Origin of the sequence: Streptomyces sp. NRRL F-5122 (assembly GCF_001507435.1) — a bacterium.
Classification (GTDB): domain Bacteria; phylum Actinomycetota; class Actinomycetes; order Streptomycetales; family Streptomycetaceae; genus Streptomyces; species Streptomyces lannensis.
In genome coordinates this window covers 1-230686 of record NZ_LMWH01000116.1, presented here as the reverse complement: position 1 = coordinate 230686, position 230686 = coordinate 1, and the positions used below count along the sequence as shown (strand labels likewise).

Sequence of the window (230686 nt, the reverse complement as noted above, 5' to 3'; positions counted from 1 at the left end):
AGTTCCCCGGCTCGGGCGACTTCTCGCTCATCCGGTACGAGAACGGTCAGGAGACACCCGGCGCGAACGTCGTGGCCATCGGCGACGGGCGCGGGGTGCGCATCGCGGGGACCGGGGATCCGGTCGTCGGGCAGCGGGTCTTTCGCAGCGGCAGCACCACCGGCCTGCACGACGGCCAGGTCACCGCGCTCAACGCGACGGTGAACTACCCCGAGGGAACGGTCACCGGCCTCATCCAGACCACGGTCTGTGCCGAACCGGGAGACAGCGGGGGCCCGTTGTTCTCCGAGGGCATCGCGCTCGGGGTGACGTCGGGCGGCAGCGGGGACTGCCGGTCGGGCGGCACGACGTTCTTCCAGCCGCTGACGACGGCGATGTCGGCGCTCGGGGTGCGGCTCACCGGGCCGTCAGAGGCTTCGGGGGACGCGACGAACCAGGCGCCCGCCGCCCCCGCACCGTCCACCTCGGCCGCGCAGGGTGCGGCCATCGCACCCGGTGCGGGGACTCCGGGGTCCGCGGGACCGGGCGCGGTCCAGGAGGTCGGCACCAAGGGCAGTTTCGTGACGCGGCTCACCGACGTACGCAACGTCGGACCGGGACTGCTGGTCATCGCGGGCAGTCTGGTCGCCCTGGTCGCCACCCGCTACATCCGCTCGGAACACGAGCGCAACGCCTACCGCCGGGCCTACTCCGGTACCTGGGGCTGAGCGGGAGGGGTGTGGACGGTCCCGGAGACGCCAGGTCGGTCAACGGGGGGGACGGCGCGCAGTGAGCGCCGTCAGGCCTTCACGCCGCCCGGGTGGGATCCGGGGAGACCGTCGCCCATTCCATGACGAGCCGCTGGTACTCCCGCCGCTCGTCCATGTTCAGCATCCCGCCGCTGCGGAACCACAGGGCCCGGATCTCCTCGTTGACCTCGTCGGCGGAGCGTTCCGCTGCGGGTTCAGGAGTAGTGGGCATGGCGTGAAGCATACGGGGCCCGACGTGAAGGCGATGTGAGCAATCAGGCACCTCCCGGCATTCCGGACCGTGAAGCTGATCACTCCGTACGCGTCCGGTCCGGCCGTCCCCGGGACGGCCGGACCGGGTCCGTGTCAGGTGCCCGGCTTGCGGCCGTACACGAAGACGTCGTCGCCGGACTTGAGCAGCGACCAGTACTTCTTGGCGTCGGTCTTCGTCATGTTGACGCAGCCGTGCGACCCGGGCGGGTTCCACATGCTCAGGCCGACGGAGTGGAAGGCCTGGCCGCCGTCGAAGAACTGGCTGTAGGGCATGGCCACGTTGTACAGGCTCGACACGTGGTCGATGTCACGCCAGTAGATCTTCTTCAGACCGGTTCGGGTCTCGTAGCCGTTGCGGCCCGTGCGGACCGGGACCGGACCGTACACGAGCCGGCTGCCGTCCTGGATCCAGCTGAGCTGGAGCGTGAGGTTGACGCAGGCGATACGGCCCTTGTTGACCGGGCACTTTCCGTCCTTGTTGGGACGCTTGCCCACGGCCTTCTGCTTGTTCATCAGGTCCATCACCCCCCAGGTGACGGGTCCCGCGTAGCCGATGGTCGGGGTGATGCCGTGCTTCTTCTGGAAGGCCTGGATCGCCTTGCAGTCGGCGGCGGACTGCTTGCCGTCGACCGGCCGGCCGAGAAACTTCTCGACCTGCTTCTGGTACGGCCCCTTCTGAGTGGTGCAACTCGAAGCGTCGGCAGGCGCGGTGCCGAGTGCGAGCGTGAGCGGGGTCACCAACGCGGTGACCCCCAGTGCGACGGCACCCCGTCGGCGTATGTCCCCCATGGCGGCCTTCCATCCTCATCTGCGCGCCTGCGTGCGGCGCGTTCCAGCTTGCCTGCCAGATAGACAGGCAACGGGGCTCGCTGGTTGTAGGACGGGGGGCACTGCGACGAAACGGTGACATTCCGTCGACCACGGACGTTCCGCCGGAATCCGCCGGAGTCGGGTCGCCCGGCCCCTCGATCACGCGTCCGTGGCAGGGATGCAGACCACGACGTGCCCCCCCGGATCGTTGTCCTCGATGCGGATCCGCCCGTGGTGCGCAACGGCCAGGTCGTGCACGATGGCGAGTCCGAGGCCGCTGCCTCCGGTGTCCCGGGCGCGGGCCGAGTCCAGCCGCGTGAAGCGGCTGCGGTCGGCCGCCGGGATCCCGGGCCCCTCGTCGGCCGCGGCCAGGCACGCCTGACCGGACCGCGGGAGTTCCAGTCCGCCGAGGCCGGATGCCGGACCGCCACCTCGAGCTGGGTGTGCAGGCTGCTCAGCGGACTGGCAACTCGTGTGCGCGTCCGCGACGAACCCGCGCTGCTGACCTGCCGAGTCGTCCAGCCGGGCGAGCAGGTCGTTGAGGGTCCGGGCCAGCCGTCCCAGAGCGTCGTCGGCCGGTGGGACGTCCAGCCGGCGGCCCAGGTCGCCGGCGGTGATCTCCGCCGTCTGGGCGCGCAGGTCCCCCACGGGCCGCAGCGCCCGCCCGGGCAGCATCCAGACCCCCCCGGTGAGCAGGGCGACGGCCGGCGGCACGGAGCGGGCCAGCCCCCACCGTGAGCAGGGCCAGGTTGTGAGCCACTCTCGCGGTCGACACGGCCACGTACACCGTGCCCCCGCCCGACGCGAGACCCACAGCGCGCCAGCCGCCGTCCCCCTTCAGCGGCAGTCCGCGCACGCTGTGGGCCGCGGGCGTGCCGGAGGAGGTCGGGGCGAACGAGAACAGCGCGGGTTGGCCCGCCAGATTCGCCGAACCGGCCCGCACCCCGTCCCCGCGTCCCACGACCTGGACGGCGGTGTCACCGTTGCCGGTGGCCGGAACGATCAGGACAGGCTGCCGCGGTCGGCGTTCGCCTCGATGGCCTGGGCCTGCCGGAGCGGGGCCTGGTCGAGCCCGCTCAGAAGACTCATCCGCAGCCACACCGCGAGCAGACAGGCCGCGCCGACCAGCGCTCAGCCGGTAGCCCGGGCGGTGAGGGTGGTCTCACGGCCCGCCCGGTGGCAGCGGTGGCCCGCCGGGTCGAGGGCGAGATCACCGGCCGCGAGCACGGCGGGCCGGGCGGGCGCACCTCGGCACAGCAGCGCCGGCAGACGGGCGACCAGCACCCCACTGCTGGCCGGCGCGGCGAGCAGTGGGGTCGCCCTGGCGAGCACCCCGACGGCGGCGCCCACCACGGTCCAGACGGCCTGGGCCCACCACGGAGGCCATGGTGGCCACGGCCACCACGGTGGTCACGGCCACCGCGGCGGCCATCGCGGCCACGGCCGGTAGGACCGCACCGATTCCGGTGCCGGTTCGCGCCGTGACGCGCGAACCCGCACCGGCACGTCAGGCCGCCCGTCGCGACCGGCCCCGGTGGTCCCGCACGATGTCCGCGTACAGGTGCCCCGTGCCCTTGATCGTGCGGACCTGCGTGCGGTAGTCGACGTGGACGAGGCCGAAGCGCTTGTCGTAGCCGTATGCCCACTCGAAGTTGTCCAGCAGGGACCAGGCGAAGTAGCCGGCCAGCGGGGCACCCTTGCCGGCCGCCGACGCGCAGGCCGCGAGGTGCTGCACCAGGTAGTCCTGGCGCTCGGGGTCGTCCACGGTGCCGTCGGGGCGCACGACGTCGGGGAAGGAGGAGCCGTTCTCGGTGACGTACAGCCTGCGCGCGCCGTACTCCTCGGTGAGGCGCAGCAGCAGCGTCTCGATGCCGCTCGCGTCGATCTCCCAGTCCATGCCGGTGCGCGGCACACCGTCCAGGCGCAGCGAGCGGGCGTGCGGGACCGGCCCGTCCGGGTCGTCGGCGACGGTGGCCGGGAAGTAGTAGTTGAGCCCCAGCCAGTCCAGAGGTGCGGCGATCGTCTCCAGGTCGCCCGGGCGCTCGGGGAGCTCGACGCCGTAGACCTCGCGCATGTCCGCCGGGAATCCGCGGCCGTGGACCGGGTCGAGCCACCAGCGGTTGACATGGCCGTCCATCCGGCGCGCCGCGGCCCGGTCCTCCGGGCTGTCGGTGGCGGCGTGCACGGTGGAGAGGTTGTTGACGATGCCGATCGCCGCGTCCGGTACGGCGGCGCGGATGGCGGCGGCGGCCATGCCGTGGCCGAGGAGCAGGTGGTACGAGGCACGGACCGCGGCGGTCAGATCCGTCAGGCCCGGGGCCATCTTGCCCTCGAGGTGGCCGATCCAGGCCGAGCACAGCGGCTCGTTGAGCGTCGTCCAGTGGGTGACTCGGTCGCCGAGACGTTCCGCGACCGCCGCGGCGTAGGCGGCGAAGTGCTCGGCGGTGTCCCGCTCGGTCCAGCCGCCGCGGTCCTGGAGCACCTGAGGCAGGTCCCAGTGGTACAGGGTGACGGAGGGGGTGATGCCCGCCTCCAGCAGACCGTCGATCAACTCGTCGTAGAAGGCGAGGCCCTTGGCGTTCACCGGGCCGTCGCCGCCCGGGACCACCCGGGGCCAGGCCACGGACAGCCGGTAGGCGTTGGTGCCGAGCTGCTTCATCAACCCGACGTCCTCGCGCCAGCGGTGGTAGTGGTCGCAGGCGACGTCGCCGTTGTCGTCACCCGCGATCTTTCCAGGAGTGTGCGAGAACGTGTCCCAGATCGAAGGCGAACGGCCGTCCTCGGCGACGGCTCCCTCGATCTGGTACGCCGATGTGGCCGTGCCCCACAGGAAGTCGTGCGGGAGCGCGGCGAGGTCGATGCGTTCGGACACAGAAGCCCTTTCAGGAATAGGCGTGTCGGTCACTTCACGGCTCCGGCGGTGAGCCCGGTGACCAGGTAGCGCTGCAGCAGCAGGAAGCCCGCGACCACGGGGACGCTCACGACGAGCGAGGCGGCCATGATCTGGTTCCAGTAGACGTCGTTCAGCGTGGAGTAGCCCTGGAGCCCGACGGCGAGGGTGCGGGTGGTGTCGTTGGTCATCACCGAGGCGAAGAGCACCTCGCCCCAGGCGGTCATGAAGGCGTAGACGGCGACCGCGACGATGCCGGGGATCGCCGCCGGCACGACGATCCGGAAGAGGGCCCCGAGCGGCCCGCAGCCGTCCACCAGTGCCGCCTCGTCCAGATCACGCGGCACCGAGTCGAAGTACCCGATGAGCATCCAGATCGAGAAGGGCAGCGAGAAGGTGAGATACGTCAGGATCAGCCCGCCGCGGGAGCCGAACAGCGCGATTCCCGTTGCGTTGCCGATGTTGACGTAGAGCAGGAAGAGCGGGAGCAGGAAGAGGATGCCGGGGAACATCTGGGTGGACAGCACGGTGACCGTGAACACGCGCTTGCCGCGGAAGTTGTAGCGGCTGACCGCGTACGCGGAGAACACCGCGATGATGACCGAGCAGATCGTCGCGGCGCCCGCCACGATCAGCGAGTTCACGAAGTACCGGGCCAGCGGGACCGTCGACCAGATGTCGATGTAGGGGCGGAAGGTGAGGCCGCTCGGCAGCCACCGGAACTTCCCCGTGACGTCCGCCAGCGGCTTCAGCGAGCTGGAGATCATCACATAGACCGGCACCAGTACGAAGACCGTGAGCAGTGTGAGGAAGATCCCCCGGGACCACAGGAAGGACCGGGGCGGGGCCATCGGCGAACGCGGTGTCCGCGAGGTGAGCGGCGGCTGCGGCGCCCTGGTGGTGCTAGACATCGGCCGTCTTCCTTCCTCGGGAGGTGAGCAGCAGGTAGACGCCCGTCACGACGAGCAGGAACAGCAGCAGCAGGACGGACATGGCGGAGCCGGTGCCGAAGTTCCAGGTGACGAACGAGGCCTGGTAGATGTGGACCGAGATGAGGTCCGCGGCCTCCGGTGCGGCCTTGCCGAACAGGACGTACGGCGTGTTGAAGTCGTTGAACGTCCACAGGAACAGCACCAGGATCAGCACCTGGTTGACCGGGCGCAGTGACGGCAGGGTGATGCGGCGGATCTGCTGCAACATTCCGGCACCGTCGAGTGCGGCGGCCTCGTACAGCTCCTTGGGGATGTTCTGCAGGCCGGCCATGACGATGAGGAAGGCGAACGGCCAGCCCTTCCACACCGACACCACGAGCAGCGCGACGAAGCTGTTGTCGCCGATGAGCCAGAAGGAGGGCTTGTCGGTGAGGTGCAGTTGGTCGTGCAGGACGTGGTTCACCAGGCCGTTGTCGTGCTGGAACATGAACACCCAGGTGATGACGGCCGCGTACACGGGCAGCGCGTACGGGACCAGGAAGAGTGCGCGCAGCAGACCCCGGCCGCGGAAGGTGTCCTGCATGAAGACGGCGGCGGCGGTGCCGATCAGCCAGCACAGGCCCACCGAGAGCAGGGTGAAGCCGACGGTGACCAGGAACGAGTGGAGCAGCGCGTCGCCCACGGGGGCGTTGAAGTCCAGCGAGACCTTGTAGTTGTCGAAGCCGGACCAGGGCGCGGTGCCCCAGTCGCGGATGTAGAACTGCGTGAGCTCCTTGAAACTCATCACGATGCCGATCACCATCGGCACCAGGTGGACCAGGAGTTCGAGCAGCAGGGCGGGCAGGAGCAGCAGGTAGGGCAGTCCGATGCGGCGGATCCGCCCGGTGCGGCGCGGGCCTCGCGCCGCACCGGGGGAGTTCTTGCGCACCGTCCGCTCGCCGGTGTCGGCCGAGGCGGTCGTGGTGGTCATGTTGGTGCCCGTGCTCACTTCGTCGGCATCTGCTGCTGGGCCTTCTGGAGCTTGGCCTTCACCGACTCGGTGGTCACCGGCCGTCCGGCCGCGGCGTCGGCGAACAGCTCCTTGACGGCCGTACCGACCGCCGTCTCGAACTGGGACTCGTCGGCGACCTGCGGGAGCGCCGAGGCGCTCTTGGCGAGGGTGTCCTTCAGCACGGCGTTGGACGGCGAGGTGAACGCGGAGTCCTCCTGCGCGGCCTTGACCGGCGGGATGGAGCTGTAGGCCGTGTTGAGGACCTTCTGCTCCTCGTCACTGGTCATGAACTTCACGAACTTCGTGGCCCCGTCGAGGTTGTGACTGTTCTTGAAGACGGCCAGGTTGATGCCCGCGACCATCGAGTTGACCTGGTTGCCGGTACCGGGGGTGCCGGACTGCACGGGCACCGGGGCGATGCCGTACTTGTCCTCGCTCATGCCCTGCGACTTGAGGTTGGCGGCCGCGGACTGCCACAGCAGCATCGCCTGCTTGCCCTTGGCGAAGTCGCTCACGGACTGGTTCTGCGCGTACTCCGCGTTGCCCGTCGGGATGACCTTGTCCTTGGCCATCAGATCGACGTATTGCTTGACCGCCGCCACCACGCCGTCGCTGGTGAAGTCGGCCTTGCCGTCGGGGGTGAAGAAGTCGGCGCCGTGCTGCTTGCCGAAGACGAAGACGTGGTGGATGTTCTCCGACAGGTTCGAGCCCTCGGCGCCGAGCACCGACTTGCCCTTGGCGGAGATCTTCTTGCCGTCCGCGATCAGCTCGTCCCAGGTGACCGGCGGCTTGGCGATACCGGCATCGGCGAAGATCTGCTTGTTGTAGTAGAGCGCGTACGCCATCGAGTACAGCGGTACGGCGGCCGGGTCCTTGCCCTCGACTCCGGTCGAGCCGAGCGCCGAGTCGACGAAGCGGTCCTTGCCGCCGATCTTCTCGAAGTTCTTGGCGTCCCACGGCAACAGCGCGCCTGTGGCCTGCAGGGAGGCGCTCCAGGTGTTGCCGATGTTCAGCACGTCGGGGCCCTGACCTGAGGTGGTCGCGGTCAGGATCCGGTTCAGCAGGTCCGACCAGGGGACAACCTCCAGCTTGACCTTGATTCCAGTCTGCTTCTCGAACTTGTCGAGTTCGGGCTGGAGGACCTTCTTGTCGACCTCGATGCTGGCGCCCTGGTTGGAGGCCCAGTAGGTCAGTGTCTTGGGCGAGTCGTTCGACCCTCCGCCCGTAGACGAACCGCCTCCGCAGGCCGAGGCGGCAAGGGCGAGAGACATGGTGACGGCGCCGACGGCCGCGGCTCGGATGCTGCGCATGGCTCCTGGTGTCCCTTTCCGGGAGTCGTGTACGCCGAGGAAGGCTCCGGATGACACACGTTCGACTTCCGAAACCCTCACGGCTTAATTTAGGACGTGAGTTAAACCCCGCGCGAAACCCACGTCAAGGGATCCGGCAGGGGTTAATCGCCTGCGGGCCGCGACACGGGCGGCCCGGTGGGCGCGGTTCGACCTCCACAGGGCATGTGACCTGCGACGGAGGGAGGGACCCGGCGTACTGCAACGGTTGGGTCTCGACGGGCCGACGGACCGTGGTCCGAGCCGCCGCCGCGACTCGGCCGGGAGGGCCGCCCGGCGGGAACACGTCGGCAACCTCTGACGGAACTCCGACCGTCGCTCACGGTGCTGCTTTCAAGCTGCTGAGGCGACTCCCGGACGGAACGGTGAAGCCGGCCTCACACCGTTCACTTCATGAAGCCGCGCGCCCGCGGCTGACGTCGGCGTGCCCCGGCCGTCGTCGGGGCACGCTCCGTCAGCGCTCCAGGAAGTCGAAGAGCTCCTCCCAGCGACGGGTGATCACTTCGGGGGCGAAGCGCCGCACGTTCTGCCGCGCCTTCTCCCCCATCGTGTCGCGGAGACTCTCGTCGGACATCAACCGCACCAGATGACGTGCGAGTTCGGAGGTGTTGCCGTGCCGGGCCAGCAGCCCGTCCTCGCCGTCGGCGACGATCTCGCGCACCCCGGGAGAACAGTCGAACGCGGCACACGGCACCCCGCAGGCCATCGCCTCGAGCAGGACGAGCGGAAAGCCCTCGCCGCGCGAGGACTGCACGAACACCGACGACCGCGCGAGCACCGCGGTGACATCGTCGGTCCGCCCCGCCCACTCCACCGAGTCGTCGAGCCCGAGCTCCGTGCACTGCTGCCGCAGCACGCCCTCGTGTTCCCCCGAGCCGTAGATGCGCAGGATCCAGCCCGGCTGTCGCGGTGCGGCCTCGGCCCAGACGTCCAGCAGCAGGTCGATGCCCTTCGCATGGCTGAGCCGGCCGATGCTGGCCACCACCTTCTCGGTGCGCGGCGAGGGGGCGACGGGCGTCAGCGGCAGCGGGTTCGGCATGAAGCCGACGTTGTTGAGGCCCTCCGCCACCCAGCGGTCGGCGTCCTCCTGGGTGAGGACCAGCAGCCGGTCCACGTCCTTGTAGTGACTGCGCACACGCGCGAAGCGCGAGGAGCGCCTGGAGGCTTCGAAGGATTCGTGGCTCATACCGATCACCGGATGCCCGGCGGTGTCCGCGAACGCCACCCACTCCATCGCCCAGACCTGCGTCACGACGATCACCGCCCCGGAGGCCGCGGCCCGGAACAGCTGGGACATGCGTTCGGCGGCGGCGCGCATGTCCGCCTCCTGGCGCCGGACGGCCGGATCGATGCCGCCGAGCGGGAAGCGGGGCCTGCGCCGGCCCGGGGGCCGGCGGTCGTACAGGGTGAGCGTCTCGAACGGCGGATCCTCGCCGAGGTCCATCGCCACCTCGGGCGGGGCGATGCCGATGATCCGGACCCGATGGCCGCGCTCCGCGAGCAGCCGGGCCATCTGGGCCTGCCAGCGGCCCACGCCGCCGAGCTCGTTGACCTCGTTGGCGACGAAGAAGATCTCACGCTGCGTCATCGGGCCTCTCCCGCAGGGCCGAAGAAACGGTCCACGATGCGAGCCGCCGCGTCCCCGCGATCGTACTCGCCGTACTTGTCCACGAACTCCTTGAGCTGCGCCTCGTACTGGGTGACCACCGCGGGCAGGTCCGACACCGCGGCGAACAGTTCGTCCTCGGTACGCGCCACCGGGCCTGGGGCCTCCTGAAGGAGGTCGAAGTACGTGCCGCGCATGTCCTCGGAGTACTCCTCCCAGTCGTAGGCGTAGAACACGAGCGGCCGGCGCAGCAGCGCGTAGTCGAACATCACGGAGGAGTAATCGGTGATCAGGGCGTCGGCGAGCAGCAGGAGCGGGGTGATGTCCGGTTCACCGGTCACATCGATCACCCGGTCCGCCACCGACGGCGGCAGAGCTACCCGGTTCAGGTAGTGGGAACGCACCAGCAGGGTGTACCGGTCACCGAAGCGCTCGGCGAACCGTTCCACGTCGAAGGGGAATTCGAAGGCTCTGACCGCGCCGTCGGGGCGGGCGCGGAACGTCGGCGCGTACAGCACCGCACGGCGGTCCGGGCGGACACCGAGGCGTTCGGCGAGCCGGCGCAGTTCCGCGTCCGGCGCGCGATGGTCACGGGCCGCCCGCACAAGAACGTCGTTGCGGGGATACCCGGTGCGCAGCAGCTTCTCCTCGGGGAGGCGGTAGGCCCGGCCCAGGGTGCGGACATCGTGCTCGCTGCGGACCACGAAGTGGTCGAAGCGGTCCAGCGCCTCTTGGTAGGAACGCTGTTCCTGCTCCGACATCACGCGGTGGGTGGGCTCGTCGAACCCCATCCGTTTCAGGGCCGAACCGTGCCACGTCTGGATGTACGTGGTCTCCGGGCGTTTGGCCAACCGCAGCGGGAAGCCCTGGTTGTCGATCCAGAACTCGGCCTGCGCCAGCGCCCTCAGGTAGCGCCAGGACCACCGGCGGACGAGTTCGGCGTCCTCGGGGAACCCCTCGGGCCTCGCGCCCGAGTAGGACCAGATGGCGGTGACGGGCAGCCGGCGACGGCGCAGTTCCTCGTGGATGGCCCGCGGACTGTCGCTGTACTGCCGGCCCAGGTGGCTCTCGAAGACGACGGTACCCTTGCGGACCGGGAGCAGCCGGAGCATGCGGTGGTACACCTGGACCTTGCGCGCGCCCGAGGCCAGGTCCCTTCTGACGGCCCGGAGCATGCGGTAGGAGCCCTTGATCGTCCTCGCCGCCGGGCCGTGCAGGTTCCGGTCCACGACGGCCCGGCCGTGCCGGGCCGCGGTGCCCTGCTGGGTGAGCCGGAAGGCGAGATGCCCCTTGGCGGAGACCTGGGGTTCGAGCCGGTCGGCCACGAGCCGGCTGAGCCGGGGCTGCACGGGCACGGACGCGGCGTTCTCCAGATCGACGCGACCGGCGGTGAGCCGGGTGGTCGTCCTCTTCCCGTCGGCCGTCAGATGCATCCGCACGTCCCACACCTCGTCGACGACGCCGAGCGGCCGGAACCGCGCCGACAGGGGGACAACGGCCTGCCACGTGATCCTGCCGCCCTCATGACGCACCGTCCGCACCGGGAACCGGAACATCTGCAGGCTGCGGCGGCGGGCCCGGAACTCCAACTCGGCGGTGAGGTCCGCGTCGGCGGCGACCGTGTGCAGTGGATTGACCATCGCGCCCTCGAGCACCACCAGATCCCCGCGCACGGCGTAACCGGTGAGCAGGTTGCGCAGGAACATCCCCTCCAGCGGCTTGCCGTGGTGGCCGAGGCCCGTGACGTCCATGACCGCCCGCGCCTTCGGGTCGTCCAGGTACTGGTCGCACCAGTAGACACGGCCCTCGCGCTGGACGAGCGGAGCGGAGATCTTGTTCCGGTTGATCAGCGTGTCCACGGCCGGCATCAGGTTGTCCCAGTCCTCCCGCATCAGCAGGTGGGCACAGATCGCGTGCACCCGGTCCAGCTCGGCGTACGCCTCCTCAGGGAAGTCCTGGACGTAGCCACGGGCCAGCTCAGCGAAGCGGTGCCGGTAGTCGTCGTCGAGGAAGGGCAGTTCGCGCAGGTAGAGGACGAGGTCGTGCTTGAGGAACTTGATGTCCTTGTGCAGCTTGAGCCCGTCGAGTCCGCGCCGGTCCAGCACGGCGTCGATCCGGCGGTGGATCTCCAGCCGGTCCGTGAAGTTGTTGATCTCGTGACGCCGGTTGCTGATCGACTTGGTGGTGGACTTCTCTACCACGTGCCAGAAGTAGACGGTGTTGGGGATCAGCGTGATCCGTCCGGCCGCCAGATAGGCCTGTGCCGAGAACAGCAGGTCCTCGTAGTGGATGCCCCGCGGGAAGGTGAGCTCGTTCTCGACGAGGAACTCGCGCCGGTAGCACTTGTTGGTCGACAGGGTGTCGAAGACGAACAGGTCCGGCAGCTCGGCGATGGACTCGACGGTCCGTGTGGACCGGTACAGCCACGGGTACCAGGGGACCCTCTTGTCGTGCCTGCTGTCGGTGTGCACCCGGACGCACAGTCCGGAGACCAGATCCGCACCGGTGCGGTCGCCCGCTTCGAGCATGTTGCGGCAGGCATTGGGTTCGAGGCTGTCGTCGCTGTCCAGGAACATCACATAGCGCCCGCGCGCCACGGCCAAGCCCTGGTTGCGGGGCTCTCCGCAGCCGCCGCTGTTCTCCGCCAGCCGGATCGCGCGCACGCGACCGGGGTGACCGAGGGCAAGTTGCTGCGCGACACCGTAGGAGCCGTCGGTCGAGCAGTCGTCGACGACGATCACTTCGACGTTGCGCAGTGTCTGGTCGAGTACGGAGCGCACTGCTGCCGGGAGGCGCCGGGCATCGTTGTACACGATGACGACGACGCTGATGTCCGGCACCGCGGCGCCTGCCTCGGGGGTATCGATCGACACGGCCACCTCTCGTCTCGGATTCGGCTCTCCGGACGGCGGACCTGTCCCCGCCGCGGATCGGCGGCGTTCCGCGAGGGCATCCCGCGGACAGGGTGCGTCCGGGTTCGGCACGGGCCGGCGGCCCCGCACCCTGCAGGGTCGCCGTGTTGCGACTCACCGCGGCCAGGGCGGTGCCCCACCTCCTCTCTTCCACGCTACGTGAGGACGCGGCCACGGAGATCCCGCGGCGCCGGTGTGCCGGGCATCAGCGGGCCCGGTGTTCGCAGGTGCAGCGCGCCGTGGCGACCGCCTTGCGCGACGGAGCCCCCGAGCCCCGTGGGGCCGCTCCGTGCGCCAAGGCGGCGGCCACCGCGGTCTCCCGTGCCGCCTCGCGCAGCGACGGCGGGACCGCCCGGCCCCGGAGACCGGCGGCCCCGTCCGGGGCCGGCCGACCGACGGCACACACGGCGACCACCGTCATACGGTCGGTCACACCGAAGGCCCGGTGGGCGCGGGCGACCGTCCCGTCCGTGCTCCCGGCGACGGGCGGCAGCCCTTCCGGGCCGGGCATCCCGCGCTCCCGCCGGGCCAGGGACGTGCCCTGGTCCGGCGGCGGATCGGCGAGGAGCGCGGCACCGCGAACGGCGCGCTGTCCGGTGAGCTGGGTCATCGTGCGGTCCTGAAGGGAGGGGGACTGCATTGTCTTCCCCGTGCCCCGCTCGTGTACCTCCCGCACGGCCGAGCGGACCAAGCCCTTCACCTGATCGTCGGACCGGGTCGGTGGCTGTCGGTGCCGTACGCCCGCGCGGCCACCGGTTTCCCTAGGGCCTGGAGCCGCTCTCCGCGACGGCCCGCAGAGCCTGGTGGAACCCGGTGTTCACCGCGAGCAGACCGCCGTCGACGTGCAGCGCCGTTCCCGTGATCCACGCGGCGTCCCGCGAGGCGAGGAACGCGACGGCGGCCGCGATGTCCTCCGGCTCCCCGATCCGGCCCAGCGGGTAGAGCCGGCTCACCGCGTCCAGTTCCGCGTCACGGCCTTCCCACCCGGTGGTGCGGACCGTACCGGGCACCACGAGGTTGACCCGGACGCCGCGGGGGGCCGCGTGTCCGGCGAGAGTGCGGGTGAGGGACGCGAGGCCCGCCTTCGCGGCGCTGTAGGCGTGGTTGCCGAAGTCCTGGGCGCCGTTGACCGAGCCGATGTTGACGATGGCTCCGCGCCCCGAGGCGACGAGATGTGGCAGCGCCGCGCGGCTGCAGCGGTACGCGCCGGTCAGGGTCCGGTCGATGTCGCGCGCCCACACCTCGTCGGACTCGTCCTCGAAGAGCGCGGCGTCGGGGGTACAGCCGTAGGCGTTGTTGACCAGGACGTCCAGCGTGCCGAAGACCTCGACGGCATGGGCGACCGCCGCCTCCACGTCGGCCCGGTCCGTGACGTCGCACCGGAACGCCTCGGCCCGCGCGCCCTGCTCGCGCAGCACCCCCGCGGTCTTCTCGCCCTCCGCGGCGTCCACGTCGGCGACGAGCACGGCGGCGCCCTCCTGAGCGAGGCGCCGTGCGGTCGCGGCGCCGATGCCGCGCGCCGCGCCGGTGATCAGGATGCCGTACCCCTCGAACCGCCCCACGTGATCCATGTCGCAGACGCTACAGCGCCGACGGGCGGAGAGCGCCGGTCAGGACGGGGTCGCCGTCGGGGACGCGGGCACCCCCAGGAACTCCTCCCAGCCGCCGGTCGGCGATTGTCCCGGATTGAGGGTCCGCAACTTCCCGAGGACGGCGGGGTCCTGCGCCTCCAGCCACTGCACCAGCTGCCGGAAGGACATGAAGCGCACGTCGTCGTACTGTGCCATCCGCCCGATGGCCTCCTCCACGGCATCCATGTAGATACCGCCGTTCCAGCGCTCGAAGTGGTTGCCGATGAAGAAGGGCGCACGGTTGGTGTCGTGTGCGCGCCGGAACCCGGCCAGATATGTGTCGCGGGCCTGGACGCGCCAGGCGTCGTACTGCGCGCTGTCGCCCAGAGGGTTACCGGCGGACTGGTTGGCCATCATGTTGTAGTCCATCGACAGGACCTGGAAGGAGTGGCCGGAGAACGGTATGGACTGCAGGGGGAAGTCCCAGATCCGCCCGCCCTGCACCTTCCCGGGCCAGATCTGCAGGCCGCCGGGCGAGCTGGCGTCGTACTTCCAGCCGAGCGCCGCCGCGGTGGGCAGCAGGTTGCCCTGGCCCTCCAGACACGGGGTGCGACCGCCGATCAGCTCCTTGCGGTAATCGAAGGGCAGCGGGTCGAGGTCCGTGAAGCCGGTGTTGGTCTTCCACTCGGTGACGAAGCTCATCGCCTGGTCGATCTCGCTCCTCCACTCGGCCGGCGACCAGTTGCGCACCCCGTCGGCACCGCAGAAGTGACCGTTGAAGTGGGTGCCGATCTCGTGCCCCTCCAGCCAGGCCGCGCGCACCTGCTGGAGCGTGGCGTGGATGTGCCGGTCCGCGAGGTAGCCGATCGCGGAGGCGCCGACCGGGTGCCGCGGCGGACGGTAGAGGTCCTTCTTGGACTCGGGCAGCGTGTAGATGCCGCTGAGGAAGAAGGTCATCGAGGCCCCGTGGTCGGACGCGACCTTGCGGAAGCGGGAGAAGAGCTGGTTGCTGAGTTCGCCGGCGCCGTCCCAGGAGAACACCACGAACTGCGGGGGCCGCTGACCGGGCTTCAGCCGTTCCACCGTGGGCTGGTGCGGCTGCGCGCCCGTGTCGGCGGTGGAGCCGTCGCCGATCGGTTTCAGCGGCCGGGCCTCGACGGTGCCCTTGCCGCCGGCGGAGCCCTCGCCGCCCTCGGTGCTCCCCCCGCCGACCGACCAGCCGCCGGGAGCACAGGCGGACAGTGCGCCCAGGGCGCCCGCCGTCGCCCCGGCGGTCAGCAGACGCCTGCGTGTGATGCCGTTCATCGTCGTCCCCGTTTCCTCGTCGCGCGGCTCCCGGAAGGAGCCCTCTGCGGTGTGGGTCGACGGGTTCGATGAGCGGGGAGCGGCGGAAAGATCGCAAAGCCGGGGACGTGTTGCCGTCCTGTGACAACCGCTGCGGTTCCATGACGAACCCCGCTGCCGGCGAGCGGACAGCGGGGTCGGGGGAAGAGGGGTCAGGCGCCGGTCCCGGCGCTGAAGACGGTCAGGGACACCGTGGAGGAGTTGCCCGAGACGGGGACCGGACCGCCGGACCACTTGACCTTCAGGGAGTCCTTCTCGTCGGGCGGGGTGATCAGGATCGCCGCGGGCGTGGCCTTGTCGGCCTCGCTGATCTCGGGGTTGGAGAAGGTCAGTCCGGCCCAGGCGCTCTTGCCCGGCGCCAGCGTGATCTTCGTGGGGCTCCCGGTGCTGCGCTTGGGATCCGGACCCAGCTGCTTGCCGGAGGCGTCCACGAAGGCGGCACCCGGGTAGCCGTCGACGGTGCATGTGCGCCCGGAGTTGTTGGTGAGGACGAGCGGGAAGTTCTCCTGGCCGGCACCCGGGTTGTTGCGGCCCACCGTGGCGCGCAGCTCGGACGTATGGCAGCGGCTGCCGGCGGCCCCGCCCTTGTCGCTCGACGCGGAGGCCGCCGTGTCGGGGCTGTCCGATGCCGTGGTCGTGGGCTCGGTGCCGGCCGTGCTCGTCGCGCTGCCGTCGGCGCTCGTGCGGTCGCCGGTGGCGGGCTGTGCCGCCCCGGGCAGCTTCTCCGGGGCGCTGCTCGTGGCATGGTTGTCGCCGCAGGCGGTGAGCAGGCCCAGGGCGGCGAGTGCGCCCAGCGCGGACACCGCACGCCGTGCCGTCAGGAAGGGGGCCGTGCCGTCGGAAGCCTGGTCCGCCGTGGCGCGTCGGAAGGTCACCATGTCTGTCGCTCCTCGAAACTCACCGCACACGCCGGGCGCGTGGGGACGGTGCCGTCTGCCCGTCCTCTCTGTCCGATGCGCTCCGGTGCGGAAAAGTTCGCGTACATTGTCCGGCCTCCGGGCGCGCCGACGGCCGCGGCGTGACGGTTGTCACCCGCTGAGCCGTACGGAGTCCAGAACCCGGTCGGTCTCATCGGTGCCGCCGTCCTGGCGCAGCTGTACGTACATCTGCGAACCACCGGTGCCGGCGACGGGCTTCAGCGCGGCCTCCGTGACGGACCCGCCGCCGCCCGCGCAGTCGGTCCAGGTGCGTACGGCCCCCTGCCAGTCGGTGCCGCGGTAGTCACGGCCGCCCTGGTAGTGGCAGTCCTTGTGGTTGATCGCGCGCACCTTGGCCGTGAGGTCCCCGTGCTCGCTCAACCCGATGAAGGCGCCGTTCGCGCCGGTGCCCAGGTCCTGCCAGCGCGAGAGGTCGTCGGCGACCGCGAGGGCGGGCTCATGCCCCGTCGGCAGGCCCAGTGACTCCGGGTTCCAGCCTGCGTCGCGCAACTGGCGCCCCCAGGACGCGGGCACGATCGCGTGCACACGCCCGGTGGAGTCCTGGACCTTCACATCCGCCGCCGGATGCTGCCGCAGCAGCACGGTGGTGCCGGCTGCGGCGGCACCCGCGACGACCAGGGCGGCCAGCGTGAGGACCAGGGCGCTACGACGGCGGCCGGGCTGCTCGGGGGCCGAGGCGACCGCCTCCCGTCGGCTACCGGGCCGCTCGGGCGCCGAGTCGACCGCCTCCCGTCGGCGGCCGCGCTGCTCGGGCCCCGAGGTGCCGGAGACGTCCGCAAGCCGGTCGAGCGCGTCCGCGAAGGCCTCGGCGGTCGGCCAGCGCCGCTCGCGCTCGAGGTCCATGGCCCGAAGGATCGCCCGCTGGACCTCGGCCGGCAGGTCGGGGCGAAACCGGTCGGGGGGCTCCACCCGGCCCGGACGTGCGGGGACCGTGCCGGTGAGCAGGTGATAGCCGAGGGCCCCCAGGCTGTAGACGTCCGCCCGCGCGTCGATGCCGGAGCCGGGTTCGGACTGCTCGGGCGCCGCGTATCCGGCGGAACCGGCGGCCATGGTGAGTCCCGAGGCCTGGGCGAGGCTCTTGGCCAGCCCGAGATCCGCGAGCAGCAGCCTGGTGGAGCCGTCGTGCGCGGTCCGAAGGAGGACGTTGGAGGGCTTGATGTCCCGGTGCACGATTCCGGCGTCGTGCAGCGCGGCCGCGGAGCGGGCGGCCAGGGCCGTCAGGCTCAGGGCCTCCGCCACGGCAAGCGGGCTGCCCGTGATCCGGTCGGCGAGCGTGCCGCCGTCGGCGTACTCCATGACGAAGTAGGGTCTGCCGTCGGGGAGCTCGCCGATGTCGTAGACCTGCACCACCCGGCTCGAGCCGGCCCGGCGCAGCAGGCGCGCCTCGGACAGGAACCGCTCCCGGACATCCAGCCGGTGGGCCCAGTTCTCGGCAAGCACCTTCACGGCGACGGGCGCCTCGAGGACGTCGTCGTGGGCAAGCCAGACGACGCCGAACGCGCCGCTGCCCAGGCGTCGTTCCAAGCGGTAGCGGTCGATCCGCTCCAGGGACTGCATAGGACTATCATGCCTGGTCGGATATCCACATCGAGGGGAGCTCCCAGTGAGGGATGCCGCAGACCCCGAAGAGCTGGCTCTGCGGGCGGCCGCGGGCGACACGGCAGCCCTGGACGCGTTGCTCCAGCACATCCAGCCGGAGGTCGTACGGCGCTGCGGGCGCTTCCTGCCGTGCCGGGAGGACGCGGAGGAGGCGGCACAGGACGTGCTGCTGCAGGTGGCCCGGAAGATCGGCACGTTCCAGGGCCGCAGTCGCTTCGGCACCTGGCTGTACACGGTGGTCGCCAACTGTTCCCGGCAGAAGTACCGGGAGCTGAAGCGGCGGGCGGCCGAGCAGCCCGGGCCCATCGACGCCGCGCAGCATGTGGATCCGCGGACCACCAGCGTGATCGCGGGATCCCGCGTCGATCTGCTGGAGGCCCTGGAGCGGCTGGAGCGCGAGCATCCGCACCTGGTGGCGCCGCTCGTCTACCGGGACATCTGCCAGCTGGAGTACGCGGAGGTCGCCGAACGTGTCGGCGTCCCGCTGGGCACCTTGAAGTCCCGCCTTCACGAGGCGCGCCGACAGGTCAGGCCCTGGCTGGCCGGCTCCGTCTGACCGCACCCGTCGCCCTGCGCCGGGGCGGTACGGCCGTCGCGTACCGCCCCGGCGCGGGCGCAGGAGGGTCAGTGACCCCTGACGGGGTGCGGCCGGTAGGACTCCTCCAGTGACTGGACGTCCTTGTCGGTGAGGTCCACGTCCAACGCCGCGACCGCGTCGTCGATGTGCTGCGGTTTGGTGACCCCGACGATCGGCGCGGCAACGGTGTTCTGCCGCAGCAGCCAGGCCAGGGCGACCTGGGCCCGTGGAACGCCCCGCTGCGCCGCGACCGCCGACACCGCCTCGACGACGGCCCGGTCGCCCTCCTGGTAGAGCCCCTTGCCGAACTCGTCGGTGCGGCTGCGCTCCGTGGTCTCGTCCCAGTCCCGGGTGAGCCGGCCGCGGGCCAGCGGGCTCCAGGGCAGGGTGCCGACCTCCTGGTCCGCGCACAGCGGCAGCATCTCGCGCTCCTCCTCGCGATAGAGGAGGTTGTAGTGGTTCTGCATCGACACGAACCGGGTCCAGCCGTTCAGGCGGGCCGTGTACTGGGCCTTGGAGAACTGCCAGGCGTACATCGAGCTCGCGCCGATGTACCGGGCCTTGCCGGCCTTCACCACGTCGTGCAGGGCCTCCATCGTCTCCTCGATCGGGGTGACGGGGTCGAAGCGGTGGATCTGGTAGAGGTCGACGTAGTCGGTGCCGAGGCGGCGCAGGCTGTGGTCGATCTCCGTCATGATCGCCTTGCGGGAGAGGCCGCCGCCATTGGGTCCGGGGCGCATCCGGCCGTGCACCTTCGTCGCCAGCACGATCTCGTCACGCCGGGCGTGTTCGGCGAGTACCCGGCCGACGATCTCCTCGCTGGTGCCGTCGGAGTAGACGTTCGCGGTGTCGAAGAAGTTGATGCCCGCGTCGAGCGCCCGGCGGATCAGGGGGCGGGACGCCTCCTCGTCGAGGCTCCAGCGGTGAGTGCCTCGGTCGGGGATGCCGAAACTCATACAGCCCAGGCAGATCCGGGACACATCGAGACCCGTTGCGCCGAGCTTCACGTACTGCATGTACTCCTGCTTTCCCTCGGGGCGGGGCGGGGCGCCCGGGAACCACGAGTTCGGACGGCCTCGTGCCGTGGCGCCGCAGCCCCCGACGACGTGATGCCTGCCCATCCTGAGTGAGGCCAAGCACGGGCGCGCCCTCTCAGCGGTATCCCGTGGCGTCCGCCGTGCCGCCCTTGTCCTGGACCTCGACGAGATAGCGCCAGGCGTCGGGACGGCTGCCGTCGCGGTCCGTGAAGCCGTACTCCCGTGCGAGTCGCCCGCTGGACAGCGAGTTCCCGTTCCAGCGGGAGACCTGCGGGTCCGCGGCCAGGGCGGCGACCGCCCGGCCGACGTAGTACGGGCTCTCGGAGATGCAGAAGTGGGGCTCGCGCTCCAGGGCGTCGCGCCAGTTCGCCTCGGTCACCCCGAACGCCTCGAGCATCAGCTCCGAGCGCAGCCAGCCGGGGGTGAGGGCGACCGCGGTGGCACCGCGCGACCCCAGCTCGTGGCCGAGGGCGAACGCCATCCGCAGCACGGACGCCTTGGCCAGGTCGTAGAAGAAGGACACCCGGTAGGTGTCACGGTTGTACTCGGCCGTTCCGTCGGTCATCTCCACGACCAGGCCGCCGGGGTGCCTCAGCAGCAGGGGCAGCGCGTGGTGGCTGGTGATCGCGTGCGTCTCGACGGCGAGCCGCAGCAGACGGAACCCCTTGTCGAGGTCGTGCTCCCACACCGGGCGGTCCCAGTCGAAGAGCTTCTCGCCGCCCCAGATGTCGTTGACGAGGACGTCCAGGCGCCCCTGCTCGCGCTCGACACGGTCCACGAGCGCGCGCACCTCGGCGGGGACGAGGTGGTCGGTGGGGACGGCGATGCCGTGCCCGCCCGCCGCGGTCACCAGCTCGGCGGTGTCCTCGATCGTCTCGGGCCGGTCGTACTCCGAGCGCCGCTCGCGGGTGCTGCGCCCGGTCACGTACACCGTGCCACCCGCCGCGCCCAGTTCCACGGCGATCCCCCGCCCCGCCCCTCGTGTCGCCCCGGCGACCAGTGCGACCTTGCCTGTCAGCGGCCCCGGCATGTCCGACCTCCGCGCTCGTTCGTAACCGTCTCGCCGAGGATGGCGCGGAAGCCGGACATCTTCTGTCGCCTATTGCGGGCGTCTCCCGGGATCAGTGGCCGCGCGCGATCCACTCGTCGAGGTGAGGCGCCTCGGCGCCGATGGTCGTCGACTCGCCGTGCCCCGTGCGGACCACCGTCTCGGGCGGGAGGGTCAGCAGCCGGTCCCGGATCGACTCGATGATCGTCGGGAAGTGCGAGTACGAGCGTCCGGTCGCCCCGGGGCCGCCCTGGAAGAGGGTGTCGCCGGTGAAGACGGTGCCGAGGCCCGGGCCGTACAGGCAGACGGCACCGGGTGCGTGGCCGGGGGTGTGCAGCACCGTCAGATCGGCACCGGCCGCCTCGACGACCTGACCGTCGGCCAGCCAGTGGTCCGGGAGGCGGTCGGGGTGGGTCGTCTTCCACAGCGGCAGGTCGTCGGGGTGCAGCCAGATCGTCGCTCCGGTCCGCTCGGCGAGCGCGGGCGCGGCGTCGATGTGGTCGTTGTGGGCGTGCGTGCACAGGATGGCCCGAAGCCGCCGGTCGCCGACGGCCGCGACGATCGCGTCGGCGTCGTGGGCGGCGTCGATCACAACGGCCTCGTCGTCGTCGCCGACGATCCACACGTTGTTGTCGACCTCCCAGGTGCCGCCGTCCAGGGAGAAGGTGCCGGAGGTGACCAGTCGGTCGATGCGTGCGCTCATCACAGCACCATCACCGAGCGCAGGACGTCTCCGTGATGCATCCGCTCGAAGGCCTTCTCGACCTCGTCGAGCGCGATGGTCTCGGTCACGAACTTCTCCAGCGGCAGGCGCCCCTGCAGATGCAGATCGACGAGCATGGGGAAGTCGCGGGAGGGCAGGCAGTCGCCGTACCAGGAGGACTTCAGGGCCCCGCCGCGTCCGAAGACGTCCAGCAGCGGCAGCTCCAGCTTCATCTCCGGGGTGGGCACGCCGACCAGGACGACGGTGCCGGCCAGGTCGCGGGCGTAGAAGGCCTGCCGGTACGTCTCCGGGCGCCCCACGGCCTCGATGACGACGTCGGCCCCGAAGCCGCCGGTCAGATCCCGTACCGCCTCGACGGGGTCAGCCTCCCGGGAGTTGACGGCGTGGGTGGCGCCCAGTTCCCTCGCGGTGCCGAGCTTGCGGTCGTCGATGTCCACCGCGATGATCTTCGACGCGCCCGCCAGACGCGCTCCGGCGATCGCCGCACCGCCGACCCCGCCGCAGCCGATGACCGCGACCGTGTCGCCCCGGCCGACGCCTCCGGTGTTGATCGCGGCGCCGAGGCCGGCCATCACACCGCAGCCCAGCAGCCCGGCCACCGCCGGGGAGACGGATGGGTCGACCTTGGTGCACTGCCCGGCGGCCACCAGCGTCTTGTCCGCGAAGGCGCCGATACCGAGGGCCGGGGAGAGCTCCTGACCGGTGGCGGCCAGCGTCATCCTCTGCTTGGCGTTGTGGGTGTCGAAGCAGTACCAGGGGCGGCCACGCCGGCATGCACGGCACTTGCCGCACACCGCACGCCAGTTGAGGACGACGAAGTCGCCGGGGGCGATGTCCTCGACGCCCTCGCCGACCGACTCGACGACGCCGGCCGCCTCATGGCCGAGCAGGAACGGGAACTCGTCGGTGATACCGCCTTGCTTGTAGTGCAGGTCGGTGTGGCACACGCCGCAGGCCTGGATGCGCACCACCGCCTCACCCGGCCCCGGGTCCGGTACGACGATCGTCTCGATCCGGACCGGCTCGTCCTTGCCAGGAGCGATCACGCCGCGTACTTCCTGCGCCATGCTGCTGCCGCCTTCCGTCGGTGCTGCGGGCGCCGCACGCGCCCGGCGCGGGCCACAGCGGCCCGCACTCGTGATCCTCGCGCGGTGGGCATGTGTTGCGCACGCATTCCGCGCGGAACATCTCGGATCGCCCCGCGACCGGTCCTTCCGACCGGCCTTCGGGTGACGCCGCGTCACCTGCGGACGGACCTACGACAGGGTCCGGACCTCTGCGACGGCCGCCGCGTGGTGCACAGCTCCGCGGTCGGCTCGACAGGCCTTGCGGTGACTCGAGTTGCCGGTCCGGCTCGATGGCAGGCGATCGGCCCGGCACGGTGTCTCGCCGCTCGCCTCCCGGGACCGGCGGGAGCGCCGGACAACGGGTCGCCGCACGGGGCCGTCACTCGTCGGCGGTCCACCCCGGAACGGTCGGGAGTACCGTCTCGGCGACGCGCAGGAGCACCGCGTCGTCCGGTACCAGGCCGTCGGTGCGCCACAGGGTGACGTCGTAGGAGCCGCCGCTGTCCTTCGCGTCCCGGGCCACGGTGAGAGCGCGGGCCGGTACCCCCGGGCCGCTGTGGCTGTCGCTGCCGTCGAGGCGGAAGCTGAGGCTGATGGTGCGGTCCGCATACAGGACCGCAGGGCGGCCCAGAACGGTCCGCTTCCCCGCGCCGTCGCCGAGAAGTGCGGCGGACTCGGACACCGGGAGACGGTCGTAGCTCTCCGACAGCGACACGGTGTACGTGCCGAACTCGACCCGGGCCGAGGGATTGGGGATCTCCTCGCCACCGGCGAGCCTGACGGAACCCCCACCGCCACTGGCACTCTTCGCGGTCTCCTGCGGGGTGCCCAGCAACCGGGCGAGGTCGGGACGGTTCAGCGCCGCGCACAGTTGCGCCCCGGAGACGACATCAGGTCCCCTTCCGGGCTTCCCGGACGCCTTCTCGGCCTCTCCGCCCTGGCACCTCGCGGGCGACTGACCGCTCTGCGAGGACGACGGCTTCGCGAACGCCCACAGACCGACGACGAGTGCGGCGACCAGCACCACGGCCGTGATGGCCTGCCCCCACGGGCCCGCACCCTTCTCGGGCGCGCCGTTGTCGTCTGCCATGTCCCCCACCTGCTGTGATCCCCGGCTCGTGCCCCGGCACCCTAACCCGTGATCATTGCAGGGACAACGCAGTTCCCGTCCCGCTCGCCCGCACCGGCAGGCCGTCGCGCCGCGGGAAAAAGCCTGCGCGCCTCCGGGGAGAGGGTGCGGGCCGCGGCGGGGTCGTCCACCTGCGCCGAGATCAGGGTGGTCCGCTCGTACGCATGGTCCGGAGGCAGAGAACGACCGTTCGTGATCACGAACAACGGGACTAATGCGGAGGTGAGTTCCAGTTCCTGCTCGGGCTGGTCGGTCATTGGCCGTCCTCCTGCCCGCGAGAGGGAAGAGCGGCGCAAGGGAGCCTCCACAGCACCCCGCCGGCACACATCGGCGCATGAGCCGTGCCGCGGCCGATCGGTCCGGCAGGAGTGGGAGAAAAGGACCGGACCAGGACAATGCGCCCCGAGCGAGGAAGCGTTGCACGGGACCCCGCCGACGGCACGCGTCCCCCTTCTAGGATGCGGACCGCGTAGACCTCGGCTCCGCCCTCACCACCCCCGCCGGGCGTGGCCCGGGAACCGCGGTGGAACAGCCCCTACTCCGCAAGGAACACCGTGAGCATCGCAGTGACGGAAGCCGAACCGGGACCGGTGCAGCCCCCCTGGCGGCTGCTCCTCGGATATGTACGACCACATCGCTGGTCCCTGCTCGCGGGCGCGGTCCTCGCGCTCGCCACCGGCGGCACCGGGCTTCTCCTGCCGCTGGTCGCTCGCGGTCTGATCGACGACCTCGCGCACGACCGGTCCGTCACCCCGGCGCTGCTCGGCATGTCGGGACTGGTGGTCGCCAACGCGGCGGTGGGCGCGCTGGGTTCCTACGTGCTGCGGCGTACCGCCGAATCGGTCGTGCTGGGTGCCCGGCGCGCCCTGTCGTCGTATCTGCTGCGGCTGCGGATCTCCGCCGTGGACCGTACGGAGCCCGGCGATCTGATGGCCCGGATCACCTCCGACACCACGCTGCTGCGCGAGGTAACCACGGACTCACTGGTCGGACTCGGCACCGGGGGTCTCACGCTGGTCGCGACGGTGGTGATGATGGGGCTGGTCGACGCGGTGCTGCTGGGAGTCACACTCGGGGTGATCCTGGCCGCGGGACTGGTGCTCGGGCTCATCGTGCCGCGCATCAACCGGGCGAGCCGGCAGGCACAGGACGCGGTGGGCGCCATGGGCGCCTCGCTGGAACGGGTCCTCGGCGCGCTGCGCACGGTCAAGGCCTCCGGCGCGGAGCACCGCGAGGAGGAGGCCGTCCACACGGCGGCCGAGGAGTCGTGGCGGCAGAGCGTACGGGCCGCCAAGTGGGCGGCGGCCGCGGGCAACACGGCGGGACTCGCGATGCAGATCGCCTTCATCACCGTGCTGGCCGTGGGCGGCGCACGCGTGGCGACCGGCGCCGTCGACGTCGGCACCCTGGTCGCGTTCCTGCTCTACGTCTTCTATCTGATGTCTCCCATCCAGCAGGTCGTCGGCGCGGTCACCCAGTACCAGACGGGCGCCGCCGCGCTCGCCCGGATCCAGGAGGCTCTGCGACTGCCCGCCGAACCACCCTCGAAGCACGCGGAGTTGCCGGCGCCGGGCGCGCAGCCCGCCACGCTCTCCTTCGAGGACGTGCGCTTCCGGTACGCCGAGGACCTGCCGCATGTGCACCACGGCGTGACCTTCACGGTGCCGGCCCGGGGCATGACCGCCTTCGTCGGCCCGTCCGGGGCGGGCAAGACGACCGTGTTCTCCCTGATAGAGCGCTTCTACGATCCCGAGTCGGGCTCGATCTCGCTCGACGGACGGGACATCGCCGATTGGGAGCTGCCCCTGCTCCGAGCGGCCATCGGCTACGTCGAGCAGGACGCGCCGGTACTGTCCGGCTCCCTGCGCGACAATCTGCTCCTCGGCAATCCCGGGGCCGACGAGGCCGAGGTGCAACGTGTACTCAAGACGACGCGGCTCGACGGACTGGTCGAGCGGCTCCCGAGCGGTCTCGACACCCTGGTCGGACATCGCGGGACCAAGCTCTCCGGCGGCGAGCGCCAGCGTGTCGCGATCGGGCGGGCGTTGCTGCGCCGTCCCCGTCTGCTGCTGCTCGACGAGGCGACTTCACAGCTGGACGCCGTCAACGAGGCGGCGCTGCGGGACACGGTCGCCGATGTCGCGCGTTCCACGACGGTCCTGGTGGTCGCGCACCGGCTGTCCACGGTGACCATGGCCGACCGGATCGTGGTCATGGACGCGGGCCGGGTCCGAGCGGTCGGCACCCATCGCGAACTGATCGCCGCTGACCCGCTGTACGCCGAACTGGCGGCGACCCAGTTCCTTGCCACGGCCGACTGACACCGGGATCCGGCTCAGGATTCGGGGCCAGCCGCCTCGAGGACCTCCTGGCCGCTCTCGTCGTCGACGGCATAGGCGAGGAAGTCGTCGACCATACGGTGGAAGAGGGTGGCGAGCTGGCGGAGTTCCTCCGGCGACCAGGCGCCCAGGGCCGCCTGCATGCCGCGGACTCCGGCGTCGCGGATCCGCTGGATGGCCTCACGGCCGAGCACGGTGAGTTCGATACGCTGGGCGCGGCCGTCGTCCGGGTCCGGTACGCGGGAGACGTATCCCGACTTCTGCAGCTGGTGGACCTGCCGGGTCACATGGGAGGCCTCGACCCCGAGCCGGTTGGCCAGCTCCCCGGGGCGAAGCGGTTCGGAGTCGGCGATCTGCCGCAGCAGGGCCACCGCGGCACGGTCCAGCGGCACACCCGCGAGGGCCATCAGGCGTTCGTGCTGCCGCGCGCGCGTGCTCAGATAGGTGATACGGCTGAGCGCTCGCTCGATGTCGATCACTTCCGGCGACGCGGGGGCCGAGGGGGGGTGCGGGTTGGGCATACCGCCCAGTTTACCATATCGTTGCCTGACTCAAGTAACTACCTGCTCCGGGAGACGGATGCGGGCCGGACGAGCCCGGCCCACGACGTCGTTCCGTGATCAGTGAGCGGTGAGCAGTTCCTGAGGCGTACCGCTCGGCGACGCCTGCCGGGTGCGCAGGGCGGCGATGCCGATGAAGACCATGGAGGACACACCCGCCAGCGCGAAGGCGGTGAAGCCCCGGTCGCCGTGGCCCCCGGTCGCGGGGCTGCGGCACCGCCGCCACGGCCCGCCGGTCAGCCCATGCGGTAGAGGCAGACAAGCAGTTCGATCACGGGTTGCATGGCGGGATGCGGGCCGTCCCGCCACCAGGCGAGCCGCACGGCGATGGGCTCGGCGTCGCTCACCGGCCGGTAGACGACGCCCGGGCGGGCGTACTGGTTGGCCGTGGACTCCGCCGTGACCCCGATACGGCGGCCGGTGGAGATCGCGGCCAGCCAGTCGTCCACGTCGTGCGTCTCCTCGGTGGCCGGGCGCGATTCCTGGGGCCACAGCTCCACGCTCGTGGTGCCCGTGCGGCGGTCGACCAGCAGCGTGCGTCCGCCGAGATCGGCCAGTCGGACCGAGCGGCGCCTGGCCAGTGGATCGTCCGCGGCCATCGCGCACAGCCTCTGTTCGAGCCCGACGATCGCCGAGTCGAAGCGCCGGTCGTCCACGGGCCTGCGCACCACCGAGAGGTCGCAGGCACCCTCCCCGAGCCCTGCGGTGGCCGAGTTGACGCGCACGAGGTGCAGTTCGGTCTGCGGGTGCTGTTCGCGCCAGCGCCGCTGGAAGGCGAGGGTATGGCGGCCGAGCGCGGACCAGGCGTAGCCGATCCGCAGCCGGGCCGGGCCGGAGGTGGCGCCGCGCACCAGGTCGTCGACCTCGGCGAGCACCCGCCGGGCGTGCGCCACCACGCGCAGTCCGGTGCCGGTCGGGGCCACTTCGCGGGAGGTCCTGCGCAGCAGCCGTACGCCCAGCGCCTGTTCGAGCGACGCCAGGGTGCGGGACACGGCCGCCTGGGAGACCCCCAGGGCGATGGCCGCGTCCGTGAAGGTGCCCTCGTCGACGATGGCGACAAGGCAGCGCAACTGCCGCAGTTCCACTTCATGCGTGAGTCAAGCGTATGGATGGCCCGGTGGATGCATTTTCCGCAGGGGCCGGGTTCTCGCACGATCGGACCATGCACGGAGCATCGGCACGCCCGTCCGCATCACCCGCACGCCGGATCCGTCCGGCATCTCCGGGACCGAAGCCGGCCCGCACGAGCCCGGCAGGAGTCCTGACCATGGTCGGCAGCGGCCTGTCCAACCAGGTCGGCGCCGCGATCGGTTCGCTCGCCTTCCCGGTGTTCGGACCGGTCGGCGTCGTCGCGGTGCGCCAGTACGTCGCCGCGTTCGTGCTGCTCGCCGTCGGCAGGCCACGGGTGCGTTCCTTCACCTGGCGCCAGTGGTGGCCGGTCCTGCTGCTGGCCCTGGTGTTCGGCACCATGAACCTCTCCCTCTACAGCGCCATCGACCGCATCGGCCTCGGTCTGGCCGTGACACTGGAGTTCCTCGGCCCGCTCACCATCGCCCTGGCCGCCACACGGCGGCGTGTCGACGCCTGCTGCGCGCTGATCGCCACGGCCGGTGTCGTCGTCCTGATGCGCCCTCAGCCGTCCACCGACTACGCCGGGATGTGCCTCGGCCTGCTGGCCGCCGGCTGCTGGGCGTCGTACATCCTGCTCAACGGCACCGTCGGCCGGCGCATCCCCGGGGCGCAGGGATCGGCGGCCGCCGCCGCGGTGTCGGCGACGGTGTTCCTTCCGGTCGGCGTGGCAGTCGCCGTCCAGCATCCGCCGACCCCGAAGGCCGCCGCCTGCGCGATCGCCGCCGGGCTCCTCTCGTCCGCGGTGCCCTACCTCGCGGACCTGTTCACACTGCGCCGGGTCTCCGCCCCGGCCTTCGGACTGTTCATGAGCGTCAACCCCGTCCTCGCCGCCGTGGTCGGCCGCCTCCTCCTCGGTCAGCACCTGGGGTGGACGGCATGGGCCGGCATCGGCGCCGTCGTGACCGCGAACACGGTCGGCATCGCCGCACGACGTGGCTGACTGCAGCGCCCGCCTCCGGCGCGGTCCCCCGATGACGGGGAGCGCGTGTCCGGTACACCTCGGCCTACGATTCGATTGCTTGACTCAAGTAAGTCGGTGTGCTTGCCTCTCTCGAGCAACCTGGACCGTCCGGCCGCCACGGTGGTCATGACGCCCAGGACCGGGGGCCGCCGATGAGCGGCGGCGGGCCCCCACGCGCCGCATCCCGTGGGGACGGGGGCGGTGCCCTCGGGCCCGGACCGGCACTCACCCCGTCCGGAGCCGGGCCCGAGGACGACGGGGTTTCGCGTTTCGCGCCACTTGTCACGCACAGGAGGGCGTTCCTTCGCATCAGCGCCGGCACCGAGCTGCGAGGCAGCGGGTGCTGCCGGCCCTCGGCGGGTGACGGAGCGGCCCGCGGGGGGCCGGTCGACCGCTCGCCGTCCGCGGCCTCAGGACCGGGCGGCACTCCCGGCGGGCGTGCGCCGTACGCTCCAGTCGAAGCGGCCCCGGCACACCACGGTGCCTGCCGCATCGGTGATCTCGGCCCGGGTGGAGATCCGTGCCCGGTCGGTCTCGCCCGTCCACAGCGGCTCAAGGGCACTCCGGGCCTCTTGGTCGAGGCGGCAGGCGGCGACCAGGCGCCCCCGGGCGGGAGCGAGGAACTCCACGACGGCCGCGGTTCCCAGCGGGACGATCCGCTCCAGGGCCCCGGCATGCGACCCCGAGGCGATGAGGGCGCCCAGCCCGGCCGCGTCGATCAGGGCGACCAGCCCGCTGGAGTGCAGCGAGCCGATGACGTTGGCCAGCTGCATGGGTGTGTCGCACGCGAGTTCGGCCTCGCCGTCCACGGCCCGGACCACCTCGATCCGGGCCGTGCGATGCGCCGGTACGGACTCGAGCAGCGTTCGGGCCAGTGCCGTCATGTCCACCACGCCAGCCTCGCAGGGTGCGATGGCGCGCGGGTGTCCACCGGGCAACGCCCGGACGCCGCCGTCCGGTCGCCCCGTCAGAAGGGGTAGTGCGCATGCTGGGTGGCAACGGTGACCCAGCGGGTGTTGGAGAACGCCTCGATACCCCACCGCCCACCGAAACGGCCGTAGCCCGACGCCCGCACCCCGCCGAAGGGAGCCTGGGGCTCGTCGGCCACCGACTGGTCGTTGATGTGCACGATGCCGGTGCGGACCCGACGTGCGACGGCCAGTCCATGGGTGGCGTTTTCGGTGATGATGCCGCACGTCAACCCGTTCTCGGTGTCGTTGGCGAGGGCGACGGCGGTGTCGTCGTCGGCGAACGTCGCCACCACGCACACGGGGCCGAAGGACTCGGTGCGGTACAGGTCCGCGTCCTGCGGTACGCCGGTGAGGACGGTGGCCGGGTGCACCGCGCCCTCGGGCTCGCCGCCGACGAGGACCGTGGCGCCCTTGCCCACGGCGTCCTTCACCAGTCCGGCCACCCGCTGCGCGGCCTGCGCGCTCACCAGCGGACCGATCACGGTGTGCGGATGCGCCGGGTCGCCGGACCGCAGCGAGGCGGTCTTCTCGACGAACTTCCGGGTGAACTCCTCGGCGAGCGACTCGTGGACGAGGATACGGTCGCCGGACATGCAGATCTGGCCGGCGTTCAGGAACACACCGAAGGTCACCGCGTCGACGGCGTAGTCCACGTCCGCGTCGTCCAGCACGAGGACCGCGTTCTTGCCGCCCAACTCCAGGACGGCGGGCTTGAGATGCCGTGCCGCGAGCTCGCCGACGATGCGCCCGACCCCCGTGGAACCCGTGAAGTTCACCGCGCGCACCCGCTCGTCGGTTATCAACGCCTGCGCGATCCCGGCGGCGTCCTCACGGGCGTTGGTGACCACGTTCAGCACCCCGTCAGGCAGTCCGGCCTCGCGCAGGATGTCGGCGATCAGCAGTCCGCACGCGATCGGCGCGTCCTCACTCGGCTTGACGACCACCGTGTTTCCCGCGGCGAGCGGCGCCGCGACGGCCCGGACACCGAGGATGACCGGCGCGTTCCACGGAGCGAACGCCGCGACCACTCCGAGGGGTTCACGCACCGCCAGCCCGAGCACCCCCTCCTCCTGCGCACTGAGCACCTCACCGCTCGGCGCTGTGATCGCGGCCGCGGCCTCGCGCAGGATGTTGGCGCCCAGACCCACGTTGAAGAGGGCCCACGGCAGGGTGGCACCGGCCTCGTGGGCCATGATCTCGGCCACCTGCTCGCTGCGGGCGTCCAGCAGATCGGCCGCCTTCAGGAAGATCGCGCGGCGGGCGAAGGGGGCGAGCGCCGCCCATTCCGGGAAGGCCGCGTCCGCGGCGTCCACCGCCCGTTTCACGTCCTCCGGGCCGGCTGCGGCGAGCGTCGCGTACACCTCGCCGGTGTAGGGGGCGACGTCGACGGTGGTGCGGCCGGACGCGGCGGGTACATCCTTGCCGCCGATGAGGAGTTCGCGGGTGACAGGCATGACGGCTTCCTTCGGTACGTGGCCGGGACGGTGCGCAGAGGGCCGAAACTTGTTCGTCTGGTGAAATCTCATTCACTGATCTGCTGCGATGCTCCGGCCGGCCCCCGCGAATGTCAAGGCCCCCGGCTTGCACAGCCGGGGGCCTGGGTCCTCGTCCCGGGGTCGCTCTAGGAGGCGACGTCCGACACCAGTCCCGTCACGGGCGCGACCTTGGCGGTGGCCTGCTGGACCGGCTGGATGTCGTTGACACGGTTCAGTTCCCCGAGCTGCTTCGACGGCAGCGGGACGTCTCCCTTGTGCTGCTCCGGGACCTCGCTGCGGGACAGCGAGTCGAGCAGGGTGACCGGGTTCAGCCTGCTCGCGTCCGAGTTGTCGGCGGGGGCCGCGCTGGCCATCGGCGCCGCAAGGCCCGTGACCCCGATGGCGAGACCGACCGCGGCGACGATACGTCGTGTTGAGATCATGCATTCAGCAACGGGACGGGACACCGGGCAGTCACGGGACCGGCCTCGCCCTCACTCGACAGGCGCACGGCTCCCGCTGCGCTTGCCGGGCACCCCGCGCCGGGGGAGGCTCGAAGAAGAGGCCCTCGCGGCCCGCCGCATGCCGGGCCCGGCCTTCGAAGGAGGTCTCCATGGCCACCGCGGCAGGCACCGCCGCCGACATCCGCACCGCGCGCCGCAGTTCCCCGTCGACGCCGCCCGACGGCAGGGTCGACGGGCAGATCCCCGTCGCGCCATGGGACGGCTAGGCGGGCGGCGCCGTCTGAAGGTCCGGACCAGCTCCCGGCTCTCCTGGACCTTCTCGGCGGGGGCCGAACTCGGCGGCCGGAGCCGGCGTCTGTCCCCGCCCTCGGCGTGCGCGGCAGGCCTGCGCGCCTCCGCCGCCCTGGTGCGGGCGGCACTGCGGGCGGGCCGTGTACGCCCCTGCCCCCCGGCAACCCGCGCCGTTCGAAGGCGGCGTCCCGGGCGTCGATGAGCCCCCGCGCCCGGAACCGGTCACCCGGCCTCTTCAAGCACCCGGGAGCCATCCGCCCGGCCGCAGGATCGCGAGCAGTTGCCGGACCAGCTCGTCCACGATCTCGTCGAGGGTCGCGTCCACCCAGCCTGCCCGCCAGTCGTGCAACAGACCGTTGACGCTGCCGATGAACGCCGTGGCCGCGATCCGGTAGTCGCGCCGCGCCGCCTCTCCCCGCGCTGCAGCGTCGGCGGCCTCGGCGCAGATGAAGTCCACCCATCGGGAACGCCGTTCGAGCCGCTGCTCCTCCAGCCTGGGGCTGACCCCGATGATCTCGACAAAGGTGATACGGATCCGGCGCGGATCGCAGGTGACGTTCGCCGCGTAGGCCCGGAAGACCGCGGTGGCGCGCTCGGCGAGCGGCAGGTCACGGGCCTCGGCGAGGGCGGCGGAGGCGGCGCCCTCCGCCCAGTCGTTGACCTGGAGGTGCAGGGCGGCCAGCACGTCCTCCAGGGTGCGGAACTCCTCGTAGAACTGGCGCGTCGACAGACCCGCCGCCTCGCTCAGCGCGGCGACCGTCGTGCTCCGGAAACCGGGGCTGTCGCCGAAGAGCTGAAGCGCGGCGTCCAGGAACCTCCGGCGCCGCTCGGCCTGCCGCTCCTCGGCGGACCTGCCCCCGTAGCGGCCCGTCGGCTGCCTGAGCCTGCCTGCCACGCGTATCCCTCACCTTTCGTCGATCTGTTGGGCGGTCGGCCAATTTTGTCGTGCACGGAGTCTTGTGGAGGGGTCCGACTGTTCCTTACTTTCCAGTAAGTCAATCTGAACGCAGGCGTATTCAGATTCGCGGGCCGCAACCCGGCGGCTCCGCCGGCCAGCACGATCCGGCTTGTCATGTCCTCATCACGGCTGACCACCACAGACAGGGACCCGCCATGTCCGTCCTCAGATCCCGCCACCTCTTCTCCCTCGCCGCCGCCCTCGCCCTGACCGCCGGCACCACGGCGACCGCTGTCGCGCAGGACACCGCCGCCGCCCTGCGCGAGGTGATGTTCGTGGGCAACAACTGGGACGGCACCGCCGACGTCATCGAGTCCACCGGCGACTTCGCCCGGCTCGGTCGTGTCGACGTGATCCCCGACAAGGCGCAGCGCATGGCGGAGATCAACGCCGACCCGATCAAGTGGATCTACTTCATGGCCATCCGCAACAGCGTCGGCGAGGGCCACGACCAGTTCGTCGACGACATGTACTCGACTCCGGACGGGAGATCGATGGTCGTCTCCCGGCCGAGCTTCGCCGACGTCGTGTCGATCGACCTGACCACCGGCAGGATCAACTGGCGTTTCCCCGTGGCCGGTTACCGCGCCGACCACATGGCGGTGTCCCCCGACGGCACCCGCGTCGCCGTTTCGGCCTCCACCGCCGGCAAGGTGCAGGTGCTGGACATCGTCACCGGCCGGGGACTTGGCGAGTTCACCACCGGCGACAAGCCGCACGAGAACATCTTCACCAAGGACGGCAAGTACATCTGGAACATGGCCATCGGCGAGGTCAACACAGCGCTCGACGACCCCGTCTGGGACTGGACGAAGGGCGACCGCCGCATCACGGTCGTGGACGCCACCACGTTCAAGCAGGTCAAGACCATCGACATGCGCGGCAGGCTGGACGCGATCGGGCTGAAGGACTTCTCCGACGCGGTGCGTCCGGCCGTCTTCAGCCCCGACGAGTCCACGCTCTACTTCCAGGTGTCGTTCTTCAACGGGTTCCTGGAGTACGACCTGGCGACCGACAGGATCACCCGGGTGAAGACCCTGCCGAAGAACCCGGCCACCAGCACGGATCGCACCACATGGGTCAACGACTCGCGCCACCACGGCATATCGATGAATCCCTCCGGCACCAAACTGTGCGTCGCGGGGACGATGGACGACTACGCGACCGTCGTGGACCGCACCACGCTCCAGGAAGGTCCGCTGGTGACCGCGTCCAAGCCCTACTGGGCGACCGTCAGCGGTGACGGCAGGGACTGCATCGTCTCGGAGAGCGGCGCCGACCGGGTCACCGCGATCGACTTCGCGACCGGCGAGAAGGTCGCCTCGGTGCAGGTCGGCGACCATCCGCAGCGGGTACGCCTGGCGCACGTCCCCGCCGGATGGACGGGCCCGACCGCCGGCTGACCGCCCTCTGCCACGGTTCCGTCCGTGCCGCGCGCGGCACGGCGCGGACGGAACCGTGCCCCGTCGGGACCTGCGCCCGGCAAGGATGCGGGCCCGAGCCCTACTCAGCCACCGACCCGGCGGCTCACCTTCAGCAGATACTCCTTGCGGTTCAGCGGATTGTGGTCCGTGCGCGGCCGCTCGGGCATCGATCCGCCCGTCACCGGCGCGTAGTGCCCGAAGGCGCTCTCCAACTCGCCCTCGCCCCGGGTCAGGCCCGGCAGTTGCTGCTCCAGGGTGTGCACCCACGCCGCCGGGACCGCGCCCTCGAGGACGCAGACGGAACCTCGCGTCTCGGTAGTCCGTGGCACCGCCCGCACCGCGGCGAGCACCGGCAGCAGCGCGCCGAGCGTGTCCGCCGGGGCCTCGATGCGGAAGCTGTGCATCGGCTCGTGCACACGGGTGCCCGCGCGGCGCAGCGCCTCGATCAGTACCAGTGGGGTCAGGCCCCGGAAGTCCGCTCCCGTACTCGACATGCTCTTGTCGAACCCCTGGTGGGCATGGCTCTGCCGGGGCGAGTAGCCGGAGTGGGTCATCGTGACCGTGCAGTCGGTGACCTCCCAGCCGTGCAGCCCCTGCCCGAGCACCTCCCGCACAGTGTCCTCGACCGCCTTGAAGAACGCGTACGGCATCGAACCCAGCTCCACCTCCAGGCTGAAGTCCACGCCGCCGCCCGGCGGAGCGGGGTCGACACGCAGACCGACCGTGGCGAGGAACGGGTTCGGGTGCCTCTTGTTGAACTCCACGGCAGCTCCGGTACCGACCGGCCGCTCGATGCACAGCGGGGTCGTCTCCCGGAAGGTGACGTCCAGGGCGAACTCATCGGCGAGCGTGGCCTGGACGACCTCTTTCTGCACCTCGCCGTAGAGGGACACCGAGGTCTCCTGACGCACCTCGTCGTGCCTGAGGTCGATCAGCGGGTCCTGCTCGGCCAGCCGGACGAGCGCCAGATGCAGGGCCCCTCTGTCGACACCCGGCCCCGGTACGACCACGGTCTCCAGCGTCGGTGGCGCGAAGAAGCGCTCCTGCGCATGCCGCCGCACGCCGATGTCGTCGCCGATCCGGACGTCGGAGAGCCCCCACAGCCTGCCGATGCGACCGGCCGGCACGGCGTCCTCACGCACGTCGGTACCTCGGTCGAAGACGCTGATGGAAGTGACCCGCCCCTCGGGACGGCCGTCGCCGAAGGGGACCCGGTCGCGGACACGAAGCATTCCCGAGAACATCCGCGCATAGGCCACCTTCTCCCCCGCCGGTCCCCGCTCGACCTTGAAGACCGTGCCGGAGAGCGGCCCCGCGGGGTCGCCCCCGGCGGCCGGAAGCAGGTGCTTGACGCCTTCGATCAGCTGCGGCACACCGGCGCCCGTGATCGCCGAACCGAAGAACACGGGATGCACCCGGGCACGCCGGGTCTGCTCCAGGAGTGCGGTGTGCAGCCGGTCGTAGGACACCGTGTCCTCGACGTACGCGGACAGCAGCTCGTCGTCGTGTTCGGCGAGGACGTCGAGCAGCCGCCCGCTGAAGGCGGGGTCGTCGGCGTCGTACGGAGTGACGTGCGCGGTCCGCGTGCCGATCCGCTCCGGCCGCCCCATGGGAACGACCGACGGGGTCAGCCGGCGGGCCAGCGCCTCGAGCGTGCGGCCGAGCTGCGCGCCGCCGCGGTCGATCTTGTTGATGAACACGAGCGTGGGGATGCGCAGCCGCCGCAGGGTCCGCATCAGCACGCGTGTCTGCGCCTGCACGCCCTCCACGGCCGAAACGACCAGCACCGCACCGTCGAGCACGCTCAGCACCCGCTCCACCTCGGCGATGAAGTCCGGGTGACCCGGGGTGTCGATCAGGTTGACGGTGACGTCGTCCAGCGTGAAGGAGACGACGGCCGACTTGATGGTGATGCCGCGCTGCCTCTCCAGCGCGAGCGAGTCGGTCAGGGTGCTGCCGTCGTCGACGCTGCCGATTTCGTCGATCACCCCGGCCGTGTACAGGAGCCGCTCGGTGAGGCTCGTCTTACCGGCGTCTACATGCGCCAGGATTCCCAGGTTCAGCGTGTGCACGAAGCGTCATGTCCTTCGGAATGGGGGTGGTTCCTTGCTGGCTGGACATGGACGCTGTGCGCATTTCGGCTCCTCTGGGTCGACAACTCCTCACGGGCAGTGGATCAGCGACCCCTTGGGCACGGCAAAGGATTAAGCGTCAACCAATTCCGTCTCCGTCCGCTCACGCGCACCAGGCCCGCAGTCACGGACCGCATCCTGATCCGTCCACTGCGCGCTCGCCGCGCCCGCGTGGCCCCCTCGACCGGGCGCCGCCGTCGGACGGAAGGGAAGGCGACCGGCCCACGGTGCCGGGGCCCCGGGCGCGCCGACTGCACCGGCTTTCGCCCCGGGTGAACCCGGTCCGGAGGGCTCGAGGCCCGCCCGGGGGGCCGCGTCGCCGGCGGCCGGTATGGCGGTGGCGCCGCCGAGCGTGGACGCTGTTGTCGAGGGGCGGATTCCGGCCACGCCGGAACGCCAGGCCGCGGTGGTGAGAGGAGCGGAAGCGTGATCGAGGGAACGCGCGATGCGTGAGATCCTCCCGGCGCTGCACCGGTGGTACACGACGGGATCCCCTTTCGGGCTCGCCACGGTCGTGGCCGTGAGCCGCAGCGCGCCTCGCGGGCCGGGAGCGGCGATGGCCGTCGGTCCCGGGGACGAGGTGGTCGGCAGCGTCTCGGGCGGCTGCGTCGAGGGGGCGGTGTTCGAACTCGCCCAGGAGGTCGTCGAATCGGGCGAGACGCGGGTGGAGACCTTCGGCTACAGCGACGAGGATGCGTTCGCCGTGGGGCTCACCTGCGGCGGGGAGATCACTTTGCTGGTGCGCCGGGTGACACCGGCGGAGGACGTCTCGTTCGGGGCGGTGGCCGAGTCGGTGGCGGCCGGTCGACCGGTCACCGTGGCCACGGTGATCGACGGCCCCGCACCGCGGGGTGCCACCCTCGCCGTATGGCCCGACGAGGTGTCGGGCTCGCTCGGCTCGAGCGGTCTGGACGCCGCGGTCACCGCCGACGCGCGCGGCGGACTCGCACTCGGTGCCACCGGCCGGCGGCACTACGGCCGGCACGGCGAACGACGCGAGGACGCCGTCACGGTCTTTCTGCACTCCTTCGCGCCACCGCCGCGGATGCTGGTCTTCGGCGCCATCGACTACGCGGCCGCGGTGGCCCGTATCGGCGACTTCCTCGGCTATCGGGTCACGGTCTGCGACGCCCGTCCGGTGTTCGCCACTGCGAAGCGGTTCCCGGAGGGTGCGGAGGTCGTCGTGGACTGGCCGCACCGCTATCTGCACGGCACCGCCACCGACGACCGCACGGTGATCTGCGTGCTGACCCACGACCCGAAGTTCGACGTGCCGCTGCTGGAGGAGGCACTGCGCAGGCCGGCCGCGTACATCGGCGCGATGGGCAGCCGCCGCACCCACGACGACCGGATGAAGCGGCTGACCGAGGCAGGACTGACGGAGGCCGAACTCGCCCGGCTGCGCTCGCCCATCGGCCTGGATCTCGGGGCGCGCACCCCCGAGGAGGTGGCGGTGTCGGTGGCCGCCGAGATCGTCGCACTGCGCTGGGGCGGCAGCGGAGGACCGCTGGCGGCGACCTCGGGGGCGATCCATCCGAACCGGGTGCGCTGCGAGTCGCTGTAGTGGCCGTCCGGCGGCGACGGACGCGGCGGCGCCCTCGTCGTGGCGGTACCGGTGTGGCCACGCGTACGACGGTCCGGGTGCGCACGCCCCGTCGGGCGTGACGAGCCGGGCTCAGGCCCGCGTGGTCCTGCCGGCGCGTGGCTGCAGCCGGTGCAGCACCACGTCCGTCAGCTCACCGCCGGACACCGTCGCGGTCAGGTAGGTGCAGTGCGGCTGACGCCGGCGGTCTGTCGGGGAGCCCGGGTTGAGCAGACGCAGCCCGGTGTCCGTGACGGAGTCCCACGGGATGTGGCTGTGACCGAAGACCAGCACATCGAGGTCGGGGAAGCGCTCGGCGCACCGGCGCTCCCTGCCCCGGGCGCCGCCCGTCTCGTGGACCACGCCGAGGCGCAGACCGCCGAGTTCGGCACGCGCCACCTCGGGGAGCCGGGCGCGCAGTTCGGCCCCGTCGTTGTTTCCGTGGACGCCGATCAGCCGCGCGGACCGGTTCTCCAGCAGGTCGAGAGTGGCGACGTCCACCCAGTCGCCGGCGTGGATCACGACGTCGGCGCGCGGCAGTTCGGCGACCAGTTCCGGGGGAAGTTCCCTGGCCCGCTTGGGCAGGTGGGTGTCGGACATCAGCAGCAGACGCACGACGTCAGGGTGTCACGACGCCGGACCCCGGGCCTCCGGTCAGGCGCGTGCCGACGGCCCCTCCTCCAGGAACACGTCCGCCCACACCTGCTTGCCGCCGCTGACGGGGACGGTTCCCCACGCCGCCGACATGGCCTCGACGAGGAGGATGCCGCGGCCGCCCGTCGCCTCCCAGCCGATGCTCGTCGGTTTGATGGGCGTACGCGCCGAGTTGTCCGATACCGCGATGCGGAGTCGGTGGTTGAAGAGGGTGAGGTGAAGACGGACCGGACCGCCGGTGTGGACCAGGGCGTTGGTGACGAGTTCGGAGACGACGAGGAGCACCGTGTCGACGTCCTCGGTGACGCCCCAGGCGCGCAGGGTACGCCGGGTGAAGCGGCGCGCGTGCCGGACCGCCTCCGGGACACGCCACACCGTCCAGCTCTCGCGCTGCGGGCGCGCCGCCATGCCGTCGTAGCGCACCAGCAGCAGCGCCACGTCGTCGCTGCGGTTCGCACCGGCGAGGAGGGCGTCCGCGACCAGCCCGAGGTGGCCCGGATCGGAGGCGGACAGCTCGTCGGCCAGCCGCGCGAGACCGGTGTCGATGTCGACGGCGGCCGACTCGACCAGGCCGTCCGTGGTCAGCGCGAGGATCGTGCCCGGCTGCAGCCGCAGCGGGCTCATCGGGAAGTCGGCGCGTTCGACGACGCCGAGGGGCGGACCGCCCTCCGACTCGGCGATCTCCGTGCGGCCGTCCGGATACCTCAGCACGGGTGCGAGGTGACCGGCGCGGACGAACCAGGCGGAGCCCTCCTCCATGTCGACATCGACGTAGCAGCAGGTGGCGAACAGATCGGACTCCATGTCCACGAGGAGCCGATTGGCGTGCGAGACGACGACGTCCGGGGGGTGGCCCTCGACCGCGTACGCCCGCAGCGCCGTGCGCATCTGGCCCATCAGTGTGGCGGCGCCGGCGTTGTGCCCCTGGACGTCGCCGATGACGAAGGCGACGTGGTTGTCGGTCAGCGGGATGACGTCGTACCAGTCTCCGCCGAGCTCGAGACCCGCGGTGGTGGGCAGATAGCGCGCGACGGCGACCGCGCCGGGCAGCCGGGGCAGGCGGCGCGGCAGAAGGGCTCGTTGAAGCATGCCGATCAGTTCGTGCTCGGCGTCGAAGGCGTGGGCGCGCACCAGCGCCTGTCCGGCGAGACCCGCCACGGCGGTGAGCAGAGCACGTTCGTCGGGTGCGAAGTCGTGCGGCTCGTCCCAGCCGATCAGGCAGGCGCCGGCCGTACTGCCTCCGGCGGTCAGCGGCAGCACGGCGAGGCCGCCGGGACCGACGTCCGCGAGCGCGGGCTCCAGTTCGGAGCCCGCGGGCCAGACCGCGGCGCGGCCCTCGCTCAGCGCCGCGGCGAGCGTGGGCATGGCCCGCACCGGTGCGTCGGGCCACTCCGAACGCCACTCGGTCCGCCACAGCTCCGGCCACACCTCCGGTTCGGGCGGGTCGAGCACGGTCACCACGAGCCGGTCGCCCTCCAACTCGGCGAGGGCGACGCGGTCGGCCCGCAGCGGTTTGCGCAGGGCGGACACCACGGCCCGGCCGACGTCACGGACGGTGCCCGCGGTGGCGAGGGCCGCAGCGAGCCGCTGGATGCGGGTGACGTCGCTGACGGCGGGGCGCAGCTTGGAGGCGTCGGCGACCGATCCCACCAGCCGTGCCGGCTGGCCCTGCCCGGCGGGCAGCAGCCGCCCGCGCAGCCGGAGCCACTTGGGCTCGCCGGACGGCTGGAGGATGCGGAACTCCAGTTCCCGGTCGCCGATGGACATGTGGTCGGCCTCGACCACGGACATCAGCGAGGGCAGATCGTCCGGCACGGTCCGGGAGAGCAGGGTCTCGACCCTGCCGTCGAACTCCTCGGGCTCGATGCCGAACAGGCGCAGCATCTCGTCATCGACCTCGACCCGGCCGCTTTCCACCGTGAGGCTGAAGAAACTGGCCGACAGCTCCTTGGCCTGGTCCTCGGCCGGAACGGGACCGGTGACGGCCTCGGCCAGAAGACGGAGACATTCACGTTCCTCGGCGTCGAAGCCCCCCAGGGCGTCACCGACGGCGACCAGGCACCCCCCTTCCCGCAACGGCAGGGCGGCGAGCGAGAAGTCCCTGACGGGCAGCCGCTGCGCGGCAGGACAGCGGGCCAGGTCCTCGGCGGTCAGCCATACGGGGCGCCCCGAGCGGTGCGCGTCCGCCGCGGGGCCACCGGCGGACAGGGGGTAGACGTCGCGGAGTCCGTACAGCGCGCGCGGTACACCGGCGGACTCGGTGAGGCACAACCGGTCCCCGTCGGCCGCCGGGACGTAGACGGCCGCCAGCGTCGCTCCGGCGAAGACGAGCGCCTGTTCCAGGGTGCGGCGCAGGCGCTCGCGCGGATCGAGGTCCGCACTGAGGGTCTTGAGGGCAAGTTCGGCACGGAGTGTTCTCGTTCTGCGTCCCGCAGCGCCGTCACTGCCCATTCGGCCATTACAGCGCTTTGCAGACGCTCGCGCAGCCCCTGTGAAGGTGCCGATCCCACGTGTCGGTGGTGCGGAGCGCCGCGTGCCCCGCCGCCTGCCGGTTCCTGGGAGTGACAGGGCCACCCAGGAATCCGGGACCGGCCATACGGTGGTCATATGAACGGCACGAATGCGCTCGGCGACTTCCTGCGCGCCCGGCGGGCCCTGATCCGGCCCGAGGACGCGGGTATCGCAGGTGGCGGACTGCGCCGGGTGCCGGGCCTGCGCCGCGAGGAGGTCGCCTTGCTCGCCGGCATCAGCTCCGACTACTACCTGAGGCTCGAACAGGGGCGCGATCGCCATCCCTCCGTCCAGGTCCTCCAGGCGCTCGCCCGGGTGCTGCAGCTGGACGACGACGCGACCGCGCACCTGATCGGTCTGACACAGCCCGGCGGATCCGGCTCCCGCAGAAGGACCACGCGATCCGAGAAGGTCCCCCTGAGCATCCGTCAGCTCATCGACGGCTGGACGGGCAATCCGGCGTACGTCCAGAACAGGTTCACGGACGTCCTCGCGGTCAACGCACTGGCCGCCGCCCTCTCCCCCGCCTACGCGCCCGGTGTCAACCTGCTGCGGGCCGTCTTCCTCGACCCGGCCGAGCAGGCCCTGCGCCGTGACTGGGAGGAGGCGACCGCCGAGGGCGTCGCGAGTCTGCGCGCCCATGCCGGTACCGACGTCGACGACCCACGGCTGGTGGAACTGGTGGGCGAGCTGTCCGTACGCAGTGAGCGCTTCCGCCTGCTGTGGGGCCGGCATGACGTGCGGCCGCGCCGCAGCCGGCTCAGCAGGCTGAACCATCCCCAGGTCGGCGATCTGGAACTGCACTCGAACAAGTTCGAGGTCGGCGGTACGGACGGGCTCACGCTCGTCGTCTTCCACCCCGAGCCCGGCAGCCGCAGCGCCGAACTGCTGGCGCTGCTGGCGAGTCTGCACGCCTCCGGCGAGCGACCGGAGAGGCAGGGCGCGCCGGGAACCGCCGCGGGCACGGCCCTCGGTGCGGCCTCCGCCGGGAGCCGGGGTGCCGAGGATGTCGCACCGCGCACACGTCCTTCCGGCCGGCGCGCCCCTGACGGAGGGTGACCGGTCATGAGCGGTACGAGTCCGATCCCCGGCCTGCGGGCGGCCGTGTGCACGGCCGCCCTCCGGGAGGGCCCTGACCCCGGGGACCCGTAGGGCGGCCGAACGAGGAGGTGGTCGGCGTGCCCCAGCGGCAGGCGCCGACACGGGAACCCACCGTCCTGGCGCCGGTGGTGCGGCCACTGCTGTCGTCGGCCCTGGCCGCCATGCTCGACGACGTGCACGCACACTCGGGCGCGGTGTATCTGCTGGCACCCGACGAGCCCGTCCTGGAGATGGCGGTCAAGGCGGGACTGCCCCGCGCGTTCACCGCCCCCTGGGAGCGCGTCGGCCTCTCCGCACCGCTCCCTGTCGCCCAGGCTCTCAGGGAGCTGCGGCTGATCTGGGTGAACGGCGAGGAGCAGATGGCCGCCCGCTTCCCGCGTATCGCCGTGGTGCTGCCCTATCCCTTCGCCCTGGCCGCCCTGCCGGTGGCGACACCGGGCACCGCGTACGGCGCGATCTATGTGACCTGGCCCGGTTCCCGTCCGCCGGAGCTCGCCGAGTGGGAGCGCGACCATCTGACCGCCGCCTGCGAGCGGCTGGCGTGGCGCCTGGAGCGGGCGGACGCCGGAAATCTGCCGCTCGGCCCCGACCCCGGCCGGCTCACCACCCGGCGCACCGCGCTCGCCGGGGGCACCGCCGGTTCCGCCGAGGCGGCCCGGATGGCGGCACGCCTGCCGCACGGGCTGTGCGCGCTCGACCTGCACGGAAGCATCTCCTACATGAACCCGGCCGCCGCCGAGATGCTCGGCGTACCGGCCGGCGCCCTGATCGGCTCCCCGTTGTGGGCCGCGGTGCCCTGGCTCAACGATCCGATGTACGAGGACCGTTACCGGGCGGCGCTGATCAGCGGGCAGGTGACCTCGTTCGTGGCGCTCCGCCCCCCGGGCGACTGGCTCTCCTTCCGTCTGTACCCGGGCAGCGACGGGCTGAGCGTGCGTATCGCCCGGGCCCGCCCGCTCGCCGGGACGGGCCGCCCCGCCGGCATGCCGGCCCGGGGCACCGCGCGCCTGGTGACGATCTCGCACCTGCTGAACCTCGCCACCGCGCTCACCGAGACGGTGGGGGTGCAGGACGTTGTCCAGCTCGTCGCGGACCAGATAGCGCCCGCCGTCGGCTGCAAGGCCATGGTCATCCTCGGCTCGCACGGCGGGCGGCTGCATGTGCTCGGCCACCGCGGCTACCCGGACACGTACGTCATCGAGCGCTGGCACGGTGTTCCACTGAGCGAACAGATCCCCGGGACCCATGTGCTGACCACCGGGGTGCCCGCCTTCTTCGACTCCTGGCAGCAGCTCGAGCGTCTGTATCCCAAACGGCAGGGGACCCAGGACGGGATGGCTTCATGGGCGTTCCTCCCCCTGATCGCCTCCGGCCGTCCGGTGGGCACATGTGTGCTCGCGTACGCCGAACCCCATCCCTTCCCGGCCGACGAGCGGGCGGTGCTCACAAGCCTGTGCGGACTGATCGCGCAGGCCCTGGAGCGGGCCCTGCTGTACGACGCCAAACAGCAACTGGCGCAGGGGCTGCAGGCGGCGTTGCTGCCGCACTCCCTGCCGTCGCTGCCCGGCGTCGAGGCGGCCGCCCGGTATCTGCCCGCCACCCTGGGCATGGAGATCGGGGGCGACTTCTACGACCTGGTGCCCACTGGTGTCCGGGCGGCCGCGGTGCTCGGGGACGTACAGGGGCACAACGTGACCGCGGCGGGACTGATGGGGCAGATCCGTACGGCCGTCCGCGCCTACACGACCGTCGGACAGCCGCCGGCCGCGGTGATGCGCAGCACCAACCGGCTCCTGATCGATCTCGGTGTGGAGTTGTTCGCGAGCTGCGTGTATCTGCGGCTCGACCCCGGGCCCGGGCGGGTCGTCATGGCGAGGGCGGGGCATCCGCCGCCGCTGCTGCGCCGGCCCGACGGGCAGGTCCGGGTGCTCGACCTGGCGGGTGGGCCGCTGCTCGGGATCGAGGAGGAGGCCAGTTATCCGACGACCGAGTTCGCCCTGCCTCCGGGATCGGTGCTGGCCCTGTACACCGACGGGCTGATCGAGTCCCCGGGCGTGGACATCGAGGACGCGCTGGCGGAACTGGGGGAACTGCTCGCGCTGTACGGCGACGAGCCCTTGGAGGCGCTGGCCGACCAGTTGGTGCGGGACACCGCCACGGCGGTGGAGCGCCCGGACGATGTGGCTCTGCTCCTCCTGCGGGCGGTGAGGCCCGTCTGACACGGACCGCCCGCAGCGGTCCGGCCCTCCCTCCGGAGGGCCGGACCGTTTGTCGCCCGGATGGGACCGAGTTGTGTCCCCGTAGGTCAGTGGCCCACCTCGGGCGCCTGGCCGCCGCCCGCCCCGGGGTTCTCCGAACGGCCGGACAGATCGGCTCCGCCGGCCGACGGATCGCCGGCGCCTGCCTGGTCACCTGGGTCCGCGGTGTTGCCGGGATCCACACTCTGATCGCCCGAGCCGGCCGCGTCACCCGCGCCGAGCGTCGCGCCGGTCGCCTGGAGCGCCGTGGTCACCGGCTGGAAGAAGGTCTCGCCACCGGACGTGCAGTCACCGCTGCCGCCCGAGGTCAGTCCGACCGCACTGCCGTCCTGGGTGAACAGGGAGCCGCCGCTGTCACCCGGCTCCGCGCAGACGTCGGTCTGGATGAGACCGGTGACCGTGCCCTCCGGGTAGTTCACGGTGGCGTCGAGACCGGTGACGGTGCCGTCGTGCAGACCGGTGGTGCTGCCCATCCGGAAGACCTGCTGGCCCACCGCGGCGTCCGCGGCCTGGTTGATCTGGACAGTCTGCCCGTTGCCGGCGTCGACCTCGCTCGGCGCCTGGGTGGCGGGGTCGTCGTACTTCACGAGCGAGAAGTCGCCGTCGCCGGGAAAGGTCGCCTGGTCGACGCTGGCGATGGGTTGGCCGCCCGCGCTGTCCGACCACTGGGCGGCGGCCACACCGCAGTGCCCGGCGGTCAGGAAGGCGGGACTGCCGTCGCTCGCGGTGACGTTGAAGCCGAGGGAGCAGCGGACGGTTCCGCCGTTCTCCTGGGCAAAGATGGCGTCGCCGCCCGACACGAACGTCTTGAACGTGCCCGCCGACTTCTTGATGGTGGCCACACCCGAGCCGAGGCTCTTCACCGTCGACTCCAGGGTGTTCCACCTGTTGCCGGTGACGGTGCTGTCGGCGGTGACCCGGATTTCGTTTGTCCTCGGGTCGACGGACCAGGCCGTGCCGGGAATGGTCGCCCGGCTCCTGAGCGTCCCGGCGGCTGCCCGGAGCGTGGAGGTGCTGTTCTGCACCTGGTTGGGGACGGCGCCCGCTTTCTTGACCGTACTGACGGCGTTGCTGTCGTTACCGACGACGTTGACGACGATCTGCTGCTTGTCCGCGTTGTAGTACGAGCCCGCGAAGGCATCACCGAGTTGTGAGGCCAGCCGCCCGGCGAGGTCCGGTACGTCGTTCGCCCCGAACGTCCTGGGGGCGGCGTCGCCGGACGGGTCCGTCTGTGACGCGTTGGCGTTGGGCAGCAGAAGGGCCGCAGCTCCGAGCGCCGCCACGCTGCCCGCCGCTATCGCGGCCTTGCGCTTGGGTATGCGTTTGTGACTCAACTCTCGACCTCCTGGGACGGGGTGCGTAGCCGCCGTCCGGCAGCTGACCGGGGCGCTTGGATGCCTGTTGATACGCACGCGTCACATGAGGTGTTCAACCGTCGCCGCAACTGGCCGAGTTGGCGTATGCAAAAGTGTGAAATAGGTGGCAAACGCGTCTGCCGGGGCGCGGCGGCGGGAAGGAATCACGTATGACACCTGCCGAGGCCGACAAGTTCCTCTCCGACAACTTCGCCCCCTGGGTACTCGAACTGGGCCTGACGGTCGAGGAGCTGGCCGACCGGCGGGCCGTCCTGCGGCTGCCGTGGTCCACGCGGCTCGCCCGGGAGGGCGGGGGCATGTCGGGGCAAGCGCTGATGGCGGCCGCCGACACGGCGACCGTCATCGCCGTCTCGGCGGCGCGCGGCGGCTTCGTTCCGATGACGACGGTGCAGCAGTCCACCAGTTTCCAGCGCGCGGTCACGGACGCGGACGTTCTGGTGGAGGCGGTCCTCGGCAAGCTAGGACGGCGCATGGCGTTCGCCGACATCACGATGACCGCGGAGGGTTCGACGGAGTTCGCGGCACGGGCGAGCACCGTGTACGCACTGCTCGGCTGAGCACACGGAAAGTCACCGCAGCATCCGACGTGAGCACGCTGGGCCATCGCCCGGTGACCGTCCGTCTCCGATTCCGAACGGAATCCCGGTTTCAGGGAATCTGCACAGCGAATGCGCAACCAGGTCACCGCGCGCGAGGGATCTGCACACTCGCACGCCGGTGGCCGCGCCATTGGAGCGGACTGTCCCATTCGGTTCCGGGGCGACAAGGGACTTTTTCGCGACGAACCCGCGCAGCATGTGAAGAAGTCGCCGCCAAGGCGTGCGCAAGCCTGCACGGATTGCCGAATCCGCCCTCCAATTGCCCTGGTGAGAGCGGTGGTTGAGTGGAATCGCCGTGCACCGGCGTGCTTTGATCCATTGCACCGCGGGACCGCCGAAGAGCCCGGCGACGGGTCCACGCCCCCGCGGGTCCGCGGCCGTTCGCCTTTCCCCAGAGGCGGGCCGCTCTCCCCTTATGAGTACCCATATGAAGGGAAGTTCCCACATGAACTCCACCCCCCAGGTTGAGACCGCCGAGATCTCGGACGCCGAGCTCGACGCCGTTTCCGGTGGTCTGCAGCTGAACGCCGTCGGCACCGTCACCGGCCTGGTGGACGGCGTCGCCCCGGTTTCCGGCCTGGTCGGTACGGCTGTCGGCACCGTCGAGGGTGTCACCGGCCTGAACACCTCCCCGGTCACCCAGCTGGTCGCCGGCCTCTGATCGCACTTCTGTGCCGTTGAGTCCCGGAGCCGTACCCCGGCTCCGGGACTCTCCGATGCCCAAATCTCTCCGACAGGTGAGGGAAGTTCCGTGCAGTTCCGCCAACAGGCCCTCGCCAAGCTGCAGTCACCCGAAGAGCTCGACCTCCCGGTGCGCTTCGCGCGCCCCCAGGGATGGCTCGTACTGAGCGTCACGGTGATCGCCATGGCGGCCGCGTCCGTGTGGGCCGTCACCGGCTCGGTGCCCTCCACGGTCGGCGCCCCCGCCATCCTCACGCACGGGGAAGGCAGTTACATCCTCCAAAGCCCCGTGGCCGGACAGGTCACCGCGGTCCTGGCCAAGGAGGGGCAAAGGCTCCCCGCCGACGCCCCGGTCCTCAAGGTACGTACGAACGAGGGCGACTCTGTGGTGCGCACGGTCGCCGCGGGCCGCATCACGGGACTCGCCGCCACCATCGGCCAGATCATCCAGACCGGGACGAACGTAGCCGCCGTGGAGAAGGTCGCGCACGCCTCCGATCCCCTGTACGCGACGGTCTACGTCCCCGCCGAGACCGCCGCCTCCATCCCGGCCGACGCCTCCGTCGACCTCACCGTCCAGTCCGTGCCCGCCCAGTCGTACGGCGTGCTGCGCGGCCATGTGCGGTCCGTGGACCGCACGGCCCAGTCGGCGCAGCAGATCGCCGCCTTCCTCGGGGACAGCCAGCTGGGCGAGCAGTTCACCAGGAAGGGCCGACCGGTGGCCGTCCTCGTGCGCCTCGACCCGTCGAGCCGCACGAAGAGCGGCTACAAGTGGTCGTCGGCGGAAGGACCGCCGTTCATCCTCTCCTCCATGACCCTGGCCACTGGCTCGATCCGCCTGGCCGATCAGCGTCCCGTCGATTGGCTCCTGCCGTGACCGCCCCCCAGGACACATTGCCCCCGGTGCGGGGCAGACGCCGTGCCGCACCGCCAAGGCGCACCGTGCCCAAGGGCCGGCAGAAAACCGTGCGCACACCCACCGTGCTGCAGATGGAAGCCGTCGAATGCGGCGCCGCCTCCCTGGCGATGGTGCTCGGCCACTACGGCCGGCACATCCCGCTCGAGGAACTGCGCATCGCCTGCGGTGTCTCCCGCGACGGCTCACGGGCCAGCAATCTGCTGAAGGCGGCACGCAGTTACGGCCTGACGGCCAAGGGCATGCAGATGGACACGGTCGCGCTGGCCGAGGTCAGGTCGCCAGCGATCCTGTTCTGGGAGTTCAACCACTACGTCGTCTACGACGGCATGGGCCGGCGCTTCGGCCGCCGGGGCGTCTACATCAACGACCCCGGCAAGGGACGCCGGTTCGTGCCGATGGAGGACTTCGACACGAGCTTCACCGGGGTCGTCCTGGTCATGGAGCCGGGCGAGGGCTTCACCAGGGGCGGTCGCCGGCCGGGCATCATGGGCGCGATGCCCGCACGGCTGCGCGGCACTTCGGGGACGATGCCGGCCGCGGTCCTCGCGAGCCTCCTCCTGGTGGTGGTCGGCGCGGCGCTGCCCGCGCTCAGCCGCACCTACATCGACATGTTCCTCATCGGCGGGCAGACCTCGCTGCTGGGGGTGCTCTTCACGTCGATGGGCGCATGCGTGGTGCTCACCGTCGTACTGACCTGGCTGCAACAGGCCAATCTGCTGCGCGGCCGCATCATCTCCTCCACGCTCTCCAGCGCCCGCTTCCTGCGCCATCTGCTGCGGCTGCCGGTGACGTTCTTCGCCCAGCGCAGCCCGGCCGACCTGGTGCAGCGACTCCAGTCCAACGACGCGGTCGCCGAGACCCTGGCCCGCGACCTCGCCGCGGCCGGCGTGGACGCGGTCGTCGTCGTGCTCTACGCGGTGCTGCTGTACACCTACGATCCCCAACTGACCTTCGTCGGCATCGGCGTGGCACTGCTCAACGTGGTGGCCATGCGGGTCGTCGTACGGCTGCGGGCCACCCGCACGGCCAAGCTGCGCGCGGACAGCGCCCGGCTCACCAACACCGCGTACACCGGTCTGCAGCTGATCGAGACGATGAAGGCGACTGGCGGTGAGGACGGGTACTTCCGCAAGTGGGCCGGCCAGCACGCCACCACACTGGAGGAGCAGCAACGGCTCGGCGCGCCCAGCGCATGGCTCGGGGTGGTGGCGCCGACGCTCGCCACGCTCAACAGCGCGCTGATCCTGTGGATCGGCGGTCTGCGGGCGGTCGAGGGCCATATCTCGATCGGTCTGCTGGTCGCCTTCCAGGCCCTGGTGACCCGGTTCACCGCGCCGATCACCCGCCTCAACGGGGTCGCGGGCCGCATCCAGGACTTCGCGGCGGACGTGGCGCGGCTGAAGGACGTGGAGAACTTCCAGGCCGATCCGCTCTACGGACGCCCCGGCTCCGGGGATTCGACCCGCCGACTGCACGGCCATGTGGAGCTGGAGAACATCACGTTCGGCTACAGCCCGCTGGACAAGCCGCTGTTGAGCGGCTTCAGCCTGTCGCTCGGGCCGGGTCAGCAGGTGGCGCTGGTCGGCGGCTCGGGCAGCGGCAAGTCCACGGTGTCCCGGCTGATCTCCGGTCTGTACGCCCCCTGGGAGGGCGTGATCCGCATCGACGGCCAGCGCCTGGAGGACATTCCGCGCGGCGCCCTCGCCGCCTCGGTGTCCTTCGTCGACCAGGACGTCTTCCTCTTCGAGGGCACGGTCCGCGACAACGTGGCGCTGTGGGACCCGTCGATCCCGGACGACGCGGTGGTCTCCGCACTGCGGGACGCGGCTCTGTACGACGTCGTCATGCGGCGCCCGGGCGGCATCCACAGCCGGGTCGAGCAGGACGGGCGGAACTTCTCCGGCGGTCAGCGCCAACGACTGGAGATCGCGCGGGCGCTGGTGCGCGACCCCAGCATCCTGGTGCTCGACGAGGTGACCAGCGCCCTGGACGCGGAGACCGAGCAGATCGTGATCGACAACCTGCGCAAGCGCGGCTGCGCCTGTGTGGTGATCGCCCACCGGCTCAGCACGGTGCGCGACAGCGACGAGATCGTCGTGCTCCAGCACGGCACGATCGTGGAACGCGGGCGGCACGACGCCCTGGTGGCGTCCGGCGGCGCGTACGCCGATCTGGTCAGGGAGCGGTGACATGACGGCGGTTCACGAGGGCGACCTCGTTCTTGATGCCCTCGGCCAGATGGGAGCACCGGTCGACTGCTCCGGGACGGGCCGGCTCGATCTGCAGGGCCCGCAGGTGCTCTGGCTGGTCGCCTCCGGTGCCCTGGACCTGTTCGCCGTGGACGCGGCCGTGCAGGGCCACTGGCACCATCTCGGCCGTCTGGAGGCGGGCTCCCTGCTGCTGGGCCCGGTCGCGGGTCCCCAGCACACCCTGGTCGCCCGGCCGGTGCGCGACTGCGTGGTGCGCCGCATCCAGCTGCGCGAGCTGTACCAGCCCGTCGACACCCAGACCTGGTCGTACGACGCGTACGGCAACCCCCAGTACGTGCCGCCGACGACGAGTCCGCTGGAGTATGCACTGGCGCTCGGGGTCGGCCGGGGCCTGTCGATCCTCTTCCAGGCGCCGATGGCCACCGATCGGGCCGCCGACATCACCGACGACGACGTGTTCTGGATGCAGGTCCCGCCGGGCAGCATTCAGTACGGCTCCGTGTACGGCGCGGAGGCCGCGGCCGACCTGCTGATGGACCCCGCGGTCTGGCAGGGCATGGTCGACCAGCAGTACCGCCTCCTCGCCACCCTCGACCGGTGGATCGAGCAACTGGAGCGCACCCACGAGACCCGTACGGCCGCGGGCATCAAGGCGGGCGAGGCGGTGCGCGCCCAGGCCGACCGGACACTGCTCGCCTCGATCGGCAAGACGTCGGCGAAGAACACCACGGCGGCCGACGCCGACGCCACGTACTCGGCCTGCCGGCTGGTGGCGCGTGCCGCCGGGATCACCCTTTCCGAGCCCGCGCAGAGCGGCACGGAGAGCGACCGGCTCGATCCGGTGGAGCGCATCGCGCTGGCCTCCCGCGTCCGCATCCGCACCGTCCGGCTGCACGGGCGCTGGTGGCACGAGGACGTGGGTCCGATGGTGGGCCTGAGGGCCTTGTCCGGCGCGCCCGTCGCGCTGCTGTGGCGGCGCGGCGGTTATGTCGCGGTCCAGCCTTCGTCGGGGCGGGAGACGCCGATCGAGAAGGCGAACGCTGCGGAGTTCGAGCCCCGGGGCGTGATGTTCTACCGTCCGCTCCCCGAACAGCGGTTGAGCCCGCTCCGGCTGCTGCGCTTCAGTGTGTGGGGCACGCGCGGCGATCTGTCGGCCCTGCTGCTCAGCGGGCTGGTCACCGTCGCCATCGGCGCGCTGGTGCCCATCGCCACCGGCAAGGTACTCGGCGAGTTCGTGCCCCGGGCGCAGGAGGGGCTGATCGTCGAGGTCTGCCTCGCCCTGATCGTCAGCGCCGTGGTGGCGGCGGCGTTCATGCTGCTGGAGAACCTGACGATCCTGCGCCTGGAGGGGCGGATCGAGGCCACGCTGCAACCCGCGGTCTGGGACCGCCTGCTGCGGTTGCCGACGAAGTTCTTCACCGAGCGTTCCACGGGTGAACTGGCCAGCGCCGCGATGGGCATCAGCGCCATCCGACGGCTGCTCGCCGGGGTCGGTCCGGTGGTCGCCCAGTCGGTGACGGTGGGCGCCATGAACCTGGCGCTGCTGCTCTGGTACAGCGTCCCCATGGCACTGGCCGCGATCGGCATGCTGGTCGTCATCACGGCCGTGTTCCTGGGGCTCGGGCTGTGGCAGGTGCGCTGGCAGCGGCGGTTGGTGCGGCTCGGCAACAAGCTGAACAACCAGGCGTTCCAGACCCTGCGCGGTCTGCCGAAGCTGCGCGTCGCGGCGGCCGAGAACTACGCGTACGCGGCCTGGGCGCGGGAGTTCGCACACAGCCGCGAACTCCAGCAGAAGGTCGGCCGGATCAAGAACCTGACCACCGTGATGGGCGCCGTCTACCTGCCGTTGTGCTCACTCCTGCTGTTCATGCTGCTCGCCGGGCCGGCCAGGGGTGCCCTGTCGGCCGCGGGATTCCTCACCTTCACCACCTCGGTGACCATGCTGCTCACCTCGGTCACTCAGCTGACCGGCGCGTTCGTCTCGGTGGTCGCGGCCCTGCCGCTGTTCGAGGAGATCAGGCCGGTGCTCGACGCCACACCTGAGGTGCGCACCGCGAGCACGCGCCCGGGTGTGCTGTCCGGCGCCGTCGAGGCCCGCCGGCTCTCGTTCCGGTACTCCGACGACGGCCCGCTGGTCCTCGACGACGTGTCCTTCTCGGTGAAGCCGGGCGAGTTCGTCGCGATCGTGGGCCCGAGCGGCTGCGGCAAGTCCACCCTGCTGCGCCTGCTGATCGGCTTCGACAAGCCCGTCTCGGGCAGTGTGCTGTACGACGGGCAGGATCTCTCGGCGCTGGACCAGTCGGCTGTGCGCCGTCAGTGCGGAGTGGTGCTCCAGCACGCTCAGCCGTTCACCGGCTCGATCCTGGACGTCATCTGCGGGACCGAGCCCTACACGCCGGAGGAGGCGATGGCCGCCGCGGAGATGGCGGGCCTCGCCGAGGACATCAAGCGGATGCCGATGGGCCTGCACACCATCGTCCAGGGCAGCGGCGCGGTCTCCGGCGGCCAGCGGCAGCGACTGATGATCGCGCAGGCGCTGATCCGCCGGCCGCGCATCCTGTTCTTCGACGAGGCGACGAGCGCGCTGGACAACGAGACCCAGCGCAAGGTCATCGAGTCGACCCGGGCCCTCAACGCCACCCGCATCGTGATCGCCCACCGGCTGTCCACGGTGCTGGACGCGGACCGGGTCATCGTGATGGAGGACGGCAAGGTCGCCCAGCAGGGCCCGCCGGCGCAACTCCTCGCGGACACCTCCGGGCGGCTGCACGAGCTGGTGCGCCGTCAGATGGCGTGATCCGTCAGGAGCCGCCGGGGACGGGAGCTCCCGAGGGGATCCCGGCCGCGACGTAGCCTTCGTAGAACGCCTTCCAGGGGCTGCTCGTCCCGGCGTGCGGGCCCTCGAAGTGCTCGCCGCGCGCCTTGGCGTCCAGGGCGGAGAGGCACACCTCCCAGCCCGCGCCGTTGCGTGCGGCGGTGTTCCGCTCGCCCAGCACGTTGGTGAGCGTGAACCGGGTGCGCTTCTCCTCCACCGCCTCCAGGTCGAAGCGCAGTTCGTCGCCGCCCCACTCGAAGGAGAGGTGCCGGGGCGCGTCGACGGCCACGACCGTGCCCGTCGACTCGGGCATGTTCGGGTCCCCGCTGAAGGTGACGGTCCCGCCGGGGCGCAGGTCGAACTCCGCGCGGGAGGGGAACCACTGGGCGAGTTCGTCGGGGTCGGTGACAAACCGCCAGACGCGCTCGACGGGGTGGTCGTAGACACGGCTGAAGCGGACGGCGGGGCGGCCGTCGTCGAGGGTGACATAGGTGCCGGTGAGTTCGGCGGCCATGGCGGATCAGTCCTTCGCAGAGGGTTCGTCGTTGTCGTCCGAGGTTTCGTCGAGACGCCTCCCCAGCACGTCCAGGCTGCTGTTCCAGAGTCTGCGGTAGGGGGCGAGCCAGGCGTCGAGGGTGGCGATCGGGGCCGGGTCGAGCGTGTACACCCGGCGCTGTGCGTCCTGCCGCACGCGAACCAGGCCCGCGTCGCGCAGCACCTTCAGGTGCTTGGACGTGCCGGGCTGGCTGAGACCGCAGGCGTCGACGATCTCACCCACGGTCCTCGGTCGCTCCAGGAGCAGAGCGACGATGGCCCGTCGATGGGGGTCGGCGAGTGCGTTCCACAAGGGGGCGTCGGACACCGCTTCAATATGCCTCAACAGTTATATTCCCGTCAAGGCATGTTCGGCGCCTCCCGCACGCCTTCACACTCCACGGGGAGGCGGCCTGGCCGGCCGATGTGACCTGGCGCACCCATCTATCGAAACGTTGCCGTTTCGCGGAAACACGCCTACGCTCCAAGTGTACGAAACGGTTTCGTTTACAAATCCGTGACCCGAGCGACGACTTTCCCTGGAGTGGTTCTCCGATGACCCAGACGGTCAAGGACGGCGCCCTCACCAGCGCCGTGGACACGCCCCCGGCGGCCTCACCGAAGCGGTGGTGGATCCTCGCGATCATCGCGATCGCCCAGTTGATGGTGGTCCTGGACGCCACCATCGTGAACATCGCCCTGCCGTCCGCCCAGGCGGACCTGGGCTTCTCCGACGCCAACCGGCAGTGGATCGTCACCGCCTACGCACTGGCGTTCGCGTCCCTGCTGCTCCTCGGCGGACGGACGGCCGACCTCTTCGGACGCAAGCCCGCCTTCCTCGTCGGGGTCGTCGGCTTCGCGGCGGCCTCCGCGCTGGGCGGGGCCGCGACCGGCTTCGGCATGCTGGTCACCGCCCGCGCCCTGCAGGGCGCCTTCGGCGCGCTCCTCGCACCGGCCGCGCTGTCACTGCTGAACACCACCTTCACGGACGCCCGTGAGCGGGCGAGGGCCTTCAGCGTCTACGGCGCGATCGCGGGTGCGGGCGGCGCGGTCGGGCTGCTGCTCGGCGGCGTGCTCACCGACGCGCTCGACTGGCGCTGGACCCTCTATGTGAACGTCGCCATCGCCGTGGTCGCCTTCGCTGGCGGCTGGATCCTGCTGGGCAACCACCGGGACGCCGCGAACTCCAAGCTGGACGTGCCGGGCACGGTCCTGGTCGCGGGCGGCCTCTTCTCCCTGGTCTACGGCTTCTCCAACGCCGAGTCGCACCACTGGGGTTCACCGTTGACCTGGGGCTACCTGGCCGCCGGAGGCCTGCTGCTCGGGGCCTTCGCCTGGTGGCAGACCCGCGCCGCGCACCCGCTCCTGCCTCTGCGCGTCCTGCTCGACCGCGACCGGGGATCGTCGTTCGTCGCGGTGCTGATCACCGGCGCGGGCATGTTCGGCGTCTTCCTCTTCCTGACCTACTACCTGCAGTTGAACCTGGGCTTCAGTCCGACGAAGACCGGCGTTGCCTTCCTGCCGATGGTCGGCGCGCTGATGGTGACGGCCCAGCTCGGCACCACGGTGCTGCTGCCGCGGATCGGCCCGAAGACCGTCATCCCGCTGGGTTTCGCGATCGCGACGGTCGGCATGGCCTGGCTGACCGGCATCGGGCTCGGCTCCCACTACGCGAGCGCGGTGCTGCCGCAGCTGATCGTGATCGGTGTGGGCCTCGGTCTGGTGATGCCGACGGCGATGCAGCTCGCCACCGGCGGGGTCGCGCCCGAGGACGCGGGTGTCGCCTCCGCGACCGTCAACGCGATGCAGCAGGTGGGCGGTTCGATCGGCACGGCGCTGCTGAACACACTCGCCGCGAGCGCCGCGACCGACTACCTCGCCGGCAGGAACCCGGCCGACAGGGCGGCCCGGGCGCAGGCGACCATCGAGAGCTATACCACGGCCTTCTGGTGGTCGGCGGGACTGTTCGCCGTGGGCGCGGTCGTCGCATTCCTGCTCTACCGCCGCGGCACACCGCAGCCCGGCCCCGGCGATGCCCCGGTCGTCCACATGTGATCAGTCCGCCGAGGCCGAGGGGCCGCCGTCCGCAGGGAGACGGCGGCCCCTCCCGCCGTTGTGGTGACGGGCGGCAGCGGCGGCCAGGCGTGCCTTCCGGGCGATCTCGTCCCCCGGAACGGCGGGCCGGTACACGACGAGCGTGCCGGGCCGCTTCTCCAACCGCAGTGCGCCGGTGGCCGGGTGGACCTCGCCGTCGTACGCGAACGTGTCCGCGCCCTCGACGCCGTCCAGCTGCACCCGGGACACACGCTCGGCCCGGTAGACCCGGGAGCGGCCGAGCGCTCCGGCGAATGCCGAGACCACCACCCTGGTGCGAGCGAGCCGGTGATCGCCGTCGATGACGCGCAGATCGAGCAGTCCGTCGTCGAGGCAAGGCCTGGAAGCGGGGGCGAAGCCGTCCGGGACGTAGCGGCAGTTGCCGGCGAACAGCAGCCACAGCCGGCGGGAACGGCCGTTCAGGGACAGCTCGACGGGGGTCGCGTCGCGCAGCACCCGCACAAGCGCCAGGCCGGCAGCGGGCCACTTGCCCCACCGCCGTTCGAGCCGCTCACGGAGGCGGACCAGGTCGGGGTAGAGCCCGATGCTGAAGGTGTTCAGGAACTCGACGGGCTCCGCATCGGGGCCCCGGCCCGCCACGGGTGCGGCCACCGCGACGTCCACGCTGACGGCGTCGCCCCGAACGACGGCGGACGCGGTGTCCTCGGGGTGCGGCACACCGAGGTCGAGGGCGAAGTGGTTCAGAGTGCCGCCGGGGAACACGGCGAGGGGCAGGCCGTTCTTGGCGGCTTCCCGGGCCGCCGAGTTGACCGTGCCGTCCCCGCCGTACACCCCGAGCGCGCCACCGCGCTCGACGGCCCGTCGCACTGCACGGTCGAGCAGTGCGGCGAAGTCGTCGTCCGGGCCGCACTCGACGATCTCGGCGCGGGGCAGGAGTTCCTCGAGCAGGACGGCGGGCGGCAGCGCGGCGGGCGCGGCCCCTGTTCCGGCACGGGCGTTGACGAAGACGACGAGCCCGTCGCCGTCGGGCAGCGCGGGCGCCTCGGCCGGCAGCCGCTCCGGCTCCGCGCTTGACGGGCGCGGCGGCCACCACCGGCAGGTGAGCACCGCGGCGCCGACCCCGATCGCCGACCCGGCCAGGACGTCTCCGGGATAGTGCGCGCCCACGTAGACCCGGGAGAACGCCACGGCCGCCGCGACGGGGGCGACCACTGCCCCGTAGCGGGTGGATTCGAGTGCGACCCCCGTGACGAACGCCGCGGCCGAGGCGGAGTGACCGGAGGGGAAGGACGTGCTCCGGGGCTGCCGGGTGAGATGGCGGACCGACGGCACGAGGTCGAGGAGCGGGCGCGGGCGCCGGGCACTCCACTTGACGACGGTGTTGACGGTGAGCGAGGCGATCGCGAGCGAACCGATCCCGCGCACCGCGGCGCGGCGGGCCCTGTGACCGCCGAGCGCGGCGAGTGCGGCCGCCGTGCCCAGCCACAGCCGGCCGTGGTCGGCGCCACGGCTCAGCCGGGTGAGCGCCGGATCGGCACCCGGCACCCGGGCGGTGGCGACCCGGGTGAACAGACGCTGGTCCAGCTCGCCGAGGATGCGCATGCTCCACGGCTACCGGGACGGCGCCGCGCGGGCACCCGGGGCGCGCCCAACCGGTGACGGGACTGCCCCGGGCGGCGCAGCGGGAAGGACCGGTCCCGCAGCGCCGGAAGGCAGGCCCACCGAATGGAGCCGGGGCCGGAACGCAGGCACACCGGGCGCAGGCGGAGCCAGGACCACGGGGCCCTTGCCGCCGGAACCGATCGCCCCGGGCCCCGACGGCCGCCGGCTCGCGCGGGGGTCGGCCCGCGACCGGCACGCAGCGGCGGCCCCGGTCGTCGAGGAGCCGGTCCATCACGGATCAGTCCTCTGTCGCGTCGTATGGGTATGACCATCACTCTTCGACCGACTCCGCCGGCGGCCCGCCGCGCCGAGGACCCCGGCGCGGTGTCCCCGCGGCCGGCGGCCCCGGGTCTGTGTGCCACACATGCCACAGGTGCCACACGTGCCATCAGAACCTCCCGCAGAAGTCCGGTCCGATGATCACCGACCTGCATCTGGACGTGCGTGGACCGGGGCTGCGCACCGGACTCACACACGCTCTTCGGGAGGCCGTGCGCATGGGGAGGCTCGCGCCCGGCACCCTGCTGCCACCGTCACGTTCGCTCGCCGCCGATCTCGGCGTCTCCCGCAACACCGTGGCCGACTCCTACGCCGAGCTCGTCGCCGAGGGGTGGCTCACCGCGCGGCAGGGCTCCGGCACCCGGGTGGCCCGCCGCGCCGAACCGAACCCGGCCGCCGCCCACCCGGCCGCCCGGTCGAAACCCGCACGGCAGCGTCCTGCCTTCGGATTGCAGCCGGGATCACCGGACCTTGCCGGATTCCCCCGCAGGGCGTGGCTCACCGCCGCGCGCCATGCGCTGACCGCGGCGCCGAACGATGCCTTCGGCTATGGCGACGCCCTGGGGCAGATGCGGCTCCGCACCGCCCTCGCGGACTATCTGGCACGGGCCCGTGGGGTGTACGCCGTGCCGGAGCGGATCGTCGTCTGTTCCGGCTTCCACCACGGTCTCGCGCTGATGGCACAGGCGCTCAGGCCGCGGCTGGTACGGGCGGTGGCCGTCGAGTCGTACGGTCTCGACCTCCATCGCGAGCTGCTGACCGGCGCCGGCCTTCGAACCCATCCCCTCCGCGTCGACGAACACGGCGCCCGCATCGGCGACTTGGCACGGCTGCGCGGAGTCGGCGCGGTGGTGCTGACACCCGCGCACCAGCACCCGACCGGCGGCACACTGCATCCCGACCGGCGCACGGCGGCGGTGCACTGGGCGTGCTCCACCGGCGGGCTGATCATGGAGGACGACTACGACGGGGAGTTCAGATACGACCGTCCGCCGGTGGGCGCGCTGCAAGGGCTCGCCCCGGAGCGGGTGGTGTACTTCGGCTCGGTGAGCAAGTCCCTGGCCCCCGGTGTGCGGCTCGGCTGGATGGTGCTGCCGGAGGAACTCGTCCCGGAGATCGTGGCGGCCAAGGGCCACGGCGACTACATGTGCAGCGCCCTGGGGCAGTTGACGCTCGCGGAGTTCATCACCTCCGGCGCGTACGACCGTCATGTGCGCTCGATGCGACTGCGCTACCGGCGGCGCCGCGACGAACTGGTGACGGCCCTGGCCCGGACGGCGCCCGCCGTCCGCGTGACCGGTCTGGCCGCCGGACTCCTGGCGGTCCTCGAACTACCCCGCGGAACCGAGTCCTCGGTCGTCCGGGCGGCTTCCCGGGAGGGCCTCGCGGTGACCGGGATCGCGGCGTTCCGCTACGAACCGGCGGGATCGGCACCGGAGTTGCCCGAAATCGACGCGCTCGTGGTCAACTACGCGGCTCCCCCCGACAGCGCATGGGCCTGTGCACTGGACACCCTGTGCAGAGTGATGCCGTGAACCGCGGCCGCACCCGCCCGGGATTCCGCCGCTGTCGCCCACCCAAGGACATATCAGCCGGCCGTTCATGGACGTCGCCGGGAGCCAGGAGAAGAGGACCCGGATGAACGGCCGCCAAGGCATCGCTCCCCTGTCCGAACTACTCGAAGAGCGGCGGTATCTGCTCGACCTCGCATACGGTCTCCTCCGCTCTGCGTCGAGGGCGGACGACGCGGTCGAGGAGACGTACAGACGCTGGTATGCCATGGACGACGGCGAGATAGCGAGCCCGAGAGCATGGCTGGCCGACACGCTGGTGACTCATTGCCGGTCGCGCCCGGACGTGCTGAGCGAGCCCGAGGCGTACAACCCGCCGGGGCTCGCGGGGCGGGGCCACGACATCGCCGCGGCGCGGGACGCCCCGGCACTCGGGGCCGTCACCGAGTCCCTCGGCGCGCTCGGCCCCGGCGGGAAGGAGACGTCGCCGGGTGGCGAACCGTCCGGCGACGCCGCCCTGGGGGCGCGCCGGGCCCGTGATCACGGGCCGCGGTACGAAGCCGTCGGGGAACTGGCCCGGCAGTCCTTGCGCGCTTCTGCCGCCGGGCGTGTGACGGCGGAACAGCACCGGGCGGTCGTCCGTGAGTTCCGGACGGCGTGCGAGACGGGTGACCAGGGCCGTCTGGCGGCTCTCCTCGCCCCGGGCGTCTCGGCGGTCTTCGACGGGGGCGGCAGGATCCGGACACCGGAACATCCCGTCGGCGGGGCCCCGCAGGTGGCCCGAAGCCTTGCCACGTTGCTGACTCCGAGCACCGGCCTCGCCCTTGCCGAAGAAAGCGTGAACGGCCGGGCCGGGCTGGTGGTGAGGTGCGGCAGCCGGGTGGCGGCGGCTGTCACCCTGGACATTCGCGCTCACCTGATCATCAACGTCTGGCTTGTCCTCAACCCGGACAAGCTGCGCGGATGGAACAGGTCATGACCAGTGGGCCGGAAGTGGCACCGCACCCGCCGTCACGGTCCCGCACGTCACATACGCGCGCGCTGTTCCGTCATATACAGGTGAGAGTGAAGGCCCGACCACCGGCAGCGCAGACGCTGCGGGCCGGGGTCATGGAACCGTCGCACAGTGACCATAGCCTCTGCCTATCATCGTCCGCGCATATGCGTCTTGGACGTTATGGTGCGGGCGTTCCTACCATCCCAGACATGACACTCAGCGTCAGCTCAGGACCGCGGCCGGCGGGCTGCGCCACGTGCACCACTTCGGCAGCCGTACCCACGACCGTGCAGGCGGCTCGACCAGCGGATTCCCGGCCGGACAGCGCCGGCGCGGCGCCCCGTCCCGAGTCCGGGCCCCCGGAACAACCGGACTGTCCGCGTGAGGAGGTTTCCATGAATTGGCGCGAAGCCGCGGCGTGCCGCACGGAGGATCCCGAGTTGTTCTTCCCCATCAGCGGCAGCGGCCCCGGAGCGGCGCAGACCGCCGCGGCGAAGGCCGTGTGCCTGCGGTGCTCCGTCAAGGCCACATGCCTGGACTGGGCCCTGAACCGCCATGTGCAGGGGGTATGGGGCGGGACCACGGAGGGCGAACGACGCGCGATGCACGGTCACGACGCCCGCGAGCGTGCCCGGTCGACACAGGAAACGGCGGCCTGACCCGGTCCGGTCGCACACCCGCTCCATCGCCGTACGCCCATTCCATCGTCGCGCGGGCACGATGGAAGCCAGACGTCCACAGAGACCCGGCGCGTTCGCGCAGACGTCTCGTCGTCCATAGGATTCAGGCTCATGCGGGGTAAGGACGCGGGGCAGCTGACCCCCGGCTCGAACCCGACACTGCACGACCAGCCCATGCTGATGGCGCTGGCCTTCAGGATGCTCGGCTCGACGCACGATGCCGAGGACGTCGTGCAAGAGGCCTACGCCCGGTGGTACACGATGTCCGCCGCGGCCCGTGCGGACATCAAGTCCCCTTCGGCCTGGCTGGTGCGGGTGGCCGGCCGGATCTGCCTGGACCACCTGAGGTCCGCGCAGGTGCGCAGGGAGAAGTACACGGGTCAATGGCTACCGGAACCGCTGCCGGACAGCGCGGCGTGGAGCAGCGTAACCACCTCGGACCACACAGGGGATCCCGCCGACCGGGTCGCCCTCGACGAGTCCGTCACCATGGGGATGCTCGTACTGCTGGAGGCCCTCACCCCGGCACAGCGAGTAAGCTTCGTCCTGCACGACGTGTTCAAGGTCCCCTATGCCGAGATCGGCACCATCGTCGGCCGCAGCACGGAGAGCTGTCGGGCGCTGGCCGCGGCGGCCCGCAGGAGCATCACCTCCGCACGCCGCAACGAGGCGGATCTGCAGGAGTACAGGCAACTGGTCCGCGAGTTCAAAAGGGCCTGCCGGACAGGCGAACTGGACAGTCTGATCCGATTGCTGGACCCGCAGGTCACCGCCCGGGCGGACGGCGGAGGACATGTCCGTGCCGCTCCCCGGCCCATCCATGGATCGGAAAAGGCCGCCCGCTACCTCATCGGTGTGTGCCGCAGGGAGCCCACTCTCACCGGGGCACTCATGACGGTCGAGAACGCGGGACATCGTCCGGCGCTGGTGTGCCGGGTGGACGGAGTGGTGACCGCCGTCGTCTCCCTGCAGGTCGTCGGGTCCCGGATCACGGATGTGTGGATCATTCGGAACCCGGACAAGCTGGCTTCCTGGGCCTGAGGGCGGCGGCCTTCGGGGCCGGTCGACGAAGGCCGGCCCCGAAGGCCGAGCACGCCGGGGCGGGACATCGGGAACAGACCCCGATCACCGAATTGTCCCGGATATATGTCATCAAATTGGACCACGCTTCGATGTCGCCGGCTGCGTAGCCTGGCGGACATGAAGACGAACGAAGCACATGTGAGCCCGGGGCGCCGTCCCGAGCAGGTGCCGCGTCCGGACCGCGGGGCTCCGCCCCGGAAGCCTTCACGGTCCTGATCCGTCCGGGCACGGCGGCATGGTGGCACCGGCCGCTCGCCCGTCCGACGAGCCGAGGCCGGTGCCGCGGGCCGGGTGCGGTGAAAGGATGCCGGCCCGTCCTGGCCGCCTCGCCCGATTCGCTCCCCGACCGGATGCCGGCACACGACCTGGCCGCACACTCGGGGAGACCGTATCGAGGGGGGACACAGAAGGAATGAACGGTGGGCAGTTCCACGGAAAGGGCAAGGTCCGAGGCCCAGAAGACCCTCGAGGCGGTCGGCGCGGCACTCGCGGTGCTCGACGCGGAGGGAACCGTGGTCGGATGGTCGCAGGCCGCCCAGCGGCTCGTCGGACACTCCGCCGCGGAGGTGGTCGGACAGTCCGCAGCCGCCCTGCTGGCGGCCGAGGAGGACCGGGCGAGGGCCGCGACGGTCGCGGCGCGGAGCGGTCCCTGGGGACGCTGGTCCTGCACGGCTCGGGTCCTTCACCGCGACGGCCACGAAGTCGACGTGGGCCTGTGCGTCCAGTCGCTGGCAGGCCGGGACGGCCGGGCCCAGTGGGTCGTGACGGCGTCGGACCCGGCCCCGCTCCCCTCCTGGACGGCGGAGGACAGCGTCGGCACGGAGTCGCCCCTGGCCGCTTCCGGCGCTCCGCAGCGGCCGCCGATCGGCGTCGAGATACGAGACACCCGGTTGCGGTGTATCTGGGTGAACGGCGTCCAGGGCGCCCAGGCCGAGACGCTCGAGGGAGTGATGCACCAACTCCTCGACAACGGCGGCCTCCTGATCGACCCGGATCAGCGGGCCCTCCTTCAGCCGGATGCGCGCCAGGACTCCACGTCGACGGCCCCCTTCTTCCGCCTCGACGACGCCTGGGGCCGTGCGCTGGGCGTGTGCGCCGTTAATCCCGGCACCACCGACGCCCGGCGCGCGCGAGAGCACCGGGCGCTCCTGGACGAGGCCGGCAAGCGCATCGGAACCAGCCTTGACGTCATGCGTACCGGACAGGAACTGGCCGACCTCGCCGTGCCGTTCCTCGCGGACTACGCCACCGTCGACCTGGCGGACCCGGTCCTGCTGGGCGAGGATCCGCCGACCCGCCCCGGCCCCGGGAAGCGACGTCACGCCCTCTTTCGCCGCGCAGGCCTCGCCTCGATCCACCCGGGAGCGCCGGAGTCCCTGTTCGCCCGGGGGGAACCGGTGCTCGTCCCGCCCACCTCGCCCTACACCACCGTTCTGTCCGGCGGATCGCATCTGTACCCGGTGGTGGACTCGTCCTCCGAGGCGTGGCTGGACCAGGACCCTCTGCGCGCTCGAAGGATGAGCGAGACCGGGATGCACTCCCTGATGATCGTGCCGATCCACGCGCGCGGATCGGTACTCGGCATGGCGGCGTTCATGCGGACCCAGGACCCCCGGCCGTTCGAAGAGGACGATCTGCTGCTGGCCGAGGAACTCGTCGGCCGGGCGGCCCTGTCCCTGGACAACGCCCGCCAGTACGCGCGGGAACGCTCCGCGGCCCTGGCCCTGCAGCGCCATCTGCTCCCCCACCGGGTCACCGGCGAGCCCGCGGCCGACGTCGCCTGGCGCTATTTGCCCGCCGACAGCCACCACGGTGTCGGGGGCGATTGGTTCGACGTGATCCCCCTGTCCGGCGCGCGCACCGCACTGGTCGTCGGCGACGTCCTCGGCCACGGCATCAACGCCGCCGCCACCATGGGCCAACTGCGCACCGCCGTACGCACCCTGGCCGACATGGACCTGCCGCCCGAGGACCTCCTGGCCCACCTCGACGAACAGGTCGTCCGCCTCGCCGAGAAGGACGTCGAGCAGGGCGACCCGGCAGCCGCGACCATCGGGGCCACCTGTCTGTACGCCGTGTACGACCCGGCCACCGGGCAGTGCACGATGGCCCGGGCCGGCCACCCGCCGCCCGCGATCATCGACCCCCACGGCCAGGTCACCTTCCCCGAACTGCCCGTCGGACCCCCACTCGGGCTCGGACTGGCCCCCTTCGAGTCGGTGACCCTGGAGCTGTCCGGGAACAGCGTGCTCGCCCTGTACACCGACGGCCTGATCGAGTCCCGCGACCAGGACATCGACGCCGGCATCGACCGCCTGGCCGCCGCCCTGGCCCACCCCGGCCTCGACCTGGAGGACCTCTGCTCGAGAGTGGTGGACGCACTGCCCGCCCAGGCACCCATCGACGACGCCACCCTGCTTCTGGCCCGCACCCGTTCACTGGGCCCGAGCCGGACGGTCTCATGGGAGTTCGCGGCCGACCCGGCCGTTGTCGGCCACGCCCGGGCGCTGACCACCCGACAGCTCGCCCGGTGGCAACTGGAGCACCTGGCCGATTCCACGGAACTGATCGTCAGTGAGCTGATCACCAACGCCATCCGCCACGGCAGCGGTCCGGTCCGGCTGCGTCTGATCCGCCACCGCTTTCTGACCTGCGAGGTGTACGACACCAGTTGCAGTTCCCCGCGGCTGCACCATCCCCGCACCACGGACGTGAACGGCCGCGGACTCTTCCTCGTCGCCCAACTGAGCCGCAAGTGGGGCACCCGCCACACACCGGACGGCAAACTCATCTGGGCCGAACAGCAACTGACACCGAGGTGCATCGATCCCTAGGGCCTGCCGCCACAGGCCCCCGATCACCGTACGCCGCACAATCAGCAGTCATCGTCGGTGTACGCGGGCCCTCGTGGACCGGCCCGGCGCAGTTCCTCGACGGGGTCGTCGCCCATGCCCCTCAGAAGCAGTTTCCGGCTGGTCATCGCTTCCAGGTCGAGCTGGAGGGGCGACGGCGGCACGCCGAGCACCGGGCACGAGGCGTGGGTGAGACAGTACCGGGCGACCGGGGAGCGCCTTCGACGCAGCCCCCTTCGATGCCCTCCCCCCACGACCAGGCAGGTCGTCGTCCCGCCGGGCGATCTGGACGAGCGTGCGGCCCGCCGTCCCGGACATGGCCAGCCCCTCGACCTGCACGTCGTCGTCGGTGGCACCGAAGACGTCGTTCAGCGTGTCGGCAAGGAGCCGCATTTTTGCAGCGAGCAGTCCGACCAGCATCTCCAAGTCGCCGGTCTCACAAGCACGTTTGAACGCCGACACGACATCACGATGTCGTGAGCCACGCACGCTCCGCGGCTGCGATGCTCTGACACGGCGCCTTGCCGTCGAGGCGAGTTGACGGCATGCGGCCGGCGAGCGGCCCACGGTCTCGGCAATCTCGGTGAACGGCACTCCGAAGACGTCGTGCAGGATGAACACGACACGTTCTGCCGGGGTCACCGAGTCCAGGACCACCAGGACCCCCATGGTGACCGACTCGTCCAGACTGACCTGCTCCGCGGGATCCGTCCCCGGATCGGCGGGGCGCCCGGTGTCCCACGGCGCCCCGGGCAGGGGCTCGGGCAGCCACTCCCCCAGGTAACTCTCGCGTCGCACCCGCGCGGAGGACAGCTGGTCCAGACAGATCCTGCTGGCCACACGCACCAGCCAGGCCATCGGTGTCCTGATGCCGCGCCGGTCCTCTTCGGAGAGGGCGTACCAGCGCGTATAGGTCTCCTGGACCACGTCCTCGGCGTCGTACGACGACCCGAGCATCCGGAACGCAAGGTTGAGCAGGGCCCGGCGCTCGCCGAGCACGGCCGTCAGTGTTCGGCATGTCTCTACGACGGTGCGGCACCGGAAAACGTGAGGCCGGCCGGTCGGGGCCCGGCAACGGGCCCATGCGTCGCGCAGCGCGCGTTCCACCGTGACGCGGCCCTCCGGTCCCGGCGCGGGGAGCCGCGCTGTGTCCTCCGTCACCTCACATCCGCACCTTGCACACCGTCGTAACTCGCGACACTTCCCGCCCGTGAACCGCTGACGCGGTCCTGAGAGAAGAGCTCAAGGTGACGATCAGCAACACCAAGGACCCACACGAGTCGCCCCGAGGAGAGCGACTGGCCGACTGGGCGGACGCCCGGCTGGGCCTGTACTCCATCGCCAAGGCCAATATGCGCAAGATCTTCCCGGACCACTGGTCGTTCATGTTGGGCGAGGTCTGCCTGTGGAGCTTCGTCGTGCTGGTGCTGACGGGGGTCTACCTCACCTTCTTCTTCCATCCCTCGATGAACGAGGTCGTGTACCAGGGCGGCTACATCCCGCTCAACGGCATCCGCATGTCGGAAGCCTTCGCCTCCACACTCGACATCTCCTTCGACGTACGCGGCGGACTCCTCATCCGCCAGATGCATCACTGGGCAGCTCTCGTTTTCGTCGCCGGAATGTTCGTCCACATGATGCGCCACTTCTTCACGGGCTCCTTCCGCAAGCCCCGGGAAGTGAACTGGCTGTTCGGCTGGATCATGCTGGCCCTGGGCATGTTCGAGGGATTCGTCGGATACTCACTGCCGGACGACCTGCTGTCGGGCACCGGGCTCCGGTTCCTCGAGGGTGCCATCCTGTCGGTACCGATCGTCGGCACCTATCTCTCCATGTTCCTTTTCGGCGGTGAGTTCCCGGGCACGGAATTGGTTCCGCGCTTCTACTCGATCCATGTCCTGCTGTTTCCAGCCGTCTTCGCCGCGCTGATCGTCGCGCACCTGATCCTGATCGTCTATCACAAGCACACCCAGTGGGCGGCGCCCGGCAGGACGAATCGCAACGTCGTGGGCATGCCGCTGCTGCCCGTCTATGCGGCAAAGGCAGGCGGGTTCTTCTTCATGGTCGCCGGGACACTGGCCGCCATCGCCTCCATCGCCTCCATCAACCCTGTGTGGAGCTATGGCCCGTACCGCCCCGATCAGGTCTCGACCGGAGCCCAGCCGGACTGGTACATGGGATTCGCCGAAGGTCTCATCCGCATCATGCCGGGGTGGGAGATCGATATGGCAGGGCATACCCTCGCTCTCGGTGTGCTCATACCCCTGATCGTGTTTCCGGTGGTTCTGCTGCTCATCGGTGTGTACCCCTTCCTCGAGGCGTGGATCACCGGGGACAAGCGCGAGCATCATCTGCTCGACAGGCCGAGGAACCGGCCCGTGCGCACCGGGCTCGGCGTCGCCTGGATGAGCCTCTATTTCTGTCTGCTCGTCGGGGGCGGGAACGACATTTTCGCCACGCACTTCCATCTGTCCATCAATGCCGTCACCTGGGTCATCCGCATCGCGCTTCTTGTCGTCCCCGCGGCCTCGTTCGCGATCACCAAGCGCGTGTGCCTCGGTCTGCAGTACCGCGACAGGGAAAAGCTGCTGCACGGCTCGGAAACGGGTGTCGTCCGCCGTCTGCCGCACGGCGAGTACGTGGAACTGCACAAGCCGCTTGATGCCGCACGGCGACATGTCCTGACGTCCCATGAGCAGTACCTGCCCTTGACACCCGGGCCGCAAGAAGACACGCGCGCGCGTTCTCGCCTCCAGCGGGCAAGGGTGCGCCTGTCGCGCGGCTTCTACGGGCCTTCGGCGCAGGTGGTCGAGCCGACCGACGAAGAGATGCGCCGCAGCATCGAGCGGTGACCGCCTACCGTTACGACGGTGCCGTGTCCTGGGGGGTGCCGCGGCGCTCATGACGTGTGGGATCGGCCTCGGGGCGGGACGCGAAGGGCGTACCTTCCGGAGTGATCGACTGTTGGTCACCGAGAGGGCCCGTGTTGCGGCGCGGGCCGGGAAGGCACCGTGATGACCCTGCTGCCACCGTCCCGAACGGCCCCCGAACTACTCGGACGCGCCGAGGAGTCGACCGCATGAGCCGGCCGTCGCACGGCACACTGCATCACGTCGAACTGTGGGTGCCGGACCTCCCCCGCGCGCTCGCTTCGTTCGGCTGGCTGCTCCAGGCGCTGGGGTACTCCGTCCACCAGGACTGGGACGGCGGCCGCAGTTGGCGGCTCGGCCCGACCTACCTGGTCGTCGAGCGGTCGCCGGATCTCACCGCCGAACGGCACGATCGCTGCCGGGCGGGACTGAACCACCTGGCCTTCCACGTCGAGGACGCCACCGCGGTCGAGAAACTGGTGGCCGACTCCGCCGAGCACGGCTGGCATCTGATGTTCCCCGAGCGGCATCCGTACGCCGGCGGCGGACAGCACTACGCCGCCTACCTGGAGAACGACGACGGCTTCGAGGTCGAACTCGTCGCGATCGACCCGCCCGAACAAGGCCGGGACCGACCGGCGCACAGTTCTTGACGATCACTCGCGGCGCTCACGCACCCGGACCGCGCCGCGAGCGTGTGCCGGCGTTCAGCCGTTCTCACGCCGCCGGATGGTCACATACTCACTGGCGTCTCCGTCGTGCAGCCGCCGCAGCAGGGAGCCGCCGATGCGGACTGCCTGTGTCTTCGCCAACTCGGCCTTCTCCCCGAGGAACAGCGAGTCCACGGTCGCTTGCCAGATACCGAGCCACCTCGCGAAGTGCTGCTGCTCGAGGGCGACCGAACGGTTCAGGGCCATGTGCGGCTGCAGTGCGTTCCCGTGGTACTTGCCCGCCCTGAAGAGCACCGATTCCCAGAAGTCGCACATCACCGGCATGTGCGCCTCCAGATCCATGTGCGCCACGTCCGTGAAGACGGGGCCGATCAGCGGGTCCGCGAAGGCCGCCCGATAGAAGCCGCGCACGAGATCCTCCACGTCCGTCCTGCCGGACAGATCCCGGAGCCGTGACCGGTCCGTACCGGTGGCCGCAGAGCCCGGCAAGGTCGCGGGCCCACTCGGCGTGGCAGGGCTGCGGTCAGTGGAAACGGCCTTCACACGCCTCTCCCTTCCCAATTGCGCCAGGGGGCCGACACGCCCCACGTCGCTGAGGTGTGGCACCACGGATACCAGCACTTTCATTTCGGGAGAGGGGCGCAGACAACGCCCGGGCCACGTCGCTGGGCTGGCGCCCGATCCACCCGAGCTGGCGGTCCGGATTCCGGACGGCCCGCGCATGAACGCCGGTCATGTCGCCCATATCTGACGGGGGTTCGCACGGCGGTGACGGCGCTCCCACGCCCCGTCCCCGTCCAGTGCGGCGACAGCCCGGAGAACAAGAGCAGAACCCTGACGAGAAAGCGGAATCCTCATGATCACTGAACTCCTGGCACAGGTGCCCCCCTTCGTCCCCGACCACCCGCACGCCATGACGGTCGTCGTCGATGTTCCGCCCGGCGACGCCGGAACACCGCCGCACCGTCACTCCGGACCCGCCTTCGGTTACGTGCTCGAGGGCGAGCTCGTCTTCGAACTCGAGGGCGAGCCCGAACGCGTCATCACCGCGGGCGAGGCCTTCTGGGAACCGGGCGGCGACGTCATTCACTACCAGGCCGCCAACAACAGGGACGATGTGCCCGTACGGTTCCTGGCGGTGATGCTGTGCGCGGAAGGCCAACCCATGCTCACCCTGGTCGAGCCCGAGGAACTCGAGGCGCGAGGCCATCGGCGTGCGAAGCGGCCGGCCGACGCCCGGTTCTGAGCGTCCGGTCAGCGATCTGCGCCCTCCGCGGGCGCGTAGTCGAACCAGTCGAAGGCCACGGTGCCCTCCGTGGCGTACATACCGATCACCCGGCCGGTGAAGCCGGTGGCCACCTGGGTGGAGAGATAGCGGCCGTCGAGTTCGACCAGGCGGACCGGGGTACCGCCGCCGAGCGAGAAGGTGATGGTGTCCGGTCCGCCCGCTCTGACGCCCAGCCCCTGCGGGCCGTCGGCGATCACGGTGGGCGGCAGCACATCGGTCGTGCGGATGTCCACGGTCAGCGTCACCTCGCCGGACGGCACCGGGTGTCGCGCCAGGCACTGCCGCACCGGCCCGATACGGGCCAGCACGCTCACGGTGCCGGCGCCGACCTCGATGTCGTAGTGATGGGCCTCGTCCATACGGACGGACAGTCCGCCCCGGCCCGTGCCGGGGTCCACGCGGACGGCCACCCGGCAGTCGTGGTGCTGCTGCCGCCGGCCGACGAAGGTGTGCCCCGGGCGGTCGAGGGTGTCCCCGGTGGCCGTGAGGGTCAGCCGTCCTGGCCGCTCCTTCAGCGACCAGGAGCCGTCCGGTCTGCGACGCGGCGAGATCCAGTGCGGCGCCAGGTCCGCGGTGTCGAAGTCGTCCCGTACCGGCGGTGGTTCGACGGGATGCCAGGCCGTGGGAGCCGGGTGCCGCTTCCGCACCGGTCCGACCCGGGGCCAGCCGTCCACCCACTCCACGGGGGTCAGAAAGGTCTCGCGGCCCAGGACATGGAACTCCGGGAAGTACCCCACGGGGACGAGTGGCCAGCAGCAGCATCCACCAGGTGCCGTCCGGCGCGGACACGAGGTCGGCGTGACCGGTGCTCTGGATCGGCAGGTCGGTGCTGCGATGCGAGAGGATCGGATTGGCCGGGGCGGGTTCGTAGGGGCCACGCGGAGAGCGGGCCCGGGCGATCGACACGCTGTGCCCGTGGGCGGTGCCTCCCTCGGCCACCATCAGGTACCACCACGCACCGACGCGGTACAGATGGGGCGCCTCGGGATGCTGCATTCCCGTACCGGACCAGACAGGGAGCGGACCCTCCAGCACCGCGCCGGTCTCCGGGTCGATCCGGGCCACCCGGACACCGGAGACCGCGCACCAGCACGAGCCGTCGTCGTCCCAGGCGAGGTCGGGGTCGATGCCCTCCAGCGCGATCGGGACCGGGTCCGACCACGGGCCTTCCGGACGGTCGCTACTGACCAGGAAGTTGCCCATGCCGCCGACGTCCGTGGTGATCACATGGAAACGGCCGTCGTGGTGCCGGATCGTGGGTGCGTAGATGCCGCCCGAGGCGGGCGTCCTGTCCGGCGCGTACCACTGCCCCGGCCGGTCCAGGACATTGCCGATCTGCCGCCAGTGGACGAGGTCGCGGCTGTGGAACAGGGGAATGCCGGGAAAGTACTCGAAGCTGGAGCACACGGCGTAGTAGTCCTCGCCGACCCGGCACACGCTGGGGTCGGGATGGAACCCGCCTATCACGGGGTTGGCGTACGTCCGCATGGTGTTCGGCACTTCCCTCCGGCGCAGGATTCCGAAAGTTTCGCACCGATGAGCGAACCTTCCGAAGCCGCACTGTAGGTCTCGGCCGCGGACCCGGGCAAGGCACGGCGTGCACCGGTCCGTCGGGTGCCGATACGGATTCCGGGGTCGGTCGACGGTCTGCCGCTCCGCGGGCGGAGGGCCCGCCGCCGGAGCCGGACCCCGGGCAGGATCCGCGCAGCCGGCGGCCGGCCCTCCGGCGGGCCGGCCGCGGACAGCCGGTGACTACTCGCCCTCGTACGCCTTCCTGAGCGCGGCGATGTCGAGCTTGCCCATGGAGAGCATCGCCCGGGTGGTGCGGGCGGCCTTCTCCGGGTCCGGGTCGCCGGTCATCTCGATGAGCCCGTCCGGGATGACCTGCCATGACACGCCGTACTTGTCCTTGAGCCAGCCGCACGGCCCGGGCCGGCCACCGCCCTCGGTGAGTTTGGCCCAGTAGTAGTCGACCTCCTCCTGGTTCTCGCAATAGATCTGGAAGGAGATCGCCTCGCTGAACGTGAACTGCGGGCCGCCGTTGAGCGCGACGAACCTGTGGCCGTTGGCCACGAATTCGGCGGCGATCACCGAGCCCGCCGGACCCGGTCCGGCCTCGGTGTAGCGGCCGATCCGTCCGATGCTCGAGTTCTTGAAGATCGAGACATAGTGGTGCGCCGCCTCTTCGGCCTGGCCGTCGAACCAGAGGCAGGTGGTGAATCCATCGGTGGCCATGAGTTCCTCCTGGAGCATGATGCGGTCATCCGTATCGACCCGCCCCGGCACCGGAACTCATCGGCCGGACGCGAATCGATCCGGATGGCACGCGAACCGCGCCGAACTAGCATCCCCACCATGACGTCCTCGTCCCGGAGCATCAGGCCCTTCCGTCTCGCGATCGCGCAGAGCGAACTCGACGATCTGCACGACCGCCTCGACCGGACCCGCTGGCCCGAGGAACTGCCTGGGGTGGGCTGGGCGTACGGCGTCCCCCTCGGCTATCTGCGAGAACTCGTACGGTACTGGCGCCACGACTACGACTGGCGTGCCGCGGAGGCGCGGCTGAACGAGTGGCCGCAGTTCACGACGGAGATCGACGGGGCGACCGTCCACTTCGCCCACATCCGCTCGCCCGAACGTGACGCCACCCCGCTGATCGTCACCCATGGCTGGCCGGGCTCGATCGTCGAGTTCCTCGACATCGTCGGACCGCTCACCGACCCGGCTGCGCACGGTGGGGACCCCGCGGACGCGTTCCACGTCGTGGTGCCGGGCATTCCGGGGTTCGGACTGTCCGGGCCCACCCGGGACACCGGCTGGGAGGCGGGCCGGGTCGCCGACGCATGGGTGGAACTGATGGAGCGTCTCGGCTACCGGCGCTTCGGCACGCAGGGCGGAGACTGGGGCGCGGCGATCTCCCGTGAGCTGGGCCGCGCCCACCCCGACCGGGTGATCGGCGTCCATCTGAACCTGCTGCCTGGCGCACAGCAGCTCACCGAGCCGTCCCCCGAGGAACTGTCCGCTCTGGACGCCGAGGGACGGGAGCGCACGCTCACCTCGTGGCGGCGCTGGTCGCAGTGGGAGCGGGAGGGGACGGGATACGCGGTCCTGCAGTCCACCCGGCCGCAGACCCTCGCCTACGCCCTCACCGACTCCCCCGTCGGCCAACTCGCCTGGATCGTGGAGAAGTTCAGGGAGTGGACGGACTCCGACGAACTGCCCGAGGATGCCGTCGACCGCGACCGGCTGCTCACCGACGTGATGCTGTACTGGCTGACCGGTACCGCTGGTTCCTCGGCCCGGATCTACTACGAGCGGGCGCACGCCTCGGGCCGGGCCGCCGCGCCGGCCGAGCCGTCGAGCGCGCCGACCGCCGTGGCCCTCTTCCCCGCCGAGTTGCAGGTCCCGCTTCGTCACCGCGCGGAGCGCACCGAGAACATCGTGCGCTGGACGGAGTTCGACCGGGGCGGGCATTTCGCCGCCATGGAGGAGCCCGATCTGCTGATCGACGACGTCCGGGCATTCTTCCGCCAGTTGCGCGAGAAGGGCTGAGCCGGCCCTCTGCCCAGGGCGAATCTGCGGCAGGCAGAGAAACCTCCTGCGGGCACCGCCGGCGATCGACAGTGGAGTCGACGGCTTCCGCGCCAAGACAAGGAGACGCGATGACTCCACCGACCACCCTCTCGCCCCGTGCGCAGGAGGGCGACACCCCACCCAGCCGCTTCGACGACCATCTCGCCGCGCAACTGCTCGCCCAGCGGATCGTCTTCCTGGGCACACAGGTCGACGAGGTCTCGGCCAACCGGGTGTGCGCCCAGCTTCTGCTGCTGTCGGCCGAGGACCCGCGCGCCGACATCAGCCTCTGCATCAACAGCCCCGGCGGGTCCGTCACGGCGGGGCTCGCCATCTACGACACCATGCGGCTCATCCCCAACGACGTGTCGACCCTGGTGATGGGGTTCGCCGCCAGCATGGGGCAGTTCCTGCTCACGGTCGGCGCCCGGGGCAAGCGGTTCGCGCTGCCGAACGCCCGGATCATGATGCACCAGCCGTCGGCCGGCATCGGGGGCACCACGGCCGACATCGAGATCCAGGCGGAGAATCTGCTGTACACCAAGAAGGCCATCGAACGGATCACCGCCGAGCACACCGGGCAGAGCGAGGAGACCATCGCCCGGGACGGCGACCGGGACCGCTGGTTCACCGCCGAGCAGGCCAGGGACTACGGAATGGTGGACCGGGTGGTGGAGTCGCTCGCCGATGTCCGCCCGGCCGCCGCACGCCGACGGATGGGGTTGTGACATGGGGTCGTACACGGTTCCCTACGTCGTCGAGCGGACCGCACAGGGCGAGCGTTCCTACGACGTCTTCAGCCGGTTGCTCAACGAGCGGATCATCTTCCTCGGCACCGAGATCGACGACGGTGTCGCCAACGTCGTCATCGCGCAACTCCTGCATCTGGAGTCGTCGAACCCGGAGCACGAGATCTCGATCTACATCAACTCGCCCGGCGGATCGTTCACTTCACTGATGGCGATCTACGACACGATGACGTTCGTGCAGGCCCCGATCTCCACGTTCTGCGTGGGTCAGGCCGCCTCCACGGCCGCGGTCCTGCTGGCCGGCGGCGATCCCGGGCGGCGGTTCGTGCTTCAGCACGCCCGGGTGCTGCTGGGACAGCCGGCCAGCGGCGGGCAGCAGGGCACGGTCTCGGACCTCAGCCTCCAGGCCAAGGAGATGGTCCGTATCCGCGCCCAGGTGGAGGAGGTTCTCTCCCACCACACCCATCACGATGCGACGACCCTGCGCTCCGACATGGACCGGGAAAAGGTGTTCACCGCGCAGGAGGCCGTCGCGTACGGACTCGCCGACGAGGTGCTCAGCCGCCGGCTCGCGTTCGTCTGACGAGGACCGGGGCCCCGTACGTCCCCGAGCCGGTCAGGCGGCGAGGCACAGCCCGTCGTACTTCGCCGTCGGAGACGTACGGCTCCGGCCGGTACGCGACAGGGTGTGCCGCGCCAACTCGCCCTGGGCGAGCGAGAGCAGATCGGAAAGGCCGAGGCCGAGCGCCTGGGCGGCGGCCGCGAGGACCTCGGAAGAGGCCTCCTTGCGGCCCCGCTCGAGCTCGGACAGGTACGGCATGGAGATCCTGGCCGACTCCGCGACGTCCTTGAGCGTGCGTTCCTGCGCGAGCCGCTCGCGCCGCAGCACGTCACCTACGAGGTCGCGCCACAACGGCTCCCTCGGAGCCGGGGGACGCGGCGCCCGCTCCTGCGGCTGCGCGGGCCGGACCGGGCCGTCGGCACGGGGCGGAGCGGTCTGCGGACGCAGGGGGATGACGCGGGCTTCGTTCGGCGCTCGATTGTTCACACCTTCAGCCTAGGCATCCGGGGCGGCACCGGAAGGGTGCGGCATTCCGCCCTGGGTGAATCCCGCGCCGTGGTGAGCGCCACCGCCGGGTCCGAACCGCGGCGCGGGGCGCCCCTACTGACCGACTCGCCCGTCGATCCGCTCCCGCAGAAAGTCGGCGTGGCCGTTGTGCCGGGCGTATTCCTCGATCATGTGGACGAGGACCGCTCGCAGGGCGATCGACTCGTCGCCCACCGTTCCGGTGACGTCGAGGCCCGGCGCCTCGGCGACGAAGCGCTCCGCGAAGGCGACTTCGGCGTGCCAGGTCCGCCAGGCCTCGGCGACGGCCTCGGGATCCGCCACCGCGCCGTTGAAGTCCGCGTCCTGGTCCTCCTCGGTGCGGTAGGGCCGCGGCGCGTCCTGACCTGCCAGCACCTGCCGGAACCAGCGGTGCTCCACGCCGGACATATGACGGACGAGGCCAAGCAGCGAGAGATCGGAGGGCGGCACCGAACGGCGGGCCATCGCCTCGGCGTCCAGCCCCGCGCACTTCATCTCCAGCGTCAGCCGCTGATCGCGCAGATAGCCCACGAGCGTGTCCCGTTCCCCCACGAAGCCACTGTCGCCACGCGGATCGTCGTCGGGCCGGACGAACATGTCCGACCACCCGAACTTCCGTTCCGCCCAAGGGGACGAGTCGTCTTCCGTTCCGGTGAGATCCGTCATGTCACGAGCATCGGCCGCGGTCCGCCGGCGCGCCACCCGTTTTCAGGACCGCGCCGCCCGTGCCGCGGTGACCCTCACCCTGCCGGAGTGACCGGCGCCACGAGGTTGCCGCGCATGTGCCCACATGGTTCCCGGAGTCCGGGGTACACGCGCACACACGACGCCTGGACAACGCCGAGAGGCCCAACAGTGAGTTTCGTGGGAGAGGTAATGGACACCGCCATGAGCTGGTCGACGGTCACCGACAGGACGGTCCGGACCAGGGTTGGTGAGGAGAGCCTGCCGACCGTCACGGACCCGAGGACGATCGCTCCTCGTGATGCACGGGAGCTGTCCCGTCAGTTCTTCCAGCGGCTGAGCGCGTTGGAGGAGGGCACCCACGAGCACCAGTACGCGCGCAACACGCTGATCGAGATGAACATGTCGCTGGTGCGCTTCGCGGCCGGACGGTTCCGCAACCGCGGCGACGACATGGAGGACATCGTCCAGGTCGGCATGATCGGCCTCATCAAGGCCATCGACCGGTTCGAGATCTCCCGCGAGGTGGAGTTCACCTCCTTCGCGGTGCCGTACATCGTCGGCGAGATCAAGCGGTTCTTCCGCGACACCACCTGGGCCGTCCATGTGCCGCGCCGGTTGCAGGAGTTGCGGGTGGAGCTGGCGAAGGCGCGCGAGGAGCTCGCGACCCGTCTGGACCGTGAGCCGACCGTCGCGGAACTGGCCGCGCTGATGAATCTGCCCGAGGACGAGGTGATCGAGGCGCAGATCGCGGCCAACGGCTACAACTCGTCCTCGCTGGACGCGACGCTGACCGGGGACGACCAGGACGGAGAGGCCGTGCTCGCCGACTTCATCGGCGAGGAGGACGACGGCATGGCCCTCGTGGAGGACTTCCACACCCTCGCCCCGCTGGTGGCGAAGCTCAGCGAGCGTGACCGGACGATCATCCACATGCGCTTCGTGGAGGAGGCCACGCAGGCCGACATCGGCGCCCGGCTCGGCTGTTCGCAGATGCATGTCTCGCGCCTGATCAAGCGCATCATCCAGCAGCTGCGCCGCGGGATGATGGACGACGTCAGGCGGGTCGACGCCACCTGACGGAGGGCAGGGCGCGACCGCACGACGCGGCCAGCGGACACGAGGCGTCCGCGGGCCGCGTCGTGCGGTCTCAGTCCCCTAGCCGCACCACGGCCGTGACCCGCTTGCCGACCGGGACCCGCTCACACGTCACCCGGGTGGCCAGGGCGTGGACGATCTCCAGCCCGTGCATGCCGATACGCCCGGGGTCCTTCGGATAACGCCGGGGCAGTGCGGCACTGCTGTCGTAGACGGCCACGGTCACATCGGTGTCGGTGCCCTCGAGCTCGAGGATGTACGGGCCGTGACTGTGCCGCTGCGCGTTGGTGACGAGTTCGCTCACCACCAGGAGCACATCGCCGGTGGTGCGCCCGTCGATGGAGGCGCACCACTCGGACCGGAGCTGCTCGAGGAACAGTTCACCGAAGGCCCTCGCCTCGGTGACGGACCCCGGTTCGCCGGTGTAGTGCGACGCTCTCCGCAGCGGCTCGACGGGCGTGTCGAAGTGTGTCGGTATCACCACTTCGTCCAGGTGCTCCCTCATACGGTCTCTCTCGAATGCCGGTCCTCGTCGTCACGGTGCCCCCGAGGGCACCGCACCAGTGCTCGTACCCAGTGACGCGTTCCCCAGTCACCGTGGTTGCCGGCCCCGCCGTCGCGAGTTCGACGGCCCCGTCCGCCGGGGGCATCTTCGCGTCGGTCCGGGGCATTCGCAGGGTACGACGCCCTGCCGTACGCCGTCAGGGCCGGGGTACCGGAGGTGGACCGTGAGCTGGTGGCTGTGGCCGGTCCTCGTGGTGGCGGTGGTGGTGCTGCTGGCCGGGCTGCTCCTGTGGGTGCAGGCGCGCCGGCGGGCGGGCACGGTGATCGCCGTCCAGCGGGGACAGGACTCCGGAAGGCGGGAAGCGCGGTGAACGAGTTGACGGGCGCGCGCGAGTTGTCCGGGCGCCCCGTGGTGACCTTGGGCGGGGACGTGGTCGCCCAGGTGAAGGACACGGTCTTCGACGGCCCGGCCGGTCAGGTGACCGGATTCACGCTCAGCGGCCGTGGCCTGCTGGCGGGTCCGCTGCGCAGGAGCCTGCCGTGGGCCTCCGTGCACGCACTGGGCCGGCACGCCGTGATGATCCGCGGTGCGGAGGTGCTCGCGGAGCGGTCGGCGGTGGTGGCGCGCAAGGAGGCGGCGCACGGCCGGCTCGTCGGTGCCAGGGTGCTGACGGACGAGGGCACGGAGATCGGTGTCGTGCTGGACGTCATGGTCGAGGCGGGGACAAGCGGACGAGTCGTGGGTTTCCGGCTCGACGCCCGTGAGTCGCTGGTCACAGGGTCGCGCAGACGCCGCCGCCAGGTGTTCGTGCCCCGTGGCGAGACGCTCGCCGTGTCCGGGCGGGCATTGGTGGTCCCCGCGGACGCCGTTCGGTTCGTCGCCGACGACCTCGCCGGATTCGCCGCCCGCGTCGCGGCGTTCCAGGCACGCGGCAAACCCGCGGCGGGCGGTGTCGAGAGGGGGCCACTGCCATGACGACGTACTCCCGTGTCCGGGGCCTGCCGGTGGTGACCCTGGGTGAGGCACAGGAGATCGGGACGCTCGCCTCACTCACCGTCGACGCGGCGGGCGGACGGATCACCCACATCCGGGTGACGGGGCGGCGCGGCCGCGCGCAGGGGGCGGTCGGCTGGAACGCCCTGCACGCGATCGGGACCGACGCCGTGCTCGTGGAGCCGGACGTCCTGCCGCAGGACGGGTCGCCCGGCCCGAGCCACGAGGCGCTCGGGGTCAGGGTGCTGTCCGAGGACGGCGACGACCGCGGGACGGTCCAGGACATCGTGTTCGACGCGTCCAGCGGCCGTATCGAGAAAGTCGTCACCACACTGGGCGAGGTGGCGGGCGATCGGCTCCTCGGGCTCGGGGACTACGCGCTCGTCGTGCGGGGCGACCTGACGGCCGCACCGGAGGGCTGAGCGGGGTCGAACGCCCCGGGTGGCGGGCCGGCCACCCGGCGGACGCGACCGGACCGCTCGGCAGGCGCGGCGTGGAAGGGCTGCTTACCGTGGCAGCGTGAGCGCCTCGACTCCGTCCCGGCAGGCCGACATCCACACCGCGAGCCCACCGGCCGTGCCGCACGGCTGGGGCCGGGCTCTCGCGACCGTGCTCGCCGGGCTCATCGCGATGATCGTGCCGGCCGCGCTCGGACTGTGGGCGGCTGGCCTCACCGGCGTTCCCGACAACGGCTTCCCCCGGGTGGTCGCGGCCACGTTGGTCGCCGCGGTCGGCGGTACCGTGAGGCTGGCGGGCGACGTCGGCGCCCTCGCCGACACCCAGGCGGAGCTGACGGTGATGCCGATGTCGGTGACGCTCGGCGGAGCGTTCGTGATCGCCGCCGGGTTTCTGCGCCCGCTGCGCCACCGGGCCGTGGCCGCGGCATCCGAGCTGGCGGGATGGGCGGCCCGGATCGCCGTGCTGTGGCTGCTGGCCCTGCTCGGACTCGCACGGGTGGCCCGCCAGACCTTCACGGCCCCGCCCGGCAACGGGTCCATCGGTGACATCGAAGACCTGCTCGGCGTCGAGCCGCAGGTCGGTTACCGGGCGGACCTGCCGCTGACCGTGCTCTTCGGGCTGCTGTGGCTGGCGGGGGTGCTCGTCCTCGCTCTGCTGGTCTCACGCAGCGCGCCGCTCCCGGCCCGGCTGCTGCGCCTTCAGGACCGGGTCCGTCCCGCCGCCTACGCCATGATGGGCCTGCTCCTCACATGTGTCGCAGTGGGCCTGGTGATCGGGCTGGTCGTGGCGGCGACGCGCGGGCATCCCGCCCGGACGTTCGCCCTGATCCTGCTGGGTCTGCCCAATGTGGTGTGGCCGGCCCTCACCCTCGGACTGGGCGCCACCTGGAACGGCCGGGTGGACGGACCGTTCGGGCTTCCCGTGCCGCATCTGCTCGACCAGGTCCTTCGCACACCGGACGTCTCGACGCTCGACCTCGGCACGCTCTCCGAGCACGACGGACGGGTGTGGTGGCTGGTGGCCGTCGCCGCGCTGCTGATCCTCACCGCCGCCTTCGTGATGGCGGCGCGGTCGCCGACTCGGGTCCGGCCATGGCGGAACTCCCTGCACATGGCCGCCGCGCTGGTACTCACCGTGCTGATGATCTGTCTGGTCTGCCGGGTGTCGGCCCACTACGGTCTGACCCTGCTGGGCATCGGTGACCTGGGAGGCGGACTGTCCGGCGTGCTGCTCCTCACGCCGCAGCTGTGGACCGCGCTGGGCCTGGCCGCGTTGTGGGGGCTGGTCACCGGATTCGTCGGCGGACTGCTCGCCTGGAGAGTGCGCCGACGGCGCGAGGCCGCCTAGCACCCGAAGGCCGCGGGACCGACCGGGGGTCAGGCGGCCGGGGTGGAGAGCGCCGGGACGAAGCGCTGCATGCGCAGCGCGTCCACGGATTCCGCGAGCAGTTCGTACTCCGTGGTGTCGTCGCTGACGGCGACACGCACCAGCCGTCCGGCGGCCAGCTCCTCGGCCGCCTCCTGCTGCCGGCCGTCGTCACCGCACCAGTCCCGCAGCACGCCCGGCACATCGGGCACGGTGTCGGCGACCGGGGCGAGGGAGTTCGGCGGGAAGAGCGGATCGTCGGGGTGCGGGTCGAGCCGCTCCGCGATCCAGCACGCCCGGTCCCGCATCCACCACAGCGCCAGGGCGAGAGTGGGCGCTCGATAGGTGCCCAACGGCACGCCGACGCGTCGGCCGCCGCAGATGCCGTATGCCGTGACATGGCACAGGAATTCGTCGTGCACGATCGTCCCCCAGTGCGGTACTCGGTGCCGGGTCGGGCCCGTGGTGCCTTGCATGCGCTCGCTTGTGCACGGGGGTGACCCGAGCGCGGCGCGCGACGGCGCGTTCCGGTCGTGGCCGGATCACCCTGTTACTCGAGTATCGTCACTCGTGACTCTCTGTCACCACGCCATTTCGGCCAGTCTCCTGGCATATTCACGCGAGCCCCATGGCCGAAACGATTCGGCAGAGGCCCGGGGCATCGCTTACCCCGGAGGTAATCGACGCCCTGGGGCGCGTCCGGGCATCGTTGCCGTACCGGCCCGAGGGGCACCGAGCCCCGGGATCCGGCTCCCGCCCGGCACCATGACCTCGATGGAGGCTGATCCGCCATGTCCGCAGACACCGACCGCCACGAAACCGCCGTCGCCCGCTACTTCGAGGCGTGGAACACGAACGACCCCCGGGCCCTGGCGAAGGCCGTCGCCGCCGCCTGGGCCGGCGACGGAAGCTACACCGATCCACTGGCCGACGTCAGCGGGCACGAGCAGATCGCCGCGGTGATCGCGGGGGCGCACGAGCAGTTCCCGGACTTCTCCTTCCGGCTCTCGGGCGCGGTGGACGGCCACCATGGCATCGCGCGCTTCGCCTGGGAACTGGTCAACGAAGCGGACGGGTCGGCCCCCGTCGCCGGCTTCGACGTGATCACCCTTGCCGACGACGGACGGATCTGCGCGGTCCTGGGCTTCCTCGACCGCGTCCCGGCAGGCACGGCCCCGAGCACGCGGTAGACCGCGTACCGGCAGGCGCGAACCCCGCCACGCGTTACACCGCGCGCCGGCAGGCCCGAACCCGAGCACCCCGTGGACCGCGTCCCGGCCGGGCACGAACCTCTGCACGCCGCGGGCGCGGTCCGCAGCACGCGGTCCGGGCCGGCCCGGAGGCCTCTGGCGGCCCGGACCGGCCGGCCGTCGCCGCTACGCGCCGTCGGCCTCCTTGCCGCCTTCGGCCTCGTCCGTCTTCCGGGCCTGTGCGGCCTTTTCGCCCTCGCCTCCCGGCTTGAGGCGCAGGACCAGATCGCCGTCCGCGACGTCCGCCAGGACCGTGTCACCCGGGTTGACCGTCCCGTCCAGCAGCATGTTGGACAACCGGTTGTCCAGCTCGGTCTGGATGGTGCGGCGCAGTGGACGGGCGCCGAACTCCGGCTGGTGGCCCCGTTCGGCAAGCCAGTCCTTGGCCGCCTCGGTGACCTCCAGTCGGACGTCCTGCGCGTGCAGCCGCCGCCGGGTGCCGTCCAGGAGCAGGTCGACGATCTGCACCAGGTCCTCGCGCACCAGCGAGTGGAAGACGATCACGTCGTCGATCCGGTTGATGAACTCGGGGCGGAAGTGCGCCTGGAGCTCGGCCATCAGATCGTCCCTGATCTCCTCGACGTCACCCTGGTGGTCCAGGATGTGCTTCGAGGCGATGTTGCTCGTCATGATGACGACGGTGTTGCGGAAGTCGACCGTGCGCCCCTGGGCGTCGGTGAGCCGCCCGTCGTCGAGAACCTGCAGCAGCAGGTTGAAGACGTCCGGATGGGCCTTCTCCACCTCGTCGAAGAGCACAACGCTGTAGGGCTTGCGGCGCACCGCCTCGGTGAGCTGGCCCGCCTCCTCGTAACCGACGTAACCGGGCGGGGAGCCGACCAGCCGGGAGACGGTGTGCTTCTCCTGGAACTCGCTCATGTCGAATCGGACCATGCGGTCGGGGTCGCCGAAGAGCAGCTCCGCTAGTGCCTTGGCGAGTTCCGTCTTGCCGACGCCGGTGGGGCCGAGGAAGAGGAAGCTGCCGGTGGGGCGGTTGGGGTCGCCCATCCCGGCCCGGCCCCGGCGTACGGCCTGGGCCACGGCGGTGACCGCCTGGTCCTGGCCGATGACCCGCTCGTGCAGCAGGTCCTCCAGCTTCATCAGCCGCTCGCGCTCGGTCTCCGTCAGCTGGGAGACCGGGATGCCGGTGCGTGCCGAGAGCACCTCGGCGATGTCGTCGACGGTGACCATGGAGGCCGTGGCCGCCCCGCCCTCGGCGATCTCCGACAGCTCCCGCTCCAACTCGGGTATCCGCCGCTTGACTTCACTCGCGCGCTCGAAGTCCTCCGCGCTGACCGCCTGGTCCTTCTCCCGGCGCAGTCGCTCGATACGGTCCTCCAGGTCCGCGACCTCCGTCGAGTCGACCACGGCGCGCAGCCCGACCCGGGCCCCGGCCTGGTCCATGAGGTCGATGGCCTTGTCGGGCAGGAACCGGTCGCTGATGTAGCGGTCGGACAGCGACGCCGCGGCGTCCAGCGCCTCGTCCGAGTAGCGGACCTGGTGGTGGGCCTCGTACGCGTCGCGCAGTCCGCGCAGGATCTCGATCGTCTCCTCGACACTGGGCTCGGGCACCATGACCGGCTGGAAGCGGCGCTCCAGCGCCGAGTCCTTCTCGATGTGCTTGCGGTACTCGTCGAGGGTCGTGGCGCCGACGACGCTGAGGTCGCCCCGTGCGAGGGCGGGCTTGAGGATGTTTCCGGCGTCCATCGACCCCTCGCCGGTTGCGCCCGCACCGACGACCTGGTGCAGTTCGTCGATGAAGAGGATGATCCCCTTCTTGGACGCCGAGACCTCGTCGATGACCTTCTTCAGCCGTTCCTCGAACTGACCGCGGTACTGCGCCCCCGCGACGAGCCCGGCCATGTCGAGCGAGACCACACGACGGTCCTTCAGCACCCTGGGCACCTCACCGCCGACGATGCGCTGCGCCAGGCCCTCGACGATCGCGGTCTTCCCGACGCCCGGATCGCCGATGAGCACCGGGTTGTTCTTCGTACGGCGGGAGAGGACCTCGACGGTCTGCTCGATCTCGGAGGACCGGCCGACCACAGGGTCGAGGCGGCCGCTGCGCGCCTCGTCGGTGAGGTCGCGCCCGTACTCGTCGAGTGTCGGGGTGTCGGGATGCCCGCCCGCCGCCTGCGCCTGACGTCCGGGAGCGCTCAGCGCCTCCGGGGAGGCGCCCTCCGACTGGAGGGTGCGGGCCAGCGGGGAGCGCGGATCGTCGAGGAGCGCGGCGAGGATGTGTTCCGGACCGATGTAGGAGGCGCCGGCCGCCTGGGAGCGGGCATGAGCGGCGAGCAGGGCGCGCTTGGCCGCGGGCGTGAGCGCGGGCTCGGCGGTGCCGGTCCCGGAGGGCAGCGAGTTCTGCAGGTCGGCGGCGAGCCGCTCGGGATCCACGCCCGCCTGCTCCAGCACCTGGCGCGCGGCCGGCACCTGGGTGGCGGCCCACAACAGGTGTACGGCATCCAGGTCGGAGCCGTCCTCGGCGGCCCGCGCGCCGGCGGCGGCGAGGAGCTCGTTGGACGAGTCGCTGAGCAGGCGTCCGATGGGTACGCGCTGCACGGCCGGCGGCGAGGTGGCCGGGCTCATACCGAAGAAGCGATTGAAGAGATCGGAAAACGGGTCGCCTGACCCGAAGGGCGAGATCGTCACGATTGCCACCCGTCCGGCGGCGACACACGGCCGCGTATCGCCCGCCGTAGTCGAATTGCCCGTACCTGCCCAGTGTTCGCCAGGTTCTGACGCATCACAACCGCAGCACAACAGGGTCAATCCGGGTGATTGCGGCGGGATCGTACGGGTACTCGTCCACCGGTCTCCTGCGTCCGGCCGACCGAGTGGTTCCCGCGTCCCCGCCGCAACGCGAGTTCTCGGTGCACATGGACGGGCCGGGGTCCGCGGAACGACGGACGTGGACCGCTCGACGTCCACGGAACGGCTCACGCGCACCTGGTCCGCGGCCCGTTCAGGACCCTTGGCGACGGCTCCCGGAGACCGCCGGTCCGTGCCGCCCGGACTCGGTGATCCGGCAACAGATGCGCTCAGCCCTTGACCGCCGCCCGCGCCGCGTCCCGGTAGCGCCTCGGCGCGACGCCCACCGTGCGCTTGAAGGCGTTGCTGAAGGCGCTCTCCGAGGTGTAGCCCACGGACTGGGCGAGCGCCGCGACCGGTGTCTCCTCCTCACGCAGGGCGCGCGCCGCCAGGGTCATACGCCAGTTGAGGAGGTACGTCAGCGGCGGGACGCCCGCGGCGTCCTTGAAGCGCAGGGCGAACGCGGTCCGCGACATGGCCGCCTCCCTGGCGAGCTCCTCCAGCTGCCAGGGGCGTGAGGGATCTCCGTGCATCAGCCGCAGCGCCGGGCCGAGGCGCTCGTCGGCGAGGGCCCGCAGCCAGCCGGCGGGAAGGACCTCGGCATCGGCGAGACAGACCCGCAGAACCTGGACGAAGAGCAACTGGGCGAGCTGGTCGGACGCGAACGCGCTGCCGGCCCGGCCCGTCGTCATCTCCCCCACCAGCTGTCCGATCAGCCAGCCCAGCACCGGGGCCTCGACCTCGGCGGCCCGTACGTGGATCAGCTCCGGCAGGGCCCGGCGCAGCAGGTCGCCACCGTCCCGGCTCAGGTCGATGTGGCCGGAGACGCACATGAACTCCTCGCCGCCGCCCAGGTGGGCCATGCGATCGCCCGGGTCCATGTGCACCTCGCCCGAGTCCAGCGGCTCGGTCCCCGGGGCGCTGCACAGCACGTACGAACGCCTGCCGTCGGAGACGACGACATCCCCCGCCTCCAGCGCGAGGGACTGCCCGCCATCCTCGCGGACGAGAAGGCAGCGTCCCCTCACGACCACGTTGACCTTGAGCTTGTCCCGCCCCCGGAGCCTGATGGCCCAGTCGCCACCGGCCGTGAAACCACCGGAGAAGACACTGCGGGCGTCGGCGACGGCGAGGGCGTCGGACAGGGGATCGGCGCGCATGAGTGAACTATCGCGCAAGTAATCCGTACTCTCAAGCATTCATCGTACGAATCGCGCGACCTACGGTGGTCCGGACAGCCCGCTGACCCGAGCGATGCGAGGAGATACCCACCATGTCCACCACCCCCCAGCGGCCCCTGCCCTCCGGCTTCGGCGCCGCCTCCACCGCCGACGACGTGATCAAGGGCATCGATCTGACCGGCAAGGTCGCGATCGTCACCGGCGGCTACTCCGGCATCGGCCTGGAGACCGCCCGCGTGCTGCGTGCCGCGGGCGCCGACGTCGTCGTGCCCGCCCGTGACATCGAGCGGGCCCGAGCCGCCCTGAAGGGCGTCGACGGGGCCGAGGTCGAGCCGATGGACCTGCTGGATCCGGCCTCCGTGGACGCCTTCGCCGAGACGTTCCTGGGTTCCGGCCGCCCCCTGCACATTCTGGTGAACAGCGCCGGCATCATGGCGACGCCGCTGCACCGGGACGCGCGCGGCTACGAGGGCCAGTTCGCCACCAACCACCTCGGGCACTTCCAGCTCGTGTCCCGCCTGTGGCCCGCGCTGGTGGCGGCCGGCGGAGCGCGGGTGGTCGCGGTCTCCTCCCGCGGGTTCCGCTTCTCCCCCGTCGTCTTCGAGGACCTGCACTTCGAGCACCGGACGTACGAGCCCTTCGGCGCCTACGGCCAGTCGAAGACCGCGAACGCCCTCTTCGCCGTCGAACTGGACCGGCGCGGGCGTGCTGAGGGTGTGCGCGCCTTCTCCGTGCACCCGGGCATGATCATCGACACCGGTCTCGCCAAGCACATCCCCGCGGAGACGATCCGGGCGGCCGGTGCGGTGGACGAGCAGGGCCGCCCGGTACGCGACCCCTCCCGCCAGCTCAAGACGATCGCGCAGGGAGCCGCCACCGGTGTCTGGTGCGCCACCAGCCCGCAGCTGGACGGGCTGGGCGGCGTCTACTGCGAGAACTGCGACATCAGCCCGCTGGTGCCGGAGGCGGAGGAGGCCGCCTGGCGGGCCGGGACGGAGACCGCCGGTGTCCTCGGGTACGCGGTCGACCCGGAGGCGGCCACCCACCTGTGGCAGGTCAGCGAACGGCTCACGGCCTGATCGCTCGCCGGTCTCGCCGCCTCCTGTCCGGGTGCCGCGCGCCCTACTTCTTGAGGATCGCCTCGATCCGCGCCAGCTCGTCGGCGTCGAAGTCGAGGTTGCGGGTGGCCGCGACGCTGTCCTCCAGCTGCTGGGGGCTGCTCGCGCCGACCAGGGCCGAGGTCACCCGGCCCTCGCGCAGCACCCAGGCCAGAGCCAGCTGGGCCAGCGACTGGCCGCGGGACCCGGCGATGTCGTCGAGGGCGCGCAGCCGGCCCACCAGGTCCTCGGTGACCGACTCGGAGGTCAGGAACGGGCTGTCGCTCGCGGCCCGGGAACCCTCCGGGATGCCGTCGAGGTAGCGGGCGGTCAACAGGCCCTGCTCGAGCGGTGAGTAGGCGATGGACCCGACCTGGAGCTCGTCCAGGGCGTCCAGCAGCCCTTCGTCCTCCGGGCGCCGGTCGAGCATCGAGTAGCGCGGCTGATGGATCAGCAGCGGGGTGCCCAGTTCGCCAAGGATACGGGCGGCCTCACGCGTCTGGTCCGCCGAGTAGTTGGAGACACCGACGTACAGCGCCTTGCCCTGCTGGACCGCCGAGTGCAGGGCGCCCATCGTCTCCTCGAGCGGGGTCTGCGGGTCGGGGCGGTGCGAGTAGAAGACGTCGACGTAGTCCAGGCCCATCCGCTTCAGGCTCTGGTCCAGCGACGACAGCAGGTACTTGCGGGAGCCCCATTCGCCGTACGGGCCCGGCCACATCAGGTAGCCGGCCTTGGTCGAGATGACCAGTTCGTCACGGTAGGACGCGAAGTCCGACCGCAGGGCGTCGCCGAGGGCGGACTCGGCGGCACCGGGCGGCGGGCCGTAGTTGTTGGCCAGGTCGAAGTGCGTGACACCGAGGTCGAAGGCGCGGCGCAGGATCTGCCGCTGGGTCTCCGCCGGGCGGTCGGGGCCGAAGTTGTGCCACAGGCCGAGGGACAGCGCGGGCAGCATCAGACCGCTGCGTCCGGTGCGACGGTAGGGCATGGCCTGGTAGCGGTCGGGGGCTGCCGTGTACAACGTGCACTCCAGGTGGGATCGGCTGACGACGCGGTCCACTTTCACCCGCCCCTCCGGCAGCGGTCCAACAGAGGAATCCGATGGGATTGAGCATCTACACTTCTCAATCATGGAACTGCGCCATCTCCAGCACTTCGTCGCCGTCGCCGAGGACCGGCACTTCACCCGGGCGGCGGAACGCCTGATGGTCTCCCAGTCGGGCCTGTCCGCCTCGGTGCGCGCCCTCGAGCGGGAGCTCCAGGCACCGCTCTTCGTCCGCACCACCCGCAGCGTCACGCTCACGGAGGCGGGCCGCGCCCTGCTGGTGGAGGCGGAGCGGATCCTGTCCCAGGTGCGCGCCGCCCGGGAGGCCGTCGCCGCCGTCCAGGGGGTGCTGCGCGGCACCCTGTCGCTGGGCACCGAGCAGTGCATCGCCGGGGTGGACGTGGCCCGGCTGCTCGCCGCATTCCGGCGCCGCCACCCCGACGTGGAGATCCGGCTGCGCCAGGCCGGCTCCGGCGCCCTGGCCGAGGAGGTCGCGGCGGGCCGGCTGGATCTCGCGTTCGCCGTGCGCACTCAGGAGGACAGCGACCAGCTGCGCTCCCTCCCGCTCACGAGCGAGCCGATGACCGTACTGTGCCATCCGTCGCACCCGCTGGCCGACGGCGGCCCGGTGAGCCCCGAGGACCTAGGCGGGGAGGCGTTCGTCGACTTCCACCCCGACTGGGGGCCGCGCCGCACGACCGACATGGCATTCGCGGAGGCGGGGGTTCAGCGGACGGTGACGCTCGAGGTCAGCGATGTGCACAGCCTGCTCGAGCTGGTCCACGAAGGACTCGGTGTCGCCGTGGTACCGCGTCACTTCGGGCAGAAGCGGGAGGCGTCCACCCTCGTGTCGCTCCCGGTCAAGAGCGACGCGCTGTACGAGACCGTCGCCGCGCTGCCGCCCCACGAGGCGACCAGCCCGGCTGCCCGGGCACTGATGGGTCTGCTCGCGGCGGAGACGGAGGACGGCATCCACGAGGACTGACGGTGATGATGGCCGTGGCTCCGCCCGACGGCCCGACGCCATGCCTCCCGATGCGCGATGGTGGACCCATGCATGCGAAGGACATCCTCATCGACGCCTACAGCCGCATCCAGGAAGAAGTCCATGCCGCGGTCGACGGGCTGGGGCCTGACGAGCTCAACGCCCGTCCCGTCGAGGACGCCAACTCGATCGCGTGGCTCGTCTGGCACCTGACCCGGGTGCAGGACGACCACGTCGCCGACGCCGCCTCCCTCGACCAGGTCTGGCTCTCACAGGGCTGGGAGAAGCGCTTCGGCCTCGGTCTCCCCCGCCAGGACACGGGGTACGGGCACAGCCCGCAGCAGATCGCCCGCGTCCAGGTGGAATCGGGCGACCTGCTCACCGGCTACTACGACGCCGTGCACGAGCAGTCGCTCGGGTTCGTGCGGGGGCTGACCGCCAAGGACTTCGAGCGCATCGTGGACGAGCGCTGGGATCCGCCGGTCAGCCTGGGCGTGCGGCTGGTCAGTGTCCTGTCCGACGATCTTCAGCACGCCGGACAGGCCGCCTACGTCCGCGGGCTGCTTCAGAGCGCGGCCTCGTAGCCGGGCAGGATCACGTCCCGGATCAGGGCGTTGCGCTCGTCGAACGGGATGAACGCGCTCTTGACCGCGTTCACCGTCACCGTGCGCAGATCCTGGACCGTCCAGCCCGCCTCCTCGACCAGCAGGGACATCTCACGGGTCATCGTGGTGCCGGAGACCAGCCGGTTGTCGGTGTTGAGGGTGACCCGGAAGCCCAGGTCCTTCAGCGCCGTGATCGGATGCCCGGCGATCGAGGAGGCGGCACCCGTCTGGAGGTTGGAGGTCGGGCACATCTCCAGCGCGATACGGCGGTCCCGCACCCAGCCCGCGAGCCGGCCGAGCTTGCCGTCGACGATGTCCTCGGTGATGCGCACGCCGTGCCCGATGCGCTGGGCGCCGCAGACCTGCAGGGCCTGGTGGATGCTCGGCAGGCCGTACGCCTCGCCCGCGTGGATGGTGAAGGGCACGCTCTCGCGGCGCAGGTGCTCGAAGGCGCCGAGGTGGTCGGCGGGCGGGAAGCCGTCCTCGGCCCCGGCGATGTCGAAGCCGACCACACCCGCGTCGCGGAAGGCCACCGCGAGGTCCGCGATCTCGCGGCTGCGGTCGAACATGCGCATGCCGCACAGCAGCGTGCCGACGCGGACCGGGGTGCCGGCGGCGGCCGCCTTCGCCCTGCCGGCGGCGAGTCCCTCCTGCACCGTCTCGACCACCTCGGGCAGGGTGAGGCCGCCCTTGAGCATCAGTTCGGGGGCGTACCGGACCTCGCCGTACACGACTCCGTCCTCGGCCAGGTCGAGGACGTACTCCTCCGCGGTGCGCAGCAGGCCCTCGCGGGTCTGCATGACCGCGAGGGTGTGCTCGAAGGTGGCTATGTACCGCACCAGGTCACCGGAGTTGGCGGCCTCGTAGTACCAGTCGGCGAGTTCCCGCGGGTCGTTGGCGGGCAGGGTGTGGCCGACCTCGTCCGCCAGTTCCACGAGGGTGGCGGGGCGAAGACCTCCGTCGAGGTGGTCGTGCAGAACGGCCTTGGGGAGGCGGCGGAGGGTGGCGGTGTCGATGTGCGCGGCGGTCATGTGCGGTGGATCCTCGGCAGATGGGTCTCGTCGGTGGGTCATTCGGCGGGCTGGAGCAGGTCCCAGCGGTTGCCGTACAGGTCCTGGAAAACGGCGACGCTGCCGTACGGCTCGTGCCGCGGCTCCTCCAGGAAGGTCACGCCTGCCGCGGTCATCCGGGCATGGTCCCGGGCGAAGTCGTCGGTGTGCAGGAAGAAGCCCACGCGCCCGCCGGTCTGATCGCCGACCCGGCCGCGCTGCGCCTCGTTCTTGGCCCGGGCGAGCAGCAGCCCGCTGCCCTGGGCCGCGGCGCCGGGTTCGACGACGACCCACCGGGAGCCGTCCGGCCGCGGCTCGTCGGCCGTGAGCCGGAACCCGAGGGCCTCGGTATAGAAGCGGATCGCCTCGTCGTAGTCGTCGACGACGAGGGTGACCAGGGCGATGCGTCTCATCGGACCTTCCGGGGAGGGGGTTATACGTAACACGTAGCGTACGGCATCACGTCCGGTGCCGCCCGGCACGGTGCGCACGGGACCACCGGCAGCGCGGCGACCCGCTGCGGCACGGGTCCGGTGCTCGCGGCGGGCACGAAGGAGGGGCGCTCCCCGGCGCAGGCCCGCGCGACGTGCGGCTCGGCCGATGGCGCGGGCGGTCAGCCAGCGGTCCCCCCACCACCTCGGCGGCGACCTCGGCGGCCGCGCGTTCGGCAGCGAGCCGGACGGCCGGCGCCATGGGACGCAGGCCGGGTGGCAGTGCGCGGCGACCTCGGCGCCCGCGGGGAAGCGGTGGTCCCGGCCCCCGTTGTGGGCCCGCTCGTGGGCGAAGAGCGCTTCCCGCTGCTCCGGGTCGAGGGCACGGAGCACTCCGGTGGTCACGACGATGCGGTCCGCCCGGCCGGGCAGGGCGTGGGCGTCCGGTCCCGGCGAGTCGATGACACAGAGGTCGCGGCGGTGGCGCGGCGGTCCGCCTCGGCGGTGGCGGCACGGAACACGCGGGTCTGACGCCGCGCGGCCCCGCCCAGGGTCCAGGCGCACAGGACGAACGCGGCCGTCGAGAACACGGCGGCGGGCACGACGAACACGTCCGACCCGGCGTGCAGCGGACGCACCGGCTCGCCGAGCGCGGCGAACAGCGGCAGCCGGAGCGGCCCCGCCAGTACGAGGGCGCCGAGCGCGGTCAGCGAACAGACCGCGAGGACGAGCGCCGAGCCGGTCACCACCCACAGGGCGGCGGTGAAGGGAGCCGGCCGAGGGCCCGGCGCGCGAGCGGGGACACGGCGAACGGCACGACGAGCGGCAGGAGCAGGAAGAAGGTCAGGTCTCGTCGGACTCCAGCAGATCCCGGAGGACGCGCTCGTCCTCCTCGCTCAGCCGGGCCACGAATCGGGCCAGCACCGTGTGCCGGTCGGTGTCCCGGTCCAGTTCGGTGTGCATCCGCCGGGCGGTGAGGCCATGGGCGTCCTGGACGGGGAAATACGCGTAGCCACGGCCCTGGCGCCGGCGGTCGACGACACCCTTGTCGTGCAGCCGGGACAGGATCGTCGTCACCGTGGTGCGGGCGAGTCCTTCGCCCAGGCTCAGCTGGACCTGGCCGGGGGTCTGGGGGACGTCCGCGGCCCAGAGGGCGGCCATGACGCTCGCTTCCAGCTCGCCCGCCGCGCGACGCTCGTCCTTCGCTTCGGTCATGGATCCTTCCTCATCCCACCGGCCGTCCCTGTCGACTGTCCGCAGGGATGCAGTCCACACGAATCCGGTCGTACCGGGTCGCGCATCCATTATGAAAGGGCCGCCGCGGCGCTCGGTCCTCGGTCCTTGGACGGATTGCGGGGGACATGGGGCGGGCCTAGCGTGGAGAGATGTCCGACCTCGACACCGGGTCCGGTGCCGGTTCGGCGTACTGTGACGCCGGCGCCGCGCTTGCGGTGGTCGGCCCGTCGGGAACGGTGACTCGGTGGACGGACGCCGCGCGGGAACTGCTCGGCTATCGGGCGCAGGAGGTTCTGGGGCGGTCCGCGGGGTCGCTGCTGGCGTCGCCCCACGAGGTCAGGTACGGGTTCCGGCGTGAGTGGTCGGGGCGCGTGGCGCTGCGCCGTCGTGACGGGCGGACGGTGGACCTGCGTCTGAAGGTGTGCGCTCTGCCGGGCCAGGACGGGGCCGTGGACTGGCTGGTCTCGGTGATCGGGCCGGAAGCGGCCCGCGCGATGTCGGTCGCGGAGAACTGTCCCTTCCCCATGGCCGTCTGGGATTCGGAGCTGCGCATGGCGTGGCTGAACCGGGCGCTCGCCGAGGCCTATGGAGGTTCCCCCGAGGAGCGGCTCGGCCGCGTGCTGGAGCATTCGCCGCTGTACGCGGACACCGACGCCGTGAGGGCGGCTCTGCAGGAGGTACTGGACAGCGGTGAGCCGGTGATCGGCCGCGAACTGGACCAGCTGGACCGCCGCTGGCGGCGCACCTACGCGCTCTCGGTGTTCCCGGTTGAGGACGCGCGCGACGGCAGACCGGGGGTGTGCTCGCTAAACGTGGATGTCACCAACTCACGGCGCGCACGGGAGAGGATCACGCTGCTGAGCAGGGCGGGCACCCGCATCGGCACCACCCTGGACATCATGCAGACCGCGCAGGACCTGGCGGACGTCATGGTGCCGGTGCTCGCCGACTACGCGAGCATCGACCTCCTGGACGCGGCCGAACTGAGCGAGCGGCCCCTGGCCCGGCTGGGCGCGGCGGGCGACGGCCGCATCCCGGCGTTCCACCGCTGTGGCGTGGCCTCGATCCACGAGGGTGTACCGGAGTCTCTCTGGTCACGCGGCGATCCGGTGTTCGTCCCCCCGAACTCCCCCTTCATGGACGTGCTGTCCTCCGGGCGCTCCTATCTGGAGCCCGTCCTGGACGCCTCCCCCGGCTCCTGGCTCGACCACGACCCGCGACGGCGCGAGCGGGTCGTCACCATGGGGATGCACAGCCTGCTGATCCTGCCGCTCCACGCCCGCGGCGAGATCCTGGGGGTCACGGTGCTCGTCCGTACGGAGAATCTGGTGCCGTTCGACGAGAACGACCGCCTGGTCGCCGAAGAACTGGTCAGCCGGGCGGCGCTGAGTCTGGACAACGCCCGCCGCTACGCCCGCGAGCACACCGCGGCCCTGGCGCTGCAGCGCGACCTGCTGCCCAGCCATCCGAGCGGTGGGAGCGCCGTCGACGTGGTGTGGCGCTACCTGCCGTCCGACCAGCGGGGCGGTGTCGGCGGCGACTGGTTCGACGTGATCCCGCTGTCGAGCGCCCGGGTCGCCCTGGTGGTCGGCGACGTCGTCGGCCACGGCATCAACGCCGCGGCGACCATGGGCCGGATCCGCACCGCGACGATGACGCTCGCCGCGCTGGACATGCCCCCCGCCGAGGTACTGGCCAACCTCGACGACCTGCTCGCCCGGCTCGGGGCCGACAACGTGGATTCGAAGGCCATGCCTCCCGTGATCATGGGTGCCACCTGTCTGTACGTCGTCTACGACCCCATCGGCCGACGGTGCACCGCCGCACGGGCCGGGCATCCGCCCCCCGCCCTCGTCGACCGCTCGGGCGCCGTCATGCTGCTCGACGTCCCCCCGGGGGCACCGCTCGGGGTGGGCACTCGTACGTTCGAAACCGTGGAGTACGAGTTGAGCGAGGGAAGCACACTCGTCCTCTACACCGACGGTCTCGTCGAGACCCATGACCACGACATCGACTTCGGGCTGGACCGTCTGTGCCGGGCTCTGGGCGAGCGCCCCGGGGCACCGCTCGAGGACCTGTGTGCGGCGGCCGTCGCGACCATCCCGGCCGGAGAGCAGTCCGACGACGTCGCGGTGCTCCTGGCGCGGCCCCGCTCGCTGGATCCGGACCAGGTCAGGGAATGGGAGACGGCCGCCGACGCCGCGGCCGTCGGCGGTCTGCGCGCCGCGGCCGTGCGGACCCTGATGGAGTGGGGGCTGGAACGGCTCGTCCCCGCCGGTGAGCAGATCGTCGGCGAACTGCTCGCCAACGCCGTGCTCCACGCGGCCGGCCCGGTACGGCTGCGCCTGATCCGGGACCAGGTGCTGGTGTGCGAAGTCCTCGACCACAGCCTCAACGTCCTGCGAGCGGGCAATGCCGGACCGACCGACGAGGGAGGCCGGGGGGTGGCGATCGTCGCCGCGCTCGCCTCCCGTTTCGGTTCGCGCTGGACGCCGAACGGCAAGTGCGTCTGGGCCGAACTGCCGCTGCCCCCCTGACCCGAGGGCAGCGGCGACGGGGCGCAGCGGCCCCGGGCGCACGATCAAGCAGGCCTCGATGACGGGGCCGCACCCGATCGCCGCAACGGACTACCGCCCCTGCAGACGCACGGTGTTCAGGCGCTTCATCTCGTCGTCCGTGAGCCGCAGCGCGCCGGCCGCGACGTTCTCCACGAGGTGGTCGAGGCTGCCCGTGCCCGGGATGGCCAGGACATGGGGGCCCTGCTGAAGCGTCCACGCCAGCCTGATCTGCGCCGGTGTGGCGCCGTGCGCCCGGGCGACGGTCCGGACCTCGTCGAGCTCCTCGCCGGCCGGCCCGCGCGCACCGCCCTGCCCGGCCACCGCGAAGAACGGGACGAACGCGATGCCCTGTTCACCGCACAGCCGCAGCAGTTCGTCCGCGTCCGGATCGGGGGCGTGGAGACCGTACTGGTTCTGTACGCACACCACCGGTGCGATGGCCTGCGCCTCGGCGAGTTGGCGGGGCTCGACACCCGAGATGCCGAGGTGCCGGATCAGACCCGCCTCGCGTAGTTCGGCGAGCGCGCCGAAGTGTTCGGCGATCGAGTCCCACCCCTCCATCCAGCGAAGGTTGACCACGTCCAGGTGGTCCCTGCCGAGTTGCCGCAGGTTCTCCTCGACATGCCCGCGCAACCGGTCCGGGCGGGCCGGGGTGCCCCAGTCACCCGAGTAGTCGCGGTAGGGACCGACCTTCGTGACGATGACCAGGTCGTCGGCGTAGGGCGCGAGGGCACTGTTGATCAGCTCGTTCGCCGAACGCAGCGACGAGAAGTAGAAGGCGGCCGTGTCGATGTGGTTGACGCCGAGCTTGACCGCCCTGCGCAGCACGGCGATCGACTGCGCGCGGTCGCTCGGCGTGCCGAGGTGGAAGGCGGCACTGCCCGTCAGCCGCATCGCGCCGAAACCGATACGGCTGACGGGCAGATCGCCCAGGGTCCAGGTGCCCGCGGCGTCCGCGGAGATCGTCCGTGAGGTCATGGGTGGATCATGCACACACTCCACGGACCCGCGCATCCGGTTCGAGGGGCGCTCTACGGATAGGTGTACGTGTTCAGCGTGTTCACCGCCGAGGCCGGGTTGCCGAGGTCGTAGTGGTCGACGGCGAGGTAGTTGGGCTTCTTCCGGGCCGCCGGCCCGCAGAACCGCCGGGCGCGGTCGGCGAGTTTGGTGTTGTCGGTCTGCGCCGTGGACGCGATCGCCACGTCCCGGAAGTGGTTCATGACGAACAGCGGACGGAAACCGGGTTCGGTGCGGGTCAGCGGGATCACCGTGTTCGCGTCGTACCAGCGGCTGTAGCAGGACCAGTCGGATGAGCCGATGCCCGGGCCCATCGACCAGTAGTTCTCCACCGTCCAGTCCTTCTGGTACATCACGCCGAAGCTGTCGCGGGTGAGTCCCGCGGCCTCGTCCGAGGCACGACTGTGATCGGTGAGGATCAGCAGCCGGGCGTTCGCCGCGATCAGATCGGCCATCTTCGGCCAGCCGTTCTGCCGCACCCCGGTGCGATCCGGCCGGTAGAGGACGTCCGACAGCCCGTTCACCCTGGCCAGTTCGCTGCGCAGGACGCCCGGATCGACGTAGTCCTCCAGGAACACGGTGACGAACTGATCGGGGTGCGTCCCGAGGAAGTCCACGATGCGCTGGACGTCCACCCAGAGGGCGACCGGCCGGCTGACCAGGGTGCAGCTGTTGTGACAGAGGATCGCCCCGTCCGGGGTCTGATGGATGTCCAGCATAAATCCCCGGACACCGTCGTCGAGTTGCCGGCTGATGCCCCGGGTCTGATTGGGCACCAGGTTCACGAAGGGCGGCGCGAATCCGCCGTCGACTCCGTTGGCGTAGGCGTTGTGCGCGGTGAGGAACGTGACCTGGTCGAGGGTGCGCCGGTCGGGGGACGGCATGGGGCCGGTGGGCGAGTCGACCGGGGTGAGGTACCAGGTGGCGAGGCCGCCCGAGGTGCCGACGGTCAACTGGGCCGGGTAGTTGGACCCTGAGGGTCTGGCTCCCACGGTCAGATGGCGCTCGGTACCCGGCGCCTTCAGGGTGTACTGGTCATCGCCCGCGGGCGCGATGTCCCACGCCGCGTCGGCGCTCGTGCAGGAGACGGTGCGGGCCTGGTCGCCGGAGCGGCCGAGACAGCTGCCCTGGGTGTCGGCGCTTTCGAGGACGTACGAGGACCCGCTGCCTCTCAGATTCCATTGCTGATGGTCCTCGTTGCCCTCGGGGTTGTGCTGTTCCACGGCTCCGCCGTTGTCGGCCGCGTTGAGTCCCGTGGTGGCGCTCTGGACGTAATAGGTCCCTGCGGCGGGGACGGCTGCGTCCGCATGGGAGGGGGGAACCACGGCCGCGGCCACCAGTGCGGCGGTCGCGGCGAACAGGGCGTGGGGGGTTCGCATGACGTTGCCCTTCGCTCGACATTGGTCATGCGCATGACACCATGCCGAACGGTCGGGCGTCAGCAGCCGAGGTTGCCGATCGGTGAAACTCCGTCGAGCCGAGCACGGCCGCCCCCTGACGGGGGCGGGCAACAGAGCCTGGCGCACACGCCGTTGGGGGCGGCCGCGGTGGGGGGTTGCGCGGATTCACTCAACACCATTGGTCTGTACCAGTCAAGGGTGTGTACCGGCCATGGCTCGGGCCGGGCCGGCCGCGGACGGGCCGCCCTTCCAGGGCTCGGTCACACCTGCGGTCCTCCCACGAGCTCCCCCAGCCGCCGCTCCAGAAAGACCCGTTCCGCCGTGCCGTCCGCGTGCGCGAGAGCCGTCTCGTAGGCCTTCACCGCCTCGACCCGGCGTCCGAGGCGCCGCAGCAGGTCGGCGCGGACGGCGTGGAACACGTGGTACCCGTCCAGGTCCAGCGCGTCCACCAGGTCGAGGGCCTCCCCGGGACCTCGCACCTCGGCCACGGCGACGGCACGGTTCAGGGCGACGACCGGGCTCGGAGCGAGGGCCATCAGATGGTCGTACAGCCTGAGGATCTGACTCCAGTCCGTTGCCCGCGCGGTGGCAGCGTCGCTGTGCACGGCGTTGATGGCGGCCTGGATCTGGTACGGACCCGGCCGGCCCCGGCGCAGACACCGGCGTACGAGTTCCTGCCCCTCACCGATCAGATCGCGGTCCCAGCGGGTGCGGTCCTGCTCCGGCAGCGGCACCGGTTCGCCGCCCTCGCCCACGCGGGCCGGCCGGCGCGACTCGACGAGCAGCATCAGCGCGAGCAGGCCGGTGACCTCGGGCTCGTCGGGCATCAACTCGGCGAGCAGCCGCCCGAGACGTACGGCTTCGGTGCACAGATCGGCGGAACCCGTGTACCCCTCGTTGAAGATCAGGTACACCACGGCCAGCACGCCACCGAGCCGGTCGGGCAGGTCGGCGTCGCGGGGCACGCGGTAGGGGATCCCCGCGTCGCGGATCTTCGCCTTCGCGCGGACCAGCCGCTGGGCCAGTGTCGGTTCCGGCACCAGGAAGGCGCGGGCGATCCGCGCCGTGGAGAGCCCGCCGAGCAGGCGGAGCGTCAGCGCGACCCGTGCCTGGAGGGACAGCGCCGGGTGGCAGCAGGTGAAGATCAGTCGGAGTCTGTCGTCGCGCACGGGCCCCTCCTCGGCCGGTGTGTCGGGCGCGAACAGCCGCGCGGCCTCGGCATGGCGGGCGTCCCGGGAGGACTCCCGGCGCAACCGGTCGATCGCGCGGTTGCGCGCCGTGGTGATGATCCAGCCGGCGGGGCTCGGCGGTACACCGGTCTGCGGCCAGTTCCGAAGGGCCGTGGCGAAGGCGTCCTGGACCGCTTCCTCGGCGAGGTCGATGTCGCCGAGGAAGCGGACGAGGACGGAGACCGCGCGACCGTACTCGGCACGGAAGACGGTCTCGACGTCGACGGCCCCGGTCATCAGTCCTCGGCCGGATGCAGGAACGGGCGCACCTCGATGGGCAGGGTGGTGGCCCGGGTCGCCTTCCGGCCCCATTCCAGAGCCGCGTCCAGGTCGGGTGCCTTGATCAGGCACAGTCCGCCGAGGTACTCCTTGCCCTCGGCGTAGGGCCCGTCGGTGATCAGCACGTCCTCGTCCTCGGGCCGCAGCACGGTGGCCGTCTCCGGACCGTGCAGTCCTCCGGCGAAGACCCAGGCGCCGGCCGCGCGCAGTTCGTCGTGGAAGGTCTCGACATTGCGCATGATCTCGGCCAGGGCCTCGGCCGAGGGCGGGGTGCCCTCACTCGGCTGGATCACACTCAGCAGGTAGTACTTCATGACGTCCTCCTCGGTGCCGTCGGGGTGCTCTCACCTCCTACACGAACGGCGGGGCCCCGGATCGACACCTCACCCGGCGACACCGGGAGAATCTTCCCCATGAGCACCCCGGCACATCCTCTCGTTGCCCGCGCCCGCCGGCTCGCGCAGGACCTGCTCGCACCCGAGGCCGAGCGTGTCGATCAGGGGTGGGTGCCCGCAAGCCATCTCGAGGCGATCAGGCGGTCGGGGCTGCTCGGGCTGAACGCGCCCGTCGAGTACGGCGGTTCGGCCGCGCCCGCCGCGGTGGCGCGGGAGGTCGCGGAGATCCTGGCGGGAGCCTGCTGCTCGACGTGGTTCGTCCAGACGCAGCACCACACGCCCGTGCAGACGCTGGTGAACGGCGATCTGCCGGTGCGGGAGCGCCTGCTGGGCCCGCTGGCCCGAGGCGAACTGCTCTCCGGAGTGGCGTACGCGCACCTGCGGTCGTATCCGCGAACCCCGGTACGGGTGACCCGGGAGCGGGGCGGCCACCGGTTCGCGGGCACGGTGCCCTGGTACACGGGCTGGGGTCTGAACGACGTCATGTTGCTCGCGGGGGTCTGCGATGCCGGAGAGGTGGTCTTCGCGTTCGTCGAGGCCCGCGAGCAACCGGGACTGCGCGCGTCGCAACCACTGCGGCTCGCCGCGCTCACGGCCGCGCGCACGGTGTCGCTGGAACTCGACGGGCTGTGGGTCCCCGATGAGGCGGTGGCCCTCCGGGCGCCCCGTGGCCGGTGGGCGGCGACCGACCGTCGCAAGACCCTGCACGCCTCACCGGCGGTGTTCGGCGTCGCGGAAGCGGCGCTCGGCCTGCTGGACGAGGACATCGCCGGGCCCCTGCGGGCCCGGCTCGCCGAGGTGCGCCGGGCCGCCTATGCGCTGGCCGACGCTCCGGTTCCGCAGGAGGAGCCGACGGATCGGCCGACCCTCAGGACACAGGCGTACGAGGTGATGCGCGCGGCCACGACCGCGGCGGTGGTCGCCGGCGGAGGCCGGGCGATGCTGCTCACCGGCAAGGCCCAGCGGCTGGCGCGGGAGGCGATGTTCCTTCTGGTGCAGGGCCAGACCGAGGAGTCGCGCCGGGCGCATCTGAACAGCCTGGCGGCGTCCGTGGCCCCGGCACACGGCCCGTCCACCGGGAGGGCCGCCACCTCGGCGTGACGGGGAGTCCGCAATGTCCCGCATTCGCGGTGCACTCCGGGGGCCGTACCGTGTGGACGACCCGGTCGGCCGATACGGCGGCCCTACGGCCTGCGCCACGCGGCGTGCGGGCCCGAACGGGGCACCGCTCACCGTCGTCGGACGCGACGGTGCCACGGCCCGCCCGGGGCCCTCCGCTCAGTCCTCGTCGCGTCCCGGGACGACCACGAGGTAGACGTCCGACATGATGTCCATGATGACCTTCGCCGGCTCTCCTTCGGCACGTCGTCGCGCCGCGTACTCCTCCGCCGGCCATGATCCGCGCGGGGCTCCCGCGGGAAAGCGCTCCAGTACCTTCGCCCCCATAGCGGCAGACACCTCCCACCTCGATCGTCGACTCGAAACGTCGAGTCCGTGTCCTTCCGCCTGCCCCCGGTCGACGCGATCATGTCGCACCCGGGTGGATCGGCCCGCTGCCGCATCCGGATCGGCCCCCCGAGGGGAAGTGATCGTTGCAGGACAACCGACACGGAGGACCGAGAGCCGATGAACGACGACGGGACGGGCCCGGGTCTGCACTGCCTGGTGACCGGTGCCACGGGATACATCGGCGGCAGGCTCGTACCGGAACTGCTCGCCGCGGGCCATCGGGTGCGCTGCCTCGCGCGCTCTCCGGACAGGCTGCGCGACCAGCCCTGGGCGGGTGACGTCGACGTGGCCGCCGCCGACGTCACCCGGGCCGACTCGGTCGCCGAGGCCATGCGCGACATCGACGTGGCCTACTACCTGGTGCACGCCCTCGGTTCGGGCGCCGACTTCGAGGAGACCGACCGCAGGGCGGCCCGGATCTTCGGGGAGCAGGCCCGGGACGCGGGTGTGCGGCGCATCGTCTATCTCGGCGCTCTCACCCCCGTGGGGGTGCCCGAACGCGAGCTGTCCCCCCATCTGCGCTCCCGGTCCGAGGTCGGTCGCATCCTGCTGAACTCAGGTGTCCCCACCACCGTGCTGCGGGCCGCCGTCATCATCGGCTCCGGTTCGGCCTCGTTCGAGATGCTGCGCTACCTGACGGAGCGGCTGCCCGTGATGGTCACCCCGAGGTGGGTGCGCACCCGGATCCAGCCCATCGCCGTACGGGACGTCCTGCGTCTGCTCGTCGGCAGCGCACGGATGCCGGACGACGTCAACCGTGCCTTCGACATCGGCGGACCCGACGTGCTGACGTACCGGGACATGATGATCGGCTACGCGGAGGTCGCGGGCCTTCCCCACCGGGTCGTCCTCCCCGTCCCGGTGCTCACCCCCCGTCTGTCCAGTCTCTGGGTCGGTCTGGTCACCCCCGTGCCCACCTCGATCGCCCGCCCACTCACCGAGTCGCTGCGCCACGAGGTCGTCTGCCACGAGAACGACATCGCGCGGTACGTCCCCGCCCCGACGGGACACCCGATCGGATTCGACGAGGCGGTGCGGCTCGCCCTGCAACGGGTACGCGACGCCAAGGTCACGACCCGCTGGTCGTCCGCCTCGCTGCCCGGCGCCCCCAGCGATCCGCTGCCCACGGACCCCGACTGGGCGGGCGGCAGCCTCTACACGGACCGGCGCGAGCTGACGGTCGACGCCTCGCGCGAGGCGCTGTGGCGCGTGATCGAGGGCATCGGCGGGGACAACGGCTGGTACTCCTTCCCACTCGCCTGGGCGGTACGGGGCTGGCTCGACCGGCTGGTCGGCGGGGTCGGTCTGCGCCGAGGCCGCCGTGACGCACAACGGCTGCGGGTGGGCGACTCGCTGGACTTCTGGCGGGTCGAGGAGATCGAACCGGGCCATCTGCTGCGGCTGCGGGCGGAGATGCGGCTTCCGGGCCTCGCCTGGCTGGAGATGTACGCCGAGCGGGACGACGACGGCCGGACCCGGTACCGCCAGCGCGCCCTGTTCCATCCGCACGGTCTGCTCGGCCAGGCCTACTGGTGGAGCGTCTCCCCCTTCCACGCCGTCGTGTTCGGCGGCATGGCCCGCAACATCGCCCGCGCCGCCGCCCGCACCCCGCTGGTCCGGGCGGACAAGCGCACCCCCGCCCGCTGACCCGTGTCCACGGGGCCGCCCGCCCGGAAGCACGAACCGCCCCTCGCGTCCCCGGAGTTCGCGTCATGAACGTCTCGGTCGTCCTATTCACCTCCGATCTGCGGCTGCACGACCAGCCGCCCCTGCGGGCCGCCCTCGACGGCTCCGGTGAGGTGGTACCGCTGTTCGTGGTCGACCGGGCCGTGGCCGCCGCCGGTTTCGCCGCCCCGAACCGGCTGGCGTTCCTCGCCGACTGCCTCCGGGATCTCGACACGGGTCTGCGGGAGCGTGGCGGCCGTCTTGTCGTCCGCTCGGGAGACGTCGTCGAGGAGGTGTGCCGGGTGGTGTGCGAGGCGGACGCCGACGAGGTGCACATGGCGGCCGACGTCAGTGCCTACGCCCGACTGCGCGAGGGGCGGCTGCGGCGGGCCCTCGAGGGTGAGGGGCGCCGGCTGCATGTGCACGACACCGTGACCACCGCCGTGCCGCCGGGCGGGCTGACACCGGCGTCCTCGGACCACTACGCCGTCTTCACCCCCTACTTCCTGCAGTGGTCGCGGCAGCCGCTGCGCGACGCCCTGGGCGCGCCGCGCACCGTACGGGTGCCGGACCCGATCGGGTCCGAGGAGCTCCCCTCACGCCGCGGGCTGCCGGGTCTCTCGCCGGGGCTGGCCCCCGGCGGTGAGGCGGCGGGCAGGAGGCGGCTCACTGCCTGGCTGCGCGACGGTGTCGCCGCCTACGAGGACCGCCACGACGATCTGGCGGGCGACGCCACCTCGCGCCTCTCGCCGCATCTGCACTTCGGCACGCTCTCGCCCGTCGAACTCGTCCATCGGGCCCGGCGCAAGGGCGGCGCCGGCGCGGACGCCTTCGTGCGGCAGCTCGCCTGGCGCGACTTCCACCGTCAGGTCCTGGCGGCGCGGCCCGATGCGGCGGACAGCGACTACCGCACGAAGCAGGACCGCTGGCGGTCCGGGCGAGCCGCACGGAAGGACATCGAGGCATGGCGGGAGGGTCGGACCGGCTACCCGGTCGTCGACGCGGCGATGCGGCAGCTGATGTACGAGGGCTGGATGCACAACCGCGGCCGGCTGCTGACCGCGAGCTTCCTCACCAAGACCCTGTACATCGACTGGCGCGTGGGCGCCCGCCACTTCCTCGAGCTGCTGGTGGACGGCGACCTCGCCAACAACCAGCTGAACTGGCAGTGGGTGGCCGGTACCGGCACGGACACGCGGCCCAACCGCGTTCTCAATCCCGTCGCCCAGGCCAGGCGTCACGACCCGGACGGCGCGTACGTACGTCGCTGGGTGCCCGAACTCGCCGGGATCGAGGGGCCGGCGGTGCACGAGCCGTGGAAACTGTCCGCCCCGGAGCGTGCCGCCTGCGCGAGCTATCCGGACCCGGTCGTCGACCTCTCGGAAGGTCTGGCCCGGTTCAGACGGGCCCGGGGCGGCGAATGAGCGGGTCGTGCCCGGACCGCTCGCAGTCACCGCCCGGGCGATGCCGGGGCGAGATCCCTGTATCCGGCGGTGAGCGCGGCCAGGGCTTCGCGCAGCCCGGGCGGCCGGAACATGCCCGGCGTCGCGCGTCCCGCCCATCCGGGACCGCCCAGCACGACCGTCGGCCGTCGGCGTGCGCCCTTCACTCCCCACTCCGCGGCGGCCACGTGCCGGGCCAGCGGCAGGCTCGCCGTGGAGCGCGCCTGGGCCCACAGCACCACGGCCGCGGGCCCCAGTCGCCGCACCGCCACGGTGAGGGCCTCCGCCGGCACCGCCGCGCCGAACATCCGTACGGGCACGCCCCGTTCGCCCAGCGCGGCATTGAGTGCCTCCAGCGGCAGCGTGTGCTCCTCACCCGGCACACAGGCGAGGACGACCGGCCCGGCGCCGTCGTGCGCCACGGGCGTGGGCGTACAGCGCCTGAGCGTGGTGGAGACATGCCAGGACAGCAGATGCTCGACCTCGACGTAGCGGTCGCCCGACGACGCCCATCTCCGTCCGACGGTGTGCAGGGCCGGCACCATGACCTCCTGCCAGGCGACGGCGAGGCCGTAGCGATCGACGGCGCAGGTCAGCCGCTCGTCCACGGCCGCGGCATCCAGCCGCACGGCGGCACGGGACAGACCCCGGCACTCCTGGTGCAGGTCGCCGGACACGGGCTCACGCTCGGGCGCGGGAGTGCGCGGCACACTCCCGGTCCGCGGCGATGCACCGGGCACAGAGGGGCCGCCCATCGGTTGCAGCACGGTCCGGGCCGCCTCGGCGGGCGGAACGCCTGCGGAGGTGAGCCGGCACATGGTCTCCAGCATCGCCACATCGCGCGGCGTCCAGCGCCGATGACGCCCGTCGGGCCGCACCGCGGGCCCGAGCCCGTATCTGCGGTCCCACGAGCGCAGCGTCGTAGGCGACACTCCGAGGTGACGGGCGACCGCGCCCGTCGTCAGCGCCGCCTTTGCCGACTCCGGAAGCCCGGGTCCCTCGTCGCCGCTCCGGACACCGGAGGACTCGTCCATGCGCCGACTATACGACGCAGAATCGATGCACGTTGTGACCGTCGACGGCGACCGCGGACGATGAACAGCACACCGGGGCGTGTCGGCACGCCCCGGTGACCGGCCCACCGGACCGTCCGCCGCGGTCCGGCCGCCCCGTCGGGGAGCAGGGCGGATGCCGCCCCATGTGAGGAGCCGCCGTCATGCCCGTACTGCGACACCCCGGCCCCGGCCTTCCCCCGCCGCTCGCCGACGACGAGCTGGCCCGGGGGCTGGGGGAGGGCGACGAGGCCTGTCTGACCGAGGCCTATCGACGCTGGTCGCCGATGGTCCACGCGCTGGCGTGGCGTTGTCTGGGCGACGCGAGGGAGGCCGAGGACGTCACCCAGCAGGTCTTCCTCGGTGTGTGGCGCGGCCGGCGCGGCTATCGGCCCGATCGCGGTGCGCTCCCCGGATGGATCACGGGCATCGCCCGGCGCAAGATCGCCGACGCCCTGTCCGCCCGGACACGCCGCGGCGAGCTGGTCTCGTCGGCCGCCTCGCGCCTCGGCCCGCCCGACTCCCCGGGAGCGCAGCCCGAGACCCTTCTCGACCGGGTGGTGGTCCGCCGCGAACTCGCCCGGCTCCCCGCCGCGCAACGGCAGGTGCTGTGCCTGGCGTACTACGAGGACCTGACCCAGGCCCAGATCGCCGCGCGCACCGGCTGGCCCCTGGGCACGGTCAAGAGCCACGCCCGCAGGGGACTGCGCCGGCTGCGCAGCTGTCTCCAACAGGAGACCGCCCCCTGAACGGGGGCGCGCCGTTCACGCACCCCGTACGGGTCATTCGCTGCGGAACCGATGCATGTCCGCGGGCGCTCACGCAACGGCCCGGGACGGTGGCACGGGGTCACCACGCCGCGACCGTGCGGCGACCGGGTGATCAGGTGGCCTTTCGGCGGCGACTGAGGGAAGGCGGAGAGGGACGGGTTCGCCGCCCGGTACCGCGGTCACCGAGGGCGGCGGCACGCGCGGCCGCGCACCCGTGCGGCTCAAACGGAAGGGCAGCCGTGGAGGGACAGGCCTCACTACCGCACAGGAGACGGCCATGGCTTCGGCGTGTCGGCACACTGACCGGCCCCGGCGTGCCGCCCGGCGTCACCCGTGCGCTCGCCCGGGCCCGTCGGGCCGGCCCGGTGCTGTGGACGGCGTTGCGCCGCACCCCGGTGGCCATGTGGCGCGACGATGCCTCGGACTGGGCGGCGGCCCTGACGTACTACGCCATTCTCGCCCTGCTGCCCATGCTCCTGATGACGGTCTCCCTGATCGGCACGATCAGTCCGCATCTGACGGACGCTCTGATCGACCGTGTGACGGCGTGGGCCCCGGCCGAGTCCGGCTCGGCCCTGCACAGCACGCTGCGCCGGCTGGCCGGAGAGCGGTCCGCCGCGCTCACGGTGGCCGTCGGAGGCGGGGCGAGCGCGCTGTGGTCGGCCTCCAGCTACCTGGCGGTGTTCCGGCGGGCGCTGCACGACCAGCACCGTGTCGCCGACACGCGGCCCGCCCTGCGCACGGCGCACCGCATCCTGCTCACGGCCGTGATCCTGCTGGTCCTGTTGTTCTGCAGTGCGCTGCTGCTCGTCCTCGGCGGTCCCCTGGCGCGCGCACTGGGCGAGTGGGCCGGGCTCGGCGAGGCGGGGGCCGCCGCGTGGACCCTGCTGCGCTGGCCGGCCCTGGTGGCGCTGGTCGCGCTCCTGGTGCTGGTGCTGTTCCGGACCGGGCCTTCCCAGGCCCGTACGCTGCGCCACGCCCTGCCGGGCGGGGTGCTCGCCGGGGCGCTCTGGCTCGCCGCCTCCGCCTGCTTCACGGCGTACGCCGCGGGACTTGGCACCTACAGCAGGCTGTACGGATCCCTGGCGGGGGTGGTCGTCTTCCTGGTGTGGCTGTGGATGTCCCATCTCGCCCTGCTGGCAGGCGCGCAGTTCACGGCCGAGTTGGCCCGGGCCGGAGCGGGTCCGTCACCGGCCCCGCACCCCCTACACATAAAAGAGAAATAAGAGCAAAATCGCCTTATGCGGTACTTATGCCGCGTCGGACGCGATCGGACCTGCAGAGTCGAAGGAGACCGGTCATGGCTCACGTCTCACACACCAGAGGCGACATCACCACCCACCCCGATGTCCATGAGATGCGGGACCGCTACACCCGCATGCTCGGAACCCGTGACGTGGCGCTCGTGGACGGACCAGTGTTCCTGCTCGGTCTGTACTGCGCAGCGTCCCCGTGGATACTCCACTACACGACGAGCCAGCCCGCCGTCGCGACACACAACCTCATCATGGGGATCGCGCTCGGGCTGCTGGCCCTCGGATTCACCATCATGCCGGAGAGGATGTACGGCCTGAGCTGGGCCATGTGCGCCATGGGCGCATGGATGATCATTTCGCCGTGGATCGTCGGCGTCGCCCCCGACACGGGGGTCGTGGTCAACAGCATCGTCATCGGCGCACTCGCCGTGGCACTGGGCGTGATGTGCGCGGGAGTGGCCGTGAAGAGCACCCCGCGCGCATAGCGGCACCGGCGCCCGGCCACCGCGGCGGAAGGGCGGCCCGGCCGCCCCCGGTCGCCGACCGGCCACGTCGTGCGCGCCTTCCGCCGCCCGGCACCGGATCAGTCGTTCGGCACCAGCCACGGCTCCTGCGGCAGCGGGCTGCCCGTCTCGATCAGCGACTTGAGGTTCGACAGCACGGCCGCCCAGCCCCCGGCGACGTCCGCGCGCTCGCGCTCGTCCGCCAGATCCTCGTGGGTGACGGTGAGCCTGACGATGTCCGCGTGGGGCTGGATGTCGAAGGTGACCTTGGAGTACGCCTCCGGGCGCCCCTCGTTCTCCGGAGAGGTCCAGGTGGTCACGAGGCGGCCGGGCCGATCGCTTTCGACCACCTCGCCGACCACGTCGGCGATGCCCGAGCCGTCGGTGCGGACATGCTCCCAGCGGGAACCGGGCTTCCAGTCGGAGACGTTGCTGTGGCCCCAGTACGCGGCGGTCAGCCCGGCGTCGGTGAGCGCGTCCCACACGGCTTCGGGGGTGCTCCTGATGTAGATGACGTACACGAACGTGGGCTTGTCGCTCATGGCTTCCTCGGCTTGTCGTTTGACGGCGCTCAGCGCGCGCAGGCGCCGGCGCTCGAACTTGTCGATCCACCGCTCCTGGATCTCGTGGAGCGGTACCGGATTGAGGTAGTGCAGCTTCTCCCGCCCCCGCCGCACGCTCGCGACCAGATTGGCGGCCTCCAGGACGGCGAGATGCTGGGTGACGGACTGACGCGTCATGTCGATGTGCTCGCACAGCTCACCGAGCGTCTGCCCACCACGCTCGTGCAGCCGGTCCAGCAGCCGCCGGCGGGTCGCGTCGGCCAGCGCCTTGAAGACCTGGTCCATTCCGGAATCGCTCTCTGATGACACACTCAACGTTATGCAGGCAATTACTTGCATGTCAAGGACGGGCAGGTCCCGCACACTGGCGCGGTGAGCCGGACCGTGAGCGCATGGGTGACAGCGGGCGAGGACGTCCTGGGGGCCGTGGGGCCGTTCCCGGTGGACGTTCCGTGGTGGCAGGAGGTCGAGCCGGTCGTCGCACGGCTGGAGGAGCTGCTCGGGGTGCCCGTGCTGGTACTGCGCCTGCTGACGGTGGACGGCGGCGAGGGCGGGCGTGACGGCCACGCGACGTACCACGTCGAGGCGTTGGGGCGCCCGGCACCCGGGCTGCTGGAGCGGCGCCCTCTCGACGACGGCCGGTTCGGGACGGACTCCGCACTGCGCGCGCCGTGGGCCCGTGCCGCAGGCCTGCGGGAACTCCTCGACTGGGCCGCGCGCACCCTGGAGGCGGCGGGACGACCCGTCACCGGGCCGGTCGAGCAGCGACGGACCTGGAACCTTGCGGCATTGTTCCGGCTGCCCACCGCGCAGGGGCCGGTCTGGCTCAAGGCGACGCCGCACTTCGCCGCCGACGAGGGAGCCGTCGTCACCGCGCTCGCCGGAGCGGACCCTTCACTGGTGCCGGTCCTCCTGGGCCGGGGCCCGGGGCGGATCCTCATGGAACACGTGCCCGGGGAGGACTGCTGGGGTGCCTCGCCCGGTACGGCGACCGCGGCGATGAAGCGGTTGGTGGCGGCCCAGGCCGCCCTCGCGGCGAACCGGCCCGCCGGGCTGCGGGACTGGCGCACACCCGTCCTCGCCACCCGGGTGGACGCCCTCCTCGACGGACCGGCGGCCGCGGGGCTGAACCGGCAGGAGGTCGCCGCGGTGCGGAGACTGACGGACCGTTGGCAGCGGCTGGTGGACTGCGGCCTGCCCGACACGGTGGTGCACGGCGACTTCCACCCCGGCAACTGGCGCAGCGACGGCGGCTATCCGGTCGTCGTGGACTTCGCCGACGCGTACTGGGGCAACCCGGTGGTGGACGGACTGCGCGCCCACGAGTTCCTCGATGAGCAGGTGTGGGCGACGGCGGCCCGGGCCTGGGCCGAAGCCTGGAGCGCGCACGTCCCCGGCAGTGATCCGGCCGGCGCCCTGCGCCTCGCCGAGCCGCTCGCCCATCTCGTCCACGCGGTCCGCTACCAGGAGTTCCTCGACGGCATCGAACCGTCCGAGCGGCCCTACCACGCGGGAGACCCGGTGGTGGCGCTGCGCACGGCACTGCGGAGCGCGCGAGAGCCGAGCCCGGTCCTCGCGGCTCCGAGTCCGGCCCGGCGCGGAGCCCGGGCGGCCACGGTGTTCCGCCGGCCCACCTCCGGCGAGCCCTTGGCCGCCGTCGGACCGGCACGCGAGGACCGGACCATGGACGACCAGAGGATCTTCGACCCGTCCCGTCCGCTGCTCCTCGAAGGGCTCGGGCTCCGATTGCGCGAGTGGACCGACGCCGATGTGCCCGACCTCGTCGCGCTGTACGACGACCCCGAGATCGACCGGTGGACACCCGTGGCATCCCCGTTCGGCGTCGAGGAGGCACGCTCCTACCTCGCCGCGGCACGCAGGAAGCGGGCCGAGAGGCAGTCGGTGCAGCTCGCCATCACCACGGACGGTCTGCGGCCGCGGGGCGAGATCCTGTTCTTCCGCAGCGGGCCCGACGAACGCGAACTCGAGCTGGCGTACGGCGTCGGCGCCGACCACCGCGGCCGCGGCCTTGCCTCCCGGGCCGTGCGGCTCGTCGTGGAGCACGCCGTCCGCGAGGCGGGCGCCCGCTCCGTGGTGCTGCGGATCGAGGCCGGCAACGCCGCCAGCGAGGCCGTCGCCAGGTCCACCGGCTTCGCGCTTGCGGACGACGAGCCCGTCGTCCGCACGTCGAAGGGGCGCGAGCTGGTGCTCCGCACCTGGCGGCACACCGGGTCCTGAGCCGGCGCCCCGTCGGCGGGGCGCTTGTGCGAGTGGCCGGCCCGACACCCCCGGCGGGCCGGCCCTCCCTGCGGAACTCCGCAGCGTTCCCCCGTCACGGGTGCGCTCTCACGCCTCCGCCGGCTCCGCCTTCCGGCTGGTGAGGTACTCCTCGCTGATCTCCTTCGGGCCGAACGGCCAGACCTTCTCCACCCGGGCCCACAGGACGAACGCCACGCAGCCGAGCAGCAGCCAGGCCAGCGACCACTCGATGGGATGGCGGCCGGGTGAGTTCTTGTCGGCGTAGCCGTAGATGACCAGCCAGCCGACGAGCGCCACGATGCTCGGCACGGGGTACAGCCACATCCGGTACGGGCGGCGCAGCGCCGGCTGCCGTGCGCGCAGGACCGTCACGGCCAGGATCTGCGCCAGTGCCTGGACCAGCACCATCACCGTGGTCAGCAGCTGGATCAGGGTCGCCAGATCGGTATGACGGCCGATCAGGAAACCTATCGCGGTGATCACGCCCATCGTGGCCAGCCCGAGCGTCGGGAAGCGGTGCTTGGCGTGCAGTTTGGCGTACGGGCGGAAGAAGACACGGTCGCGGGCGGCGTCGTAGGGCACCCGGGAGCCGCCGAGCAGACCGGCGAACACCGAGGCGAAGGCCGTGATCAGGATGAGGACCGTGACCGTGTCCGCGGCCCCCTTGCCCCATGTCTCCTCGAGCACCGCGGAGGCGACCGACGTCGAGGCGATGTCGTGCGGGTCGGTCATGCGATGCCAGTCCACCACTCCGAGCGTGCCGATCTGGAGCAGCAGATAGATCACCATGATGCCGAGGATGGAGAAGATGATCGAACGCGGGAGGGTACGGCCCGGGTCCTTGATCTCGGCACCCATGTACGCCGTCGTGTTGTAGCCCAGGTAGTCGTAGATACCGATGGTCAGGCCCGCTGCGAAGCCCAGCCAGAAGTGACTTCCCGTCAGGTCGAATGCGTGCGCCGGGTAGGTGAAGGCGAGGTGGGCGCTGAAGTCCGAGGCCGACGCGACGATCACCAGCAGCACCGAGGCGATCATCACGACCCACATCACCGCGGTGATACGGGCGATGTGCTCGATGCCCCGCCACAGCAGGAGGATCACCAGGGCGATGACACCGAGTCCGATGAGATCCCCGGAGGTCCGGCCGAGATCGGGGGCCAGGTAGCCCAGGTACTGCACGAAGCCCACCACACCGGTGGACATGATCAGCGGGATGAAGAGCATCGCCGTCCACACGAACAGGAACGGCATCAACCGCCCCGTACGGTACTGGAAGGCCTGGCGCAGATAGACGTAGCTTCCGCCCGAACCGGGCATCGCCGAGCCCAGTTCGGCCCAGACGAGACCGTCGGCGAGCGCCAGCAGGGCGCCCGCGACGAAACCGATGACCGCCTGCGGGCCACCGAAGGCGGCGACCATCAGCGGGATGGTGACGAACGGCCCGATGCCGCACATCTGGCTCATGTTGATGGCGGTGGCCTGGAACAGGCCGACGCGGCGGACGAAACCACCGGTGGGTGGCGGGCTACCGGACACGGAACCTCCTGGAGCGGGACGCGGGGAGAGATGTACGGACTGTGGGCCGACGTCGGGACGCGGCCGACGGATCAGGGACGGCGGTTATCCGGCCGGCGATGGGCTCCCCTCGACTCGCCCGGAGAGGCTGACTGGGCGATAAAGTTAAGGAGCCTTACTAGGTGCGTCAAGAGCGCGTCAGGAATACGTGAGAATGGTGCGATGCCCGCCCGTGACCCCATAGCGCAGCCGGAACAGACCTGGAACCGCAGACGGTTGCGCAGCACCAACGAGCGGCTGCTCCTGGACCGGCTGCGTGCGGCCGGCAGCGCCTCGCGCGCCCAACTCGCCCGGGAGACCGGCCTGTCGAAGCCGACGGTCTCCAGTGCGCTCGCCGCCCTGGAGGAGGCCGGCCTGGTCCACGAGGTGGGGACGCACACACCCGAGCGCGGCCGGATGGCGGTCCTGTACGCGCCCGACCCGGCCGCCGGGTACGCGCTCGGCATCGACATCGGCCGGAGCTGGCTGCGGGTCGCGCTGGCCGGCCTCGACGGCGAGGTGGTGGCCCGTGCCGACGTGCGCAACCGCGCCCGCACCTCGGGTGCCATGGCCGATCTGGTCGTCACGACGGCGCGGCAGGTCATCGAGGGCTCCGGGGCGGGACACCACGACGTGGCGCACGCGGTGGTGGGCACACCCGGCGTGTACGACGGGGAACGGCGCCGGGTGCGGTACGCGATGCATCTGCCGGGCTGGGGCCGGGCCGGTCTGTTCGACCGTATGCGCGACGAACTGGGCATCCCGCTCGAGGTGCACAACGACGCCAACCTGGCCGCGCTCGGTGAGTACACCTACGGTGTCGGCGCGGGCAGCCGCCTGTTCGCGTACATCCTGATCGGGACCGGCCTCGGCATGGGGGTGGTCAGCGAGGGCCGGCTCTTCACGGGGGCGCACGGCGGGGCCGGGGAGATCGGGTTCCTGCCGTGGCCCGGGCGGCAGAAACCGGAGACGCTGGAGGACGCGGTGTCCGGCGTGGCCGTCGTCGAGTCCGCGCGGGCGTTCGGCATGTCCGGCCAGCTCACGGCCAAAGCGGTGTTCGACGCGGCCCGGGAGGGGCATCCCGCCGCGGTCCGGGCGGTGCAACTGGAGGGCGAGCGGATCGCGCACACGGTCGCGGCGGCGGCCGCGGTGCTCGACCCCGACCTCGTGGTGCTCGGCGGAGGGGTGGGCCACAGTGTCGATCTGCTGCTGCGCCCCGTACGAGAGACATTGCGCGCCCTCACGCCGTTGCGCCCGAAGATCGCGCCGAGCCGGCTGGGCGAGGACGCGGTCCTGCTCGGGGCGCTGGCCACGGCGCTGGGCACGGCACGCGACGTGGTCTTCGAGCGGCGCTCGGGTTCCTGACCGACCTGCCCTGCCCTCATGGCGATTGACAGGGCTTCCTCAACGCCCTAGCTTGAAGCGCCAGTTAGTAAGGTTTCCTAACTTTACCGTCGGTCGACCGTCCCCGCCCGGTGCGGTGCCGGCCGCCGGATCCCGCAGTGCCGAAGCGCGGATGCTCCCCCACCCTCAAGGAGACGACCGTGTTCCACCGCCCTGCCCTCCACCGCCGGCCGGCCGCGGCCGTCCTCGCCCTGGGCGTGATGTCCACGCTCTCCACCGGCGCTCGGGCCGGCACAGGGAACCCCGCTGCGGCGCACCCCGGACCACCCGTCACAAAGGTCGCCTCCACACCGGGCAGCGCCACCCCCTTGACCCGCTACGAGATCCAGTCCACGGCCAGGGTCTCCGAATCCCCCGCGGCGGTCTCCTCCCCCGGTTTCCCGGCGCGCGGCTGGTACCCGGCGGGCTCCCGCTCCACCGTGCTCGGAGCGCTGCTCGAAGACGGCGTGTACGCCGACCCGTTCTACTCGACCAACCAGCAGAAGATCCCGAAGGCAGACTTCCGGGTCCCGTGGTGGTACCGCTCCGACTTCACGGTCGCGGACATCTCCGAGCGCACCCATCTCGACTTCAGCGGGGTGATCTCGGCCGCGGACGTCTACGTCAACGGGCGGCGGGTCGCGGACGCCTCGGCCGTGACGGGCGCGTACACACACCACGAACTCGACATCACCTCGCTGGTGCGAGCGGGCAGGAACACGGTCGCGTTCCGCATCCGGCCCAACGACCCGGACAAGAACCTGACCATGGGCTGGATCGACTGGCTGCAACCCCCGCCGGACGAGAACACGGGCATCGTCCGCGATGTGCTCGTCCGCCGCGGCGGACCGGTCGCGCTGCGCGACGCCCATGTCCTCACCCGTCTCGACGTGCCCTCGCTCGCCGCCGCCGATCTGACGGTCAAGGCACGGGTCCGCAACGACTCGGCGAGCGCGGTCACCGCCACCGTGTCCGGGAGGATCGGCTCACTCTCCTTCACCAGGAGGGTTCCCCTGGCCGCCCACGAGTCGAAGGCGGTCATGTTCGGCCCGGCCGACGTCCCCGCTCTGCACCTGGTCTCACCCAGGGTGTGGTGGCCGGCCGGGATGGGCGGGCAGCCGCTGTACCGACTCGACCTCACCGCAAGCGTGTCCGGCGCCCCGTCGGACACCGCGCACGAGAGCTTCGGCATCCGGGACGTCAAGGCACCGCTGAACGCCGACGGCGCGCGGCAGTACAGCGTCAACGGGCGCAGACTGCTCATCAAGGGCGGCGGCTGGTCGCCGGACGAGTTCCTGCGCTGGGACCCGACATACGTGGCGGACCGGCTCAAGCACGCCCTCGATCTCGGGCTCAACACCATTCGGCTGGAAGGCCACATCGAACCGGACGAGTTCTTCGATCTCGCCGACCGCTACGGCATCCTCGCGCTCCCCGGCTGGGAGTGCTGCGACAAATGGGAGGGCGAGGTCAACGGCGAGGAGTCCGGCGACGAGTGGACCGCCGCCGACCACCCGGTCGCCAAGGCGTCCATGGCCGCCGAGGCCGCCCGGCTGCGCGACCACCCGAGTGTCGTCTCCTTCCTCATCGGCAGCGACTTCGCACCCGACGCCACGATCGAGAAGGACTACCTGGACGCTCTGCGGGCCGCCGACTGGCCGAACCCGGTGATCGCCGCGGCCTCCGACAACTCCTCCCCCCAGCTGGGAAGTTCGGGCATGAAGATGACGGGCCCGTACGACTGGGTGCCGCCGGACTACTGGTACGCGAAGCGGGAGGGCGGTGCCACCGGGTTCAACTCCGAGACCAGTGCGGGCCCCGACATCCCGACGCTCGACACCCTGCGCCGCATGATGACCCCGGCCGAGCTGGACACCCTCTGGAAGGACCCGAAGGCCGAGCAGTACCACCGCTCGCCGTCTTCGACGTTCGGCACACTCGCGCTGTACGACGACGCGCTCACCGGACGGTACGGCGCACCGCGTGGACTCGGGGACTACGTACGCAAGGCGCAACTCGCCCAGTACGAGAACGTACGAGCGCAGTTCGAGGCGTACGGACGCAACGCCACCGATGCCGCGCAACCCTCCACCGGCGTCGTCCACTGGATGTTCAACAGCGGCTGGACCTCGCTGCACTGGCAGTTGGTGGACCGCTTTCTGGACCAGGGGGGCGCCTACTTCGGCGCGAAGAAGGCCAACGAGCCGCTGCACGTGCAGTACTCGTACGACGACCGCTCGGTCGTGGTGGTGAACAACCGGCACACGGCCGCGTCCGGACTCACCGCCCACGTCTCCCTGTACACCACGGACGGCAGGCGGATGTACGACCGCGCGGTGACCGGGGTGAGCGTCCCGGGCGACGGAGCGCACACCACCGCGCTCGCCCTGCCTTCGTCGGTGAGCGGTCTGCCGACCACCTATCTCGCGCGGCTGATCCTGACGGACCCGGCGGGCAAGGAGGTCAGCCGTAATGTCTACTGGCTGTCCACCAGGCCCGACACGCTCGACTGGGCCCACACCGACTGGTACTACACGCCGACGACGAGCTACGCCGATCTGACCGGACTCGCCTCCATGGCACAGGTGCCGGTGTCCGCGACGGCGTCCACACGGACGGGCGGGGACGACATGTCGACCACGAGGGTCACCCTGCGCGCCACGGGCTCCGGCAGGACTCCGTCACTGCTCACCGACGCGCATCTGGTGGACTCGGCGGGCAGGCCGGTGCTTCCCGTCCACTGGTCCGACAACGAAGTGAGCCTGTGGCCCGGAGAGTCGGTGACGCTGACCGCCACCTACCGGACGGCCGATCTGCACGGCACGGCGCCAGGCGTACGGATCTCGGGCTGGAACACCCCGGAACACACCGTGCCGGCCTCATGATCCGGGGCCCGGGTCAAGCCCCGAGGCCGAAGCGGAACGGACTGTTGCCGCGCTCAGCGGGCACATCAAGTAGTGCAGAGGCCTTCACATTAAGGGGCGGAGATGGAGATCTCGAGCATCATCGGCGCCATCGTCATCGGGCTCATCATCGGTGTCCTCGGGCGACTCGTCGTCCCCGGACGCCAGCGCATCGGAGTCCTGTGGACCATCCTCGTCGGCATCGTCGCGGCCTTCATCGGGTCGGGCATCGCCGCCGCGGTCGGCGTGGCCGACACCAAGGGCGTCGACTGGATCGAATGGCTCATCCAGATCGGCCTGGCGGCGCTGGGCGTGGCCGCACTGGACCGGGCGCGGTCGCACCGCTGACGTCACACTCGCGCGGCGCCGCGAGTGCGTTGCGGGCGAGGACCGTGGCGAGCGGGATCCGCGGGCTTCGTCCGCACGACCGGCCACCACGGATTCCTCGCACCCCTGTGGATCTGCGCTGCGACCGCTCACCGGGTCGGCGGCCGACCGGTGCGCGTCCTCGAGTCCAGCCTCGCGGTCATGGTGCCGGCCGGACAAGGCGCTCGGCCCGGCTGTGTCAGGGCGCGCCCGTGGGCGCCTCGTCGACCCCCTCGCTCACCGGGCCACCGCACCGCGCGGTGCGGTGGCGGGCGGACTCGCGAGCCGGAACGTCACGGGGAGACGTAGGGCGTCGTCGTGGTCAGCGGTTCGAAGCCGAGGCGGGCCAGAATGGGCCTGCTCTGCCCGGACGCGTCAACCTGGACGTAGCGGTAGCCGCGGGAGGCCGCGACCTCGGCACGATGGGCGACCAGGGCTCGGTAGACACCGCGTCCCCGCCAGGCGGGGACCGTGCCCCCGCCCCAGAGTCCCGCGAAACGGGTGCCGGGAACGAGCTCCATACGGGCCGCGCTCACGGGTTCGTCGCCCGCCAGCGCCAGAACGGCCACCACCTGGTCGCTGTCGCCGGACAGCTGGGCGAGGAGCTGGTCGCGCAACCGGGTGCTGTCGGTGCCGAACGCCCTGCGGTGGACGTCCGCCACGAGGTCCACGGCCGTGGGCTCGGTGACCGGCACAAGGCGGACACCCTCGGGCGGCTCGACGTCGAGGGTCAGATCGGCGACCTCGGCGACCATCAGCGTCTCCTCGGGCTCGGGGGTGAATCCGGCGGCCCGCAGACGCTTCCCGAGGTCGACCGGCAGATCGTGACCGTACAGCTTCCACTCGAACTCACGACCGAGTTCGGCGAAGTAGCGGACCTGTTCGGCGATCACCGCATCGGCCGTGGCCTCGTCCAGGTCCGACCACACGATCCCGTTCCAGTCGTGTGCGGAGCCGACCTGGCGCACCACCGAGGCGTCGCGCTCGACGCGGGAGCCGGGACCGTCGGGACGGGCACCCTGCCGCATGTCCCGGTCGTAGAGGGCGAGTACGGCAGCGTGGTCCATGGGCTCACTCCAACCTGCGGGGCATGTATCCGCACGGTAATACGCCGCATCGGGGAGACCGCACCCGGGTCCCGGCCGACCGTGGACTCCTTGCGCCGCGGCACGCACCTCGACGCCGGGCCGCACCGCGACCGGACGGGGTCGAGGCGTTCCCGGGCACGCTCCCGCCGGCCGTGCCGGAGTGCCCGGAGTCCGCACCGCGTCGGCGGACCGGCCGCCCGACCCGCGGCGCGCAGGACACGCCCGCCGCGGGGTGGCTCCCCCATGCCGAGGACGCGCCGGCTATCCGAGCTCCAGGGTCGTCACCCCGTACATCCGCTCCCCCGCGAAGGCCCTGACCGGCCCCGTGTACATGCGGGCCGTCTCGAAGGAGGGGGTGAGACCCGAGCGTTCGGCCAGGGCGACGCCCGCCGTGTTCGTTTCGGGTACGTCGACGGCGAGCTCCCGCCCGGCGGCCTCGGCGGCGAAGCCCGCGAGCAGGGCGCCCGCGTCGTCGGCGGTGTCGGCGAAGAGAGGGCCGACGCGCAGTCCGACCCGAGCGGGGCGGATCACCCCGTAACCGGTCAGGCGGTCGCCGTCGAGGCGGACGAGGACCCGGTGGCCACGGGCGCTGAGCCAGTGCTCGAGGAAGCGGGGGCGGTCGGCCGGGTAGCAGGCCCTGTCGTAGTCCGCGACGGCGTCGAGGTCAGCCTTCTCGGCCGGCCGCACGCCGGGCGTCGCCTGGTCGGCGGGCACGGTTCCGGTGAAGCGCACGGTGCGGTGCGCGAACACGAAACCGGACCGCCGGTAGTTGTCCTGCTGGGCGACGACGCCGTCGAGACCGATCGTGCGGCCTCCGGCATGAGCGAGGGCCGTGTCCCAGGTCGCGCGGCCGAAGCCGCGGCCGCGCAGGTCGGGACGTACCAGATAACAGCCGAGGAAGGCGTAGTCGGAGCCGTAGTTGACGACGGAGATCGCCGACACGGGCTCGTCGCCGAGCCTGCCGACGAAGAAGCCCTCCGGGTCCTGGGCGAAGAACGCGGGGCCGTCGGACAGCCCCGGATTCCATCCCTCGTCCGCCGCCCAGCCGCTGATCACCGGCCAGTCGTCGAGGGTGGCCCGGGCGACGACGAGGTCTTCGGGACCCGCTGAGGTCATCGATGTGCTCCATTCCGTGGGGGGCGGTGCCGTGGGGAGGTGCCCGCCGCGACCGGCTGCACCGCGAGCATCCTTCCCGATCTCCCCCGCGTGCGCCATGCGGCGCCGGCACCGCCCGCTGCCCCAACATGACGTCCAGCAAGGGCAGTTGGACGGTAGAGGGCTCCGCCGGTTTGTCCGGCGGAGCCCTCTACGGCGCGTACGGCGGTCGGCTCAGCGGGCCGATCCCGGGCGGAAGCGGCGATACAGCACGGTCCCCCCGAGCACCAGCGCCGCGCCTCCGGCGAGTGCGGGCACGGTCGCGTCCGCGCCGGTGTGGGCGAGGGCGACCACGGGACGGGTGCTCGGCGGCTGCACCGGCGTCTGCCTCGGCGGCGCGACGGGCCGCGGAGCGGGACGCCGGGTGCTCGAGGTGTTCGTGGACTTATTGCCGGTGGATGCGTTGCCGACACCGACCACGCCCACCGTGTTGCCGGAGACGTTCACCGGGAGGTGGATCGGCAACTGCACACCGTTGCCGCCCAGCACTCCGGGGGACTGCCTGCTCACGCCGGACGCGGAGGCACCATGCGTGTGAGGGCGGCCCTGCCGCGGCCCGGCCACGTCGGCGCCCCGATTGGCGCAGGTGTTCCCCGAGGCCGAGTTCAGAAGCCCCACCACCGTCACCGTGTTGCCGCACACGTTCACCGGAACGTGCACCGGGAGCTGCACGGTGTTGCCGGAGATCAATCCGGGCGAACCCGCCGCGGTGCCGTCCGCCGCGGAGTCCGCATGCGCCGGCAGCGCCCCGGCCAGCGCCCCCGTGGCGGCGGCCGCGACGAACAAACCATTTCGGGTAACCCGTTTCATAGGTTCCCTGCCTTCCAGACTTGGTCGCGAGCACTCGCCCGCACCCCGTAAAACGCAGACGCACCATCCGAGTTATGGCTTATCTGCCTTTCACCCCATCGAGTGGCTGCGGTCCGAACGCACGGAGGAGACGGGTCCACCGGTCCGACCTGCACCGTGGCGCGGTGGGTGCCGACGGCACGGAGCCCACCGTGTCCGACTGGCCGAACACCGGGAGGCGTGCCCGGGACAGCCCGCATAACGTGACCGAAGGGCCGCCGCCGGATCCGCAGCCGGGCGCCCCAGGAGGCGCCATGAAGTCCACGCACACCCGCACCGCGGTCACCACAGCAACGGCCGCGGCCGCGGTACTGGCTCTGCTGGGAGCCGCCCTGCCATCGGTGACCGAGGCCGGCGGTGGCCCCGATCTGTCCCGGTTCTACAACCAGCGGATCGCATGGTCGTCGTGCCCCGGCGAGGGGGCACCCCGTGACCTTCAATGCGGGAAGGTCACGGTCCCGATCGACTATGCGAACCCCGAGGCCGGGACGGTCGACGTGGCGATGACCCGGTACCGGGCCACGGCCGGGTCCCGCGGCTCCGTGCTGCTGAACTTCGGCGGTCCCGGCGGCGCGGGCGTCCCCGAGCTCGCCGCCGGCGGCAAGGACTTCCTGCATCTGACGAACGCCTACGACGTGGTGACGTTCGATCCGCGCGGGGTCGGCCAGTCCTCACCCATCAGCTGCGGGCAAGGGGCGGCCGGGGACACGGACGCGGACGACACCGTCATCGACGTGACCAATCCACGGGCGGCGCTCACGCAGATCCGGAAGACGGCCGACCAGTGCGCGAGGCACTCCGGGCCGCTGCTGCCGCACATGGGGACCGTGGATGTCGCACGGGACCTGGACGTGATGCGCCAGGCCCTCGGCGACAAGAAGCTCAACTACCTCGGTTTCTCCTACGGCACCCGCCTCGGTGCGGTCTACGCGGCCCAGTTCCCCAGCAAGGTGGGCCGGATGGTCCTGGACGGTGTCGACACCCTCACCGAGTCCCTGGCCGAGCAGGGGCTGGTGGGCGCGCAAGGACAGCAGACCGCGCTGGAGGGCTTCCTCGACTCGTGCGTCAAGCATCTCCTGTGCCCGTTCGGCAGCGACGCCCGCTCCGCCCGCGAGCAGGTCGTGCAACTCGTGGCCCGCCTGGACAAGCAGTCCGCCTCGACCCCTCTCGGCCAGCCGTTCACGGGGCAGGACCTCGTCGCCGGGATCAGCGAACTCCTCTTCAGCAAGCGGATGTGGCCGATGCTGGAGCAGGGCCTGTCCCAGTTGGTGGAACAGGGCGATCCCTCGGGAATCATGTACTACTCGGGCCTCGGCATCTCCGCGCCCTCGGTCCATCGGGCGAACGGTGGGATCGTCGCACCCAACGACGTGCCCGTCGACAACATGTCGGCCGCGCTGATGGCCGTCAACTGTGCCGACGATCCGGACCGGCCGAGCGCCGACCGGATCACCAAGGACATCACGCGGCTGCGGGGCCAGTACGACGAGGCCTCTCCCGTCTTCGGACGCTACCGGCTCACCCAGGTGCTGACGTGCTACGGACGTCCCAAGGGCACCGACTTCATCCGGGAGAAGGTCAAGAACGTACACAGCGCCAAGATGCTGCTCGTCGGCACGCGCGGGGACCCGGCAACCCCCTACCGCTGGACCCTGGAGACCGCGAAACGGCTCGGCCCCTCTGCGGTGGTCCTCGACAACAGGGGCGAGGGGCACACCGGGTACACGACGTCCCAGTGCGTCCACCGGAAGGTCGACTCGTTCCTCCTGTACGGGTCGCTGCCGGCCGACGGGAGTTCGTGCGGGCCCGACACGGCCGGCTGAGCCTGCGCCCCGGTCGCCCGGGGCGCAGGGGTGTCAGGTGAGGGAGATCTCCGGCTTGTAGATGTCCAGCCATGTGGCCAGGTCGAGGGTGCGTTCGAGGCCGCGGCGCGACGGCTGTGTGATCTGCGGGGCCTCACGGTGGGCCGCCCGGGACACCCGTTCGCGGTCGACCAGGTCGAAGACGGGATGGGAGGGGCGGGTCAGCAGATCCTTGGCCTCATCCTGAAGGGCGACGGCGTACCCCGGGTCCTGGGTGGACGGGTACGGGCTCTTGAGCCTGTCGTACACGGACTTCGGGATCAGGTCGGCCGTCGCCTCCCTCAGCAGGCTCTTCTCCCTGCCGTCGAAGGACTTCAGCGACCAGGGGGAGTTGTAGACGTAGTCCACGAGCCGGTGGTCGCAGTACGGCACCCGCACCTCCAGGCCGACCGCCATGCTCATACGGTCCTTGCGGTCCAGCAGGAGCCGTACGAAGCGGGTCAGGTGCAGGTAGCAGATCTGCCGCATCCGGTACTCGAAATCGCTCTCGGCCTCCAGCCGCCGGATGTCCGAGACGGCCCTGCGGTAGCTGTCGGCGACGTACGCTTCGAGGTCCAGCGCCTTGGTGAGATGGGGGTGCAGGACCTCTTCGTCGTCGCCGAAGTCCCTGTGGAAACGCACCAGCCAGGGGAAGGTGTCGGCTCGCCTGGCCTCCTCGTCGAAGAACTGGACGTAGCCGCCGAAGACCTCGTCGGCGGACTCACCGGACAGCGCAACCGTGGAATGCCCGCGGATCGCCTGGAACAGCAGATACAGCGAGGCGTCCATGTCCCCGAAGCCCATGGGCAGGTCGCGTGCCCGGATCACCTTCGCCCGCACGTCGAGGTCGGCGAGGGCCCGGGCGTCGAGGACGATGTCCTGGTGTTCGGTGCCCGAGGCGGTGGCCACGTCGTGCACGAACGGCGTGTCCGGTGTGGCGCGCAGATCGTCGGCCACGAAGTGGTCCGTCTGCCCGACGAAGTCCACCGCGAAGCTGCGCACCTTCTCGCCCTGTTCCGCGAGTTGCCGGGCGGCGAGCGCGGTCATCGCGGACGAGTCCAGGCCGCCCGACAGCAGGGTGCAACGCGGTACGTCGGCGACCAGCTGCCGGCGCACGATGTCCTCGAGCAGCGAGCGGACGGTGGCGATGGTGGTCTCGCGGTCGTCGGGCTGCGCCCGGGTCTCCAGCTGCCAGTAGACCCGCCGGCTCACGCCCTGCCGGTCGAGGGTGACCACCGTGCCCGGCTCGACCTCGCGCATGCCGTCCCACACGGCGTGTCCGGGCGTCTTGACCATGGCGAACAGCTCCCGGAGCCCGTCGAGGCCGACCCGGGGACGCACCAGCGGGTTGGCCAGGATGGCCTTGGGTTCGGAGCCGAAGATCACGCCGTCGGAGGTAGGGGCATAGTAGAAGGGCTTGATGCCCATGCGGTCGCGGACCATCACGAGTTTGTCGTGGCGGCCGTCCCAGACCGCGAAGGCGAACATCCCGTTGAGCCGTTCGGCGAGCTGCTCGCCCCAGGCCAGGTAGGCACGCAGGACGACCTCGGTGTCGGAGTCGGTCGTGAAGCGGTGACCCAGTCCGATCAGCTCGTGTCGCAGTTCGGTGTAGTTGTAGGCCTCCCCGGAGTAGACGAGCACGACGGTGCCCTCCGGGGTCTCGGCCGTCATCGGCTGCCGTCCGCCCGCCAGGTCGATGATCGCGAGCCTGCGGTGACCGAGGCCGGCGGGCCCCTCCACCCAGGTACCGCGGTCGTCGGGTCCTCGGCAGGCCATCGTCTCGGTCATGGCGTCCAGTGCCGCGATCTCGTTCCGCAGGTCACGGTCGTAGGAGATCCAGCCGGTGATGCCGCACATGCGTGCCTCCCGTGCGATTGCCCGGACCGGCGTGCGCGCTTCGACGGCGCGAGGGTTCCGCTGCCGGACAACCAGTTGTATCGAGCAGCTATATCTCCGAGCCTACGTCGGCGTGACGCGGTCCGACGTGCACGCCGCCGGGAACGCGGACGTGTCGTGAGCCGGCTCCGGGGCCCCGCCGGGCGGCGGGGCCCCGGCGCGGGCGGTACACGGGGCGACATCGGCACCCCCAGTGACCATAGCAACCAATTGCCCCGAATGCCCTACACGTGAATCCGCCCTAAGGTGCTCATATGGAGCACGACCTCAGTCCCTCGACCCTCGCGAACCTGCGCCGGCCACGGCTGTACCCCGCGGTGTCGGTGCTGACGCCGACGCACCGCCGCGAGCGCGACAACTCCCAGGACCGGGTCCGGCTGCGCAACATGCTGGCCGACGCCAAGAAGCAGCTCGAAGCCGATCCGGCCGTAACCCGTGATCACCGTCTCGACGTCGCGCATCAGCTCGACCGGGCACTCGCCGAGGTCGACCTGACGTACGCCGAGGACGGCCTGGTCATCTTCGCCGCCCCCGGCGAGCACCAGGTGTGGTCGCTGGCGCGCACCGTGCCCGAGCGGGTGGTCCTATCGGACACCTTCCTGACCCGCAACCTGGTGGCCGCCGAGGCCGCGGAGCGTCCCTTCTGGGTACTCACCGTCGCGGCCGACCGCGCGACACTGTGGAACGGCGGCGCCGACCGGGTCGCCGAGGAGCACATCGGCGGCTTCCCGATGATCCGCAGCCGGGAGAACTTCGACGCGGAGCGCCAGGAGCGGATCGGCGACATGCCGAGCACGTTCCGCGACGAGGGGACCCGCCGCTTCCTGCGCGATGTCGACACCGCCCTCAGCGGGGTGCTGCGCCGCTATCCGCGCCCGCTGTACATCACCGGCGAGCAGGCCGCGCTGTCCCTGCTCGACGAGGTCGGCAGCGTCGCCGGGGAGGCGGTGCACGTTCCGCACGGAGGGCTCGCCCACGCCACGGCCGACGCCGTCTGGCAGACGATCCGGCCGGTGATCGACGAGGAGGACCGGAAGAACATCGACACGGTGAGCCGCGAGCTGGAGTCGGCTCGCGGGCACAAGACGTTCGCCGCCGGTGTCGACGAGGTCTGGCAGAACGCCTCCGACGGCCGTATCCGGCTGCTCGCGGTCGAGGAGAACTACCGTGTGACGGTCCGCGACGGGGCCGGTGACCACCTCGAGCCCGCCGAGAGCGGCGATCTCGACGCCCGTGAGGACATCGTGGACGAGATCGTCGAGCGCTGCCTGGACACGGGCGCCGACGTCCGCTTCGTTCCGGACGGCGCCCTCGGGGACGCCCAGGGCATCGCCGGGATACTCCGCTACTGAGAACGCCCACCCCGGAGGTCTACCCTGCGCAGGGACGATCGGCGCGGCGGGAGGACGGGCATGGGTGATCTGCTGGGCGTGGCGGTACTGGGTTCGGGGCACATGGGTGCGGATCACATACGCCGGCTGGACAGCGTGGTGAGCGGTGCGCGTGTGGTGTCCGTGGCGGACCCCGAGACGGACCGCGCCAAGGAGGCCGCGGCCGGTGTCGACGGTGTCTCGGTGCACGCGGAGCCGGCCGCCGCACTCGACGCCCCCGGGGTCCGGGCCGTACTGATCGCCTCCCCGGGGCCGGCACACGAGGAGGCGCTGCTCGCGGCCTTCGAGCGCGGGCTGCCTGTGCTGTGCGAGAAGCCGATGACGCCGGACCCGGCCGGGGCCCTGCGCGTGGTGGAGGCGGAGGCCCGGCTCGGGCGGCGGCTCGCACAGGTGGGGTTCATGCGCCGGTACGACGCCGAGTACCTGCGGCTGAAGTCCCTGCTGGACAGCGGCCGGCTGGGACGGCCGCTGATGCTGCACTGCACGCATCGCAATGTGTCCTCGCCGCCGCACTTCACCACACCCATGCTCATCAACAGCTCCGTGTCGCACGAGATCGACGCCGCCCGCTGGCTGCTGGAGGAGGAGCTGACCGCGGTGACCGTGCTGCGTCCCCGGCCGTCGTCCGACGCACCCGAGGGTCTGCTGGACCCCCAGTTCGTGCTGTTCGAGACCTCCGGCGGGGCTCTCGTCGACGTGGAGATCTTCGTCAACTCGGGGTTCGGCTACCAGGTGCGCTGCGAGGCGGTCTGCGAAGGCGGCAGCGCCCGGATCGGCGACGACCGCACGATGGTCGTCACGACGGGGGGCGGTGCGTACGAGGAGGTCGCCCAGGACTACCTCGTACGGTTCGCGGAGGCCTACGACCGCGAGGTGCAGGCATGGGTCGACGCCACCCGGCAGGGGCGCGTCGCGGGCCCCTCGGTCTGGGACGGGTACGCGGCCGCGGCGGTCGCCGAGGCGGGCGTCCGGGCACTGGAGAGCGGCGTTCGGCAGTCCGTCGAGCTGGCCCCGCGACCGCAGGCGTACGAGGGCGACGGCCGTCGCACACATGCCCCTCGAACGCACAATTGAACGACCGGCCGTCCGTCCCTCGAACCCCTCAAGTCACTTACGCCACCTCAGACTTGCCCCCCTCCGGCGAGTACGCCATCTGCCTTTCGGGACCACTCCGGAGAGCCTGTGGCATATGCCAGAAGCACCACCGTATCGTGTCTTGCCAAATCCCTTACAGGGCATCGCGGGCTGTGCAACAGTCGTAACGGTCCTTCTCCCAGCCTTGGCCGAACCGTCCCCGCATCGGAGCGCGTCATGCCACCCCATCTCTCCGCGGACCGCCCTGCCGCCCAGCCGCCCCGGCCCGGTACGGTCGATGCGCTGATCTCGCAGACGCGGTGGCTGCGCGGCGAGGTGGACGCTGTGCGGCAAGGTGCGCCCGAGGACGGCTCGGACCCGGAGGGACGCTGGCAGCGCGCCCTGTGCGATCTGGCCCTGCACCAACTCCGCGACCTCGACGAGCACTTGGCGCAGCTGCGGGACGGACCGCCACCGGTTCCGGCCGAACCCCCCGTCCCACCGCCTCCGTCCGCACGCCCCGCGTCCTCCCCCGGTTCCCTGCTCAGCCGGGTCGGCAGCGCGGAATGGAACCTGCTGACCGACGAGGCGAGCTGGTCCGGCGAGCTGTACCAGATCCTGGGACGCGACCCCTCGGTCCCCGCGCTCACCCTCGACGAACTCCCCTCGCTGGTGCACGACGAGGACCGGCCCCTGCTGACGACGATGGTGACGGACTGTCTGATCGACGGCAGGCCGATCGACGGCGAGTTCCAGATCCTGCGCCCGGACGGCACGGTACGCACCGTGCACATGATGGGCGAGCCCGTGCTCGCCGCAGACGGCAGCACCGCCTCGATGTGGGCCGTGCTGCGGGACGTCAGCGAACTGCGCCGCCACCGGCGGACCGTGAGCGAGACCCGTGACTCGCTGCGGCACCACCGGGACCGCGAGCACAGCGAGCACCGGCTCGCGGTCGAGCTGCAGGAGGCCGTGCTGCCGCCGTGGCGGGGACCGCTGCGGCTCCCGCGGCAGGGCCCCGGCACCCTGGACCTGGCCGCCCGGTATCTGCCCGTATCGGCGAACACGCCGATCGGCGGCGACTGGTACGACGCCCTCGAACTGCCCGAAGGGGACATGCTGCTCAGCGTCGGCGACCTCACCGGACGCGGGGTGACCGTGGCGTCCGGCATGGCGACGCTGATCGGTGCCCTGCGCGGCACGGCCGTGACCGGGGCCGAACCGGGCCGCCTGTTGGGCTGGCTCAACCAGATGCTCGACGCCTCGGTCCAGCCGGCCCTGGGCAGCGCCGTGTGCTGTCGCTACCACCCCGCCACCCGCACCTTGAGCTGGGCGCAAGCAGGGCACCCCGTCCCGCTGCTGTTCCGCGGCGGGACGGGGCGCATGCTGGCGGCACCGGACGGCGTGCTGCTCGGCGCGACCTCGGGGGCCGCCTACGGGCAGGCCGAGGAGACGCTCGAGGAAGGCGACCTGCTGCTGCTGCACACCGACGGGCTGGTCCCGGGGTACAGCGGCCCGGCTGCCGTCCGGAGGCTGCTCGACCTGGCTCCGCGCTTCGACGGAACCCGCACAGCACAGGATTGCCTGCGGACCGTGATGGAGGAGTTGGGCGAGAGCGCGCGCGAGGACAACGCCTGTGTGCTCCTCGCCAGGGTCATGTCCTGAGCCGCGGGCATGTTCTGAGCCCGAATCAAGTCCTGACGAAACGGTTCAGGGCGTCCGCGACACCGGCACCTCCGACACAGGCGCGGGCCTCCCTCATGCCTGCGTGCTGTTACCGCCCTTGGACTTCGTCAGGCCCCTGGGAAGCGCCCGCCTGATCTCCTCACGCAGATCCTGGATCTTCGGATAGCTGGAGTACTGCCCGGTGAGCCGGTACATCTCACGCAGCCGGTCCCAGGTGCGATGGGAGGAGTTGGCCCCCATCGACGTCAGGGCCAGGCGCGCATACCGGTCGGCCTGTTCGGGGTCGTCCGCGATGAAGCACGCGGACGCGAGGGAGATGTGGTCGAAGATGTTCGACCGCTCCCGGCCCGAACCACGCAGCTCCAGCGCCTCCTTGGCGTGCCGCTGCGCGATGGCGGCCGCACCCGGCTCGTGTTCGGCCAGTGTGCGGTAGGCCAGGGCCTGCATCCCGTGCAGATCGGCCTCGTCGAACATCTGCATCCAACTCGGCGGAGGCACATCCCTCTTGTCGGAGACGAAGAGGTCCTCCGCCTCCCCGAGAGTGCGCCGCATGGCCTGCCCCTTGCCCATGGACGCCTGCGCCCAGGCCTCGATGGTGAAGAGCATGGCCTGGGTGCGCGGCAGTACCTCGTCGCCGGAGCCGGATTTGGCGAGCTGCATCAGGTCGAGTGCGTCGTCGGGCCGGCCCAGGTGCACCATCTGGCGGGCGGCGCGGGAGAGCGCCTCCCCGGCACGCGGCCGGTCGCCGCCCTCACGGGCCGCGTGGGCGGCGATGACGAAGTACTTCTGGGCCGTTGGCTCCAGGCCGATGTCGTGCGACATCCACCCGGCGAGCACGGCGAGGTTGGCGGCGACGCCCCACAGGCGCCGCTGCAGATGGTCGGGGTGGCGGTAGGAGAGCATGCCTCCCACCTCGTTGAGCTGTCCCACGACAGCCTTGCGCTGCAGCCCGCCGCCGCGGGCCGCGTCCCAGGCCCGGAACACCTCGACCGAGCGCTCCAGCTCCTCGACTTCCTGCGACCCGATGGGGGCGGCCTCATAGCGGTCGTACCCAGCGGGGTCGGCGTGCAGGGGGTCGTCGAAGCGGGGAGCGTCGGCCGCGAGGGCCGGATCGGTGTGCAGCCAATCGTTCATCGCACTGCTGAGTGCGGATCCTGCGGCGAGCGCGGCACCCGCGCCCACCAAGCCGCGTCGGTTGAGCATGAGGTCCATTCCCGTGAATTCGGTGAGGACCGCAGCCGTCCGCTCGGGCGCCCACGGAATTCCGTCGGGGTGCTGCGCATGTTCGTCGTCACGCCGTCTCCCCGCGCGCCCGTGCCGGACCAGACCGAGGTCCTCGATGGTCACGACACGGCCGAGTCGCTCCGTGAACAGCGCCGCCAGCACCCGCGGCACCGGATCGCGCGGGATCTCTCCCATGTCGATCCAACGCCGCACCCGTGAGGTGTCGGTCGCCAGCTGGGGGTGGCCCATGGCCGCCGCCTGCCGGTTCACCATCCTCGCGAGTTCGCCCTTGGACCAGCCGGTAAGGCCGAACAGGTCCGAGAGGCGGGTGTTGGGTTGTCCGCTCACGTCAAGCCCCCAGGTTCTCGGCTGAGTTGACAGTAACCCTCTGTCAGTTGCTTCGGGACTATTCGCCAGGGTTCGCCAGGGTGCGCCAGATGGTGTGCCACGGGCCCACGGGTGTCATGTAGGAACGCGCCATCCCGACCCGGTCGCCGCAGGGACATTCCCCAGGGTGCACCCGCGGCGGCCGGGGCGGGCGGCGCCGAACTCGAAGGCACACGAAGGGATCTGTATCAACCATGTACGCAGCATCGTCCTCCGTGTCCGCCCCGACCCGGTCGCTGCATCCCCGCCCGGGTGCCGGCGGCCCCTACCTCGACCCCGCGCGGCCGACGGCCCCTGTACTCGCTGCCGGCCGGGCACGGCGCGTTCCGGGTGCCGGCACGCAACCGCTCAGCGGGAGAATCGACTTGTCCGGCCCCCAGGGCGCGCAGCTGCGCACGGCGATCGCTTCGGTGCACCGCATCTGCCCGGAGTTCACTCCGGTGCAGGTGCTGCGCCGAAGCGGCCGCTCCGTGCTCCTCGTCGGCACGACGGGACGCAGCACGGCCGTCGCCAAGTGTTTATTGGACCACTCCACGATCTGGTCCGAGCGGCTCCGGCACGAGATAGCGGCATACCGGTCGTTCGTCCGGCATCGCCCACCGGTGCGGGTGCCCCGGCTCATCGCGGCGGACCCGGACAACTGCACCCTGGTGATCGAGCGGATGCCCGGCCGGGTGGCCGCGTTGCAGCGGCATCCGGCGGAGGCGCCGCCGCGAGCCGACATCCGGGCGGCACTCGGTGCGATCTGCCGGCTGAACGCCTGGCGTCCACCGGCCGGGACGTTCGACGCGCCGCTGGACTACGCGGAGCGGATCTCGCGCTTCCACGATCTGGGGCTGCTGACGGACCGGGACATGGGAGACCTGCAGAAACTGCTGCACGGTATCGCCCACGCCGCGGGCCGTCAGGGCATGGGCCAGTTCTGCCACGGCGACGCCCTGCTGTCGAACATCCTGCTCTCACCGGCGGGTCCCGTGCTGGTGGACTGGGAGCACGCGGGCTGGTATTTGCCCGGGTACGACCTGGCCACACTGTGGACGGTCCTCGGTGACGCCCCGGTCGCCCGCCGTCAGATCAGCCAGATCGCGCAGTCGGCGGGGCCCGCCTCGCGCGACGCCTTCCTGGTCAACCTGATGCTCGTGCTCACCCGCGAGATCCGAACCTATGAGACGGCCGTGCAGCGATCGATGCACGACACGACCCCCGCGGCATCGGGAGTGGCCCACCCGGGTGCTGCGCCGTCCGGCGAGGAACAGCGGCTGCTGCTACGGCGGCTGCACGACGACTGCCAGATGGCCCGCAGGGCCGTACGAGCGGCGGTCGGTACTCGCTGAGGGGGATGGCGGTCCGCGGTGCGCTCGCGCGAGCGACGCACCGCGGGCCTTCGTCATGTCCGGGCCCTCTCCGCACACCGTGCGGGCCTCCTCCGTACGGGCCATTGGTCCACTCCACTGATGCCCCGCAGGCTGTTCCACTACCGTCGCGAAAATCCACGCCACCGCTGCTGACATGGGAAATCCCTTCCTCCTGGGCGTGATTGACGGATCGTCGCGAAGCCGGTACCACTGACGCACGTTCGGCCCCCGCACGCCCCAGAGCGCCCCACCGTCCCAGGAGGCTGCCTTGCGCGGATCCGCCATCGACCTTCGCACTCCCACCGGACGCAGACGCGCCCGCAGAACCGCGGTGGCCGCTGCCTCGGCCGCCCTGCTGCTTCCACTGCTGGGTGCCGCCCCGGCGGCGCCGGGAAGCGACGCACCGGCCGACCTGCAAAGGGCCTTCGCCACGGCCGCCGCCCGATACCACGTGCCGCAGAGCGTGCTGCTCGGCGTGTCCTACCTCCAGTCCCGCTGGGACACGCACGCCGGCGCGCCCAGCGTCTCGGGCGGCTACGGCCCGATGCACCTCACGGACGCCCGGACCGCGATCGCCGGGGCCTCCCACCACGGCGAAGGCACGGAGGACGCCCGCGGCGACCAGGCACGTGCGGCGCTGCTGCCCACCACGACGGTGCCGGCGGGCTCCGTACTCCCGGCGAGGCTGAAGACACTGACCAAGGCCGCCGCGCTGACCGGCATCCCGGCAGAGCGGCTGCGCACCGACCCCGCGGCGAACATCGCGGGCGGCGCCGCACTGCTCGCCGACGCGCAGCGGCGCCTCGGCGTGTCGCTCGGCACGGATCCGGCCCACTGGTACGGCGCAGTGGCGGAGTTCTCGGGTGCGGAGGACAGGTCCACGGCGTCCGCGTACGCCGACGACGTCTTCCAGGTCATGCGCGAGGGCGAGCGGCGCACCACCGACCAGGGGCAGGGCGTGACGCTCACCGCGCAGCCCGCGCTGACACCCGACACCGCGCAACTGGCCCGCACCGGGCTGCGCGCCATGTCCTCCGACGGCACCGAGTGCCCGCGGACCGTGGCCTGCGAGTGGATCCCCGCGCCGTACGAGGAGTTCGGCGACGACTACGGCAACCACGACCTGGGCGACCGGCCCGCCTCGCAGAGCATCAGGTACATCGTCGTCCATGACACGGAAGGCCAGTGGGACGGCGTCCTGAATCTGATCAAGGACCCGACCTATGTGTCATGGAACTACACCGTCCGTTCCACGGACGGGTTGATCGCTCAGCATGTGAAGGCCAAGGATGTGGCCTGGCACGCGGGCAACTGGTACGTCAACGCCAAGTCGATCGGCATCGAGCACGAGGGTTTCCTCGTCGCGCCGGATGCCTGGTACACGGAGGCGATGTACCGCTCGTCGGCGCGGCTGGTGCGGTACCTCGCCGCGAAGTACCGCATCCCCCTGGACCGGCAGCACATCCTGGGGCACGACAACGTTCCCGGCACGACGACGTCCACCATCCCCGGTATGCACACGGACCCGGGCCCCTACTGGGACTGGCGGCACTACTTCGAACTGCTCGGCAGACCGTTCCACGCCACGGCCGGCTCCGGGGGCGGTCTGGTGACGATCCTGCCTGACTACCGCGCCAACCGGCCGCAGTACACGGGCTGCACCACCGCGGGCGAGCCGTGCGCGGAGCACGGCTCGAGCGAGGTGCGCCTGTACAGCGCGCCCGACGAGAATGCCCCACTGATCAAGGACATCGGGCTGCGCCCCCAGGGCGACCCCTCGACAATCGACGTGAACGACGTGGGCTCACGCGTATCCACCGGTCAGCAGTACGCCGTCGCCGACCGTGACGGGGACTGGACGGCGATCTGGTACCTGGGCCAGAAGGCCTGGTTCCACGACCCGAAGGGGCGGCGCACGGCCGTGAACGCGTCGGGCCTCGTGGTCACGCCCAAGACCGGCCTCACCGACATCCCCGTGTACGGCCGGGCGTACCCGGAGAAGGAGGCGTACCCCGAGGGGGTGCCCGCGCAGTCGGTCTCCCCGCTGTCGTACCGGCTGCCGGCCGGCCAGCGTTATGCCGTCGGTGACGCCCTGCCGGGCGAGTACTACTACGCGGTCACGTTCACGTCGGACTCGCACCGGGTCGTCGTCGGCAAGGACCTCTACTACGAGATCCAGTTCGGTCACCGGGTGGCGTTCGTCCGGGCCGCGGACGTCCGGCTGCTGCCCTCGGCCTCGTAGCAGGGCACAACGGCCGGGCCCCGCGGGGCCCGGCCCTTCCTGCACGGACGTCTGGCAGGTCAGCCCTGCTGGAACAGCTCCGCCGGCAACGGCTTGAGCAGCGCGTACAGGTCGTCGGTGATGGGGCGGTCCCAGGCCGCGATGGTGACCAGGACGTTGTCACTGCGGTCGAACTGGACGCAGGAGATCCGGCCCTCGGAGAGCTTCAGCCGGCGCACGATCAGAAGGTTGTCGCCCTGCATCACCGGGATGTCCTCGCTCCCGACGACGGTGACCTCCTCGTCGTTCTCCAGCGCGATGAGGAGCTGGGCAACCTCGAACGGGATCTCTCCCTCGGCGACCTCGCGGGCCGGGGAGCCCTCGGGCAGGTTGCCGATGATCATCGCGGGACCGCGGCCGCCGAACAGGTCGTAGCGCAGGAAGACACCCTGGCAGCTGCCGTCGGGGGCGGGCAGCAGACCGGCACCGAGATTGCCCGGCCAGTCACCCGGGTCCATGGCCAGGACATCAAAATCCGGCCCGGCGGGAGTGGCGCTGCGGCGGCGGAGGAAGGACATGCCGCAATGGTACGTGGCCGAGCGGGAAGCGGGGCTGTGGGCCCGCTCTCGTGGGGCGCCCGTCGTCGGCGGGTCCCCGGGGCGCGACCCGGGGCGCCGCGAGGTGTCGCGCCCGCCGACTGGGCCGACCCGAACCGGCACTTCGGCGGCCCCGACCGGGCGTTCGAGGAGGATGCCGCGAAGGTGATCCGCTTCCGGCGCACCCGGGGGACCGGGTCCGCCCACCCGGTGCCTCGCGGGCCCCTCCGGTCAGCCGTCGGTGCGGATCGGCTCCGCTGCCGGCGGGATCACCGCGACGGGGCTCGCCGCATGGAGCAGTACGGCCTGGGTCACCGAACCGATCATGCGTGCGGGGGCCAGCAACCGTCGGCGGTGGCGGCCCACGACGACCAGCTCGGCGTCCTTGGAGGCGGCGACCAGATGGCCCGCTGCCTGGCCGGGAGGGGTCGAGAGCTCGACGCGCACATCCGGGTGCCGCTCGCGGTGGACGGGGAGGAGGCCCGCGACCAGGGTGCGGATCTCCTCCTGGACGGCGTCGTCCTCGACATCCGGGGACACCATCTGGCCGGGCACCGACCAGATCTCGAGCGGGGCCCAGAGATAGGACGAGATCACATGCAGCGCGGCGTGGCGCCGGTCCGCCTCCGCGAAGGCGAAGGCGAGAGTGGCCACGGTGGGGCCGTCGACGTCCACGCCGACGACGACCCGCGGTCCCGGCGCGACGGGGGGACCCTCGTGCACCTCGCGTCCCGGACGCGGCACCACGACCACCGGGCAGTCGGCCTCTCCCGCGACCGCGAGGCTGGTGGACCCGAGGAGGAGACTGGCGAATCCCCCTCGGCCGCGCGAGCCGACCACCATGAGCTGGGCGTCCGCGCCCAGTTCGGGCAGGACGGTGGACACGGCACCGTCGCAGGCCACGTACTCCGTTGCCGGAAGGTCCTGCCGGTCAGCCAGTTGTGCGCGGACGTGGTCGAGCACAGGCTCCTCGACCGATGGCGCAGGCGCGGCAGCCACGACGTCGGGCTGCGCCCGCCTCACCTGCCCACGTACATGCACCACCCACAGCGGTGCCGCGCGCAGCCGTGCGGCGGCCAACGCCCAGTCGAGCGCGCGCAGGCTGTCGTCCGATCCGTCGACGGCCACGACGACCGGCAGAGTGATCATGAACTCCTCGCCTCCGGCACACCGCTGTGCACCCTCCGGGGCCAGCCTGACGCACACGGCGGCCCCGGCGTGGATGCGACGGCCGCGTGTCCGGAAATTCCGGACCGGCGACGAGTCACCTCACGAGGGCGGTCAGGTGAGGTCGAACTCCCCCTTCCGCGCCCCCGACACGAACGCACCCCATTCCGCCGGGGTGAAGATCAGGGAGGGACTTTCGGGGCGGCCACTGTTGCGCATCGCGATGAACCCTTCGACAAAGGCGATCTGGACATCCCCGAGCCCTCGGCTGCTGGAGTGCCAGTCGGCCTTGCTCAGATCCAGCTCCGGCTTGTCCCAGCCCATGAGCGACTGCTGCTGGATGGTGCTCTCGGCCACGTCCGTGCTCCTCCCGGTTCGTCGTCCGCGGCCAGCCTAGCCATCGCATCCCACTGCCGACAGGTCACGTGACGGGGATGCCGTCACGAGGTCGGCGGACGGTCCCCGACCAGCCACATGGAGAAGAACTGGGACCCTCCGCCGTAGGCGTGCCCGAGGACCCGCCTGGCCCGGTCCACCTGGTGTTCTCCCGCCTGTCCGCGCACCTGGAGTGCCGCCTCCGCGAAGCGGATCATGCCGGAGGCGCCGATGGGGTTCGTCGAGAGCACTCCGCCCGACATGTTGACGGGCAGGTCCCCGTCGAGCTCGGTCACGCCCGACTCGGTGAGCTTCCAGCCCTCGCCCTCCGCGGCGAAACCGAGGTTCTCCAGCCACATCGGCTCGTACCAGGAGAAGGGCACGTACATCTCCACCCCGTCGACGTCCCGGCGCGGGTCGGCGATCCCCGCCTGCCGGTAGACGTCGGCGGCACAGTTCCTGCCCGCCCGCGGGGAGACGAAGTCCTTGCCTGCGAAGAGGGTCGGCTCGCTGCGCATCGCTCCACCGAGCATCCACGCGGGACGCCGGGGCGAACGGGCCGCTCCCGCACGGTCGGTGAGCACCATGGCACAGGCGCCGTCGGAGGACGGGCAGGTCTCCGAGTAGCGGATCGGGTCCCAGAGCATGGGTGAGGACTGCACCTTCTCCAGGGTGATGTCGTGCTCGTGCAGGTGGGCGTACGGGTTCTTCAGGGCATTGCGCCGGTCCTTGTACGCGACCAGTGAACCGACCGTGTCGGGGGCGCCGCTGCGCCGCATATAGGCGCGCACATGCGGAGCGAAGAAGCCACCCGCTCCGGCCAGCAGCGGCTGCTGGAAGGGGATCGGCAGCGACAGACCCCACATGGCGTTGGACTCGGACTGCTTCTCGTAGGCGAGGGTCAGCACCGTGCCGTGCACACGGGCCGCGACGAGACCCGCCGCCACGAGAGCGGTGGAACCGCCCACCGAACCCGCGGTGTGCACCCTGAGCATGGGCTTGCCGACGGCGCCGAGGGCGTCGGCGAGATACAGCTCCGGCATCATGACGCCCTCGAAGAAGTCGGGCGCCTTGCCGATGACCACGGCATCGACGTCCGACCAGGTCAACTCGGCGTCCTCCAGGGCACGTCGGGCTGCCTCCCGGACGAGCCCGGCGATGGACACGTCCCGGCGCGCGGCCACGTGCTTGGTCTGTCCGATGCCGGTGACGGCCACGGGCTCCTTGCTCATCGCGGCTCCCCTTCGAGTACGGCGACCAGGTTCTGCTGCAGGCACGGGCCGGACGTGGCATGGGCGAGCGCGCGGTCGGAGGCGCCGCGGTGGATACGGGCGGCGGCCTCTCCGATGCGGATCAGACCCGCGGCCATCACCGGGTTGGCGGCGAGGGCCCCTCCGGAGGGGTTGACGGTGACCGTGCCGTCCAGGCGCAGGGCCCTGCGTAGGACCACCTCCTGGGCTGTGAACGGCGCATGCAACTCGGCGGTGTCGACGGGGCGTTCGAAGGCCCCGGCCTTCTCCGCCGCGAGCCGTGCGGACGGCGAGTCGGTGAGGTCGCGCACTCCGAGGCCGTGCGCCTCGATCCGGTGGTCGATGCCACGGATCCACGCGGGTCGTGCACACAGCTCCCGGGCCCGCTCACCCGCTGCGAGGACCACGGCGGCGGCACCATCGCCGATCGGCGAGCAGTCGCCGGTGCGCAGCGGCCGAACCCGGTAGTCGCCGTGCGGGACCGAACCCCTCAGCTGCGCATGGGGGTTGTCGGCCGCGGCGGTACGGCTGCGCGCGGCGATGCCGGCCAGCGCGGGTTCGTCGGTCTCGCCCGCGTCGATGAGGGCCTGTGCCTGGAGCGCGGCGAGCGCCACCGAGTCCGGCCACAGCGGCGCCATGTAGTACGGGTCGAGCTGACGGGTCAGGACGTCCCGTACGGATCCGGCCGACGACTTGCCGTACGCGTAGACCAGCGCGGTGTCGGCGTCACCCGTGAGCAGCTTCGTCCAGGCCTCGTACAGCGCCCACGCGCCGTCCATCTCGACGTGCGACTCGGAGATCGGGGGCCAGGCTCCCACGCCGTCCAGGGCGAGGGTGAACGAGAAGGCGCGCCCCGCGAGGTAGTCGCTGGAGCCGGAGCAGGTGAAGTCGATGTCGGCGGCCTTCAGACCGGTCCGATGCAGCACGTCGTGCAGCACCGGCATGAGCATCTCCACCTCGGAGAGTTCCTCGGTGGTGCGCCGGTGGTCGGTCTGCGCGAAGGCGACGACGGCGATCTCGCGGACCTCTGGGTCTTCTTCCCACCTCACAGCAGCTCCTTGTACGACTCGTAGTCCGCGTCCGGTTCGCCCGTGGGCCGGTAGTGATCGGGATGGCGCGCCCCTTCGGTCCACACCGGCTCGACCCGCAGCCCCATGCGCACCTGGTCGTAGGAGATGCCCCCGATGCGGCCGTGCAGCGCGAGGTCGGCGCCGTCGAGGGCGATGTGCGCGTAGACGTACGGCACTTCGATGTCGAGGTTCTTCGCCTTGATGTTCACGATGCAGAAGGTCGTGACCGTGCCGCGGGGTCCCGCCTCGACCTGCTCGGACGTGGCGACACCGCAGGTGGGGCAGGCGCCTCGGGGCGGGATGTACACCTTTCGGCACGAGGGGCAGCGCTCGCCCACGGTCCGGCGTTCGGACAGGGCGCCGATGTGGGCGGACTGGGCGCGACCGGGCGTGTAGACGTAGTCGAGCCGGGCCGGGCCGGGACCACGATGCCGGTCACCGCGTCCTCGAACTCGCCGTCGTGGCCGCCCGGTTCGACGGGATCACCGTCGTAGGTCTCGAAGCAGGCGATGTCCGTGATGGCGCCGGAGCGCTCCGCGGCCCAGCGGATCCGGACCCGCATGCCGGTCCGTACGGCATCGGGGCCGGAGGCGTCGAGGGCGTGCAGCAGGGCGGTGCCCGCGCCGTCGAGCCGGACCAGGACCCAGGCGAAGGGGCGGTCGAGGGGCTGGCCGCGGCGGGGGGCGTGGTTCCAGGCCCATGTGGTGACGGTCCCGGTGGGGGCGACCTCGACGAGGTCGCGGAGTTCCTCGGCGGTCACGGGGTCGTACTCGACGGGTGGGACGAGGGTCCGGCCGTCGCTTGTCCGCACCCCGAGGACAACACGTTCCCGCAGGCCCGTGAGAAAGGCGCTCTGCACGGGCCCGAGAGAGCGGGTGAAGGGGAACTCGACGACGAGGGGGGCTTTGAGGACTTCGGGCATCCCGTATCTCCTTGTGTCTCCCGGGGGATCACGCGCGTCGGTAGACGGGCGGCCGCTTCTCCGCGAACGCGCGGGTGCCCTCCTTCGCGTCCGCGGTGTCGAAGACGGGCCATCCGCGCTTCAGTTCGGCGGCGAGCCCTTCCGTCTCGGTCATCCCGGCGGTCTCGTGCACGGACGCCTTGACGGCCTCGACCGCGAGCGGGCCGCAGGCGTTGATCCGTTCGGCCGTCTCCAGGGCCGCGGCGAGCGCGCTGCCGTCGGGCACGACACGGCCGACAAGGCCGATGCCGGCCGCCTCGCCTGCCGTGTACGGGCGTCCGGTGAGCAGCATCTCGAGGGCGTGGGTCCGCGGGATCTGCCGCTGCAGGCGGACGGTCGAACCGCCGATGGGGAAGAGTCCGCGCCGCACCTCGAACAGGCCGAAGGTCGCGGACTCCCCCGCCACCCGGATGTCGGTCCCCTGCAGAATCTCGGTGCCGCCCGCCACGCACGGCCCCTCGACGGCGGCGATCACCGGTTTGCGGGGGCGATGATGGCGCAGCATCGCCTTCCAGTGCAGATCCGGGTCGGCGACGAGCCGGTCGCGGTACTGCTGCCCCTCAAGGCCCTTGCCGGCAAGGGCCTTGAGGTCCATCCCGGCACAGAACGACCCGCCGGAGCCGGTGAGCACTATCGAGCGGACCTCGTCGTCCTCGTCGGCCTCGATCCAGCCGTCGTAGAGCCCCACCAGCATCGGCAACGAGAGCGCGTTCCTGGCCTCGGGCCGGTTGAGCGTGAGCACCAGTGTGGCGCCTTCGCGCTGCACGGTGAGGTGTTCGGTCCCACCCATCGCTTCCTCCCGTCTGCGGAACGAGAACAGGTTGCAGGAGGCGCGAAGCCAGGACAAGGGTTTTCTGACAGATAGTCAGATTACTTGTGCGGGGGCCCTTCCCAGTTGTGCCGGCCTTTGCTCTGATGACCCGCGAACCGAGGATCGCCTTCTTCGCGGAGCGGCGCCGGGGTCAGGAGGAGCGGTGGAGTACAACCTTGCGGACCTGTTCGAGTCGGCGTCGACGTGGTTCCGGACCGCGAGGCGCTCGTGTACGTCGACCACCCCGGAACGGGCGCCGAGCACCGCCTCACCTACGCGGACCTGGACGCGGCGGCCAACCGCGTCGCACACCACCTGCTCGACGCGGGGATGCGGCCGGGAGAGCATCTGGGGCTCCACCTGTACAACGGGATCGAGTACCTGCAGACGGTGCTCGGCTGCCTGAAGGCCCGGATCGTCCCGGTGAACGTCAACTACCGTTATGTCGAGGAGGAGTTGGCGTACCTCCACCGGGACGCGGATCTGGTTGCGCTCGTCTTCGACGCGGAGTTCGCCGACCGGGTGGCCACGTCCGTGCCCCGGGCGGACAGGCTGAGGAATCTGCTGCGGGTGGGCACCCCACCCCCGGACGCGGCCGGGCCGCCCGCCGAGGACTTCGCCGAGGCCGTGGCCGCCGCCTCCCCCGGGCGGGACTTCGCCCCGCGTTCGGCCGACGACCAGTTCATCATCTACACCGGCGGCACCACCGGCATGCCCAAGGGTGTGATGTGGCGCCAGGAGGACCTGTTCTTCGCGGGTCTCGGCGGCGGCGCACCGACCGGCGATCCGGTGCGCAAGCCGCAGGAGCTCGCCGAGCGCGTCGCCGCCGGCGGGGACGGCATCACCTTCTTCCCGACTCCTCCGCTGATGCACGGCACTTCCACGCTGACGGCGTTCATCGGCTTCAACTTCGGACAGCGGGTCGTGATCCACCGCAAGTTCGTGGCCGAAGAGGTGCTGCGGACCGTCGAGAAGGAGAAGGTCACCAGCGTGTCGCTGGTGGGTGACGCGATGCTGCGGCCGCTGATCGACGCACTGAACGGTCCGATGAAAGGCACGGACTGCTCGTCCCTGTTCAGCGTGTCGTCGTCGGGGGCCATCATGTCGGAGACGGTGCGGGCACAGTTCCAGGCACTCGTCCCGAACGCCGTGCTGCTGAACAACTTCGGTTCCTCGGAGTCGGGCTTCAACGGAACTGCCACCCCCGACTCCGGCCCGGACAACGGCTTCCGCATCCACGTCAACTCCCGCACCCGTGTCGTGGATCCGCTCACCCATGAACCGGTGGCGGCCGGTGACGTGGGCCGCGTCGCCCAGTGCGGGAACGTACCCCTCGGCTACTACAACGACCCGGGGAAGACCGCCGAGACCTTCTTCCTCAAGGACGGCGTGCGCTGGGTGCTCCTCGGTGACATGGCCACGGTCGACGAGGAGGGGGTCGTCACGGTCCCCGGTCGCGGCTCGCAGTGCATCAACACCGGTGGGGAGAAGGTGTATCCGGAGGAGGTCGAGCAGGCGCTCAAGTCACATCCGGACGTCTACGACGCGCTGGTGACCGGGGTGCCCGACGCGAGATGGGGCAACCACGTCGCCGCGGTCGTGCAGTTGCGCACGGGAGCGGCGCGGCCGTCCCTGGACGACATCCAGAGTCACTGCCGGACGCGACTGGCGGGCTACAAGGTGCCGCGCCAGCTGGTGATCATCGAGGTCGTCCGGCGTTCACCGAGCGGCAAGGCGGACTACCGCTGGGCGAAGCAGATCGCGGTGGCGGCGAACCGCTGAAGACGTCGGGTCCGGCCGCCGATCGAGGTGTTCGCGCGGCGCCTCCGACCGCCTCACCGATCGCACGTTCCCTCCGCCCGTTGGGGACCCGAGCCCTCAGGGACTCGGCGGTGATCGAGGCCTGCCTCATGACGCGCCCGGGATGGCGTGCCGCCTCGAGGAGGGTGCGGCCGGCGGCCGCCGAGTGGCGCAGTGCCTCCACGGTCGGCCCCCTGGTCACGTCCGTGGATCGTGGGGTCCACCGGATGCGGCTGCACTCCGGTCCCGCGCACAGCAACCGCCGCGGCAGGTCGCCGGGGCGCCGCTGAGCGGGCCGACAAGTGAGCCGCCTCGCCCCGTGAGCGAGCGAGGTCCCTCCGCACGGGGCGGACGCGGCATGTCCCTGATCGTTTCGGGCAGGCGGAAGCCGGCCGCGATCGCGCACCCTCCTCACGCGTGCGCACCGCAGCGCAGGAAACCAGAGGCAGACCTCTTGCCTGCGGGCCGATGAGCTGGATTACTGATCTCCAGCAGATCCGACCGAATGATCGGTCGCCCGGATTGATGTGATTGGCGAGGGAGGCGGCGCGATGGCGGAAGCGCACGACCTGCTGGACGCGGGGGAACGGCTCGACGCGGAGGAACTGCGGGTCCTGCAGATCGAGCGGTTGCGGGCATCGTTGCGACACGCCTACACGCACGTGCCGTTCTACCGGGACTCCTTCGACAAGGCCGGCGTCCACCCCGACGACTGCCGCACGCTCGCCGACCTCGCCCGATTCCCCTTCACCGTCAAGGCGGACCTGAGGGAGAACTACCCGTACGGGATGTTCGCGGTGCCCCGGGAGCGGCTCCGGCGGATCCACGCCTCAAGCGGCACCACCGGGCGCCCCACGGTCGTCGGGTACACCGAGAACGACTTGTCCATGTGGTCGGACATGGTCGCCCGGTCGATCCGCGCGGCCGGCGGCCGGCCCGGTGACACGGTGCATGTCGCGTACGGCTACGGCCTGTTCACCGGAGGCCTCGGCGCCCACTACGGCGCCGAACGCCTCGGCTGCACGGTCGTCCCCGCCTCCGGCGGCATGACATCACGGCAGGTGCAGCTGATCCAGGACCTGAAGCCGGGCATCATCATGGTGACCCCCTCGTACATGCTGACCCTGCTCGACGAGTTCGAACGCCAGGGGGTCGACCCGCGGAGCACCTCGCTGCGCGTCGGGATCTTCGGTGCCGAACCGTGGACCGAGGAGATGCGACGCGAGATCGAGGAACGGTTCGCCATCGACGCGGTCGACATATACGGCCTCTCGGAGGTCGTCGGTCCGGGCGTGGCACAGGAGTGCGTCGAGAACAAGGACGGCCTCCACGTGTGGGAGGACCACTTCTACCCCGAGATCGTCGACCCGATCACCGGTGAGGTGCTGCCCGACGGCGATGAGGGCGAGCTGGTCTTCACCTCCCTCACCAAGGAGGCCATGCCCGTGATCCGCTACCGGACCCGGGACCTCACCCGTCTGCTCCCGGGCACCGCGCGCACCTTCCGACGGATCGAGAAGATCACCGGGCGCAGCGACGACATGGTCATCCTGCGTGGCGTGAACCTCTTCCCCACCCAGATCGAGGAGATCGTGCTGCGGACGCCGGGTGTGGCACCGCACTTCCAGCTCCGGCTCACCCGTGAGGGGCGGCTCGACGCACTGACCGTACGGGCCGAGGCGCGGTCCGACGCCGGTTCCGAGATCCGGGAGGCCGCCGCGCTCGCCATCGCCGCGGCAGTGAAGGACGGCGTGGGCGTCTCGGTGGCGGTGGAGATCGTCGAACCCGAGTCGCTGGAGCGTTCGGTGGGCAAGATCCGGCGGATCGTGGACCTGCGAACGGGCCGGTGACCGGCGCCTCCTCGCCGGTACCGACGACGGGGTGGCATCCCGGCGACTCCTTCACGGGGTGGGGCGCCGGATGCCGGACAGGTCGCGGACGACCACGGCGTTGCGGTCCGCGACGGAACGGCCCAGCGCGTGATGCGGCCACAGGCCCGCCGCCACCCAGCGGCTGCGCTCCGTCCACGCCCGCGCCGCGGCGCCACCGGCCCGGTAGAAGTTGAGGGCGTAGCCGCCGGCGTGGATCCGCAGCAGGCAGAAGCCGCCCGGATACTCCTTGACCGCACCGACCTCCTGCAGGGTCACGTGCGGGGCCTGCGGCAGGAGGGTGCGCTTGTTGCGATGGGTGTGGCCCGCGTGATGGAGGAAGACGCCGGGTGCGGCGCCGTAGGCCTCGAGGATCGTGCGGGCCTGGTCGCGGCGCAACCGCTGGCCGGCCGTCACGGGGAAGACGGAGTCCCGCACGGTGAGCGGATGGTGGCCGAAGACCACGGTGGGCTGTTCCTTGTGCTCCTTCAACTGGCGCCGGAACCACGAAAGTTGCTCGCCACCGAGGCCGCCCGCGTCCGCTCCGGTCCCGTGCTTCTCGTAGGTGTCGAGGCCGACGATCCGCAGTCCGCCCACGTCGCGCGCGAAGTACGCGGACCCGTCCGCACCGGCGAACCCCTCCCGGAAGGTGTCCGCGCTCGTGCCCGAGCACTGCCGGCAGTCCTCGCGGCAGGTGCCGAGCGCGGCACGGTCGTGGTTGCCCCGCACGACGAAGTAGTCCCGGCCGTGCGCCCCGAAACCGTCGAGTATGCGCCTGGCCTCCGTCAGGTCCCTCGGAGCTCCCCCGGCCGAGATGTCCCCCGCGGCCAGCAGCAGGTCGGCACCGCGACGGCGCGCCTCCTCCACCATCGCCCGGCTCATGATCTCGGGATAGGGCGCGAGCCCCGACTCCTGCGAGACCCCGCGCATCAGGGGCAGACGGCCCACGAGTCCGGCGGTCGTCTCGCCCAGGTGCAGATCGTTGCACAGCGCGATGGTCAGCAGATGGCGCCCGGGCGGGGGCTGCGGTGTGGTGAAGCAGTACGGGCCTCCGCGCGTGCCGAGGCCGTGCGCAACGGTGCCCACGGCGTTGCCGCGCACCAGGTGCAGCGGTGTGGGGGCGGCGGCCACGCCCCGGGAGCGGGCCTGGTAGTAGTACGTCTGCCCCGGTTCCAGATCGGTGAGTTCCACCTGGTGGTACGCGGTGGGCCTGTCCTCCCCCGCGGTGCGGTTCAGGCGCCGGGGGCTCGTTCCGTAGACGACCTCGCCTTCCGTGACCGCCGGGATCATCCGGCCCAGTCCGTCGTCGGTGCCCGGCACCCCGGTGTACCAGGTGATGACGGCGTGGTCCTCGGCCAGGGTCACCAGTTCCAGATGGACGGCCGCGACGGCGTCGCGGTGCGCGGGGCGGCCCCTGTGCACCGGCCTGCGGAGGACGGCGACGGAGGCGGCCCGCAAGAGGGCCGGGGCGAGCAGGGCGCCGGAGCGCAGCAGCTCGCACGGGGCGGGCAGGGCCGACACGGCCGCAAAAGGGGCGGAGAGGCAGCAGCGCATGTCCGGTGCGTGCCCGGGCGCAGTGAACGGCATCGGTGGGAACGACGGCGGTGCCGGGTCGGGAACACGACAACTCGGCGTGGAGGCGGGCCCGGCGCGGTGTGCGCCAGGCCGGGGAGCCGGTGTTCCGCGCCTCCTCGCGTCGCCTTTCACACCGTGTCGCCGAACCGGTCCCGCAGCTCCCGTTTGAGGATCTTCCCGCTCGCGTTGCGAGGCAGCGCGTCCACGAACAGCACCCGCTTCGGCGCCTTGAAGGGCGCGAGTTGCTCCCGGGTGTGGGCGATGAGTTCCGCCTCCGTGACCTCCTCACGCGCGACGACGACGGCCGTGACGGCCTCGATCCACCGCTCGTCCGGCAGGCCGACGACCGCCGCCTCGGCGACCGACGGATGTGTGTACAGCGCGTCCTCGACCTGCCGTGAGGCGACCAGGACGCCACCGGAGTTGATCACGTCCTTGACCCGGTCGACGATGGTGAAGTACCCGTCCGCGTCCCGCACGGCCAGGTCCCCGGAGTGGAACCACCCGTCCCGGAAGGCCTCGGCGGTCTCCTCGGGCTTGTCCCAGTAGCCCTCGCACAACTGCGGGGAACGGTAGACGATTTCGCCCTGCTCTCCGTCCGGGACGTCCTCGCCGGCCCGGTCGGCGAGCTTTGCCTCCACGAACAGCACCGGCCGCCCGCACGAGTCCATGCGCCCCTTGTGCTCGTACGGTCCGAGAACCATGGCCAACGGCCCGATCTCGCTCTGCCCGAAGCAGTTGTAGAAGGCGAGTTCGGGCAGCCGCTCCTTGAGACGCTCCAGGACGGGCACCGGCATGATCGAGGCGCCGTAGTACGCCTTGCGCAGCCCGCTGAGGTCCCGGGTGGCGAAGTCGGGGCGGCCGGCCAGGCCGATCCACACGGTGGGCGGCGCGAACAAGCTGTCCGCCCGGCCCTGTTCGATCAGATCGAAGAGCCGGTCGCCGTCGGGCGCGTCGAGGATCACGTTCTGCGCGCCCACTGCCAGATAGGGCAGCAGGAAGACATGCATCTGCGCCGAGTGGTACAGCGGCAGCGAGTGCACCGGCAGGTCGCCCGCGCTCAGGTCGAGGGCGGTGATCGCGCTCAGGTACTCGTGCACCAGCGCCCGGTGCGTCATCATCGCGCCCTTGGGAAGCGCGGTGGTCCCGGAGGTGTAGAGGAGCTGCACCAGGTCCTCGCCCCTCGGCTCCGCTCCGTCGTACGGCTCGGTGCCGGCGAGCCGTACGAGCAGGCAGTCGTCGGCGTCCCGCAGCGCCAGCGCCCGTACGCCGGCGGGAAGGTTGCCGGCGAGGGACGGATCCACGAGTACGAGCGCACAGCCCGACTGTTCGACGATGTAGGACAGGTCGTCGCCGATCAGGTTCTGGTTGATCGGCACGTGCACGAGCCCGGCGCGGGCACAGGCAAGGAAGGCGATCAGATACGCGTCGGAGTTGTGACCGAGAGCGCCGACCCGGTTCCCGCGCGAGAGCCCTGCATCGCGCAGGACGCGGGCGGCGCGGGAGACGGCGTCGTCGAGTTCGGCGTACGTCCACGACCGGTCGCCGTAGTCGATCGCCCTGCGCTCCGGGGTCCGCCGGGCACTGCGCCGCAGCGTGCCGTCGACCGTGACGCTTCGTCCCGCCGTCATGAACAGCCCCTTCGTCCGCCTCAGCCTGGCGCGATCCTCGTTCCGTGCCGCCGGGGAGGTCAAGCTCCCTACGCCCTCGGCACGAGAAAACCGGCCCCGACTCACACCGGACGGGTGCGGCCTTCCCAGTACGGGTCGCGCAGCCGGCGCTTGTACAGCTTGCCGTTCGGATCGCGGGGCAGCGTTACTACGAAGTCGACGCTCCTGGGCCGTTTGTAGTCGGCGAGCCGCCGGGCGCAGTGACCGAGGATGGCCTCGGCGAGCGCGGGCGACGGCTCATGGCCCGGCGCGGGTTCGACGACCGCCTTCACCTCCTCGCCCCAGTCGTCGTGCGGGATCCCGAAGGCGGCCGCGTCGGCGACGGAGGGGTGGCTGAGCAGAGCGGCCTCGATCTCCGCGGGGTAGATGTTGACCCCGCCGGAGATGATCAGGTCGATCTTGCGGTCGCGCAGGAAGAGGTAGCCGTCCTCGTCGAGGTGGCCGAGGTCGCCCACGGTGAAGAAGTCCCCGATGCGGTTCTTGCGCGTCTTGGTCTCGTCCTTGTGGTACGAGAAGCCGCCGGTGCTCATCTTCATGTAGACGGTGCCCAGTTCACCGGGCGGCAGCCGGTTGCCGTCGTCGTCGAAGACGGCGAGTTCGCTGATGGGCCACGCCCTGCCGACGGTTCCGGGCTTCTTCAGCCAGTCCTCGGCGGTCGCGAAGGCACCGCCGCCCTCGCTGGCCGCGTAGTACTCCTCGACACTGTCGCCCCACCACTCGATCATCGCCCGCTTGACGTGATCGGGGCAGGGGGCGGCGCCGTGGATGGCATGCCGCATGGAGGAGACGTCGTAGCGCGCCCGGACCTCGTCCGGAAGCGCGAGCAGCCGGTGGAACTGGGTGGGAACCATGTGCGTGTGGGTGCACCGGTGAGTGTCGATCAGGCGGAGCATCCCTTCGGGCGTCCACTTGTCCATGAGCACCAGCCGATGGCCGATGTACAGCGCCGCGCCGGCGAACTGGAGCACCGCCGTGTGATAGAGCGGTGAGCAGACGAGGTGGACGTTGTCGTCGTACGGCTTGATGCCGAAGATGCCGAGGAAACCGCCGAGGTGCGACTGCTCCGGCGGTGTGCCGGGCAGCGGGCGCCTGATGCCGCGGGGCCGCCCGGTCGTGCCCGAGGTGTAGTTCATGACCCAGCCGAGGGTGCGTCCGCCGGGGGCCGACTCGGGCTGACCGTCGAGGAGTTCGGCGTAGGGCCGGAAGCCCTCGACCGCGCCGCCGGCGTACCGTCCCGCGGCCGGCAGCCCCGCCTCGTCGGCGGCGCCGCGCGCCGCCTCCGCGAACCTCTCGTGCGCGATGAGCACCTTGGCGCCGGAGTCGGCGACGATCCAGGCGATCTCGGGTCCGACGAGGTGGTGGTTGACGGGGACGAGGTAGAGGCCGGCCTGGGTGGCGGCCAGATAGGCGGTGAACAGCTCGACGCCGTTGGGCAGCACCACCGCGAAGGAGTCCCCCCGTTCGAGCCCCGCTGCCCGTAGTCCGTGGACCATCCTGTTCGCCGCGGACAGCAGCCGTCGGGCGGTCCAGTCCTCCCCGTCGGGCGCGACGAGGACCGTACGGTCGGGGTCCTCCCCGGCCTGGGCCCAGAATCCGTTGGCGGCCTGGCTCACTGCCGGCTCCTTCCTGCGATCCGCTTGAGGCGGTCGACGGCCCGCTCGAAGCCGCGGGTGAGGTCGTCGACGACCGCCTGGACACTGCGTTCCTCGTTCATCCGGCCGACGATCTGCCCCACCGGTGTGCCGAGCAGCGGTTCCACCTCGTACCGCTGGATGCGAGAGATCGCGTCGGCGACGAGCAGCCCCTGCAGGGGCATGGGGAGTGTGCCGGGTCCGCCGGCGTCGTCCCAGGCGTCGGTCCACTCGGTGCGCAGCTGCCGGGCCGGTTTGCCGGTCAGCGCCCGGGAGCGGACGGTGTCGCCCGATCCCGCGGCGAGCAGTTTGCGCACCAGTGCGCGCGACGGCAGGTCCGCCTCGGTCGTGGTCAGCCACATCGAGCCGAGCCACACCCCCTGGGCGCCGAGCGTGAGGGCGGCGGCGACCTGCCGACCGCTGCCGATGCCGCCGGCCGCCAGCACGGGCAACGGAGCGACGGCGTCGACGACTTCGGGGGTGAGCACCATGGAGCCGATCTCCCCGGTGTGTCCACCGGCCTCGTACCCCTGGGCGACGACGATGTCGATGCCCGCCTGCTGGTGCTTGCGCGCATGCCGGGCGCTGCCGGCGAGCGCGGCGACCAGGACACCCCGGTCGTGCGCGCGACGGACGACGTCGGCGGGCGGGGAGCCCAGCGCGTTGGCGAGCAGTGCGATCGGGTAGTCGAAGGCGACGTCCAGCTGCGAGCGGGCGACCTGCTCCATCCACCCGGTGGTCCGCCACCCCGACGCCTCGCCGTCGGCCAGTTCGGGCACCCTGTACCGGGCGAGGGTGTCCTCGACGAACCGGCGGTGTGCCTCCGGGATCATCGCCTCGACATCGGCCTCGGTGACGCCTTCCACCTTCCTGGCGGGCATGACGACGTCCAGCCCGTACGGCCTGCCGTCGACATGCCCCTCGACCCAGTCCAGGTCGCGCTTGAGGTCGTCGGGGGCGGTGTAGCGGACCGCGCCGAGCACGCCGAGGCCGCCGGCCCTGCTGATGGCCGCGGCCACGGCGGGGAACGGCGTGAAGCCGAAGAGGGTGTGCTCGACGCCGAGTTGCTTGCTCAGCTCCGTCTGCATGGGCGCAGGATGCCGCAGCGGTCCGGAGGAGGGAAGACCGTCTCTGATAGTCCGTCAGATCACTTGGCGGGAACCCGCGGAGCCCGGACCCGGCCACGACCCCGGTGCGGGGCGTGCGGGAGCGGGCGTCCGCCGCCCGGTCACGGTGCCGAGGTGCTCTCCGCCGCTTCGAGGACCGCCATCGCCGCGTTGTGCCCCGGCACCCCGCTCACCCCGCCGCCCCGTACCGCTCCGGCGCCGCACAGCAGGACGTTCGCGTGCGGGGTCTCCACGCCCCAGCGGCCCGTGCCCTCCTGTGCGTACGGCCAGGCCAGTTCACGGTGGAAGATGTTGCCGCCGGGCAGGCGCAGATCGCGCTCCAGGTCGAGCGGGGTCTTCGCCTCGATGCAGGGACGGCCGTCCGCGTCCAGGGCCAGACAGTCCTCGAGGGGCTCGGCGAGGTGGGCGTCGAGTTGCGCCAGCGTCGACTTAAGCAATTCGTCGCGCACACCGTCGTTGTCGCCTTCGAAGAGCCGCGCGGGCGTGTGCAGACCGAAGAGGGTCAGGGTCTGGTAGCCGCGCTCGACGAGGTCGGGTCCGAGAATGGTCGGATCGGTGAGGGAGTGGCAGTAGATCTCCGAGGGCGGCGCCGAGGGCAGTGCGCCCGCGGCCGCCTGGGCATGGGCGGCGGCCAGTTGCCCGTACCCCTCGGCGATGTGGAAGGTGCCGGAGAAGGCCTCACGCGGGTCGACGCCGGTGTCGCGCAGCGCGGGCAGCCTGGTGAGCAGCATGTTCACCTTGAGCTGTGCGCCCTCGGCCGGGGCGGGCGGAGTGTCACCCGTGAGCCTGGCCAGTTCCTGCGGTGAGGCGTTGACCAGGACGTGGCGGGCGGACACGGTGCCCTCCGCATCCTCGCTCCGGTAGCTGACCTCGGCGGCGCGCCCGTCGGTCTCGATGCGCACCGCCTCGCGCCCGGTGGCGATCACGGCGCCGGCGGCACGCGCGGCCGCCGCGAGTGCGTCGGTGAGCGCACCCATGCCTCCGACCGGGACATCCCAGTCGCCGGTGCCGCCGCCGATGACGTGGTAGAGGAAGCAGCGGTTCTGCCGCAGCGAGGCGTCGTGGGCGTCGGCGAAGGTGCCGATGAGCGCATCGGTGAGCACGACACCACGTACCAGGTCGTCGGCGAAGTTCGCCTCGACAGCGGCGCCGATCGGCTCCTCGAACAGCGCCCGCCACGCCTCCTCGTCGTCGATGCGGCGGCGCAGGTCGTCCCGGGTGGGCAGGGGCTCGGTGAGCGTGGGGAAGACCCTTTCGGCGACCCGCCCGGTCATCGCGTAGAAGCGCTGCCAGGACTCGTACTCGCGCTCGGACCCGGTCAGCCGGGCGAACGCCTCCCGGGTCCGTCGTTCGCCGCCGCCGACCAGGAGTCCGGTGGGCCGGCCGTCGCGCTCGACGGGCGTGTACGAGGACACGGTCCGCGCCCGCACCCGGAAATCGAGCTCCAGGTCCTGCACGATCTTCCGGGGCAGCAGGCTGACCAGGTACGAGTAGCGCGACAGCCGTGCGTCCACTCCGGCGAACGGCCGCGTGGAGACCGCGGCTCCCCCGGTGCGCTCCAGCCGCTCCAGGACCAGCACGGACCGCCCGGCCCGGGCCAGATAGGCGGCTGCCACCAGTCCGTTGTGGCCCCCGCCGACGATCACGGCGTCGTATTCCTCGTGTGCAGGCATGCCCCTTCGTAACACGCCATGATCCGGATCGGCCAGAGGCGGGCCGACCGCGCCGTCTCAGGGTCCGGCCGCCGCACTCTGTTGCCGTGACACCGCCACTCTCCGGTACAGCTCCACCGCCTCCTGGCCCCGGCCCAGCTGCTCGAGGCAGTGGGCCTCGTCGTTGCGGCTGGCGAGGGTGTCGGCGTGGTCGGGGCCGAGAACCCGCTCCCGGGCGGCCGCCACCCGCCGGTACTCGCTCAGGGCGTCGGCCCAGCGGCCGAGCCAGCCCAGTCCGACGGCCACCTCGCGTCGGCTCACCAGGGCGTCCGGGTGGTCGGGGCCCAGTGCCTGCTCGCGCAGTAGGGCCACGTCGCGTGCCTCGGCGAGGGCCTCCTCCCAGCGGCCGAGGCGGCCCAGGTTGACGCCCAGGCCGTGCCGCGCGCGGAGGGTCTCGGGGTGCGAAGGGCCCTGGACACGGGTGCGGTCGTCGACCAGTTCGCGGTAGAGCGCGAGGGCCTGCGCGCTGCGTCCGAGCCGGCCGAGGCTGATGCCGATCTCGTGGCGGGCGGCGAGGGTGTCCGGATGGTCGGGGCCCAGCGCCGCGGCCCGTTCCCCGGCCACGTCCCGGTACGTCTGCAGAGCCTCGCCCCAGCGGCCCAACTGGCCCAGCACGTAAGCGACCTCGTACCGGGTGACGAGCGTGTCGGGGTGTGCGGCGCCGAGCACCCGGGCCCGGGCCTCCGCCACCTCGTACGCCGTCCGGTACGAGTCCTCCAGACGCCCCAGCCGGCTGAGGTTGAAGGCGATGTTGTGGCGGCAGCGCAGGGTGTCGGGGTGGTCCGGTCCCATGGTGCGCTCCCGGGCGGCCAGCACCGACGTGTACACCTGATGCGCCTCGAAGGGCCGGCCCAGCTGTCCGAGGACGTAGGCCATCTCCTGGCGTGCCGCCAGGGTGTCCGGGTGGTCGGGGCCGAGCACCCGCTCCCTGGCCCGGGCGACGTGGGTGTACTCCCGCAGGGCGTCGGCGGGGCGGCCGGTGCGGCTGAGTGTGAAGCCGACCTCGTAGCGGCTGGCCAGGGTGTCGGGATGGTCCGGGCCGAGAAGATGCTCGCGCTCGGCGGCGACCTCGCGGTGCACCTGACCGGCCTCGGTCCAGCGGCCGAGCCCGCCGAGACTCAGCCCCGTGTTGTGCCGGCCGGCCAGGGCACTCACCGTCTCCGGTGGCGGAGTGGGCCGTTCCGTACATGCCGGCCCGGCCGGACGGCCCGTGCCGGGACGGGCGACCCACTCGTCGGTGAGACCGGCCGGGCCGTCGGGCGGGGTGGTGCGCAGCCCGGTGCCCGCGGCCTTGTGACCGGTGGTCATGCCCCGGGTCCAGGACGGCGGCCGGGGCTCGCGGGAGGAGGAGCGGACGACGGGTGCGGGCGAGACGACCGTGGGCACGTAGGCGGACCGGGTGCGGCCCGCGCCGATCCGCCGCGCCAGCTCGTGCGCGTCCCGCGGACGCTCGTCGGGGCTCTTGGCGAGCAGGTCGAGGACGATGCGCTCCAGGTACTCCGGCAGATCGGCGCGGTGACTGCGCGGCGGCTCCGGCACGGTGTCGCGGTGTCCGACGAGAACGGCCCACGCGTCGTCGCGGTCGAACGGCGGTACGCCGGTGGCGATCTCGTACAGCACGCACCCCAGCGAGTACAGGTCGCTGCGCTGGTCCACCGGTTCCCCGCCGATCTGCTCCGGTGACATGTAGTGCGGGGTGCCCATCGCGATGCCCGTGCCCGTGAGCCGTGTGGTGAAGCCGATGTCGTGGCCGAGGCGGGCGATGCCGAAATCGCAGATCTTCACCGTGCCGTCGCCCGTCCGCACGATGTTGGCCGGCTTCAGATCACGGTGCACGATGCCCTGGCGATGGGTGTAGGCGAGCGCCGACGCGACCTGTTCGGCGATGTCGACGATGTCGGCCAGCGGCAGCGGATGGTGCTTGTTGTCCTCCAGAAGCTGGCTGAGATTGCGCCCCTGAAGCAGCTCCATGACCAGGTACAGCACATCGCCGGACTCGCCGAAGTCGTGCACCACGGTCACCCCGGGATGCTGGAGTCCGGCGGCGACGCGCGCCTCGCGCCGGAACCGCTCCCGCAGGACCCCCGTGAAGGAATGGTCCTGGTCCGGGCCGATCGGCTTGAGACACTTCACCGCGACCTTTCTGCCGAGGGATTCGTCCCTCGCGCGCCACACCTCGCCCATTCCGCCGCGCCCGATCAACTCGAGCAGCCGATACCGGCCCTGGATCAGCCTGGTCTCCGCCATCGCCTGAGATCGCCCCCGTCCCGGCCCCGCCCCTCCCCTGGCCCGTCCAGTATGGCGAGTTATCTGCCGACTTTGTACGGCGCAGGACGTGCGCCCGGGCCGAGTCTGGCCATCGCGCGGAGGATGTGTTTGGGAGGCAGTTGCCAGCGCAGACGTGCGGGAATGCAGCGGAGCAGGGTGCCGGTGAGGCGCAGACGCCGGGTCACCGTGGTGGGTCCGGGGGCCGGCCTGCCGTACAACTCGTGGGCGTACGGGGGCAGGGAGGCGTACGCCAGATCGGCCACACGCCGCCACAACAGGGCGCGCGCCGGTCGGAGCACGGGGTGGACGGGCGGGCGGCGCAGGAAGTCGTCCACCTCGTGCGCCTCGGGTCCGGCGGCGAGCTCGGGCCGCACCTTCTCGAAGTACGCGGCCAGCTCGCCCCGGTCGGCCGGGGCCTCCTGCGGATCCAGTCCCACAAGACCGGCGGCGACCCGGTTCTCGCGGACGTAGCGGTCGGCCTGCGCGTCGGTGAGCCGGAAGCCCGAGCGACGCAGGACGTGCAGATAGGAGTCGATCTCCGCGCAGTGCACCCACAGCAGCAGTTCGGGTTCGCCGACCCCGTAGCGCCGGCCCGTGTCCGGATCCGTCGCCCCCAGCATGGCGTGGATCTTCCGCACCCGCGTGGCCGCCCGCTCCGCGGCCTGTGTGGTGCCGTAGGTCGTCGTCCCCACGAAGTTGGCCGTGCGCATCAGCCTGCCCCAGGCGTCGCGCCGGAAGTCGGAGTTCTGCATGACCCCGCGCACGGTCGGCGGGTGCAGGGCCTGGAGGTAGAGCGCTCGAATGCCCGCCACCCACATCATGGGGTCGCCGTGCATCTGCCAGGTCACCGAGGAGGGCCCGAAGAACCCCGGATCCGCGTCCACGTCGTCAGTGTGACCGCGCCCGGCCGGCTCCTCAACCCTCCGCGGCCGCGTCGGGCGGCAGGTTGAAGGGGGTGACCACCTGGATGGGCGACGGGAGGTGAGGGCCTTCCTCCGGCAGCGCTCCGTGCGCCCGCATCACCGTCTGGCAGGCGCGGCGCATGTCCTGGCGCAGGTCGTGGTGGAGCACGGCGGAGATACGGCGCTCGCCCAGCAGCCGCGTGTTGTCGCGGTCCAGGTCGTGCGCGACGAAGACGGCGAGGTCGCGGCCGAGCGCGTCGAAGGCCTCGACGGTCGCGGCGTTCCCGCCGCCGACGGAGTAGACGGCGTTGATCGCGGGATCCCGCTTCAGCGCGCTCAGCACGAGGTCGTGCTGGGTGGCGTCCAGCCCGTCGCTGTCCGTGACCTCGACCAGCGCACACCCGGGCCGCGACACCCGCAGCGCGGCGCGGAATCCCATCTCGCGCTCCTCCTCACCGCGGAAGAAGCCCCGGCTGATGGTGACGAGCGCATGCCCGGCCCGCTCGCCGAGCCACTGGTCGAGGAGATAGGCGGCGGTGGCCCCCGCGGCCCTGTTGTCGATGCCGACATAGGCGTGGCGCGCACTGCCGGGAAGGTCCGTCACAAGGGTGACCACGGGTATCCCGGCCGCGACCAGCCTGCCCACGGCGGCGGTGATCTCCGGCAGGTCCGGGGCCTTCAGGATCACACCCTGGGTGCCTCGCCGGGCGATGCGCTCCAGGATGCCGATCAGCTCCGCGGGCGGACAGGTCTCACGGAAGTGGAAACGCGAGCGGACGAGGGCGGGCTGGAGGGAGGGCAGTTCGGCCTCCAGCGCGTCGCGGATCGCCGACGAGAACCGTGCCGGGGTCTGCATCACGATGTCGATCATGAAGGCACGTCCACCGATACGGACCTGTGTCCGCTGCCGGTCCAGGTCCTCGATCGCCTGATGCACCTCGCGCACCGTGCTCTCCCGGACCCCGCCCCGACGATTGAGGACACGGTCGACGGTGGCCTGGCTCAGTCCGGCCTGACGTGCGATCTCACGGATCGTGTACGGGTGTCCCATGGCTGCGTCCCGGGGGTCGACGACGGCTGGTGCGGATGGCTGATGATGGTTTTTTGATGGGTTTCTGCTCATTGAATGACGGGCTCGGGTTCACAAGACTGGCGGAGACGACGGCACGGCGAAAGGACCTTGCGATGTCTCTCACCGCCATGGGGCCGGGAACCTGGTTCGGGGAGCAGGACTGCGACCTCGACGCCTTCCGCGCCCTGGTCGACCGGCGCACCGATCCGGGTGACTATCCGCTCGCCGAGGGGGTCGAGCAGGACGTCCTGCTCTACGACAGCGACCGGCTGAGGGCCGCCGACCCGAGGGGCGTGCAGAGCGAATGGGTGCGTGCCCTCATGGACGGGCCCGGCATCGTGGTGCTCAAGCGGGCGTTCCCCGATCTCACCGTGGTGGACCGGGCGAGCGCCGTCTTCAACGCGGTCATCGAGCAGGAGCGGGCGGCGGGCGGTGCCCGCGGCGACCACTTCGCCCGGCCCGGCGCCAACGACCGGGTGTGGAACGCGCTCGACAAGATGGCCGCCCGCGACCCCGAGACGTTCGCCGACTACTACGCCAACGACATGCTGGCGCTGGTCGCCGAGGCCTGGCTCGGTCCCGGCTACCAGCTCACCTCGCAAATCAACCAGGTCAACCCGGGCGGCGCCGCGCAGAGTGTGCACCGCGACTACCACCTCGGATTCCTCACTCAGGACCGGGCCGCCCGCTACCCGGCGCATGTCCACCGCCTCTCGCCCGTGCTGACCCTCCAGGGCGCGGTGGCGCACTGCGACATGCCCGTGGAGTCCGGCCCGACGCTGTACCTGCCGCACTCGCAGAAATTCGGACCGGGCTATCTGGCCTGGCGCAGGCCCGAGTTCGTCGCGTACTTCGCCGAGCACCATGTCCAGCTGCCTCTGGAGAAGGGTGACGCGGCGTTCTTCAACCCCGCCCTCTTCCACGCCGCAGGACACAACCGGTCCACGGACATCAGGCGCATGGCGAACCTGCTGCAGATCTCCTCCGCCTTCGGCCGCGCCATGGAGACGGTCGACCGCGAGACGGTGTCCAACTCGGTCTACCCGGTGCTGCTGCGGCGCAAGGGCGAGGGGGTCGGCGAGGACTGGCTGCGCCGGGTGGTCGCCGCCTGCGCCGAGGGCTACCCCTTCCCCACGAATCTCGACCTGGACCCGCCGGTCGACGGGCTGGCGCCGCCGTCCCAGGCGGACACCGTTTCGCGGGCCCTGTCGCAGGGCTGGAGCCCCGAGCGGCTCGCCCAGGAACTTCGGGCCGGCGCCGAACGCCGCCTGATCTGAAAGGACACAGCGAGCATGGGACTTCTGGAACAGAAGGTCGTCCTCGTCAACGGCGGGAGCCAGGGGGTCGGCGCCGGCATCGTCCGGGCCGCCGTACGCGAGGGCGCGAGCGTCGTCCTCAGCGGGCGGCGGGCCGAGATGGGCGAGAAACTCGCGGCCGAGTCGGGCGCCACCTTCGTGCAGGCGGATCTCGCCGACCCGGCACAGGCCGGCCGCGGCGTGGAGGAGGCCGTGGCGCGTCACGGCCGGATCGACTGCCTCGTGAACGCTGCGGGACTGACCTCGCGCGGCACACTGCTGGACACCACACCGGAGCTGTTCGACGCGCACATCGCGATCAACCTCCGGGCGCCGTTCTTCGCGATGCAGGCGGCCGTGCGGGACATGGTGGCGCGCGAGGCACCCGGCACCATCGTCAACATCATCACCTCCTCGGCCCACGGCGGGCAGCCCTTCCTCGCTCCCTACGTCGCCGCCAAGGCCGGACTCGCCGGTCTGACCCGCAACGCCGCCCATGCGCACCGCTGGGACCGGATCCGGATCAACGGGCTCAACATCGGCTGGACGGACACCGAGGGCGAGGACGCCGTCCAGCGCGCCTTCCACGGCGCCGGCGACGACTGGCGCCGCAAGGCGGCCGAGTCGCAGCCGATGGGCAAGCTGGGCCAGGTCGACGAGATCGCCGACTTCGTCGTCTTCCTGCTGTCCGACCGCAGCGGTGTGGTGACCGGTTCGGTGATCGACTGGGACCAGATCGTCCTCGGTGGACTCGGCTGACGACGCCACCGCACGAACCGCTTCACGCACCGCTTTCCACGATCGATCGGAGCAACATCTCATGCGTATCGGCATCCTGGGCCTCGGCCGCATCGGCGCCTTCCACGCCGCCACCCTCGCCGGACTCGACGCGGTGGAGTCACTGGTGGTCACCGACCCCGTGGCTGCGGCCACCGCCTCGGCGGCGGAGCGCTTCGGGGCGACGGTGGTCGACTCGCCCCAGGCACTCCTGGCCGCCGGTGTCGACGGTGTCGTGATCGCCGCCGCCACGGACGCGCACCCGTCCCTGATCCTCGCCGCGGTCGAGGCGGGCGTCCCCGTCTTCTGCGAGAAGCCCGTGGCGAAGACCGTCGAGGAGTCCCTGACCGTGCTGCGCGCGGTCAGGGACAGCGGCGTCGAGGTGCACATCGGCTACAACCGGCGCTTCGACGCGGGCTGTGTCGCGGCGCGCAAGGCGGCCCTCGCCGACGAACTCGGCAGACTGCACACCGTGCGCTCCACCACCTTGGACCCGGCGCCGCCGCCGGAGGCGTACATCGCCGTCTCCGGTGGCATCTTCCGCGACTGCTCCGTGCACGACTTCGACATCGTGCGCTGGGTGACCGGACGGGAGGTCGCCGAGGTGTACGCGGCCGGCGGCAACCGCGGTGCCGCGTACATCGCGGCCGCCGGCGATGTCGACACCGCCTCGGCGATCCTGACCCTGGACGACGGCACACTGGCCGTGGTCTCCAACTCCCGGCACAACGCGCGCGGTTACGACGTCCGCCTGGAACTGCACGGTATGAAGGACAGCATCGCCGTGGGCCTGGAGGACAAGCTGCCGTTGCGGTCCGTGGAACCCGGCGCGAGGTTCCCGGCCGGTACCCCGCACCACTTCTTCATGGACCGCTTCGCGGACGCCTACCGTGCCGAACTCACCGCCTTCACGGAGGTCGTGGCGGGGCGCACCCCGTCGCCGTGTACCGTTGCCGACGCCATCGAGGCCAGCTGGATCGCCGAGGCCTGCGCGCTCTCGCTGGCGGAGCACCGCCCGGTGCGGATGGACGAGGTTCGGCACGGCATGGATGAGGTGGACGAGGGATGAGCGAGCCGCTGCGGATCGGGATCCTGGGCGCGGCCCGGATCAGTGAACGGGCTCTCGTCTCCCCGGCCCGCGAGGGCGGCCACCGTCTGGTGGCGGTCGCCGCCCGCGACCGGGACCGGGCGCGGGCCTTCGCCGACGCCCACGGCGTGGAGCGGGTCGTGGACTCCTACGCCGATCTCGTCAGCGACCCGGAGGTCGAGGTCGTCTACAACCCGCTCCCCAACGGTCTGCACGGCCCGTGGAACCTCGCGGCGCTGCGCGCGGGCAAGCATGTGCTGAGCGAGAAGCCGTCCGCGAGCAACGCCGAGGAGGCGGCCGAGGTCCGGGAGGCGGCCGCGAAGGCGGGCACCGTCTTCATGGAGGCCTTCCACTACCTCTTCCACCCGGTCAACCAGCGGTTGCACACACTGCTGGCCTCCGGTGAACTCGGTGAGCTGCGGCATGTGGAGACCGTCGTGGCGATGACTCCCCCGCCGGACGACGACGTGCGCTGGTCGTTGCCCCTGGCGGGCGGCGCCATGATGGACCTGGGTTGTTACGGACTGCACGCGCAGCGGATGTTCGCGCCGTGGGCGGGCGGGGCTCCCCGGCTCGTCTCGGCGCGTGGCGGGGACCGCAGCGGCGCTCCCGGGGTCGACGCATGGCTGGACGCGGACCTCGAGTTCCCCGGCGGCGTCACCGGTTCCGCGCGCTGTTCCATGGTGGAGGACGCCTGGCAGGCGACCTGCCGGGTGGTCGGCACCCGGGGTGAGGCAGTCGCCGTCGACTTCGTGCTGCCGCACCAGGACGACCGGGTCGTGGTGCGCACGGAGGCCGGCGAGCGCACGGAGGAACTGGGCCGCAGGTCCTCGTACGCCTACGAGATCGACGCCTTCGCCGCCCGTGTACGGCACGGGGAGCCGCTGCCGATCGACGCGGAGGACGCGCTCGCGACGATGCGGCTCATCGACGAGTGCTACGAGAAGGCGGGATTCGCACCCCGGCCGCGCAGCTGACCGGCGTCACCTGCGCACCCTCGGCATCCCCAGGCCGATCCAGGAGATGATCTCGCGCTGGATCTCGTTGTTGCCACCGCGGAAGGTGAAGATCACGGCCGAACGGTAGCCGCGCTCCAGCTCGCCGTGGAGCACGGCGCCGGCCGATCCCTCCTTCAGCCCTCCCGCGGCGGCCACGATCTCCATGAGCCAGGCGTAGGCGTCGCGGCGGGCCTCGGAGCCGTAGACCTTGACGGCCGAGGCGTCCTGGGGGGTGAGCGTGCCTTCCTGGACTGAGTTCACCATCCGCCAGTTGAGGAGCTTCAGCGCGTCCAGTTTCGTGTGCGTCCGGGCGAGGTGGCGCCTGACCCAGGACAGATCGATCACGCGGCGTCCGTCGGCGAGCTTGGTCTCCATGGCCCAGCGCTGCACGTCGTGCAGGGCGCGGATCGCCATGGTGCCGTGCGCGGCGAGGGTGACGCGCTCGTGGTTGAGCTGGTTGGTGATCAGCCGCCAGCCCTCGTTCTCCTCGCCGACGCGGTGGGAGAGCGGGACCCGGACGTTCTCGTAGTAGCTCGCGGTGGTGTCGTGCGAGGCCAGCGTGCGGATGAGCGTGCAGGAGTAGCCGGGGTCGGAGGTCGGCACCAGGAGCATGGTGATGCCCTTGTGCAAAGGGGCACCGGGATCCGTGCGCACGGCGAGCCACACCCAGTCGGCGGTGTCGCCGTTGGTGGTCCAGATCTTCTGCCCGTCGACGACGTAGTTCCCCTCGCCGTCGCGTACCGCGCGCGTCTTCAGGGACGCCAGGTCGGTGCCCGCGTCCGGCTCGCTGTAGCCGATCGCGAAGTCGATCTCACCGGAGAGGATCTTCGGCAGGAAGAACGTCTTCTGCTGTTCCGTGCCGAACCGCATGATCGTCGGCCCGACGGTGTTGAGGGCCATCAACGGCAGCGGGACGCCCGCCTGGGCCGCCTCGTCGAAGAAGATGAACTGCTCCATCGGCGTCAGCCCGCGCCCCCCGTACTCCTCCGGCCAGCCCACGCCGACCCAGCCGTCGGTGCCCAGGCGGCGGATGGTGTCGCGGTAGAAGCGCTTCTGGGTCGCGGGATCGGCGTACCGGGCGTAGGCGTTGTCCGGCACCAGCCGGGCGAAGTAGCCGCGCAGTTCGGTGCGCAACCGCTGCTGCTCGGGCGTGTAGTCGAGATGCACGGCGCCTCCAGGTTCCCCAAGCCGGTCCTGACGGCGCACGCCGTAGAACGTGTTTCAGAAATTGGGAATGGCGATGAACGGGGAGGACCGCCGGCCGTGCGCCGGGCGGTCGGTGCAGGAGCCGTCGCCGGATCCGTCAGCTCAGGGTCCGGAGGAAATCACTGCAGGCCCGGGCGCAGGCGCGGCACGCACGGGCGGCCTCCGCGCCGCCGGGGTCCATATCGAACACGTGCGCGCACTCCAGACAGGCAAGCCGGCACCACTCCACCTGACCGCGGACGGCGTTCTCGTCCTGCCGCTCCTGCTCGGAGAGCACCCGGCAGGTGGCGTCGCACACCTCCGCGCACATGATGCCCTTGCGCCGCAGCAGTTCCTGGTCGTGGGTCCCGTCCGGTTCCGCGAGGCTCGCTCGCAGGGCGCACACCCGCGCGCACTGGGTGCACGACTGCGCGCATGCGAAGCGGTCCTCCAGGAAGCGGTAGACCTCCTGTTGGGATGTCGTCGTCACGGGATGCGGGTAGCCGGGGCGGAGCATGTCAAACCCGGCGCGGCCGGGGAACGGCCGGACCCGCACCGGACCGCCCGACCGGCCCACGAGGCGGTCCCCGCGTGCGGTCCGGGCGATCCGGTTCGTCACCGGCCCCAGGGGCACCCACGCCGGATGACTACTGCATCGCTCGAGACCGCCTCGGACAGCGACCCGCTGCTCCGGATCGGACCGTTCGTGGCGGGCGTGATCGTGGTGGCTGATCGGCGCCTTCTGGCTGGGTGCGCGCATCCGCGGCCGCGAACCCGCCCCGCCCCGTCCCGAGGAACAGCCGCGGCTTCCCGAGGGCGGCCCGGTCCTGGAGAACCGCGAACCCGAGGAGATTCCGAGGAAGGGTCGCCGTCTGACCCCCCACAGGCAGAAGGCGCACGGCAACCTCGGCTCGCGTCCGAGCCCCTCGGCACGGCGCCGTCGCTGGGACGGCTCGTTCGGCGGGAGCGGGACCGGCGGCGGCCGGCCGCTGTGAGGCCCTCGGCCGGGAGGCCGCACGGCTGCCACGCGTCCGGCGTGCCGCGAGCCGCACCCGCGCGGCGCCCGTCAGCGCTTCCCCGTGCCCATCGTGTGCGAGGCGATCAGATCGGGCGTGAGATAGGCGTCGGTCCGCTCGAAGTCCTTGAGCGTGGCGGGACGCTCCGCCTGGAAACCGGTCCGGACGAAGTCGTAGCCCGCCAGCGCGTTGAGCGTCCAGTTCGTCAGGGTGCGCAGGCGGGCCGGAGCCGTGCGCAGTGCCGCGAGATGGTAACCGCGTGCGACGGCCTGTGCGGGGACGCCGGTGAGATCGACACCGAGGGGCTTGGACACCGCATCCGCGCTCCCGAGGTCCACGACCAGCCCCAGATCCCGGTGCCGGTAGGGACTCAGCGGCATCCCGTGCAGCGCCGCCGCGACGTTCTTCGCGGCGTTCCACCCCTGGCGCATGGCGTGCTGGGCCGTAGGCGGGCAGAGTGCTCCGTGGTCCTTGGCGAGATCGGGCACGGCGGCGGCGTCGCCCAGCGCGAACACCCCGTCGAGGCCGGGCACGCGCAGATCAGGCCGGACCACCAGCCGCCCCCGGTCGGTCTCCGCGTCCAGCGTGGCGATCAGCGGGCTGGGGGCGACCCCCGCCGTCCAGATGAGGGTGTGGCAGGGCAGCTCGCGGCCGTCGGTGAAGGTCACGGTGTTCTCCGTGGCTTTCGCGACCGAGACCCCCAGGGAGATGTTCAGCCCCCGCCGCCGCAGCACGGTGAGCGCCTTGGCGCCGAGCCGGTCGCCCAGTTCGGGCATGAGCTTGGGCGCGATGTCGATCAGGTGCCATTTGATGAGCGAGGGGTCGAGGCCCGGGTAGCGCTTGACGGCGGCCGCGGTGAGGTGGTGCAGATAGGCCGCGGTCTCGGTACCGGCGTAGCCACCGCCGACCACTACGAACTGCAGTCGTGTCTCGCGCTCGGCACGGTCGGAACTGGCCGCCGCGAGGTCGAGCTGGGAGATGACGTGATCGCGCACCCAGGCCGCCTCGGCCAGCGTCTTCATGCCCACCGCGTGGCGGTCCACCCCCGGGATGTCGAACTGGCGGGTCACACTGCCAGGGGTCAGCACCAGATAGTCGTAGTGCTCGACGGTCATCTCGCCGTTGATCTTCCTGACCACCACGGCCTTGGCGCCGGGATCGACGCCGACGGCGCCGCCGGGCACGATGACCGTGCGGCGCAGCAGCCGGCGCAACGAGACCGCGACCGACTGCGGGGTGAGGATCCCGGCGGCGACGTGCGGCAGCAGGGGCAGATAGAGCTGGTGGTCGTAGGGGGTGACGAGCCTCAGCGAAGCCTCCGCGGGCTTGAGGATGTGCTCCAGTTTGCGCGCGGTCTCCATCCCGGCGAATCCGCCACCGACGATCAGGATCCGGGGCACGGCCATGGCAGGTCCCTCCAGACGGAGACGTCGACGCCTGCCACGCTAGGGAACACGGCCCACGACCGCATCCGCACCGGCCGGGGCCCCACGACCGCCGTCCGGGCCGCCCGCCGCGAGCGCGCGGCCCGGACCGGACCGTGGTCGGCGATGCTGCCCGGTGCGCCGCAGGACGGAGTCGTCCGGGTCGCGCCGGTGCTGCGCGACCGCGGTGCTCTGCGACGCCGGGTCGTGCGCGCGGTGGCCGCGGGTGGCTCGGCCGCTGTGTTCGTACGCCTCCGGAATCCCGAACTCCGCCCGGAACGCCACCGGTTCTTCCGGCGTGATGCCGAAGAAGCGGGTGCCGAGGCCCCCGTCGACCGCGGTGTGCGGCAGGCGCAGGGCGAACCCCCCGGCGCCGAAGCACCGGGACGCGTGTGACCAAGAACGTCCACCCACGTGACCATCGCGCCGCGAGCGCCGATACTTCCAACAGTGCACTGTCGACACCGCCCATTCGAATGAAACGCCTGCCTGACGGCCTGTCGGTGGCGCCGGCCGCCGACCGGCGCCCAACCACCGCGGGCCGCTGCCCGCCGCCACGGACCGCCGAGACCGAAACCGCACCCACCATCGACTCCGACCGAGGAATCAGCAGGTCGGGGGCCACTGCCAGGCTCACCAGGAGGTACCCGTGAAGATGTTGATCAACGTCCCGGAAACGGTGGTCGCGGACGCGCTACGGGGCATGGCGGCCGCGCATCCCGAGCTGATCGTCGACGTGGAGAACCGGGTGATCGTGCGCCGCGACGCTCCGATCCCCGGTCAGGTGGCCATCGTGTCGGGCGGCGGCTCCGGGCACGAGCCGCTGCACGGCGGCTTCGTCGGGCCGGGAATGCTGTCGGCGGCCTGTCCCGGCGAGGTGTTCACCTCTCCGGTGCCCGACCAGATGGTGCGCGCGGCGGCGGCCGTGGACAGTGGCGCGGGCGTGCTGCTGATCGTCAAGAACTACACCGGTGACGTGCTGAACTTCGACATGGCGGCCGAGCTCGCCGAGGACGAGGGCATCCAGGTGGCGAAGGTCCTGGTGAACGAGGACGTCGCCGTCACCGACAGCCTCTACACCGCGGGCCGGCGTGGCACCGGGGGCACTCTCTTCGTGGAGAAGATCGCGGGCGCGGCGGCGGACGAGGGGCAGCCCCTGGAGCGTGTGGAGGCCGTCGCCCGGCAGGTCAACGAGAACTCCCGCAGCTTCGGTGTCGCCCTCAGCGCGGGCACCACCCCGGCGAAGGGCACCCCCACCTTCGATCTCCCGCCGGGTGAGCTGGAGTTGGGCATCGGCATCCACGGCGAGCCGGGGCGTGAGCGGCGGCCGATGATGACTTCCCGTGAGATCGCCGACTTCTCGGTGAACGCCGTCCTTGACGACCTCCAGCCGCGTAACCCCGTGCTGGTCCTGGTCAACGGGATGGGCGGGACGCCTCTTCTCGAGCTGTACGGGTACAACGCGGAGGTGCAGCGGGTACTCGCCGAGCGGGGTGTCCCGGTGGCCCGCACACTGGTCGGCAACTACGTCACGTCCCTGGACATGGCCGGCGCGTCGGTCAGTCTGTGCCAGGTCGACGAGGAGCTGCTGCGGCTGTGGGACGCTCCGGTCAGCACCGCGGCGCTGCGCTGGGGCAGGTGAGTGCGGTCAACGTCCCTACCACGCAAGGAGATCCAGTGCTCGACGCCGACTTCTTCCGCCGCTGGATGACGGCGGCCGCCGCATCCGTCGACCGCGAGGCGGAACGGCTCACCGCGCTCGACTCACCCATCGGCGACGCCGACCACGGCAGCAACCTGCAACGCGGCTTCCGCGTGGTCGCGGCCACATTGGAGAAGGAGTCGCCGGACACCCCCGGCGAGATCCTCCAACTCGCGGGCCGGCAGCTCATCTCGACGGTCGGAGGCGCGTCCGGTCCGCTCTACGGAACTCTGCTGCGCCGCACCGGCAAGACCCTCGGGGACGCTGCCGAGGTCAGCCGGGAGCAGTTGGCACAGGCGCTGCGAGCGGGTGTGGAGGCGCTCATGGCACTGGGGGGTGCGGCACCCGGCGACAAGACCATGGTCGACACGCTGGTGCCGGCGGTGGAGGCCCTCGGTACCTCGTTCGAGGCGGCGCGCGCCGCCGCCGAGGAGGGCGCGGTCGCGACGACGCCGCTGCAGGCCCGCAAGGGCCGCGCCAGCTATCTGGGCGAGCGCAGCATCGGGCACCAGGACCCCGGTGCCACCTCGTCGGCCCTGCTGATCGCCGCACTCGTGGAGGCCGCAGGTGAGTGAGGCCCCCGCGAAGCTGGTGGGCATCGTGCTCGTCTCGCACAGTGCCGCCGTCGCCGAGTCGGTCGCCGACCTGGCCAGAGGGCTGACCGGCGGCGGCACGACGGCGCCGGTCGCCCCGGCGGGCGGTACGGCCGACGGTGGGCTCGGTACGAGCGCCGAGCTGGTGAGCGCGGCGGCGGCCGCGGTGGACCGGGGCGCGGGGGTCGCCGTGCTCATGGACCTGGGCAGCGCCGTCCTGACCGTGAAGGCGCTGCTCGCGGAGGGCGACGAACTCCCGGAGAACACCCGGCTGATCGACGCGCCCTTCGTCGAGGGCGCCGTCGCCGCCGTGGTCACGGCGTCTGCGGGCGCGGATCTGGCCGCGGTGGAGGCGGCGGCAACGGAGGCGTACACCTACCGCAAGGAGTGACGGCGCTCCGGGGAACAGCAGCCGCCCGGTACGGCCCGCTCGCCGGGCGGCCGAGCGGCCGGTGCGCCCATCGGGCCCGGCCGCTCGGCCGCATTCGCCGGCGCGGGATCTGCGACGACAGCGGTCCGCGCCGTCGACCCGAACTGCCTTGACGAGAAAGCGAGTTCACACCGAGTCCGGCACCAGCATACGTAGCTCGGCGGTATGCCGGTCACCATCACCCCTCCCTCTTGATGCGACCACGTCACCCATGGCATACAGGTACAGACCAATCCTGTCGAGGGGAGGCACCCCGTGCGACGCGCTCCCGTGCCGGTGATCTGCGGTTCGGTTCTGCTGCTGGCGTCCTGCGCCTGGGGCGGCGGACACGACGACGGCGGAGGCGTTCCCCCGGCTCCCATGGGTGTGACCGCGGTGGCGGGCAGCGCGACCAGCGTGCACGTGATGTGGAACCGGGTGGAGGGCGGTCCGGACGTCGCCTCCTACGAGGTGTACCGCAGCGGCGCCAAGGTGAAGGAGGTCCGGGCCGGCGAGCACATGGTGGACGTCGTCCGGCTCGCGCCCTCGACGTCGTACGTCTTCACGGTCCGGGCCCGGAGCACCGACGGCGCGCTCGGTCCGGCGAGCCGGGAGGTCCACGCCACCACTCCTGCCGCCGTCGCCGCCGACGAACGGGCCCCGTCCCGCCCGGGGCACCCGACCGGAAAGACCGTGGGGAACCGGGCGGTACAACTGGCCTGGGCGCGCTCGACGGACGACCGGGGCGTGGCGTCGTACGACATCTACCAGGGCGATTCGAAGATCCACAGTGTGAGCGGCGGGCAGACGGCGACCGTGGTCACCGGTCTGCGGCCCGGAACCCGTTACTCGTTCACCGTCCGGGCCCGGGACGCCGCCGACAACCTCTCGGCGGCGAGCCCTGCGGTGGCGCTGACCACTCCGCATGGTTCCGGCGACGCGCAGGGGACCGCGCCGACCCGGTTCCGAGCCACCACCCACCGGGCCGACGGGGCGTACTACCTGGATCTCGCATGGGTCGCGCCGGACGTGGACGGTGTCGTCACCGAGTACCGGATACACCTCGACGGGCAACCCGCCACCTCGCTCGTCTGGGGCGGCACGGTCCCGCGTTCGACGGCCACCTACAGCTTCTACGTGGGCCGGGACGCCGGGGTCACCCACCGGGTGCGGATCCAGGCGAAGTTGCCGGACGGCACCTGGGGCGGTCTCTCGGCGGAACGGACCGTGACGACGGGCCGTTGAGTCCCCGCGCCGGCTCAGGCGCTCCCGGGCGGCCCTTCCTGGGCGGGCAGCGTGCCGAAATCCTCGAGCGCTTGGGTCAGCCAGTGGATCCAGAACGTCTCCAGGTCGATGCCCGCCCGCAGCACAAGGTACTGAAGACGGTCCTGCACCGAGTCCTTGCCGGCCCCGAAGTCCCGCTCCTCGATCTCCCGGTACTCGGCCAACTGCTTCTGGTGCAGGGTGAGATGGCGGCGCAGGTCCGCCTCGATGCCCTCGGTGCCGACGACGGCGGCGGCCCGCAGCCGCAGCAGCAGCACGTCGCGCTGGGGCTTGGGGTCCTGCGACGCCGCGGTCCAGCGGGCGAGCTCGGCGCGGCCCGCGGGCAGGACCTCGTAGGACTTCTTCTGCCCGCGGGCCGGCTGCTCGGCGGGCAGGGCGCGGATGAGGCCCTCGCCCTCCAGCCGTCCCAGTTCACGGTAGATCTGCTGGTGGGTGGCCGACCAGAAGTAGCCGATCGACCGATCGAAGCGCCGGGTCAGTTCGAGTCCCGACGACGGCTTCTCCAGCAGTGCGGTCAGGATCGCGTGCGGGAGTGACATGCACCCATCCTAAGGACGGCGTTCGGGACCTAGAACGCCGCGGCCAGCTCGGTGCCCTGCTTGATCGCACGCTTGGCGTCCAGCTCGGCCGCCACGTCGGCCCCGCCGATCAGGTGCGGCGTCCGGCCCGCGGCCACCAGTTCCTCGTACAGGTCCCGGCGCGGCTCCTGTCCGGTGCACAGGACGATCGTGTCGACCTCCAGGAGCCGGCTCTCGCCGTCCACCGTGAGATGCAGACCGGCGTCGTCGATCCGGTCGTAGGTCACGCCCGGCACCATGGTCACGCCGCGGTGCTTCAGCTCCGTGCGGTGGATCCAGCCGGTGGTCCTGCCGAGTCCCGCGCCGACCTTCGAGGTCTTGCGCTGCAGGAGGTGGACGGTGCGCGGCGGGGCGGGACGCTCGGGTGCGGTCAGGCCCCCGGGGGCGCGGTAGTCCATGTCGACGCCCCAGTGCCGGAAGTACGTCGCCGGGTCCTCGCTCGCCTTGTCACCGCCGTCGGTGAGGTATTCGGCCACGTCGAAGCCGATGCCGCCGGCCCCGAGGACGGCGACCCGATCACCCACGCGGGCGCCGTCGCGCAGCACGTCGAGGTAGCCCAGCACCCTGGGATGGTCGATGCCGGGAATCTGGGGGGTACGCGGGACGACACCGGTCGCGACGACGACCTCGTCGTGGTCGGCGAGGTCGCCCGCGGCGACACGGGTGTTCAGCCGGACGTCCACGCCATGCTGTCGGAGCTGGGTACGGAAGTAGCGGATCGTCTCGTCGAACTCCTGCTTGCCCGGGACCTTGCGGGCGATGTTCAGCTGACCGCCGATGTCGTCGGCCGCGTCGTAGAGCGTGACGTCGTGCCCCCGCTCGGCGGCGGAGACGGCACAGGCGAGTCCGGCGGGGCCCGCGCCGACGACCGCGACCTTCTTGCGCAGCCGCGTCGGGGAGAGGACCAGTTCGGTCTCGTGGCAGGCCCGTGGGTTGACCAGGCAGGAGGTGATCTGCCCGCTGAAGGTGTGGTCGAGACAGGCCTGGTTGCAGCCGATGCAGGTGTTGATCGTCTCGGGGCGCCCGGCCTCGGCCTTGGCGACGAACTCCGGGTCGGCCAGCATCGGGCGGGCCAGGGACACCATGTCGGCGTGGCCCTCGGCGAGCAACTGTTCCGCCAGCTCGGGGGTGTTGATGCGGTTGGTCGTCACGAGCGGGACGGAGACGGCGCCCATGACCTTCTTGGTCACCCAGGTGTAAGCGCCGCGCGGCACCGAAGTCGCGATGGTCGGGATGCGCGCCTCGTGCCAGCCGATGCCGGTGTTGATGATGGTCGCCCCCGCGGCCTCCACCGCCTTGGCGAGCGTGACGACCTCTTCGAGCGTCGAGCCGCCGGGCACGAGGTCCAGCATGGACAGCCGGTAGACGATGATGAAGTCCTCGCCGACCGCCGCCCGGACCCGTCGCACGATCTCGACCGGGAAACGCATCCGGTTCTCGTACGAGCCGCCCCAGCCGTCCTCGCGCCGGTTGGTGTGGGCCGCGATGAACTCGTTGATGAGGTAGCCCTCGGAGCCCATGATCTCGACGCCGTCGTACCCGGCCCGGCGGGCCAGACGGGCGGCCCGCACATAGTCCTCGATCGTCTGCTCCACCTCGGCCCCGGTCAGCGCGTGCGGCACGAACGGGCTGATCGGGGCCTGGAGCGCGCTGGGCGCCACGAGGTCCTGGTGGTATGCGTACCGGCCGAAGTGCAGGAGCTGCATCGCGATCCGGCCGCCCTCGCGGTGCACGGCCTCGGTGACGACGGAGTGCTGCTCGGCCTCCGCCTCGGTGGTGAGCTTGGCGCCGCCCTCGTAGGGGCGTCCGGCCTCGTTGGGGGCGATGCCTCCGGTGACGATGAGCCCCACGCCTCCGCGGGCCCGGGCGGCGTAGAACGCGGCCATACGCTCGAAGCCGCGCTCGGCCTCCTCCAGGCCCACGTGCATCGAGCCCATCAGCACACGGTTGGGCAGCGTGGTGAAGCCGAGGTCGAGCGGGGTCAGCAGATGCGGGTAGCGGCTCATCGGGGCCCTCCGTACGGCGTGTGGTGAATCCGTTGTAAACGACCGCGCCCCGGTTGTGCAACTAGTTGCACAACCCTGAGGATGTGACCTTCACCGGCCCGGCCGCGCACCCGCGCTACCGGCGGGTGCCGATCAGCACGTTGGCGCCCAGCTCCGCCGAGACGGCCAGCCGGACGTCCAGACCGCCACGCGTGAACGCCTCGCAGGCACCGGGCACTTGGCGTTCACTCGTCTCCACCAGGACAAGCCCGCCGGGGGCCAGCCATCGCCACGCCTCGGCGGTGACCCGGCGCAGGACGTCCAGACCGTCGAGACCGCCGTCGAGGGCGGCCAGGGGCTCGTGGTCGCGGGCCTCGGACGGCAGCAGGGGGACCTCGTCCGTGGGCACATAGGGGACGTTGGCCGCCAGGATGTCGACACGGCCGCGCAGTTCCTCGGGAAGGGCGGCGAACAGGTCGCCCTGGTGCACCCGGCCGCCGTACGCGGCGACGTTGCGGCGGGCGCAGCGCACCGCGGCCGCATCGATGTCGGCGGCGTGCAGTTCGGGTCCGTCGAGCGCCGCGGCGAGGGCGGCGCCCACCGCGCCCGAGCCGCAGCACAGATCCACGACGACGCGGGCGTGCCGCCCGAGGGCCACCGCCCGGGAGACGAGGAACTCGGTGCGCCGGCGGGGCACGAAGACCCCTGGTTCCACGGTGACGCGCAGACCGTGGAAGTCGGCCCAGCCCAGGACCTGTTCCAGGGGCAGGCCCTCCACGCGCCGCTCGACCATGGCGGCGGCCTCTTCGGGCGTACGGGCGGTGGACAGGATCAGCTGCGCCTCGTCCTCGGCGAAGACACAGCCGGCGGTACGCAGCGCGGAGACGACGTCGGAGAGTGAAAGCGATGGCATGGAGCCGAGAAGCCTTCCGGTTGACCGAAGGGCGCCCTCGTGTGATCTACCGGCGCCGATCCACGCCGTCGTGAGGGGAGAGCACCCGAGCTGACACAGCGGTAATGGGGCTCACCTCCCTCGGTACGCACGGCCGGGGCGATCCACGGCCGGAGCGCTCACCCTAGCAGGAGGTCCGCGCGCCGAAGATCTCGCCGGGAGGGCCGGCTCCCTCGGCCGCACCTTCAAGTTGTACGGTGCAACCATACGTGCGAGGAGGTGGGAGTGCCGTGACGACAGCCGAGCGGTCCGCCGGGACCACCGCGGAGCGCGCCCCCGCTGCCCGGGCGGCGGTCGAGACCATCAACCGCGAGTTGACCGCGTTCGCCCGCCGCGCCCGAGCCACGGCCGGGCGGATGCATCCGCAGCTGTCGCTCGTCTCGTACACCCTGCTCGGACATCTGGAGCAGAGCGGCGGCTGCAGCGCGACCGACCTGGCCGCCCACTACGGGCTGGACAAGTCCACGGTGAGCCGGCAGGTGGCGGCGCTGGAGCGGGCCGGGCTGATCGGGCGGCGGCTCGATGCGGACGACCACCGGGTGCAGGTGCTGTATCCGACCGAGGCGGGCAGCGAGATCCTCGCCACGGTCGACGAGAGCCGGCGCAGGGCGTTCCAGGAGCGGCTGACGGGCTGGTCGGAGGCCGACCTGGAACGCTTCGCGGCGTATCTGCTGCGGTACAACGCGGCGGCGGCCGCGACTCCGGTCACGCCGGCCACCGACTGACGACCGGCCGGCGCACCGTCAGATCCCGACGGTCTGCTCGTCCCCCGCGCGCTGCGGAACCCGCGCCGCGAGGAACCTCGTGGTGCGGCGCAGCCGGAAGCCGAGGGACTCGTAGAGCCGGATGGCGTTGGTGTTCTCCGCAGCGGTGTGCAGGAACGGCGTCTCGCCCCGTTCGCGGATGCCGTGCGCGACCGCCAGGATCAGCCGGGTGGCGAGGCCCTGGCCCCGGAAGGCGGGATCGGTGCACACGGCGCTGATCTCGGTCCAGCCCGGCGGGTGCAGCCGCTCGCCCGCCATGGCGATCAGCTCGCCGTCCCGGCGGATGCCCAGGTAGGTCCCCAGCTCGACGGTGCGCGGCAGGAACGGTCCGGGCCGGGTGCGCTCGACCAGGTCCAGCATCTCCGGCACGTCGGCGTGGGTGAGCCGTACGGCCTCGGCGTCGGGCGCGGCGGCCAGGCCGTCGTCGACGAGTTGCACACCGTCCAGGGCGAAGGTGACCTCCCACCCCTCGGGGACCTGACCGCCGAAGCCCGGGATCGGGGCCTCGGCTCCCGGACCGGCGAGCGCCGCGAGGTCGGCCCAGTCGTCGGCGCCGGGCTCGTCGGGCAGTCCCACCCACGGCGACACGTCCAGGGGGTAGCGCAGAACGCGGCCCCGGCGCTCGGCGAAGTGGGCATGCGGTCCGGTCAGCGAGGTGAGTGCGGGGTTGTCGAGGACGTGCCGCCCGGCGCTCATGCGCCCACCTCGATCACGATCTTGCCCCGGGCGTGGCCGCCCTCGACCGCGCGGAGGGCGTCCCCGGCCCGTTCGAGCGGGAAGGTCTCGGTCACGCGGGGATCGAGGTCTCCGTGCTCCACCAGGCGGGCGACCTCGTCGAGCACGGCGGCCGTACGGGCGCGGACCACACGTGACCCGCCGAGCCGCTCGACGTCCTGGGGCGACGCTCCGGCGGTGATCAGCTTCGAGCGGTCGGCGAGCAGGGTCGCCGCCTCGGTCAGCACGTCGCCGCCGACGAGATCGTAGACGCCGTCGATGCCGCCCGGCGCGGCCGCCCGCACCCGGGCGGCCAGGTCCGGTCCCGACGGGACGTGCACGGCGCCGAGGCCTTCGACGAAGTCCTTCTTGCCCTCACCGGCCGTGCCGACGACGCTCAGGCCGAAGGCGCGGGCAAGCTGGACCGCGGCGACACCGACTCCCCCGCCCGCGCCGGTGATCAGCACGGTCGAGCCCGCGGGCAGATCCAGGCCGCGGATCCCGTCGTAGGCCGTGGCGGCCGCGACGGGCAGCACAGCCGCGTCCGTGAAGGACAGGCCGTCCGGCACATGCGCGGTCACCGCCGCGGGCAGCACGGCGTACTCGGCGTAGCCGCCGGCCACGGTGTTGCCGAAGACGGCGTCCCCGACCGCGAAGCCGGTCACGCCCTCGCCGACCTCCTCCACCACGCCCGCGGCCTCGCTGCCGAACACGACGGGGAACTCGGGCGTGCCCGTATCGCCGGGACGCCGGAAGCCCGAGCGCAGCTTCCAGTCGATCGGGTTGACACCCGCCGCACGCACGGCGACCAGAAGCTCCCCGCGGCCCGGGGCCGGTCGGTCCACGTCGATGAACGCCTCGGTCCCGGGGCCGCCGTACCGCGTGTACGCGTACGCCTTGGGCATGTCCAGCCTCACTCTCCCTCGCTGCTCGCCGGACCCACCGCCGCTGACGCCACCGGTTCCGGCCACTACACCGCAAGGAAGATCACCCGCCGGCTATTCCCGGGCGGGCGCGGAGTTCATGCACTCGCAATGATCGCGTCCGGTGGGGTGGCGGGGGCGCACCGGGCGAGCGCGTACCGTTGTATGCGTACGCATCGATCACGCACGAACCGGCCCTGCCGTACCGGCGGCCTGGAGGCACCACCCCCCATGAACGTCACCCGAGGCTTCACCGGGCGCCCGCGGGTCCCCGATCCCGGGCTGCCACCCGGCCAGTACGACGCGCGCGACGACTGGCCCGTACTGTCCGCCGAGGTGACGCCGGACCTGGACGCCGCCGACTGGACCCTGCGGATCGACGGTCTGGTGGCCGAGCCCCGCACCTGGAACTGGGAGGAGGCGCGTGCCCTGCCCGCGTCGACCTACGAGGGCGACGTCCACTGCGTGACCGGCTGGTCGAAGTTCGGGACACGGTTCCGCGGGGTCTCCCTGGATGTGTTCCTGGACCTCGTCGGACCCGGGTCCACCGCGACACACGCCGTCGCGTACTCCCACACCGGCTACACCAGCAGCCTGCCACTGGCCGATCTGAGCGGCGGACGCGCCTGGATCGCCTTCGAGTACGAGGGCCGCCCGCTGCCCGCCGAGCACGGTGGTCCCGCCCGGCTCCTCGTGCCCCACCTGTACTTCTGGAAGAGCGCCAAATGGATCGCCGGCCTCAGGATCCTCGACCACGACGAGCCGGGTTTCTGGGAGCAGAACGGCTACCACGCACGGGGCAACCCCTGGCAGGAGCAGCGGTACTCCGGTGACTGAGACGACCCTGGGCCCCGGGCCGTTCGTGCCGCCCACGCGCTTCGCCGTACCCGGTCGGATCGCCGTGGGCGGCGACGCGGCGTCCGCGTGGCGGACGGCGACGCTGACCGTGATCCGCCGGGAGACTCCGCACGCGGCCACCTTCCGCTTCGCGGTTCCCGGGTGGGCGGGGCATCTGCCGGGACAGCATCTGCTGCTGCGGCTGACCGCCCGGGACGGCTATGTGGCGCAGCGCCACTATTCGATCGCGTCACCGCCCGACGACGCCGGGCACATCGAACTGACCCTGGACCGTGTCGAGGGCGGTGAGGTCTCCGGCTGGTTCCACACGGTGGCGAGGCCGGGAGACACCGTCGAGGTGCGGGGCCCGCTGAGCGGCTTCTTCGCCTGGCCCGGCAACCGGCCTGCGCTGCTGGTCGGCGCGGGCTCCGGTGTCGTCCCGCTGATGTCGATGGTGCGCCACCACCGGTCGCGCGGTCTCCGGGTGCCCCTGCGGCTTCTCGTCTCGGCGCGGGGGCCGCGAGAGTTGATCTACGCGGACGAGTACGGGGCCGAGACCACGCCCGTCTTCACCCGCGGCGCCCCCGCGGGTGTACCCGTGGGCCGCATGTCGGCCGCCCATGTTGCGCCGCTGGTCGCCGATGCGCCGCCCGGCGGGTGGGAGGCCTATGTGTGCGGCTCGAACGGCTTCGCGGAGCACGCTTCCCGGCTGCTCGTCGAGGCGGGGCAGCCGGTGGACCGCATCCGTATCGAACGCTTCGGCTGACCCCCGGTCCCGGGTTTCGGGGCCGGATGGCCGGGAACGTCGCCCGAGAGGAGAATCTGGATAAAAGCCGTTTCATGCCGGAAGCGTCGCGCTCCCCGTGGGCACACGGCCATGAGTACTCGCCGCCCGGTTCTGTGCGGGTGGCGGGCGGGTGGCGCGACAGGGGTGGTGCGGTGCTTGGCCGAGGGGGTCCTTCTCGTGGCCGGGAAGGCGCGCGGCTTCCACACCTGTCCCGCGCGGCAGAGGTCTCGGCCCGTCCACGAGCGGGACGTGGCGGCAAGGAGGTCGAGATGCGAACCCGGGTGCGCGGCTGGCGTTGGCGGCGCAATCCGCTGCGCCGCAGGTCGGATGTGGTCGAGGCGTGGACTGCCGCGCTCCTCACCGTTCTGCTGTGCTTCGGCGCCCCGCTCGCCGGTGCGGCCGCGGGTCTGTGGGCCTACGGCACCGCGCACACGACTCAGCTGACCCAGCGCGCCGAGCGCCATCAGGTGTCCGCGGTACTCCTCGAGGACGCCCCGTCCGAGGTGCCTTCGGCGCAGGGCGGCAAGCAGCCCCAGTACCGGGTGAAGGTGCGCTGGACCGAGCCGGACAAGGGCACACGGACCGCGGTCGCGCCGGTCCCGGCGGGCTCGCTGCGCGGCGACCGGGCGGATGTGTGGCTGGACGCGAGGGACCGGAGCGTCGCCGCCCCGCCGAGCGACACCGCGGTGTGGCAGCACGCCCTGACGACGGGGGTGTGGGCCGGGGCCGGAGCGGCCGGGGCGGTCCTGCTGGCCCGTGCCGTGATCCGCCGGATCGCCCAGCGGCACCGCATGGCGGAATGGGAGGCCGAGTGGGCCCGTACAGGTCCGGAGTGGGGGCGGCGCACGGCGTGACGGGCGGGCCCTCCCGTGCAGTGGGGCAGACGCCAGAGGGGTCTGGCGGGCCCGGAACGGCCACCGTACGGTGTGATCATCCGCATGCCCGACGCCAGGGGGTCCTTCATGGCCTTGTTCGATCTGCCGATCGACGAACTCCGCACGTACCGCAGCGCCTCCGTCGAGCCGTCGGACTTCGACGCGTTCTGGGCGAAGACGCTGCAGGAGACCCGTGAGCACGACCTCGACGCCCGCTTCGAACCGGTCGACACGGGTCTGCGGACGGTCCAGGTCCATGACGTGACGTTCGCCGGGTTCGGCGGCCATCCCGTCAAGGGCTGGCTCACCGTGCCGTCGTCCGTGGACGGACCGCTGCCCACGGTCGTGGAGTACATCGGCTACGGCGGCGGACGCGCCCTTCCGCACACGCACCTGCTGTGGGCGTCGGCGGGCTTCGCGCACTTCGTCATGGACACCCGGGGCCAGGGCAGCGCGTGGGGCGGCGGCGAGACCCCGGACCCGGTGGGCAGTGCTCCCGCGTTCCCCGGGTTCATGACGCGTGGGGTCGACGACCCCGAGACGTACTACTACCGGCGGCTGTTCACGGACGGGGTCCGGGCCGTCGAGGCGGCCCGCTCGCATCCCCTGACCGACGCCTCCCGCACGGCGGCCATCGGCACCAGCCAGGGCGGCGGCATCACGATCGCGGTCGGTGGCCTCGTACCGGATCTGGCGGCGGTGGCGCCGGACGTGCCGTTCCTGTGCGACTTCCCGCGCGCCACGAGGCTCACGGACCGCAATCCCTACCGTGAGATCGGCAACTACCTCCAGACGCATCGCGGCCGTACCGAGCGGGTCATGCGCACGCTGTCGTACTTCGACGGCGTGCACTTCGCCGCGCGAGGCCGGGCCCCCGCACTGTTCTCGGCCGCGCTGGAGGACCAGACGTGTCCCCCGTCCACGGTGTTCGCCGCGTTCAACGCCTGGGCGCACGACGACAAGAAGATCGAGGTGTACGACTTCAACGACCATGAGGGCGGCGGTCCGTACCAGGAAGCCGTCAAGCTGCGCTGGCTGCCGGCCCGTCTCTGACGGGCCGTGGGCAACGGCGGGCACCGTGCCGACGGCCGCTTCATGCGCCCGTCGGCCGAGCCGTGCCGTCGTCACCCGGCCGCTCCGAAGGGCTGATCGGGGCGGACATCTCCCACCGAGCACGCGGCGGGCGCGCGCTCCGGGCCGCGGACCGGGGTCCTTGCGCGCGGGTCGCTCCACCGTGCACACCGCGGCCGCATGGCGGCGCCGGCATCCTCCGGATGCAGAGCGCACCCGGCTGCCCTAGCGTCTTTGCCATGCCCGAGTCCGAGGCGCACGACACCGGTGGCCACGGAGCCCACCGGCGGCCTCCGACACGGGCCGAGCGCTGGGAGGCGGCCAGGCGCTCCCCGTACCTGCCCGCGACGGTCCTCGTGTTCATCATCGCGGTGGTGGCGGGTCTCTTCGCGTGGTCGTACACCTATGCCTTCTCCGATCCCGTGCCGCACCGGGTGCCGGTCGCGGTCGTCGACCCGCACGGCACGGCGCACGGAGCGGCCTTCCTCGCGGGCATGGAGAAGGCGCTGAACGCCTCGCTCGACGTCCACAGATACCCCGACTACGCACAGGCCAGGAACGCGGTCGAGGAGCAGACGGTGTTCGCGATCTTCGACGTGCGCCAGGAGCGGACGGTGACGATGGACGTCTCGTCCGCGTCGGGGGCGTCGGTGGCGCAGGTTCTGGAGCAGGCGGCCCCCGTCGTCGGGGAGAAGGTGGGCACGGACGTCACGGTGCGGGACATCAAACCGAACCAGAGAGGTGATCCGCGCGGTCTGGCCATCTTCTACATCGCGCTGGCGGCGGTGGTGCTCGGCTTCGTGGGCGCGATCCAGATGAATGTGCACGCGAAGGAACTGACCCCGGGCCAGCGCATCGTGTTCACCGTCGCCTACTCCCTGCTCGGGGCGTTCACGATCGCCGCGGTCGTGGACTGGCTGCTCCACGCGGTCGATCTGCCCTTCGTGTCGGCTTGGTTGACATTGGCGCTGACGATGTTCTCCGCGGGCATGGTCTTCCTGATGTTCGCGGTCCTGATCGGACGGTGGGCGATCATCCCCACCTGGGGCCTGATGGTCCTGATCGGCAACCCCTCGTCCGGCGGTGCGGTCTCCTGGCCGCTCCTTCCCCCGCTCCTGGGCGCCGTGGGCCGTTGGCTGCCTACGGGTGCCGCCATCAGCGCCCTCCACACCGAGGTCTACTTCACCGGCCGGCTTCACGCCTTCCCCTTCCTGGTCCTCGCCGGCTGGGCACTTGTCGCCTCGACCGTCTTCTGGCTCTTCAAGCACCGTCATCCCGGGTACCGGAGCGCGGTGGAGCGTTCGGAGTGACGGTGCCGGTGCCACTCCCGCCACGACCGTCCGGACGCTGTCGGCGGGACGCGCGCCGGGGCGAGACCGACCGGCGGCGGCCGCGCCATGGCCTTACGCCCAGGGCCCGTCCGACGGCTTCCACTCAGTCCGACCAGTCGGTATGTTCAACACGCCCCGCCCGTCCGGCCGGACGGGCCCGCGACGGATCGGAGGGCCCATGTCCCAGTACGAGCCAGAGATCGACGGACGGTGCGATCCACGTTTCACGGCGGTCCGCGAGGCGTTCGAGGAGAACTTCCGCGGGCGGCAGGAACTCGGTGCGGCCGTCGCCGTGACGCTGAACGGCGACACGGTGGTGGACCTGTGGGGCGGCTGGGCGGACGCGGGGCGCACCCGGCCATGGGAACGCGACACGGTGGTCGACGTCTGGTCCACGACCAAGGGCCCGGCCGCGCTGTGTCTGCACATCCTGGCCGATCGCGGTCTGCTGGACCTGGACGCTCCGGTGGCCGAGTACTGGCCCGAGTTCGCGGCCGCGGGCAAGGAGTCCGTGCGGGTGCGGCATCTGCTGTCCCACCGCGCCGGCCTCGCCGGACTCAGGGAGCCGCACTCGGCGGACGAGTTGTACGACTGGGAACTGACCGTCGCCCGGCTCGCAGCGACCGAGCCCTGGTGGGAGCCGGGTACGAGAAGCGGCTACCACGCGCTGACCTACGGGTTCCTGGTGGGCGAGGTGGTACGGCGGGTCTCGGGGCTGCTGCCGGGTGCATTCCTGGAGCGCGAGGTGACCGGACCCCTCGGCATCGACTTCACCGTCGGGCTGCCCGAGAAGGAGTCCGGCAGGGCGGCGGAGCTGGTCCAGCCGCCGGTCGCGGACAGCAGTGAGCAGGCCGCGGCCTTCTCCCAGTTGACACCCGTGGCGGTGGCGGCCCTGGCCAATCCGCTGGTCGGTGCCGCCGAGGCCAACAGCCCCGGGTGGCGGGCCGCGGAACTGCCTGCTCTCAACGGCCACGGCACGGCCCGGGCGGTCGCCGCGCTGTACGGGATCTTCGCCGGGCGGGGGTCATGGGACGGACGGCAGGTGCTGTCGCCCGCGGCCGCCGAACGGGTGCGCGAGGGACAGGGCAGCTGCCGGGACCTGGTGCTGGGCGCCGGGCTCGGCAGGGACACGGAGATCGCGCTGGGGGTCTGGCTGAGCGGCACGGAGGGTTCCTACGGACCGAACCCGAGGGCTTTTGGACACGACGGCTTCGGCGGGTCCTGCGGTCTCGCCGACCCCGAGGCGGGCGTGTCCCTCGGCTACGTCATGAACCGGATGGGCCCGCACATCGCCGACGACCCGAGGAAGATGGCGCTCCTGGACGCCCTGTACCGCTCGCTCCAGGCGTAGGCGGTGCGGACGGGATCCGGCCGAACTCCCGGCCCGCCCTTCCCTGTGGTTTAGACCAATGCTAGATCTGGTCGCGCACCGATCCCGCACGGCTACGTCTTGTCACCAGGAGGCGCGGACATGGCCCGCACCACCCGACCGGAACATCCCGACGCACACAAGGAGCCGCTCTATCGGCGGATCGCCGCCGAACTCCTGGGGGAGTTGCGTCAGGGAGCCACCCCGCCCGGCGAACGGCTCCCCGGCGAACGGCAGTTGGCGGCACAGTTCGGCGTCAGCCGGGAGACCGTGCGCCAGGCCCTGCAGATGCTGCGCCACGGAGGTCTCGTCGCCACGGACCGGCGCGGGACTCACGCCGTGCTGCCCGGCGCCGCGCCCGACCTGTCTCCCCTCGCCGGCCTTCCCCGTGGGGGTGGCGCACGACACGGAGCCCGGCCGGGCCACGGTCACCTGGGAGGTGCCCACGCCCGGGCACGCCCGGGCCCTCGGCCTCGCACCCCTGCGGCCGACCCTGGTCCACCGCTACACATCGGCCGCGGTGGACGGGTCCGGGACGAGGACGGCCGTCACCTCCTTCTCCGCGGTCGCCGTGGCCGAGGTGCCGGAGCTGGCCCGCTACCGCGACCGGGCGGACGGCCGCGCCTCGGCGGAACTGTGGCGCGCGTACGACTGGATGCGCACGGCGGGACTGACCCTGCACCACCGCGACACGATCAGCCCGGTGCCGCCGTCGGTACGGGTGACGCGGCAGGTGCACGACCAGTGGGAGCGGCCACTGGAGGTCACCGATCTGACGGTGGAAGCCCGACAGGAGGCACTGGTCTACGAGTTCACCCTGCCCGCCGCCGACTGACGCCGCGGGTCGCGTCCGTTGCCCGCTCCCGAGCGGCCCGTCGCCATCGGTCTTCCGCCGCCCCGGGACCGTGAAGTGGCGGATCCCGGCGCACACCGCACCATCGGGTCAGGGCCGCGGTGCGCCGCTCCCCCGTGTGGCCACGATCAGCCGGCAGCGCGGGCTGCCGTCGGGCCGCCGCCCGAAGGCGGGCAGCGCCCGATGCTCGACCGCGAAACCGGCGCGGGACAGCTCATGCCGTACGTCACCGAAGCGGAAGGTCCGGTAGTACATGACGAAGGGCGGGCGACGGACGGCATTGCGCACGCGCATCACCGCGTCGAAGCCGAGCGACGCCCAGTACCAGGCCGAGTCCGGACGCGGCGGGGCCCCGACGGGGAAGACGAACCGTCCGCCCGGCCGCAGCACGGAGTGGACCTCGGCGAACAGGCCGGGCAGTTCCTCCGGCAGGAAGTGGCCGAACGCACCGAAGCTCACGGCCAGATCGAAGGCGGGACCGAAGGGCAGGGCGCGGGCGTCCGCACGCACCCAGGCGACGCCGGGCGGTCCGTCGGAGCGCACCTGCTCCCGTCCGACGGCCAGCATCCCCGCACTGAAGTCGACGCCCGTCACGCTTCCGCGGCAGACCCTGCGCAGCACATCCACGCCGGCGCCCGTACCGCAGCAGAGGTCGAGCCCGTACTCGAAGGGTCCCAAGGCCTCCAGCTCCCCCTCGACCGCGCCGAGCACGGAGTCCGGCGTGCGGAAAGGGGTGCGGTCGAACTTGGGCGCGAGCAGGTCGTAGCCGCGCTCGACCGAGGACAGCGCCTGAACGGCCAGCTCGCGGAGGGTGGGACCGTGCGGGGAGAACATCATGGTCAGCTTAGGGGCTGCGGGGGACGGACGGGATCCCTTCCCCGTGAGGAGCCGGGACCGGGGCGGACGCTTCCCGGCCGTGCACGCCGGATCGTCCCCGATCAAAGGGGACGCGCCCCTCCGGATCCGCGCACACTGCCGTAGGGTCCCGCCCATGACTTCGTTCCGTCCCGCCCCCGCCTGGCTGGCCGACGCCGTCTTCTACCAGATCTATCCGCAGTCGTTCGCCGACTCCGACGGCGACGGCATCGGCGATTTCAACGGGATCGCCGAGCGTCTCGACCACCTCGAGTGGCTGGGCGTCAACACAGTGTGGCTCAACCCCTGCTTCGTCTCGCCCTTCCGCGACGCGGGGTACGACGTCGCCGACTACCTCACCGTCGCGCCGCGCTACGGCTCCGCCGACGACCTGGCCGCGCTCGTCGACGAGGCGCGCCGCCGCGGTATCCGCGTCCTGCTCGACCTGGTGGCCGGGCACACCTCCGATCAGCACCCCTGGTTCCGGGCTTCCGCCGACGACCCGGAGGACCACCGCTACATCTGGGCCCCCGAGGGCCGTCCCGACGGCTTCGTCCCCTCACCCGGAACCCGTCCCGGCTCGTACCTGCCGAACTTCTTCGACGTCCAGCCCGCGCTCAACTTCGGCTACGCGCGGGAGGATCCGGCCGAACCCTGGCGGCAGCCCGTGGACGCCGAGGGCCCGCGCGCCAACCGCGCGGCGCTCCGCGAGATCATGGACCACTGGCTCCGGCTCGGCCTCGCCGGGTTCCGGGTCGACATGGCCGCCTCACTCGTCAAGGACGACCAGGACCGCTCGGAGACGGCCGGGGTCTGGACCGAGCTCCGGCAGTGGCTGGACCGGGCCCATCCGAAGGCGGTGCTGCTGTCGGAGTGGGGCGACCCGGAGGTGTCGGTCCCGGCGGGCTTCCACACGGACTTCTTCCTGCACTTCGGCGGCCCCACCAACGGCCTGCCCCTGCGCTCGCTGTGGAACAACGGCGAGGGCACGCTGGACGCGGCCTGGGACCCGATGGACTGCTTCTTCGACCCCGAGGGCAAAGGCTCCCCACGCCCGTTCGTGGAGGCGTACGACAAGGCGGCGACGGCCGTGCGGGGCTCCGGCTTCATCTCCCTGCCGACCGCCAACCACGACTTCTCCCGCCTGAACTGCGGCCCCCGTACGCCCGAACAGCTGCCCGCGGCCTTCGCGTTCCAGCTGACGTGGCCGACGCTGCCGGCGATCTACTACGGCGACGAGATCGGTATGCGCTACGTCCCCGGGCTGCCCGACAAGGAGGGCAGCGTCCTCGGTCCGCGCTACAACCGCGCCGGTTCCCGCACCCCGATGCAGTGGGACGACGGTCCGAACGCGGGTTTCTCCACCTCCCCCGGGCACCGGCTCTACCTTCCCCTCGACCCTTCCCCCGATCGCCCCACGGTCGCGGCACAGCGCACCGACGAGACCTCGCTGCTGCACCTCGTACGCCGGCTGATCGCCCTGCGCTCGACCACGCCCGAACTCGGCCCGCAGGGCTCGCTCGAGGTGCTGCACACGGGATACCCCTTCGTGTACGTACGGGGCGGCCGCTATCTGGTGGTCGTCAATCCCCGCCGGGACGAGTCCGCTCATCCCTTCCTCGGCGCCGCCCGCGCCCTGGAGTCCTCCGGTGTGGAGATCTCCGGCGGGGCTGTCACCGCCCGTGGGTTCGGCTACGGCATTTTCGAACTGGACGCTTAGAGCGGTCGGGTGCCCGGGACCGCTGCCCGGCACCCGGCCGCTGCACCACGCCTCGCCTGATGCCCCATCAGGCGAGGCTGCGGCGCGGCGGGTTCCACCCGCCTTCCACATCCCCCGAGGCGGCCTTCGACTTCTGGGAAGTTGGCCGGGACGACAACGTTGCGACGCTTCACCTCTTGACGCGATTGGTTCAGACCTTTAGGTTCCGGGCCGTCAAGTCACTTGCATTCGACCGAAGTTCAGTCGCGTCGACCATCGAGCGAGCACGGCCACGGCGGGCGCCCCGCGCAGGAGCGGGACACCCCCGGCGCCGCACGCATCGTCGTCACCCGGAACGTCCAGAACCGACAAGGAGTGAACTCCGTGATGGCCACCCCCCGCCTCAGACGCTTCTTCCCCAGACGTGCCCTCCTGGGCCGACTCACGGTCGGCGCCGTTCTCGCCGCCGTCCTCATGGCACTCTCGACCGTGCTGCCCGCTCACGCCGCCGACGGCCGGATCACCGGACTCGCCGGCAAGTGCGTCGACGTGGCCGGAGCGAACAGTGCCAACGGCACCGCCGTACAGCTCTACGACTGCAACGGCACCGGAGCGCAGCTCTGGTCCAACCCGGGTGACGGCACCCTGCGGGCGCTCGGCAAGTGTCTCGACGTCGTCGACCGCAGCACCGCCGACGGCGCGGCGGTCCAGCTGTGGGACTGCGCCGGCAGCGCCAACCAGCAGTGGGTGGTCACCGCGGCCCACGACATCGTCAACCCGGCCGCCAACAAGTGCCTGGACGTGCGGGACAACAACTCCGCCAACGGCACCCGCCTGCAGATCTGGAGCTGCACCGGCGCGGCCAATCAGAAGTGGAACGCCCCCGCGGGCGGCGGCGGCAACCAGAACCCGTCCGGATTCGTGGTCACCGAGGCCCAGTTCAACCAGATGTTCCCGAACCGGAACTCCTTCTACACCTACAACGGTCTCGTCCAGGCCCTCAGCTCCTACCCCGGGTTCGCGAAGACCGGCAGCGACACCGTGAAGAAGCAGGAGGCCGCGGCCTTCCTCGCCAACGTCAACCACGAGACCGGCGGGCTGGTCTACGTGGTCGAGCAGAACACGGCCAACTACCCCACCTACTGCGACTGGGGCCAGCCCTACGGCTGCCCCGCCGGTCAGGCGGCGTACTACGGACGCGGTCCCATACAGCTCAGCTGGAACTTCAACTACAAGGCCGCGGGGGACGCGCTCGGCATCGATCTCCTCAACAACCCGTGGCTGGTGCAGAACGACTCCGCGGTGGCCTGGCGCACGGGCCTGTGGTACTGGAACACGCAGTCCGGTCCCGGCACGATGACCCCGCACAACGCGATGGTCAACCAGGCCGGTTTCGGCCAGACGATCCGCAGCATCAACGGCTCCCTGGAGTGCGACGGACGCAACCCCGCACAGGTCCAGAGCCGCGTGGACGCCTACCAGCGCTTCACTTCCATCCTCGGTGTCAGCCCCGGCTCCAACCTGTACTGCTGAGCACGCCGGAGGGCCGGGGTCCCGTACCCCGGCCCTTCCCCTCGCCCCCTGCCTGCCCGGGACACTCGTCCACGGACATCGGCCGCCCGCACGGCCGCCGCGAGCGCGGGATCACAGGCGCACGGGCAGGGTGAGCACGCTGTTGCCCACAAAACTCCCGTGCCGGGGCGGCTCGCCCTCGGGCAGGGCGAGTTCGAGGTCCGGGAAGCGGGTGAACAAGCCCTCCAGTGCGATCCCGGCCTCCAGGCGGGCCAGCGGCGCGCCCAGGCAGTAGTGGGCGCCGTGTCCGAGCGAGAGGCTCCGCACGGCCCCGCCGCGGCGGGGCCGGGTGACGTCGAACCGGTCGGCGTCGGACCCGTGGACGGCCGGGTCGCGCCCGGCGGCGGAGTATCCGGCCAGCACGGGCGTGCCCTTGGGGACGACCGTGCCGCCCACGGTCAGGTCCCGCACGGGATAACGGAAGGGGAAGTAGCTCACGGGAGCGTCCCAGCGCAGGGTCTCCTCGACGACGTCCCCCCAGGTCGCATGACCCGACCGGACGAGTTCGAGCTGGCCGCGGTGGTCGCACAGCGCCCGTACGGCGTTGGTGATCAGATTCAGCGTGGTCTCGTGCCCGGCGATGATCATCAGTACCAGCGTGCCGATCAGCTCCTGCTGGCTGAGCCGGTCGCCTTCCTCGTCGCGGGCGGCGATGAGCGCACTGGTGAGGTCGTCTCCCGGGTGCTCGGCCCTGGCCTGCGCGATCTCGCCGAGGACGGCGACGAGTTCACGGTTCGCGGCGATCACCTGCTGCGGACCGATGTCGGTGGCGACGACATGTCCGGACAGCCGGTGCAGCCGGTCCCGGTGGCGGTCCTCGACACCGAGCAGCTCGCAGATGACCCCCAGTGGCAGAGGCAGCGCGAAGTGCCGCCGCAGATCGGCCACCCCGCCGTCCGACGCGGCCGCACGGGCGAGGTCGTCGAGCAGCGAGACGGTCAGCTCCTCGATGCGGGGCCGCAGCTCCTCGACGCGCCGCGCCGTGAAAGCCCGGCTCACGAGCGAGCGCAGCCGCCGGTGGTCCTCACCGTCCGCGGTGGTCATGCCCTGCACGGTGGCGAAGGTCAGCAGGGGCCAGCCCTCGCTGATCCGCCCCTCGCGCAGTGCGGTGAAGTGCCGCGCGTTCTTCGCGACGTCGGGGTGCGCGAGGAACTCCTTGAGCGCCTCGTGCCCCACCACGGCCATCCCCTCGATCTCCCCCGGCAGGACGACCGGTACGACGGCACCCCGGGCGAGCAGCCGCGCGTTGTCGGCGTGGGGACAGCCGCCCGAAGGGGCCATGCGGTGTGGTGCGGCGGAAGGGGTGTCCACCGGCAACTCCTCGTCGAAGGGGTCGGGACCGACGCCGTACAACGGACGATTCTGCCCCCTCCCGGCATCACACGCAGCTCCCGTGCGCGCCACTGCGCGGGGGTCGTGGCCCGTTCGCACCGGAGTCCGGAATGAACGAGACCGTCGACGCGTTGGACCCTCCAAGAGCTGTGGCGTATCCCGACCGGCCGCTGAGTGCTACAGTGCGATCAGCATTCGTGGACGCCTCTTCTTGGGCGCCGGTGCTCTTTCCTCCTCAGTTCGCTGACTCGTCCGTCCTTCTGCGACCGACGTATCGGCTTTCCCGGATCATCTCGTGAGCGGCGCGTGTCGCCGTGCCCGAGGTACCGATTTCCGCCGCGACGAGGCGTGATCATGCCGCCTCCCGGCCCTTCCCCCTCTTGTCCCGTGCAGTCCGTCCTCGAAAGGACCACTCATGACCCTCACTCTGGAACAACCCCCCGCACAGCAGCAGATCCCGCCCCGGACCGTCACCGGCGTGCTCGACATCGACCAGCAGGGAAAGGGGCATCTGCGCGCCGCCGGCTGCCTGTCCTCGCCCGCCGACCTCCAGGTCGGCCCTGCTCTCGTCCGCCGATACGGGCTGCGCAGGGGCGACTCCGTCGTCGGCACCCCCGGCGGACGCTCCCTCATCGAGGTCGAGAGCGTCAACGGCCGCTCTCCGCAGGAGCTGCGCCACCGCCCGCACTTCCGCGACCTCACCCCGCTGCACCCGCGCCGGCGGCTGCGGCTCGAACACCCGGCGGCCGGCCTGTCCGGACGTGTGCTCGACCTCGTCTCCCCCGTCGGAAAGGGACAGCGCGGGCTCATCGTGGCGCCGCCCAAGACGGGCAAGACCGTGCTGCTCCAGCAGATCGCCGCGGCCCTCGCGGGCAACCACCCCGAGTGCCGGCTGATGGTGGTGCTGCTCGACGAGCGGCCGGAAGAAGTGACCGACATGCGGCGCTCTGTGGACGGAGAGGTCTACGCCTCGACGTTCGACCGGACGCCGAAGCAGCACATCGCGCTCGCCGAACTGGTCGTCGAACGCGCCAAGCGACTCGTCGAACAAGGTGAGGACGTCGTCATCCTGCTCGACTCGCTGACCCGGCTGTGCCGGGCGCACAACAACGTGGCCGCCACCGGCGGCCGCACCCTGAGCGGAGGCGTGGACGCCGCGGCCCTGCACGGCCCCAAGCGGCTGTTCGGCGCCGCGCGCCTGGCCGAGGAAGGCGGTTCGCTCACCATTCTGGCCACCGCGCTGGTGGAGACGGGGTCACGCGCGGACGCCTACTTCTTCGAGGAGCTCAAGAGCACAGGCAACATGGAGCTCCGCCTGGACGACGCCCTCGCCTCCCGCCGGGTCTATCCGGCCGTGGACATCACCGCCTCGGGCACCCGGCGCGAAGAACTCCTCCTTCCGGCACGCGAGTTGACGGCCGTGCGAGGTCTGCGCCGCGCTCTGCAGTCCCGTGAGGGGCAGGCGAACCTGGAGACCCTGCTGGAGCGGATGCGGGCCACTCCCGACAACGCGGCCTTCCTGCGGCTCGTCCAGCCCACGCTGCCCGTCGGCTGAGCAGTTCGGCTCCGATCCCCCGGATGTGCGACATCCGGGTGCACGATCCCCCCACTCGGCCCATCTCTTCGGTGCGTACGCACCCTCACCATTCCTACGATGTCCGGTATGACCATCCGATTCTCGCCCCGCACGGCCTCCTCCTGGTGCGCTCTCAGCGTGATCTGTGCGCTGGCCCTGCCGGCGCACCCGGCGGCCTCCGACACGGGAAGCGGCCCCGGCGCCCCCCGCCCGGCCGCCTCGCTCCTGTATGCGTCCGGGACGCAGGTGCAGCCGCGCTCAGGGGCCCCCGCGCTGCCGGATGTGTCGGCGCTGTCCTGGGTGGTCGGCGACGCCACGACGGGCGAGGTGCTCGCCGCGCACGACGCGCACCGCGCACTGCCGCCCGCGAGCACGCTCAAGACGCTGTTCGCCCTGACGGTCCTGCCGGTGCTGCCCGCCGACACCCGGCACACCGTCACCAACCGGGAACTGCAGGGCATCGGGGCGGGCAGCAGCCTCGTCGGCGTCCAGGAGGGCCATACCTACCAGGTGAGCGATCTGTGGCGGGGCGTCTTCCTGAACTCCGGCAACGACGCCGTGCACGTCCTGGCCGCGATCAACGGCGGTGTGCCTTCGACGGTCCGTCAGATGCAGGCCAAGGCGCACGAGCTGGGCGCCCTGGACACGCACGTGGTCTCACCCGACGGGTACGACGCCGATGGTCAGGTGTCGTCGGCCTACGACCTCGCGGTGTTCGGGCGGGCCGGGCTCCAGAACGCGGACTTCCGGCGCTACTGCGGCACCGTCGAATCGCGGTTCCCCGCCAACGGCGCAGCCTCGTTCGAGATCGCGAACACCAACAGGCTGTTGACCGGCCGCGACGGGGTGGCCGCCTACCCCGGTCTGATCGGCATCAAGAACGGCTACACCACCAACGCGGGCAACACGCTCGTGGCCGCCGCGCGCCACGGCGGGCGCACCCTCATCGTGACGGTGATGAACCCTCAGCGGCACCGCGGCCACGACGTCTACGAAGAGGCCCGTTCGCTGCTCGACTGGGGCTTCACCGCCGCCGGACGCGTCACACCGGTCGGCTCGCTCCTGCCCGAGCGGCCGGCCGTGTCACGGTCCGGGCCGACCGCGGTGCCGACCGCGGCGGCGGCGGCCCCCGACTGGCCGGCGAGGGCCGTGCTCGCGGGAACGGTCGGGTTGGCCGTGGGAGCGGTGGTCGCGCTGGCACTCTGGCTCAGAGGCAGACGGTCGGCCCGCGGCTGACCGACCGGCAGCCACAGCAGCAGACCGAGGGTGATCCACACATAGGTGTTGCTGCCGAGGAAGCCGTCGATCCCCGACGCGTCGTCGAACCACAGCCACACCACGCTGCTGCACAGCACGGCGTAGAGGACGGCCGCAAACCGCAGCCGGCGCGCGTGCACCAGAACGGCGAACGACGGCAGCAGCCAGACGAGATGGTGCACCCAGGTGATCGGGCTGATCAGGCAGGCCGTGAGCCCGGTGAGCGCGAAGGCGGCCCGCCAGTCCCCGGACCGCAGCGCCCGGTGCGTGCGCCACACCCACACCGCGAGGACGGCGAGGACGGCCAGGGCCCAGGCGGCGTGGCTCGGATCGTCCGGCGCCGCGAGCCGGGCGAGGACGCCCTGCAGCGACTGGTTGGAGACGTAGTCGAGGCGCCCGACGCGGTTCGTGTCCCACAGGGCGTGCGCCCAGTAGAATCGGGAGGCGCCCGGCGCGGCCCAGGCCGCGAGCAGGGTGGCGGCCACGGCGACGGCCGTCGCGACGGCGGCGGCCCGCCATCTGCGGGCGATCAGCAGCAGGCCGATGAAGACCGCGGGCGTGAGCTTCACGGCCGCCGCGAGCCCGATACCGATGCCGGCGAAACGCCCCCGCCCGCTGGACAGCAGCCAGGCGTCGATGAGCACGAGGGCCAGCAGCAGCAGGTTGACCTGCCCGAAGCTGAAGGTGTCCCGTACGGGTTCGAGCAGCGCCAGCGCGCATGCGGCCAGGGCCCAGCCGAACCAGCCGTAGCGGCGCAGTTCCGGACCGATCAGGATCCACAGCACGAAGGAGACGGCGGCGAGGTTGAGCAGCAGCGCGCAGCCGATGGCCGTGTTCAGGCCGACGAACGCCATCGGCAGCATGCTCAGGGCGGCGAACGGCGGATAGGTGAAGCCGTACGTCGTCCCGGGCACCCGGTAGTCGTAGATGTGGCCGCCGTGGTGCATCCAGGCGTCCACCGTCCCGTAGTAGACGCGCAGGTCGAACCAGCCGCGCAGCAGCGGCACCGTCGCGGTGAAGAGGGTCACGGCGGCGGCGAGACACAGGACCAGTACGAGCCGTCCGCGCTCGGTGTGGGGCGCTCTCACGCGGTCCGTCCCAACACCGGCGTCTGGGCCGCCTGGTGCGCCTGCCACAGCACGACCACGGCGAGTACGCCGCCCGAGACGGCGAGGACCACCTGGGGTACGTCGGGCGGTCCGCCGCTCGGCAGCACGGCGAGGGCGAGGACGGCGGTGGCGGCGGCCACCCGGTGGCGTACGGAGGCGCTGGGCGCCGCCGCGGCGATGAGGAACAGTCCCCACAGGGCGTACCAGGGCCGGATCGCCGGTCCGAGTACGGCCACGACGGCGAGGCTCAGACCGAGCGCGTAGATCGGTCCGGGCCGCAGTTTGAGCCATATGAAGAGCACTGCAAGCATGGTGGCAAGAAGTCCGGCCGCGTGCCACACGGGGATCGCGAGGGGCGCGAAGCCGCTGCCGAAGCCGCCCAGCAGACGACCGGTGATCCGGCCCAGAACGCTCGTGGGCGACCAGTTGTGCGGCGAGATGGGTGTCCTGAGCGCCGCGACCCAGCCGTATCCCGTGCCGGCGAGCAGGGTGACCCCCACGGTGGTGAGGACCGCCGCGACCGTCGTCGTCGCCACCGCTCTGGCGAGGCCCACATGGCGGCGCAGAGCGATGACGGCCAGCAGGCCGAGCGCGGCCGGTGCCTTGACCAGCGCGGCGAGCGTCACGAGGACGACTCCGAGGAGATGCAGGCGGCCGCGGGCGGCCAGCAGGCCCACGCCCAGCAGCCCCAGCATCATGGCGTCGTTGTGGGCGCCGGCGACCAGGTGCAGCAGCACCAGCGGGTTGAGCGCGCCGAGCCACAGCGCGGCGGCCGGATCGGCACCGCACTGCCGGGCGAGGCGCGGCAGCGCCGCGGCCATCAGGGCCACGCCGACGAGGGCGACCAGCCGCATGCCGATCAGACCGGCGGGCAGTTCGCCGCGGGTCAGTCCGGAGAGCGCCGAGGCGACACCGAGGAAGACGGGCCCGTAGGGGGCCGCGGTGTCCCGCCACACCGGCGCCACCTCGTCCGCCAGCGGGCCGCCGAGCTGTGCGGGCCCGTGCGCGTACACGTCGATGTGCGCATCGACCATGGCGCCCTGCGCGAGGTAGCTGTACACGTCGCGGCTGAACAGCGGCGGTGCGAGCAGCAGCGGTGCCGCCCAGACGGCGAGGACGAGCAGCAGTGCGCGCGGCGTGGGCGGCTCGGGACCGCGGATCACCCTGCCGAGCAGCGCCCAGGCGGCGATCAGCAGGACGACCCCGAAGTAAACACCCACGAGTCCGAGGGCGGCACGCCCGGACTCGGGGGAGACCAGATCCGCGACCGGCAGTGCTCCGGCGGTCTCACCGCCCAACGCGAGAAAGGCGGTACCGGCCAGACCGAGCGCCTGGCAGCGGCGGAGATCGACAGGGAAAGCCATGGCCAACACTCCGAAAGCGTGTCAACGACGGGTGGCGAGAAAGCGACGTCCGTCCCTCGCCGCGGCGGCCTCCACATGACCTCCGTGTGATCGGCAGTTCATCTGGGCTTCGCAGAGCCCGGTCAGAGCCTCGAACTCAGAAGACGGACAACCCCGTGAGGGTCGTGAAGCGGTCGAGTGCCGCAACACCCGCCACCGAGTTGCCGCGTTCGTCGAGCCCCGGGCTCCACACGCACAGGGTGCACCGGCCGGGGACGACCGCGACGATGCCGCCGCCGACGCCGCTCTTGCCGGGGAGGCCGACCCGGTAGGCGAAGTCGCCCGCGGCGTCGTATGTGCCGCAGGTCAGCATCACCGCGTTGACCTGCTTGGCCTGGCTGCGCGTCAGAAGCCGGGTGCCGTCGGCACGCAGTCCGTGCCGGGCCAGGAATCCGGTGGCCAGGGCGAGGTCCGCGCAGGACGCCTCGATGGAGCACTGCCGGAAGTACTCCTCGAGGAGGACCGGCACCGGGTTGTCGATGTTGCCGTAGGACGCCATGAGATGGGCCAGGGCGGCGTTGCGGTCGCCGTGCACGGTCTCGGAGGCCGCCACGTCCAGGTCGAAGGCGAGCGCCGGGTTTCCGCTCTCCGCTCTGAGGAACTCGAGCAGGGTCTCCGCCGCGTGGCCCGTACGGGTGTGCAGCCGGTCGGTGACGACAAGGGCGCCCGCGTTGATGAAGGGATTGCGCGGGATGCCGTTCTCGTACTCCAGTTGGACCAGCGAGTTGAAGGGGTTGCCCGAGGGCTCCCGGCCCACGTGCTCCCACAGTGCGTCGCCCTCACCCGCCAGGTCGAGGGCGAGCGTGAAGACCTTGCTGACGGACTGGGCGGAGAACGGTTGCCGCCACTCCCCCACGCCGTACACGGTTCCGTCCGGCTCGCACACCGCCATGCCGAAGCGGCGCGGGTCCAGAGCCGCGAGCGCGGGGATGTAGTCCGCGGCGCGCCCGCGCCCGGGCGTCCTCTCGATCTCCTCGGCGATGCGTTCCAGTACGTGCTGGAAGGCCGGCGACGACGGCATGGACTCCATCGTGCCGCCTCGCGGGCCGGATCGCTCACCCGATCCGCCTCGGGCTGAGGGGCTGGGCGTGAAGCCGGTCGTCGGCTCCACGCCCCATGTCCGATGCACGACCGTCCCACGGCGTCCCGCGGACCGCGGGCGGCCCGGGATCAGTTGAGCGTGCCGGTCGCCAACAACCCCAGAAGACCCACACCGACGACGATCCGGTAGATGACGAAGGCGTTGAAGGAGTGCTTGGCGACGAACTTCAGCAGCCAGGCGATCGAGGCGTACGCGACCACGAACGAGACGATCGTGCCGACGGCCAGCGGCGCGGCGCCCACCCCCGTGCCGAGCGCGTCCTTCAATTCGTAGATTCCGGCGCCCGTGAGCGCGGGGATGCCGAGGAAGAACGACAGACGCGTGGCGGCGACGCGGTCGAGGTCGAGGATGAGCGCGGTCGACATCGTGGCGCCGGAGCGGGAGAAGCCCGGGAAGAGCAGCGCGAGGATCTGCGAGCCGCCCACCAGCATCGCGTCCTTGAACGAGGTGTCGTCCTCACCGCGCTTGTGCCGGCCCATCTGGTCCGCGCACCACATCACGCCACTGCCGACGATCAGCGAGCCCGCCACCACCCACAACGAGGCGAGCGGACCGTCGATGAGAGGCTTGGCGGCCAGGCCCACCAGGACGATCGGGATGGTCGCGGCGATCACCCACCAGGCGAACTTGTAGTCGTGGTGGTACCGCTCCTCCCGGTTCACCAGGCCCCTGAACCAGGCCGAGACGATCCGCACGATGTCCTTGAAGAAGTACAGGAGCACGGCGGCGATCGCACCCACCTGGATGACGGCCGAGAAGCCGACGACGGCCTGGTTGTCGACGGGGATGTCCATCAGGCCTTCAGTGATCTTGAGATGGCCGGTCGACGAGACGGGAAGGAATTCGGTCACCCCCTCGACGACTCCGAGGACTACGGCCTGACCGACGTTGATGACGCTCATGGGATCCAGTTCTGAGAAGTTGGTCGACAGTGCTGTAGACGGTAGTACTGCAAGAAGGTTCTACTACGCGCGGGCCACGTCCGCCGAGCGGGGCCACCGCGCCCCGGCGGACAGAACGGCGGCAACGGCGCATCCGGACCCGCAGCCGCGCCCGCCATGACGTTGGCGGCAGCGTAGGACCCCGCCCCGTCCCGGCCGGCCGCAGGGTCTCCTGTGCGAACGCCCGACAGGGGTCCGGTGTCTCGCACCGCCGCCTGCCGATCGGAAAACGCAGGTGGGACGAGCCGGGGCCGACCGCGCACGCGGCGGCCGGCATGCCCCGCACCGCACAGCCCGCGGCATCGATCACGGCGGCGCCCCGGGCGAGGACCGTGTGACGGCACTGGGCCTGTCCACTTCGGCGCGACCACCACCCACGACCGATTCACAACGAGTTCTCACCTTCCCCGTCCGGGAATCGGATGCTCCGACAGGCTTCTCATGGGGAGACCTCTCCTACCCGCCGGGGCCCTGTCGAACGGGCACGCTCGATCGCAAGTAGGGACCCCCGGCGGTAGCACCGTGAGCCTGGCAGGGCGGGCCCCACCATCGCGCCGCGCTACATGATCGCGGCCGGGTAACAGGGTAACGGCTCCCGTGGACACGCGGACGCGGAGACGCCGCCGGGGGTTCGCCCGGCCTTCGCCGCTGCCGCCGCCCGCTCGCCGCAGGCGCACGCCCAAGAGCCCGGGCTACCACCCCTTCTCGAACATGCGCGCGATCTCGGCGATGCGTACCTCGTCACAGCGGTAGTACGTACGCAGCCGGATCCTCCTGGTGCGCAGCAGACCGACGGCGGCGAGGAGGCGCAGATCGGCCTCGGCGACGGAGCGGGGGACGGCGAGCTTCTCGGCCACGGCCGCCGCCGGCACCCCGTCCTCGGCCCGGTCGCCGTGCCGTGACGGCGGGAAGTGGGCCACCGGATCCCTCAGCCACTCGAGAATGCGCATCCGCCGCCCGTTCACGGGTCTCTTCAGCATCCCGCCCCCTTGTACCGCCCTCCCACCCACTCTCGCGCGCGATGCGGGGCGGAGCCGAGGTCCGAATGCGCCGAAGTGGCGGGGTCTGCCGTCCCTGCCGGGGTCGGGCCCGGGTGCGCAGCGGCGGAAGGGGCTCTGCGGGCGCGCCGGAACCGGTCAGTTTCGGAGAAGCCGTCGGGCGATCCGCGGCCCTAGCGTGGCAGCGACGGATCACGTCGGTCCGTCCATCACGGAGGAGCACCCATGACCACCGGCCTCACGACCATCATCTATCCCGTCAAGGACCTCAGCAGGGCGAAGGCGGTCTTCCGCGCGCTCCTGGAAGTGGAGCCCTACGCGGACGAGCCGTACTACGTCGGATTCAGGGCTGCCGGGCAGGAACTGGGACTCGACCCGAACGGCCACGCCAAGGGCATGACGGGTCCGGTGCCCTACTGGCAGGTGCCCGACCTCAGGGCACGTCTCGCGGCGCTGCTGGACGCCGGGGCCGAGCTGCTCCAGGACGTCCAGGACGTCGGCGGGGGCAAGCTGATCGCCTCGGTCAGGGACGTGGACGGCAACCTGGTCGGACTGCTCCAGGAGCCGGTCGCCTAGGGCCTGGAAGCCGGGCACCACCGCACCGCCCCGGCACCGGCGGGTTTGCTTGCAGGCGCACTAGTTGCACTGTAAACAAAGGGTCGCTTTTCTGTTACCGTGCGGGTATGGCAGCGAACACGGCCGGTGCCCGGCTCGAGGAGCAGTGGCGGGACATCCTGTCGGTCCACGCTCGCACCATGTGCGAGATCGACCGCGTGCTGCATCCGCACGGCCTCGGCGCGAGCGACTTCGAGGTGCTCGACATCCTCGCCGACGAGACTCCCGATCATGGCTCCCAGTGCCGGGTGCAGAACATCGCCGGACGCGTCCATCTGAGCCAGAGCGCCCTGTCCCGGCTGATCGCGCGGCTGGAGAAGGACGGTCTTGTACTGCGCTCGGTGTGCGAGGAGGACCGGCGCGGGGTGTGGGTCGCACTGACCGAGCGGGGCCGCGAACTGCACGCTCTGGTACTGCCGTTGCAGCGCGAGGTCCTGACCCGCACGCTTACCGGGGTGTGACCCGTCAGACGCTGAACTCCGCGCCGTCCGGGAGGACTTCGGCCCCGGCCACGATCACAGGACGGCGGGCCGCCGGGACCGGGGCCCGCAGCGGGTCCGTACCGCCGGGGGGACTGTGGATCCGGCCCTGACCCGGATGCCGGGCCAGGGCGACAAGACTGCCGTGCTCACCCGTGACGCCGGGCTGCCCCGCGGACGCCGTCCCGGACTCGTCCGGTACGGCGGTACCCATCTCCTCCGCGGCGTAGAACGTGCCGTCCAGCAGTGCGCAGTCGGCCGTCAGCAGCAGTTCGTCCAGGGACCGGGACCGGACGCCCACGCGCGGCGCGTACACGAGGACACCACCCGTGGCCAGATCCTCGACGCGATAGGCGATCACCCAGGGGGCGGATCCGCGGGTACCGCGTGGACACCCGGGCATCCTGTCGCCGACCGGATGAGCCGTGACGACCAGACCACCGGACAGAACGAATCCGCCCTCGGTCAGGGCGTCCGCCCAGTGCCACACCGCGTGGCGGTCGAGGGCCGCGCGCAGCGGGGCCAGCGCCTCCAGGACCGGTGGCGCCGCGTACACCTTGAGATCCTCGGCCCCGCGCAGCACGCCCAGGCCCGTGACGTGGTCGGCCTCCGCGTCGGTCAACAGCACGCCCCTGACCGGGGTGTCCCGCGGACCGGGCCCCGGGCGGAGCGGGGCGGCCGCCGTCAGCTGGGTCCGGATGTCGGGTGAGGCGTTGAGCAGCCACCAGTCCCGCGAGTTGCCCGAGACGGCGACGCATTCCTGGCTGCGGCAGGGCAGTTCGCCATCGCGCGCCGCGTGGCACAGCGGGCATGCGCAGTTCCACTGCGGGAAGCCGCCACCGGTCGCCGTGCCCAGCAGTACGACCCTCACGACCATCCCCCCCAGCACCATCGGCCGCCTCCCGTGGGATCTTCCCTCCGCACGGTCCCGGCTACCCTGCCGCAGGAGGCAGTTCCGGCCGATCTCCGGCCGGCTGCCGGTCGACGGGGCGCCGGGGCGGGATCGGGGTGAAGACGAAGTCACGCGGACCGCTCCACAGCCCCGGGACGGCGTCGAAGCGGCGGCACAGTTGGTACGCGATCGCCTCGTAGTTGACCCGCCAGCCGTGGAAGTGCGGCCAGGCCTCCTTGGCCGACCGCTCGGCCGGGAACCCCGCCGTCGACACCATCGTGACGGCCGCCTCGAACTCCGCGAAGGTGAGCTGGATCGGGGCGTCCGGGTCCGGGTCCGCGTCGAACGGGATACGCAGGGCACGCGCGATGTCACGCAGGGCGGAGAAGCCGGCCCGCAGTACCAGTCGGGCCTCCGGCGGGGCGCTGCCGGGGGTCAGCGAGAGCTGCATCGCCGCCGCGTCCATGACGGAGACCAGGCCGACCAGCCAGTGGCGGTGGGCCCGCGGCGAGCGGAACGAGAGCAGCACCGGATAGGTGGAGTGGCTCTCGCCGATGTCCGACGCCTGCCGCTCCCAGGCCCGGTAGAGCTCGGCCAGCGCGGTCTCGGTGTCGACGAGCCACTGCCTGGCCAGGATCTCGGGCCCCCAGGCCGGTTCGCCTGCCCTGGACTGGAGCAGGGTCACCTCGAGCTCGCGGCGGTTGTAGGCGGCGTACAGGGTGGGCAGGTAGGCGATCTGCAGGGCGATGAGCACCGGCCCGGTGGCCGCCGCGAGGAAGTCCAGCGCGGACAGGTGCAGCCGCCGGCCGCTGGCGAAGCCGAGCGTGAACAGGCTGGAGCCCGCCTCGCGGAAGGAGTCGGCCCAGCCCAGTGAGGACAGCGAGTACAGCAGCAGGCCGAACGCGATGAGCGCCCCGCCGAGCCAGGTCGCGAGCATGCCCATCAGGATCAGCGATCCGAGCCAGGTCTGTGCGCGGTCGATGGCCTGGTAGCCCCCGCGCAGGGCGCCGAGCCGCAGCACGCCGCGCAGGACCCACCACAACCGGTACATGAGCGCCGAATACAGGCCGCGCGGTACCACCAGCGTGCGCAGGATGCTGGCGACGACGGCCACGAGCAGCAGCGCGCCGACCGCACCGGAGATCCATCTCATGCGGTCATTGTGACCTCGGCCGGACGCGTCCCGGCGCGGTGGTTCCCCTGCAAGGGCGCGCGCCCCGGTGCGCCCGCGGCCGCGCGGGCGCGTGCTCGCGGACGCACCGGGCGGGCGGGACGCCTCTAGTGGCGGGCCAGCAGTGTGCGCACCCCGTCGGAGTTCAGGGTCAGCCCGTGCGGCGAGGCCGCGTCTATGGTGAGCGTGAGCTCGTCCGTGGGCCACTGGGAGGCGAGCGCCCCGAGCGGCACCAGCCGGTATCGCGAGACGAACGGCAGCAGACCGGCCATCTCCGTCTCCGAGGTGAACACCGGGACCGTCTGCTCGCCGTCGGGCTGCTCCAGGACCGGCAGGGCCACGGCGTAGGGGTCGACGGCTTCCTCCTCGGCGACGTCGTCCGGCACGGGGACGAGCACGTCGCTCCCGGCCAGCGTGTCCAGCGCGTCCGAATCCTCGGCGTGCACCGCGAGGGTGTCGAGTGCGGCCTGAGCTGCGGTCGGTCGGTGGTTCTTGTCGGGACTGTTCATGGCGGATCCCCAGATAGTGGCGGGCGGACACAGCCCGGAACCGCCGGCTCCGGGCGGGTTCCGGTCGCGTACCCATCCGGCGTCGGGCCATGCGTCATCCGTGTCCGCGATCGGCAGGTGCCTCAACCGGCCGCCGAGGTCCCTGCCGACCGCGGGCACGGTGACACACGACGGAGAGCGGGCGGTGGCCCCGGGACTCCCGGGGCCACCGCCCGCTCAGGTCCGTGCGGCGTCAGGCTGCCGCACGGTCCCTGCGGCGCATGGTGAGGTACGTGCCGGTCGCACCGACCGCCACGAGGGCGCCCACCGCGATGCCCAGCGGAAGGGCGGGGAACGACGACGCGTCCGTGGTCGCCGCCGTGTTCTGCATGGCGGGACCGGGGGTGATGCTGGTGGCGACGGCCTTCACCGGGTGGATCTTGCCGACCGACTTCACCGAACCGTCGGAGTTCAGGAGCACCTGCTTGTTGTTCGGGTGCCGGAAGTCGAACATGCCCCCGAGGGAGCCGGCGGCGGCATCGAAGGAGTGGTCACCGATCCGGCTCGTGTGCCAGTTGTCCTCGATGAAGCGGATGATCGACGACTGGTCGGTCCGGGTGTGGTCGACCTTGTTGACCTTGCTGTAGGGGGAGACCACGAGCAGCGGCTGGCGCGTGCCCGGGCCGCAGCGGTCCGCGTAGCCGCCCGTCGCCGCCGGTCCGGCCTGGCAGGCCGGACTGTCGGTGGTCTTGCCGTTGGAGCCGACCGAGATGTCCTTGGAGCCGTTGCCCGGCTTGGCGTACGCGTGGTCGTACCAGCCGTCGGAGTCGTCGTACGCGATGACCACGGCGGTCGACTTCCACTGCGGCGACTTCTGGATCGCGTTGATCTCGTCGACCAGGAAGTGCTGCTCGTCGATCGGGTCGGAGTAGGCCGCGTGGCCGTCCTGGTACTCGGCGGCCTTGAGGAAGCTGACCGCCGGCAGCTTGCCCGCCTTGAGGGCGGCGCTGAAGTCGGTCAGGTCGTAGTTGTGGTTCGCCTGTCCGCTGTGGCCGATCTCGTCGACGTTACGGGGCGGCAGGTGGTGCGGGTTGGACGTCGACTTGTAGTACTCGAACGGCGAGTGGTGCGGGCTGTAGTCGATGGCCGCGGCACCGCCGACATTGGTGTGGGTGGCGTCGCACTTGGCGTAGTGGCCCTGCTGGCCGTCCCACGGGGTGGACGGCCGGAAGCCGCCCTGGAACCAACCCCAACTGACGTTCTTGGAGTTGAGCACGTCACCGATGTTGCGGCCCTGCATCGCGGCGAGCGCGTTCGTGCTGGTGTGGTCCTTGTCGGAGCAGTCGTCGTACGCCGGGTCGGGGTCGTTGATGACCGTGCCGACACCCTTGGCGTCGGGCGACTGAACGGTGTAGGAGTCCGGCGTCGTGGTCTGCTTGGGGTGCTCGGTGCCGGACGCGGGGTCCATGGAGACGACACCGTGCGTCTGGCCGGAGACCAGGTTGAGCGCCCCGGGCGTGGACGGGCCGTAGACGGAGCTGTAGGAGCGGTCGCCCAGGGAGTAGTTCTGGGCGTAGTTCCACAGCGCGGTGACGGTGTTGCCGTCGTAGTAGTCCATCACCAGGCCCGGCTCGCCGAACAGGTTGCCGGAGCACTTGCCCGAGTCCGTGTTCTGGACGAACTGGTCGTTCTTTCCGCCGTTGTTGGCGTACTGCTCGGGCCCGTAGCCGTGATTCTGGTCGCAGGTCACCGCCTGGGACGGGGTGAGCCGCTTGGGCGCGTACTGGTTGGGGTTCTTCGTCAGCAGCCCGGCGGTGCGCAGGTTGTCGACGTCCTTCGGAGTCTTCTTGGACGCCGTGAACTTGGTGCCGTCGCTGTTGGCGGCCTGCGGGTAGGTCGCGAAGTAGTGGTCGAAGGAGACGTTCTCGTCGAAGAGCACGACCACGTGCTGAATGGGCGTGGCCGTCGAGGACTGGCTCTGCCCGTGACCGTGCCCGGCCGGCGGGGCGGCCCACGCCGGCACATTTGCGCCGAGGGCCGTGAGCGCGGCCGCGCCCAGGAGCGCACCAAGGCCCCTCATCGTTGCTCTTCTTCCCCTGCTGGCCATGCTGATTCACCTTCCGGACACGAACGTCGTTGCGCCGTACGGTCAGGGATGCTCCGCCGGACGGGCGGCACCACGCTGGAGCGGCGATGTCGGACGCATGAACAGAGGGTCAGGGAAGCAGGGGAAAACCTTGACCGTGTATTGACCAATGAACCCGGAAGTTGTCCGAACAGGTTCAGGACATCAAGGCGCGCCCGTACCAGTCCGCACCGTCCCGCACACCCGGCAGCGCGAAGAAGTAGCCGCCGCCGAACGGCTTGATGTAGTCGGTGAGCGGCTCACCCTCGAGGCGCTTCTGAATGGTCTCGAACTGACGGCTGAGGTCCTGCTGGTAGCAGCAGAACAGCAGCCCCATGTCGAGATTGCCGTTGCTGTCCACGCCCCGGTCGTAGTTGTACGCACGGCGCAGGATCCGCTGGCCGGCGGTCCCCGGTGTGCGCGGATTGGCGAGGCGTATGTGGCTGTCGAGCGGAATCACATCGCCCTTGGGGTCGCTCGGGTAGTCGGGGGTGTCGTGCTCGGCGTCACCGTCGAGCGGCGCACCCGACTCCCGGGCCCTGCCGAACATCCGCTCCTGTTCGCTCAGCGAGACCCGGTCCCAGAACTCCACGAGCATGCGGATCAGCCGGACGACCTGGTAACTGCCGCCCTGCGCCCAGTCCGGCTCGCCCATGCCGCGGTCCACCCAGATCAGGCGATCCATCTCGCGCGGGTCGGACGGGTCGGGGTTGGCGGTGCCGTCCTTGAAACCCATCAGGTTGCGCGGGGTTCCGCTGGGGCGGGGCGGGCTGGAGAACCCGTCGAGACGCCAACGGACCTGCATACCGCCACGGGTGTGCCGCGCGATGTCCCGCAGGGCGTGCAGCACCGTGTCGGTGTCGTCCGCGTGCAGTTGGAGGCTGAGGTCGCCGTGGCACCACTCGGAGCGGAGGTCGTCGTCGGGGAAGGCGGGCATCGTCGCGAGTCTGCGCGGGCGTCGCGCGGCCAGACCGAAGCGGTCGTCGAAGAGCGAGGCACCGACGCCGACGGTCACCGCCAGCGCGCCGGACGGCAACCGGTCGCCGAGCACACCGGAGTCGGCGGGCGGACCGGTGATACCGAGGGCCGGAGGTGTTCCGCCCGCGGTCAGGAAGCGCGCACGGTCGGTCACGGTGCGCAGCAGCTCACCGAGTTCCGCGCGGTTCTCGGCGGTGACGTCGAGAGCGGTGAACGCGGTGACCCGGCGCGGGGCCGCGATCAGCGACTGCTGGTGGGTGCCGTGGAAGGGCAGGACGGGTGGTGTGCCCGTGGCGTCGGCGGTGGGCGGGGCCGCCGCACCCCCGGCGGCGAGGCCGGCACCGGCGAGGGCGGCCCCGCGCAGGAAGCCGCGCCGTCCGAAACCACCCGTGGCGGGCCCGGCGTTCACACTGTCCTCCGGGGGTCGCAGAGCGTCGCCACCGAGGCCAGCCGCTCGACCACGTCGTCGAGAACGGCGTCGACCTGCTCCCGCTGGGTGCGGTCGAGCCCGGTGAGCGGGGTCCACCGGTCGCCGTGGTGGAGGCCGTCCAGGGTGCGCTGTGCGCGGTCCAGGTCCCTTTCGAGAACGGGCAGGTCCGCATAGCGCGAGGCGAGCAGGGGGTGCAGCCGGGACAGTACGGCACGCGTGCCGTCGATGTTGGCGCGGGCTGTGGCGAGGCTGGTGCCGCTGCCGTAGTCCGTCCGCCCGGTCAACTCGAACTGCACGGTGTTCTCCAGGATCTCGTGCGCCCGCAGACCCAGCTGCGCCGGGTCCATACGGGCCTGCGCCCAGTCGTCGCGCAGGCCGCGGACGGCCTTGGTGAGGGCCGCCGCCGGGGCGCGGAGCTGCTGTGCGGACCCGCCGTGCCACAGCCCGTACTCGATGCGGTGGAAGCCCACGAAGGAGGGGTCCTTCACACCGCCGGGCAGCCCGGCGTCCGTTCCGTTGATCTGTGCGTCGGAGTCGCCGAAGGCGTCGTACGCCGCACCGAGCCGCTCGTACTCGAGGTGCGCCGGCAGCCAGGCCTTCCGGGCCGCGTCGAGGTCGCCGCGGTCGATGGCGTCCTGCAGCCGGCCGGTCAGCCGCACCACGTCGTTCAGACCCCCGCCGACCCACTTCTGGTAGTCGATCGCGAGCGGGATCAGATCGTGCTGGGTGACGGGGGCCGCGGCGGGGCCGGGCCTGCCGCCGGTGCTGACACGGACCGTGGGGCCGGTGACGGCGTCGGCGTCGTCGGGCAGGCAGGTGAACGCGTACGAGCCCTTGCCGAGACGGACGGTCAGCGAACGGGTGGTGCCCGCGGCGAGGCCCTCCAGCTCTCCGTACACGGCCCGGCTGCGGGGATCCTCGAGATAGACCTCCGCCGGACTGCTCGAGGTGTTGTGCAGATCGAAGACCTGCAGCCCGGGAACCGGACTCGTCCAGCCGCGGCCGCAGCCACTCGGCGACACCTCGACGGCTGTGTGCCGGAGCCCGTCGCCGGCGGCCCGCGCGTGCCGGGCTCCGCCGAGTGTGGTGATCAGCAACGCCGCCACCAGGACGAGGGTGAGCAGGAGCCCGCCCGCGGCCCAGACGCGGCCCCTCCGTGAGGTGAGGCCGGGCACCGGCATTCCTCCGCGCCTCCCCGAACAACGTGCGAACGTACCCTCGCGCCTTCGTGCGGCGCGATCACCTCATGCTAGGCAGCGGCTCCCGCCCTGAAAGCCCCCGGCAGGGACTGACACCAAGAGTTCCCTCGCGGTTCACCGGGGGCTTGCCGGCCGAGCGGCCCGGCAGATCGGCCTGGACCCGTGCCGGTCGACCGCCGCACCGGTCATCCCCGTGGACCACTCCGCCGTGCCGTGCACTCGAGCGCTTCGTAGGCTGGTGGCCCGGGGGCACGTCATGGAGGTCCGCGATGCCCCGCAGCATCTGGTCGGGAGCGATCAGCTTCGGCCTGGTCACCATCCCGGTGGACGTGGTGCCCGCGACCGAGGACCACAGCGTCCGCTTCCACCAGTACCACTTGCAGGACATGGGCCGGGTGCGGGTCCGGAAGTACTGCGAGGTCGAGGACCGCGAGGTCCCGCAGCAGGAGATCGGCAAGGGCTACGCGCTCACCAGGGACCAGGTCGTCCCGGTGCTCGACGAGGAGTTGCGGGAGCTGCCCCTGCCGACGGCGAGGGCCATCGAGATCGTGGCGTTCGTACCCGCCGGGTCCATCGATCCGCTCCGCATCGGCGAGGGCTACTACCTCCAGGCCTCCGGCACGGTGGCCGCGAAGCCGTACGCCCTGCTGCGCAAGGCGCTGGCGAGGACGTCGAAGGTCGCCGTGGCGAAGTTCGCCTGGCACGGCAGGGAGAGGCTGGGTCTGCTGCGGGTGCGGGACGAGGCGCTGGTGCTGCACTCGATGCGCTGGCCGGACGAGATCCGGGACCCGGCCGAATTGGCACCGCCGGACATCCGGCTCTCCGACGGCGAGATCACCGAGGCACAGCACCTGATCGACCGGATGACCCGCGAGGACCTCGAAGGGCCCGACTTCGCCGACCACTACACCGAGGCGCTCGAGCAGGTGATCGAGGCCAAGCGTGAGGGGCACGCACCGCCCGAGGCCCCGGAGCCGGAGGGCGAACCCGGCAAGGTGCTCGACCTGATGGCCGCACTCCAGGCATCGGTGGCCCAGGCGAAGGCGTCCCGCGGCGAGGCTCCCGAGGCCGAGGTGCACGAGCTCCCGAAGAAGACCACCGCCGGCGCCGAGGCGAAGAAGGCACCTGCCAAGAAGACCGCCACAAAGAAGAGCACCGCAAAGAAGACTGCCAAGAAGACCACGGCCACGAAGGAAACGGCGAAGAAGACTGCCGCGAAACAGCCGACCCGCCGGAAGCGCACCGCATAGCCGGGCCGGGACGAGGCCGGTTTGTCGTCACCGCCCGCGTCGACCGCCCGACCGTTGCGGCCGCAGGCGCGGGCTGAGCACCCGACGGTCCGTACGGCCCCCTATGGACCGCCGCCTCCCGGACCGCCCGTCAGGGACGGTGGGCCGGCGCGGCGGAACGCGCGTCCGCCGCGGTCGCCGGGCGCCCCGACGTGGCGTGATCGGACAGGACCAGGTCCTTCGCCCGGCGGAACTCCTCGTCCGTGATGTCGCCGCGGGTTCGCATCTCGGACAGCCGGACGAGTTCGTCCGTACTGCTGTGGCGTCCGCCTTCCGCCACGGTCCGACGGATGTAGGAGTCGAAGGCCTGCTGCTGGGCGCGCGCCTGCGCCACCTCCCGACGACCCATGTCCTTCCCACGGGCGATGAGATAAACGAGGACGCCGAGGAAGGGGAGCACGACCACGAACACGAGCCAGCCGGCCTTGCCCCAACCGCTCATGGAGTCGTCGCGGAACACGTCGAGGACGATCCTGAACAGCAGGACGAACCACATGACCAGCAGGAAGAACCACAGCATCGTCCAGAAGGCGCTCAGCAGTGGATAGTCGTAGGCGAGGTACGTCTGCGCGACCATGTCTCTCCTCCGATCCGGGCTTTCGCCCCGGCCGCCAGTGCCGTCCTCAGGGTGCGCGCGACGGGGACGGTGCGACCTCACCCGGCAGGGGTGAGCGCCGGTGCCGCGGGCGCGCCTGCGGTTCTGGACCCCGTTCCACAGCCGTGGCTCAGGGAGCCACCGTCGGCGGCAGGGGCCGCTCCTGCGCCCGCGGACACGGCTGGTCCGGGCCGGCGGACGTCGTGGAGGCCATGACGCTGATCACGCCGCCGTGGAGCCACCGGACCGCCGTCCGGCGCCCGCCCTGCGCAGTGCGGCCGAGCATGCGAAGGCGACCATCAGCTCCGCAGCCCGAGCAGCACCAGCCACAGGCCGAGCAGCCGCGCCAGGAAGACCGCGGACTCGATCGGCAGGGCGAGCACCACGATCCCGGCGACGATGCCGAGTGCCGCCGTGCCGAGGACGAACGCCCGGTGCGGCAGGTCACGGTCGCTGAAGGCCGTGTAGGCGATCAGCATGCCGGTCACCAGCCAGACGACCCCGACGATGAGGGACAGCGCCGCGATGGTCTGCAACGGGTGCCGCAGACACAGCACCCCGGCAAGGACCAGCAGCACCGCGACGAGCAGGCGCGGCACCCGTTCGTCGCGCTCCTCCAGGGGGAAGGCCGCGACGGACCGCAGCGCCCCGGCCACAGGAAGGGACGGCCCGACGAGGACCGCCGGCACGTGCAGGGTCCCTCCGGGCCAGGCCGGCACCATGATGCCCGGTATCAACGCCGCGAGCGCCGAGCCCAGGACCAGGGTCCACGAGGCGGCGAGGCGGCGAGGCGGCGAGGCGGCGAGGCGGCGAGGCCCAACCGCAGTACCCCCGCGGTCGTCGTCCGTGCGGTGCCCGGAGCCGTCGGACACGTGCTCCGGCCCGGTGCGCGACGCCGGACCACGGGGTACGGCCATGGCTCCTCCTGGCGCGATCGATACGGGTCACGGCAGGTTCGCCGAGGGTGCGGTGTACGGACGGATCAGGGTCGCGCTCGTCCGGCGCATGCCGGGTCACCCATGGCGGGTGAGGTCGTCCGGCCCCTCGAGGCCGTGCTCACTCCGGCAGCCGGTGCATCTCCACTACACGCAGTCCGAGCGACCGGCACCGGGCCAGCAACCCGTACAGGTGAGCCTCGTCGACGACGGGCCCGACCAGTACGGACTGTCCGGAGAGAACGAGGTGGTCCATTTCCGGGAAGGCCTCGGTGAGCGTGTCCGACAGCTGTCCGTCGACGCGGATCTCATAGCGCATGAGCCGCTCTCCCTCGGCTGTACTCGGGCGGCCGAACCGCGCCCCGTCCGCGATGCTCCGCCCCGGCCCACCGCACGGCCTCACCTGCGGGAGGTGAACCGCGCGACGGCCCGCCCCGGCGTCAGTCCTTCAGGACGATCTTGCAGACGATGATCAGCAGCCCGAGCAGGAGATTGACCGCGGCGCTGACGATCACCAGGCGCCAGGAGGCTCCCGCGGTGCGTGCGGCGGCCGCCGACCAGCCCACCTGGCCGGCCACGGCGACGGCGAGCGCGAGCCAGGCCCCGCCCAGGAGGTCGAGGCCCAGGAGCGGACTGACGATCACAGCGGCGGCGGGCGGGACGGCGGCCTCGACGATCGGCCATTCCTCACGGCAGACGTGCAGCACGACCCGGCGGTACAGGACCTCCTGCGCCAGGCGGGCGCCGAACAGCTGGGCGTGCACGTGCGCGATCCAGAACACCACGGCGGTACTCACCAGCAGCACCACGAGCTCGACGCGCGAGAACACGCCGGCCGCACCGGCGCCCACGACCACGGAGGCGGCGAGCAGCGATCCGTACACGCCACCGGTGAAGTCGCCACGGGCGCGCGGCTCGGTGGGACCTGCCGTGGCCTCGGAGTGTTCCGCCTCGGACATCACAGCCTTCCTGGGGGACCGGCTGAAAGTCTGCGTGCACCGCGGCGCCGCGAACAGGACCCGGCGGGCCCCGGGCCGGGTCTTCACCTCACCGGACGATCCCGCCGTCGGACGGCGCGAACCGGTCGGCCACCGACCGGTGCCCTCGAGTGCCGTGCGCCGTCGTCTCCGTCTCGGCCGAACCCTTCCTCCGGCGGGCCTGCGAACGGCGGCCGCCCCCGCGGACCCGCGCATCCACCGCGCCAGGCGAACCCTGACGACCTGCCCGCACAACCCTGCGTTTACCATATGAGCGCCGCCTAGCTCGAAAGATAAATCTGTGACTGTCAACGACGACTCGTTCACCAACTGGAAGAACCGCGAGGAGATCGCGGAGTCGATGATCCCGATCATCGGGAAGCTGCATCGGGAGCGGGACGTCACGGTCCTGCTGCACAGCCGCTCCTTGGTGAACAAGTCGGTGGTCAGCATTCTCAAGACCCACCGATTCGCACGGCAGATCGCCGGGGAGGAGCTCTCGGTCACCGAGACCTTCCCGTTCCTCAAGGCGCTCGGCACCCTCGATCTCGGTCCGTCCCAGATCGACATCGGCATGCTCGCCGCGATGTACCGGACCGACGACCAGGGCCTGTCGGTCGGGGACTTCACCGCCCGGGCGGTGGCCGGGGCCACGGGTGCCGACAAGATCGAGCACGGTGAGGGACGCGACGTCGTCCTGTACGGCTTCGGCCGCATCGGCCGGCTCGTCGCCCGCCTGCTGATCGAGAAGGCCGGTTCCGGCAACGGTCTGCGGCTGCGCGCGATCGTCGTGCGCGGCGGCGGTGACCGGGCCGCCGAGGATCTCGTCAAGCGGGCGTCCCTGCTCCGCCGCGACTCCATCCACGGCCAGTTCCAGGGCACGATCACCGTCGACGAGGCGAGCTGCTCGATCATCGCCAACGGCAACACCATCAGGGTGATCCACGCCGACGACCCGGCCGAGGTCGACTACACGGCGTACGGCATCAAGGACGCCATCCTCATCGACAACACCGGCAAGTGGCGCGACCGCGAGGGCCTGTCGAAACACCTGCGTCCCGGCATCGACAAGGTCGTGCTGACCGCGCCCGGCAAGGGCGATGTGCCCAACATCGTGCACGGCGTCAACCACGACATGGTGAAGCCCGACGAGCGGATCCTGTCCTGCGCGTCCTGCACCACCAACGCGATCGTGCCGCCGCTGAAGGCGATGGACGACGAGTACGGCGTTCTGCGCGGACACGTGGAGACCGTCCACTCGTTCACCAACGACCAGAACCTGCTGGACAATTACCACAAGTCCGAGCGACGCGGCCGCTCCGCGCCGCTCAACATGGTGATCACCGAGACGGGTGCCGCCTCCGCCGTCGCCAAGGCGCTGCCCGACCTCAAGGCGCGGATCACCGGCAGCTCGATCCGTGTGCCCGTGCCCGATGTCTCGATCGCGATCCTCAATCTCCAACTCGCCCGTGAGGTGACCCGCGAGGAGGTCCTCGAGTACCTCCGTGATGTCTCGCTGACCTCGCCGATGCGCCGTCAGATCGACTTCATCAGCGCTCCCGACGCCGTCTCCAGCGACTTCATCGGCTCGCGCCACGCTTCGATCGTGGACGCGGGCGCCCTCAAGGCCGAGGGCGACAACGCGATCCTCTACCTCTGGTACGACAACGAGTTCGGCTACTCCTGCCAGGTCATCCGCGTCGTGCAGCACGTCTCCGGGGTGGAGTACCCGACCTACCCGGCCCCCGCGGCCTGACACCGGCGCGCACGGCTCCCGGTCCGGTCCACCGTCGTACGGGGCCCGCGGCCGGGACCGGCGCACCACAAGCGCCGGGCGGCAGCTGCCACGGCTTCCCCTCCCCGGCGTTATGCGGCTGAACTTCCCTCCTCATCAGGGGAGTTCAGCGATGTTTGCGCCAATGTTCAGTCACGCGGCTCGTGCTGCCCACCGACTCCTTGCGAGAATCTCGGCGCCCGGGTCACTCCCTCCCCAGGAGACCCCGGGATGTACCCCGTCCTCAGACGCCCGCAGGGAGTTGACGTGCGCGACCAGGTACCCCCCACAGCACGGCGCAGAAGAACTCCGTCCGTCCCAAGGCTCTCGCGGCGGCTGCGCCGCTCCGCGTTCGCGAGCGCCCTTGCCGCCGTCGCACTGGTCGTGGCGCTGCCCGCCAGCGCCCAGGCCGACGTTCTGCAACTCCTGCCCCAGAACGCCGACGGTCTGGAGCAGTCCTTCTCCCCCGCCTACGACTACGACGGTGACGGCTGCTACGCCACCGCGGCCATCGGCGTCGACGGCACCATCAACCCCGGTCTGAAGCTGGGCGGCGACGTCAACGGGCACTGCCACGACTACGCCCAGCTGGCCAACGCCAACACCTACTCGCGCGAGAAGTGCAACAACGGCTGGTGCGCCGTGGTGTACGCCAGCTACTTCGAGAAGGACCAGGCCACGCTCGGTCCCGCGGCCATCGGCCACACCCACGACTGGGAGCACGTCGTGGTGTGGATCAACAACAACGAGGTCCAGTACGTGTCGGTGTCGCAGCACTCCGGCTACCAGGTGGCCGGGCGTTCGTCGGTGCGCTTCGACGGGACCCACCCGAAGATCGTGTACCACAAGGACGGCGTCTCCACCCACTGCTTCCGGTTCGCCAACACCAACGACGAGCCGCCGGAGAACGCCACGGGCGGCTGGTTCTACCCGCGTCTGGTGGGCTGGAACGGCTACCCGGCCGGCTTCCGCGACAGGCTCATGAGCGCAAACTTCGGCGCGGCCACCATCAAGATCAAGGACGGTGACTTCGAGTACGCCCTGGCGAACTCCATGCCGTCCGGGATCCCGTTCAACCCCAACGCCTGATCTGCGCACATCGAAGGGCCCGGTCGCAGCCACGGCGGCCGGGCCCTTCGACGCGCACCACACGACGAGCGTGGCAGGCATCCCGAGGAGATTCCGGGTCAGGAGACCTGTTCGCGGGCCGTCCGGGCCGCCGCTGCCAGGTCCAGGTCCGTGGTCTCGGGCGCCAGGAACTGCGAGACCAGGCCGCCCACCGCGAGCACCCCGGCGCCGACGAAGAGAACGAACCGGGCACCGAAGTGGTCGAGGCCCATGGGGAGCAGGAACGTGCCCACGGCGGCGCCGACTCGGCTCATGGCCGTTGCGAAACCCACGCCGGTGGCGCGCAGCGAGGTGGGGAACACCTCCAGCGGATAGACCGCGGTCAGCGCGCTGGAGGCGGCATTGAGGAAGATGAAGAAGAGGAAGCCGGCCACGATGACCGGCGTGGAGGACGGCCACACCGCGACCAGGGCCAGGCAGCCCGCCGTGATCCAGAACGGCGGGATCAGCAGCCTGCGGCGGCCGATGCGGTGCACTACCAGGCAGCCTGCGGTGACACCGGCGACGGCCGTGAAGGAGTAGACGAGCAGAGCCGCGACCGCGTTGTCGCCCATGTGGAGGGCGTCGAAGACCTGGGTCCAGAAGGTGCCGATCGCGAAGTACGGCAGGACGAGCGCGGCCCGGAAGACGCTGGCGAACACGGTGCTGCGAATGTGCCGGCGGCTGAACAGCGAGCGGAAGCCCTCCTGTCCGGCCTCGGTGCGCTCGTCGAGTTCCGCCGCCACGTCGATCTCGATGCCGTACTTCGTGATGAGTTCCTCGGCCTCCTCGCGGCGGCCCTTGCTCAGCAGCCAGCGGGCCGACTCCGGGATGCCGCCCCGCAGCGCCACGCACACCACGGCGATCACCGCACTGCTGGCCAGGGACCAGCGCCAGCCGCCCTGGACGTCCGCGAACAGCGCGCCGACGACGGTCGCCAGTGCGTAACCGACGTACCAGCTGATCTCCAGGCTGGCCAGCAGCCTGCCGCGCCCCTCGTTCGGCGCGTGTCGCTCGCGTCACGGGGCGCGAACCCCTTCTCCGTCGCGCACGCCACCCAGGCCGTGAGCATGGTGAACCGCGCCCTGCCCGTGGCGTTCCGGGACGGCTCGGACCTCGGCGCCCGCGCCGAGTTGATGATGGGCGCACATCTGGCCGGCCAGGCCCCGACCCTCTCGGGACTCGGCCTCGTGCACGGCATCGGCCATGCGATCACGGCCCACACCGGCACTCCGCACGGAGTCGCCCTCGCCGCCGTGCTCGAGGAGGTCAATGGAGTTCAGCGCACCCGCCGCGCAGGACGCCTACGAGCGCGCGGCCCGGGCCATGCGTCTCGACCCGCCGGCCGACGGCGACTGGACCGCAGCGGCCGTGACCGCCGTACGTGAGATCTCCGGAGAACTGGACATCAAACGCCCCCTGCGTGACCTGGGCGCCGACCGCGACCTGCTGCCGGCCGTCGCGGCGGGCGCGGTCGCCGACGCCGTGACCAAGAACGCGCCGCGGCTGCCGGACGAGTCCGAGGTACTGGAGATTCTGGAGCGGACGTACGAGCGGCCCTGACGCACCGGCGCCGCACGGTGGCCGTCCGGGATCCGGTCGCGGCCGGTCCGGGCGGCGTCCCCCCGCCCGGGTCGGGTGACCGGTCTGGACGCCGGGGACCGACCGGCCCAGGGGGCGCACCCGCCGGCCGGTCCCGCGTCCGTGTCACGTGCTGCGTCGCCCTCAGCTCACGGTGGCCGCCGCTCGCCGATTCAGGCGGTGTCCGCCCGTGAACACGTTCATGGAGTACCGCCGACATCGGTGTGGACCCGCCTCGGGGGCCGGCCGCGGGGTCGACGGTCGGCGCATCTCCCCGTCGGCAGGGCCTCGTGAGATCGTCGACCCCGCTTTGTCTACAGTATTTCGTATGCTGGTGACAAGGGAAGAGGTGGGACACGGGCCGGGGAGTCGCAGCTCGTGCGGGCCTCCGGCCGACGCGGGTGGGGCGACGGCCGACATCAACGGTCCAGGCCGGAGTAGACTGTAGACGAAATCCAATATCGGGCGGCTCTGGCGAGCCGCTACCGAGGGGTGGAGTCATGGCCTTGCCGACCGGCGCCGTGCCGAAGGTGGAGAGGCCCGGCCCGCTGCGCGAGCGGGTCTACGAGGCTCTCCTGGAGCTCATCGTCACCAGGTCGCTCGAACCGGGGCAGCATCTGGTCGAGAGCGAACTCGCCGGCCAACTGGGGGTCTCGCGCCAACCGGTCCGGGAGGCGCTGCAGCGCCTCGACACGGAGGGCTGGGTGGATCTGCGCCCCGCCCAGGGCGCGTTCGTGCACGACCCCACGGAGGAAGAGGCCGACCAACTGCTCGTCGTGCGCGGTCTGCTGGAGGCCGAGGCGGCGAGGCTGGCAGCGGCCAACGCCACCCCGCGCGCCGCCGAGCGGCTGCGCGAATTGTGCACGGCGGGCGAGCAAGCCCGGGAGTCCGACGATGTCGACGTCGTGGTCGCCGCCAACGCCGCCTTCCACGCCCAGGTGATGCAACTGGCCGCGAACTCGGTGCTCGCCGAGCTGTCCGCCCAGGTGGACCGCCGCGTCCGGTGGCTCTACACACCCGTCGCCCGTACCCGAGGCTCACTCTCCTGGATCGAGCACCGCGCCATGATCGACGCCATCGAGGCAGGCGACGAACAGCGGGCACAGCAGCTGATGCGGGCCCACACCGAGCACACACGCGCCAGCTACCACGGGCGCGCGGCAGCGGAGCGGTGAGGGCCTCGTAGCCTCACCCGCCGGCGTTCCCGCAAGCCCGCCGGGACCTGACGCAACATTCACCCCCACAGACATGGATACCCGTCGACCAGTAACGGTATACAGTATGCAATCACCCATGAGAGGGGGGCTTCGCAGAGTCCGCCCCGCCGGCCCATGAGGCGTCACCCCTCCAAGACCGCAGGGAGCCGCTCCATGTCGTTCCGCTCCGCTCTCTCCCACGTCTTGAGCAGCACCATCGAGCCGTCCGCCGAGGAGACCGGCGCGTGCGGGAGATTTCCCCGCGCCTCGGTGACCGCCCTCGGGGAAGCGGGGCTGCTCGGGCTCACCGTCGCCACCGATCTCGGCGGCGGAGGGCTGGGCCTCACCGAGGCCGCCGAGGTCGTGACCGACGTGTCCCGCGCCTGCCCCGCCACCGGCGCGGTGGTCCGGTCCCACTACGCCGCCGTCGCCTTCATCGAGGCGTACGGCTCGCACTGGATGCGCCGCAAGGTCGCCGTCGGCCTGCACCTCGGCACGCTCGCCCTCACCGACGCCGACGGCGCCGGCGCACCGGGGGCCACACCGTCACCGACGGGTTCGACCGCGACGCGCACCGGGGACGTGGTGGCCCTGCGCGGCCGCAAACGCGATGTCGTCGGGGCGGGCGAGGCCGACAGCTACATCTGGTCCTCCCGGCCGGCACACGGCGGGGAGGGATCGTCCCTGTGGCTGGTGCCTGCGGACGCGCCCGGCCTGTTCGTGCCCGCCCGCCCCAGCGGCGACGGTCCGCGCGGCAGCGGAACGTCGACGGTCTGCGCGGATCCCGTCCTGCTCCCCGCCGGCGCACTGCTCGAACGGGACGGCGAGGCGGACGGCTTGCTGAGCACCGTCCGCGCATGGCTGGCCGCGATGTCCACCGCGGGGGCCGGATCGCCCGCCGGAGCGCCCGGGGTCCGCGCACTCACCTGACCGCCCGCCCCGGTCCCCGTGACCGCGGTTGACCCGTTCCGGACGGTGGACGCAGCCGATGATAACTGCATACAGTATCCGATGAGCCTTCAGAGTCGCCAGGGGGCCACACAGAGTGAAGCTTGTATACAAAGTTCCGTATGCATTGAGAGGCGTCATGCACGGTACGAGCAGCGCGGCGAGGTGTCCGGGCTCGTCGATCACCATCCCCGTAGGGAGGAACCATGACGACGAGCGTCGGTGACGTGACGACGGAGGCCGCTGTCGGTGCGATCGCGGCAGCACATCGCGGGCAGCGCGGTCCACTGCTGCCGATCCTGCACGCCATCCAGGCCGAACTCGGCCATGTCCCGCAGGAGGCCGTCGCGATACTCGCCCGCGAGCTCAATCTGTCCCGGGCGGACGTACACGGGGTGGTCTCCTTCTACCACGACTTCCGCCGGGAGCCTGCCGGCCGCACGACCGTGCGCATCTGCCGCGCGGAGGCCTGCCAGGCCCTCGGCGCCGACGCCCTGGTGAACTCCGCCCGGGACCGGGCGGGCCTCGCACTCGGGGAGACGCGCGCGGACGCCTCTCTGACGGTGGAGCAGGTCTTCTGCCTCGGCAACTGCGCGCTGGGCCCCTCCGTCGAGGTGAACGGCGAGGTGCTCGGACGCATGAGCGCGGAACGTCTGTGCTCGATCGTGGACGAGGCGGTCTCGTCATGACACAGACATCGAACTCCCCGGTGACGGTGTACGTCCCCCGCGACTCGGCCGCGCGGTCGGTCGGGGCCGACGCGGTGGCGGAGGCGATCCGACGGGCTGCCGACGCCCGGAACCTGCCGATCAACCTGGTGCGCAACGGGTCGCGCGGCATGCTCTGGCTGGAACCGCTGGTCGAGGTGGCCACCTCTGAGGGCCGGATCGGCTACGGTCCCGTGGCACCCTCGGACGTGGCGGACTTGCTGGCCGCCGACTTCCTGGACGGCGCGGACCACCCTCTGCGGCTCGGTGTCGTGGACGAACTTCCGTGGCTGGCCCGCCAGAACCGGGTCACGTTCACCCGGGTCGGGATCATCGACCCCATCTCCCCGGAGGACTACGAGCGCCACGGCGGCCTCGTCGGGCTGCGCAGAGCCCTGGACCTGTCGCCCTCCGACGTGGTCGCCGCCGTCACCGAGTCCGGTCTGCGCGGCCGGGGGGGCGCGGGGTTCCCGGCCGGCATCAAGTGGAAGACCGTGCTCGACTGCGCCGACACGCTGAAGTTCGTCTGCTGCAACGCCGACGAGGGCGACAGCGGCACGTTCGCCGACCGCATGGTCATGGAGGGCGACCCGTTCATGCTCATCGAGGGCATGACGATCGCCGCACACGCGGTCGGCGCCCGCGAGGGCTATGTCTACATCCGCTCGGAGTACCCGGACGCGGTGGCCACGATGCGGGCCGCGATCGCGATCGCGCGTGATCGCCATTGGCTCGGGGAGCGCATCCTCGGCTCGGACCTCACCTTCGATCTGCACGTGCGGGTCGGCGCCGGCGCGTACATCTGCGGTGAGGAGACCTCCATGCTGGAGAGCCTGGAGGGCAAGCGCGGCGTCGTCCGCGCCAAGCCGCCCATCCCTGCCATCGAGGGGCTGTTCGGCAAGCCGACCGTCGTCAACAACGTCCTGACCCTGGCCACGGTTCCGGTGATCCTCGCCGACGGGGCGAAGGCGTACCAGGAACTCGGCGTGGAACGCTCACGCGGCACACAGGTCTTCCAGCTCGGCGGAAACATCGCGCACGGCGGCATCGTCGAGACGGCGTTCGGCGTCACCCTCCGCGAGCTGATCGAGGACTACGGCGGCGGGACGCTCAGCGGACGGCCGGTGCGCACGGTGCAGGTGGGCGGGCCACTGGGCGCCTACCTGCCGACGTCCCAGTTCGATCTGCCCATGGACTACGAGGCGTTCGCCGCGGCGGGCGCCATGCTCGGCCACGGCGGTGTCGTGGTCTTCGACGACACCGTCGACATGGCGGCGCAGGCCCGCTTCGCGATGGAGTTCTGCGCCGCGGAGTCGTGCGGCAAGTGCACACCGTGCCGGGTCGGTTCGGTGCGCGGCGTCGAAGTGATCGACCGGATCGTGGCCGGCGAGCAGCGCGACGAGAACCTCGCCCTGCTCGAGGACCTCTGTGAGCTGATGACCGACGGATCGCTGTGCGCCATGGGCGGGTTGACCCCCATGCCGGTACGCAGCGCCGTCACACACTTCTCCGACGACTTCCTCGCGAGGGGGGAGGGCACGGCATGACACTGCTCAAGGAGCCCGACTTCGGAACCCCGGAACGGCCAGGCGGGGCGACCGTCACGGTCGAGGTCGACGGGCTGCCCGTCACGGTGCCCGAGGGCACCTCGGTGATGCGCGCGGCGGCGCAGGCCGGAATCGACATACCCAAGCTCTGTGCCACCGACAGCCTGGAGCCGTTCGGTTCCTGCCGGCTGTGCGTGGTGGAGATCGACGGCCGTCGCGGCACCCCGGCGTCCTGCACCACACCGGTCGCGGACGGGATGTGCGTGCGCACCCAGACGCCGAAGGTGGAGAAGCTCCGCCAGGGCGTCATGGAGCTGTACATCTCCGACCATCCGCTCGACTGCCTCACCTGCTCGGCCAACGGCGACTGCGAACTGCAGGACATGGCGGGCGTGGTGGGGCTGCGCCAGGTCCGTTACGGGTACGAGGGCGAGAACCACCTCGACGCCGCGCCGGACCTGAGCAACCCGTACTTCGACTTCAACCCGGCCAAGTGCATCGTCTGTTCGCGGTGCGTGCGCGCCTGCGGCGAGGTGCAGGGCACCTTCGCGCTGACCATCGAAGGCCGCGGCTTCGACTCCAAGGTCTCCCCTGGTGCCGGTGAGTCCTTCCTGGACTCCGAGTGCGTCTCCTGCGGCGCCTGTGTCCAGGCCTGCCCGACCGCGACGCTTCAGGAGCGGTCGGTCGTCGAACTCGGCATGCCCTCCCGCTCGGTGGTCACCACCTGCGCGTACTGCGGCGTGGGCTGCTCGTTCAAGGCCGAGCTGCGCGGCGACGAACTGGTCCGGATGGTGCCCCACAAGGACGGCGGGGCGAACGAGGGCCACTCCTGCGTCAAGGGCCGCTTCGCCTTCGGCTATGCGACCCATCCCGACCGCAAGCTCAAGCCCATGGTGCGCGAGAAGACCACCGACCCGTGGCGCGAGGTCGAGTGGGACGAGGCCATCCGGACGGTCGCGGAGAAGATGCGCGCCATCCAGGACGCGTACGGGCCGAGCTCGATCGGCGCCATCAGCTCCTCGCGGTGCACCAACGAAGAGGTCTACGTCGTCCAGAAGATGGTGCGCGCGGCGTTCGGCAACAACAACGTCGACACCTGCGCCCGGGTCTGCCACTCCCCCACCGGTTACGGGCTGAAGCAGACCTTCGGGGAGTCGGCCGGCACCCAGGACTTCCGCTCGGTGGCGAAGGCCGACCTCATCATGGTCATCGGGGCCAATCCGACCGACGGTCACCCGGTGTTCGCCTCGCGCATGAAGAAGCGACTGCGCGAGGGTGCCCAGCTCGTCGTGGTCGACCCGCGGCGTATCGACCTGGTGCGCTCGCCGCACATCCAGGCGGCACATCATCTGCAGCTCAAGCCCAGCACGAACGTGGCCGTCATCAACGCCATGGCGCACGTGGTGGTGACCGAGGACCTGGTCGACCGCTCCTTCGTCGATGCGCGGTGCGAAGGGTTCGACGACTGGGCCCGGTTCGTCGCCCTCCCCGAGAACAGCCCGGAGGCCACCGAGCCCGTCACCGGCGTTCCCGCGGAGGAACTGCGGGCCGCCGCTCGGCTGTACGCGCAGGCGCCCAACGCAGCCATCTACTACGGTCTCGGCGTGACCGAGCACAGCCAGGGCTCCACGATGGTCATGGGGATGGCGAACCTCGCGATGGCCTGCGGCAACATCGGCCGGGACGGCGTGGGCGTCAACCCGCTGCGCGGCCAGAACAACGTGCAGGGCTCCTGCGACATGGGTTCCTTCCCGCACGAGTTCACGGGCTACCGCCATGTCTCCGACGATGCGGTCCGCACCGTGTTCGAGGAGTTGTGGGGCCGTTCCCTACTGCCCGAGCCGGGGCTGCGGATCCCGAACATGTTCGACGCGGCGATCGACGGTTCCTTCCGGGGCCTGTTCGTGCACGGCGAGGACATCGCCCAGTCCGACCCGAACCTCCAGCACGTCAGCGCGGCGCTGGCGGCGATGGACCTGGTCGTGGTGCAGGACCTGTTCCTCAACGAGACGGCCAGGTTCGCGCACGTCTTCCTGCCGGGCGCCTCGTTCCTGGAGAAGGACGGCACCTTCACCAACGCCGAGCGCCGCATCAACCGGGTGCGGGCGGTGATGAAGCCCAAGACAGGCAAGCACGAGTGGCAGATCGTCAGCGAGATCGCCACCGCCATGGGCTATCCCATGGCGTACGACCACCCGAGCCAGATCATGGACGAGATCGCCCAGGTCACACCCACCTTCAAGGGTGTCTCCTTCGAGTTGCTCGACAAGCTCGGCAGCGTCCAGTGGCCGTGCAACGACGAGGCTCCGCAGGGCACCCCGACCATGCACGTCGACGCGTTCGTCCGCGGCAAGGGCAAGTTCGTCGTCACGGCCTATGTGCCGACGGACGAGCGGACCACCTCTCGCTACCCGCTGGTGCTGACCACGGGCCGCATCCTCAGTCAGTACAACGTGGGAGCGCAGACGCGGCGTACGGGCAACGTGGCATGGCACCCCGAGGACCTGCTGGAGCTGCATCCGCTGGACGCCGAGAACCGGGGCATCACCGACGGCGACCTGGTGACGCTGGCCAGCCGGGTCGGCAGTACGACGCTTCGGGCCCGGATCTCCGACCGGATGCCGCCGGGCGTCGTCTACACGACGTTCCACCACCCGGTGACCGGCGCCAACGTGGTCACCACCGAGAACTCGGACTGGGCGACCAACTGCCCCGAGTACAAGGTGACCGCCGTGCAGGTGGGCCTCGCCCATCCGCTCGAGCGGCACGCCGGCGAGTCCCTGGGGACCGAGCGGCTCGCGGCGGTGGACTGAGATGGCCGCCGCTGTGCCGTCCGAGCAGCGGATGGCGAACCAGATCGCCGCGAACCTGCGGCATGTGCCCGGTGACGAGGCCGCGGAGGCGATCGCGGGCCACATCCGCCGGTTCTGGGACCCGCGGATGCGTGCCCGGCTGCTGGAGCTGGTGGAGACCGGGGCGGACGGCCTGGATCCCGTGGTCGTCGCCGCCGCGGGGCTGCTGACCCGGTCGCGGGAGGCCCCCGCGGGCTGACCGGCGGGCGCCTCCGGCACACGACTTCGCCTCACCCCCCTTCATGTCGAAGGGGGGTGAGGCGAAGTCGTGTGCCGGGAGCCCGAACGCTCAGGCGGCCGCGACGCCGTCCAGGCCGCGGCTGGTGACCAGCCGGACCCGTCCGTCGCCGAGGTGGTAGGAGAGGCCCACGACGGCTGCGTCCCCGCCGACGAGGGCGGGTGAGCGGTTCTGCAGCAGATCCACGGTGTGCCTTATGTGCTCGTCCACGATGTCGGCCTCCTCGCTCAGCCCCGCAGCGCGCGCGGTCAGCACGCTGGGCGTGACGCGCTCGACGACGTCGCGGACGTATCCGGACGGGGCCAGGCCCTCCGCGAGAGCCGTGCGCGCCGCGCGGATCGCACCGCACGCGTCGTGCCCGAGCACGACGACGAGAGGGCAGCCCAGCTGTCCCGCTCCGTACTCGATGCTGCCGAGCACCTCGGGACCGAGCACATGTCCTGCGGTACGCACGACGAAGAGGTCGCCCAGCCCGCGGTCGAAGATGATCTCCGCGGCCAGTCGTGAGTCGGAGCATCCGAAAACCACGGCGAACGGATGCTGACCGGGTGCCAGGGCGGCGCGGCGTGCGGCGTCCTGGTTGGGGTGCTGCGGATCTCCGGCGACGAAGCGCTGATTGCCCGTCAACAGGATGTCGAGGGCCTGGGCTGCGGAGGGCGTCTGGTTGTGGGCCATGGAATCAGGATGCGTAGACTCCATACAGTATGCAATACCTGTGCAGCGGTGGTTCACATGCAGCGGGCAGCCGACCGCGCACCCCAACTCGACCGACCCCGCCGGCGGTGCCAGGACCAAGGAGCGGATGCGTCCGGCCGGGGCCGAGGACGCGCCCCGCGGCACCCCCACGCCCCGGACGCCCTTCTGCGGCACCCCGCGGCCCCGTGCGCCCTGCTGCGGCGGCGGGACGCCTCTCACCGGAACGCCGACGAGGTCCGGGACTGCCCGCTGTCGCACCGCCCGGAACGCGGGCAGGGAGGCGCGCTCAGCTCCATCGGAGTGGCCTCCATGTGCACCCGGCCCAGGTGGTAGGCGCCCCTCCGGCCCCGCGGCTGACGCGGGAGTCGCACCGAGAGACGGAGGAGGAGGCGAGGGCCGGCCGCCCCGCGGTCAGCCCAGCGGCCGGGCACCGTCGCGTCCGGCCGCTCCGGGCGTTCCGTACGCCAGCGTCACCCCGGGCCCCGGGCGCGTCACGGGGAGCTCCACCACGACGCACCACCCTGCGGCGTCGCGCCGTATCTCCATCCGCGCCGCGAGCGCGTCGATGATCGCCAGGCCACGGCCGTGCTCGTCGGGGTCGGCGTCCTGGCATGGACGAGCGGGCCGGCGGCCGCCGCCGTGATCATGCGCCCGCACCCGCAGGAAGTCCGGCCCCAGGTCCAGGCGCAGCGTCAGCCGCCGATGGCCGTGCTCGGCGGCATTGGCCGCCAGCTCGTCGACGACGAGGACGGCCGTGTATCTGTCGTCCGCACGGAGGTCCCAGCGGCGGAGCAGCGCCTCGGCGATGTGCCGCGCACTGCGCACCGACGCCGGCCGGGCAGGCATGACGAGCAACGCATGCCGGGCGGAGTCCGGCTGTGCGGCGGCCACCGGGCCGTGCGCCACCGCTCCCTCGCGGTCCGGAGTCCCGCTCTGGACGTGATCCCACATGTTGCCACCAGAAGGATTGAATACCGTATACAGTATTCTACTCCCCCGTCCGGGCTACCGGGAACCCACAACGGAAAGCCGGCCCTGACCGATGGCCGGGGCCGGCTCCGTGGTGCGGACAGGACGTCCGCTCTCGCGTCATTCACCCTGTCCGCGGATGGACGGACCGCTTCAGATGACGACCTGCTTCTCGCGCATCGCGGCGATGGCGCCGGCGTCGTAGCCCAGCGCGCCGAGGACGTCGTCGGTGTGCTCACCGAGCAGCGGGGCACCCTTGATGTCCGGCTTGAACCCGGAGAACTTGATCGGGCTGCCGACGGTCAGATACGTCCCGCGGCCCTTCTGCTCGACCTCCACCACGGTGCCGCTGCGGCGCAGCGCCTCGTCCTCGGCGAGCTCCTTCATGCTCATCACCGGGGCGCAGGGCACCTCCCACTTGCGCAGGATGTCGACCGCCTCGTACTTCGTCTTGTCGGCGAGCCACTTCTCGATCTCCTCGAAGATCTCGAAGATGCGGGACTGCCGGGCCTTGGCGGTCGAGTAGTCCGGGTCCTCGGCCCACTCGGGGCGGCCGATGGCCTCGGCGGTCCGCTTCCAGTTCTGCTCCTGGACCGTGAAGTAGATGTACGCGTTGGGGTCGGTCTCCCAGCCCTTGCACTTGAGCACCCAGCCGGGCTGGCCACCGCCGCCGGCGTTGCCGCCCCGGGGCACGGCCTGACCGAACTCGCCGTTCGGGTACTGGGGGTACTCCTCCAGGTAGCCGACCCGGTCCAGGCGCTGCTGGTCACGCAGCTTGACCCGGGACAGGTTGAGCACGGCGTCCTGCATGGACACCGCCACCTTCTGGCCCCTGCCGGTCCGGTCGCGGTCGATCAGCGCCGTCAGAAGACCGATCAGCAGGTGCATGCCCGTGTTGCTGTCGCCGAGGGCGGCTCCGCTGACGGTCGGCGGCCCGTCCCAGAAGCCGGTCGTCGAGGCGGCACCGCCGGCGCACTGGGCCACGTTCTCGTAGACCTTCAGGTCGTTCCACGGCGAGTCCTCGTTGAACCCCTTGACGGAGCCGAAGATCAGCCGCGGATTCCACTCCTGGAGGGTCTCCCAGTCCAGGCCCATGCGGTCCATGGCACCCGGTGCGAAGTTCTCCACCAGGATGTCGGCCTCACGGATCAGCTTCTCCATGACCTCCCGTCCCTCGGGGGACTTGGTGTTGATGGCCAGGGAGCGCTTGTTGCTGTTCAGCATGGTGAAGTACAGCGCGTCGGCGTCGGGGATGTCGCGCAGCTGGTTGCGCGTCACGTCGCCGCCGGTGGTGCGCTCGACCTTGAGGACGTCGGCTCCGAACCAGGCGAGCATCTGTGTGCAGGCCGGTCCGGCCTGCACTCCGGTGAAGTCGATGACCTTAATCCCGGAGAGCGGCAGTTCAGTCATATTGGTTTCTCTCTCGTGAATCGTCTCGGTGCGGAATGTGCGAGGGCCGGGACGTGGTTCAGCGTGGGACGCTGATGCCCTTGGGGTTGAGGTGCGCGATGTTGCCGCTCTCCGTGCCGTCCGTCGGATCGATCACGCAGTCGATCAGTGCCGGACCGCCCGCGGCCAGTGCCTCGCGAAGGGTGGTGGCGACCTCGTCGGGCGTCGTCGCCTGGTAGCCCGCGCCACCGAACGCCTTGATCATGAGGTCGTGACGGGCCTTCAGCGCGGTCGGTGCCGGATCGTCGGAGGGGGAGGCGTCGTCGCCCCGGTAGACGCCGCTGTTGTTCAGGACGACGGTGACGATGGGCAGGTTGTAGCGGCAGACCGTCTCGATCTCCATGCCGCTGAACCCGAACGCGCTGTCGCCCTCGATGGCGACGACCGGGCCGCCGGTCTCGACGGCGGCGGCGATGGCGTAGCCCATGCCGATGCCCATGACGCCCCAGGTGCCACTGTCCAGGCGGTGGCGCGGCACCTGCATGCCGATCGTGTTGCGGGCCAGGTCGAGCGCGTTGGCACCCTCGTTGACGACGTAGGCGCCGGGGTTCTCCTGCAGCACGTCGCGGATGGCCTGGAGCGCGCCGAGGAACTTCATCGGGTGCGCCGTGGCGGCGGCCTTCAGGCGACCGGACATCTTGGCGACGTTCTGCGCGGAGCGGGCGGTGAGTTCCTCGCGCCACGGTGCCGGGGCCGTGATCCGGCCCGGCTTGCTGCGCTCGACGAGGGCCTCCATCACGGAGCCGACGTCCCCGACCAGCGGAGCGGCGATGGGCTGGTTGCTGTCCATCTCCGTGGCGGCGATGTCGACCTGGACGAACTTGGCGTCCGGGTTCCACTGGGGCGCGTCGCCGTGACCGAGCAGCCAGTTCAGACGGGCGCCGACCAGCATGACGACGTCCGCCCGGCGCAGCGCGAGAGACCTGGCCGTCGACGCCGACTGCGGATGGTCGTCGGGCAGCAGGCCCTTCGCCATCGACATGGGCAGGTAGGGAATGCCGGTGGACTCGACGAACTCCCGGATCAGGTCGTCCGCCTGGGCGTACGCGGCGCCCTTTCCGAGCACCAGCAGGGGCCTCTCGGCGCCGGCGAGGAGTTCGATCGCCCGGTCCACGGCCTCCGGCTGAGGCAGTTGGCGCGGCGCCGGGTCGACGAGCCGCCACAGCGACGCGGCGCCCTTCTCGGCGTCGAGGACCTCACCCAGCACCGCGGCCGGGATGTCCAGGTAGACCCCGCCGGGGCGGCCGGAGATCGCGGTGCGGATCGCGCGGGCGAGGCCACGGCCGATGTCCTCGGCCCGGTGCACTCGGTAGGCGGCCTTGACGAACGGCTTGGCGGCCGCGAGCTGGTCCATCTCCTCGTAGTCGCCGCGCTGGAGATCGACGAGGTGCCGCTCGCTCGACCCGGAGATCTGCACCATCGGGAAGCAGTTGGTGGTGGCGTTGGCGAGCGCCACGAGTCCGTTGAGGAAGCCCGGCGCCGACACCGTGAGGCAGATGCCCGGCTTCTGCGTGAGGAAGCCGGCCGCCGCCGCCGCGTGGCCGGCGTCGCTCTCGTGCCGGAAACCGATGTAGCGGATGCCCGAGGCCTGCGCGAGACGGGCCAGGTCGGTGATCGGGATACCGACGACCCCGTAGATGGTCTCGACACCGTTGAGCTTGAGTGCGTCGACGACCAGATGGATCCCGTCGGTCAGGGCGGCCGGTTGATCGGCGCCCTCCACGCCCGTGTCCTGTACGACAGCGTCCGTCATGGTCCGGATCCTCCCTAGCGGGTCGCCCAGTTCGTCTTCCGTGTTTCACCATCCGCGCCATGGGGCCGGCGCGTCCAAGATCTTTTGCCAACCAGCTGATTTACCGCGTTTATCGAAGCGAGCGGGATCGGCCGCTTGCGCGGGATGCGCTCGCGGCCCCCGGCCGGAGCACCTCGTAAGAGGCCTCTCCGCCCCGGGACGGCCCCCGTCAGCCCGTTCCCCTGGCGTCCACGAGCTGCTTGCCGCGGGGGCCTTCGGCCGCGTCGGGTCCGGCGGCCGGGTCGGGGCGCTCGGACACGAAGACCTCGTCGAGCGACAGCCCCGCGACCACGTTGAGGAACGCCCGGGCCACCACCGATCCGGGCGTGGCCGCATGGATCGCCACCGAGATCTGCGCCCTGGCGTTCGGCTCGACCAGCCGGACGGCCCGGGTCCCCCCGGTCACCGGCATGGCGCTGAGCCAGGTGTGCGGGACGACGCTCGCCCATGCCCCCGTGGAGACATGGGCGCACAGGGAGGCGACCGAGTCCGTCTCGACCTGCGGGGTCGCCGTGACGCCCGAGCTCTCGAAGGCGTTGTCGATGAACTGGCGGAACCGCATGTCCGGGGTCAGCAGCGCCAACGGGAGCTGGGCGGCCTCGGCCCAGGTGATGGTGGGGGCCGGGGGCACCAGCTGCTCGCCGGACACCAGCAGCACGTACTGCTCCTCGTACAGCGGCAGCATCTCCAGGCCTTCCCGGTCGTCAGGGCCGAAGTGGGCAATGGCGGCGTCCAGTTCGAAATCGCGGAGCTGGCGCACCAGCTCGGCGGAGGACAGCCGCGAGCACACCTTCACCCTGGCCAGCGGATGCATCGCACAGAAGGCGGCCACCGGGAGCCCCGTGGTGGTCGACACCGTGGGGCCCGTGCCCAGCCGGAGCGTGCCGGTGACGCCGGACTGCATGACCGCCACCTCGGACTTGAACGCGTCGTGCTCGGCGAGGATCCGCTTGGCCCAGACGACGAGCCGTTCGCCCTCGGGGGTGAGTCCCTCGAAGTTCCGCCCCCGGTTGATCAGCGTGACGTTGAGCTCCCGCTCCAGCTTCGCGATGGCGATCGACAGGGCCGGCTGCGAGACGTAGCAGGCATCGGCCGCCCGCGCGAAGTGCTTCTCCCTGGCGACCGCCACGAAGTACTCGAGCTGCCGGAACAACATGAGCGGCTCTCCTTCACCTCGAGCGATATTGTATGCAGTATTCCTTATTCACGAAGCGGACGCCATACTGGCGACGACGTCGATCCGGAGAAGGTGGCGCGCCCGCCGCACGCACAGGAGAGCGGTCCTCGGGGCGCGCCCCGGAAGGAGGAAACCGCCGTGGACGAGAACAACGCGGCCGTCGGGAACGGTGCCCCGCCCGAGCAGGGCGGCCACGGCACCGGGCGCGTCGGCGAGCCGGAAGGCTGGCTGGCCCAGGCGATCGTGCGTGAGTCCTCCGAGGCCATCGTGGTGGCAGATCCGGAGGGGATCATCCAGGTCTGGAACGGCGGAGCGGAACGGATGTTCGGTCACACGGCGGACGAGGCGGTGGGCCGCAGCCTCGACCTGATCATCCCGGAGAAGCTGCGGGAACGGCACGGCAAGGGCTATCGGCACACGATGGCCACCGGTCTGACCCGGTACGGGGACACACTCCTCGGCGTGCCCGCCACCCACCGGGACGGCCACCGCCTGTCGATCGAGTTCTCGGTGGCGCTGCTGCGCGACACGACCGGCCGGATCGCCGGGATCTCCGCGATCATGCGTGAGGTCACGGAGCGGCGCACCACGGAGAAGGAGCTGCGCACGCGACTGGCCCACCTCGAGCGGCAGCTCTCCCAGACGTCCCCCGCCTGAGCGCACGCCCGACGGGCTGCGTCCGGCGCGTCACACACCGCGGCCGGTCGCCGCGTCATGCACCGCGGCTCGCCGGCGGTTCGGGGCCGGGCGCCACGGGGCCAGGCCGTACGTGGCCGGCCCCGGACGGGCGTCCGCGGCACCGGCCGCCCGTCCGCGGTGCCGTATCAGCCGGATCCGGCGTTGCTCGGCGGATAGGACGGACGCCTCGGCACCGGCGGCCCGAGGGACGGAAGCGGCGGCAGTGCGGCCTTCTCCACCCACGCCGTGAACACGTCGTCCAGCGGCCGGCTCGCGAACCGCGCGACGTGCGTGGTGAAGGCGCCGGTCGTCACCACCCCGCCCCGGTGCACGCCCGCCCAGCCGCGCAGCATCCGGTGGAACGCCTCCTCGCCCATGGCGCAGCGCAGTGCATGCAGCACGAGCCCACCGCGTTCGTAGAGACGGTCGTCGAACATCCGCTTGCGGCCCGGGTCGGACAGCCGCAGATCCTGCGGCAGCAAGGACAGCTTCCGGTGCGCCACCGCGGCCAGCTGGGCGGCCGTGGAACCCCCGGACCGCTCCGACCACAGCCATTCCGCGTACTTCGCGAAGCCCTCGTTGAGCCATATGTGCCGCCAGTCGGCGACGGACACGCTGTTGCCGAACCACTGATGCGCCAGCTCGTGCGCCACCAGCCGCTCCGAGCCCCTTGCCCCGTCCACATGGTTGGCTCCGAACAGCGACAGACCCTGGGCCTCGACCGGGACGTCGAGCTCCTCCTCCGTCACCACGACCGCGTACTCGCCGAACGGGTACGGGCCGAAGAGCTCCTGGAACAGCTCCATCATGGCGGGCTGGCGCGCGAAGTCCCTGGAGAACTGGGGCAGCAGACGCGCGGGGACATGCCCGTACTGCGGCACGCCCGCGTCACCCGCATCGCCGAGGAGCACCGTCTGGTACCTGCCGATCGACAGCCCGACCAGATAGCTGGAGGTGGGGGCCGGCTGTTCGTAGACCCACGTGGTCGTGGACGCCTTCGTCGTACGCGTCAGCAGACGCCCGCCCGCGACCACCGAGTACGTCGACGGGGTGGTGACCGATATGTGGTACGACGCCTTGTCCGCCGGGCGGTCGTTGCACGGGTACCACGAGGGCGCCCCGACGGGCTGGCTCGCCACCAGCGCCCCGTCCTCCAGCTCCTCCCAGCCGATCTCGCCCCACGGGCTGCTGACCGGCTTCGGATTGCCCGACCAGTGCACCTCGACGGTGAACGCGGCACCCGCCCGGACCGGCTTCTGCGGACGGATCCGCAGTCTGCCGCCGCGGTGCACATAGTGCGGCGCCCGCCCGTCGACCCTGATCCGGCCGATCCGGAAGTCGGCCAGGTTCAGCTGGAACTCGGTGAGCGGAGCCCGGCCCGCTATGGCGTTGAGCCGGGCCGTCCCGGCGAGCCGGTTGGGGCCGGGCCGGTAGTCCAGCGTGAGCTCGTAGCGGTGCACCCGGTACCGGGGATCGCCGTTGTCGGGGAAGTACGGGTCCGCTTCCACCTTCTGCTGACCGCTCACTGCTGCGTCTGCTCCCTGCGCCGTGCTCGTACCTCGTGCCGGTGTCCCGATTTCCGGCCCCTGACGAGTCACGCCGCGCGCCTCCGGGGACGCCATGCCTCGATCGGGTTGCCCAGCCAGCGGGTGTCGTCGGGCACCGACTCCGCCGCCATCACGAGCGAGGCGGGACCCAGTGTGGTGCGGGCACCGACCGTGCTGCCGGGCAGGACGATTCCGCCAGGACCCAGCGTCGCGCCCTCACGGAGGACCACAGTATCCGTCCTCAAGATCCGGTCGTGGAAGAGGTGGGTCTGCAGTACGCAGCCCCGATTGACCGTCGCCCCGTCCTCCAGCGTCACGAGGTCCGTCTCCGGAAGCCAGTAGCTCTCCACCCACACGCCCCGGCCGATCCGGGCGCCGAGTGCACGCAGCCACAGCGTCATCAACGGTGTGCCCGGAACGGACCCGGCCAGCCATGGTACGGCCACCACCTCGACGAAGGTGTCCGCCAGCTCGTTGCGCCACACGAACGAGCTCCACAGCGGGTGCTCCCCGGTACGGTGCCGGCCCACCAGCAGCCACTTCGCCACCACGGACACCGCACCGGCCGCCGTCCCCGCGCCCAGGAGCACCAGCCCGCACAGCAGCCACACCCACCCGCCGAGCGCGCTGAGCGCCGCCACGGTCAGCACCGCGAGCCACGCCGAGCAGAACACGGGCACGATGCGGCACAGCTCCACCAGCCCGCGCGCCCAGAGCAGCCGGGCCGGCGGGTCGTAGGTGCGGCTCTGGTCGCCGCCGGACACCGCGCGCGGAAGCTTCACCGGAGGCAGTCCCAGGTAGGAGGTGCCCTTCTTCGCCTTCTTCGGTGTCGCCGACAGCACACCGACCAGTCCGCCGTCGGGCACGCTCCGGCCCGGCGCGGTCATCCCGGAGTTCCCGAGGAACGCCCGCCGCCCGATCTCCGCGCGCCCGATGTGGATCCAGCCCCCACCCAGCTCGTACGGCGCGGTCAGCGTGTCGTCGGCCAGGAACGCTCCCTCACCGACCGTGGTCAGACTCGGCAGGGCGAGAACGGTCGACACCTCGGCGCCCCGCCCGATCCGCATCCCGAGAAGCCGCAGCCACACGGGGGTGACCAGACCGGCGTAGAGCGGGAACAGGGTCTCGCGCGAGCGGTCCATCAGCTGGGTGACCGTCCAGGCCTGCCAGCCGATCCGGCTGTGCGTCGGGTGCGTGCCCTCGCGCAGACCGAGGCTCATCAGCCGTACGGCGATCAGGAGCAGCAGCGCGTACATCAGCCCGAACGCCAGCGTCGCGGGAACCAGGGCCTCGGCCGCCCCCCGCAGTGCCCGACCGAGCCCGGCGGCCGGATCGACGAACATGTGCGCCACCAGGAGCGCGGCCGCGGCGGCCGGCACCGGCAGCAGCGTCAGCGCGAAGCCGGTGACGCCGTACATCGCCCGCCACCACGGGCCGCGCTGCGGTCGTTCGTCGGGCCAGTTGCGCTTGGCCCTGCCGAGTTTGACGGCGGGGGCGCCCGCCCAGCGCTGTCCGGTCGGGACCTGACCGGCGACGGCCGAGCCGGGCGCGACCTCGGCCCGCTTGCCGACTCGTGCTCCCGGGAAGAGCATGCTGCGGGTGCCGACCACGGCGTGCGCGCCCACCTTCACCTGACCGATCTCCAGCAGGTCGCCGTCCAGCCAGTGACCGGAAAGGTCCACCTCGGACTCCACGGCCGCGGACCGGCCCAGTTTGAGCATGCCGGTCACCGGCGGCAGGGAGTGCAGGTCGACATCGGCGCCGACCTTGGCCCCCAGCGCCCGGGCGTACCGCTCCAGCCAGGAGCCCGTCAGCGAGGACGCCCCGCTGAACTCCGCGAGCCGCTCCGCCGTCCACAGCCGCAGATGGACGCTGCCGCCCCGCGGGTACTGCCCGGGTTTGACGCCCCGCAGCAGCAGCCGTGCCCCGCCCGCGGCCACGGCGAGCCGCCCCGGCGGGGTGAAGAACAGCACCGCCCCCGCGGCCACGGCCCACCAGGAGGTGCTCGGTGCCCACGGATACGCACCGAACCAGTGCAGAGCGTTGCCGAGCGCGGCCAGCGCCACGGTCCAGCGCAGCCCCAGCACCGTGAACAGGGGAACCAGCAGGAGGAGTTGCACGACCCGGGTCCGCGCCGGGACCGGCACGACCACGCGCTGCGCACCGTCGTCCTGCGCCGACTCCTCCAGATGGCGGGCCAGCTTGCGCAGCGTCGGCTGCTGGTAGATGTCGAGGACGGCCGCGCTGGGATAGCGGGTGCGCAGCCGGGTGGTGAGCTGAGCTGCGGCCAGGCTGCCACCGCCGATCGCGAAGAAGTCGTCCGAGGCGTCCGCCACCGGGATACCGAGGACCTCGGTCCACTGCTCGGCGAGCCAGGCCTCGGTGCCGTACAGCTCCGCAGCGGGCTGCTCCAGGCCTTCCAGCGGCCAGGGCAGGGCGTTGCGGTCGACCTTGCCGGATGTGCGGGTGGGCAGATCGTCGACGGGTGCGAGCAGCGGTACCAGGGCGGCGGGCAGTTCGGCGCGCAGCTTCTCGACGGCGACCGTGCGGTCCCATCCCTCCTGGGTGACGACGTAGCCGACCAGGAGCTGGTTCCCGCTGCGGGCGGTCCGCACGGCCGCGGCCGCGCCGGCCACGCCCGGCAGGGCCTGCAGCGCGGCGTCCACCTCACCGAGTTCGATGCGCCGCCCGCCGAGCTTGATCTGCTCGTCGGCGCGCCCCAGGAAGATCAGCCCCTCGGGCTCGGCACGGACGAGGTCACCGCTGCGGTAGGCACGCTCCCAGCCGAGGGACTCGAGGGGCGCGTACTTCTCCGCGTCCTTCTCGGCGTCGAGATACCGGGCGAGCCCGACCCCGCCGATCACCAGCTGACCGCTGTCGCCCATCGCCACCGGCTGCCCGGCGTCGTCCACGACGGCCAGTTCCCAGCCGTTCAGCGGCAGCCCGATCCGGATCGGCTCCTCGCCGGTGAGCAGCGACGCACAGGCGACGACGGTCGCCTCGGTCGGCCCGTAGGTGTTCCAGACCTCGCGGCCCTCGGTGACGAGCCGCTGCGCGAGCTCGGGCGGGCAGGCCTCGCCGCCGAAGATCAGCAGGCGGACGTCGTTCAGGGTCTCGGGCTCCCAGAGCGCGGCGAGGGTCGGCACGGTGGAGACGACGGTGATCTCCTGCTCGACCAGCCAGGGACCGAGATCGGCGCCGCTGCGCACCTGCGACCGCGGTACGGGCACCAGGCACGCCCCGTACCGCCAGGCCAGCCACATCTCCTCACAGGAGGCGTCGAAGGCCACGGAGAGACCCGCCATGACCCGGTCGCCGGGCCCGATCGGCTCCTCCTTCAGGAAGAGGGCCGCCTCCGCGTCCACGAACGCCGCGGCGCTGCGGTGACTGACGGCGACGCCCTTGGGCTTCCCGGTGGAGCCGGAGGTGAAGATGATCCAGGCGTCGTGCTCGACGCCCGGCCGGGCGTCGAGGGCATCGGAGGGTTCGGCGACGGTCAGCCGGTGCCCGGTGCCGATCACGGCGCGCACCTGCGCCTCGCCGAACACCAGCTCGGCCCGCTCGTCCGGGTCCTCGGCGTCCACGGGGACGTAGGCGGCTCCCGCCGCGAGGACGGCGAGGATCGCCACGTACAGATCGTTGGTCCCGGACGGAACACGGACGCCGACCCGGTCGCCGAGGCCGACTCCGGCATGCGCGAGGCGCCGTCTGAGGGACTCGACCTCGAGGGCCAGGTCACGGTAGGTCAGGCAACGCCGGCCGTCGTCGAGGGCCGGCTCGTCGGGATGCCCCCGTACCGAGGCGTCGAGGATGTCCACGAGCGTCCGCGGCGAGGCGGCGGGAGCGGCGGAGAGGAGCGCACGGTCACCGAACTCGGCGCGCATCCGCTCCTCGGACGGCGCGAGTGCGGGGCCTTGCTGGAGGGCTGCCATCGGGTCCTCACGTCTCGTTCCCGGAGCGTTCCGGGGCGCTGGTGGGCCCGCAGGTATGCCTGGGGATCTTCCGGTCCAGCTCCGAACAAGCGGACAATCCTAGTACGGCGCCGGACACGGACCGTACCGACGGGCCGCCGGAACGGAGTTCAGGGGTGTCTCGAACCTGTGATTCCGGCACGCTGACATGGGGATGCGTCACCATGACGAGATATGCCCCACACCAGGGCGCAACACGGCGCAGGAGCCCATCCGGGCTGCACGACGGGGCACTTGGCGTCTCCGTCGCGGGCGCGGAACGGCGCAGAGTTGCGGTCGGTCACCATGGGAAGCCTGGCCTCGCTACGTCCGACGGGGGCTCCCATCGTTCCGTATCCTTCCCGTTCGCGCCTCTTGTGACGGCCGAGAGCGGTATGCAACGTGAGGGTGATTCAAACCCTTCAGGGGTACCGAGCCGAAAATGCCCTTTCTGTGGCCACGACGGAAAATCCGCGAATCAGTGATATCCGTCACATCGATCCGGGAACTAACCAACCTGAATAGTAGAGGTCGCTCTGATGACATACGGGATTTGTCCGTCTTGGCGGCGGTGCAGCACATCCGGGATTCGAGGACTTCTTCCCTCTCGGCGATATCGCCTGTTCGCACTTGCGTAAGGCTTCTGACTGGGCGACAGGAACGTCACAGGCCCCCGCAGCAGGGGCCGGCGCGGCCGCTCTCCCTTTGCAAGGGCCATCCGTACCTACGAAGCAAAGTAGTACCAAGGCTCTTTGCGCGCCCTGTGAGCCCGTACTGAGAATGACGGCCGCAGGGCATCGCCGTGGTTCAGGGGTGGGTCCGCAAAAAGCCAGCCGCACAGGGAGCGCTCGGCGATTACCGAGTGAGGTCACGCATGGGGAAGCACCGCAAGAAGAGCCGTCGGAACATAGTCATCGCCGCTGTCGCCGTGGGGGCCGTGGGCGTGCCGTCCGCCGCCGTGGCCTGTGCGAACTGGAGGGACAGCGCAGGGCACCCGTCGTACGCCGCCGCGAAGCTGGAGACCAAGCATCGGCGCAACGACGCCGACCGGTACTACAGCTGGAACGCGGACGGGCACAGCACACCCACTGTGGCGGCATCGAGCACCCCCGCCCCCTCCGCGAGCACGCGGAAGGCCACCTCGCCGTCGACTCCCGCGAAGACCGCCGGTCCCCGGCTCAGGACCGCCGCACCGCGGCTCACCCCGAAGACCCCCGTTTCCCCCTCCGCCTCCGCGCCCGCCACACCGCGGAGCACGCCGGGCACACCGACGGCCACCGCCTCGGCGCCCGCGGCCGACGCTCCTGCGGCCGGAGACGTCGCACGCGTGGTGGAGCTGGTCAACGCCGAGCGGGCCAAGGTGGGTTGCTCACCGCTGACCGTCAACGCGAAGCTGACGAAGGCCGCGCAGGCGCACAGCGAGGACATGGCGGCCCACGCGAACATGTCGCACACCGGGTCGGACGGGTCCGCCCCGGGCGACCGCATCACCCGTGCCGGATACGACTGGAGCGCCTACGGGGAGAACGTCGCCTACGGCTACGCCACCCCCGAGGCGGTCATGGCCGGCTGGATGTCCAGCCCGGGTCACAAGGCCAACATCCTCGACTGCGGGTTCAAGGAGATCGGCGTCGGTCTCGCGCAGCCCAACGACTACTGGACCCAGGACTTCGGAGCAGCCAAGTAGCGCTGCGGGCCACTGCCGTGGCTCGCCGCCCGATCGGGCGGCCACGCATGACGGCGTGACCGCCCGATCGGCGCTCGGGTCCATGCGTGTGCTCCGGCGACCGCGGAGCCGACGACCGGCGGACGGCTAGGGTGCGGTGCGCCTGGTCTTCCCTGTGGGGCCGGGCGTGCCCGTGTTCCAGTCCAGGCGCAGCACGGCGAGGTCGTCGGTGTGCCGGTCCGCGT

The 230686-nt window shown here is 71.4% G+C and carries 191 protein-coding genes and 8 pseudogenes (1 of these 199 cut by a window edge); 88 read left to right on the top strand and 111 right to left on the bottom strand.

Annotated elements, in window-relative coordinates; genetic code table 11:
* Positions 1-707, top strand: partial view of a S1 family peptidase gene (locus ADL25_RS14095; protein WP_059128045.1) — the 3' portion only. The gene continues 691 nt to the left of window position 1, outside the view; only the last 707 of its 1398 coding nucleotides appear in the window; its start codon lies off the left edge, out of view; its stop codon occupies positions 705-707.
* Between the two features lie 79 nt (positions 708-786).
* Here the strand turns inward: ADL25_RS14095 and ADL25_RS14090 are convergent, their stop codons facing one another.
* The 15 genes from ADL25_RS14090 to ADL25_RS14020 form a co-directional block, all read right to left on the bottom strand.
* Positions 787-972, bottom strand: coding sequence for a hypothetical protein (locus tag ADL25_RS14090; RefSeq protein WP_059128044.1), 186 nt, complete (start codon positions 970-972; stop codon positions 787-789).
* A gap of 122 nt (positions 973-1094) precedes the next feature.
* A complete protein-coding gene (locus ADL25_RS14085) occupies positions 1095-1790 on the bottom strand; it encodes a L,D-transpeptidase family protein (RefSeq protein ID WP_059128043.1) in 696 nt (231 codons plus the stop codon).
* A 180-nt stretch (positions 1791-1970) separates the two neighbouring features.
* Entirely contained in the window at positions 1971-2525 is a 555-nt protein-coding gene (locus ADL25_RS51845; RefSeq protein WP_059128042.1) for an ATP-binding protein, read from the bottom strand.
* A 417-nt stretch (positions 2526-2942) separates the two neighbouring features.
* Positions 2943-3164 carry a hypothetical protein gene (locus tag ADL25_RS52170; protein WP_220378176.1) on the bottom strand — a complete coding sequence of 74 codons (222 nt, stop codon included), beginning with the start codon at positions 3162-3164 and terminating at the stop codon, positions 2943-2945.
* A gap of 154 nt (positions 3165-3318) precedes the next feature.
* A complete protein-coding gene (locus ADL25_RS14070; protein WP_107116593.1) occupies positions 3319-4683 on the bottom strand; it encodes a GH1 family beta-glucosidase in 1365 nt (454 codons plus the stop codon).
* A gap of 29 nt (positions 4684-4712) precedes the next feature.
* Positions 4713-5612, bottom strand: coding sequence for a carbohydrate ABC transporter permease (locus ADL25_RS14065; protein ID WP_079050331.1), 900 nt, complete (start codon positions 5610-5612; stop codon positions 4713-4715).
* Positions 5605-6603 carry a carbohydrate ABC transporter permease gene (locus ADL25_RS14060; protein ID WP_059128194.1) on the bottom strand — a complete coding sequence of 333 codons (999 nt, stop codon included), beginning with the start codon at positions 6601-6603 and terminating at the stop codon, positions 5605-5607. Before ADL25_RS14060 ends, ADL25_RS14065 begins: the two co-directional genes overlap by 8 nt.
* Positions 6604-6617: 14 nt before the next feature.
* The gene (locus tag ADL25_RS14055) at positions 6618-7934 is read right to left on the bottom strand and encodes an ABC transporter substrate-binding protein (protein ID WP_059128038.1); all 1317 of its coding nucleotides are present in this window, start codon (positions 7932-7934) and stop codon (positions 6618-6620) included.
* Between the two features lie 493 nt (positions 7935-8427).
* Positions 8428-9561 (bottom strand): glycosyltransferase family 4 protein, encoded by a 1134-nt coding sequence (locus ADL25_RS14050; RefSeq protein WP_059128037.1) that lies wholly within the window; start codon positions 9559-9561, stop codon positions 8428-8430.
* The gene (locus ADL25_RS14045) at positions 9558-12458 is read right to left on the bottom strand and encodes a bifunctional glycosyltransferase/CDP-glycerol:glycerophosphate glycerophosphotransferase (RefSeq protein WP_079050330.1); all 2901 of its coding nucleotides are present in this window, start codon (positions 12456-12458) and stop codon (positions 9558-9560) included. The genes ADL25_RS14050 and ADL25_RS14045 overlap by 4 nt, the downstream gene beginning before the upstream one ends.
* Positions 12459-12696: 238 nt before the next feature.
* A complete protein-coding gene (locus tag ADL25_RS14040; RefSeq protein ID WP_147318057.1) occupies positions 12697-13101 on the bottom strand; it encodes a hypothetical protein in 405 nt (134 codons plus the stop codon).
* A 151-nt stretch (positions 13102-13252) separates the two neighbouring features.
* Positions 13253-14062, bottom strand: coding sequence for an SDR family NAD(P)-dependent oxidoreductase (locus ADL25_RS14035; RefSeq protein ID WP_059128035.1), 810 nt, complete (start codon positions 14060-14062; stop codon positions 13253-13255).
* A gap of 39 nt (positions 14063-14101) precedes the next feature.
* Positions 14102-15367, bottom strand: a complete 1266-nt coding sequence (locus tag ADL25_RS14030; RefSeq protein WP_059128034.1) for a hypothetical protein — start codon at positions 15365-15367, stop codon at positions 14102-14104.
* Between the two features lie 191 nt (positions 15368-15558).
* Complete coding sequence (locus ADL25_RS14025) at positions 15559-16284, bottom strand: DUF4232 domain-containing protein (RefSeq protein ID WP_059128033.1); 726 nt, start codon at positions 16282-16284, stop codon at positions 15559-15561.
* 150 nt (positions 16285-16434) lie between these two features.
* Complete coding sequence (locus ADL25_RS14020) at positions 16435-17901, bottom strand: serine/threonine-protein kinase (RefSeq protein ID WP_059128032.1); 1467 nt, start codon at positions 17899-17901, stop codon at positions 16435-16437.
* Between the two features lie 46 nt (positions 17902-17947).
* Between ADL25_RS14020 and ADL25_RS14015 the strand changes: the two genes are divergently transcribed.
* Positions 17948-18499 carry an RNA polymerase sigma factor gene (locus ADL25_RS14015; RefSeq protein ID WP_059128031.1) on the top strand — a complete coding sequence of 184 codons (552 nt, stop codon included), beginning with the start codon at positions 17948-17950 and terminating at the stop codon, positions 18497-18499.
* A 68-nt stretch (positions 18500-18567) separates the two neighbouring features.
* Here the strand turns inward: ADL25_RS14015 and ADL25_RS14010 are convergent, their stop codons facing one another.
* The 6 genes from ADL25_RS14010 to ADL25_RS13985 all read right to left on the bottom strand — a co-directional run bounded on the left by ADL25_RS14010 (position 18568) and on the right by ADL25_RS13985 (position 23782).
* A complete protein-coding gene (locus tag ADL25_RS14010; protein WP_059128030.1) occupies positions 18568-19536 on the bottom strand; it encodes an aldo/keto reductase in 969 nt (322 codons plus the stop codon).
* A 136-nt stretch (positions 19537-19672) separates the two neighbouring features.
* Positions 19673-20587 (bottom strand): SDR family oxidoreductase, encoded by a 915-nt coding sequence (locus ADL25_RS14005; protein ID WP_059128029.1) that lies wholly within the window; start codon positions 20585-20587, stop codon positions 19673-19675.
* A 91-nt stretch (positions 20588-20678) separates the two neighbouring features.
* Complete coding sequence (locus tag ADL25_RS14000) at positions 20679-21308, bottom strand: MBL fold metallo-hydrolase (protein ID WP_059128028.1); 630 nt, start codon at positions 21306-21308, stop codon at positions 20679-20681.
* On the bottom strand, positions 21308-22396 hold the full coding sequence (locus ADL25_RS13995) for an S-(hydroxymethyl)mycothiol dehydrogenase (RefSeq protein WP_059128027.1): 1089 nt from the start codon (positions 22394-22396) through the stop codon (positions 21308-21310). Before ADL25_RS13995 ends, ADL25_RS14000 begins: the two co-directional genes overlap by 1 nt.
* A 379-nt stretch (positions 22397-22775) precedes the next feature.
* Complete coding sequence (locus ADL25_RS13990) at positions 22776-23486, bottom strand: DUF6215 domain-containing protein (RefSeq protein WP_059128026.1); 711 nt, start codon at positions 23484-23486, stop codon at positions 22776-22778.
* Positions 23487-23527: 41 nt separating this feature from the next.
* The gene (locus ADL25_RS13985; protein ID WP_059128025.1) at positions 23528-23782 is read right to left on the bottom strand and encodes a hypothetical protein; all 255 of its coding nucleotides are present in this window, start codon (positions 23780-23782) and stop codon (positions 23528-23530) included.
* 297 nt (positions 23783-24079) lie between these two features.
* Between ADL25_RS13985 and ADL25_RS13980 the strand changes: the two genes are divergently transcribed.
* Positions 24080-25846, top strand: coding sequence for an ABC transporter ATP-binding protein (locus ADL25_RS13980; protein ID WP_059128024.1), 1767 nt, complete (start codon positions 24080-24082; stop codon positions 25844-25846).
* Between the two features lie 14 nt (positions 25847-25860).
* Here ADL25_RS13980 and ADL25_RS13975 read toward each other — a convergent pair whose 3' ends face one another.
* A complete protein-coding gene (locus ADL25_RS13975) occupies positions 25861-26385 on the bottom strand; it encodes a MarR family winged helix-turn-helix transcriptional regulator (protein ID WP_059128023.1) in 525 nt (174 codons plus the stop codon).
* A 275-nt stretch (positions 26386-26660) separates the two neighbouring features.
* Positions 26661-27509, bottom strand: coding sequence for a LysR family transcriptional regulator (locus ADL25_RS13970; protein WP_059128022.1), 849 nt, complete (start codon positions 27507-27509; stop codon positions 26661-26663).
* 182 nt (positions 27510-27691) lie between these two features.
* On the opposite strand from ADL25_RS13970, the gene ADL25_RS13965 reads away from it, so the two are divergent.
* On the top strand, positions 27692-28495 hold the full coding sequence (locus ADL25_RS13965) for an EamA family transporter (protein ID WP_059128021.1): 804 nt from the start codon (positions 27692-27694) through the stop codon (positions 28493-28495).
* 431 nt (positions 28496-28926) lie between these two features.
* Here ADL25_RS13965 and ADL25_RS13960 read toward each other — a convergent pair whose 3' ends face one another.
* The 4 genes from ADL25_RS13960 to ADL25_RS13945 all read right to left on the bottom strand — a co-directional run bounded on the left by ADL25_RS13960 (position 28927) and on the right by ADL25_RS13945 (position 32612).
* Positions 28927-29400 carry a PaaI family thioesterase gene (locus tag ADL25_RS13960; RefSeq protein ID WP_234380897.1) on the bottom strand — a complete coding sequence of 158 codons (474 nt, stop codon included), beginning with the start codon at positions 29398-29400 and terminating at the stop codon, positions 28927-28929.
* Positions 29401-29483: 83 nt separating this feature from the next.
* Complete coding sequence (locus tag ADL25_RS13955) at positions 29484-30941, bottom strand: aldehyde dehydrogenase family protein (protein WP_059128020.1); 1458 nt, start codon at positions 30939-30941, stop codon at positions 29484-29486.
* 167 nt (positions 30942-31108) lie between these two features.
* Positions 31109-31405: a hypothetical protein gene (locus ADL25_RS13950; RefSeq protein WP_059128019.1), complete on the bottom strand. Its 297-nt coding sequence runs from the start codon at positions 31403-31405 to the stop codon at positions 31109-31111.
* Between the two features lie 547 nt (positions 31406-31952).
* A complete protein-coding gene (locus ADL25_RS13945; protein ID WP_059128018.1) occupies positions 31953-32612 on the bottom strand; it encodes a TetR/AcrR family transcriptional regulator in 660 nt (219 codons plus the stop codon).
* A gap of 218 nt (positions 32613-32830) precedes the next feature.
* Here ADL25_RS13945 and ADL25_RS13940 point away from each other — a divergent pair, with 218 nt between their 5' ends.
* Entirely contained in the window at positions 32831-34078 is a 1248-nt protein-coding gene (locus ADL25_RS13940; protein ID WP_059128017.1) for a YncE family protein, read from the top strand.
* Between the two features lie 104 nt (positions 34079-34182).
* Here ADL25_RS13940 and ADL25_RS13935 read toward each other — a convergent pair whose 3' ends face one another.
* Complete coding sequence (locus tag ADL25_RS13935; RefSeq protein ID WP_059128016.1) at positions 34183-36171, bottom strand: elongation factor G; 1989 nt, start codon at positions 36169-36171, stop codon at positions 34183-34185.
* 505 nt (positions 36172-36676) lie between these two features.
* Here ADL25_RS13935 and ADL25_RS13930 point away from each other — a divergent pair.
* Entirely contained in the window at positions 36677-37795 is a 1119-nt protein-coding gene (locus ADL25_RS13930) for an XdhC family protein (protein WP_059128015.1), read from the top strand.
* Positions 37796-37906: 111 nt separating this feature from the next.
* Here the strand turns inward: ADL25_RS13930 and ADL25_RS13925 are convergent, their stop codons facing one another.
* Together ADL25_RS13925 and ADL25_RS13920 are read right to left on the bottom strand one after the other, a co-directional pair.
* Positions 37907-38428, bottom strand: a complete 522-nt coding sequence (locus tag ADL25_RS13925; RefSeq protein ID WP_059128014.1) for a metallophosphoesterase family protein — start codon at positions 38426-38428, stop codon at positions 37907-37909.
* Between the two features lie 39 nt (positions 38429-38467).
* Entirely contained in the window at positions 38468-40918 is a 2451-nt protein-coding gene (locus ADL25_RS13920) for a SpoIIE family protein phosphatase (protein ID WP_059128013.1), read from the bottom strand.
* Positions 40919-41074: 156 nt separating this feature from the next.
* Between ADL25_RS13920 and ADL25_RS13915 the strand changes: the two genes are divergently transcribed.
* Positions 41075-42037 (top strand): helix-turn-helix domain-containing protein, encoded by a 963-nt coding sequence (locus ADL25_RS13915; RefSeq protein WP_079050327.1) that lies wholly within the window; start codon positions 41075-41077, stop codon positions 42035-42037.
* 203 nt (positions 42038-42240) lie between these two features.
* The gene (locus tag ADL25_RS13910; protein ID WP_079050352.1) at positions 42241-44298 is read left to right on the top strand and encodes a PP2C family protein-serine/threonine phosphatase; all 2058 of its coding nucleotides are present in this window, start codon (positions 42241-42243) and stop codon (positions 44296-44298) included.
* An 86-nt stretch (positions 44299-44384) separates the two neighbouring features.
* Here the strand turns inward: ADL25_RS13910 and ADL25_RS13905 are convergent, their stop codons facing one another.
* Positions 44385-45671: a S1 family peptidase gene (locus ADL25_RS13905; protein ID WP_181923229.1), complete on the bottom strand. Its 1287-nt coding sequence runs from the start codon at positions 45669-45671 to the stop codon at positions 44385-44387.
* Positions 45672-45862: 191 nt separating this feature from the next.
* Between ADL25_RS13905 and ADL25_RS13900 the strand changes: the two genes are divergently transcribed.
* From ADL25_RS13900 to ADL25_RS13880, 5 genes are all read left to right on the top strand, one after another.
* Complete coding sequence (locus ADL25_RS13900) at positions 45863-46270, top strand: PaaI family thioesterase (RefSeq protein ID WP_059128012.1); 408 nt, start codon at positions 45863-45865, stop codon at positions 46268-46270.
* A 487-nt stretch (positions 46271-46757) separates the two neighbouring features.
* Entirely contained in the window at positions 46758-46973 is a 216-nt protein-coding gene (locus ADL25_RS13895) for a hypothetical protein (RefSeq protein WP_059128011.1), read from the top strand.
* A gap of 90 nt (positions 46974-47063) precedes the next feature.
* A complete protein-coding gene (locus tag ADL25_RS13890; protein ID WP_059128010.1) occupies positions 47064-47870 on the top strand; it encodes an HlyD family efflux transporter periplasmic adaptor subunit in 807 nt (268 codons plus the stop codon).
* Entirely contained in the window at positions 47867-50101 is a 2235-nt protein-coding gene (locus ADL25_RS13885; RefSeq protein WP_079050326.1) for an NHLP family bacteriocin export ABC transporter peptidase/permease/ATPase subunit, read from the top strand. The genes ADL25_RS13890 and ADL25_RS13885 overlap by 4 nt, the downstream gene beginning before the upstream one ends.
* Position 50102: 1 nt before the next feature.
* Complete coding sequence (locus ADL25_RS13880; RefSeq protein ID WP_059128008.1) at positions 50103-52919, top strand: NHLP bacteriocin export ABC transporter permease/ATPase subunit; 2817 nt, start codon at positions 50103-50105, stop codon at positions 52917-52919.
* 4 nt (positions 52920-52923) lie between these two features.
* On the opposite strand, the gene ADL25_RS13875 is transcribed toward ADL25_RS13880, so the two are convergent.
* Positions 52924-53451, bottom strand: coding sequence for an SRPBCC family protein (locus ADL25_RS13875; RefSeq protein ID WP_059128007.1), 528 nt, complete (start codon positions 53449-53451; stop codon positions 52924-52926).
* A gap of 6 nt (positions 53452-53457) precedes the next feature.
* Positions 53458-53799 carry an ArsR/SmtB family transcription factor gene (locus tag ADL25_RS13870; RefSeq protein ID WP_059128006.1) on the bottom strand — a complete coding sequence of 114 codons (342 nt, stop codon included), beginning with the start codon at positions 53797-53799 and terminating at the stop codon, positions 53458-53460.
* Between the two features lie 227 nt (positions 53800-54026).
* On the opposite strand from ADL25_RS13870, the gene ADL25_RS13865 reads away from it, so the two are divergent.
* Positions 54027-55526 (top strand): MFS transporter, encoded by a 1500-nt coding sequence (locus tag ADL25_RS13865; protein ID WP_059128005.1) that lies wholly within the window; start codon positions 54027-54029, stop codon positions 55524-55526.
* On the opposite strand, the gene ADL25_RS13860 is transcribed toward ADL25_RS13865, so the two are convergent.
* Positions 55527-57128 (bottom strand): bifunctional phosphatase PAP2/diacylglycerol kinase family protein, encoded by a 1602-nt coding sequence (locus ADL25_RS13860; RefSeq protein ID WP_059128004.1) that lies wholly within the window; start codon positions 57126-57128, stop codon positions 55527-55529. It lies immediately after the preceding gene.
* 476 nt (positions 57129-57604) lie between these two features.
* Between ADL25_RS13860 and ADL25_RS13855 the strand changes: the two genes are divergently transcribed.
* The 5 genes from ADL25_RS13855 to ADL25_RS13835 all read left to right on the top strand — a co-directional run bounded on the left by ADL25_RS13855 (position 57605) and on the right by ADL25_RS13835 (position 64572).
* Positions 57605-59002 (top strand): PLP-dependent aminotransferase family protein, encoded by a 1398-nt coding sequence (locus tag ADL25_RS13855; RefSeq protein WP_059128003.1) that lies wholly within the window; start codon positions 57605-57607, stop codon positions 59000-59002.
* Positions 59003-59069: 67 nt separating this feature from the next.
* Positions 59070-59957, top strand: a complete 888-nt coding sequence (locus ADL25_RS13850; protein WP_059128002.1) for a hypothetical protein — start codon at positions 59070-59072, stop codon at positions 59955-59957.
* Positions 59958-60370: 413 nt separating this feature from the next.
* On the top strand, positions 60371-60634 hold the full coding sequence (locus ADL25_RS13845; protein ID WP_059128001.1) for a WhiB family transcriptional regulator: 264 nt from the start codon (positions 60371-60373) through the stop codon (positions 60632-60634).
* A 132-nt stretch (positions 60635-60766) separates the two neighbouring features.
* Positions 60767-61696, top strand: a complete 930-nt coding sequence (gene sigJ / locus ADL25_RS13840) for an RNA polymerase sigma factor SigJ (RefSeq protein WP_059128000.1) — start codon at positions 60767-60769, stop codon at positions 61694-61696.
* Positions 61697-62157: 461 nt separating this feature from the next.
* The gene (locus ADL25_RS13835; protein ID WP_059127999.1) at positions 62158-64572 is read left to right on the top strand and encodes an ATP-binding SpoIIE family protein phosphatase; all 2415 of its coding nucleotides are present in this window, start codon (positions 62158-62160) and stop codon (positions 64570-64572) included.
* Between the two features lie 48 nt (positions 64573-64620).
* Here ADL25_RS13835 and ADL25_RS50465 read toward each other — a convergent pair whose 3' ends face one another.
* The gene (locus tag ADL25_RS50465) at positions 64621-65589 is read right to left on the bottom strand and encodes a sigma-70 family RNA polymerase sigma factor (RefSeq protein ID WP_059127998.1); all 969 of its coding nucleotides are present in this window, start codon (positions 65587-65589) and stop codon (positions 64621-64623) included.
* A 353-nt stretch (positions 65590-65942) separates the two neighbouring features.
* Between ADL25_RS50465 and ADL25_RS13825 the strand changes: the two genes are divergently transcribed.
* Both ADL25_RS13825 and ADL25_RS13820 read left to right on the top strand, forming a co-directional pair.
* A complete protein-coding gene (locus tag ADL25_RS13825) occupies positions 65943-67442 on the top strand; it encodes a cytochrome b (protein ID WP_107116602.1) in 1500 nt (499 codons plus the stop codon).
* Between the two features lie 227 nt (positions 67443-67669).
* Complete coding sequence (locus ADL25_RS13820) at positions 67670-68113, top strand: VOC family protein (protein ID WP_059127996.1); 444 nt, start codon at positions 67670-67672, stop codon at positions 68111-68113.
* A 54-nt stretch (positions 68114-68167) separates the two neighbouring features.
* Here the strand turns inward: ADL25_RS13820 and ADL25_RS13815 are convergent, their stop codons facing one another.
* The gene (locus ADL25_RS13815; protein ID WP_234380896.1) at positions 68168-68554 is read right to left on the bottom strand and encodes a group III truncated hemoglobin; all 387 of its coding nucleotides are present in this window, start codon (positions 68552-68554) and stop codon (positions 68168-68170) included.
* Between the two features lie 433 nt (positions 68555-68987).
* Here ADL25_RS13815 and ADL25_RS13810 point away from each other — a divergent pair, with 433 nt between their 5' ends.
* Entirely contained in the window at positions 68988-69377 is a 390-nt protein-coding gene (locus ADL25_RS13810; RefSeq protein WP_059127994.1) for a cupin domain-containing protein, read from the top strand.
* Positions 69378-69385: 8 nt separating this feature from the next.
* On the opposite strand, the pseudogene ADL25_RS13805 reads toward ADL25_RS13810, so the two are convergent.
* A pseudogene (locus ADL25_RS13805) lies at positions 69386-70907 on the bottom strand (glycoside hydrolase family 43 protein).
* A 264-nt stretch (positions 70908-71171) separates the two neighbouring features.
* On the bottom strand, positions 71172-71654 hold the full coding sequence (locus ADL25_RS13800) for a VOC family protein (RefSeq protein ID WP_059128189.1): 483 nt from the start codon (positions 71652-71654) through the stop codon (positions 71172-71174).
* A gap of 120 nt (positions 71655-71774) precedes the next feature.
* On the opposite strand from ADL25_RS13800, the gene ADL25_RS13795 reads away from it, so the two are divergent.
* From ADL25_RS13795 to ADL25_RS13785, 3 genes are all read left to right on the top strand, one after another.
* On the top strand, positions 71775-72971 hold the full coding sequence (locus ADL25_RS13795; protein ID WP_059127993.1) for an epoxide hydrolase family protein: 1197 nt from the start codon (positions 71775-71777) through the stop codon (positions 72969-72971).
* A gap of 110 nt (positions 72972-73081) precedes the next feature.
* The gene (locus ADL25_RS13790) at positions 73082-73720 is read left to right on the top strand and encodes a ClpP family protease (RefSeq protein ID WP_059127992.1); all 639 of its coding nucleotides are present in this window, start codon (positions 73082-73084) and stop codon (positions 73718-73720) included.
* A gap of 1 nt (position 73721) precedes the next feature.
* Entirely contained in the window at positions 73722-74324 is a 603-nt protein-coding gene (locus ADL25_RS13785; RefSeq protein WP_059127991.1) for a ClpP family protease, read from the top strand.
* Positions 74325-74357: 33 nt separating this feature from the next.
* Here ADL25_RS13785 and ADL25_RS13780 read toward each other — a convergent pair whose 3' ends face one another.
* Both ADL25_RS13780 and ADL25_RS13775 read right to left on the bottom strand, forming a co-directional pair.
* Positions 74358-74789, bottom strand: a complete 432-nt coding sequence (locus tag ADL25_RS13780; RefSeq protein WP_059127990.1) for a helix-turn-helix domain-containing protein — start codon at positions 74787-74789, stop codon at positions 74358-74360.
* Between the two features lie 114 nt (positions 74790-74903).
* Entirely contained in the window at positions 74904-75425 is a 522-nt protein-coding gene (locus tag ADL25_RS13775; protein WP_107116601.1) for a DinB family protein, read from the bottom strand.
* 279 nt (positions 75426-75704) lie between these two features.
* Between ADL25_RS13775 and ADL25_RS13770 the strand changes: the two genes are divergently transcribed.
* Positions 75705-76592 (top strand): RNA polymerase sigma factor SigF, encoded by an 888-nt coding sequence (locus ADL25_RS13770; protein WP_059127988.1) that lies wholly within the window; start codon positions 75705-75707, stop codon positions 76590-76592.
* A gap of 70 nt (positions 76593-76662) precedes the next feature.
* On the opposite strand, the gene ADL25_RS13765 is transcribed toward ADL25_RS13770, so the two are convergent.
* Positions 76663-77115 (bottom strand): ATP-binding protein, encoded by a 453-nt coding sequence (locus ADL25_RS13765; protein ID WP_059127987.1) that lies wholly within the window; start codon positions 77113-77115, stop codon positions 76663-76665.
* A 223-nt stretch (positions 77116-77338) separates the two neighbouring features.
* Here ADL25_RS13765 and ADL25_RS49735 point away from each other — a divergent pair, with 223 nt between their 5' ends.
* From ADL25_RS49735 to ADL25_RS13750, 4 genes are all read left to right on the top strand, one after another.
* The gene (locus ADL25_RS49735; protein WP_181923227.1) at positions 77339-77485 is read left to right on the top strand and encodes a hypothetical protein; all 147 of its coding nucleotides are present in this window, start codon (positions 77339-77341) and stop codon (positions 77483-77485) included.
* On the top strand, positions 77482-78090 hold the full coding sequence (locus ADL25_RS13760) for a PRC-barrel domain-containing protein (RefSeq protein WP_059127986.1): 609 nt from the start codon (positions 77482-77484) through the stop codon (positions 78088-78090). Before ADL25_RS49735 ends, ADL25_RS13760 begins: the two co-directional genes overlap by 4 nt.
* Positions 78087-78530 (top strand): PRC-barrel domain-containing protein, encoded by a 444-nt coding sequence (locus ADL25_RS13755; RefSeq protein ID WP_059127985.1) that lies wholly within the window; start codon positions 78087-78089, stop codon positions 78528-78530. Before ADL25_RS13760 ends, ADL25_RS13755 begins: the two co-directional genes overlap by 4 nt.
* A 97-nt stretch (positions 78531-78627) precedes the next feature.
* Positions 78628-79914, top strand: coding sequence for a streptophobe family protein (locus ADL25_RS13750; RefSeq protein WP_059127984.1), 1287 nt, complete (start codon positions 78628-78630; stop codon positions 79912-79914).
* A gap of 29 nt (positions 79915-79943) precedes the next feature.
* Here ADL25_RS13750 and ADL25_RS13745 read toward each other — a convergent pair whose 3' ends face one another.
* Positions 79944-80354, bottom strand: coding sequence for a hypothetical protein (locus ADL25_RS13745; RefSeq protein WP_059128188.1), 411 nt, complete (start codon positions 80352-80354; stop codon positions 79944-79946).
* Positions 80355-80723: 369 nt separating this feature from the next.
* On the opposite strand from ADL25_RS13745, the gene ADL25_RS13740 reads away from it, so the two are divergent.
* Entirely contained in the window at positions 80724-81122 is a 399-nt protein-coding gene (locus ADL25_RS13740) for a nuclear transport factor 2 family protein (RefSeq protein ID WP_059127983.1), read from the top strand.
* Positions 81123-81308: 186 nt separating this feature from the next.
* Here the strand turns inward: ADL25_RS13740 and ADL25_RS13735 are convergent, their stop codons facing one another.
* Positions 81309-83831, bottom strand: a complete 2523-nt coding sequence (locus tag ADL25_RS13735; RefSeq protein WP_199839151.1) for an ATP-dependent Clp protease ATP-binding subunit — start codon at positions 83829-83831, stop codon at positions 81309-81311.
* A 389-nt stretch (positions 83832-84220) separates the two neighbouring features.
* Positions 84221-85150, bottom strand: a complete 930-nt coding sequence (locus ADL25_RS13730) for an AraC family transcriptional regulator (protein WP_059127981.1) — start codon at positions 85148-85150, stop codon at positions 84221-84223.
* Positions 85151-85263: 113 nt separating this feature from the next.
* On the opposite strand from ADL25_RS13730, the gene ADL25_RS13725 reads away from it, so the two are divergent.
* Entirely contained in the window at positions 85264-86250 is a 987-nt protein-coding gene (locus ADL25_RS13725; protein ID WP_059127980.1) for an oxidoreductase, read from the top strand.
* 43 nt (positions 86251-86293) lie between these two features.
* Here the strand turns inward: ADL25_RS13725 and mgrA are convergent, their stop codons facing one another.
* Entirely contained in the window at positions 86294-87286 is a 993-nt protein-coding gene (mgrA, locus tag ADL25_RS13720) for an L-glyceraldehyde 3-phosphate reductase (protein WP_059128187.1), read from the bottom strand.
* A 109-nt stretch (positions 87287-87395) separates the two neighbouring features.
* On the opposite strand from mgrA, the gene ADL25_RS13715 reads away from it, so the two are divergent.
* Together ADL25_RS13715 and ADL25_RS13710 are read left to right on the top strand one after the other, a co-directional pair.
* Entirely contained in the window at positions 87396-88295 is a 900-nt protein-coding gene (locus ADL25_RS13715) for a LysR family transcriptional regulator (RefSeq protein ID WP_059127979.1), read from the top strand.
* Between the two features lie 68 nt (positions 88296-88363).
* Positions 88364-88879 carry a mycothiol transferase gene (locus ADL25_RS13710; protein WP_059127978.1) on the top strand — a complete coding sequence of 172 codons (516 nt, stop codon included), beginning with the start codon at positions 88364-88366 and terminating at the stop codon, positions 88877-88879.
* On the opposite strand, the gene ADL25_RS13705 is transcribed toward ADL25_RS13710, so the two are convergent.
* From ADL25_RS13705 to ADL25_RS13690, 4 genes and pseudogenes are all read right to left on the bottom strand, one after another.
* Entirely contained in the window at positions 88861-89931 is a 1071-nt protein-coding gene (locus ADL25_RS13705) for an adenosine deaminase (RefSeq protein WP_059127977.1), read from the bottom strand. The two genes, ADL25_RS13710 and ADL25_RS13705, sit on opposite strands and share 19 nt — an antisense overlap.
* A gap of 38 nt (positions 89932-89969) precedes the next feature.
* Positions 89970-90362 carry a VOC family protein gene (locus ADL25_RS13700; RefSeq protein WP_059127976.1) on the bottom strand — a complete coding sequence of 131 codons (393 nt, stop codon included), beginning with the start codon at positions 90360-90362 and terminating at the stop codon, positions 89970-89972.
* A 387-nt stretch (positions 90363-90749) separates the two neighbouring features.
* Positions 90750-90944 (bottom strand): annotated as a pseudogene (locus ADL25_RS51840) (hypothetical protein); the annotation flags it as partial.
* A gap of 279 nt (positions 90945-91223) precedes the next feature.
* Positions 91224-91595, bottom strand: coding sequence for a BlaI/MecI/CopY family transcriptional regulator (locus tag ADL25_RS13690; protein WP_059127974.1), 372 nt, complete (start codon positions 91593-91595; stop codon positions 91224-91226).
* A gap of 170 nt (positions 91596-91765) precedes the next feature.
* Between ADL25_RS13690 and ADL25_RS13685 the strand changes: the two genes are divergently transcribed.
* Positions 91766-94153, top strand: coding sequence for a SpoIIE family protein phosphatase (locus ADL25_RS13685; RefSeq protein ID WP_059127973.1), 2388 nt, complete (start codon positions 91766-91768; stop codon positions 94151-94153).
* Positions 94154-94243: 90 nt separating this feature from the next.
* On the opposite strand, the gene ADL25_RS13680 is transcribed toward ADL25_RS13685, so the two are convergent.
* The 4 genes from ADL25_RS13680 to ADL25_RS13665 all read right to left on the bottom strand — a co-directional run bounded on the left by ADL25_RS13680 (position 94244) and on the right by ADL25_RS13665 (position 98413).
* Complete coding sequence (locus ADL25_RS13680) at positions 94244-95152, bottom strand: oxidoreductase (RefSeq protein ID WP_059127972.1); 909 nt, start codon at positions 95150-95152, stop codon at positions 94244-94246.
* Between the two features lie 53 nt (positions 95153-95205).
* The gene (locus ADL25_RS13675; protein WP_059127971.1) at positions 95206-96570 is read right to left on the bottom strand and encodes an RICIN domain-containing protein; all 1365 of its coding nucleotides are present in this window, start codon (positions 96568-96570) and stop codon (positions 95206-95208) included.
* Positions 96571-96851: 281 nt separating this feature from the next.
* Positions 96852-98057 (bottom strand): RNA polymerase sigma factor, encoded by a 1206-nt coding sequence (locus tag ADL25_RS13670; RefSeq protein WP_059127970.1) that lies wholly within the window; start codon positions 98055-98057, stop codon positions 96852-96854.
* Complete coding sequence (locus tag ADL25_RS13665) at positions 98057-98413, bottom strand: YciI family protein (RefSeq protein ID WP_059127969.1); 357 nt, start codon at positions 98411-98413, stop codon at positions 98057-98059. The genes ADL25_RS13670 and ADL25_RS13665 overlap by 1 nt, the downstream gene beginning before the upstream one ends.
* A gap of 99 nt (positions 98414-98512) precedes the next feature.
* Between ADL25_RS13665 and ADL25_RS13660 the strand changes: the two genes are divergently transcribed.
* Entirely contained in the window at positions 98513-99595 is a 1083-nt protein-coding gene (locus tag ADL25_RS13660; RefSeq protein WP_059127968.1) for an acyl-CoA dehydrogenase family protein, read from the top strand.
* Between the two features lie 177 nt (positions 99596-99772).
* On the opposite strand, the gene ADL25_RS49730 is transcribed toward ADL25_RS13660, so the two are convergent.
* A complete protein-coding gene (locus tag ADL25_RS49730) occupies positions 99773-99940 on the bottom strand; it encodes a hypothetical protein (protein WP_181923224.1) in 168 nt (55 codons plus the stop codon).
* 180 nt (positions 99941-100120) lie between these two features.
* On the opposite strand from ADL25_RS49730, the gene ADL25_RS13655 reads away from it, so the two are divergent.
* A complete protein-coding gene (locus ADL25_RS13655; protein WP_059127967.1) occupies positions 100121-101650 on the top strand; it encodes an SDR family oxidoreductase in 1530 nt (509 codons plus the stop codon).
* 65 nt (positions 101651-101715) lie between these two features.
* Positions 101716-103092, top strand: a complete 1377-nt coding sequence (locus ADL25_RS13650; RefSeq protein WP_059127966.1) for a cryptochrome/photolyase family protein — start codon at positions 101716-101718, stop codon at positions 103090-103092.
* 26 nt (positions 103093-103118) lie between these two features.
* Here the strand turns inward: ADL25_RS13650 and ADL25_RS13645 are convergent, their stop codons facing one another.
* A complete protein-coding gene (locus tag ADL25_RS13645; RefSeq protein ID WP_059127965.1) occupies positions 103119-104144 on the bottom strand; it encodes a MerR family transcriptional regulator in 1026 nt (341 codons plus the stop codon).
* 182 nt (positions 104145-104326) lie between these two features.
* Between ADL25_RS13645 and ADL25_RS13640 the strand changes: the two genes are divergently transcribed.
* From ADL25_RS13640 to ADL25_RS13630, 3 genes are all read left to right on the top strand, one after another.
* Complete coding sequence (locus ADL25_RS13640) at positions 104327-104911, top strand: RNA polymerase sigma factor (RefSeq protein WP_059127964.1); 585 nt, start codon at positions 104327-104329, stop codon at positions 104909-104911.
* Positions 104912-105246: 335 nt separating this feature from the next.
* On the top strand, positions 105247-106158 hold the full coding sequence (locus tag ADL25_RS13635) for a YihY/virulence factor BrkB family protein (RefSeq protein ID WP_234380895.1): 912 nt from the start codon (positions 105247-105249) through the stop codon (positions 106156-106158).
* 74 nt (positions 106159-106232) lie between these two features.
* The gene (locus ADL25_RS13630) at positions 106233-106673 is read left to right on the top strand and encodes an SPW repeat protein (protein ID WP_059127963.1); all 441 of its coding nucleotides are present in this window, start codon (positions 106233-106235) and stop codon (positions 106671-106673) included.
* Between the two features lie 98 nt (positions 106674-106771).
* On the opposite strand, the gene ADL25_RS13625 is transcribed toward ADL25_RS13630, so the two are convergent.
* Complete coding sequence (locus tag ADL25_RS13625) at positions 106772-107539, bottom strand: ArsR/SmtB family transcription factor (RefSeq protein WP_059127962.1); 768 nt, start codon at positions 107537-107539, stop codon at positions 106772-106774.
* Between the two features lie 87 nt (positions 107540-107626).
* Between ADL25_RS13625 and ADL25_RS50460 the strand changes: the two genes are divergently transcribed.
* The gene (locus tag ADL25_RS50460) at positions 107627-109492 is read left to right on the top strand and encodes a GNAT family N-acetyltransferase (RefSeq protein WP_234380894.1); all 1866 of its coding nucleotides are present in this window, start codon (positions 107627-107629) and stop codon (positions 109490-109492) included.
* A gap of 108 nt (positions 109493-109600) precedes the next feature.
* On the opposite strand, the gene ADL25_RS13615 is transcribed toward ADL25_RS50460, so the two are convergent.
* Positions 109601-111049 carry an APC family permease gene (locus ADL25_RS13615; protein ID WP_079050324.1) on the bottom strand — a complete coding sequence of 483 codons (1449 nt, stop codon included), beginning with the start codon at positions 111047-111049 and terminating at the stop codon, positions 109601-109603.
* Positions 111050-111250: 201 nt separating this feature from the next.
* Between ADL25_RS13615 and ADL25_RS13610 the strand changes: the two genes are divergently transcribed.
* The 3 genes from ADL25_RS13610 to ADL25_RS13600 all read left to right on the top strand — a co-directional run bounded on the left by ADL25_RS13610 (position 111251) and on the right by ADL25_RS13600 (position 115701).
* The gene (locus tag ADL25_RS13610; RefSeq protein WP_059127961.1) at positions 111251-112432 is read left to right on the top strand and encodes an ROK family transcriptional regulator; all 1182 of its coding nucleotides are present in this window, start codon (positions 111251-111253) and stop codon (positions 112430-112432) included.
* A gap of 179 nt (positions 112433-112611) precedes the next feature.
* Complete coding sequence (locus ADL25_RS13605) at positions 112612-115335, top strand: glycoside hydrolase family 2 protein (protein WP_059128185.1); 2724 nt, start codon at positions 112612-112614, stop codon at positions 115333-115335.
* A 102-nt stretch (positions 115336-115437) separates the two neighbouring features.
* Positions 115438-115701, top strand: a complete 264-nt coding sequence (locus ADL25_RS13600) for a GlsB/YeaQ/YmgE family stress response membrane protein (protein WP_059127960.1) — start codon at positions 115438-115440, stop codon at positions 115699-115701.
* A 311-nt stretch (positions 115702-116012) separates the two neighbouring features.
* On the opposite strand, the gene ADL25_RS13595 is transcribed toward ADL25_RS13600, so the two are convergent.
* The 3 genes from ADL25_RS13595 to ADL25_RS51835 all read right to left on the bottom strand — a co-directional run bounded on the left by ADL25_RS13595 (position 116013) and on the right by ADL25_RS51835 (position 118772).
* A complete protein-coding gene (locus ADL25_RS13595; protein ID WP_059127959.1) occupies positions 116013-116786 on the bottom strand; it encodes a GNAT family N-acetyltransferase in 774 nt (257 codons plus the stop codon).
* Positions 116787-117068: 282 nt separating this feature from the next.
* Positions 117069-117923, bottom strand: a complete 855-nt coding sequence (locus tag ADL25_RS13590) for a GNAT family N-acetyltransferase (RefSeq protein ID WP_059127958.1) — start codon at positions 117921-117923, stop codon at positions 117069-117071.
* 213 nt (positions 117924-118136) lie between these two features.
* The gene (locus ADL25_RS51835) at positions 118137-118772 is read right to left on the bottom strand and encodes a chaplin (protein ID WP_059127957.1); all 636 of its coding nucleotides are present in this window, start codon (positions 118770-118772) and stop codon (positions 118137-118139) included.
* Between the two features lie 293 nt (positions 118773-119065).
* On the opposite strand from ADL25_RS51835, the gene ADL25_RS13580 reads away from it, so the two are divergent.
* Positions 119066-120634 (top strand): alpha/beta hydrolase, encoded by a 1569-nt coding sequence (locus ADL25_RS13580; RefSeq protein WP_059127956.1) that lies wholly within the window; start codon positions 119066-119068, stop codon positions 120632-120634.
* Positions 120635-120667: 33 nt separating this feature from the next.
* On the opposite strand, the gene asnB is transcribed toward ADL25_RS13580, so the two are convergent.
* Entirely contained in the window at positions 120668-122509 is a 1842-nt protein-coding gene (gene asnB, locus ADL25_RS13575) for an asparagine synthase (glutamine-hydrolyzing) (RefSeq protein ID WP_059127955.1), read from the bottom strand.
* Positions 122510-122802: 293 nt separating this feature from the next.
* On the opposite strand from asnB, the gene ADL25_RS13570 reads away from it, so the two are divergent.
* The 3 genes from ADL25_RS13570 (at position 122803) to ADL25_RS13560 (ending at position 126678) form a co-directional block, all read left to right on the top strand.
* Complete coding sequence (locus tag ADL25_RS13570; protein WP_059127954.1) at positions 122803-123900, top strand: hypothetical protein; 1098 nt, start codon at positions 122803-122805, stop codon at positions 123898-123900.
* A 60-nt stretch (positions 123901-123960) separates the two neighbouring features.
* Positions 123961-125013 (top strand): Gfo/Idh/MocA family protein, encoded by a 1053-nt coding sequence (locus ADL25_RS13565; protein WP_059127953.1) that lies wholly within the window; start codon positions 123961-123963, stop codon positions 125011-125013.
* Between the two features lie 237 nt (positions 125014-125250).
* Entirely contained in the window at positions 125251-126678 is a 1428-nt protein-coding gene (locus ADL25_RS13560) for a PP2C family protein-serine/threonine phosphatase (protein ID WP_059127952.1), read from the top strand.
* A gap of 93 nt (positions 126679-126771) precedes the next feature.
* Here the strand turns inward: ADL25_RS13560 and ADL25_RS13555 are convergent, their stop codons facing one another.
* Positions 126772-128271: a hypothetical protein gene (locus tag ADL25_RS13555; RefSeq protein ID WP_059127951.1), complete on the bottom strand. Its 1500-nt coding sequence runs from the start codon at positions 128269-128271 to the stop codon at positions 126772-126774.
* Positions 128272-128504: 233 nt separating this feature from the next.
* On the opposite strand from ADL25_RS13555, the gene ADL25_RS13550 reads away from it, so the two are divergent.
* Together ADL25_RS13550 and ADL25_RS13545 are read left to right on the top strand one after the other, a co-directional pair.
* Positions 128505-129644 (top strand): aminoglycoside phosphotransferase family protein, encoded by a 1140-nt coding sequence (locus ADL25_RS13550; RefSeq protein ID WP_059127950.1) that lies wholly within the window; start codon positions 128505-128507, stop codon positions 129642-129644.
* Positions 129645-129933: 289 nt separating this feature from the next.
* Positions 129934-131907 (top strand): N-acetylmuramoyl-L-alanine amidase, encoded by a 1974-nt coding sequence (locus ADL25_RS13545; protein WP_059127949.1) that lies wholly within the window; start codon positions 129934-129936, stop codon positions 131905-131907.
* A gap of 59 nt (positions 131908-131966) precedes the next feature.
* On the opposite strand, the gene ADL25_RS13540 is transcribed toward ADL25_RS13545, so the two are convergent.
* The 7 genes and pseudogenes from ADL25_RS13540 to ADL25_RS13510 all read right to left on the bottom strand — a co-directional run bounded on the left by ADL25_RS13540 (position 131967) and on the right by ADL25_RS13510 (position 138095).
* On the bottom strand, positions 131967-132464 hold the full coding sequence (locus ADL25_RS13540; RefSeq protein WP_059127948.1) for a hypothetical protein: 498 nt from the start codon (positions 132462-132464) through the stop codon (positions 131967-131969).
* Positions 132465-132713: 249 nt separating this feature from the next.
* Positions 132714-133631: a universal stress protein gene (locus ADL25_RS13535; RefSeq protein ID WP_059127947.1), complete on the bottom strand. Its 918-nt coding sequence runs from the start codon at positions 133629-133631 to the stop codon at positions 132714-132716.
* A 132-nt stretch (positions 133632-133763) separates the two neighbouring features.
* Entirely contained in the window at positions 133764-134006 is a 243-nt protein-coding gene (locus tag ADL25_RS13530) for a DUF397 domain-containing protein (protein ID WP_059127946.1), read from the bottom strand.
* An 83-nt stretch (positions 134007-134089) separates the two neighbouring features.
* Positions 134090-135256 carry a thiolase domain-containing protein gene (locus ADL25_RS13525; protein WP_059127945.1) on the bottom strand — a complete coding sequence of 389 codons (1167 nt, stop codon included), beginning with the start codon at positions 135254-135256 and terminating at the stop codon, positions 134090-134092.
* A complete protein-coding gene (locus ADL25_RS13520; RefSeq protein WP_059127944.1) occupies positions 135253-136323 on the bottom strand; it encodes a thiolase domain-containing protein in 1071 nt (356 codons plus the stop codon). The genes ADL25_RS13525 and ADL25_RS13520 overlap by 4 nt, the downstream gene beginning before the upstream one ends.
* Positions 136320-137266 (bottom strand): annotated as a pseudogene (locus ADL25_RS13515) (Zn-ribbon domain-containing OB-fold protein). Before ADL25_RS13515 ends, ADL25_RS13520 begins: the two are co-directional and overlap by 4 nt.
* A gap of 28 nt (positions 137267-137294) precedes the next feature.
* Positions 137295-138095, bottom strand: a complete 801-nt coding sequence (locus ADL25_RS13510; protein ID WP_059127943.1) for a crotonase/enoyl-CoA hydratase family protein — start codon at positions 138093-138095, stop codon at positions 137295-137297.
* Between the two features lie 184 nt (positions 138096-138279).
* Here ADL25_RS13510 and ADL25_RS13505 point away from each other — a divergent pair.
* Both ADL25_RS13505 and paaK read left to right on the top strand, forming a co-directional pair.
* Positions 138280-139898 (top strand): annotated as a pseudogene (locus ADL25_RS13505) (acyl-CoA synthetase).
* Between the two features lie 569 nt (positions 139899-140467).
* A complete protein-coding gene (paaK, locus tag ADL25_RS13500) occupies positions 140468-141766 on the top strand; it encodes a phenylacetate--CoA ligase PaaK (RefSeq protein WP_059127942.1) in 1299 nt (432 codons plus the stop codon).
* A gap of 51 nt (positions 141767-141817) precedes the next feature.
* Here the strand turns inward: paaK and ADL25_RS13495 are convergent, their stop codons facing one another.
* The 8 genes from ADL25_RS13495 to ADL25_RS13460 form a co-directional block, all read right to left on the bottom strand.
* Positions 141818-143338: a purple acid phosphatase family protein gene (locus ADL25_RS13495; RefSeq protein WP_059127941.1), complete on the bottom strand. Its 1521-nt coding sequence runs from the start codon at positions 143336-143338 to the stop codon at positions 141818-141820.
* Positions 143339-143487: 149 nt separating this feature from the next.
* Positions 143488-144990 (bottom strand): acyl-CoA synthetase, encoded by a 1503-nt coding sequence (locus tag ADL25_RS13490; protein WP_059127940.1) that lies wholly within the window; start codon positions 144988-144990, stop codon positions 143488-143490.
* Positions 144991-145091: 101 nt separating this feature from the next.
* Positions 145092-146642: an acyl-CoA synthetase gene (locus tag ADL25_RS13485; protein ID WP_059127939.1), complete on the bottom strand. Its 1551-nt coding sequence runs from the start codon at positions 146640-146642 to the stop codon at positions 145092-145094.
* Complete coding sequence (locus ADL25_RS13480) at positions 146639-147748, bottom strand: NAD(P)H-dependent flavin oxidoreductase (RefSeq protein ID WP_059127938.1); 1110 nt, start codon at positions 147746-147748, stop codon at positions 146639-146641. The genes ADL25_RS13485 and ADL25_RS13480 overlap by 4 nt, the downstream gene beginning before the upstream one ends.
* 140 nt (positions 147749-147888) lie before the next feature.
* On the bottom strand, positions 147889-149460 hold the full coding sequence (locus ADL25_RS13475) for a phytoene desaturase family protein (protein WP_059127937.1): 1572 nt from the start codon (positions 149458-149460) through the stop codon (positions 147889-147891).
* 57 nt (positions 149461-149517) lie between these two features.
* The gene (locus ADL25_RS13470) at positions 149518-151746 is read right to left on the bottom strand and encodes a serine/threonine-protein kinase (protein ID WP_059127936.1); all 2229 of its coding nucleotides are present in this window, start codon (positions 151744-151746) and stop codon (positions 149518-149520) included.
* A gap of 59 nt (positions 151747-151805) precedes the next feature.
* Positions 151806-152603 carry an oxygenase MpaB family protein gene (locus ADL25_RS13465; protein ID WP_079050349.1) on the bottom strand — a complete coding sequence of 266 codons (798 nt, stop codon included), beginning with the start codon at positions 152601-152603 and terminating at the stop codon, positions 151806-151808.
* A gap of 79 nt (positions 152604-152682) precedes the next feature.
* Positions 152683-153720: a LacI family DNA-binding transcriptional regulator gene (locus ADL25_RS13460; RefSeq protein WP_059127934.1), complete on the bottom strand. Its 1038-nt coding sequence runs from the start codon at positions 153718-153720 to the stop codon at positions 152683-152685.
* A 134-nt stretch (positions 153721-153854) separates the two neighbouring features.
* Here ADL25_RS13460 and ADL25_RS13455 point away from each other — a divergent pair, with 134 nt between their 5' ends.
* The 4 genes from ADL25_RS13455 to ADL25_RS13440 all read left to right on the top strand — a co-directional run bounded on the left by ADL25_RS13455 (position 153855) and on the right by ADL25_RS13440 (position 157877).
* Positions 153855-155018, top strand: a complete 1164-nt coding sequence (locus tag ADL25_RS13455) for a phytanoyl-CoA dioxygenase family protein (protein WP_059127933.1) — start codon at positions 153855-153857, stop codon at positions 155016-155018.
* A gap of 15 nt (positions 155019-155033) precedes the next feature.
* The gene (locus tag ADL25_RS13450) at positions 155034-155795 is read left to right on the top strand and encodes an SDR family oxidoreductase (RefSeq protein WP_059127932.1); all 762 of its coding nucleotides are present in this window, start codon (positions 155034-155036) and stop codon (positions 155793-155795) included.
* Between the two features lie 61 nt (positions 155796-155856).
* Positions 155857-156882, top strand: coding sequence for a Gfo/Idh/MocA family oxidoreductase (locus ADL25_RS13445; RefSeq protein ID WP_059127931.1), 1026 nt, complete (start codon positions 155857-155859; stop codon positions 156880-156882).
* Positions 156879-157877 (top strand): Gfo/Idh/MocA family protein, encoded by a 999-nt coding sequence (locus ADL25_RS13440; RefSeq protein ID WP_059127930.1) that lies wholly within the window; start codon positions 156879-156881, stop codon positions 157875-157877. Before ADL25_RS13445 ends, ADL25_RS13440 begins: the two co-directional genes overlap by 4 nt.
* Before the next feature lie 6 nt (positions 157878-157883).
* Here the strand turns inward: ADL25_RS13440 and ADL25_RS13435 are convergent, their stop codons facing one another.
* A complete protein-coding gene (locus ADL25_RS13435) occupies positions 157884-159065 on the bottom strand; it encodes an acyl-CoA dehydrogenase family protein (protein WP_059127929.1) in 1182 nt (393 codons plus the stop codon).
* A 136-nt stretch (positions 159066-159201) separates the two neighbouring features.
* Positions 159202-159600: a hypothetical protein gene (locus ADL25_RS13430; protein WP_059128184.1), complete on the bottom strand. Its 399-nt coding sequence runs from the start codon at positions 159598-159600 to the stop codon at positions 159202-159204.
* Positions 159601-159726: 126 nt separating this feature from the next.
* Here ADL25_RS13430 and ADL25_RS50455 point away from each other — a divergent pair.
* Positions 159727-160078: pseudogene (locus ADL25_RS50455) on the top strand (DUF6479 family protein).
* Positions 160079-160149: 71 nt separating this feature from the next.
* On the opposite strand, the gene ADL25_RS13425 reads toward ADL25_RS50455, so the two are convergent.
* Both ADL25_RS13425 and ADL25_RS49725 read right to left on the bottom strand, forming a co-directional pair.
* Positions 160150-161505, bottom strand: a complete 1356-nt coding sequence (locus ADL25_RS13425) for an NAD(P)/FAD-dependent oxidoreductase (RefSeq protein ID WP_059127928.1) — start codon at positions 161503-161505, stop codon at positions 160150-160152.
* Positions 161506-161544: 39 nt separating this feature from the next.
* Positions 161545-161937 carry a hypothetical protein gene (locus ADL25_RS49725; RefSeq protein ID WP_063805628.1) on the bottom strand — a complete coding sequence of 131 codons (393 nt, stop codon included), beginning with the start codon at positions 161935-161937 and terminating at the stop codon, positions 161545-161547.
* A gap of 235 nt (positions 161938-162172) precedes the next feature.
* Here ADL25_RS49725 and dhaK point away from each other — a divergent pair, with 235 nt between their 5' ends.
* From dhaK to ADL25_RS13400, 4 genes are all read left to right on the top strand, one after another.
* Positions 162173-163165, top strand: coding sequence for a dihydroxyacetone kinase subunit DhaK (gene dhaK, locus ADL25_RS13415; protein WP_059127927.1), 993 nt, complete (start codon positions 162173-162175; stop codon positions 163163-163165).
* A 35-nt stretch (positions 163166-163200) separates the two neighbouring features.
* Positions 163201-163800: a dihydroxyacetone kinase subunit DhaL gene (dhaL, locus tag ADL25_RS13410; RefSeq protein WP_059127926.1), complete on the top strand. Its 600-nt coding sequence runs from the start codon at positions 163201-163203 to the stop codon at positions 163798-163800.
* Entirely contained in the window at positions 163793-164209 is a 417-nt protein-coding gene (locus ADL25_RS13405) for a PTS-dependent dihydroxyacetone kinase phosphotransferase subunit DhaM (RefSeq protein WP_059127925.1), read from the top strand. Before dhaL ends, ADL25_RS13405 begins: the two co-directional genes overlap by 8 nt.
* Positions 164210-164503: 294 nt before the next feature.
* Positions 164504-165472, top strand: a complete 969-nt coding sequence (locus ADL25_RS13400) for a fibronectin type III domain-containing protein (protein ID WP_059127924.1) — start codon at positions 164504-164506, stop codon at positions 165470-165472.
* Positions 165473-165486: 14 nt separating this feature from the next.
* Here ADL25_RS13400 and ADL25_RS13395 read toward each other — a convergent pair whose 3' ends face one another.
* The 3 genes from ADL25_RS13395 to ADL25_RS13385 form a co-directional block, all read right to left on the bottom strand.
* The gene (locus ADL25_RS13395; RefSeq protein ID WP_059127923.1) at positions 165487-166050 is read right to left on the bottom strand and encodes a PadR family transcriptional regulator; all 564 of its coding nucleotides are present in this window, start codon (positions 166048-166050) and stop codon (positions 165487-165489) included.
* Positions 166051-166079: 29 nt separating this feature from the next.
* A complete protein-coding gene (locus ADL25_RS13390; protein ID WP_059127922.1) occupies positions 166080-168095 on the bottom strand; it encodes an NADPH-dependent 2,4-dienoyl-CoA reductase in 2016 nt (671 codons plus the stop codon).
* A gap of 115 nt (positions 168096-168210) precedes the next feature.
* On the bottom strand, positions 168211-168987 hold the full coding sequence (locus ADL25_RS13385; RefSeq protein ID WP_059127921.1) for a putative protein N(5)-glutamine methyltransferase: 777 nt from the start codon (positions 168985-168987) through the stop codon (positions 168211-168213).
* A gap of 269 nt (positions 168988-169256) precedes the next feature.
* Here ADL25_RS13385 and ADL25_RS13380 point away from each other — a divergent pair, with 269 nt between their 5' ends.
* Positions 169257-169751 (top strand): MarR family winged helix-turn-helix transcriptional regulator, encoded by a 495-nt coding sequence (locus ADL25_RS13380; protein WP_059127920.1) that lies wholly within the window; start codon positions 169257-169259, stop codon positions 169749-169751.
* Between the two features lie 18 nt (positions 169752-169769).
* On the opposite strand, the gene ADL25_RS13375 is transcribed toward ADL25_RS13380, so the two are convergent.
* Together ADL25_RS13375 and ADL25_RS13370 are read right to left on the bottom strand one after the other, a co-directional pair.
* Positions 169770-170486, bottom strand: coding sequence for a GNAT family N-acetyltransferase (locus ADL25_RS13375; RefSeq protein ID WP_059127919.1), 717 nt, complete (start codon positions 170484-170486; stop codon positions 169770-169772).
* Positions 170483-171409: an NADP-dependent oxidoreductase gene (locus tag ADL25_RS13370; protein ID WP_059127918.1), complete on the bottom strand. Its 927-nt coding sequence runs from the start codon at positions 171407-171409 to the stop codon at positions 170483-170485. The genes ADL25_RS13375 and ADL25_RS13370 overlap by 4 nt, the downstream gene beginning before the upstream one ends.
* Before the next feature lie 249 nt (positions 171410-171658).
* Here ADL25_RS13370 and ADL25_RS13365 point away from each other — a divergent pair, with 249 nt between their 5' ends.
* From ADL25_RS13365 to ADL25_RS13335, 7 genes and pseudogenes are all read left to right on the top strand, one after another.
* Positions 171659-172264 (top strand): sulfite oxidase-like oxidoreductase, encoded by a 606-nt coding sequence (locus tag ADL25_RS13365; RefSeq protein WP_059127917.1) that lies wholly within the window; start codon positions 171659-171661, stop codon positions 172262-172264.
* Complete coding sequence (locus tag ADL25_RS13360; protein ID WP_059127916.1) at positions 172257-173030, top strand: ferredoxin reductase; 774 nt, start codon at positions 172257-172259, stop codon at positions 173028-173030. The genes ADL25_RS13365 and ADL25_RS13360 overlap by 8 nt, the downstream gene beginning before the upstream one ends.
* A 290-nt stretch (positions 173031-173320) precedes the next feature.
* The gene (locus tag ADL25_RS13355) at positions 173321-173905 is read left to right on the top strand and encodes a hypothetical protein (protein ID WP_059127915.1); all 585 of its coding nucleotides are present in this window, start codon (positions 173321-173323) and stop codon (positions 173903-173905) included.
* Positions 173906-174013: 108 nt separating this feature from the next.
* Positions 174014-174979: an acetylxylan esterase gene (locus ADL25_RS13350; protein ID WP_059128183.1), complete on the top strand. Its 966-nt coding sequence runs from the start codon at positions 174014-174016 to the stop codon at positions 174977-174979.
* A 257-nt stretch (positions 174980-175236) separates the two neighbouring features.
* Positions 175237-176307, top strand: a complete 1071-nt coding sequence (locus tag ADL25_RS13345; protein ID WP_059127914.1) for an ABC transporter permease — start codon at positions 175237-175239, stop codon at positions 176305-176307.
* A gap of 199 nt (positions 176308-176506) precedes the next feature.
* Positions 176507-177679 (top strand): serine hydrolase domain-containing protein, encoded by a 1173-nt coding sequence (locus ADL25_RS13340; RefSeq protein ID WP_059127913.1) that lies wholly within the window; start codon positions 176507-176509, stop codon positions 177677-177679.
* A gap of 120 nt (positions 177680-177799) precedes the next feature.
* Positions 177800-178532 (top strand): annotated as a pseudogene (locus ADL25_RS13335) (GntR family transcriptional regulator).
* A gap of 108 nt (positions 178533-178640) precedes the next feature.
* On the opposite strand, the gene ADL25_RS13330 reads toward ADL25_RS13335, so the two are convergent.
* Positions 178641-179384, bottom strand: coding sequence for a class I SAM-dependent methyltransferase (locus ADL25_RS13330; RefSeq protein WP_059128182.1), 744 nt, complete (start codon positions 179382-179384; stop codon positions 178641-178643).
* A gap of 157 nt (positions 179385-179541) precedes the next feature.
* On the opposite strand from ADL25_RS13330, the gene ADL25_RS13325 reads away from it, so the two are divergent.
* Together ADL25_RS13325 and ADL25_RS13320 are read left to right on the top strand one after the other, a co-directional pair.
* Positions 179542-181125 (top strand): alpha-amylase family glycosyl hydrolase, encoded by a 1584-nt coding sequence (locus ADL25_RS13325; protein WP_059127912.1) that lies wholly within the window; start codon positions 179542-179544, stop codon positions 181123-181125.
* A gap of 453 nt (positions 181126-181578) precedes the next feature.
* Positions 181579-182637 (top strand): glycoside hydrolase family 19 protein, encoded by a 1059-nt coding sequence (locus ADL25_RS13320; RefSeq protein WP_252125291.1) that lies wholly within the window; start codon positions 181579-181581, stop codon positions 182635-182637.
* 111 nt (positions 182638-182748) lie between these two features.
* On the opposite strand, the gene ADL25_RS13315 is transcribed toward ADL25_RS13320, so the two are convergent.
* Positions 182749-183957 (bottom strand): cytochrome P450 family protein, encoded by a 1209-nt coding sequence (locus ADL25_RS13315; RefSeq protein WP_199839155.1) that lies wholly within the window; start codon positions 183955-183957, stop codon positions 182749-182751.
* Between the two features lie 466 nt (positions 183958-184423).
* Here ADL25_RS13315 and rho point away from each other — a divergent pair, with 466 nt between their 5' ends.
* Both rho and ADL25_RS46030 read left to right on the top strand, forming a co-directional pair.
* Positions 184424-185563, top strand: a complete 1140-nt coding sequence (gene rho, locus ADL25_RS13310; RefSeq protein WP_059127910.1) for a transcription termination factor Rho — start codon at positions 184424-184426, stop codon at positions 185561-185563.
* A 99-nt stretch (positions 185564-185662) separates the two neighbouring features.
* Positions 185663-186490: pseudogene (locus ADL25_RS46030) on the top strand (D-alanyl-D-alanine carboxypeptidase family protein); the annotation flags it as partial.
* An 83-nt stretch (positions 186491-186573) separates the two neighbouring features.
* Here the strand turns inward: ADL25_RS46030 and ADL25_RS51830 are convergent.
* The 5 genes from ADL25_RS51830 to ADL25_RS13280 all read right to left on the bottom strand — a co-directional run bounded on the left by ADL25_RS51830 (position 186574) and on the right by ADL25_RS13280 (position 192376).
* A complete protein-coding gene (locus ADL25_RS51830; protein WP_059127908.1) occupies positions 186574-187929 on the bottom strand; it encodes a glycosyltransferase 87 family protein in 1356 nt (451 codons plus the stop codon).
* Positions 187926-189314: a polyprenol phosphomannose-dependent alpha 1,6 mannosyltransferase MptB gene (gene mptB / locus ADL25_RS13295; protein ID WP_059127907.1), complete on the bottom strand. Its 1389-nt coding sequence runs from the start codon at positions 189312-189314 to the stop codon at positions 187926-187928. Before mptB ends, ADL25_RS51830 begins: the two co-directional genes overlap by 4 nt.
* Positions 189315-189450: 136 nt before the next feature.
* Positions 189451-190374: a glutaminase gene (locus ADL25_RS13290; protein ID WP_402524973.1), complete on the bottom strand. Its 924-nt coding sequence runs from the start codon at positions 190372-190374 to the stop codon at positions 189451-189453.
* A gap of 149 nt (positions 190375-190523) precedes the next feature.
* Entirely contained in the window at positions 190524-191357 is an 834-nt protein-coding gene (locus ADL25_RS13285) for an undecaprenyl-diphosphate phosphatase (protein WP_059127905.1), read from the bottom strand.
* A 731-nt stretch (positions 191358-192088) separates the two neighbouring features.
* The gene (locus tag ADL25_RS13280) at positions 192089-192376 is read right to left on the bottom strand and encodes a helix-turn-helix domain-containing protein (protein WP_059127904.1); all 288 of its coding nucleotides are present in this window, start codon (positions 192374-192376) and stop codon (positions 192089-192091) included.
* A 243-nt stretch (positions 192377-192619) separates the two neighbouring features.
* Here ADL25_RS13280 and ADL25_RS13275 point away from each other — a divergent pair, with 243 nt between their 5' ends.
* On the top strand, positions 192620-192970 hold the full coding sequence (locus tag ADL25_RS13275) for a VOC family protein (RefSeq protein ID WP_059127903.1): 351 nt from the start codon (positions 192620-192622) through the stop codon (positions 192968-192970).
* A 107-nt stretch (positions 192971-193077) separates the two neighbouring features.
* Positions 193078-193470: a MarR family winged helix-turn-helix transcriptional regulator gene (locus ADL25_RS13270; RefSeq protein ID WP_059127902.1), complete on the top strand. Its 393-nt coding sequence runs from the start codon at positions 193078-193080 to the stop codon at positions 193468-193470.
* Positions 193471-193474: 4 nt separating this feature from the next.
* Here ADL25_RS13270 and pqqB read toward each other — a convergent pair whose 3' ends face one another.
* From pqqB to ADL25_RS13240, 6 genes are all read right to left on the bottom strand, one after another.
* Positions 193475-194380: a pyrroloquinoline quinone biosynthesis protein PqqB gene (gene pqqB, locus ADL25_RS13265; RefSeq protein ID WP_234380892.1), complete on the bottom strand. Its 906-nt coding sequence runs from the start codon at positions 194378-194380 to the stop codon at positions 193475-193477.
* A gap of 40 nt (positions 194381-194420) precedes the next feature.
* A complete protein-coding gene (locus ADL25_RS13260) occupies positions 194421-195533 on the bottom strand; it encodes a hypothetical protein (protein ID WP_059127901.1) in 1113 nt (370 codons plus the stop codon).
* Between the two features lie 125 nt (positions 195534-195658).
* A complete protein-coding gene (locus ADL25_RS13255) occupies positions 195659-196060 on the bottom strand; it encodes an SseB family protein (protein ID WP_059128179.1) in 402 nt (133 codons plus the stop codon).
* Positions 196061-196292: 232 nt separating this feature from the next.
* Positions 196293-198119, bottom strand: a complete 1827-nt coding sequence (locus tag ADL25_RS13250) for a phospholipase C (RefSeq protein ID WP_234380891.1) — start codon at positions 198117-198119, stop codon at positions 196293-196295.
* Between the two features lie 202 nt (positions 198120-198321).
* A complete protein-coding gene (gene efeB / locus ADL25_RS13245) occupies positions 198322-199551 on the bottom strand; it encodes an iron uptake transporter deferrochelatase/peroxidase subunit (RefSeq protein WP_059127899.1) in 1230 nt (409 codons plus the stop codon).
* Positions 199548-200753 (bottom strand): EfeM/EfeO family lipoprotein, encoded by a 1206-nt coding sequence (locus ADL25_RS13240; protein ID WP_059127898.1) that lies wholly within the window; start codon positions 200751-200753, stop codon positions 199548-199550. Before ADL25_RS13240 ends, efeB begins: the two co-directional genes overlap by 4 nt.
* Before the next feature lie 287 nt (positions 200754-201040).
* Between ADL25_RS13240 and ADL25_RS13235 the strand changes: the two genes are divergently transcribed.
* Positions 201041-202021, top strand: coding sequence for a Ku protein (locus ADL25_RS13235; protein WP_059127897.1), 981 nt, complete (start codon positions 201041-201043; stop codon positions 202019-202021).
* Between the two features lie 130 nt (positions 202022-202151).
* On the opposite strand, the gene ADL25_RS13230 is transcribed toward ADL25_RS13235, so the two are convergent.
* The 4 genes from ADL25_RS13230 to ADL25_RS13215 form a co-directional block, all read right to left on the bottom strand.
* Positions 202152-202637, bottom strand: coding sequence for an SHOCT domain-containing protein (locus tag ADL25_RS13230; RefSeq protein WP_059127896.1), 486 nt, complete (start codon positions 202635-202637; stop codon positions 202152-202154).
* A 317-nt stretch (positions 202638-202954) separates the two neighbouring features.
* Positions 202955-203572, bottom strand: a complete 618-nt coding sequence (locus tag ADL25_RS13225) for an HdeD family acid-resistance protein (protein ID WP_324614046.1) — start codon at positions 203570-203572, stop codon at positions 202955-202957.
* A gap of 139 nt (positions 203573-203711) precedes the next feature.
* Positions 203712-203909 carry a hypothetical protein gene (locus ADL25_RS13220; RefSeq protein WP_059127895.1) on the bottom strand — a complete coding sequence of 66 codons (198 nt, stop codon included), beginning with the start codon at positions 203907-203909 and terminating at the stop codon, positions 203712-203714.
* Between the two features lie 121 nt (positions 203910-204030).
* Positions 204031-204549 (bottom strand): hypothetical protein, encoded by a 519-nt coding sequence (locus tag ADL25_RS13215; protein ID WP_059127894.1) that lies wholly within the window; start codon positions 204547-204549, stop codon positions 204031-204033.
* A gap of 319 nt (positions 204550-204868) precedes the next feature.
* Between ADL25_RS13215 and ADL25_RS13210 the strand changes: the two genes are divergently transcribed.
* Together ADL25_RS13210 and ADL25_RS13205 are read left to right on the top strand one after the other, a co-directional pair.
* Positions 204869-206323 (top strand): glyceraldehyde-3-phosphate dehydrogenase, encoded by a 1455-nt coding sequence (locus ADL25_RS13210; protein WP_059127893.1) that lies wholly within the window; start codon positions 204869-204871, stop codon positions 206321-206323.
* 354 nt (positions 206324-206677) lie between these two features.
* Entirely contained in the window at positions 206678-207430 is a 753-nt protein-coding gene (locus tag ADL25_RS13205) for an NPP1 family protein (protein ID WP_059128178.1), read from the top strand.
* 98 nt (positions 207431-207528) lie between these two features.
* Here the strand turns inward: ADL25_RS13205 and ADL25_RS13200 are convergent.
* Positions 207529-208446 (bottom strand): annotated as a pseudogene (locus ADL25_RS13200) (MFS transporter); the annotation flags it as partial.
* Between the two features lie 274 nt (positions 208447-208720).
* Here ADL25_RS13200 and ADL25_RS50440 point away from each other — a divergent pair.
* From ADL25_RS50440 to ADL25_RS13165, 7 genes are all read left to right on the top strand, one after another.
* Complete coding sequence (locus ADL25_RS50440; protein ID WP_234380890.1) at positions 208721-209011, top strand: iron-containing alcohol dehydrogenase; 291 nt, start codon at positions 208721-208723, stop codon at positions 209009-209011.
* 518 nt (positions 209012-209529) lie between these two features.
* Positions 209530-210204 (top strand): GntR family transcriptional regulator, encoded by a 675-nt coding sequence (locus ADL25_RS13190; protein WP_059127892.1) that lies wholly within the window; start codon positions 209530-209532, stop codon positions 210202-210204.
* 195 nt (positions 210205-210399) lie between these two features.
* Complete coding sequence (locus tag ADL25_RS13185) at positions 210400-211155, top strand: acyl-CoA dehydrogenase family protein (RefSeq protein WP_059127891.1); 756 nt, start codon at positions 210400-210402, stop codon at positions 211153-211155.
* A 224-nt stretch (positions 211156-211379) separates the two neighbouring features.
* Positions 211380-211862, top strand: a complete 483-nt coding sequence (locus tag ADL25_RS13180) for a formate dehydrogenase subunit gamma (RefSeq protein ID WP_059127890.1) — start codon at positions 211380-211382, stop codon at positions 211860-211862.
* Positions 211859-213427, top strand: a complete 1569-nt coding sequence (locus ADL25_RS13175) for a formate dehydrogenase beta subunit (protein WP_059127889.1) — start codon at positions 211859-211861, stop codon at positions 213425-213427. Before ADL25_RS13180 ends, ADL25_RS13175 begins: the two co-directional genes overlap by 4 nt.
* Entirely contained in the window at positions 213424-216240 is a 2817-nt protein-coding gene (gene fdhF / locus ADL25_RS13170) for a formate dehydrogenase subunit alpha (RefSeq protein ID WP_059127888.1), read from the top strand. The genes ADL25_RS13175 and fdhF overlap by 4 nt, the downstream gene beginning before the upstream one ends.
* A gap of 1 nt (position 216241) precedes the next feature.
* Complete coding sequence (locus ADL25_RS13165; protein WP_059127887.1) at positions 216242-216478, top strand: formate dehydrogenase subunit delta; 237 nt, start codon at positions 216242-216244, stop codon at positions 216476-216478.
* Positions 216479-216568: 90 nt separating this feature from the next.
* Here ADL25_RS13165 and ADL25_RS13160 read toward each other — a convergent pair whose 3' ends face one another.
* From ADL25_RS13160 to ADL25_RS13135, 5 genes are all read right to left on the bottom strand, one after another.
* Positions 216569-217192 (bottom strand): carbonic anhydrase, encoded by a 624-nt coding sequence (locus ADL25_RS13160; protein ID WP_059127886.1) that lies wholly within the window; start codon positions 217190-217192, stop codon positions 216569-216571.
* Between the two features lie 432 nt (positions 217193-217624).
* Positions 217625-218164: an ATP-binding protein gene (locus ADL25_RS13150; RefSeq protein WP_059127884.1), complete on the bottom strand. Its 540-nt coding sequence runs from the start codon at positions 218162-218164 to the stop codon at positions 217625-217627.
* 171 nt (positions 218165-218335) lie between these two features.
* Complete coding sequence (gene frc, locus ADL25_RS13145) at positions 218336-219592, bottom strand: formyl-CoA transferase (protein ID WP_059127883.1); 1257 nt, start codon at positions 219590-219592, stop codon at positions 218336-218338.
* A 58-nt stretch (positions 219593-219650) separates the two neighbouring features.
* Complete coding sequence (gene oxc, locus ADL25_RS13140; RefSeq protein ID WP_059127882.1) at positions 219651-221384, bottom strand: oxalyl-CoA decarboxylase; 1734 nt, start codon at positions 221382-221384, stop codon at positions 219651-219653.
* 208 nt (positions 221385-221592) lie between these two features.
* Entirely contained in the window at positions 221593-222579 is a 987-nt protein-coding gene (locus tag ADL25_RS13135) for a LysR family transcriptional regulator (RefSeq protein WP_059127881.1), read from the bottom strand.
* Between the two features lie 159 nt (positions 222580-222738).
* On the opposite strand from ADL25_RS13135, the gene ADL25_RS13130 reads away from it, so the two are divergent.
* Positions 222739-223257: a PAS domain-containing protein gene (locus tag ADL25_RS13130; RefSeq protein ID WP_107116591.1), complete on the top strand. Its 519-nt coding sequence runs from the start codon at positions 222739-222741 to the stop codon at positions 223255-223257.
* A gap of 167 nt (positions 223258-223424) precedes the next feature.
* Here ADL25_RS13130 and ADL25_RS13125 read toward each other — a convergent pair whose 3' ends face one another.
* Together ADL25_RS13125 and ADL25_RS13120 are read right to left on the bottom strand one after the other, a co-directional pair.
* Positions 223425-224804, bottom strand: coding sequence for a M1 family metallopeptidase (locus ADL25_RS13125; RefSeq protein ID WP_059127880.1), 1380 nt, complete (start codon positions 224802-224804; stop codon positions 223425-223427).
* Between the two features lie 68 nt (positions 224805-224872).
* On the bottom strand, positions 224873-228757 hold the full coding sequence (locus ADL25_RS13120) for a Pls/PosA family non-ribosomal peptide synthetase (RefSeq protein ID WP_059127879.1): 3885 nt from the start codon (positions 228755-228757) through the stop codon (positions 224873-224875).
* Positions 228758-229649: 892 nt separating this feature from the next.
* On the opposite strand from ADL25_RS13120, the gene ADL25_RS13115 reads away from it, so the two are divergent.
* Complete coding sequence (locus ADL25_RS13115) at positions 229650-230462, top strand: CAP domain-containing protein (RefSeq protein ID WP_059127878.1); 813 nt, start codon at positions 229650-229652, stop codon at positions 230460-230462.
* Positions 230463-230686 lie beyond the last annotated feature (224 nt).

Excerpts from the sequence above, each read along its gene's own strand:
- ADL25_RS13825 (WP_107116602.1), top strand. The coding sequence starts at position 65,943 with ATGCGCAAGATCTTCCCGGACCACTGGTCGTTCATGTTGGGCGAGGTC.
- ADL25_RS13440 (WP_059127930.1), top strand. The coding sequence starts at position 156,879 with ATGAGCGAGCCGCTGCGGATCGGGATCCTGGGCGCGGCCCGGATCAGT.
- ADL25_RS14035 (WP_059128035.1), bottom strand. The coding sequence starts at position 14,062 with ATGGATCACGTGGGGCGGTTCGAGGGGTACGGCATCCTGATCACCGGC.
- ADL25_RS13225 (WP_324614046.1), bottom strand. The coding sequence starts at position 203,572 with ATGGCCGTACCCCGTGGTCCGGCGTCGCGCACCGGGCCGGAGCACGTG.
- ADL25_RS13820 (WP_059127996.1), top strand. The coding sequence starts at position 67,670 with ATGAGCCGGCCGTCGCACGGCACACTGCATCACGTCGAACTGTGGGTG.
- ADL25_RS13315 (WP_199839155.1), bottom strand. The coding sequence starts at position 183,957 with ATGGCCCCTTCGGGCGGCTGTCCCCACGCCGACAACGCGCGGCTGCTC.
- ADL25_RS13340 (WP_059127913.1), top strand. The coding sequence starts at position 176,507 with ATGTCCCAGTACGAGCCAGAGATCGACGGACGGTGCGATCCACGTTTC.
- ADL25_RS14090 (WP_059128044.1), bottom strand. The coding sequence starts at position 972 with ATGCTTCACGCCATGCCCACTACTCCTGAACCCGCAGCGGAACGCTCC.
- ADL25_RS13525 (WP_059127945.1), bottom strand. The coding sequence starts at position 135,256 with ATGAGCAAGGAGCCCGTGGCCGTCACCGGCATCGGACAGACCAAGCAC.
- ADL25_RS13680 (WP_059127972.1), bottom strand. The coding sequence starts at position 95,152 with ATGACCTCACGGACGATCTCCGCGGACGCCGCGGGCACCTGGACCCTG.
- ADL25_RS13990 (WP_059128026.1), bottom strand. The coding sequence starts at position 23,486 with ATGGCAGACGACAACGGCGCGCCCGAGAAGGGTGCGGGCCCGTGGGGG.
- ADL25_RS13475 (WP_059127937.1), bottom strand. The coding sequence starts at position 149,460 with ATGCCTGCACACGAGGAATACGACGCCGTGATCGTCGGCGGGGGCCAC.
- ADL25_RS13665 (WP_059127969.1), bottom strand. The coding sequence starts at position 98,413 with ATGAAGTACTACCTGCTGAGTGTGATCCAGCCGAGTGAGGGCACCCCG.
- ADL25_RS13445 (WP_059127931.1), top strand. The coding sequence starts at position 155,857 with ATGCGTATCGGCATCCTGGGCCTCGGCCGCATCGGCGCCTTCCACGCC.
- ADL25_RS13370 (WP_059127918.1), bottom strand. The coding sequence starts at position 171,409 with ATGCCCAAGGCGTACGCGTACACGCGGTACGGCGGCCCCGGGACCGAG.
- ADL25_RS13430 (WP_059128184.1), bottom strand. The coding sequence starts at position 159,600 with ATGCTCCGCCCCGGCTACCCGCATCCCGTGACGACGACATCCCAACAG.
- ADL25_RS13770 (WP_059127988.1), top strand. The coding sequence starts at position 75,705 with ATGGACACCGCCATGAGCTGGTCGACGGTCACCGACAGGACGGTCCGG.
- ADL25_RS13915 (WP_079050327.1), top strand. The coding sequence starts at position 41,075 with ATGAACGGCACGAATGCGCTCGGCGACTTCCTGCGCGCCCGGCGGGCC.
- ADL25_RS13690 (WP_059127974.1), bottom strand. The coding sequence starts at position 91,595 with ATGACCGAAGCGAAGGACGAGCGTCGCGCGGCGGGCGAGCTGGAAGCG.
- ADL25_RS13730 (WP_059127981.1), bottom strand. The coding sequence starts at position 85,150 with ATGCGCGCCGATCCCCTGTCCGACGCCCTCGCCGTCGCCGACGCCCGC.
- ADL25_RS13385 (WP_059127921.1), bottom strand. The coding sequence starts at position 168,987 with ATGCCATCGCTTTCACTCTCCGACGTCGTCTCCGCGCTGCGTACCGCC.
- ADL25_RS13900 (WP_059128012.1), top strand. The coding sequence starts at position 45,863 with ATGACACCTGCCGAGGCCGACAAGTTCCTCTCCGACAACTTCGCCCCC.
- ADL25_RS13240 (WP_059127898.1), bottom strand. The coding sequence starts at position 200,753 with ATGCCGGTGCCCGGCCTCACCTCACGGAGGGGCCGCGTCTGGGCCGCG.
- ADL25_RS13365 (WP_059127917.1), top strand. The coding sequence starts at position 171,659 with ATGAACGTCACCCGAGGCTTCACCGGGCGCCCGCGGGTCCCCGATCCC.
- ADL25_RS13875 (WP_059128007.1), bottom strand. The coding sequence starts at position 53,451 with ATGGCCGCCGAACTCACCGGCACCTATGTCACCCTCGACGACGGCCGC.
- ADL25_RS13710 (WP_059127978.1), top strand. The coding sequence starts at position 88,364 with ATGCATGCGAAGGACATCCTCATCGACGCCTACAGCCGCATCCAGGAA.
- oxc (WP_059127882.1), bottom strand. The coding sequence starts at position 221,384 with ATGACGGACGCTGTCGTACAGGACACGGGCGTGGAGGGCGCCGATCAA.
- rho (WP_059127910.1), top strand. The coding sequence starts at position 184,424 with ATGACCCTCACTCTGGAACAACCCCCCGCACAGCAGCAGATCCCGCCC.
- ADL25_RS13250 (WP_234380891.1), bottom strand. The coding sequence starts at position 198,119 with ATGAGGGGCCTTGGTGCGCTCCTGGGCGCGGCCGCGCTCACGGCCCTC.
- ADL25_RS13395 (WP_059127923.1), bottom strand. The coding sequence starts at position 166,050 with ATGTCACTCCCGCACGCGATCCTGACCGCACTGCTGGAGAAGCCGTCG.
- ADL25_RS13230 (WP_059127896.1), bottom strand. The coding sequence starts at position 202,637 with ATGGTCGCGCAGACGTACCTCGCCTACGACTATCCACTGCTGAGCGCC.
- ADL25_RS13920 (WP_059128013.1), bottom strand. The coding sequence starts at position 40,918 with ATGGGCAGTGACGGCGCTGCGGGACGCAGAACGAGAACACTCCGTGCC.
- ADL25_RS13640 (WP_059127964.1), top strand. The coding sequence starts at position 104,327 with ATGCCCGTACTGCGACACCCCGGCCCCGGCCTTCCCCCGCCGCTCGCC.
- ADL25_RS13460 (WP_059127934.1), bottom strand. The coding sequence starts at position 153,720 with ATGGGACACCCGTACACGATCCGTGAGATCGCACGTCAGGCCGGACTG.
- ADL25_RS13645 (WP_059127965.1), bottom strand. The coding sequence starts at position 104,144 with ATGGACGAGTCCTCCGGTGTCCGGAGCGGCGACGAGGGACCCGGGCTT.
- ADL25_RS13960 (WP_234380897.1), bottom strand. The coding sequence starts at position 29,400 with ATGACGGCACTGGCCCGAACGCTGCTCGAGTCCGTACCGGCGCATCGC.
- ADL25_RS14030 (WP_059128034.1), bottom strand. The coding sequence starts at position 15,367 with ATGAACGGCATCACACGCAGGCGTCTGCTGACCGCCGGGGCGACGGCG.
- ADL25_RS13855 (WP_059128003.1), top strand. The coding sequence starts at position 57,605 with ATGATCACCGACCTGCATCTGGACGTGCGTGGACCGGGGCTGCGCACC.
- ADL25_RS13355 (WP_059127915.1), top strand. The coding sequence starts at position 173,321 with ATGCGAACCCGGGTGCGCGGCTGGCGTTGGCGGCGCAATCCGCTGCGC.
- ADL25_RS13565 (WP_059127953.1), top strand. The coding sequence starts at position 123,961 with ATGGGTGATCTGCTGGGCGTGGCGGTACTGGGTTCGGGGCACATGGGT.
- ADL25_RS13215 (WP_059127894.1), bottom strand. The coding sequence starts at position 204,549 with ATGTCCGAGGCGGAACACTCCGAGGCCACGGCAGGTCCCACCGAGCCG.
- ADL25_RS13425 (WP_059127928.1), bottom strand. The coding sequence starts at position 161,505 with ATGGCCGTGCCCCGGATCCTGATCGTCGGTGGCGGATTCGCCGGGATG.
- ADL25_RS13150 (WP_059127884.1), bottom strand. The coding sequence starts at position 218,164 with ATGTGGGATCACGTCCAGAGCGGGACTCCGGACCGCGAGGGAGCGGTG.
- sigJ (WP_059128000.1), top strand. The coding sequence starts at position 60,767 with ATGCGGGGTAAGGACGCGGGGCAGCTGACCCCCGGCTCGAACCCGACA.
- ADL25_RS13985 (WP_059128025.1), bottom strand. The coding sequence starts at position 23,782 with ATGACCGACCAGCCCGAGCAGGAACTGGAACTCACCTCCGCATTAGTC.
- ADL25_RS14040 (WP_147318057.1), bottom strand. The coding sequence starts at position 13,101 with ATGACCCAGCTCACCGGACAGCGCGCCGTTCGCGGTGCCGCGCTCCTC.
- ADL25_RS13255 (WP_059128179.1), bottom strand. The coding sequence starts at position 196,060 with ATGAACAGTCCCGACAAGAACCACCGACCGACCGCAGCTCAGGCCGCA.
- ADL25_RS14000 (WP_059128028.1), bottom strand. The coding sequence starts at position 21,308 with ATGAGCGCACGCATCGACCGACTGGTCACCTCCGGCACCTTCTCCCTG.
- ADL25_RS14005 (WP_059128029.1), bottom strand. The coding sequence starts at position 20,587 with ATGCCGGGGCCGCTGACAGGCAAGGTCGCACTGGTCGCCGGGGCGACA.
- ADL25_RS14060 (WP_059128194.1), bottom strand. The coding sequence starts at position 6,603 with ATGACCACCACGACCGCCTCGGCCGACACCGGCGAGCGGACGGTGCGC.
- ADL25_RS13450 (WP_059127932.1), top strand. The coding sequence starts at position 155,034 with ATGGGACTTCTGGAACAGAAGGTCGTCCTCGTCAACGGCGGGAGCCAG.
- ADL25_RS13120 (WP_059127879.1), bottom strand. The coding sequence starts at position 228,757 with ATGGCAGCCCTCCAGCAAGGCCCCGCACTCGCGCCGTCCGAGGAGCGG.
- ADL25_RS13290 (WP_402524973.1), bottom strand. The coding sequence starts at position 190,374 with ATGCCGTCGTCGCCGGCCTTCCAGCACGTACTGGAACGCATCGCCGAG.
- ADL25_RS13165 (WP_059127887.1), top strand. The coding sequence starts at position 216,242 with ATGGCCGCCGCTGTGCCGTCCGAGCAGCGGATGGCGAACCAGATCGCC.
- ADL25_RS13135 (WP_059127881.1), bottom strand. The coding sequence starts at position 222,579 with ATGTTGTTCCGGCAGCTCGAGTACTTCGTGGCGGTCGCCAGGGAGAAG.
- ADL25_RS13810 (WP_059127994.1), top strand. The coding sequence starts at position 68,988 with ATGATCACTGAACTCCTGGCACAGGTGCCCCCCTTCGTCCCCGACCAC.
- ADL25_RS13270 (WP_059127902.1), top strand. The coding sequence starts at position 193,078 with ATGGCAGCGAACACGGCCGGTGCCCGGCTCGAGGAGCAGTGGCGGGAC.
- ADL25_RS13955 (WP_059128020.1), bottom strand. The coding sequence starts at position 30,941 with ATGCCTGTCACCCGCGAACTCCTCATCGGCGGCAAGGATGTACCCGCC.
- ADL25_RS14025 (WP_059128033.1), bottom strand. The coding sequence starts at position 16,284 with ATGGTGACCTTCCGACGCGCCACGGCGGACCAGGCTTCCGACGGCACG.
- ADL25_RS13330 (WP_059128182.1), bottom strand. The coding sequence starts at position 179,384 with ATGTTCTCCCCGCACGGTCCCACCCTCCGCGAGCTGGCCGTTCAGGCG.
- ADL25_RS14010 (WP_059128030.1), bottom strand. The coding sequence starts at position 19,536 with ATGCAGTACGTGAAGCTCGGCGCAACGGGTCTCGATGTGTCCCGGATC.
- ADL25_RS13470 (WP_059127936.1), bottom strand. The coding sequence starts at position 151,746 with ATGGCGGAGACCAGGCTGATCCAGGGCCGGTATCGGCTGCTCGAGTTG.
- frc (WP_059127883.1), bottom strand. The coding sequence starts at position 219,592 with ATGACTGAACTGCCGCTCTCCGGGATTAAGGTCATCGACTTCACCGGA.
- ADL25_RS13685 (WP_059127973.1), top strand. The coding sequence starts at position 91,766 with ATGTCCGACCTCGACACCGGGTCCGGTGCCGGTTCGGCGTACTGTGAC.
- ADL25_RS13570 (WP_059127954.1), top strand. The coding sequence starts at position 122,803 with ATGGAGCACGACCTCAGTCCCTCGACCCTCGCGAACCTGCGCCGGCCA.
- ADL25_RS13930 (WP_059128015.1), top strand. The coding sequence starts at position 36,677 with ATGCGTGAGATCCTCCCGGCGCTGCACCGGTGGTACACGACGGGATCC.
- ADL25_RS13595 (WP_059127959.1), bottom strand. The coding sequence starts at position 116,786 with ATGGACCACGCTGCCGTACTCGCCCTCTACGACCGGGACATGCGGCAG.
- ADL25_RS13350 (WP_059128183.1), top strand. The coding sequence starts at position 174,014 with ATGGCCTTGTTCGATCTGCCGATCGACGAACTCCGCACGTACCGCAGC.
- ADL25_RS13975 (WP_059128023.1), bottom strand. The coding sequence starts at position 26,385 with ATGCCCAACCCGCACCCCCCCTCGGCCCCCGCGTCGCCGGAAGTGATC.
- ADL25_RS13560 (WP_059127952.1), top strand. The coding sequence starts at position 125,251 with ATGCCACCCCATCTCTCCGCGGACCGCCCTGCCGCCCAGCCGCCCCGG.
- ADL25_RS13190 (WP_059127892.1), top strand. The coding sequence starts at position 209,530 with ATGGCCTTGCCGACCGGCGCCGTGCCGAAGGTGGAGAGGCCCGGCCCG.
- ADL25_RS13540 (WP_059127948.1), bottom strand. The coding sequence starts at position 132,464 with ATGTCCTTCCTCCGCCGCCGCAGCGCCACTCCCGCCGGGCCGGATTTT.
- ADL25_RS13550 (WP_059127950.1), top strand. The coding sequence starts at position 128,505 with ATGTACGCAGCATCGTCCTCCGTGTCCGCCCCGACCCGGTCGCTGCAT.
- ADL25_RS13625 (WP_059127962.1), bottom strand. The coding sequence starts at position 107,539 with ATGGACCAGGTCTTCAAGGCGCTGGCCGACGCGACCCGCCGGCGGCTG.
- ADL25_RS49730 (WP_181923224.1), bottom strand. The coding sequence starts at position 99,940 with ATGGGGGCGAAGGTACTGGAGCGCTTTCCCGCGGGAGCCCCGCGCGGA.
- ADL25_RS13235 (WP_059127897.1), top strand. The coding sequence starts at position 201,041 with ATGCCCCGCAGCATCTGGTCGGGAGCGATCAGCTTCGGCCTGGTCACC.
- fdhF (WP_059127888.1), top strand. The coding sequence starts at position 213,424 with ATGACACTGCTCAAGGAGCCCGACTTCGGAACCCCGGAACGGCCAGGC.
- ADL25_RS13725 (WP_059127980.1), top strand. The coding sequence starts at position 85,264 with ATGTCCACCACCCCCCAGCGGCCCCTGCCCTCCGGCTTCGGCGCCGCC.
- asnB (WP_059127955.1), bottom strand. The coding sequence starts at position 122,509 with ATGTGCGGCATCACCGGCTGGATCTCCTACGACCGTGACCTGCGGAAC.
- ADL25_RS13740 (WP_059127983.1), top strand. The coding sequence starts at position 80,724 with ATGTCCGCAGACACCGACCGCCACGAAACCGCCGTCGCCCGCTACTTC.
- ADL25_RS14065 (WP_079050331.1), bottom strand. The coding sequence starts at position 5,612 with ATGTCTAGCACCACCAGGGCGCCGCAGCCGCCGCTCACCTCGCGGACA.
- ADL25_RS13860 (WP_059128004.1), bottom strand. The coding sequence starts at position 57,128 with ATGCGCATCCTCGGCGAGCTGGACCAGCGTCTGTTCACCCGGGTCGCC.
- ADL25_RS13850 (WP_059128002.1), top strand. The coding sequence starts at position 59,070 with ATGGACGTCGCCGGGAGCCAGGAGAAGAGGACCCGGATGAACGGCCGC.
- ADL25_RS14020 (WP_059128032.1), bottom strand. The coding sequence starts at position 17,901 with ATGCAGTCCCTGGAGCGGATCGACCGCTACCGCTTGGAACGACGCCTG.
- ADL25_RS14055 (WP_059128038.1), bottom strand. The coding sequence starts at position 7,934 with ATGCGCAGCATCCGAGCCGCGGCCGTCGGCGCCGTCACCATGTCTCTC.
- ADL25_RS13755 (WP_059127985.1), top strand. The coding sequence starts at position 78,087 with ATGACGACGTACTCCCGTGTCCGGGGCCTGCCGGTGGTGACCCTGGGT.
- ADL25_RS13715 (WP_059127979.1), top strand. The coding sequence starts at position 87,396 with ATGGAACTGCGCCATCTCCAGCACTTCGTCGCCGTCGCCGAGGACCGG.
- ADL25_RS13590 (WP_059127958.1), bottom strand. The coding sequence starts at position 117,923 with ATGACCTCAGCGGGTCCCGAAGACCTCGTCGTCGCCCGGGCCACCCTC.
- ADL25_RS13895 (WP_059128011.1), top strand. The coding sequence starts at position 46,758 with ATGAACTCCACCCCCCAGGTTGAGACCGCCGAGATCTCGGACGCCGAG.
- ADL25_RS13495 (WP_059127941.1), bottom strand. The coding sequence starts at position 143,338 with ATGCGCTGCTGCCTCTCCGCCCCTTTTGCGGCCGTGTCGGCCCTGCCC.
- ADL25_RS13705 (WP_059127977.1), bottom strand. The coding sequence starts at position 89,931 with ATGACCGCCGCGCACATCGACACCGCCACCCTCCGCCGCCTCCCCAAG.
- ADL25_RS13995 (WP_059128027.1), bottom strand. The coding sequence starts at position 22,396 with ATGGCGCAGGAAGTACGCGGCGTGATCGCTCCTGGCAAGGACGAGCCG.
- ADL25_RS13670 (WP_059127970.1), bottom strand. The coding sequence starts at position 98,057 with ATGACCGGGGCCGTCGACGTCGAGACCGTCTTCCGTGCCGAGTACGGT.
- ADL25_RS13325 (WP_059127912.1), top strand. The coding sequence starts at position 179,542 with ATGACTTCGTTCCGTCCCGCCCCCGCCTGGCTGGCCGACGCCGTCTTC.
- ADL25_RS13180 (WP_059127890.1), top strand. The coding sequence starts at position 211,380 with ATGACGACGAGCGTCGGTGACGTGACGACGGAGGCCGCTGTCGGTGCG.
- ADL25_RS13845 (WP_059128001.1), top strand. The coding sequence starts at position 60,371 with ATGAATTGGCGCGAAGCCGCGGCGTGCCGCACGGAGGATCCCGAGTTG.
- ADL25_RS13650 (WP_059127966.1), top strand. The coding sequence starts at position 101,716 with ATGAACGTCTCGGTCGTCCTATTCACCTCCGATCTGCGGCTGCACGAC.
- ADL25_RS13795 (WP_059127993.1), top strand. The coding sequence starts at position 71,775 with ATGACGTCCTCGTCCCGGAGCATCAGGCCCTTCCGTCTCGCGATCGCG.
- ADL25_RS13465 (WP_079050349.1), bottom strand. The coding sequence starts at position 152,603 with ATGCACGGCGACCCCATGATGTGGGTGGCGGGCATTCGAGCGCTCTAC.
- ADL25_RS13490 (WP_059127940.1), bottom strand. The coding sequence starts at position 144,990 with ATGACGGCGGGACGAAGCGTCACGGTCGACGGCACGCTGCGGCGCAGT.
- ADL25_RS13285 (WP_059127905.1), bottom strand. The coding sequence starts at position 191,357 with ATGAGCGTCATCAACGTCGGTCAGGCCGTAGTCCTCGGAGTCGTCGAG.
- ADL25_RS13345 (WP_059127914.1), top strand. The coding sequence starts at position 175,237 with ATGCCCGAGTCCGAGGCGCACGACACCGGTGGCCACGGAGCCCACCGG.
- ADL25_RS14085 (WP_059128043.1), bottom strand. The coding sequence starts at position 1,790 with ATGGGGGACATACGCCGACGGGGTGCCGTCGCACTGGGGGTCACCGCG.
- ADL25_RS13260 (WP_059127901.1), bottom strand. The coding sequence starts at position 195,533 with ATGAGATGGATCTCCGGTGCGGTCGGCGCGCTGCTGCTCGTGGCCGTC.
- ADL25_RS13910 (WP_079050352.1), top strand. The coding sequence starts at position 42,241 with ATGCTCGACGACGTGCACGCACACTCGGGCGCGGTGTATCTGCTGGCA.
- ADL25_RS13375 (WP_059127919.1), bottom strand. The coding sequence starts at position 170,486 with ATGAGCGCCGGGCGGCACGTCCTCGACAACCCCGCACTCACCTCGCTG.
- ADL25_RS13950 (WP_059128019.1), bottom strand. The coding sequence starts at position 31,405 with ATGATCTCAACACGACGTATCGTCGCCGCGGTCGGTCTCGCCATCGGG.
- ADL25_RS13765 (WP_059127987.1), bottom strand. The coding sequence starts at position 77,115 with ATGAGGGAGCACCTGGACGAAGTGGTGATACCGACACACTTCGACACG.
- ADL25_RS13455 (WP_059127933.1), top strand. The coding sequence starts at position 153,855 with ATGTCTCTCACCGCCATGGGGCCGGGAACCTGGTTCGGGGAGCAGGAC.
- ADL25_RS13610 (WP_059127961.1), top strand. The coding sequence starts at position 111,251 with ATGCCCGCCCGTGACCCCATAGCGCAGCCGGAACAGACCTGGAACCGC.
- ADL25_RS13880 (WP_059128008.1), top strand. The coding sequence starts at position 50,103 with ATGACGGCGGTTCACGAGGGCGACCTCGTTCTTGATGCCCTCGGCCAG.
- ADL25_RS13700 (WP_059127976.1), bottom strand. The coding sequence starts at position 90,362 with ATGAGACGCATCGCCCTGGTCACCCTCGTCGTCGACGACTACGACGAG.
- ADL25_RS13660 (WP_059127968.1), top strand. The coding sequence starts at position 98,513 with ATGAGCACCCCGGCACATCCTCTCGTTGCCCGCGCCCGCCGGCTCGCG.
- ADL25_RS51835 (WP_059127957.1), bottom strand. The coding sequence starts at position 118,772 with ATGAAACGGGTTACCCGAAATGGTTTGTTCGTCGCGGCCGCCGCCACG.
- pqqB (WP_234380892.1), bottom strand. The coding sequence starts at position 194,380 with ATGGTGCTGGGGGGGATGGTCGTGAGGGTCGTACTGCTGGGCACGGCG.
- ADL25_RS13630 (WP_059127963.1), top strand. The coding sequence starts at position 106,233 with ATGGCTCACGTCTCACACACCAGAGGCGACATCACCACCCACCCCGAT.
- mptB (WP_059127907.1), bottom strand. The coding sequence starts at position 189,314 with ATGGCTTTCCCTGTCGATCTCCGCCGCTGCCAGGCGCTCGGTCTGGCC.
- ADL25_RS13785 (WP_059127991.1), top strand. The coding sequence starts at position 73,722 with ATGGGGTCGTACACGGTTCCCTACGTCGTCGAGCGGACCGCACAGGGC.
- ADL25_RS13535 (WP_059127947.1), bottom strand. The coding sequence starts at position 133,631 with ATGATCACTCTGCCGGTCGTCGTGGCCGTCGACGGATCGGACGACAGC.
- ADL25_RS13655 (WP_059127967.1), top strand. The coding sequence starts at position 100,121 with ATGAACGACGACGGGACGGGCCCGGGTCTGCACTGCCTGGTGACCGGT.
- ADL25_RS13940 (WP_059128017.1), top strand. The coding sequence starts at position 32,831 with ATGTCCGTCCTCAGATCCCGCCACCTCTTCTCCCTCGCCGCCGCCCTC.
- ADL25_RS13175 (WP_059127889.1), top strand. The coding sequence starts at position 211,859 with ATGACACAGACATCGAACTCCCCGGTGACGGTGTACGTCCCCCGCGAC.
- ADL25_RS14050 (WP_059128037.1), bottom strand. The coding sequence starts at position 9,561 with ATGACGCAGCGTGAGATCTTCTTCGTCGCCAACGAGGTCAACGAGCTC.
- ADL25_RS13580 (WP_059127956.1), top strand. The coding sequence starts at position 119,066 with ATGAAGTCCACGCACACCCGCACCGCGGTCACCACAGCAACGGCCGCG.
- ADL25_RS13675 (WP_059127971.1), bottom strand. The coding sequence starts at position 96,570 with ATGCGAACCCCCCACGCCCTGTTCGCCGCGACCGCCGCACTGGTGGCC.
- paaK (WP_059127942.1), top strand. The coding sequence starts at position 140,468 with ATGGCGGAAGCGCACGACCTGCTGGACGCGGGGGAACGGCTCGACGCG.
- ADL25_RS13160 (WP_059127886.1), bottom strand. The coding sequence starts at position 217,192 with ATGGCCCACAACCAGACGCCCTCCGCAGCCCAGGCCCTCGACATCCTG.
- ADL25_RS13790 (WP_059127992.1), top strand. The coding sequence starts at position 73,082 with ATGACTCCACCGACCACCCTCTCGCCCCGTGCGCAGGAGGGCGACACC.
- ADL25_RS13390 (WP_059127922.1), bottom strand. The coding sequence starts at position 168,095 with ATGAGCCGCTACCCGCATCTGCTGACCCCGCTCGACCTCGGCTTCACC.
- ADL25_RS13800 (WP_059128189.1), bottom strand. The coding sequence starts at position 71,654 with ATGGCCACCGATGGATTCACCACCTGCCTCTGGTTCGACGGCCAGGCC.
- ADL25_RS50440 (WP_234380890.1), top strand. The coding sequence starts at position 208,721 with ATGGAGTTCAGCGCACCCGCCGCGCAGGACGCCTACGAGCGCGCGGCC.
- ADL25_RS13865 (WP_059128005.1), top strand. The coding sequence starts at position 54,027 with ATGACCCAGACGGTCAAGGACGGCGCCCTCACCAGCGCCGTGGACACG.
- ADL25_RS13965 (WP_059128021.1), top strand. The coding sequence starts at position 27,692 with ATGGTCGGCAGCGGCCTGTCCAACCAGGTCGGCGCCGCGATCGGTTCG.
- ADL25_RS13280 (WP_059127904.1), bottom strand. The coding sequence starts at position 192,376 with ATGCTGAAGAGACCCGTGAACGGGCGGCGGATGCGCATTCTCGAGTGG.
- ADL25_RS13185 (WP_059127891.1), top strand. The coding sequence starts at position 210,400 with ATGTCGTTCCGCTCCGCTCTCTCCCACGTCTTGAGCAGCACCATCGAG.
- ADL25_RS13115 (WP_059127878.1), top strand. The coding sequence starts at position 229,650 with ATGGGGAAGCACCGCAAGAAGAGCCGTCGGAACATAGTCATCGCCGCT.
- ADL25_RS13510 (WP_059127943.1), bottom strand. The coding sequence starts at position 138,095 with ATGGGTGGGACCGAACACCTCACCGTGCAGCGCGAAGGCGCCACACTG.
- ADL25_RS13480 (WP_059127938.1), bottom strand. The coding sequence starts at position 147,748 with ATGCAGACGGAGCTGAGCAAGCAACTCGGCGTCGAGCACACCCTCTTC.
- ADL25_RS13220 (WP_059127895.1), bottom strand. The coding sequence starts at position 203,909 with ATGCGCTATGAGATCCGCGTCGACGGACAGCTGTCGGACACGCTCACC.
- ADL25_RS13600 (WP_059127960.1), top strand. The coding sequence starts at position 115,438 with ATGGAGATCTCGAGCATCATCGGCGCCATCGTCATCGGGCTCATCATC.
- ADL25_RS13775 (WP_107116601.1), bottom strand. The coding sequence starts at position 75,425 with ATGTTCGTCCGGCCCGACGACGATCCGCGTGGCGACAGTGGCTTCGTG.
- ADL25_RS13275 (WP_059127903.1), top strand. The coding sequence starts at position 192,620 with ATGACCACCGGCCTCACGACCATCATCTATCCCGTCAAGGACCTCAGC.
- ADL25_RS13320 (WP_252125291.1), top strand. The coding sequence starts at position 181,579 with ATGGCACTCTCGACCGTGCTGCCCGCTCACGCCGCCGACGGCCGGATC.